Below are 223,007 nucleotides of genomic sequence, written 5' to 3'. Positions count from 1 at the left end.
TGATCCGCTGCTGGACGATACGGGCGACCGGCCGGGCGCCAAGTTCGCCTCCATGGATCTGATCGGTCTGCCCTGGCAGCTGGTGATCGGCCCGCGCGGGGTGAAAGAAGGCAAGGTGGAGCTCAAACGCCGCGCCACCGGCGAGCGCGTGGAGCTGAGCCTGCAAGATGCCGTCGCGCGGATCGTGGAGGCCAGCACCGCATGAGCGCCGCGCCGGACACAGAGCGGGCGCCAAGCGGGGCGAATGCGGGCGGGGCCGGGCCGTTCAGCAGCTTCGAATTCATGCTCGCGTTCCGCTATCTGCGCGCCCGGCGCCAGCAGGCCGGCGTGACGCTGGTGGCGACCATTTCCTTTGTCGGGATCATGCTGGCGGTGACCGCCCTGATCGCTGTCATGTCGATCATGAATGGCTTCCGCCACGAGCTGCTGACCCGGCTTCTGGGCGTGCAGCCCCATGTTTATGTCCAGCTGGCCTCCGACATGAACAGCCAGACCAGCGATCTGGCCGACGCCATCGCCGCCCTGCCCGGCGTGCGTCAGGCGGGGCCTGTGACGCTGGGCCAGGCGCTTGTGACGTCGGCGCGCGGGCAGGCGGCGTTCGCGCAGGTCAATGGGGTGCGCGCCTCGGATTTCGCCAATTTTGACATTGTCACCGGCGCGGGCGGCGTCGCGGAGGCGGGCGGCGGGCTGGTGTCCGGGACGGCGGAGGGCTTTGGCGAGGGCCGCAATGGCGGCGACATTATTGTCATCGGCTCGGCCATGGCCGCGCGCCTCGGCGTCTCGGCGGGCGATGATGTAACGCTGGTGACGCCGCGCGGCGCTCAGACCGCGCTGGGCGTGGCGCCGCGATCGAAGACCTATCTGGTGGGCGGCGTCATCACGGTGGGCGTGCAGGATCTTGATTCCATCCTCGTCTACATGCCGATTGAACAGGCCGCCCTGTTCTTCAACCGGTCGTCAGCCGGGGACTATATCGATGTGCGCCTTGACAATCCCGACGCGCCCGAAGCGGTCATCGCGCGCATCAACGCGCTGGCGCCGCCCGCCACGGTGGTGTTCGATTGGCGCGTGGAGAACGCCGCCTTCTGGAACGCGCTGCAGGTGGAGCGCATCGCCATGCGGCTCATCCTGTCGATTATTGTGGCCATTGCGGCGCTCAACATCATTTCCGGCGTGGTCATGCTGGTGAAAAACAAGACGCGCGACATCGCCATTTTGCGCACCATGGGCGCCACGCGCGGCGCGGTGATGCGTATCTTCCTGATTGCGGGCGCGACCATCGGCTCGTTCGGGACGCTGTGCGGGATTGTGCTGGGACTGATCTTCGTGGCGTGCATCGGCCCGATCCAGGACGGGATTGCGCTCCTGACCGGCGTCAACATCTTCGATCCCACCGTCTACAAGCTCTACCGCCTGCCCGCGCGGGTGGACTGGACCGAAGTGGTGTTCGTCTCGGTGTGGGGCTTCGCCATGGCGCTCCTGGCCACGCTCTTCCCCAGCTGGCGGGCCGGGCGCATCGATCCGGTGGAGGCGCTGCGCAATGAGTGAGCCGGTATTGTCCATCCGCGCCCTGACGCGCGTCTACGAGACCGGGGCCGAGCGCCTGGAAGTCCTGTCGGGCGCCGATCTCGACCTCTATCCCGGCGAGCTGGTCGGGCTGGTCGGGCCGTCCGGCTCGGGCAAGTCCTCGCTCCTGCATGCTGCAGCGCTGCTGGAGACGCCGACCTCGGGTCAGGTCTTCATCGCCGGGCAGGACGGGCTCGCCCTGCCAGAACGCGCGCGCACGGCCTTGCGCCGGCGCGAGATTGGCTTTGTGTACCAGTTCCACCACCTCCTGCCCGAGCTCAACGCGCTGGAGAATGTCGCCCTGCCGCTGCGTATTGCGGGCAGGGGCGTGCGCGAGGCCCATGAGGCGGCGCGCGTTCGCCTTGAATCCCTCGGACTCGGCGGGCGGCTCACCCACCGCCCAGGGCAGCTGTCCGGCGGCGAGCAGCAGCGCGTGGCGATCGCCCGGGCGCTCGTCAATAATCCGCACGTGGTGCTGGCCGACGAGCCCACGGGCAATCTCGATCCGGCCCATTCCGACCAGGTCTTCGACGCCCTGGCTGTCGCCTGCCGCGAAGCCGGCGCAGCCGCGCTGATCGCCACCCACAATCTGGCGCTGGCCGCCCGCATGGACCGGGTGGTGACGGTGGAGCAGGGCCGGTTGACGGCGTGGACGGCCGAGAGCTGAGCCGTTTTGTCTTGCGATTTGGGCTGCCTGAACCCGCTTTTGCGGGCTGAGCAGGCGCGCCAACCCCCGGATTTTCCACAGCTTTGCGAATCATTTTGGCGCCAGCACGATTCGCGCTTGACGCGGAGAACAAAAGGCGAAAATATAGGGAGGAACAAAACGCGAATAGCCGCTGAATGCGGCGCGCCACCAGAAGGATGCCTGCCATGCGCCACGCTCTTGAAGACATCGCCTCGGCTGCGGTCATCGCCGGTTTCGTCACCCTCGCGCTCGCCGTCTCCGCCGCAATGGCGGGGTGAGGGCTGAGCGCGCCGGGCTGACCGCATCGCCCGGCTGCGTCTAGAGTGGGCGGCGTTGCGAATCCCGCCGCGCGGAGACGGATCCATGAGCCAGCGCCCTTTTGTCCATTTGCGTGTGCGCTCGCCCTATTCTCTGCTGGAAGGGGCGCTGCGCATCGGCGAAATCGCCGAATTATGCCGCACCCACGACATGCCCGCCGCAGCGCTGACCGACACCAATAATCTGTTCGGCGCGCTGGAATATTCAGAATACCTGTCTGACGCCGGCGTGCAGCCGATCATCGGGTGTACGCTCTCGGTCCAGATCGCCGAGCCCAGGCCCGGTGATCGCGGCGGCCCTGACGGCACGCTGGTCCTGCTGGCCCAGAGCGAGGCGGGCTACGCCAATCTGATGGCGCTGTCCTCGTCCGCCTTTCTCGACATCCAGCAGCCCGATCCGCCCCATGTGCGCCTCGACGCCGTGCTGGCGCGCGCCGAGGGACTGATCTGTCTGACCGGTGGCCATGACGGGTTGATCAATCGTCTGGTCTGCGCCGGGCGCGCGGGGCCGGCGGACGCGCTGCTGGACCAGCTGGCCGAGGCGTTCGGCGATCGCCTGTATCTGGAGCTGCAGCGCCATGGCCGGCCCGATGATCTGACGGCGGAGGATTATGTCATCGATCGCGCCTACGCGCGCGGCCTGCCGCTGGTCGCCACCAACGAGCCTTTCTTTGCGCGGCCCGAGCAGCACAGCGCCCATGACGCGCTCCTGTGCATCGCGGGCGGCGCCTATGTCAGCCAGACCGACCGGCGCACGGTGACGCCCGAGCACTATTTCAAATCCGGCGCCGAGATGGCCGCGCGCTTCGCCGATCTGCCCGAAGCGCTGGACGCCACGATGGAGATCGCCCGGCGCTGCGCCGTGCGGGTGCACACGGCGGCGCCCATATTGCCGCGCTTTCCCACCGAGGGCGGACGCGACGAGGCTGAGGAGCTGGGCGCGCGCGCCCGCGCCGGGCTGGAGGCGCGCCTGGCGCGCAATGAACCGGCCGCGCCGCGCGAGACCTATGAGGCGCGCCTGGCCTTCGAGCTCGACGTCATCGGCAAGATGGGCTTTCCCGGCTATTTCCTGATCGTGTCGGACTTCATCCAGTGGGCCAAGGCCGAGGGGATTCCTGTAGGGCCGGGCCGGGGCTCGGGCGCAGGCTCGCTTGTGGCCTGGGCGCTGACCATCACCGATCTCGATCCGCTGCGCTTTGGATTGCTGTTCGAGCGCTTCCTCAATCCAGAGCGCGTGTCGATGCCCGACTTCGATATCGACTTCTGTCAGGACCGGCGCGGCGAGGTGATCCGCTACGTCCAGAAGCGCTATGGCGCTGACCGGGTGGCGCAGATCATCACCTTCGGCACGCTGCAGGCGCGCGCCGTGGTGCGCGATGTAGGCCGGGTGCTGCAGCTGCCCTTCGGTCTGGTCGACCGCATCGCCAAGCTGGTGCCCGCCAATCCGGCGGCGCCCGTGACGCTCGCCCAGGCCATGGACACAGAGCCCAAGCTGCAGGCGCTGCGCGATGAAGATCCCATGGTGGCGCGCCTCATCGAGGTGGCGTTGCAGCTGGAAGGGCTCAACCGCAACGCCTCCACCCACGCCGCCGGGGTGGTGATCGGCGACCGGCCCCTGACCGAGCTGGTGCCGCTCTATCTCGATCCGCGCGCGGATTTGCCCGCCACCCAGTTCAACATGAAATGGGTCGAGCCGGCGGGCCTTGTGAAATTCGACTTTTTGGGCCTCAAAACCCTCACCGTCATTCAGCGTGCGCTGGACTATATCGAGGGCGCCGGGGCGGAGCGGCCCGATCTGGAAGCCCTGAGCTTTGATGATCCGGCCACGTTCGAATTGATGGCGGCGGGCGCGTCCATCGGCGTGTTCCAGCTGGAAAGCTCGGGCATGCGCGACACGCTGCGCAAGGTGAAGCCGGACACCATTGAGGACGTGATCGCCCTGATCTCGCTCTACCGCCCCGGTCCGATGAAGAATATCGACAGCTTCGTGGACCGGAAATTTGGCCGCGCCGAGCTTGACTATCTCCACCCCGATCTCGAACCGGTGCTCAAAGAGACCTACGGCATTATCGTCTATCAGGAACAGGTGATGCAAATCGCCCAGATCCTGTCGGGCTATTCGCTGGGCGAGGCCGATCTGTTGCGCCGGGCCATGGGCAAGAAGAAGAAAGAGGAGATGGACCAGCAGCGCGTCCGCTTCCTCGAGGGCGCGAAAGAGCGCGGCGTGCCGCCGGTGCGCGCGGCCTTCATCTTCGATCTGGTCAATGAATTCGCCGGCTACGGCTTCAACAAGTCCCACGCCGCCGCCTATGCCGTGATTGCCTATCGCACCGGCTGGCTGAAAGCCAATCACCCTGTGGCCTTCATGGCCGCGTTGATGAGTCTCGACCGCACCAATACCGACAAACTCGCCGTGTTCTTCCAGGAAGCGCGGCGCATGGGCATCGAGGTGCGCCCGCCTGACGTCAATCGCTCCGAGGCTGATTTCTCAGTGGAGGGCCAAGCGGTGCGCTATGGCCTGGGCGCGGTGCGCAATGTGGGATTCTCGGCCATGGAGCATGTGCGTGCCGTGCGCGCCGAGGGCGGGCCGTTCCGCGATCTGTTTGATTTTGCAGGCCGCGTTGATCCGCGTCTGGTGAACAAGCGCGCGTTTGAAAATCTCGCCCGCGCCGGAGCGTTCGACAGTCTGGAGCCCGACCGCGCCCAGGCGCTGGCGGCTGCCGAAACCCTGCTGGCCTACGCCCAGACCGCTCACGCTGAACGTGAAAGCGATCAGGCCTCGCTGTTCGGCGGGCCTGCTTCCGGGGCGGCGCAAGCTCTGGAGCGTCCGCGCCTGCCGCCGCGCGAGGCTTGGGACCCTGTGCGCCGGCTGGATGAAGAATTATCAGCGGTGGGCTTCTATCTGTCGGGCCATCCGCTGGACGATCTGCGCGACGGGCTGGCGCGGCGCGGCGTGGTTCTGTTCGCCGATCTGCCCGCCCGCGTGGCCGACGGCGCCAAGGCGGCGCGCATGGCCGCCATCGTGCGCCGGCGCCAGGAAAAGGTGTCGCGCCGCTCAGGCGAGAAATTCGCCTTCCTCACCCTGTCCGACCCATCGGGCGAGTTCGACGTGCTGGTGCCGCCCAAAATCCTGTTCTCGGTGCGCGATCTCATCGAGCCGGGCTGCGCCGTGATCTCGGCCATGAAGATTGAAGAGAATGAAGAAGGCCTGCGCCTGATCATGGAGAGCGCCGAGGCCATCAACACCGCCGCGGTCGAGGCGGACGGGCGGGGCCTGCGCATCCATCTTGACGGGCCGTCGGCGCTGGCCGGGCTGCCCGCGCGCCTGGAGCATTCGCTGGCGCGGCCCGGACCGCGCGGCAAGGTGCATCTCATTGTGCCGCTGGCCGACGGGCGCCGGGCCGAGCTGCGCCTGCCCGGCGAACATGGCGTGGACCCGGTGGCGCGCGCCGCCTTCAAGGCCCTCGACGGCGTGGCGGAGGTCGAGCTGATATGACGTGGCGCGGGCGCCATCTCTCCCCAAGGCCAGCCCCTCTGCGCCTGCAGCGCGGGGGCGCCGCGGGCCGTGCTGTCATGGTATCTCTCCGCGCTCATGCACAGTTTTGCGCCGCCCGTGCGCGCAGCGCTGACACGCCAGGAGAGGTCGCCCATGCCTGAAGACCGGCCTGCAAACACCGCCCCCGCCGCAGCGGCGCGCCCCAAGACGGCGCCGGCCGCTTTGGCCACGCCGCATCCGCGCGCGTTTGGCGCGGTTAACTGGCTGGGGCTGTGGACGCTCTACAAGAAGGAGGTGCGCCGCTTTTTGAAGGTGCATTTCCAGACGGTGCTGGCGCCGGTGGTCACCTCGCTCCTGTTCATGATCGTGTTCTCGCTGGCCATCGGCGCCCAGCGCGGCGAGATACTCGGCGTGGCCTATGCCAGCTTCCTGGCGCCGGGCCTGGTCATGCTGGGCGTGCTCAACAACGCCTTCGCCAATTCATCCTCCTCGCTCATCGGGGCGAAGATGATGAACAACACCACAGACTTCCTGATGCCGCCTTTGTCACCGGCAGAGCTCGCTGCCGCTTTCATCGGCGGCGCCGTGACGCGCGGCGTGCTGGTGGGCGTGGCCACTGCGGTGTGCATCGCGCCGTTTGTCGACATGAGCGTGGCGCATCCCTGGGCGGTGGCCTATTTCGGCCTATCGGCGGCGCTGATGATGGGCGTGATCGGGGTGATGGCGGGGCTGTGGGCGGAGAAGTTTGATCATCTCGCCGTGGTGACCAATTTCATCATCCTGCCGCTCGCCTTCCTGTCGGGCACTTTCTACTCGGTGGAAATCCTGCCCGAGCCTTTCTACACCATCAGCCATATCAACCCTGTCTTCTTCCTGATCGACGGGTTCCGGTACGGGTTTATCGGGGCGGGCGACAGTCATCTGGGGCTCGGCATGGCGGTGACGGCGGGGCTCAATCTGGTGCTGATCACGTCATGCTATCTGCTATTGCGCTCGGGCTGGCGCTTGAAGAGCTGAGGCGAAGGGGCCTAGATCAGGGCTGAATTTTTGAACCTGGGGGCTTTTGCGCATGGCCAGACCGTTGATGGATACCTATTCGCCGCCCGATATCGATTTCGAGCGGGGCGAGGGGGTATATCTCCATGCGCGCGGCGGCGCGCGCTATCTCGATTTTATCTCCGGCATCGCCGTGAACGGGCTTGGCCATTGCCACCCGGCCGCTGTAGCGGCGCTCAAAGCGCAGGCCGGGACGCTATGGCATACCTCGAACATGTTCCGCGTGCCCGGCCAGATCGAACTGGCGGACAAGTATTGCCGCGACAGCTTCGCTGACCGGGTGTTCTTCACCAATTCAGGCACTGAGGCGATGGAGTGCGCGCTGAAAACCGCGCGCCATTACCATTTCGCCAATGGCCGCCCGGACCGCTACCGCATCATCACCTTCACCGGCGCCTTCCATGGCCGCACCTTCGGGGCGATCAATGCGGGCGGCAATCCGGCCTATCTCGAAGGCTTCGGACCGCGCATGGAGGGATTTGACCAGGTCCCCTTCGGCGATCACGAGGCGCTCAAAACCGCTGTCACCGAGGAAACCGCGGCCATCCTGGTCGAGCCGGTGCAGGGCGAGGGCGGCGTGCGCGCCATCCCCGATGTCTGCCTGCGTGGGCTTCGTGAGTTGTGCGATGATCACGGGCTTTTGCTGATCTATGACGAGGTGCAGTGCGGCGCCGGGCGCACCGGCAAGCTGTGGGCCCATGAGTGGGCCGGTTCCGCTGCGCCCGACATCATGGCCGTGGCCAAGGGCGTGGGCGGGGGCTTTCCCATGGGCGCGTGCCTGACCACCGATGCGGCGGGCGCGCATATGAAAGTGGGCACGCACGGGTCCACCTTTGGCGGCAATCCGCTGGCCATGGCGGTGGGCAACGCCGTCTATGACGAACTGACCCGGGACGGCTTCCTCGATCACGTCAACGCCATCTCCAACACGCTGCGCCAGCAATTGTCGGGTCTGGTGGATGCGCATTCGCATAAGGTGGCGGAGCTGCGCGGGCGCGGCCTGCTGATCGGGCTGAAGCTGAAAGACGGCTTTGTGAACAAGGATCTGGCCGCCCATGCGCGCGCCAATCACCTGTTGATGGGCGCGGCCGGGGATAATGTGGCGCGTCTGGCGCCGCCGCTGATCATTGACGAAACCCATGTGCGCGAGGCCGTGGCGGCGCTGGATGCGGCGCTCACCGCGCTGGAGCCGCAATGATGCGCCCCGTTGCGCCAGGCGAGGCTGGCGCGGGTGATGATCGCGTCATCAGCTTCCAGCTGGAGGGCCGCCCCGTGCGCGGGCGCATGGTGCGTCTGGGCGCGGCGGCGGACGAGATTCTGTCCGCCCACGCCTATCCTGACAGCGTCGCGCGCTTGGTGGGCGAAGCGGCCTTGCTGGTGGTGCTGATCGGGGATTCGCTCAAATTTGACGGCAAGCTGATCATTCAGGCCAGCGGGCCGAGTTCGGGCGGGCGCCAGATCGAGGGCGAGGGCGCGGTGTCCTTCGTGGTGGCCGATTTCGTCCCGGGCGAGGGCGTGCGCGCCTACGCCAAATACGATGCCGAGCGTGTGGCCGCGCTGGAAGCCGAGGGCAAGGCCGGCGCGCGCGATCTGCTGGGCGGCGAGGGCCATTTCGCCATGACGCTGGATCCCGGTCCGGGCATGGAGCGCTATCAGGGCCTGACCCTGATCACCGGCGACACGTTGGCCGACAGCGCGGAACATTATTTTGACCAGTCCGAACAGGTGCCCTCGCGCCTGCGCCTGGCGGTGGGCCGCGAAATGCTCGATGGCGGGCGCACGGTGTGGCGCGCGGGCGGGGCGCTGATCCAGCGCATCGCCGGTGACGCGGCGCGCGGCGACAGTCAGGAGGCGTTCGATCATGCGCGCGCCCTGTTTGAAACCCTGGGCGATGACGAATTGCTCGACCCCAAGCTCAGCGCCGGCGAGGTGCTTTACCGCCTGTTCCACGAGGACGGCGTGCGCGTGGAGCCGGGACGGCCGGCGCCGCGCCGCTGCAGCTGTGAACGCGCCGCGCTCGCCCGCCTGCTGGCGCGCTTTCCCAGCGATGACCGCGAGCATATGAGCGCGGCCGACGGCTCGGTGGCGATGACGTGCGAATACTGCAATCGCGAATGGGCCTTCACGGCGACCGAGATCGATTCTGCGGCCAGCGCGAACGATTGAGGCGGGCGGTGCCTGCGGCGCGGCGCTGACAGGCGGCGCTGTGCGGTCCTGCCCCCGTGCGCCGGGCGTGCATCCAGCCGGCGGTGCGGGGGCACGCCGTCGCGCCCCCCTCGTGCCGTGCCTATTCCAGATACAGCGCTCTGAGCCGTTCCAGGTCCGCGCCCAGAACCTCGGTCAGATAAGCCTCCACGCTGCCGTGGTCGGCCTCGATCTGGTCCAGGGCGGCGGCCAGATAGGCGGGGTCCGAGCGCATGAAGGGCGCGAGGACCTCATCAGGCAGATTGACCCAGAAGGCGGCCGGATCGTCCGCGTCCACCGAGGCGCGGCTGGCTTCAATATCGGCCATGTAATCGACGAATGTGTCGGACAGGGCGTAGTCAGCCAGCACCACCTCGCGCGGCACGCCCAGCGCCTTCAGGATCAGGGCCGCGGCCACGCCGGTGCGGTCCTTGCCCGCCGAGCAATGGAAGGTCGTCGCCTGCGGACCGGTTTCCAGCGAGCGGAACAGGGCCGCGAACCGGCCGGCGAACTCGGTGGGCATCACGCGGTAAAAACCGGCGAATGCAGCGGCCGAATTGGCCTCCGACATGCCGCCGGCGAAGGCTTCTGCGAACACGGCGGTGTCGATCTCGTAGTCCCAGTCCAGTGTCTCCACCGTGCCGGCGCGCCAGTCGGTCGGCTCGGCGCCGCGTTCGCTGGAGGCACGGAAATCACAGACCACACCGATCCCGAGCCCGCTCAGATAGCGGTAGTCATTGTCGGTCAGGCCGGTCATCACGCCCGAGCGGTACAGGCGGCCCCAGCGCACGCGGCGGCCATCGGCGGTTTCATACCCGCCCAGATCCCGGAAATTCTTCCCGCCTTCCAGCGGCAGCAGGCGTTCAGCCACGGTGTACTCGCTCCCTGACGACGTGCGCACGCGCACATAAGGCCGGCCGGCGATCGCATCGGCCGGGATGGCGACAGACTGACCCTGCACGGCCACCGGCATGAAGGATGCGGCGTCAAAATCAGACGGATCGCTGCTGACGGCAATGGCGCTGGGCGCCGGAACGTTGGTCCAGGACAGGGTCAGCTGCCCCGCATCGGACCGCGACAGGGCATATTGGGCCTCCACCGCCGGGGCGGCGATGACCAGGCAAAGGCAGGCGAGCCATAGGCGCATGATGTCCTCCTGACGGCCAGTGGGCCGGGGGGCGTGTGCCCCCCGGCCCTGGCGGTGTGTCTAGTAGCTGACGCGGATGCCGGCCATGAAGCGGCGGCCGAACCCTTCGACCTCGGTGGGCAGGCTGCGGTCGCGGTTCTGGTAGCGCACGCCCAGCTCGTCGGTCAGGTTGTTGGCGTCGAAATACAAGGTCGCAAAGTCAGCGACCTGGTAGCGGGCCGAGAAATCGAGACGCTCGTAGGCACCCCAGTAATTGTCGGCGTTGATGTCGGTCTCGATCGAGGACAGCCAGTCATCGCGCCAGGAATAGTTGAGACGCAGCGACAGGCCGTAATTCTCGTAATAGAGCGAGGCGTTGTAGATCAGGTCCGACGTGCCCGGCAGGGGCAGGGCGCGGCCGTCGGGCGCTGTGAACTCGCTGTCGATGAGCGTGATATTGCCCTGGAAGCCGAAGCCATCCAGCGGGCCGGGCAGGAAGGTCCATTGCTGCTGATAGTTCAGCTCCACACCCGTCAGGCGGCCATCGGACCCGTTGTCCACGGTGACGTAGTCAAAGCCGGCCGTGCCCGGGCCGAAGCGGTCGTCGGCCAGGGTTGTGGAGGCATCAAAGATGACATTGTCCACCCAGCGCGAGAAGGCGCTGACCGCCAGGATGCCGCCGGCATTGGGGTACCACTCGACCGCTGCGTCCACGCCCCAGGCCTCTTCGGCCTGCAGGCGCGGATTGCCGCCAATCACCACATTGTTGGAGGCGTCCACCACGGCGCTGGCGCGCAGCTCGCGGTAGTCCGGGCGGCTGATGCCGGTGGTCAGGCCGGCGCGCAGCTTGACCGTTTCGCTGGCGTCGAAGCTGTAGTTCACGCTGGGGAAGAGGCGCGTATCGCTCTGTGAGATCGAGAGCGGCTGGGGACCGGCCGCAGTCACCGCGAACCCGGCCGTGGTGTAGTCGCTGTGCTCTACGCGCGCGCCGGTGACCAGGGTGGACCGCCCCCAGTTCACGGTCGCCTGAGCGTAGGCAGCGAGGATGTCTTCCTCGATGCTGATGGCCTGATCGGGAGCGATCGACAGATTGAAGCCGCCCACCGCTTCGGCCCAGGCTTTTCGAATGCCCTCATTGTCATACAGGAAGACGTCGAAACCGCGCGGGAAGTCCGACGTCCACGGACGGTCTGTCTGGAAAGCGTCAATGTTCACCGAGGCCGGGAAGGGGCGCAGGAGGGCACCCAGATTGCTGCCCGGATTGCCGCCGGTGGCCGAGCGTGTGTCGTACTGGACGCCGAACTCGATCGTGGTGTCATGACCGCCCAGCTCGATGTCCCGGCTGGCATCGGCCTGGAGCTTCCAGGCGTCGGTTTCGAGCACATCGCCAAACAGGATCGACAGATTGGCTGCCAGCGGACCCGATTGCGGGATGGCGGGCAGAGGGCCGCCCACCGACGGCGCGGGGGTGAATCGGGTCTGGAGCAGATTGACCGTCACAAAGCGCGGGTCGGTGCGGTCGTAGACCACGGTGGGCAGACTGACATTGGGTACAGCGAGAACGGACAGCGGGATGGGCAGGATCGTGGAGCTTTCCGTCTCGGTATAGTTCAGGCGGGCTTCCACGCGCCATCCGGCAGCGTCAAAGTCAGACCCCGCAGTCGTCGTCCAGGTATTGTTGTTGTAGCGCCCGTCCTGAAGCAGGCGCTGGATCGGTACCGCCACCACGGTGCCGGTCTGCACGCCGCGGCCCGGGCGCCCGCCCAGATCGAACACGAACTGGTCGCGCGTCTCGCGGTCGATGAACTCGCTGTACAGGGTCGACACAAACACGCGCGTTGTGTCATCGGGCCGGAATTCCACATGGAGGTTGGCCGCATTGGTCTCGCGTTCCAGCGAGTACGTGCGGAAATCGAGGTCTTCAGGCAGCATGACGCCGCCAACCTCTTCATAGGAATACTCGCGATTGTCCGTAATCTGATTATTGCGGTAGTGGGACAGCGCCGCCAGGACGCCGAAACGGTCGTTCGACCATGAGGCCCGGCCGGCCAGCTGGCGCTGGGGCCCGTCGCCCAGATCATTGCTGCCATAGCCCGCTTCCCCATTGAAGCCGAAGCCTTCAATCGAGAACGGGTTGAAGGTGTTGATGTTGATCGTGCCGGCCACAGCCTCGGCCGAGAGAGACGGGGTCAGGGTCTTGATCGCCTCGATCGAACCCACGATCACGGTGGGAATGGAGTCGAACCGGGGCACGCGCCCGCCTTCGGCACCGAGCACTTCGATCCCGTCAAACGCCACGGTCGTCCAGCGCTCCGGCATGCCGCGGAAGTTGATGTAGCGCGCCTGGCCCTGGTCGCGCTGGATGGCCAGGCCGGGCAGGCGGCCCAGCGCGTCAGCCGCGTTCTGGTCAGGGAAGCGTCCGATCGTATCGGCCGCGATCACATCGATGAAATTGTCCGCATCGCGCTTCTGGGCGATCGAGGCTGCCTGGGAGTCGCGGATCGGCGATGCCGTGACGCGCACGACGTCCATGCTGGCATCTTCCTGGGTCGCGGGCGCGGCGCTTTGGGCGCTGGCGGCTCCGGTCATCAGGGCTGCGGTGGATATGCTCAAGAACAAGGCAGTGCGTTTCATGGGGGCCCCTCCGGCGCAAATGGAGCCCTCGATATCGCGCCATTGAACAAACGTACCGAGTCAATTTTTCTCGACAATTTCGCGATAGTTTTACGAATAAATGTCCTGATCCTGACAGTTTAACCGCGCCAAAAAGCTTTCCAAACCGGTGCTTGGGTCGCGCCCGCGCATTGTGAAGCGGCGGCGTCACGCTGTAATCAAATGGGTAAATTCGAACGAATGTACCGAAGGGCGCGCGTGCTGGCGCGGGTCGGTGAATGGCGTTAGCGTGCGCGCATGCTGTGTGACCCTGCGTCTTCAGTCCGTGCACGCCTTGTGTCGTCCGCCCGCATGCTGATGAGCCGGCACGGGCTGCGCGAGGCCACTGCGCGCCGCGTCGCCGAGGCGGCGCAGGTCAGCGTGTCGCTGGTCAATTACCATTTCAAGGACCGCAACGGGCTCATCGGCGCGGTCTATGAAGACGAGCTGGTCCGGCACCAGGCCTGGCTGGCGGATGCGGCCGGGGCGCTCGCCGAGTCGGTGACCGGCCCGGAGCATCTGGCTGACTGGCTGTCTGCCTTTGTCATGCGCCGCGCGCTGAACAGCGATACGGTCGCGCTGGAGCGCATCCTCTGGATCAATGCCGGGCGTGTCCCCGGGCTGGCCGGCCTGGCACAGGACTGGATGGCCGCGGTGGAGGCCTTTGCCGGCCAGATCGCGGCGCAGTTCCAGCTGGGTGTCGAGGCGCAAGACCATCTGGCGGAGTTCTATCTGTCGTGTGATCTGCTGGTCTCGCCCGCCATGTCCGACCAAGCGGGCCTGACCCTGGCCAATCTGGCTGCCCGGCGGTTTGCCGCGCGCCTGTCGGGGGTGGGCACCGGAGACGATGCGGCCCCGGACCTGTTTGATGCCCTGCATGGCGCTCTGGTGCGCAGCCATGAGCGCCCGCCCGCTGCGCCCGGTCACAGCGCCAGCCAGCGCATCATCCAGGCGGCACTGGACATCGTCGCGCGCGACGGCGCGGACGCGGTGAACCATCGCGTGCTGGCGCGCGAGGCAGGCGTGCCCCTGGGGGCCACCACACGGCATTTCACCTCGCGCCCGGACATTTTGCGCTGCGCCTTCGAACACGCCCACGCCGCCCTGTCCGAAGGCGCGCGCGCCCAGTCGGGCGGCACATGGCGGATGACGCGCAGCCAGCTGGCCGAGGGCAGCGCGTCCAGCCTGCTGACGGCGAACGGGGATATCGCCGTATCCATGCTGATCATGGAGGAGCTGGTCATTTTCGCCCAGACCGACGCGGCTCTGTCGGGGCTCGCCCGGTCTCTGGTGGCCATGCGCGGCGAGACGTCCCTGGCCGTATTGCGCGCCGTGGCCGAGCCGCCGGCGGCGGTCACGCGCACCGATGCCTTCGTCTGGTCGCTGTGTACGTTCGGGATGCTGGCCCGCCTGCGCCTGACGCCGCCCGGGGAGCGCGCCGCGTTTGTCCGTGGCAGGACGCTCGGCCGGCTTAACCTGCTGGGGCCGGGCTAGACCTGCCCGCTTGGCCGCGCCCGGCAGGCCTCGCGCCACGCGCTCAGCGCCTCCAGCTCCGCCTCGGGCTCCATCTTCACCCACCCTGCAAAGTCCACGAAGACCAGGGCGGAGATATCGGCGAAGCTGAACGCGTCGCCGGCGAGCCAGGGGGTCTGGCGCAGGCGTTGGTCCAGAACTGTGAAGAAGCGCTGGCCGCGGGCGCGGCCGCGTTCGGCGAGCTGCGGGATTTGCGGCACGGGGTCGGGGCCAGGCAGGGCGCGGTCTTTGAGGGCCTTGGACGTGTTGCGCAACACCCCCATGATCGCCATCAGGCCTTCGCTCTCCACCCGCCACACCCATTCCGCGGTGCGCGCCTGCTCCAGAGGCGACCGGCCCAGCAGAGGCGGGTCGGGGTAGAGGGCTTCAAGATAGCGCACGATGGCTGCGTTATCGCACAGCGCCTCGCCGTCTTCGGTCACCAATACCGGCACAGTGCAGCGCGGATTGATGGCCTGGAATTCCGGGGCGAAGTGCGCGCCGGAGCGCAGATCGATCTCCACCCGCTCAACATCCACGCGCTTTTCCGCGATCACCATGCGTGCGCGCCGGGGCGAGGGGGCGGTGGCGCAGTCATAGAATGTCATCATGGGGATCAGCCTTCTCCGTGTCAGGAAAATTGCGCCGGACGCGCGACCGCCACGCCCAGGCGCGCTTCGATCGCCGCGCCCAGCGCCAGGATCACGCCCTCTTCATAGAGCGGCGCCCACAGGCTGGTGGCGTAGGGCACGCGGTGCAGCGTGCCGCTGTCATCGGCCGGCTCGCCAAAAATGGTGCGGGTGGGCGCCTCGATAAAGCCGGAGCGGAAGGCCAGCTGGGGGTGGCCGGTATAATTGGTGATCAGAAGCATGGACCCTGCGAAGTTCGGCCCGATCACGGCGTCGAGGTCTGCGAACCGCGCATCCATCATCTCCATGGCCTCGCGGCGCAGCCGGTCGGCATTGATGAGATCCACCGCAGACAGAAAGCGCGTGCGCCGCCAGGTATTGGGCCAGGCCGCATCATCCTGCCAGCGCAGGCGGTCATCCAGGTCCTGCAGCGTCAGATGTTCGAACGCAGCGGCGGCCTCGGCCTCAAGCTGCATCAGCATGGCGTCCCAGGGCCTGTCATCAACCTCGAACGGGACGAGCGTCACGCCCAGGCTGCGCGCCGCCTCCAGCGCGGCGCGGTCGGGATCGGCGGCGTTTTCGAACCAGTCCGGGTTATAGCCCACGCGCAGGCCGGTGAGGTCGCGGGTGAAATCGGCCTCAAAACCGTGATTGCGGCTGGCCGGATCGCCGTCATCGCCGCCATTGATGGCGGCCAGCACCAGCGCCGCGTCGGGCGCCGAGCGCACGATGGGGCCGATCTTGTCGAGCGACCAGCACAGGGCCATGGCGCCGGTGCGCGCCACCCGCCCGAAGGTGGGCCGCAGGCCGGTCGATCCGCAGCGGTGCGAGGGCGAAACGATGGAGCCCAGCGTCTCGGTCCCGATGGCAAAGGCGCACAGGGCCGCCGCCGTGGCCGAGGCCGGACCGGCCGAGGAGCCGGAGCTGCCTTCCGCCGGATTGAACGGATTGCGCGTCACCCCGTCATACCAGATATCGCCATAGGCGATGGCCCCGCTGGTCGCCTTGCCCAGCAACACCGCGCCGGCGGCTTCCAGGCGCCGGGCGATGACAGCGGTCTCGCTGCCGATGCGGTCCGCGTAGACGCTGGCGCCCCAGGTGGCGGGCAGGTCTTCGACGTCGATAATGTCCTTGAGTGCATAGGGCACGCCATGCAGGGGTCCGCGCACCTGGCCCGCAGCGCGCTCGGAATCACGGGCGGCGGCTTCGGCCCGGGCGCGGTCCGCGCTGACATGGACGAAGCATTCCAGCTGATCGGCGTGGGCCGTGATGCGGGCGAGATAAAGCTCGGTCAGCTGCGCGCTGGTGATCGCGCCGCGGGTCATCCAGCCGGCGAGGCGCCAGACCGGGGCATAGGCGATGTCGACCGGATCGGAGGGCAGGGGGCCGGGATCAGCTGGCAGGCCGGTGACCGCATTGGCCTGTCCGCGGAACGCTCGCCCCGGCAGGCGCGGTTCGAAGATCAGGCCCGGGTGCAGGCCATTGGGCTTTTCCAGCGCGCGCAGGCGTTCGGCGCGCGCCTGCCACGCCTCCAGCCCGGTCAGCATCTGCTCGCGCTCCGCCGGGGTATAGGTGACGCCCGACAGGGTCTCGGCGCAGGCCAGCGTCTGCGCGCTCAGGCCTTCAGGGCGCACAGGCGCGGGCTGTGAACAGGCGGCGAGCGCGCCGCCCGCGCCGGCCCCGGCCATCAGGGCGAGCACGCCGCGGCGGGTGGCGCGTGGATCAAGAATTTGATTCGTCATTGAAATATCCCCGGATCAGACCTGTTCACCGGGCGTTCACCCGGCGCGGCGTTAAGGTTCATGAACGGCTGCGTTGCGGCGGGCGTCAAGTCATCGGGCTCAAAACCCAATTGTGGCGGGAATGGCGCGAAATTCTTCAAAGACTGCCTTCGTTCTGGACGATTCTGCTGTTTGGTTAATGTATGGGCGCTGGGTGCCTTCCGACTCTAAAAGGGGCTGAATATGCGTGATGGAATCAATAGCCGACAAGGTCAGAGGCCGCGCTATCTGGCGCCGGGCCAGACGGCGGATACGCAGACCCCGGACGGGCTGACGCTGGATGCGCGCCCCGGCGTCGACAACCGGCTGGACGCGGCGTGGAAGAATGCGGCCGCCGCGTTTTCCGCCTACACCGACTTTCGCGCCCGCCACAAGGTGACGCGCGCGGCCTCCTATCCTGACAGCCACATCATGCATTTCTCGATCCTGGCGGCGCTGGTGCTGTTTGAGGGCCTGGCCAATGCGTATTTCTTCTCCAAGGGCTCGGATCTGGGCCTGCTGGGCGGGTGGATCCAGGCCATCACCGTGGCCTTCACCAATGTCATCGCGGCCTTCTTCCTGATCGGGTTTCTGGGCCTGCGCCTGTTGCAGAACCCGGTCAGCCGGCCCTTCTCCTTCTGGGTGGCGGTGGTGGGCGTGCCGCTGGCGGTGGCCTTCATCGTGTTCCTGAACTTCTCCGCCGCACATTATCGCGACCTTTTGGAAATCCAGGCGGCGACGATGGCGATGACCGGCGAGTTTGCGGCCAATGGCGAGATCCTGACGCCTGTGACCCGCGCGCTGACTTTCCAGCCGTTCGAGACGCTGGAGGCCTTGTTGCTGTTCATCCTCGGCATCACGTTTGCGGCCATCGCCGCGTTCAAGGGCGCCACGTTTGACGACTCCCTGATCGGCTATGGCGCAGTGCAGCGCCGGGCGGTAGCGGCGTCGGCCCATCTGTCTGAAGTGATGAAGCGTCAGTACCGCAAGGAAGACGCGGACCTGCGCACGCTGGAGCTGGCTGAGGGCCTCAAGATCGACATGGATGAGTTCTTCGCCCGCGACTATGCCGGGTCGGCGGCGCGCTATGAGCGCATGGCGCAGGGCAAGGCCGGGCCTGCGGGGGAGCCTGACGCGTCCTATGATTCAGAGCCGCCGCCCTACGAGCGCCGCTAGGCTGAATGTGACCGGCCGGGGCTGGCGCTGAGCGCCCCGGCGCCCCATGCTCACGGTTAACGCCAGCGGACGACGGGGGAGGACGCCATGCGCTCGAAAGACCTGATAGGCTTTTTCAACATAGCCGTGGTGATCGGGGTGCTGGGCGCAATCAGCTATGCGGCGATCAGCCTGCAGCCCGAGGAATACGATCCCGAGACACTGTGCCTGGCCGGCGAGACCCCGCCCCATGTGGTGGTCATGATCGACCGCACCGAAGTGATCTACACCCCCGCCCAGGCCGACCAGATCCGCCAGACCATCGTGAACGCGCGCAATGGCCTGGCCATCGGCGAGCGCCTGTCAGTGTATGAGCTCAATCACCGCGGCGAGATCCGCAACACCAACCGGTTCTCGGTGTGCAATCCGGGCCGCGGCGACCAGATCAACCCGCTCTACCGCAACCCCCAGCGCGTACAGGCGCGCTATGAGGCGCTATTCGACCGGCCGCTGGACCTGGCGCTGGAAGGCCTGTTCGACCTCATCGAGTCGCCGATCACCCCGCTGCTGGAATCACTGGCCGAGCTGACCACACGGCCCGAATTCGACCCCACCGTCCCGCGCCGCCGGATCGTGCTGATCTCCGACATGTTCCAGAACACGCGGCTCTACACGGTTTACAGCCCGACGCGCCAGGATTTGCGCAACCGCCTTCCCGCTCCCGATCAGGTGGCGCAAGCCATCCGCAACGAGTATGGCGACGGGCTGCGCGGGCTGGAGCTCGACGTGTATTACGTGGACCAGCCCGGCTGGAACGCCGAGGAACGCACCCTCATCCGCGCCCACTGGCAGGCGGTGTTCCGCGAGCTGGGCGTGCGGGACCGGTGGACGGAGTTTTGAGGGGAGCGATCCCCCTAGCCTCACCTCCGCCCCAACGCTTCCGTCAGATCCCCGATCAGATCGTCCGCCGCCTCGATGCCGCAGGACAGGCGCACCAGATCGTCCGGGGTGGGGCTCATTGGGCCTTCGATGGGTTTGCGGTGTTCGATCAGGCTTTCCACGCCACCAATGGAGGTGGCCTGGATGAAGACTTGCGTTGATGCGCACAGGCGCGCGGCGGCGGGCGCGCCGCCTTTCAGGCGGATCGACAGGAGGCCGCCAAACCCGCCGGTCATCTGTCGCTCGGCGATGGTGTGACCGGGGTGATCGGGCAGGCCCGGATAGAGGATTTGGGAGACGGCCGGGTGACCGGTCAGCGCCTGCGCCACCCTCAGCCCGTTGGCGCTCTGGCGTTCAAAGCGGACGAACAGGGTGCGCAGGCCGCGGATGAGCAGCCAGGATTCAAACGCGCCGGGCACCGCGCCGGTCAGGCTGTGATGATCGCACAGGGCCTGCCAGCGCTCGTCCTGCGCGCGTGTGATCACCGCGCCGGCCAGCACATCGCTATGGCCGTTGAGGTATTTGGTGGCTGAATGCATCACCAGATCAGCGCCCAGATCCAGCGCGCGGGTGGTGCAGGGCGGGGCGCAGGTGCCGTCGACGGCCAGTATGGCGCCGGCGCCATGGGCGATCTCTGCGGCGCGCGCGATATCCACCAGCGACCAGAGCGGATTGGCAGGCGTCTCGATCCACACCAGCTCCGTTTCACCCGGGCGCACGGCGCGGGCCAGCGCATCGGGATCATCGGGATCGAAGAGGGTAAGGGCGATAATGCCTCTGGATTCAAGATGATGCAGGAGCTTCTTCGCGCCGTAATACATCTTGGTCTGGGCTGCCACATGGGCGCCGGGTTTGAGCGTGGCGAACACCGCCATGGCGGCGGCGAGCCCTGAGGCGAACAGGCGCGCGCCCGCGCCGCCTTCCAGCGCGGCGAGGATGTCGGCGGCATGGGCCTGGGTCGGGCCTTCCGGGCGCAGATAATCATGGGCGCCGATCAGGGCGTTGCCGGCGCCGCGCGCAAAGGTGGTCGCCGTGTGGACGGGCGGAATGACTGCCCCGGTCTCCGCATCGATCCGGTGCAGCGCCTGGGCGGCGAGAGTTTCGGGGCGCTTAGCCATTGAGGATTTTCGCCGCCCGCGGCGCGAAGTAAGTGAGCACCCCGTCCGCGCCCGCGCGCTTGAACGCCAAGAGGCTCTCCAGCATGGCGCGCTCACCGTCGATCCAGCCATTTGCGGCGGCCGCCTCGATCATGGCGTATTCGCCCGAGACCTGGAACACGAGGGTGGGCAGGGCGAAGGCGGTCTTCACCCGCGCCACGATGTCGAGATAGGCAAGCCCTGGTTTCACCATCACCATGTCGGCGCCCTCGGCGATGTCGAGCTCCATCTCGCGCAGGGCTTCATCGGTATTGGCCGGGTCCATCTGATAGGTCTTCTTGTCGCCCTTGAGCGCCACAGCGCTGCCGATGGCGTCGCGATAGGGGCCGTAAAAGGCCGAGGCGTATTTGGCGGCGTAGGACAGGATCATCACGTGCTGGAAGCCTTCACCGTCCAGCGCCGCGCGGATGGCGCCCACGCGCCCGTCCATCATGTCGGACGGGGCGATCACGTCGCAGCCCGCCCGCGCCTGGGTCAGGGCCTGCGAGCACAGGCGCTCCACCGTGGGGTCATTGAGGATGACGCCGTTCTCAAGCAGCCCGTCATGGCCGTGATCGGTGAAGGGATCGAGGGCGACATCGCAGATAATCCCCACCTCCGGCGCGGCGTCCTTCATCGCCTTGATGGCTTTCGCCACCAGCCCGTCCGGATTATCCGCCTGACTGCCGTGTGCGTCTTTCAGCGAGGCGTCCATATGGGGAAACACCGCGATGGCGGGGATGCCCAGGGACCGCGCCTCCACAGCGGCTTTGGCGGCATCTGCCACTGTGAGCCGGGTCACGCCGGGCATGGAGGCCACCGGTTCGCTGTGCGCCTTGTCGGTGACGACAAGCGTCCAGACCAGGTCATCCGGGGTCAGCGTGTTCTCGCGCATCAGCCGGCGCGACCAGTCATGCTGGCGCATGCGGCGCAGACGGGTGGTGGGAAACTGGGCCATGACGGTGTATCTCGCGCTGCGTAAGCTCTTGCACGCGCACAACACCCGCCCGCGCGCCCCTTGTCTAGGAGGTTTTCCCATGCGGTTCGAACTCACCGAAGATCAGGCGATGATCCAGGACGCCGCGCGCAAGTTCGCCGACGACCGGCTCAAACCCCATGCCGCCAGCTGGGACGAGGAGAAGCATTTCCCCGTCGATGTGCTCAAGGAAAGCGCCGCCATGGGGTTTGCCGGCATTTACACGCGCGAGGATGTTGGCGGATCGGGCCTGAGCCGTGTGGACGCCGCGCTGATCTTTGAACAGCTCTCGCGCGGCTGCGTGTCGACGGCCGCCTTCATCTCCATCCACAACATGGTGTCCTGGATGATCGACACCTGGGGCGACGAAGACCAGCGCCAGCGCTGGCTGCCGAAACTCACCGCCATGGACATGATCGGCTCCTACTGCCTGACCGAGCCGGGTTCGGGATCGGATGCGGCCAGCCTGCGCACAAAGGCGGTGCGCGACGGTGATGACTATGTGCTCAACGGCGCCAAGGCCTTCATTTCCGGCGCGGGGGCCAGCGATCTCTATATCGTCATGTGCCGCACGGGCGGGGACGGGCCCAAGGGCGTGTCGGCCATCGTGGTGGAGAAGGACACGCCGGGGCTGTCTTTTGGCGCCAACGAAAAGAAGATGGGCTGGAATTCCCAGCCCACCGCCGTGGTGTCATTCGAAGACTGCCGCGTGCCCGCGGCGAACCGTCTGGGCGAAGAGGGCCAAGGCTTCCTGTTCGCCATGAACGGGCTCAATGGCGGGCGCATCAATATCGGCGCCTGCTCGCTGGGCGGGGCGGCGGAGGCGACGGATCTGGCCATCGCCTACGCAAAAGAGCGCAGCCAGTTCGGCAAGCCGCTCGCCGAGTTCCAGGCCACCCAGTTCAAGCTCGCCGACATGGCCACTGAGCTGGAAGCGAGCCGGCTCATGCTCTTGCGCGCCGCCGATGCGCTGGACCGCAAGGACCCGGCGGCGCCGAAGTACTGCGCCATGGCCAAGCGCTTCGCCACCGATCTGGGCTTCCGCATCGCCAATGAGGCCCTGCAGATCCATGGCGGGTACGGCTATCTGAAAGACTATCCGATCGAGCGCATCGTGCGGGACTTGCGCGTCCACCAGATTCTCGAAGGCACAAACGAGATCATGCGCGTGATCATCGCCCGCGAATTGCTGAAATAGCGTCGCGCGGCGCGGCCCGGCCAGCCCAAGAGGCGGACGCGCCGGGGCGGGTCAGGGCGTTTCAGTCCAGGGATTGATCACGGTCAGGCCGGCGGCCCTGAACGCGCTTGCGTCACGCGACGCCACAGCGAACCCGTGGGCGGCGGCGGTTCCGGCGATATAGCCATCGGGTGTGGGGAAGCCTTTCCCCGCCGCCCGGGCGCGGGCGGCGAGTTCGGCGTAACTCTGCGCGGCAGGAACGTCGAAGGGCAGAATCCGGGTGGTGAATTCGTGCAGCAGGGCGTCAACCCGGGTCGCCAGCAGGTCCTTCCGCTTGCCCTCCGGCAGGACGCCAACACCGAATAGAAGTTCCGCCACTGTGACACTGGACAGGAAGAACGCCTCGCCTGCGTGCGCGTCCATCCACGCACGAACCAATGGGTGAGGTTCGGGCTTTATTGCCTCGGAAACCACATTGGTGTCGAGGACGATCATTGGAGGCGTCCGTCAGTCAAACTTCATGGGCTCGGCCGGGCGTCTGTCGCGGACCAGTTCCAGCGCCTCAACATCGGCATTTGTCAGGCCCAATCTCCGGCTCGTCTCCGCCAACGCCGTGCCCAGCCCCACGCGGCCCTCGGGATGGACCGCCGCTTCCAGAATGGCGCGCATTTCCGCTTCCGCGCTGCGATTATGCTGCGCGGCGCGGATTTTCAGCGCGCGGTGCACGTCGTCGGGAAGATTGCGAATGGTGACAGCCGCCATGATGACGCCCTCCGGAACTTGATAGCAATGCCGTCATTATGATTGCATTGCTTGCATTTCTCAATCCCGCCTCGCTCCGATGACGTTCAGGAATGGCCGTGCGGCGGCTTTTTTGCGCCACAAGATTGGCGCTGGCCAACGGCCTTTAGATTGAATCTGGCCCGATTTTAAGTCATCGTGGTCAGAGTTCTGATCGGATGTCTGACCAGAACCAGAGGTCTGACCGGAAGGCGGAAAGGCTCGATCCCATGAAATTCGTCGGCGTGCGGGAAGCCAAAACCCATTTGTCGCGCCTGCTCGACGAGCTGGAACGCACCGGCGAGCCGCTCGTCATCACCCGTCACGGCAAGCCGGTGGCGACGATCTATGGGGCTGGCGCCGAACCGCAAGGGCTCAAGGGCGGGATGTTCGATGGTGATGGCCAGGCCGCGTTCAAGGACGACGCCGAAGCGCAGTCCGATCCCTTTGCCGAGGCCGAAGCTATGCTGAAGGCCGATCCCGGACTGCGCGACCGGCTGCGCGCCAGCCTGAAAGCCGCATCCACCAACGCTAAACGCCTCGAGCCGCGCCCGCGCAAGTTCTCCGGGCCGGAGCTGGTTGAGCTGTTCAGACAATTGCGGGAAACCCAGCCCACCGATCCTGTTCTGGACGCCATGAGCTGGGAAGAGCTTAAAGAGCTTGCCCGCTCGTGAGCGGAGAGCCGAAACTGATCGTGCTGGACGCGTCAGCCGCGCTCGCTTTCATCCTGCCTTCGAACATGACGCAGGCATCAGCCGCCTTCTTCGATACCATTGAGGCCGCCAACCTGACAGCGCCGTATATATTCATGTGGGAGACACTCAATATTCTGGCTCGCCACAGCCTTCATGCCCGGCGCGATCTCGAGAGGGATTTGGCTGCTCTGGAAAGGCTTGAGATCAATATTCAGGACGCCCTCGACAACACCCAGCTAGCCGCAGTCCTGGCGTTGGCTATGAAACACGCCTTCTCCCTCTTCGATGCGGCCTATCTCGCGCTCGCCGCAGAGCTTGACGCCCCGCTGGCGACGCGCGATGCGGGGCTGGTCAGGGCGTCTGCGCTTGCGGGCGCGCCATGTCTGGATTTGCGCTGAACAGGACGGACCCTATGACCGACGAACTGATCATCCGCCGCGCCGGCGATTGCGGGCGCATCACGCTGAACCGCCCTGGCGCGCTCAACGCCCTCAATCAGGACATGGTCGATGGCATGACATCAGCGCTTCTCGACTGGCGCGATAACGCGGAGGTCAAGGCGGTCGTGGTCGACGGCGCGGGCGAGAAGGGGTTCTGCGCCGGCGGTGATATCCGCATGCTCACCGAAAGCGGTAAGGCCGGCGACGGGCGCGCCTGGCGCTTCTGGCGCGACGAATACCGGCTCAACACGCTGATCCAGGAATACCCCAAGCCCTATATCGCCCTCATTGACGGCATCACCATGGGCGGCGGTGTCGGCGTGTCGGTGCATGGCGATTTCCGCGTGGCCGGTGACCGCACGATGTTCGCCATGCCCGAAACCGGCATCGGCTTTCACCCGGATGTGGGCGGGGCCTATTTCCTGCCGCGCCTGGCCGGCGAGATCGGGACCTGGATGGGCCTGACTGGCGCACGCCTGAAAGCGGCCGACTGCATCCTCACCGGCGTGGCGACGCATTATGTGCCCAGCGCGCTGCAAAGCGCGCTGATCGACGCGCTGGAGGGCACGGCGCTGGATCATGACGGCGAGCAAGTCGAGGCGCTGCTGGACCGGTTCGCTGCAGATCCCGGCGCTTCGGACCTGTCGCTGACACGGGCCCTGATCGACAGCGCGTTTGCGGGCGACGACGTGGGCGCCATGGCCGGGCGGCTGGAAGCGGCGGGAGACCCCTGGTCATCGAGTCAGCTGGACATTCTGCGGTCCAAATCGCCCACCGCCTGCGCGGTGACGCTGGCGGCCCTGCGCCGCGGCGTGGATTTGAGTTTCCGCGAGGTGATGATCCAGGATCTGCGCGTATCGATGCGCTGCCTGGATGACGGGTCGGACTTCTATGAAGGCGTGCGCGCGGTGATCCTGGACAAGGACAACGCCCCGCGCTGGGCGCCGGCCAAGGGCGATGTATCGAGCTGGTTTGCGCCGCTGCCTGATGATGAAGAGATGAGCTTTCTGGACGGATAAGTCTGGCGGGCAGCGCTTCAATGCGGATCGCGAGCGATGCCCACGCGATTGGCCATGGCGGCCGGGGTCGGGTCCTGTCGATTCGAGAAAAATCGGGGCCGCATTGAAGGCGGCTCCGGAAGGTCCGCATTGCCCGGCGTTACAGCTGTTCACGGCGAGAGCCCGAGGCCATTGCAGGACAAGGCTCCAGAAAAAATTTCAATTCGGAACGCTCTTGGCGCCAGCGGGTTATGCGTTGTGGGAGGCGTTCATGCCCACATCAAACCATACGGCCTATCGCGCTGATATCGATGGCTTGCGCGCAGTCGCCGTGCTGGCCGTTCTGCTGTTTCACGTCGACGCCAGCTGGATTCCAGGCGGCTATGTCGGAGTCGACGTATTTTTCGTCATATCTGGCTATCTGATAACCGGTGTCATTGCAGCTCAGAAAGAAGCTGGCGATTTTACATACGCAGATTTCTATCGGCGCCGCATAAAGCGGCTATTTCCGATCCTTTTCACTGTCATCGTCGCGACGATGATAGCGGGTTCATTCATTCTGGAGGAGGGCGCAAACGAAAGGCTCACGATTTCTGCCCTAGCGGGCGCCTTATTTGTAGCGAATGTATTTTTTACTTATAATCTGGATACAGGGTATTTTGCACCTGACGCCGCTTTTGAACCCCTATTGCACTTGTGGTCGCTGGGGGTGGAGGAGCAATTCTATCTGATTTGGCCAGTGGTGCTCGGCGTTTTCGGGGCCGTATGGATTCGCCGCAGCGCGGGGCTTTCGGCCGTTGCAGTCCTGTTATTATCGTCATTCCTGCTGGCAGAATGGCTCGTGCGGGATCATCCGATGTTCGCATACTACATGCTGCCGACGCGCGCAGGCGAATTGCTTGTGGGTGTGCTCGCCTTTGGTCTGGTCAGCCGCGGAGTTGGACAGAACCTGTCCCCAATCTTGCGGCATTGCCTTGCGCTGCTGGGGCTCGGCGGGATCGTATGGAGTTTTGTCGCGCTCGATAATGAGAGCGTGTTCCCGGGGCTGGTTGCGATCCCGGCGACAGCTGGCGCGGCCGCGATCATCTTCGCCGGCGCCGGTAGGCCCAATATTGTCGGCAGAGTTCTGTCGCTGAAGCCGATGGTGTGGATTGGTCTCCTGTCCTATTCTTTGTACCTGTGGCACTGGCCAGTGCTCGCGTACTTGAAGTATCTGATTGGAGATTTGAACATATGGCATCAATTGGCGGCAATCAGCGCCACCTTTTTGCTGGCGATTGCAGGCAATTATCTCATCGAGACGCCAGTTCGCCGGAGCCATGCAAGCTTCCGCACGATGTCGATCAAGGCCTTTGGCCTTCCGGCATTGTTGCTGACGGGTCTATGCGCTGCGGTTCTCGCTACGCAAGGGTTCGGGTGGCGTGCGTTCAATGACGACTACCGGCGCGCGGTCGAGGCCTTTTCGACAGCGTCGACCCACACGGTCGCACTTCCATTCGTCTGCTTTGCCGCCGACTGGGCTGGCAGAAACGCGGCGAACCCGGCGTGCCGTGTCAACGCGGACGGGCCGCCGCCTGTGCTGCTATGGGGCGACTCGAACGCGGCGCACTATGTCCCTGCGCTGAAGGTTTACGCCGAAGAAATCGGATTCGGATTTTTCAACATCGCCCACGGGCTTTGCCCGCCGTTTGTCTCGAACCCGGGGCATTTCACCGGCGCTGACCGGCGGGAGGCTTGCAATCGCTCGGCGCAGATCGTGCGGGAGTCAGCTGGTGATTATGAAACCATTATTCTGGCAGCCAGCTGGAACACATATCTTCGCAGCGACGACGCCGGCGTGCGAGACGCGCTCACGCAGACAATTGAGGACTTGAGGGCAGGCGGCGCGCGCGTGATCGTGTTGGGCCGCGTTCCTTCGCAGCCTGGATTTGATCGTGATTGCGACTGGAAGCGATTGCGCGTCCCGTTCCTGGAATGTGGTGCAGGCTCAGGCGTGCCAGAAAGTGAAATCACTGAATTGAATGCGATTGTATCCGAGGTGGCGACGCGCGCCGGGGCCGAATATTATGACTTCAATCAGGCCCTGTGCGTTGACGGCCTTTGCCGGACAACCTTGAACGGCTATCCGGTTTATTTCGATGCGGGCCATCTCAGTGCGCAAGGGTCGGAGACTGTCGGACGCGCACTTGTGCAGACGGATGAAGCGAGGCGCGTGTTCGGTTCGTTGGCTGATGGCGTGCAAGCGTCGGAGTGAAGCGGGCGGCCCGGTGATTTCGCAGCGCCACAGGAAGATGGGCCTGCGGCAGATTGGGCGCGATCTTGACTGGCGTCATGGCAACGGCAGCGCGGAGCGGCGGATCTGAGGGCCGGAGGCCGCAGAAGACCGGCCCCGTCGGCGCGATCGCCCCCGCTGAACCTTGATCACATCCCCCAAACCGGCGACACTGGCGTTAACGCTATGCCGGGGAGGGCGACATGGAGTTTCTTCAACAGGTGCTGGATTTTTTCCGCGCCGGGTTTGATCAGGTCAATGCAGTTCAGGGGCTGATCATCGCGCTGGTCGCGGCCATCCTGCTGCCCAGCCTGGGTCGCCTGCCCATGTTCGTCGTGGGCGCCGCGCTGGTGCATGTGGTCGTGGATGCGCTTCTGCCCGTGCTGTCGGGCGGCGCGGCCATCCTCTTGCCCCCGGTTCTGGAGCAGAGTTTCTGGCGCTATGTGGCCACGCTGCTGGCCGGTTATCTGATCGTGATCCTCATCCTGGGCCTCATCAAGCGGGTGGTTTTGCGGCGTTAACCCTGCCGTCGTCCCCAAGCGTGCCATGAAAGACACGCTGCAGGCGTGCGCACCCACTGAATTGGTTTATTTTTCCTTGCTTTCTGGTAAGGTTTTGGCAGTCTCCCCGCCATGCTTGGCCTGAGGGAGGCCGTTAAGCGAGGGGAACGCTATGGAATTCGTGGATATGATCTGGGGCTATATCGCTCCTGTCTGGAACTGGCTTGTGGCCGGCCTTGCCGTTCATGGTCCGCAAACCGCCGGCGGCGAGATCAACTGGACCTTTCTGGGCCTGCAAGTGGGCGTCATCGCGCTGGTGATGGCGCTACTGATGCAGCAATTCGGCGCGATCCTCATTTTCACCGTGCTCGGCGTGATCGTGCATGTGGTGGTGGATGTCGCCTTGCCGATGGTGCGCGCGGGGGCCGAGTTCGCCCTGCCGCCGGTGACCGAGATGAGCTATCTGCAGTACGCCGCCTTCCTGGCGCTGGGATATTTCGTCGCCATCACCGTGCTGTCGATCATCAAGTCGGTGGTGCTGCCGCGCCGCTAGGCGCCGACAGTCTGACAGCCTGCATCGCCGCCGGGCGCCGCGTCACTGCGCGCCCGGCGGCTTTGTGCGTCTTGGCGCAGGGCCTTGAGCGCGCTAAGCCTGCATCACGCAGACAGGAGAGCGCGCCATGGCCCAGGAAGACGATGTCCAGCTTGATGTGACCCGCGCCGGGGTGGCGGTCATTACGCTGAACCGGCCGGCCAAACACAACGCGTTCAACGCAGACATCATCGCGCGCCTGTCCGACATCTTCGAAACGTTGCGCACCAACGCCCGGGTGCGCATTGTCTTTCTGCGCGGGGCGGGCGGCAGTTTCTCCGCCGGCGCCGATCTCGAATGGATGAAGGCCGCGGCCGACTGGACCCATTCAGACAATGAAGAAGACGCGCTGGGCCTGGCGCGCATGCTGCACCGGCTCTACGACCTGCCTCAGATCACCGTGGCGCTGGTCCATGGCGCGGCCATGGGCGGCGGCGCGGGGCTGATGGCGGCCTGCGACATCGCGGTGGCGGTGAAAGATGCGAAAATCCGCTTCTCCGAAGTGCGCCTGGGCCTGACCCCGGCCACCATCTCGCCCTTCGTGGTGCGCGCCATCGGCCCGCGCTACGCACGCGCCCTGTTCGTTACCGGCGAGGGGTTTGACGGCGAGTTCGCCCATAAAATCGGCCTCGCCCAATATGTCGTCGACAGCGCTGAAGAGCTGGATGACATGATGGAGCACATCGCCAAACTCGGCTTTGACGCCGCGCCGGGCGCCGTGCGCGACGCCAAGGCGCTGGTGGACATGGTGGCGGGCGAAGACATCGACGATGGCCTGATGCGCAAGACCGCCCATAAAATCGCCGACCGCCGCGTCAGCGATGAGGGCCGCGAGGGGCTCGCTGCGTTCCTTGAAAAGCGCAAACCGTACTGGCTCGACTAAGGCCGCCGCGTGCTGGGCCCGCGCGCCGAGCGCACGCTTCACGCCTGGCGCGGCGCGCTGCACCGGCGGTTCGTGCGCGGCCCGTTGTCAGGGGCGCTGTTTGAATTTGTCGCCTTCGGGATCAAGCAGGCCTGGGCCTGCCTGTTCGGCGGGCTGATGCTCGCGCTTCTTCTGGCGACCTTCCTGTTCTGGCCGCCGGACGCCTGGATCGGGCGCTATGACGCCATCACCCTTGGCGCGGTGCTCATCCAGACCGGCATGCTCGCCTTCCGGCTGGAAAGCTGGGCCGAGGCGCGGGTGATCCTGGTCTTCCACGCCGTCGGCACGGTGATGGAGATTTTCAAGGTTCACGTGGGTAGCTGGGTCTATCCCGAAGTCGACGGCGCGGTGCTCCAGATCATGGGCGTGCCCCTTTTTTCCGGCTTCATGTATGCGGCGGTGGGCAGCTATCTGGTGCGCGTCTGGCGCATCTTTCATTTCCGGTTTCACCGCTTCCCGCCGCTCTGGCTTCAGGCGCTGCTGGCCATCGCCGCCTATGTGAACTTCTTCACCCACCACTACACCATCGATTCCAGATGGCTGCTCTTCGCCGCCAGCGCGCTGATCTACGGACCGTGCGTGGTGTGGTTCCGTCCAGATGAGCGCCACCGGCCCATGCCGCTGCTGCTGGGGCTGGTGCTGGTGGCGCTGTTCATCTGGTTTGCCGAGAATATCGGAACGTTTGCGCGCGCCTGGAGCTATCCGGGACAGGAGTTCAGCTGGCGCCCGGTGCATATGGCCAAGCAGGGCAGCTGGTATCTGTTGATGCTGATCAGCTTCGTGCTCACTTGCTTGGTGCGCGAGCGCGACCGGTGACGACCTTGCCTCTGCGGCGCGCTTGGCCCACAACGCCCGCGTCGAGTTCAATCGCTATTGCGGATTCCCCATGATCAACACACTGCTCATCGCGAACAGGGGCGAGATCGCCTGCCGCATCATGCGCACCGCGCACCGCATGGGGATCGCCACTGTGGCGGTGTACTCCGACGCCGATGCGCGCGCGCTCCATGTGCGCATGGCCGGGCAGGCGGTGCGGCTGGGTCCGTCGCCGGCGCGCGAGAGCTATCTGAAAGCCGATCTGATCCTGGAAGCGGCGAAGCAAACCGGCGCTGACGCCATCCATCCCGGCTATGGCTTCTTGTCAGAGAACGCCGATTTCGCCCGCGCCTGTCAGAAAGCCGGGATCATCTTTGTTGGTCCCGATCCTGAAGCCATTGACGCCATGGGTCTGAAAGACCGTGCCAAGGCGCTGATGGAAAAGGCCGGGGTGCCGGTGACGCCGGGCTATCACGGGCAAAATCAGGACCCGGACTTCTTGGCGAAGGAAGCCGGCAAGATCGGTTATCCGGTCCTGATCAAGGCCGTCGCCGGGGGCGGGGGCAAGGGCATGCGCAAGGTGGAGGCGCCGGATGCCTTCGCCGAGGCGCTGGCCAGCTGTCAGCGCGAAGCCGCGTCCAGCTTTGGCGATGACCATGTGCTGATCGAGAAATACATCACCAGCCCGCGCCATATCGAGGTGCAGGTGTTCGGCGACCGGCGCGGGCGCGTGGTGCACTTCTTCGAGCGCGACTGCTCGCTGCAGCGCCGCCACCAGAAAGTCATCGAGGAAGCTCCGGCGCCGGGTATGACCCCCAATGTGCGCGCGGCCATGTGCTCGGCGGCGGTGCGCGCGGCTGAAGCCGTGAGTTATGTCGGCGCGGGGACAGTGGAGTTCATCGTGGACGGCTCCGGGCCGCTACGCGAAGACGGCTTTTATTTCATGGAGATGAATACGCGGCTGCAGGTCGAACACCCGGTGACCGAAGCGGTGACGGGCTATGATCTGGTCGAGTTACAGCTGCACGTGGCGGCGGGCGGATCGGTTCCCGAACAGGACCGCATCGGCCTCAAGGGCTGGGCCATGGAGGCGCGCCTTTATGCCGAGGACCCGGCTACCGGCTTCCTGCCCTCCATCGGTCCGCTGGACCGCCTGGTCCTGCCGGGCAAGGCCGAAGGCGTGCGCACTGATAGCGGCGTGGAACAGGGCGGCGAGGTGTCGCTGCACTATGATCCCATGATCGCCAAGCTGATCGCCCAGGGCGGCACGCGCGAAGCGGCGATTGATACCCTCGTGGCGGGGCTGGATGATCGCACGGTGGTCTGGCCGGTGCGCACCAATGCCGGATTCCTGCGCCGCGCTCTGACCCATCCCGATTTCCGTGCGGCCCGCGTGGACACGCGCTTTATTGACGAGCGCCTGGACGTGTTGGCCCCCAAATCCCCCCCCGCCCTGAGCTGGATCGCCGGGGCGCTGGCGCTGGCAGGCGGCGGGCCGCTGGCTGCGCCCGCGCGCGATCCCTGGGATGTGCGCGACGGCTTCCGGGTCAATGGCGACCCGGTGTTTGAAGTGGGGCTAGACCATGCCGGCGCGCGCGTAGCCGTGCGTCTGGCCTTGCGCGATGGCCGTCTGGAGGCGCAGGCAGGCGACGAGACACTTGTGCTGGACGAGCCACATTTCGAACCTGGCCTGTTCACTGCGCGCCTGAAAGGTCAGCCGGTCAGCGCCCGCTTCGAGCTCTGGCAAGGCGGCGGCGCGCTGGTCGCCGCCCAGGGCGAAACCCACCTCATCACCGAATACAACCCCGCCGCCCAGGCCGACGCGCTGGAGGGCGGCGCCGCCATCCTCGCCCCCATGCCCGGCAAGGTCCTCTCCGTCGCCGTCAAGCCCGGCGACACGGTGAAAAAGGGCCAGACCCTGGTCGTTCTCGAAGCCATGAAAATGGAACACGCCCTGGCCGCGCCGCGCGACGGGGTGGTGGAGGCGGTCAACGCCGCCGCCGGCGTGCAGGTGAGCGACGGCGCCGCGCTGGTGGTGTTGAGCGAGGCGGAGGGGTGAGGGGGCACGGCGGTCTATGCAATAGCCGTTTATCCATAATGGTCGCCGGTTCTCGTACTGTCATCAAACATCAGGGGGAGTGGGAATGATTCAAGAAATCGTCTCTGTCGCGTTGGCGGTCAGTTTGGTGGTAATTCCGGTAGCGGGCATTGTGCAGCGCATCTGTCTCAAGAAAGGCATCGGCTGGCAATTTATTCGCTTCAACGTTATTGCGATGGCGCTACCGCTAGCTGGCTTGCTCGCGCTAAATGGCGCTTTGACCGGAGAGGCGTCCACACTCATCGCTGCGGCTATGGCCTACTCTTTCGGCAAGGGTGGAGGGAGTGACTAGAGATGCACGAAGAGTTCAAAAGTGAGTATTGCCCTCCAGATGTTGCTGGCCGCACCTCTGAATGGGAATCCATTCAGGAAACCTGGCATCTCCTGAAAAGCCCGGCCAACGCCAAACGCCTGCGCGCGAGCATCGCGGCGGCCGAGGCGGGGGAGACGACGGCATTCCCGTTTCCGGACGCGCCCGCCTAACCCCGCCCCATGGCCCCCCGCACATAGGGAACCGCCGTCCACGCGCTCAGGAAAGCGGCGAACCAGATTCCAACCGCCCAATAGACGAACCAAGCCTCGGGAGCGAGATTGATCGGGGTGGCAAGGTCCACTGTCACCAGCGCGAATGGAGCCGCAATAACGGACATGGTGAATGCGGTCTTTGCTTTTGCGGCTTTGGTCACTTTCAGCGTCGCAGTAGACGGTCTCGTGAACCTCAAAATTGTTACCAGCAGATCGCGGCCCACGATGAGCGCAACGGGAACTAAGAGCCACTCACTCCAACTGGGAACGGTCAGAAACGCGATCAGATATCCGCCGACCAGCACCTTGTCGGCAAGCGGATCCAATAGTGCTCCTAGCGCGCTGCGTGCATCAAGAATCTCCGCCAGCCAGCCATCCAGCCAGTCGCTGAGCGCTGCCAAGATGTAAATCACGGCTGCAACAGCACCCCAAATCAGATCGGAACCTTGCACATCGCCTGAAACGCTCACCGCGAGGCAATACGCGCCAAACACCCCCGCAGCCATGCGCGCCAGCGTGACGGCGTTGGGCAGGTGATGCAGGGGGCTATTCGTTGAAATGGTCATAGATCGTCCTCGCCAGGGTTTTGGAGACGCCCTCGACGGCTTCCAGATCGGCCAGATTGGCCCGGGCGATGGCGCGCGCCGAGCCGAAATGTTTCAGAAGCGCGCTCTTGCGCGTGGCCCCCACGCCGGGAATATCGTCCAGCGGGTTTTCGCGGATCTGGCGCTGGCGCCGGGCGCGGTGGCCGGTGATGGCGAAGCGGTGCGCCTCGTCGCGCAGGCGCTGGATGTAGTACAGCACCGGATCATTGGGCGGCAGGCGCACGGGCGGCTTGCCGGGCAGGTAGAACACCTCGCGCCCCGCATCGCGGTCCGGGCCCTTAGCCACGGCCGCCAGCGGAATATCGAGCAGCTCCAGCTCCTCCATCACACCCTGCACGGCCGACAGCTGTCCCTTGCCGCCATCGATCAGCACCAGATCAGGCGCCGGGGCGCCGTCCTCACGCTCGCGTTTCAACCGCGCAAAGCGCCGGCGCATCATGGCGCGCATCATGGCGTAGTCATCATCGGTGGCCGCATCATCGCCCTTCATGTTGAAGCGCCGGTAGCCGGTCTTCTCAAGCCCTTCCGGCCCCGCCACGATCATGGCGCCCTGGGCGTTGGTCCCCTGGATGTGGGAGTTGTCATAGACCTCGATGCGGGTTGGCGGCGCGTCGAGCCCGAACACCCGCGCGACGCCTTTGAGGAGCTGGGCCTGGGACGCGCTTTCGGCCATCTGGCGGGCCAGCGCCTCGCGGGCATTGTGGGCGGCCTGTTCCACCAGCTGCTTCTTGTCGCCGCGCTGGGGCTGGCGGATCTCCACACCATGTCCGGCGCGCAGGGCCAGAGCTTCGCTCAAAAGCGCGGCCTCGTCGGGCGCATGGCTCACCAGGATCAGGCGCGGGGCGGGCTTGTCGTCATAGAATTGCGCGATGAAGGCGGCCAGCACCCCGGCCTCGCCCGCATCGGCCTCATGGCGCGGATAGAAGGCGCGATTGCCCCAGTTCTGGCCCGCGCGGAAGAAAAACACCTGCACGCATGAGCGGCCGCCTTCTGAGTGCACGGCCACCACGTCGGCCTCTTCCAACCCTTCGGGATTGATGTCCTGATGGGTCGTCACCGCCGCGATGGCGCGGATGCGGTCGCGCAGGCGCGCGGCGTGTTCAAAGTCCATCGCCTCGGCGGCGGCGGTCATCTGGGTCTGCAGCGCCTCGCGCAGCTCGTTGGAGCGCCCGCGCAGGAAGCTCGTCGCATCGGCCACCAGCTCGGCGTATTCCTCGGCGTCCACATAATCCACGCACGGCGCCGCGCAGCGCTTGATCTGGTACAGCATGCAGGGCCGGGTGCGGCTCTCATACACGCTGTCCGAACAGGTGCGCAAAAGGAACGCCTTCTGCAGGGTGTTGAGCGTGTTGTTCACCGCGCCTGCGCTGGCGAAGGGGCCGAAATACGCGCCCCTGGCCTTGCGCGCGCCGCGATGCTTGGTCAGCTGGGGCGCCGCGTGATCACTGCGGATGAGGATGTAGGGAAACGACTTGTCGTCGCGCAGGATGATGTTGAAGCGCGGTTTCAGCCGCTTGATCAGATTGGCCTCCAGCAGAAGCGCCTCGGTCTCGGTGCTGGTGACCACAAACTCCATGGTGCGCGTCAGCGCGATCATCAGGGCGATGCGATTGGTATGGCCGCCGGTCTTGGCGTAGTTCGCCACACGGGCTTTGAGCCGTCTCGCCTTGCCCACATACAGCGCCTCCCCGTCGGCGCCATACATGCGGTAGACGCCGGGCTTCATCGGCAATTGCTTCACATAATCGGCGATGATCTGCGGCCCCGAACGCGCCTCGTCCGGCGCGCCAGCGGGGGCGGCGTCGTCAGCCGCATCCAGAGGCGGCGCATCGGGTCGGGCGGCTTTGACCATAAGCGGCAAGATAGGGTGCTGCGCGCGCGCCGTCAGCGGGGAGGGGCAGGTGGGGTTATCGGGAGAAGTCGGACCGGGCGTGGACGACAGCGATGATGCGGAGCGTTTGGGGGCGCGTCTCGAAGATCAGCACATGCGATGCGCGCCGCGCTGCGAATACGCTTTCACCTCTTCGCCGTAGCTTCCGCCAAGCGTAGTGGCTGTGAGCTGCTGCCGGGCGAAAGTGATCAGGTCCAGCATATAGGTCCGCGCCTGCTCCGGACCCCATTTATCGAGCGTGTAAGCATGGATCGCGTCCAGATCAGCCAGCGCCCTGACGCTGAACCGGACAGTGTCAGGACTGCGCGTCATAACGCGCCTGGGCTTCCGCCAGGCTCAGCGTCACGTCCGTGTCGACAGCGTCCGACAGGCGGTCATCCAGCAAATCGTCCAGTGTGATGCGCGCGGCGTCCAGCGCATCCTTGCGCCGTTCAATCAGGTCCAGCGCATAGGCCACCGCCTCATCGGCGCTGGCGAACCGGCCCGAGCGTACGAGCACGTCGAGGCGGGCGGCGGTTTCGGGCGAGAGCGCAGACATGAGCCTGAGTTTACCGCAAGAGCGGCCCGCGAGCCATATGGTGGCGAAGCGAACCCCCTACCGCCACCGCTCCAGGCTCACGCCGACGCTGTCCGCATCAGCCAGCGCCGTCAGCTTGTCGATGCTCAGGGCGAGGCGGGTGATGCGCGGGTCGGCGAACAGCGTGTCGGCGATGGTCTGGGCGAGGTCTTCTAGCAGGTCGTGGTGCCGCGCCAGCACGATCTGGCGCACGGCTTCGGCCAAAGCCGCATAATTGACCGTGTCGGCGAGCCGCCCGTCGGGATGGCAGGCAGTGGCGTCGACGTCGGCGGTGAGGTCGATGCGGACGGGCTGGCGCCGGCCGCGCTCTGAGTCATAGACGCCCACCTCCGCCTCCAGGCGCAGGCCGCGCACATGTACGCTGACGCGTTCGCCGGCATGGGCGGGGCGGGGCGAGGGGGCGTCGCCGGGGCGGACGGGTTCAAGCTTCATGGGCGCGGCGCCTCTTTCTTGTGCGGCGTTCAGGCTATATGCCCCGTGCGGGCGCGTGTGAACACTGGCTGGCGCCCTTTTGAGCAGACCGGAGCCCGTCCATGACCCCGACACATCCCGCCGGTAAAGGCGCAGCCCTGGTCACCGGCGCGTCCAAACGCATCGGGCGCGCGCTGGCCGAAGCTCTGGCAGAGGACGGCTACGCGCTGGCGGTCCACTACAACGCCTCGCGCGAGGAGGCCGACGCTTTCGTCGCCGCGATCGAGGCGAAGGGCGGCCGCGCGGCGGCGCTGGGCGCGGATCTGTCTGATCCCGACGCGGCAGCCGGCCTGATAGATGCGGCGCGCGCGGCGCTGGGGCCGGTCAGCGTGCTGGTCAATTCCGCCTCGGTGTTCGAGGACGATGCGTACGATACCCTGACCGCAGCCAGCTTCCGCCGCCATATGGACGCCAATGCGCTGGCGCCCGCGCTTTTGAGCCAGACCTTCGCCGCGCAGGCCCCTGACGGCGCGATGATCTTCAACCTTCTGGACTACAAGCTGTTCAATATGAACGCGGATTTCTTCTCCTACACGCTGTCCAAAGCCGCGCTGATGACCATGACCCAGATGCTGGCGCGCGCGCTCGCGCCCAAAGTGCGCGTCAACGCCGCGGCGCCGGGCCTGACCCTGCCCAGCCCCTATCATTCCAAGGAAGAATTTGAGCGCCTGCATCACGACAACCCGCTGGAATGCGGGCCGGAGCCGGATGATCTGGTGCGCACGCTGCGCTATTTCCTGGCTACGCCATCCGTATCCGGACAGATCGTGTGCGTGGATGGCGGACAGCATTTCGATCCGCGCCTGACGCGCGACGTGTTCGCGGCGCTGGGCGGGACAGACTAGGGGCGAACTCCTATTGCCCGCCGCGGGGGGTCTCAGTCAGCACGACAATCTCGCTGGGGTGGGCGAAGCGCAGCACGGCGCGGGCGCGTTCTTCCAGATAATCCACATCCACCGACCCGGTGCGCTCGTCGAGCCGGGCGACCCGGTCCTCCATGCGCTCGCGCTGGGCGCGGGTGGCTGCCAGCTCCGCCTCCACCGCTGCGATCTGGATCTGGATGCGGGCGTGATTATATACGCCCTGTTCCCCATTCATGGCGTGATAGCCGAAATAGGCGATCAGCATCGCCAGTCCGGCTGTCAGGCTGAACCGCTTTAGCGTGTTCACGGCCGTCTCCATCCACCGTCCGCCTTTTGCGGATCGTTACGGCGTGAAGCCTAGCCCGGGCAGGGTAAAGGAAGCGTTAGGCGAATCGAGTTCGGTCAGGTGATTCGGTGATTCGCTGCGCCTTACGCTGACGGCCCGTCGCCGCGCGCTGCATCGGCGTGGAAGCGGAAGGCTTTCAGCGCATCCAGCACCGGCGTGTCGTAATTGCGTGGCGTCTCGGCCGCGCCGGTGATCCAGGCGTACACATCGGTGTCCGGCGCATCCAGCAGGCGCTCGAACGCGTCCAGCTCTTCCGGCGACAGGCTGTCCAGCCGCGCCTGCGCGAACCGCCCCATGATCAGATCCGCCTCCTTGAACCCCCGCCGCCAGGCGCGGAAGGTCAGCCGCTTCTTGCGGTCAGCCGGATTGATGGGACGGTTCGGATCAGAAAACGGATCATCGCTCATGGGTGGGCATTTAGGTTTGAATGACCTCGGCGGGAAGGGGCTTTGGCGTATTGGGCTCAGCGAATTTGCCAAGGCCGATAATGCACGGACGCCCCTTACTCCAACCGCTCCGCAATCCACAGCTTGATGAGCGATTGCCGCGTTACGCCCAGATGGCGCGCCTGGCGGTCCAGCGCTTCCACGACCCAGGCAGGGAAATCCACGTTCACCCGGCGGGGCTGGTCATTGGGGCGCTGCGCCCTGGACCAGTCCACGGTGCCGCTGACGTCTTCACCGGCGTCGAACGCCTTGTCGAATTCATTAGCCTTCATAATAGGCGATCTCCTCTTTGCGGGCGCGGCGTACCGAGATGATCCGCACGGCGCCGGCTCTTGGCGTCCAGATAGCCGCCCAGTGGTTGTGCCCGATCCGGCCAATCGAGATGAAGCGCGGCTCATCATCAGTCCTCGCGGCCGCTTCCAGCATCCATGGGTCATTCCACAGAGCCTGCGCCTCAAGGAAATCGATTCCGTGTTTGGCGAGGTTAGCCGCGCTCTTGACGGGATCATGCTCAAAAATCATGGCGAAAATTAGTATAGAAATTATCCATTTTCAAGATTGGCGCTTGCCGACCCATGGCGCCACGCCGCCTTCCCAACCCCTTCCCCTCCCGCCCCGGCGCGGCTTAACTCATGCCATGCGCCCGCAATCGCTCTTCCCTCTCTTCGCTGACATCACCACGCTGAAGGGCGTGGGGCCGAAGCTGGCGGAGTTGATGTCGCGGGCGGTGGGCGGGGCGCGGGTGAAGGATGTGTTGTTTACGCCGCCCACCGGCCTCATTGACCGCACCCGGCGCCTGTTCATCTCTGACGCAGGCGATCTGGGCGGCGTCGTGACGCTGGAGGGGGAGGTGGAGGCGCATGTGCCGCGCCCAACGATGAAGCAGCCCTACAAGGTGCGCCTGCGCGACGAGACGGGGTTTCTGCATCTCGTCTTCTTCAACGCCCGGCCCGATTATCTGATGCGTGTGCTGCCCGTGGGCGCGCGCCGGGTGGTGTCGGGCAAGGCCGAGCGCTTCGGCTCTGAAATCCAGATTGTGCATCCCGATCTGATCGCCGCGCCAGGCGAGATCGCGGATGCGGACTTGCTGCAGCCGGTCTATCCGCTCACCGCCGGGCTGTCGGGCGCGGTGATGCGCAAGGCGGTGACCGGCGCGCTGGAGGCGGCGCCGGACCTGCCCGACTGGATCGATCCCCCGCTGGCCGCGCGCGAGGCCTGGCCTGGCTGGCGCGCCGCGCTGGCGGCGCTGCATGCGCCCGCGTCCGGCGATGATCTGGAGCCCCAGGCGCCCGCGCGCCGGCGCCTGGCCTTTGACGAGGTGTTCGCCCATCAGCTGGCCCTCAAGCTCGCCCGCCGCGAACGCCGCGCCCGCAAGGGCCGCGCGCTGGATGGCGATGGCGCGAAGGTGAGGGCGGTGATCGACGCCGCGCCCTTCACCCCCACCGGCGCGCAAGTACGCGCGTTCGAGGCCGTGCGCGAGGATTTGCGCGCGCCCGCGCGCATGATGCGCCTGATCCACGGCGATGTGGGATCGGGCAAGACCTTCGTCGCGGCGCTCGCCGCCGCCCATGCGGCGGAAGCGGGCGTGCAGACCGCCCTGATGGCGCCCACCGAGATCGTCGCGCGCCAGCATGCCGGCGTGCTGGAGGCCCTGCTGGCGCCCGCCGGCATTCGCGTCGCCGTGCTGACCGGCCGCGACAAGGGCGCGCGCCGGGCGGAGATACTGGAGGGGCTGGCGTCCGGCGCGGCGCACGTCGTGTGCGGCACCCATGCCCTGTTCCAGGAGGCGGTGGAATTTCACGATCTGGGCCTGGTGGTGATCGACGAGCAGCACCGCTTCGGGGTGTCGGACCGGCGCAGGCTCACCCTGAAAGGCGCCGCGCCGGACGTGCTGGCCATGAGCGCCACGCCGATCCCGCGCACGCTGACGCTGGCGGCGTTTGGCGATCTGGATGTCTCCCGCCTCGATGAAAAGCCCGCCGGGCGCATTGCGCCGGATACGCGCGTGGTCTCCGCCCAGCGCCTGAGCGATGTGGTGGACGGGCTCAAACGCGCCTTGGCCAATGGCGAGCGCGCCTACTGGGTGTGTCCGCTGGTCGAAGAGAGCGATATCTCAGACCTCGCCGCCGCCGAGGCGCGCCATCACATGCTGGGCGAGATGCTGCCCGGCCGCCGCGTGGGCCTCGTCCATGGCCGCATGCCCGCGCGCGACAAGCAGCAGGCGGCCGAGGATTTCCGCGCAGGCAAGATCGACGTGCTCGTGGCCACCACCGTGATCGAGGTGGGCGTGGACGCGCCCGACGCCACCATCATGGTGATCGAGCATGCAGAGCGCTTTGGCCTCGCCCAGCTGCACCAGCTGCGCGGCCGGGTGGGGCGGGGCGACAAGGCGTCCACCTGCCTGCTGCTCTATCACGGCCAGCCGGGAGAGACGGCGCGCGCGCGCCTCGACATCATGCGCCGCACCGATGACGGGTTTGAAATCGCCGAGGAAGACTGGCGCCTGCGCGGCTCGGGCGATCCGCTGGGTTTGCGCCAGTCAGGCCTGCCGGACTATCGCCTGGCCGATCTCGCCGCCCACGCCGACCTTATCGAGCTGGCCAGCGACGCAGCCCGCTACGAAACCGCGCGAGAGGACGTGTTCGGCGGGGATCGCGGCGAGGCGCTGCGGACCTTGCTCTATCTGTTCGAGCGCGATGAGGGCGTGCGCCTGATGCGGTCGGGGTGAGCCTCAAGACCGATATTTCGCAAGCGCAGCATCACCTTCAAGGCTTTACGCCATGGCCCGGCGCCTGCTACACGCCAAGGAGCCTCAACAGGGAGCGCGCAGTAACTATTTCGCGTGTGAAATAAATGGCCTCCAAATCAACCGCCCCGAAAACGTCCGCTTCAAAACCCGCCGCCAGCAGCGCGGCGAAAAAGCCAACCAAGCTGACGGTCACCAAGGACCAGCTTCTGGGCTGGTATCGCGACATGCTCCTCATCCGCCGGTTCGAGGAGAAAGCCGGCCAGCTTTACGGCATGGGTCTGATCGCCGGTTTCTGCCATCTCTATATCGGCCAGGAGGCCGTGGTGGTGGGCGTGCAGGGCGCGCTTCTGCCCGGCGACCAGGTGACCACCGGCTACCGCGATCACGGGCATATGCTGGCGGCGGGCATGACCGCCAATGGCGTGATGGCCGAGCTGACGGGCCGTGAGGGCGGGTATTCGCGCGGCAAGGGCGGGTCCATGCACATGTTCTCGCGCGAGAAGCAGTTCTTCGGCGGCCACGGCATTGTCGGCGCCCAGGTGCCCATCGGGTCCGGGCTCGCTTTCGCTAACAAATACAAGAAGAACGGGAAGATCAGCGCGACCTATTTCGGCGACGGCGCCGCCAATCAGGGCCAGGTCTATGAGAGCTTCAACATGGCCAAGCTGTGGAATCTGCCCGCGCTCTACATCATTGAAAACAACGGCTACGCCATGGGCACCAGCGTGAAGCGCTCCAGCTCGGAAACCGAGCTGTTCCGCCGCGGCGCCAGCTTTGGCATTCCCGGCGAAGCGGTAAACGGCATGGACGTGATCGCCGTGTACGAGGCCGCCAAGAAAGCCGCCGCCCACGCCCGCGAGGGCCATGGCCCGTACATTCTGGAAATGAAGACCTACCGCTATCGCGGCCACTCCATGTCGGACCCCGCCAAATACCGCACCCGCGAGGAGGTCAACGAGTTCCGCGACCACAAGGACCCGCTGGATCTCGCCCGCAAAAACCTCATCGAGGCCGGCTGGAGCGATGAAGACGCGCTCAAAGCCATGGACAAAGAGGTCAAGCAGATCGTCAACGAGAGCGCCGAGTTCGCCAAGGACAGCCCCGAGCCCGACCCGAGCGAGCTGTATACCGACGTGCTGGTGGAGGGTTAGGCGATGCCCATTGACGCCAGCTTGCTGGTCATCGCCGTCCTGATCTTCATCATCATGGTGATGGTGCAAGGCGTATTTTCCAATCTGGAGCACAAGCCCAAGGATCTGCTGGGCGCGCGCGATGGCCTAACCGATTCCAGCGTGCTGACGGCGCGCGCCCGGCGCGCCAACCAGAACATGATCGAAGCCCTGCTCATGCACGCGCCGCTGGTGCTGGTCGCGCTGGCGCTGGACCGCGCCAACGACATGACCGCGCTGGGCGGCTGGCTGTTTGTCGCCGGACGCGCGGTTTACGCGCCGCTCTACTGGCTTGGCGTGCCAGTGGTGCGCTCTTTTGCCTGGGTCATTGCGCTGGCGGGCACCGTGCTCGTCCTTATCCAAATTCTTCCGTTTTCCGGAGCCTAGATCGCCATGACCATCGAAGTGCTCATGCCCGCCCTGTCGCCCACCATGGAGGAGGGCACGCTGGCCAAATGGACCGTCAAGCCCGGCGACACGGTGAAATCGGGCGATGTCATCGCCGAGATCGAGACCGACAAGGCGACGATGGAGGTTGAAGCGGTCGAGGAAGGCGTGGTCGGCAAGCTGCTGGTCGAGGAAGGCGCCGAGGGCGTGAAGGTCAACGCCGTGATCGCGCTGCTGCTGGAAGAGGGCGAGGACGAGAGTGCTCTGGAGGGGGCGGGGTCTGGCGGGAAGCCGTCTCAGTCCAAAAACAAGACCCCCCCTCCGTCAGCGTCTGACGACGCTGACACCTCCCCCGCAGGCGGGGGAGGACAAGAACCCCAAGCGTCGAAGAATGACACCTCATCCTCCCCCGCGCGCGGGGGAGGTGGCCGCGAAGCGGCCGGAGGGGGGGAGTCCGGCGAAAAGCGGCACGCCCAACCCCAGGCCGCCGATCCCGACATCCCCGAAGGCACCAAAATGGTCTCCATCACCGTGCGCGACGCCCTGCGTGACGCCATGGCCGAGGAGATGCGCCGCGACGAGACGGTGTTCGTCATGGGCGAGGAGGTGGCCGAGTATCAGGGCGCCTACAAGGTCACGCGCGAGCTGCTGCAGGAATTCGGGCCGCAGCGCGTGGTGGACACGCCCATCACCGAGCACGGGTTTGCAGGGCTGGGCGTGGGCGCGGCGTTCGGGGGTCTGAAGCCCATCGTCGAGTTCATGACCTTCAACTTCGCCATGCAGGCCATCGATCACATCATCAACTCGGCGGCCAAGACGCTCTACATGTCCGGCGGCCAGATGGGCTGTCCCATCGTGTTCCGCGGCCCCAATGGCGCGGCCAGCCGCGTGGGTGCCCAGCACAGCCAGGATTTCTCCAGCTGGTACGCCCATGTGCCCGGCCTGAAAGTCATCGCGCCCTATGACGCCGCCGACGCCAAGGGCCTCCTGAAAGCCGCGATCCGCGACCCCAACCCGGTGGTCTTCCTGGAACACGAGTTGATGTATGGCGAAAGCTTCGACATCCCGGACCTGGACGACTGGGTCCTGCCCATCGGCAAGGCGAAAATCCGCCGCGAGGGGAGCGACGTGACCATCACCGCCCATTCGCGCATGGTGGGCTTTGCGCTCAAAGCTGCCGAAATCCTCGCCGAAGAGGGCATCGAGGCCGAGGTGATCGATCTCAGAACCCTGCGCCCGCTGGACACTGATACGGTGGTGGCCAGCGTGAAGAAAACCAACCGCCTGGTCTGCGCCGAGGAAGGCTGGGGCCGCATGGGCGTGGGCGCGGAAATCGCCGCGGTGGTGGTGGCCGAGGCCTTTGACTGGCTCGACGCGCCGCCCGCCCGCGTGCACCAGAAAGACGTGCCGCTGCCCTACGCCGCCAATCTGGAAAAGCTATCGCTGCCGGGTGTGGAGGATATTGTGAAGGCGGCCAAAGCCGTCTGCTACGCGGAGTGAGGCGATGCTCGGTAGAGTTTTCCTTTTCCTGATCGGCGCGCTGTTTGGTTTGGTCGCGGGCTGCGTTGCATGGTTCTGGTTCGCAGACTTAATCGATCGATCGGTCGAAGAGCACTACTTGTATAGCGAACTCTCATACATGGAGGAGCAGCTTTCAGACCTCGCTATTCTGGCTGAATTGCTAGCGCGCAACGATAATGACCGTGAAGCTTTCGAACTTTTTGCGGCGCAGCATGGGTCAAACACGTTCGACAATGACGGCTATGTCTCGACGCGTTTAATCTCGGTTCGTTTCGATGGTGACCGGATTGTAGAGATTTGCCCTGGGCTGCATGACGATCCGTCGACGGAGCGCTGCCTGTCTGCTTATGGGCGCACTCGCGCCGCAGCTGTAAGGACCGAATGATGGACGACGTTAAGCCCGACGACGGCCACTTTGAACAGCTGATCTTAAACCTTCGCCATTTTCGAGTAATCCCCCATGCCCATTAAAATCCTGATGCCCGCTTTGTCGCCCACCATGGAGGAGGGCACGCTCTCGTCCTGGCTCGTCAAGGAAGGCGATGCGGTGAAATCGGGCGATGTCATCGCCGAGATCGAGACCGACAAGGCGACCATGGAGGTGGAAGCCGTCGATGAAGGCGTGATGGGCAAAATCCTCGTGGAGGCCGGAACCGAGGGCGTGAAGGTCAATGCGGTGATCGCGCTGCTTCTGGACGAGGGCGAGGACAAGGGCGCGCTGGAGGGGGCTGGGTCTGGCGGACCGAAGTCATCGTCCGGTGGCGACACCCCACCCCGACCCTCCCCTCAAGGGGAGGGAGAAGGGTCCCGCCAAGCTGAGAGCGGCGCGAAGGATGATGCGCCCTCCGCCAAGAAATCGACCAACGGCTCCACATCTTCTCCCTCCCCCTCGGGGGAGGGCCGGGGTGGGGGGAGCGGCGGCTCCGAAACCGGGAAAGAAAAAAAGGAGAGAGACGCCATACGCATCAAAGCCTCGCCACTCGCGCGCCGCCTGGCCGAGCAGGCCGGGCTGAGCCTGTCGGACATGGAAGGCTCCGGCCCCGGCGGGCGGATCATCAAGCGCGATGTGGAGGCGGCCTCCAAAGCGGCCCCCGCCGCGAAAAGACAGGACGCTCCCCTCGCAGAAGCGCCCCGCGCCGGCGCTCCAGGCGCCAGGCCGGCGCCAGAGCCCGCGCCCAAGCCGCAGATCGACGAGCACGAACCGCTGGCGCGCTATGGCATTGCGGCGTCGCGTTATGAGCTGCGCAAGGCTGACGGCATCCAGAAGATCTCCGCAAGGCGCCTCACGGACTCCTTCCGCGACGTGCCGCACTTCCCGCTCAATGTGGATTGCCGCCTCGATACGCTGCTGGCTTTCCGCAAGCAGATCAATGACAAGGCGCCTGACGGCGTGAAGGTATCGGTCAATGACATCCTGATCAAGGCGTCGGGCCTGGCGCTGAAACGCGTGCCCGAGGCCAATGCCAGCTGGATCGAGGACGGGCGCGTGGCGGTGCACAAGCACGCGGACGTATCGGTGGCCGTGGCCATCGAGGGCGGTCTGATCACGCCGATCATCTTTGACGCCGACCAGAAGGGCCTGGCGCAAATCTCCGCCGAGATGAAGGACCTCGCCGCCCGCGCGCGCGACCGCAAGCTGAAGCCGGAAGAGTTTCAGGGCGGCACCTTCTCCCTGTCCAATCTGGGCATGTTCGGAATCAATTCCTTCGCCTCCATCCTCAACCCGCCCCAGGGCATGATCTTGAGCGTGGGCGCGGGCGAGGAACGGCCGGTGATCACCGATGGCGCGCTGGCGAAAGCCACCGTCATGACCGTCACGCTCACCTGCGATCACCGCGTGGTGGACGGGGCGACTGGCGCACGCTGGATCGCGGCGTTCAAAGGCTTCATCGAAGACCCGGTGACGATGTTGATGTAGGCGCGCCTGGCGCGCCCTAAACCCGCTGCTCCGCCTCAAGCCGTTCGATCAGGCGAGCGCGGGCGTCGGGCAGGCGCTTGTCGGCGGGCCAGAGCACGCGGCGCTCCAGGAAATGGGCGCTGAGCCTCAGCCCCGCGCCGATATCGCCGGGCCGGACTTCACCGGAGCCTGTGAGGAATCCGGGCAGGGCGAGCATCTTGTCCGCCCACGGCGCGCCGCCTTCGGCGCTGACTGCGCGGCCGGATTTGGGGCTGACATAAATGAGGTTCTCCGTCACGCCCGTGGCCGCGCAATGGCGCAGATCGAGGCCGTAGCCAAGATCGGCCAGCACGCCGAGCTCCCAGCGGACATACAGCGCCGGCCACATCTGTGGGTCGGTGAGATGCTCCGTGACCAGATCAAAGGCCTCGGCCACGCGCGGGTGCGGTTCGCGCTCGGGCAGGCAGAGCGAGGCCATGGCGCACAATGCGTTGAGGCCCGCCAGCGCCAGCGGGTCCTCCATGATCGCGCCGGTGGAGAGGTCTTCGGCTTCCACCGTCAGAGCGCCCAGATGTTCCTCCAGCCGCGCGCGCCAGACCGCGCGCACGCGGTTTCCCGGCTGCAGCACGGGGCGCATCGTGCGCGAGCGCCCGCCGCGCACCAGACCGGCATGGCGGCCATGCTCGGCGGTCAGGATCTCCACCACGGCGCTGGTCTCACCGTGGGGACGCACCGCCAGGATGCGGCCTGACGCCGTCCACTCCATTACACGTCAAACTCAAGGCCGAGGGCGGAGAAGCGCGCACGCTCCTCGCTCCAGCCCGGGCGCACTTTCACATGCAGGAACAGGTGCACGCGCCGGCCCAGATCGCCTTCGAGCTCGACGCGCGCATGCTCGCCGATCCAGCGCAGCGTGGCGCCGCCCTTGCCGATAATGATCGGCTTGTGACCTTCGCGCTCCACATAGATGGTCTGCTCGATGCGGACCGACCCGTCCTTCTGGTCCTTCCAGTCCTCGGTCTCCACGGTGAGCGCGTAGGGCAGCTCCTCGTGGACGCGCAGATACAGCTTCTCGCGGGTAATTTCGGCGGCCAGCATGCGCTCGGGCAGATCGGCGATCTGGTCTTCAGGATAGAGCCAAGGGCTGTCGGGCATGGCGCGGCCCAGCGCGTCGGCCAGATCCGCCGTGCGGTCGCCGTTGGTGGCGCTGATCATGAACACGTCGGTATAGACGCCGCTCTCATAAAGCTGGCGCGACAGCTCCAAGAGCTCTTCACGGCGCACCAGATCGATCTTGTTGATGGCGAGGATCGCCTTGAGGTCATGGACTTTCAGCCCCTCGATCACGCGGTCCACATCCTCCACGCTCTTGCCCCCGCCTTTGAGCTGGGCGGCTGCGTCCACCACGTGGACGATGATGTCGGCGTCCGACGCCCCGTCCCAGGCGGCGGCGACCATGGCCCGGTCCAGCCGGCGGCGCGGGCGGAACACGCCGGGCGTGTCGACCAGCACGATCTGGGCGGCGCCGCGCAGCATCACGCCGCGGATCTGGAAACGGGTGGTCTGCACCTTGGGCGTGACGATGGAGACCTTGCGGCCCACCAGCGCGTTGACCAACGTGGATTTGCCGGCGTTCGGCGCGCCGATGATGGCGGCGAAGCCGGCGCGGGACGGCGCACCGGATTTGCGGGCGGTGTCGGTAGGGGTATCGGTCAAAGGCTTGTCTCCGCGGACAGAAGCTGATCGGCGGCCGCACGCTCGGCCCCCTGTTTGGATGCACCCTCGGCTTCGCCGCGAAGCTCGCCCACGCGCACCTCCACGGTGAAGTTAGGGCGATGATCGGGACCCTTGCGCGAGAGGACCGTGTAGACGGGGGGCGGGCGCCCGGTCTGGGCCGCCCATTCCTGCAGGCGGGACTTGGCGTCGCGCGGGCGGCGTTTCAGGCCGTCCAGCTCCTCTTCCCACTGAGTCAGGAAGAAGGCGCGCGCCGCGTCCATCCCGCCATCAAGAAACAGCGCGCCGATCACCGCCTCGCAGGCATCGGCCAGGATGGAGGCTTTTTCGCGTCCGCCCAGGCGCGCTTCGGCGGCTGACAGGCGCAGGCCTTCGCCCAGACCGCAGCGCTGCGCGGCGCGCGCGCAGGCGTTCTTGTTGACCAGCGCATTGAGGCGCACGGCCAGCCCGCCCTCGTTTAGTTCAGGGAAGCGCTCATGCAGGGCTTCTGCTGCCATCAGGCCCAGCACCCGGTCGCCTAGAAACTCCAGCCGCTCATTGGACGCGTCGCGCGAGCGCCCGTCGCCGTGAGAGGCGTGGGTGAGGGCGCGCTCCAGCAGGGCCGGATCGGCGAAGGCGTGCCCGATGCGCGCCTGGACATCCTTGAAACGGTCGCTCATCTCGGCTCCGGGTCCAGGGGCGCCAGGGTGCGTCCGGCGCGGATGCGCGCCCAGGTCCAGGGACGCCACAGGCTGAAATCGGGGCGCACCGAGATCAGCACCCGGTCTGCGCGGCCGATCACAGAATCGATGCGCACCATGCCGGGACCTTCAGGCGGCGCGGCGCGGCTGTCGCGCGACTCGCTGCGATTATCGCCCAGCACGAAGATATGGCCTTCGGGCACCAGCACGGGGCCATAATCGTCATATACGCCCGGCGCGCCATGCAGCACGTCCCAGGCCCGCCCGTCGCCCAGGATTTCCTGCCAGCGCGCATAGCGCGTCAGCTCGCCATCGGGTCCGATGCGCGTCTCCTCGTCCAGAAGGCCGCGCGGCGCAGGTTCCCCATTGATGAACACCATGCCCCCGGTCAGCGTGATCATATCGCCGGGAAGCCCGATGACGCGTTTGACATAGGCCGAGCCCTGCGCGTGAGCGGGCGAGAACACCACAATATCGCCGCGCAGGGGCGTCGAGCCGAACACCCGTCCCGGTCCCACAGGCGGCGACAGGGGCAGGGAGACGCGCGACCAGCCATAGGGCCATTTGGACACGGCGATATAGTCGCCAGGCTCCAGCGCCGGGCGCATGGAGTCCGACGGAATGGTGAAGGGCTGAAACACCAGCGTGCGCACGCCCAACGCCAAAATGGCGGCGAGGATCAGGGTGACAATCAGACGCTGGTCGGCGCGCACACGGCGCAAGGCCCGCCCGATGCGCCGGGCGCGGCGCGCGCGGGCCGGGTCGGCGGCGTTCACGCGGCCCCCGGCCGGGCCGGGTCCAGCGCCTCGATGATCACAAAGGCCTGCGCCCAGGGATAATCATCGGTCAGGGTGACGTGGATGCGCGGCTCCAGACCGTCTGGCGTCAGCGACTGCAGGCGCTCGGCTGCGGCGCCGGTCAGCTTTAGGGTCGGTTGGCCGCCCTTGAGATTGATCACTTCCATCTGCTGCCAGGTCACGCCGCGATAAATCCCGGTGCCCAGCGCCTTGGCGCAGGCTTCCTTGGCGGCGAAGCGTTTGGCGAAGGTATCGGCCGAGCGGCGCCGGCTGGCGGCCTTGGCGCGTTCGATTTCGGTGAAGACCCGGTTGCGGAACTTGTCGCCGAACCGCTCGATGGACCGCTCGATCCGCCGGATATCGATAATGTCGGTTCCGACGCCCAGTATCATGCCGGCAGCTCAGCGCGGGCGGCGTTGATCAAAGCGCGCATCTGGGTCACCGCATCGCCGAGCCCGGTGAAGATCGCCTCGCCGATCAGGAAATGACCGATATTGAGCTCACGCACCTGAGGGATGGCGGCGATCGGCTGGACCGTGTCGAAGGTCAGGCCGTGGCCGGCGTGAATCTCCAGCCCGCGCCGCGCGCCTTCCTTCGCGGCTATGGTCAGGCGTTTGAGCTCGGCTGCCGCCTTCTTGCGCCGTCCTGCATGGCAATGCTCGCAATAGGTCCCGGTATGCAGCTCGATGACCGATGCGCCCAGCGCCTCGGCCACGGCGATCTGCACCGGGTCGGGCTCGATGAACAGCGAGACGCGGCAGCCGGCCTTGTTCAGGGCGGCGATGAAGGGGCGCAGATGGGCGTGGTGCGCGGCCACGTCCAGCCCGCCTTCGGTGGTGCGCTCCTCCCGCTTTTCCGGCACCAGGCAGACCGCGTGCGGCGCATGGCGCAGGGCGATCTCCAGCATCTCGTCGGTGGCCGCCATTTCCAGATTGAGCGGGACCGATAGCTCTTTGGACAGGCGCTCGATATCGGCGTCGGAGATATGGCGGCGGTCTTCGCGCAGGTGCGCGGTGATGCCATCCGCGCCCGCTTCCACGGCCAGATGGGCTGCGCGCACGGGATCAGGCAAGGCGCCGCCGCGCGCGTTCCGGATGGTGGCGACATGATCGATATTGACGCCAAGGCGGACCGGATGTGCGCTCACGGGTTCAGCCCCCTACTGCCCGGCTTGATGGCCGGTATGCGTTCCAGCTCAGGCGGCAGCTGGTCGGCCGGATAGGCCGGGAAGCTGACCGTCGCCAGCGACACCAGCGGCACGCCCACGCTCGCCTTGCCGCCCGAGCGGTCCACCAGACAGCCCTGGGCGACGACTTTCGCCCCCGTCGCCTGGATGGCCGCGATGCACTCGCGTGAGGACAGGCCGGTGGTCACGATATCCTCGATCACCAGCACCCGGTCGGCGGCGTTCAGCTCGAACCCGCGGCGCAGGGCGAACTCGCCGTTCTCGCGCTCCACGAACAGGAAGGGCAGGCCCATCACCCGCGCCGTCTCATAGCCCGGAATAATTCCGCCCAGCGCGGGTGACACGATGGCGGTGAAGGGACCGTGGCCGCCCGCCTTGATCTTTTCAGCCAGCGCCGTGCAGAGGCGGCCCGTGCGCGCCGCATCGCGGAACACCAGCGCCTTTTGCAGGAAGACGGAGCTGCGCAGGCCCGAGGAGAGGATAAAATGCCCTTCCAGAAGCGCGCCCGCCTGGCGGAATTCTTCCAGTACGTCGTCCGTCGTCATGCCGGCTCCTGCTCGGTCCTCGGTTCGTAGTCGGGGATGTCGCCCGGCCGGCGCGCACGCTCGGCAGTGACCACCTTGTCGCTGGTTTTCAGCGCCGCCACTATATTGTTCAGGTGGCGCGCGTCGAACACTTCCACATCGAACGCCATCTCGAAAAAGTCACGCGTGCGCTGCAGGGTTTTCACATCGGTGATATTGCCCCCGGCCTCGCCCACCGCGCCGGCGATCTCGGCCAGCACGCCGGGCTCATTGCGCACCGTGGCCAGAACCCGGCCGATGGACACGCCATGGGCGCCCGCTTCCGGGGTCCATTTGAGATCGATCCAGTTTTCCAGCGACTGCTCGTCTTCCATCTCGGCCAGGCGCTCGCAGTCGATGACGTGCACCTCCACGCCCTTGCCCTCGCGCATCACGCCCACGATCCGGTCGCCGGGCATAGGCGAGCAGCAGGGCGCGAAATGCAGGCTCACGCCCGGGGTCAGGCCGCGTCCGTGGACATAGAGCCCGGCCTTGGCGTCGGCGATGCGCTCGCGGTCCTGAGGCCGCCGCCCGCGCATTTCGCGATGACCGGGATAGACCGCTTCCAGCAAGCCGATGGACGAAATCCGGCCCTTGCCCAGCGCGTGGTAGAGATCGTCCACGCTGTCCATCTCCAGACGGCGCAGGGCGTCGCCCAGCGCGGATTCGCGGAACACTTTGCCCTCGCGCAGGAAGGCGTGCTCGGCGATCACCTTGCCGATGCGTATGAATTCTTCGACTTCCGAAGAGCGGATCAGGCGGCGGATCGCGGCGCGCGCGCGCCCGGTGATCACCAGATCTTCCCAGCCCGCCGGAGGTTGGCGCACGCCGCCCTTGATGATCTCGATCATGTCGCCGTTATTGAGCCGGGTGCGCAGCGGGCGGTCGCGCCCGTTGATCTTCGCGCCGATGGCGGCGTGGCCGAGTTCGGTGTGCACCGCATAGGCGAAATCCAGCGGCGTGGCGCCGCCAGGCAGGGCGATCAGCTCGCCCTTGGGGGTGAAGCAATAGACCTCGTTGGCGAACATTTCGAGCTTGGCGTGCTCGAGGAAATCCTCCGGATCGCCGCCCTGTTCGAGGATTTCCATCAGCGGGCGCAGGCGTTCCAGCGGATCGCCGCCGGCTTCCTCGGCTGCCGCCGCGTCATAGGCGTATCCGCCTGACTTGTAGCGCCAGTGCGCGGCCACGCCGGTCTCTGCGATCCGGTCCATGTCATGGGTGCGGATCTGCAGCTCGATGCGAATGTTGGACGGGCCGATAATGGTGGTGTGCAGCGAGCGGTAATTATTCGGCTTGGGCGTGGAGATATAGTCGCGGAAGCGCTCGGGCACGCTGCGCCAGCGCTGATGGACGAGACCCAGCGCGGTGTAGCAATCGATGGGGTTCTCCACCAGAATCCGGAACGCATAGATGTCGGCGATATCGTCGAACGAGACGCCTTTGCGCTCCAGCTTGCGCCAGATCGAGTAAGGGCGCTTCTCCCGGCCAAACACCACACAGTCCAGCCCCGCCTCGTCGAGCAAGTCCGACAGCTTGGCAGAAACCGACGCCACGGCGTCATGGCGCGTGACGCGCAAATCCTCAAGACGGCGGTGAATGGATTCGTATGCGGCCGGGTTGAGGTTCCGGAACGCCAGATCCTCCAGCTCGGTGCAAACCCGGTTCACGCCGATGCGCCGGGCCAGCGGCGCATAGATCTCCAGCGTTTCGCGTGCGATGCGCTCGCGCTTGTCCTGGCGTGAATGGAAATGGAGCGTGCGCATATTGTGCATGCGGTCGCACAGCTTCACCAGCAGGACGCGGACATCGCGGGTGATCGCCACCACGAGCTTCTGCAGGTTTTCCGCCTGCTTGGTGCGCTTGGAGCCGAGCTCCATCTGACCCAGCTTGGTCACGCCGTCCACAAGCTGAGCGATGTCCTCGCCAAACTGTTCGATGATATCTTCGGGCGTCGCGTCGGTGTCTTCGACCGTGTCGTGCAAGAGGCCGGTACAGATCGTGGCCGCGTCGAGGCGCAGCTCGGCCAGCAGCATCGCCACTGCAACCGTGTGCCCGTAATAGGGCTCGCCGGATTTTCGGAACTGGCCCTGATGATGGAGCTTGGAAAAATTATAGGCGCGCGTGATCAGATCGCCATCGACCCGGGGGTCGTAGGCCTGAACACGCGCCACCAGGGCGTCGGCGCTGGGAATGGCGTCGGCGGGCAGAAGCGCAGACGGGGTCGCCAGCGCCGTCACGGCTTAGAGTCGGCCGTCAGCCGGTCCGTCGCGGTCGGACTGCAGCGCCTTGAGCATGGCGGCTTCGTCCATTTCCGGGGCGGGCAGGGCCGGTCGGGCCTCGGCCTGACGCTCGCGCTCGGCCTCTTCCTCGTCGTCCGACGGGATGACGCGCTGCAGGCCGGAAATCAGGTTTTCGGTCAGGCCGTCTAGATCCAGCCGGTCGTCTGCAATCTCGCGCAGGGCCACCACCGGGTTCTTGTCGTTGTCGCGGTCAACCACCAGCGGAGCGCCGGCGGCGATGGTGCGCGCACGATGGGCGGCCAGCAGAACCAGCTCGAAGCGGTTCTCCACCTTCTTGATGCAATCTTCAACGGTGACGCGGGCCATGCGCAGGCCTCCTGACAATCAAGCGAGACGTGAACCCGTGCAAATACCCCACGCGGGCGGCGCCTTCAAGCCTTACGCCGCAGCGCACAACACCCCGCCCGCCGGCCGGCAGGCGCGGCGGTCCGCAAGAGGCAGGGCGGCGATCAGACTTTGCAGTGTGGCGCCGCTGGCCGGATCGCGCCAGTGGGGCGCGATGTCTTTCATCGGCAACAACACAAAGGCGCGAGAGGTCAGGCGCGGATGCGGCAGGTCCGGCCCGCCAGCGGACCGTCCGGTGCGGCCCTGATAGTCCAGCAGGTCCAGGTCCAGCGTGCGCGGCGCATTGCGCACTGTGCGCGCACGCCCGTGAGCGGCCTCGACTGCGTGCAGCACCGCCATCAGCGCCTGCGGCTCAAGAGCTGTACGCACCGCGATACAGGCGTTCACAAACGGCGGATCGCCGGGGTCCGGCCAGGCCGGGCTACGCCAGGGGCGCGAAGCGGCGATCGTCTCCACCCCGGCTGCGGCCAGAGACCGCAGCGCTGAATTGAGCGTTTGAAGGGGCGCGCGGCCCCGGTATGCTTGGTTTGCGCCGAGTCCGACATAAATGGCCCGGCGATACGCATTACCCATCATCGATTGAGCGAAAGGCATAGGCGATGACCTTCTATCCCAACGAGCGGCTTGGCATTTTCATCGACGGCGCGAACCTCTATTCGGCGGCGCGCGGGCTCGATTTCGACATCGACTACAAGAAGCTTCTGGAGGAATTCCGCAAGCGCGGCCGGCTGATCCGGGCCAATTACTACACCGCGCTGCTCGAGAACGAGGAATACACCCCGATCCGTCCGCTGATCGACTGGCTGGACTATAACGGCTTCAAGATCGTGTCCAAGGCGGCCAAGGAGTATTCCGACGATAGCGGTCGCCGGCGCATCAAGGGCGATATGGATGTTGAACTGGCCGTCGATATGATGGAAGCCTGCGGTTATCTCGACCATATCGTGCTGTTCTCCGGCGATGGCGATTTCCGTAAAGTGGTCGAGGCGGTGCAGCGGCGCGGCGTGCGGGTGTCGGTGGTTTCCACCCTGAAATCTTCACCCCCCATGGCGTCCGACGATCTGCGCCGTCAGGCCGACGCCTTCATCGAGCTGGCCGATCTGGGCAAGCTGGTCGGGCGCGAGCGTCGCTATCGCGACTATACCGAAACCACCGAAGACGAAGGTGATGACGGCGATGACGCCTAGGCCCGCGCCAGCGCGCGATTGCGCGCTGTGCCCGCGTCTGGTCGCCTATCGCCAGCTGAACGCCCGTGATGAGCCGCACTGGTTCAACGGCGCGGTGCCAAGCTTTGGCGATGCGGATGCGCGCCTGCTCATCGTCGGCCTGGCGCCCGGGCGCACCGGGGCGAACCGCACGGGGCGTCCCTTCACCGGCGACTGGGCGGGCGATCTGCTCTATCCCACCATCGCCAAGTTCGGCCTCAGCACCGGGCGTTTCGATCCCGATGGCGATGACGATCTGCGCCTGACCGGCGCGATGATCACCAATGCCGTGCGCTGCGTTCCGCCCCAGAACAAGCCGGTGGGCGAGGAAATGGCCAATTGCCGGCCCTTCCTGGCCGCGCGCATCGCCGCCCTACCGCATTTGCAGGTGATCATCACGCTGGGCCGCATCGCCCATGACAACACGCTCAAAGCTCTGGGCCTGAAGCTGTCAGCTTACGCTTTTGGCCATGGGGCCCGTCATGATCTGGAGGGCCCGCGCGGGCCCCTGATCATGATCAACAGCTATCACTGTTCGCGCTACAACACGAATACGGGCCGGCTCACCGAAGCCATGTTCCACGACGTGTTCGAACAGGCCTGCGCGGCGCTGACGTGAAATCCTAGCGCCCGCTGGGGCCGCGCGTGGCGCCGTCATCGTCGGTCGCTTCACCTTCGCCATTCCCGGCGCCGCCGTCTTCACCGCCATCCTCGCCCGCCTGAAGCGCTTCGAGCGCCTCGGCCTCGCGCATGGCGGCGACGAAGTCTGCGGGCAAAGCCGGCAAGTCGCGGCGGAACTGGCCGCCCACCATGTCGGTCTGCAGGGTCAGAGGCGCTGCGCCGCTCTCGGACATGCGCGCACGATAGACCTGGACGTTTTCGATCACGCGCTGGACATAGTTGCGGGTCTCTGAGAACGGGATGCTCTCCACCCAGTCAATCGGGTCGATATCGCCCGTGCGCGGATCGCCATAATTGGCCACCCAGGTGCGCACCCGGTGTCCGCCGGCGTTATAGGCCGCCAGCGCCATCACCAGCGAGCCGTCATAGGCGTTCACCACCTGATCGAGATGGGCCATGCCCAGCATGATATTGTACTGGGGATCGTCGGTCAGCCATTCCAGATTAAACGGCACGCGCAATTGCTGGGCGGTCTGGCGCGCCGTGGCGGGCATCATCTGCATGATGCCGCGCGCGCCCGCGCCGGAAATGGCGCGCGCGTCAAACTCGGTCTCCTGACGGATCACCGAGAAGGTCAGGGCGGCATCGGGAAAGACCGGGGCATTGCGCGGCAGATCGATCAGCGGATAGGCGCGCTCGGCCAGCGCCGTCCCGGCGGTGCGGCTGGCCTTGGCGGTGCGCACCGCTTCGCGCAGGCGCATATGGTCCATGGCGATATCAGCGAGCATGGCCACTTCCTCGGCCGACTCCACGGCGTTGGCAAAATGATAGACGAAGACCCGGAAGAAATAATCCGACCCGCTCTCTGCCAGCAGGCGCACGGCGCGCACCTCGGTGCGGGCTTCAAAGGCGGCGCGCACCGCCGGCGTGGGGTCGGGATCGGGCGGCAAAACGATTTCAGCCGCGTCCGGGCCCAGCGCCAGAATGGCCAGCTGGCCGTAATAGGCGGTGGGATGCTCGGCGGCCGCCAGGAAGCGCTCGCGCGCCAGATCCAGCAGACCGGCCGCTTCCGCCGCCCGGCCTTGCCAGTACTTGGCCCGCGCCAGAGAGACCGGCGTGCGCACGCCGCTTTCCAACGACGTAAAATGTTCCAGCGCCACTTCCGGCTGGTTCAGGCCCGTCAGCGCGATCCAGCCGGCGTTGAACTCGGCGTCGGCGAAATCCACGCCCGAACTCATGCCATGGCTGGCGGCGAGCTGATAGGCGGAGTCCCAGTCGCGTTCGCGGATGCGGTCCAGGATCATCAACTTGCGCTCGGTCCACATGGATGACAGCGCATTGTCGTTCTGGTGCTGATCAGGCAGTTCCAGCAGCAGGGGCAGGGCGTCGCCCACCCCGCGCTGGCGCCGGAAGCGCGCGCGCTCATAAATCAGCCCGGCATTGGTCTGCAGCGAGGCCGGTACGGCGTTGACCGCGCCGTCCACGCCCGGCTGGCGTGCGGCCAGCGAAATGCGCGCCTGGGCCAGGCGCTGCTCGCCCTGGGTCAGTTCCGGGATCAGGCGGCTCGCGGCGGTGCGCTGACCGGCCCAGAGCAGGTAATCGACCCGCTCGGCATGATCTTCGCGCGTCAGGATATCGCCGAATTCGCGCAGCGTATCGGTCTGGAAGCTCAGCCGCATGGACTGGCTGCGCCAGGCGGTGCGGATCTCTTCGCGCCCTTCATCGGTGCGCCCCAGCGCAAGCAACGCACGGCCCAGCGCCACGCGGCCTTCACCGGTCAGGGGATCGCGGTTTTCAAACCAGGCCGCGATCATGGCCGGACTGAAGCCGGATTCTTCGACCTTCCATTCGGCTTCGCGCTGGATCGCCGCCTCACGCGGCCAGCCGGCCAGCTGGTCGAGCGCGAGATGCAGGTCGGAGAAGGACGCGCGCGGATCGCTGGTGGCCATGCGCCAGAATAATATCCGGCGCGCCGCCGGGTCGCTGACAGTGTAGGCCGCCTCGCGCACGAACTCCCATTCATCGTCATTGGCCGCGCGCATGGCGCGACGGAACAGGTCGAAATCGGCATCGCTCAGCGAGGCGATGTGGTTGGGCACGGGCGGCGCCAGGCGGGGCGAGGGCTCTTGCGCGCCTGCTACAGAGCCGACGGCGGCGCTGGCGGCCAGCACGGTCACAAAACGCACGATGATCGCAGACATAACGCCTCCAAGGCCCCTCGCTCCCAATGCTGATGCAGGACGGCCCGTCTGTCCACGTGCTTGAACGCCCTTGGCGCACGGGGGTTGCAGTCGTATGGTCCGCGCCCCTGATTTTCCGAAGCCTAGAACGGACTTTTTCATGCTGCGCGGCTCCATGACGGCTCTCGTGACGCCATTCAAGAATGGCGCCGTGGACGAGGCGGCCTTCGCCAACCTTATCGAGCGCCAGATCGCGGCGGGGACCCATGGCCTGGTGCCCGCGGGCACCACTGGGGAGACGCCCTGCCTGACGCGCGCCGAGCACCTGCGCGTGATCGATCTGTGCGTCGAGGTGTGCGCCGCGCGCGTGCCGGTCATCGCCGGGACAGGCAGCAATGCGACAGCCGCCACTATCGAGGTGCAGCGCCACGCCAAGACCGTCGGCGCGGACGCCGGCCTGGTGGTCGCGCCCTATTACAACAAGCCGTCCCAGGATGGGATCGCCGCCCATATCGAGGCCGTGGCCGACGCGGTCGCCCTGCCGATCTTCGTTTACAACATCCCCGGCCGCTCGGTGGTCGACATCTTGCCAGAGACCATGGCGCGCCTCGCGCGCCACCCCAATGTCATCGGGAGCAAGGACGCCAGCGCGCGCATGGAGCGCGTCACCGATCACCGCGTGCTGATCGGCGACCGCTTCATCCAGCTGTCGGGCGATGACGCCACGGCGCTGGGCTTCAATGCCCATGGCGGGGTGGGGGCCATCTCCGTCACGTCCAATCTGGCGCCGCAGCTGTGCGCGCGGTTCCAGACCGCCACGCTGGAAGGGCGCTGGGACGAGGCGCGCGCGCTGCACGACAAACTCGCGCCCCTGCACGCCGCCCTGTTCGCTGCGCCCAGCCCTGCGCCGGTGAAATATGGCCTGTCCCTGCTGGGTCTGTGCTCGGACGAGGTGCGCCTGCCGCTCACGCCGTGCCCGGAGCCGGTGAAGGCGCGCGTGCGCGCGGCCATGGAAAGCTGCGGCCTGATATGAGCAGTTCGGGACCCGACAAGGGCCTGGTCGCCGTCAACCGCCGCGCCAGGTTCGATTACGAGATCACAGATACGTTTGAAGCGGGCATGGTGCTGACCGGCACCGAGGTCAAAAGCCTGCGCATGGGCAAGGCCAATATCGCCGAGTCCTATGTCAGCCCGGAGAAGGGCGAAATCTGGCTGATCAATTGCGACATCCCGCCCTACGGCCACGGCAACCGCTTCAATCATGACCCGAAACGCGCGCGTAAGCTGCTGCTGCACAAGCGCGAAATGAACAAGCTCGCCGGTTCAGTGCAGAAAGAAGGGCTCACCATCGTACCCCTGCGCCTGTTCTTCAACGAGCGTGGCATGGCCAAGCTCCAGATCGGTCTGGCCAAAGGCAAGAAGACCGTCGACAAGCGCGAAACCATCAAGCAACGCGACTGGAACCGCAGCAAACAGCGGATCTTGAAGAATTTCGGGTGAGGGTTTTTCCGGCAAAGCCACCGCCCGGCCTCGCCGCGAGTTACGCAGCGTGAGAGGCCCCCTCTCCCCCATTCATCGGGGAGAGGATAAAGGTGAGGGGGCGGACCTTTCCGGTTAACTTGCCTGCGTCGCGTTGGACGGGACCGCCCCACCCCTCACCCCACCCTCTCCCCTCAAAGAGGGGAGAGGAGGCTGGAACGGGGCGTTTAGTCTGAAAGAGTGAAGGGCAGGGTGAGGGTGCAGCTGCCCCTTCAATCAATGCGCATACCCGTGCTCGCCTTCGCGGCGGATCACCGCGTAGCGGTCGCGCAGGCGGGTCTGGCGGGTTTCCAGCGAGGTGACCTCACCGTCGATGAGCACGGCGGTGGGGGCGCTCAAGACCTCCAGCGGGTCACCGTCCCACACCACCACGTCCGCCGCCTTGCCCGGCTCCAGCGAACCGAACCGGTCGGCGACGCCGTAGATTTCAGCGGGTGTCAGGGTGACGGCGCGGAACGCATCCGCCCAGTCGGCGCCGTGGGCCACGGCGATGCCGGCATGCTGACGTAGCAGGCGCGGGTTCCAGTATAAATCCGAGCCCAGCGTGGTGTATGCGAGCTGCACCCCCGCTGCATGCAGCGTGGCCGCCGCACGGTTGGAGGCCGCCAGCGTGTCGAAGCTTTCGGGCAGATTGCGCATGGGATCGAGGATGACGGGGATGCCCGCGTCCGCGATCTCATCGGCCATCAGATGGGCTTCGGCGCCGCCCACGATGATCAGGCGGATATTGGGGTAGCGGTCGGCGAACTGGATGGCCCGGCGGATATCGCTGGCCCGGTCCATGCGCATGATCAGCGGCATGGCCCCGCGCGCCACGTCCACCATGGCGGCCGCATCGAACCGGTTGATGGCGTCGCCTTCGTGATGGGCCATGAAGCGGCCAGGATAGAAGCGCGCGTCTTCAATCGCCGCCCGCAAAAAGGCCCAGGCGGCGCTGCGGGCGCCGCCAGCGGTGCGCGCGCCGGAGACAGAGAGGTCCACCAGCATGAATTGCCGGTCGGCGAACAGGCTGTCCGGATCGCCGCTGGCGTCAGCCAGCGCGCCGCGTCCGGCGATGATGGCCGAGCCCACAGCCGGGTGCACGGCAAAGCGCGTTACGCCCTTCACCCGGGCCGAGGCGATATGATTGCCCGCCGGGTTGAAGGCGTCGGCCACGTCCATGGACGCGGTGAAGGACGAGCCCGAGGCGGCGTTGTCGCGCGCGCCGGATTCGGCGCTGACTTCAACGAGGCCGAGCTCGGTCTGGGGATGGAACAGGCCCGGCGTGATCCAGCCGCCTTCAGCGTCGATGACGCGTGCGCCCGACGGAATGCGTACCTGCGCGCCCACTTCGGCGATCACGCCATCGCGGATCAGCACCGTGCCGGATTCGATGACCCCGGCGTCGCCATTGGTGATCACGCGGCCATTGGTGACCGCGATGGTTTGGGCTGCGGCGCAGACGGGCAGGGCTGCGGCGAGCGCCAGCGGCGCGAGGAAAGCGCCAAGGGCGCGTATGGAAAAGCGGGTCATCAGCGCACTCCTTCACCGGGTTGGCCAAGCATGAAGTCGCGCACCGTGCGCCGCTCGGGGTCGGCGCGGTCATACATCAGCGCGCCATCGATATAGACATGGTCCGCCAGGGCGTAGCTGGAGAACGGGTGGGCCGACCAGATCACGATATCGGCACGCTTGCCGGTTTCGATGGACCCGGTCTCCTCGAAAATCCCGAGGCCTCGTGCGGGTGCCGAGGTGAACCAGGACACCGCTTCGGCGTCGGAGATATCGAGCCCCATGCGCCGGCCATCGCCCAGGGCCTTCGCCACTTCATGGTTGAGGCGCTGAATGCCCAGATCAGAGTCTGAATGGATCATCGCGCAGGCGCCCAGCGAATGGGTGATGGGCAGGTTTTCGATGATGGAGTCATACGCCTCCATCTTGAACCCGCCCCAGTCGGCCCAGACCGCCGCGCAGGTGCCGGCCTCGGCCAGCAGGTCGGGGATTTTGAAGGCCTCGACCGCGTGGTGGAAGACCGAGACGTGGTAGTCGAACTCTTCGGCCATATCGAGCACCAGCGCCATTTCGTCGGCGCGGTAGCAATGCATCTGGATCAGGATCTCCCCGTCCAGCACGCCCATCAGCGTGTCGAGCTCCAGATTGCGCGTGGGCGGCGTGGCGGAGGCGTCGCCCTCGTCCCAATAGCGGTTCCAGGCGGCGCGATATTCCACCGCGCGCTGCCAGGCTTCGCGGTATCCCGCCATATTGCCCATGCGCGAGGCCGGGGCGCGGCCCTGATTGCCGTAGACCCGCTTGGGGTTCTCGCCGCAGGCCATTTTCAGCGTGTAGGGCGCATCGGGAAACTTCATCGCCTGGACGCTGCGCGCAGGCACATTGCGCAAGGTCACGCCGCGCCCGCCGAACAGATTGGCCGAGCCCGGCAGCACGTGCAGCGTGGTCACGCCGGCGGCGAGCGCCGTGTCAAAGCCCGGGTCCTGCGGCCAGACGCCATGCTCGGCCCACACCTCCGCCGTCACCGGGGCGGTGGCTTCATTGCCGTCGGAATGGGCGTTGACCGAGGGGCTGGCATAGACACCGAGATGGGAGTGGATGTCCACCACGCCCGGCGTCACGAAGCGGCCTTCAGCCTCGACGATTTCAGCGCCGTCGGGGGCGGCGAGGCCCTGGCCGATGGCGGCGATGCGCCCGTTCTCGATCAGGATGTCGGTGTTTTCCAGCAGCTGATCGACGCCGTCGAACACGTTCGCGCCGCGGATCAGCGTCACGCCGGACGGGGCCGGCTGATAGGTGGAGGGGTAGGGGTCAGGATTGAACCGCACCAGCTCGCCGCCGCCATTTGCATTGGCGTTCGCGCTGTCCTCATCGCCCGCGCCATTGCACCCGGTCAGGGCCGCCAGCGCCAGTGCGCCCGCGCCCAGACTGTTCCATACGTGTCTCATCTGATCCCTCCCGCGATCCGTCCGGGTTCAGCGCTCCTCGCGCCGACTCCCTGTCGTCTGTCGGATATGCGCGCAGCCTCACGGAAACCGGCAGGCGAGGGAAGGGGTTATTGTATAACGATGGCAGGGGCGCCCCCCACTTGCCCCCGCGCCCCGTCGGCGCGATGGTCGCGCCCTGGCTGAATCACCCGACCGAGGACGCATTCCATGGCCCTGCGCACTGGCGCCCAGCATTTGATCGACGCGCTCGCCGCCCAGGGCGTGGAGCGGATTTTCGGCGTGCCGGGAGAGAGTTATCTGGCGGCGCTGGATGCGCTGGTCGATAGCGGGATCGCCTTCATCACCTGCCGGCATGAGGCGGGGGCGGCGAATATGGCGGAAGCCGACGGCAAGCTGACCGGGCGCCCCGGCATCTGCTTCGTCACGCGAGGGCCGGGGGCGACGCAGGCCGCGGTGGGCGTCCATACGGCGTTTCAGGATTCCACGCCCATGCTGCTTCTGGTGGGCCAGGTGCGCCGCGAGGATGAGGGGCGCGAGGCGTTTCAGGAGCTCGACTACGCCCAGGCCTTCGCCGGGATCGCCAAGGCGGCGTTCGAGATTCGCGATCCGGCGCGCGTGGGCGAGCAGATCATGCGCGCTTACGCTCTGGCCCTGCACGGCCGCCCCGGCCCGGTGGTGGTGGGCCTGCCCGAGGATATGCTGACTGAAGAAGCCGAGGCGCCGGCGCCGCGCGCCTTCACCCGCGCGCTGAGCGAGCCGGGCGGTGATACGGCGCGCATCATCGCTGCGCGCCTTGATGCGGCCCAGCGCCCGGTGATCCTCGCCGGGGGGCCGGGCTGGAGCGCGGCGGCGCGCGCGGCGCTGCACGATATGGCGGTGCGCATGAACTGCCCCGTCGCCACAAGTTTCCGGGCCAAGCATTTGTTCGACAACACCCATTCCCACTATGCGGGTGAGGCGGGGATCGGCGTGAACCCGGCTCTGCGCGATGCGCTGCGCGAGGCGGACGTGATCCTCGCCATCGGGCCGCGCCTCGGCGAAATGACCACCCAAAGCTATGATCTGTTCGACGTGCCCGGCGGGTTGGGCGACCGGCTGATCCACATCCATCCCGGCGGGGAGGAGCTGGGCCGCGTCTATCATCCCGACATGGCCGTCACGGCCTCGCCCGGCGCCGCCATGCTCGCCATCGCAGAGGCGGCCACACCGCAAAACGCCGCCCGCCGCGCGGCCTGGGTCGCGGCGCGCCGCGCCGATTACGACGCGTGGGTGCAGCCTGTGAGCGTCACCGGTGCGGTCAATCCGTCGCAGATCTGGCGCGCCGTGTCGGCCCGCTATGGCGACAGCGCAATCATGACCAATGGCGCAGGCAATTTCGCCGCCTGGCTGCATCGCTTCTTTGATCACAGCGCCTATCCCGGCCAGCTCGCGCCCACCTCCGGGGCCATGGGCTATGGCCTGCCCGCCGCCATCGCCGCCAAGCTGCGCCATCCTGACCGCCCGGTCATCGCTGTGTGTGGCGATGGTGATTTCCTGATGGCCGCGCCGGAGCTTGCCACCGCCGTCCAGCACGGCGCCAACATCGTCGTGTGCGTGTTCGACAACGGAACCTACGGCACCATCCGCATGCACCAGGAGCGCGCCTATCCCGGCCGTGTCTCGGGCACGGGCCTGGTCAATCCCGACTTCAAAATGATGGCGCTGAGCTTCGGCATGGCCGCTTGGTACGTCGCCGCCACTGACGAGTTCCTGCCCGCGCTGGACGCGGCGCTGACGTCGGGGCGTCCCTCCCTGATCCATGTGCGCCAGTCGCCCGAAGACATTGCGCCGGGGAAGCGGTTGAGTGAACTCAAGCCCGCTTGAGGCTGGTGGCGCTCACAACCCTTTGCCTGCGCCGCGCACTGGTCTATCACCCGCGCCACACGATCATCCTGCAGGGGGGCATCCATGTCCGTCATCATCGACATCCGCGCGCGCGAAATTCTCGACAGCCGGGGCAATCCGACCGTCGAGGTGGATGTGGAGCTGGATGATGGCTCCATGGGCCGCGCCGCGGTGCCGTCGGGCGCTTCCACCGGCGCCCATGAGGCGGTGGAGAAGCGCGATGGCGGCCCGCGCTATGGCGGCAAGGGCGTGCGCGAGGCCGTCGCGGCCGTCGAGGGCGAGATCTACGAGAATATTGTGGGCATCGAAGCGGCCGAGCAGCGCGTGATCGACGAGGCGATGATCGATCTGGACGGCACGCCCAACAAGGCGCGCCTGGGCGCCAACGCCATCCTAGGCGTCTCGCTGGCGGTGGCCAAGGCCGCGGCGCAATCGCGCAAGCTGCCGCTCTACCGCTATCTGGGCGGCGTGAATGCGCGCATCCTGCCGACCCCGATGATGAACGTCATCAATGGCGGCGCCCATGCCGACAATCCGGTGGATTTCCAGGAATTCATGATCATGCCCACCGGCCTGCCGAGCTTTTCTGAAGCGCTGCGGTGTGGCTCGGAGATTTTCCACGCGCTTAAAAGCCGGCTGAAACAGGGCGGTTATTCCACCAATGTGGGCGATGAGGGCGGGTTCGCGCCGGACCTGAAGAGCGCCGAGCATTGCCTGGACGAGCTGATGGCCGCCATCGAAGCCGCCGGCTACAGCCCGGGCAAGGACGTGGTGCTGGCGCTGGATGTGGCCTCCACCGAGTTCTTCCGCGACGGGCGCTATGTGCTGGAAGGGGCGGGGCGCACCTGCTCGTCGGAGGAGTTTGCGACTTATCTCACGGAACTCGTGCGCGCCTACCCCATCGTCTCCATCGAGGACGGCATGGCCGAGGATGACTGGGAAGGCTGGACGGCGCTCACCTCGGCGCTGGACGGCGAATGCCAGCTGGTGGGCGATGATCTCTTCGTCACCAACCCCGAGCGCCTGTGGCGCGGCATCGAAGAAGGCGCGGCCAACGCCCTGCTGGTCAAGGTCAACCAGATCGGCACGCTGTCGGAAACGCTCGACGCGGTGGAGATGGCCCTGCGCGCGGGCTATGGCGCTGTGATGAGCCACCGCTCGGGCGAAACCGAAGATTCCACCATCGCGGATCTCGCCGTGGCGACCAATTGCGGGCAGATCAAGACCGGCTCGCTGGCGCGCTCCGACCGCACCGCCAAATATAACCAGCTCCTGCGCATCGAAGCCGAGCTCGGCTCGGCGGCGGCCTATGCCGGGCGCAGCGCGATCGCGGCGGGGTAGGGGCGGCCTGCATTCCACCCCCCACACCGGCGCCACAGCGCTTTTGCCCGGGGTGATTCTGCGCTAAACCGTCCGCCCATGCCGCGATATATTTTCATCACTGGCGGCGTGGTCTCCTCCCTTGGAAAAGGCCTCGCTTCCGCTGCCCTGGGCGCGCTTTTGCAAGCGCGCGGGTATTCCGTGCGCCTGCGCAAGCTGGACCCCTATCTCAATGTCGATCCGGGCACGATGTCGCCCTATCAGCATGGCGAGGTCTTCGTCACCGATGACGGGGCGGAGACTGATCTGGATCTGGGCCATTACGAGCGCTTCACCGGCGTGCCGGCCGCCCAGAGCGACAATATCACCACGGGGCGCATCTATTCCGACATTATCGCGCGCGAACGGCGCGGCGATTATCTGGGCGCCACGGTACAGGTGATTCCCCACGTCACCGACGCCATCAAGACCTTCGTTCTGTCCGACGCCGGGGATGTGGATTTCGTGCTGTGCGAGATCGGCGGCACGGTGGGCGATATCGAGGGTCTGCCCTTCTTCGAGGCGATCCGCCAGTTGGGACAGGAGCTGGGCCGCGAGCGCTGCGTCTTCGTCCATGTCACGCTGTTGCCCTTCATCAAGGCGGCCGGCGAGATGAAGACCAAGCCGACCCAGCACTCGGTCAAGGAGCTGCGCTCCATCGGCATCCAGCCCGATATCCTGCTGTGCCGCTGCGAAATTCCGCTGGACCCGTCGGACCGGCGCAAGATCGCCCTGTTCTGCAATGTGCCTGAAAACGCCGTGATCGAGGGACGCGACGCGGCCTCGCTCTATGACGTGCCGGGCGAGTATCACGATCAGGGCTTTGATTCGGTCATTCTGGACCGGTTCGGCATCACCGATGCGCCCGAGCCTGACATGTCGGTGTGGCAGCGTATCAGCCAGGCCGTCCACAATCCTGATGGCGAGGTCACCATTGCGGTGGTGGGCAAATACACCGTGCTGGCCGACGCCTATAAATCCCTGCTCGAAGCGCTCACCCATGGCGGCATCGCCAATAATGTGAAGGTGCGCGTGCGCTGGCTGGACGCCAGCCAGTTCGAGACGCCGGACAATTTCGCCGCCCTGGAAGACGTGCACGCCATCCTGGTGCCCGGCGGGTTTGGCGAGCGCGGCGCCGAAGGCAAGATCGCCGCGGCCCGCTTCGCGCGCGAGCGCAAGGTGCCGTATTTCGGCATCTGCTTTGGCATGCAGATGGCGGTGATCGAGGCGGCGCGTCATCTCGCCGGCGTCACGGGCGCGGGCACGTCGGAGTTCGGCGCGCCCAAAGAGCCGGTGGTCGGCCTGCTCAAAGAATGGGTCAAGGACAATGAAATCGTGCGCCGCTATGCCGGCGGGGATTTGGGCGGCACCATGCGCCTGGGCGCCTTCCCGGCAACGCTCAAAGACGGCTCGCGCGTGCGCGAGATTTACGGCGCGCCGCAGATCCAGGAACGCCACCGCCACCGCTATGAGGTGAACATCGCCTGGCGCGAGCAGCTGGAAGCCGCCGGTCTCATCTTCTCCGGCCTGTCGCCCGACGGCGTGCTGCCGGAAATCGTGGAATACGCCGACCACCCCTGGTTCATCGGCGTGCAATTCCACCCCGAATACAAATCGAGACCCTTCGAGCCGCACCCGCTGTTTGCGAGCTTCGTGGCGGCGGCGATAGAGCATTCACGGTTGGTGTAAGAGGGGGGCTGCGGTCGGCCTGGAAAGCAGGCGAACTCATTTCACGTACCAAAGCCCCCCGCCACACACCGCCCCATTGCCAGCCCGGCATGAAACCGGTATAGCCCGCCGCTCACTTTCCGCGTGACGCTTCACGTTTCGCGCGCAAGTCCGGTTCACCTTTGACTTTGAGGGAGAGACCCATGGCGGTCCCCAAGCGCAAAACCTCTCCGTCCAAGCGCAATATGCGCCGCGGACATGATTCCATCTCCACGACCGCCTATGTCGAGGACAAGGACACCGGCGAGCTGCGCCGTCCGCACCATGTCGACCTGAAGTCGGGCATGTATCGCGGCAAGCAGATTTTCACGCCGAAAGAAGACTGATCCGGCCGAGCCGGGGAGGCATCGAAGCCCTGCGCGAGCGATCGCGCGGGGCTTTTGCTTTGTGCGGTTGGTTGAGGTGAGGCGCATTTAAGCGCGGCGCACACCCTCTGGCTTGACGTGCACCGCGTCTCAGGCGCGGCGCACGAGCGCCTTTTCCCCACAGCTGGGGCGGCGGATCTCTACGCTGACCACGCCGGGCAGGGCCGCGTCCAGGCGCTCGAACACCCAGTGGGCGATGGTTTCCAGCGAGGGGTGTTCCAGCCCCTCCACCTCGTTGAGCAGGCGGTGGTCCAGCTGGTCGCGGATTTTCGCCAGCTCCGCGTCAATCTCCCAGAAATCACGCACCATGCCGCTGTCGGTGGACCTGGCGCCCGAGAGGGTCACCGTTCCGGCGAAGGAATGGCCGTGCATTCGCGAGAACGGATGGCTCGCGTCCTTGTGGGTGAAATGATGGGCGGCGTCGAAGGTGAAGTCCTTCGAGATTTCCAGAACGAGTGCGGACATGGCTTCCTGACCTGTGCGTGGCGCGCCATATACAGAATGCAGCGCACAATGGAAACCGCGCGGCGCTGCAAGCGATAGGAGGAGCCGTCCATGAGTCAGCCGCCCGAAGATGCAAAGCCGGCGCGCAAACCTGTCACGGCGATGACGCTCGCCCTGTGGGCGGCGCCGGTGCTGGGCGGCTTCGCCGTGCTGGCGCTGGCGCTGGCCATGAACTGGCAGCCCTGGTTCGGCTACGCCGCCGTGATCGCGGGCGTGCTGGGCGCCATCATGATGGCGGGCGAGCATTTCGGGGTGCGTGGTGAGTAAGGCGCTTTGACTGTGGCGCCGTTGCAAGCCTTACCAGAATGTAATGCACCAGCGTTTGCGCCTGCAGCATGTCCGTCTGATACTGGAGCAAATCTGCTGTTCCATTGAGGGGTCCACCATGAAGACGCTTTCGCTTTCCGCCGCCATGCTGGCCCTTCTTGGTGCAGGCAGCCTTGCCGGCTGCTCGGCCACCGCGGGTGACGAAACCCAGATCGCTGGCGCCAGCAATGGTGAGCGCGTGGTCTGCCGGCGCATTCACGAGGTAGGCAGTCGCCTCGGTGGGAGCGTCTGCCGCACCGAGGCCGAGTGGGAAGAAGAAGCCCGCGACGCCCAGCAGGCGATGGATGAGTTCGACGCGCCTCGGTCCGTTGACCCCTCCGGTCTCGGCGGCTAAGGCTAGGCTAACACCCGGTCTGACCGCGCCTGGCTGGCTTTACAAACGCAAGAGCATCACAGAACTGCGCGTCGCCGGCGCTCCGGCGACGCACAAAGAGGGCCGCTGAGGCGGCCTTCTTCATATGTGCCTGCGCCGCGCGCGTTGCCGCCGCGATAGCGCACGCTCATAGTCGCACTCATGAGCAATCTGTTCCAGTCCGCCGGTCTTGAAGCCTCCGCGCCGCGCCCGCTGGCCGACCGGCTTCGCCCGCAATCCCTGAGCGATGTGGTTGGTCAGGATCACCTGATCGGCCCCGGCGGCCCGCTGGGGCGCATGCTGGCGCGCGGGCATCTGGCCTCCATCATCCTTTGGGGGCCTCCCGGCGTGGGCAAGACCACGCTGGCGCGCCTGCTCAGCGATGCGGCGGGGCTGGAGTTTGACGCCATTTCAGCCGTGTTCTCCGGCGTGGCGGACCTGAAAAAAGCCTTCGACCGCGCCCGCGCCCGGCGCGCCTCGGGCCAGGGCACGCTTCTGTTCGTCGACGAGATCCACCGCTTCAACCGCGCCCAGCAGGACGGCTTTTTGCCCGTGGTGGAGGAGGGGGTGGTGACGCTGGTGGGCGCCACCACCGAAAACCCCAGCTTTGAGCTCAACGCTGCGCTCCTGTCGCGCTGTCAGGTGCTGGTGCTCAAGCGGCTGGACGCCGATGCGCTCGAACGCCTGCTCGCCCGCGCCGAGGCGCTGGAGGGCCGCCCGCTGGCGCTGACGGGGCAGGCGCGCGACGTGATGATGGCGCTGGCCGACGGGGACGGGCGCTATCTGCTCAATCTGGCCGAACAGGTCTTCGCCGCCGCACCCGACGCGCCGCTGGACCCTGCAGGCCTCGGCCAGCTGGTGCAGCGCCGCGCGCCCTCCTACGACAAGGCGGGCGATTCCCACTACAATCTCATCTCCGCCTTGCACAAATCCATCCGCGGCTCGGACCCGGACGCGGCGCTCTACTGGCTGGCGCGCATGCTGGAGGCCGGCGAGGACCCGCTGTTTCTGGCCCGGCGCCTGGTGCGCATGGCCAATGAGGATATCGGCCTGGCCGATCCCGGCGCGGTCCACGCGGCGCTGGCGGCCAAGGACGTGTATGATTTCCTCGGCAGCCCCGAAGGCGAGCTGGCGCTGGCCCAGGCCGTGGTCCATCTCGCCTGCGCCCCCAAATCCAACGCCGTCTACAAGGCCTGGAAAGCCGCCGTGCGCAGCGCCAAGGCCACGGGCTCCCTGAGCCCGCCCAAACACATCCTCAACGCCCCCACCAAGCTGATGAAGGCTGAAGGCTATGGCCAGGGCTATGAATACGATCACGACGCCGCCGGCGGCGTCTCGGGCCAGGACTATTTCCCCGACGAGATGACCGACCGCCCGGTCTTCTACGAACCCAAGGACGGCGGGCGCGAGGCGCAGCTGAAAGAGCGGCTGGACCGCTGGCGGGCGCTGAGGAAAGAGCGGCGAGGGCGTTAGGCCGCCCTTACCCGAACACCGCCGCAAACGGGAACAGGAACCCGATCGCCAGCGACCACACCGTGAAGGCGATGGTCATGAACAGGAGCGCGGTCTCGCGCTTGCCGGTGATGATGGCCGGCACGGCGCCTGCCACCACCCAGATCACCATCGCGCCCAGCTGGACCAGCAGGATCGCCGCCAGCGGTGCGGGCCAGATGAGGCCGCCAATGGCCAGCAGGCCCAGGCTCAGCTGAAACGCGCCCAGCAGGCGCAGATACACATCCACCTGAACTGCATCATAGAAGAGCTTGCGCGCCGCGAAGCCCGGTGTGAACACCATGATCAGCCCCGCCCCGCCCGCCGCCAGCACGGCGGCCAGATACAGCGCTCTCAGCGCGATCGTGTCGGCAAGGGTCAGCATGACGGCCTCCGGTGACGGCGGGAAGGTGTGCGACGGGCCGGTAACGCGCGAAGCTGCGGCCTGGGTCCGGGGCGGACTGGTGGCGCAGCGCAGATCAGCACAAGCGGGGTCAGGCGCCGGGTGCGTCAATCGTGTGGTGCCGAAGTCGGCACGCTAGGGTGTCAGGATGCGCCCCCTCGCGGCAACGGGTCAAGGCGGGGCCCAAACCGAAGTCGTCTTGCATATCGTTCAACGTTAAACGAAAGTGATTAGCGTTGAACCAAGTGGGAGGAGGGCGCCATGGCGCAGAGCCGCAGACTGTTTCTGAAACTCGCCGGCGCGTCCGCGGTGACGGTGGTGGGGGCCGGGGCCGTGTTCACCGCAACCCGCACGCCGGTACGGGCGCTGGTCCCGTGGGAGACGGCGATGAGCGGCGCCCATGGCGACCCCCGACTGCGGGCGCTGGCCTGGGCCATTCTGGCGCCCAACCCCCATAATATTCAGCCCTGGCTGTTTGAGCTTGTGGGCGCGGACGAGGTGCGTATCTGGTGTGATCCGGAGCGGCGTCTGCCCGCCACCGATCCGTTTGACCGCCAGATCACCATCGGTTTTGGCTGCATGCTGGAGCAGTTGCGCATGGCGGCGGCGCACGCCGGGCTGGCGGCGCAGATCACGCCCTTCCCCGAGGGCGCCGGCGCGCCGCGCCTTGATGACCGCCCCATCGCCCATGTGCGGTTCGCGCCCGCCGACGCCGCGCCCGATCCGCTCTTCACCCACGCCGCCATAAGGCGCTCCGACAAGGCGCCGTTTGAGGATCGGGCCATCGCGCCGGACCTGCTGGGCGCGCTGCTTGAGGCGGCTGCACCGCGCCACGAGACCAATCTGATCGCCGATACAGAAGGCGTGGCGGCGCTGCGCGACCTGACCTGGCGGGCCATGGAGGTGGAGCTGCGTGCGCCGGCGCCACATCGCGAAAGCGTCGACCTGATGCGCATCGGGCGCGCCGAGATCGAAGCCAATCCCGACGGCATTGCCCTGCAAGGCGCCATGATCGAGGCGCTCAATATGGCCGGAATGATCACGCGCGAGACGCTGGCCGATCCCGCCTCCACGGCGTTCTCTCAAACCCTCGACATGATGCGCGCCCAGATCTACAGCGCGAGAGGGTTTGCCGTCCTGACCACGCCCGGTGATACGCGCGCCGAGCAATTGGAGGCAGGGCGCGACTGGCTGCGCCTGAATCTCGCCGCCTGCGGGCTGGGCCTGGGCTTCCAGCCGCTGAGCCAGGCTTTGCAGGAATATGAGGCGATGGCCGCGCTCTACGACGAGGCCCATGACCGGCTGGCGCCCGGCGGCGGGCGCGTTCAGATGATCGCGCGTCTGGGCCATGGCGCGCAGCCCGCCCGCACGCCGCGCTGGCCGCTGGAGAGCAGGATGATGGCATGAGCCGCGCCCCCGGACCCGGGCCGGATCCCGAGCTGGTGTTCGCGGTCCTCAACGAGGTGGGCATCATCCAGCAGCTGTCGTCCAGCGCGCTGCTCAAAGTCCTGCCCGACGGATTGCAGATCGCGCATTTCTCCGTGCTCAACCACATGGCGCGCCTCGGCGATGGCTGGACGCCGGTGCGCCTCGCGCGCGCCTTTCAGGTCACCAAGGGCGCCATGACCAACACGCTGCAGCGGCTGGAGGCGCGCGCCCTGGTGCGCATCGAGCCTGACCCGGAAGATCGGCGCGCGAAGCGCGTGTTCCTCACGCCGGCCGGGCGGGAGATGCGCGCGCGCTGCCTGGCCGCCCTTGGACCGGAGCTTGCCCGCATGGGGGCGGCGCTGGGCGCCGGGCGGTTTGAGACGGCGCTGCCCGCCCTGCAGGCGATCCGCAACTGGCTGGACGCGGATCGCAATCCGGCGAAATAGCGGGGCTGCAGCGGCGCTGGAACGCGTCTGACACCGGCGCCTGGCCTTGCGCCTCAGCGCGCTGCGGCCTATCGCTGCGCGTCATGAACCATCTTCTTCTCATCGCCGCCGGAGGCGCGCTGGGCGCGGTCTCGCGCCATGGCGTCAATCAGGCGTGCCTGCGCTGGATCGGGCCGGACGCGCCCTGGGGCGTGCTGATCGTCAATGTGGCCGGATCGCTGGCGGTCGGGCTGCTGGTGGGCTGGCTGGCGCAGGCCGGGCGCGCCGACGCCACCGAGATCCGCTTTGCCTTCGGCGTCGGGTTTCTGGGCGCCTTCACCACCATGAGCGCATTGTCGCTGGAGCTGATCTTGATGATCGAACGCAAGGCCTTTCTCGAGGCGCTGGTCTGGGGCGGCGGCATGCTGATCGCCTGCGTGCTCGCTGCGGGCGTGGGGCTGGCGCTGGCGCGCACGGTGTGGCCGTCATGAGCGCGGTTCAAACCCTCGAAGTCACGCAAGCCGAAGGCGATATGCGTCTGGACCGCTGGTTCAAGGCGCATTTTCCGCACATCCCCCACGGGCGGGTGGAGAAATTCCTGCGCACCGGTCAGGTCCGCGTCGACGGCGCGCGCGCCAAGGGCAATCAGCGCCTCGAGCCGGGCCAGATCGTGCGCGTGCCGCCCATGCCGGAACCGGGCGAGATCCGCGCCGAGGCGCCCTTGTCGCGAGAGGACGCGGCGTTCGCCCGCTCCATGGTGCTGTATCAGGACCATGAGCTGATCGCGCTGAACAAGCCCCACGGCCTGGCCGTACAGGGCGGGTCCAAGACCACGCGCCATCTCGACCGTCTGCTGGACGCGTTCGGGCGGGGCGATGAACGCCCGCGTCTCGTCCACCGTCTCGACAAGGACACGTCGGGCGTTCTGGTGGTGGCGCGCACCGCTGACAGCGCCCGGCGCCTCTCGCGCCTGTTCCAGACCCGCGACCTTCGCAAATATTACTGGGCTGTGGCCCTTGGCGTGCCTTCGCCGCACAACGGCGAGATCAGCGGCTTCCTGCGCAAATCCAGCGGCCCCGATGGCGACCGCGAGCGCATGATGGCGGCGCGCCATGGCGAGGAGGGCGCCCAGCACGCGGTGACCCATTACGCTGTGGCTGACCATGCCGGACGCCGTGCCAGCTGGGTCGTGCTGAGCCCCGAAACCGGGCGCACCCACCAGCTGCGCGTCCACATGGCGGGCTTTGGCCACGCCATTCTGGGCGACGGCAAATACATGTGCGACATCCCCACGCCCGAAGGCCTGTCGCGCAAGCTGCACCTGCACGCGCGCAAGCTGGTCATCCCGCGCCCCGGCCAGCGCCCGCTGGTGCTGGAAGCGCCGCTGCCGGACCATATGAGCGAGACCTTCGCCGCGCTGGGCTTTGACTTCGACGCGGGCGCGCGCGCCGAGGAGACGCTGGCGTGACGGGTCTGAAACTGGCCGTGTTTGATGTGGACGGCACGCTGGTGGATTCGCGTGAAGTGATCGCACGCGCCATGACCCGCGCCTTTGAGCGCGCCGGGCTGGGCGCCATCGCCTATGATCAGGTGCGCACGATTGTGGGTCTGGAATTGTCTGAAGCCGTAGCGCGTCTGGCCCCGCCCGATTATGGCGAGGCGCGGGTCGCGGCGCTCACCGGGTTTTACAAGCAAGCCTTCGTGGAACAGCGCGCCGAGGCCGGCTTTTCCGAGCCCCTCTATGACGGCGCGCGCGAGACTCTGGAGCGTCTGGCTGATGAGGGCTGGATCCTTGGCGTGGCCACCGGCAAGGCGCGCCGGGGGCTCGACATCGTGTTCGGCCACCATGATCTGCACCGCTATTTTCAGACCCTGCACACCGTGGATGGCGGTCCCGGCAAGCCGCATCCGCGCATGGTGCTCGACGCCATGGCCGCCACCGGCGCGCGCCCCAAAGAGACCGTGGTGATCGGCGACACGTTCTGGGACATGGCCATGGCGCGCGCCGCCGACGCCCACGCCATGGGCGTCAGCTGGGGCTTTCACACGGTGGATGAGATCAATGAGGCCCAGCCTCACGCCATCCACCATGATTTCGCCGCGCTCAACAGCGCCCTTGATGTCTTCGCCGGAGACCGGAGCGCCGCATGAGCATGTCAAAGGCCAGGGCGGAAAACCGCCCCCTGCCGCGGCGCTTCTATACCGAAGCCGCCGCCGCGCCGGGCGAGGGCGGCTGGCGTGTTCTGCTCGACGGGCGTCAGGTGCGCACGCCGGCCAAATCGGTTCTGGTGCTGCCCGGCGAGACGCTGGCCCGCGCAGCCGCCGCTGAATGGTCCGCCCAGAGCGAACACATCAATCCCTTCACCATGCCGGTCACCCGGCTGTGTCATGTGGCGCTGGACCGTACCGGCGATGTGCGCGCGCAGGCCGCCGCCGAAGTCGCGCGCTTCGCCCGCACCGATCTTTTGAGCCACCGCGCCGAAGAATCCGTCCTCGCTACGCGTCAGGCCGAGGCCTGGGATCCCTGGCTCGCCTGGGCCGCCATGGCGCTGGACGCGCCGCTGCACGCTGCGGTCTCGGTCACCGCTCTCGATCAGCCCGACAGTTCGATCGCGGCGCTGGAACGCCGGGCGCTGGCGCTCGACAATTTCCGCCTGACCGCTCTGGTCAGCGCCGCCCCGAACCTGGGCTCGGCCGTGCTGGCGTTTGCGCTGCTGGAAGGCGAGGCGGACGCCGAAATCCTGTTCGACACATCGCGCGTGGACGAGCGCTATCAGGCCGAGCGCTGGGGTGAGGACGCCGAGGCGGCCGAGGCCGCCGCCAACCGCAAACGCGACCTTCTGGGCTGTGAAACACTGTTTCGCGCCTTGGATGCCGATGACATCTGAGCGCCGACAGATTTTCGCGGGTTTTTGCCGTGCCGCGGCGGCTTTTGACCGGAAAAACCCCGGACCACACGGTGTGCGTCGCGGGGACAAGGTGCGGGATAGGGCGGGGACAGGGGGTCAGCCGCCGGGATCATTCACCGTCTGCACGCCCAGCTCCGGCGCCGGCATGAAGTCCGCCACCATGGGCGCGCGGGACTGGCTGCGCACGGTCTGGGCAATCGCTTCGAGATCAACACGTTCCAGCGGTCCAGTCACCCCGATCACCAGATCATCCTCGCGCCACCACACCAGGCGCTCGCCATCGAGCCGTGAATGCTGCAGCGCGCCCGGACCGGCCGGGCTGATCCGGCGCGCCAGAATGCGCACGGTCTCGCCGTCAGAGGCTTGATATTCCAGCGCGTTAAACGCGCCGCCTTGCGCCATGCGCGCGATGGAAGCGGTCAGGTGCAGGCCGTGGCCGGTCAGTTCCGGCGGGCTCAGCACCGGGTCGGACAACAGGCTCGTGGCGGTATCGGAACCGCTCACAGCGAGCCCCTCCAGCTGCACCAGCTCAGCGGGCGCCTCGCCCGTTGCCGGGCCTGAGCTCATATGCAATCCCGCCGCCAGCCAGCCGCCAGCGAACACCACCACCGCCGCCGCCGCCATCGCGCCCATGCGCGTCATCCGGTCGAGCCGTTCGGCCCGGCGCGCCGCGCGCAGCACGCCAGCGGGCAGCCCGGCGCCGGCTCGTTGGCGGGCGAAAGCGTCGAGCGCATCGATGATGCGCCGATCAATGCGCGCGTCGCCTGCGGTGTGAGTTTCCTTTTCCGTTTCAGTGTCGTGGGTCATGTCATTTCACCTGGTGCAGCCGGGTGCGGTCCTCTGTTTCCGGTACGGGCGCATCCTCCGCGAGGCTCTCCCGCAAGGCGCTGCGAGCGCGGGAGACCTGCGAGCGCAGGGTGGCCGGGTTGAGATCGAGAATGGCCGCCGCTTCCTCGTTCGAATGCCCCTCGATGGCGATCAGGGTCAGGGCGGCGCGCTGGTCGCGGGGCAGGGCGTCCAGCGCATCTAGCGCCGCGGCGCAGTCCAGCCGTGCCTGCTGGGCTGCAGGCGCCGCCAGATCAGGCGCAGCGTCGGGATCGTTCAGCGGTGCCTCGCGCCGGGCTGCCTGGCGCATCAGATCGAGATGGGTGCGGTAGACAATGGTCATCAGCCAGCTGCGCGCCCGTTCGGCCTCGCGCAGCTGGCGCCGCTTGCGGATGGCGGTCTCCGCTGCGATCTGAACCAAATCATCGGCGTCAAACGCATTGCCCGCCAGCGCGCGCGCAAACCGCCGCATGGCGGTCAGCTGACGGGTGATGGTGCGGCTCATATCCTTGGCGTTCATCAAGCAATATCTCAATGGCGTGTCTGTAAGACGCTGAAAAACGTGGGCGTGTTGCACAATCATAGCGAAAAATTTCCAGTCATACGCGGACATGACCGAATTGTAATTCATAGGACGCGCAACATCACCCGCTCTTCAGGCGTCTAACTATCAGTACGTCTGCCCACGCGGGCGTCGAAACTGAAATGGAGACTTGTTGATATGACCATGATGTTCAAAACGACCGCTTCCGCCCTCGCTCTGGCCCTGGGCGCCGCCTACGCCGCGCCCGCCGCCCTCGCGCAACAGGCCCCGCCGCCCCCGCAACAGGGCATGCCGGCGCAGCAGCAGCCCCAGATCGAGCCTGTCACCGACGAGGAAATCTGGAACTTCGTACGCGCCGTGGACCAGGTCAGCGGGATCGTTGAAGAATTGCGTCCGCAGCTTGAAGCGGCCAACGGCCAGGAAGAAGCCCAGCTCATCCAGCAGGACGCCCAGGCGCAGATGATCGAAGCGGTCGAGGACGAAGGTCTGACGCCCGAGCGCTATAACGAGATCAATATGGCTGCGCAGTCCGATCCGGAGCTCGGCGAGCGCATCTCCGAGATCGCTGAAGAGTACCGCGAGCAGAATGGCTGACCGCACACGGCCATCGTGACCGGGGCTCTCCGTATCCGGGCGACCGGATGCGGGGCCCCGCCTTCGCCCCCGGCTGTCCCCCCCGCCGGGGGCGCTTTTGTGTCTGGGTCTTGTCAGGCCACGCGGGTCGTCATACCCGTTTCGAGAGGGTCGGCCCATGTGGTCCGCAAAAGGGACGCGCCATGATATCTGACCGCCAGCGCATCAGTTCCGGCGCGCCGTGGGAGGACCGGGTCGGCTATCGCCGCGCCGTGCGCGTGGGCGATCACGTCTGGGTGGCCGGGACAGTGGCGGTGGACGCGCAAGGACGCCCGTTTGCGCCGGGAGACGCGGGTGCGCAGGCCGCGCGCTGCCTTGAGATTATCGTGGCGGCGCTGGCTGAGGCCGGTGCGCGCCCGGACCACGTTGTCCGGACGCGCATGTTCGTCACGGACATGGCGCCGGAAACCCAGGCCGCCGTCGGCGCGGCGCACCGGGCCGTCTTCGGGTCCTGCCCGCCCGCCAGCACCATGGTGGGGGTCAGCGCGTTGGCGGGGCCGGAATTTATCATCGAAATTGAAGCGGAAGCCGTGATCGGCTGAGGGCGTCAGCCCTCTGCCTGTGCGATCTTGCGCCTGGCGCCGGTGATCAGGGCGGCCGCCCCGTACGCCAACAGCGCCGCCAGGATCGAGCCCAGAAACGCGCCGGGCAGATCATAGACCCAGCCACCCAGTCCAATCGCGAGCAGGCCGGCGGCTAAAGCGGCCAGCGCGCTCCACTCATCGCCGAACCTGGTGTGCAGCCCGATGAGGAGTGAGACCAGCAGCCCCGCCGAGCCCAGCGAGGAGGCAATCTCCACCAGCCCGTAAATCGTTTCGCCGCGCGTCGCCACCAGATAGGCGCATCCGCCCGCTGCGACAGTGAGCACGCGCGCCGCGATCAGGGTTTCGCGTTGGCCGGCGCGCGGCCGGGCGCGTTTGTACAAATTCTCCGTGGTCAGCGCGGCGACTGCCAGCAGGGCGGAGTCCACCGTCGACAGGACGGCTGAAAACAGCGCGCCTGCGAACACAACGAACAGGGCGGTGGGCAGAAGCTCGGCCGCCAGCGCCGGCAGGAACAGATCGCCATTGGAGGCGTCAAATCCTGCGCCTGGCCCGATCAGGCCGAACGCCAGCGGGAAAAACCCCACCACCAGATACAGCCCGCCCGCCAGCAGCCCGCCGCGCATCGCCACCTTGGCGGTTTTCGAGCCCAGAAAGCGCGAGATCAGCTCCTGCGCCACGATGGAGCCGAGGATCGGAATGGCAAACGCGTCCAGCCGCGCCAGCCAGCTTTCCCCCGGCGCGATAAGGATCAATTGCTCCGGCCGTATCGAGGCGAGCGCCATCGCCGGCCCGCCCGCATGATCGATCAGCGCGATCAGCAAGATGACGAGGCCGACGAGCACCACTGCGCTTTGAAAGATGTCGGTCACCACCGAGGCGAGCAGCCCGCCAATCAGCGTGTAGGCCGTCACCAGCACGGTCACCGCCAGCAGGGTCGTGCCCACCGGCAGGCCTGCCACCGTGGACACCAGAGCGGCCAGGGCCAGCAGCTGTGCCGCCGCCCACACGATGGAGGTGGGGATGGAGACGCAGGCGGCCGCAATTTCCGCCCGGCCGCCGAACCGGTCGCGGAAGAAGTCGGCCAGCGTGATATAGCCCTTGGCCCGCAGGGCGCCGGCCACCAGAAGGGCAGCCAGAATCAGACAGATAGCATAACCGAACGGCTCGGCCCGAGCGCCCGCGATGCCTTCCTGCGCGATGGTGGCGCTGGCGCCCATCACCGTCTCGCCGCCAAACCAGGTGGCGAACACCGAAATCCCCACCGCGAACATGCCCAGGCGCCGTCCGGCGACCAGGTAATCCACATCGCCAGCGATTTTGCGCGACGCCCACACCGCGATGCTGAGCTGCACAAGCACATAGGCGGCCAGGGCGGCGATCATCCAGGACAAGGGCAAGCTCCGGGCAGAATCAACGACATCAGTCTAAGACCGTAGACGCGCCCGGCGGACAAGCCACTCGGTATCGATCCTCGCCTCACCTGCGCCCAGCGTCGTGGCGTTCTCCGCAATTCGCCGGCCCAGATAGGCCTCCAGAGCCGGGTCGAGCCCGGCGCGTTGGAGGGCGGCGGCGGTGAGAAGCGTGGCGGACAATTCGGTGAAGCGGCGGGCGCGCGCCTCGCTTAGGTTCCCCGCCATCATGTCGCGCAGGGCGGTCAGGCGCGCGTCCACCGCCGGGTGGAGGCCCGCCAGCGGGGCAAGCTCGGCGTCCAGCGCCTCACGCGCAGCGGCGTCGCGGCTCAGCGCGCGCAGCACGTCCAGCGCGATCACATTGCCCGAGCCTTCCCAGATGGCGTTGAGCGGGCTCTGGCGGAACATGCGGGGCAGGGGGTGCTCCTCCACATAGCCCGCGCCGCCATGGGCCTCCATGGCTTCGTAGACCAGGTAGGGCGCACGCTTGCAGATCCAGTATTTGGCGATGGGCGTGGCGATGCGCGCGAAGGCGGCCTGCGCCGGGTCCGATGCGGCACGGTCAAAGCTTTCCGCCACCCGGAACGCCAGGGCCAGCGCCGCTTCAGCCTCCAGCGCCAGTTCGGCGAGCACTTCGCGCATCAAAGGCTGATCAATCAGGCGGCGCTGAAAGGCGCTGCGCCGGTCGGCGTGCCAGATGGCGTGGGCGCTCACGGTGCGGATGAGGCCAGCGGAGCCCGCCAGGCAATCAAGCCGCGTATGATTGACCATCTCGATGATGGTGCGCACGCCGCGCCCCGGCTCGCCCACGCGCCGCGCCCAGGCTTGCTTGTTTTCAATCTCGGACGAGGCATTGGAGCGGTCGCCCAGCTTGTCTTTAAGCCTCTGGATTTCGATCGTGTTGCGCGTGCCGTCCGGGCGCCAGCGCGGGACCAGAAAACAGCTCAGCGCCGCCCCGTCCCCTGAGGCATCCCCGCCCTCATAGGCCAGGGTGAGAAACCCGTCGCTCATGGGGGCCGAACAGAACCATTTATGACCGGTCAGCAGCACCTCATCGCCGCCCGCAATCGGCTCGGCGCGGGTGGTGTTGGCGCGCACGTCCGAGCCGCCCTGTTTCTCGGTCATGGCCATTCCGATGGTCAGGCCGGTTTTCTGCTCCATGGGCAGGAAGCGCGGGTCGTAGGCGCCGCTGGTCGCACCCGCGATCCAGTCCCCCGCCCAGCCGGCATGGCGCAGGGCGGGCACGCAGGCATAGGTCATGGACATGGGGCAACACACGCCCGAATCCGCATGGCCCATCAGGATCAGCAATCCGGCATGCAGGGTGTGGCCGGCCTGATCGGTTTTCCACGCCGCCGCCGAGACACCAGACTGAAGCCCTAGCGCCATCAGATCGTGGTAGGCGGGATGGAACTCCACTTCATCCACACGCCGACCAAAGCGGTCGAAGGGTTTGAATTTGGGTGGATTTTCATTGGCGAGCCGGCCCTGTTCCTGCACCGCTTCGCTGCCCGCCGCCGCGCCCAGCGCCGACAGGCTGGCGGCGTGAACGCCCGCGCCGGCGCGGCTCAGCGCCTCGCTCAGCATGATGTCGTCATCATGCCAGTTCACGCCCGTCAGGGGCGCCGACTGGTTGAAGACGGCGTGGGTGGCGAGCTCGGTGCGGGGCGCGTGATGGGTCATGAGCGACACAAAAGCGCGCGAAGACGAGTCTGTCGATAGGCGTGCCGCGCCGCCCATTGCCGGAATTTCACACCCGCCCCCGCATCCATATGGCATCCTGCGCGCATCATAAGGGTGACAGGCGCGCTGATCACGGCGCGCGCAAGGGAGGTTTCGATGATCAGGGTATACACAGCCGGACTGGCCTTGTTGATGACGGGCGCCGCTCCCGGCGCGTTCGCGCAGGCGGGCCAGACATTCGACGCGGACACCGTCCAGATCGCCAATTTCATCGGCCGCATCGAGGTGCGTGAGGGCGGCGACACCATCGTCGTCGAAGCGCGCCCGGGCGCGGGCGGCGACGCCGCGGCGCAAGTGCAGCTTACCGGCGGCGTGGTGGCGATTGATGGCGGGCAGACCGTGTCCCGCGTCAACTGCCGGCGCCGCGATGGCGAGGCCTGGTTGGGCCGCGGGGGCGGCTGGTTCGGGTTCGGCGGCGGCGACGCCCGCCCGATGAGCGATTACCCCTCCATCGTCATCACCGCCCCGGCCTCCATGGGTCTGGTGATCCGCGACAGCATTTATGAAGGCGACGCCGGCGCCTTGGGCGAGGCGGACCTGGCTGTGCGCAGCTGTGGCCACTTCACGGCGGGCGATGTGTCCGGCGCGCTGTCGGCGAGCATGTCCGGATCCGGCGCGCTCACCACAGGCTCGGTGGGCGAGGGGGCCGATCTCGCTTTGTCAGGCTCGGGCCGGGTCACAACCGGCGATGTGGGCGGCGCCGTGGATGCGCGCGTGTCGGGTTCGGGCGATATCCGCACCGGCGACGTGGCGGGCAGCGTACGGGCGATCGTGTCCGGATCGGGCAGCCTGACCGCCGGATCGGTGGGCGTGCTCAATGCCGTGGTGTCCGGCTCCGGCTCGGTGCGTACCGGCGAACAGACCGGCGCTCTGTCGGCGCGGATCTCCGGTTCCGGCTCCGTGCGGGTGGAATCGGGCCGCGCCCAGCCCTTCAGTGCGGCGGTGTCCGGCTCCGGCTCCGTGCGTCACGGCGGCGAGGCGGTGGACGTGGACGTGGCCATATCCGGCTCGGGCGGCGTGCGCGCCGAGCGCTTCAGCGGCGAGATCCGCTGGCGCGGGCGCGGCGCTCCGGCGTCTAGCTCGTCTAGCGCTTCGGATTGATCCTCGGGTCGTTGCGGGAGGCCTCGTAGAGGGCCACCGCCGCGGCCGCCGAGACATTCAGGCTTTCCGCCTTGGGCCCCATGGGGATGCGCGCCAGCGCGTCGCAGCTGTCGGCTACGCGTGGCCGCAGGCCCGTGCCCTCCGCGCCCATCACGATGACCAGGCCCGGGCCGGCGTTGGCGGCGATCAGATCGCCCAGCGACGCCTCGGCCTCGCCCGCCAGGCCGATCACGAAGCGTCCTGATTTGCGCAAGGAGAGCAGCGTGTCGGCGATATTGGTCACCTGTACGTGGCCGATCACTTCGGCGCAGCCCACAGCCGCCTTGCACAGCGCGCCGAACAAGGGCGGGGACTTGCGGTCCTGGGTGATGATCGCGCGCGCGCCGAAGGCGGCGGCGGAGCGGAAGATCGCGCCGGCGTTCTGCGGGTCCGTGATCTGGTCGAGCACCACCAACAGGCCATGGGTGGGTTCGGCCACGGCCTGAAGCAATTCGGGCTCCAGCGCCCCGGCTTTCAGCGCGAATCCCTGATGCACCGCGCCGGGCGGCAGCTTGGCGTCCAGCTCGCCGGGCATCTCGATGCGGGCATACGCCCGGTCAGCCTCTGTGAGGTCGTTGGAGGCATTGCGCGTGACATGCAGCGAGATGCGCCTACGCCGTTTGTTGGCGAGGGCGGCGAGCACTGCGTGACGGCCCCAGATCCAACCCTCGTCGGGGTTTTCGCGGAGGCCTGAACCGCGCGCTGCAACAGGCTTGCGGGGCGTATTGCGCCGTGTAGGGGTCATGACTATAGTCCGCGCTCCAAATCAGGGAGCCGCCTCGTTAAAGCGCCTTGCGCTTCAGTGCAATGACGCTTGAACGGGGCCGTTTTTGAATTGGCCCGGCGATCCGGCTCAGGCCGGTCAGCACCGCAGCTTCGCGGACCCTTGGAGGGGTGGGAGAGTGGTTAAATCCAGCAGACTGTAAATCTGCCCGTTTCGGCGTACGTTGGTTCGAATCCAACCCCCTCCACCATTCGCAGCCGGTCTGCCGAAGGCAGAGAAATCGATCCGGTGGATCGATTTCAGGCGTAGAATGCCCCGGCAGGGGCCTTCGCTCGCTGCGCGAGCTTCGGCTGGGCAAGCCCATACATCTCATTCGAGCGAAGGATGTCTCGCCGAAGCCGTCAGGCGAAGGCGGACTGGGCAAGCCTCACAATCTCATGCGAGCGAAGGATGTCGCGCCGAAGCCGTAGGCGCTGGCGGACTGATGACCGAACCCGGATGCATCGCTAATCTCCCTTCATGGGAGATTCAGTGCATGCATTACGTGTATATTCTCGAGAGCGTCTGCGGTCTGCACCACTATTTTCGGCGTGACCCGGAACCTGCGCAATAGGCTCGCGGCCCATAACCATGGCCAGGTTCGCCATACCTCGAAATTCCGCCCCTGGAAGCTGAGAACCTACATCGCGTTCGACGATATTCAGCGCGCGTTTGATTTCGAGACTTACCTGAAATCAGGATCCGGGCGGGCCTTCGCGAAGCGCCGGCTCTGAACGCAAGGCCGCACCTCTCTATCGAGCGGAATGTGTCACTCACTGATCCCCAGGAGCAGGCCGTGGTTGTGTCGGCGCTGCCCGGCCTCATTGGCTTTCGCTGCGCGAATGGAGCACAGGTGCAACCTTTTTAATCCCCATTAGATCAATTAGAGTCTTGTCAGGAGAATTAACGATCTTCAAACTGGCATCTTTACACTGTGATAGTGCAGGTTCAATGGTGGAGTGGGGGATATGACGTTCAAGCCTGGTGTCGAACGCGTGCTCGAAGTCATGAGCAGAAAAGGCTACCGAGTCTACGATACGCCAAGCGTGGACTGGAATTTGAATATCATTGGCGTTCGAGCGAGCCCTCCATCAGGAGACAGGTTTGACGATACATTGCTGGTATTGCACCGATTCCTTGGGCAATGGGACATAACCTATTACCCAATTACCGCAGACCCGAGTTCAAGGTATTTGCGGTCGCCAATAAATCAGAAAGGGACTGCAATACTTAAAGAAGGGCAGTATATATCTACCTACAAGATCGACATTCATAACAGGGGGCGTCCTGGCGCTCACAAGGCGCTTTGTCAGCGTCTTGGGCAAGTGGTCGTATACAGGGACAATAACAGGGACGACGTCCTTGATATGCTAAACCCGCAAAGTGGCATGTTCGGAATTAACATTCATCGTGGGCCGATGAATGGAAACATGGACACCGCCAACAGCATCTATTCTGCTGGCTGCCAAGTTTTCGCTGACCGGCGACACTTTGAAGAATTTATGCTGAAATGCGAGCACGGGATGAATTCATTTGGGAACGCGTTCACATATACGTTGTTGTTGCAGTCGGATTTTGACTGATTCTGCAGCAATTCTGGCCCACAGGACCAGTTTTCAGGCGTGGACGCGAGTGGAAGACGACGAGCGCACAATTGATTGGCGCGCCCAGGATCTGGCGGCGTGGCAATCCGGTTAATCCGTGCGAGGGCTTGGGAATGGAGCTCTAGACCAGCAACGCCACCGCCGTCACCAGCGGCAAGGTCAGCGCGCTCGTCAGCACGGTCAGCGTGATCATGCCCGCCACCAGACCCGGCTCGGCCTTGAAGTCGGCGGCGAAGGCGTAGGTGACGGCGGCGGCGGGGGCCCCGCCGGCGAGCGCCAGCAGGGCGGCCTCTTCACCGCGCAATCCGAAGCCGAGCGCCAGGGCCAGATAGATCGCGGGCGAGATCAGGCTGCGCAGGAGCGCGGCAGCCGCCAGCGCGCGCAGGCGGCCTTTGAGCGCGGCGAAATCAAGCCCTGCGCCCATGGCCAGCAGGATCACCGCCATGGATCCGGCCGCCGTCATCTCCAGCGGCGTAAGCAAAGCGGGAAGACGCGCCAGGCCGGCGAGATTGGCCGCGGCCCCCGCCACGCAGGCGATCAGCACGGGATCGCACACGATACGGATCAGCGCCGCGCGCGGGCCCGCACCCTGGCTGATGGCGAACCCGGCCACCGCTGCGCCTGCGCCAAGCAGCACGCCGGGCAGGACCACGGCTGCGCCGGCTGTGTCCGGTCCGAACAGGCGCTGGGCCAGCGCCATGGTCAGCACCAGATTCCACAACGCCGCCACGGCGACGAGGCCTGCGGTCTCGGTCGTTTTCAGCCTGAGCAGGCGCCCCGCCGCGAGGCCCAGCGCGATCATGATCAGCGAACCCAGTGAGGACGCCAGCACGAGCGTGCCAGCCTCGCCCTGGCCGAACTCGGCGCGAGCGATCAGCACGAACAGGAAGGAGGGCAGAAGGACGCGGTGATTGAGCGCGTTGACCCCGCTCCACAGCGGGCGGCCCATGAGCCCGCTGGCGCGCACGATCCAGCCCAGCGCGATCATCGCAAATACGGGCGCAAAGGCGGAGGCGATCATCATCGTCATCCGCCGGCGATCCAGATCCAGAACGGCATGGCGATGAAGGCCAGAAGGGTGGTCGCCGTCACATGGCCCGCCATCAGGCGCGCATCCCCGCCCATTTCACTGGCCAGCACATAGGAAGCGGCCGCGCCCGGCGTGGCACCCACGGCCACCAGAACCGCCAGCGCCACACCCTCCACCCCGAAGGCCATACCCAGCCCATAGAAGGCCAGCGGGGCGGCGATGAGTTTCAGCGCCACCGCCAGCGCCAGAATACCCGGCTGCGCGCGGAGGGCCGAGAAATCGAGCCCTGCGCCAATGGTCAGCAGGATGAGGGGCAGGGCGGCGCGCCCGACCAGTGCGGCGGTGTCGGCGATGGCGCCGGTCTGGAACAGACCGCTGAAATTCGCCGCGAGGCCCGCCAGGCAGCCCAGTATCAACGGATTGGCGGCGATGCGCCGCGCCACGCGTGCGAAATCCGGCGGTTCGTCATGGGCGCCCCAGATCGACAACACCGCAACGCACATCACATTGATCAGCGGCACGGTGGGGGCAAACACCAGGGCCGCCAGCGCGGCGCCTTCGGCCCCGAATGCGGGGGCGGCGAGCGCCAGCAGCACGAACCCGTTCCAGCGCACCCCGCCCTGAAACAGGCTGGTGAAGGCCGGGCCGTCATGGATCACCGGCTTGAAGGCCATGGAGACGATCGCCATCACCACAAAGCCCAGCGTCACCGCAATCAGGAAGGGTCCCGCGGGCAGGCCGTCATAGTCGGCAGTGGCGATGGTGCTGAACAGGAGGGCGGGAAGCAACGCCTGATAGCCCAGCCGGTTGATGCCGCCCCACAGCTCGGCGCGCACCAGGCGAGACCGGCGCAGCACCCAGCCCAGCATGATCACGCCAAACACCGGGATCAGCGCCGCCGTCAGCGCGTTCACGGGGCGGCTCCGCCACGTGCGATCTCGTCCAGCGCCGCGCGCAATATGCTCGCAGCCGCCTCCGCGTCGATGCGGGCTTTCTGCTCGTGCAGCTTCACCCCGGCTTCGGACAGACGCTCCGAAGCGTCAAACGTGGTCAGGCGTTCGTCCTGGTAGCAGACCGGCAAATCGCGTACGCGCAAGAGATTGGTCACGAAGGAGCGCGCCGACTGGGAGCGCCGCCCGTCTCCGCCATCCATGTGCAGTGGCAGACCGACCACCAGCCCCGCGCAACTGCGCTCGTCATAGAGCGTGAGCAGGGCGGCGGCGTCTTCGGTAAATTTCGTGCGCCAGATCGTGGTCAGCGGCGTGACCAGCGTCCGGCCGCCATTGCACACCGCCACGCCCAGCGTTTTCGCGCCGGGATCAACCGCCATCAGCGGGCCTTTGGGCAGGTGAAGGGGCGTGAGGAACAGCATGGGCGCGCTATACGACGCCCGCGCGCGCTGCGCAAAGGGGACGCCTGCGGTTTGAGCGCGGCCTGCGGCGCTCTGTCCGGTTGACGCGGGGTTACCCCTTGTAGATTTGTGGACAATGTTGATCGCTGAGGAGGCGGTGATGGGCTTTTGGCCTGTGCACGCAGGAATAATCGCTGCAGTCATGCTGACCGGGGCGTCCGGCGCGGTGGCGGACGAACCCGCCTCGGGCAGCGGCGCTGCCTCGCAAGGGCGGCTCGACGTGTCAGGCTCGCTGCGCCTGCGGCATGAAACCCTCAGCGCGCCCTTCCGCGCCGGGCGGACCGGGTCTGACCAGCTGGCGTCCTGGAGCCTGCGCGTTCTGGCCGAATATGATGCCGGGCCAGTGGTGCTGGGCGCCGAACTGCTCGATGCGCGCGGCGTGCTCAATGATTCCGGCTCCGTGCTCACGCCCAACCTGATCAACACGCTGGAGCCGTATCAGCTGTACGCGCGCGTGCGCACCGGACCGCAGTCGAGCCTGCAGCTCGGCCGGTTCAACATGGCCATCGGCTCGAGCCGGCTGATCGCCCACAATCACACGATCAACTCGCCCTTCAATTTTGACGGGGCGCGCTTGCGCCAGTCCCTGTCCGAACGCTGGGCGTTGGATGCATTCTACGTGGCGCCCGTGCGCATCGAACCGCGTGATCGCGCCAGCCTCCTCGACAATGAGTCCCGGATCGACGCCGGCGACTGGAATATGCAGCTGGCCGGTCTGCACCTCACGCGCACCGGGCTTGCGGGCCGCTGGCGCGGCGAGGCGTATGCGATCGGCCTCGATGAAGAGGGCGGCCCCTCCCTGATCAGCTGGGGCGCGCGCCTGATGCGGCAGCCCGCGCCGGGTGAGCTGGACGCCGATCTCGAAGCCATTTTGCAGACTGGGCGGCAGCCTGCCCCGGGTGGCGAGCGCGATATCCGCGCCGCGCTCCTTCATCTGGGGCTGGGGTATACCTTCGAGGACGCCTGGCGCACGCGCCTGTCAGCCCATCTGGTCCACGCTGGCGGCGATAGCGGCGCCGGGAATGACCCATTTCATCGCTTCAATCCGGTCTTTGGCGGGCGGTCGATGGATTTCGGACCGGCCGCGCTGTTCGGCCCGCTGGCGCGTGAGAACCTCAATTCGGCGAGCCTGCGCTATCAGGCCCGGCCCGGCCCGGTGGAGCTGCAGGCGCGTGTGCAGGAGGCCTGGCTCGCCACGGCGCGTGATCGCTGGCGCATCGCCGGGCTGCGCGACGCGTCCGGCCAGAGCGGGCGGCGCATCGGAACCGTGGTCGACGCCTCGATCGTCTATGATCTGGCGCAGAGTCAGGTCCGCATCGAGGCGGGGCTGGGCGTCCTGTTCAAGGGCCGGTTTGCGCGCACCGCGCCCGGCGCATTGGACTCGCGCGACACGGTTTACAGCTTCGTGGCGCTGACGCGCCGCTTCTAGCCCGTCACCGCCAGGCGCAGATAGGCGATGCGTCCGCGCGCATCATGCACCTTTGTGTCATAGCCCAGCGGGGTCGGCACGGACGGCGCGGCCTCGCCGGTGATGTTCAGTGCGCCCAGCGTCACCTGATAGCCGCGCCCATACGCCTGCCCGCGCCAGCCGGCCTGCACATCGGCCACCGTCCAGGCGCCCACGCGCCCGCCGGCGCCTTCATCATTGTCATAGGCGGAGATGTGGCGCGTCTGCAGGCGCGCGCTCCAGGCTCCCGCGCTCCAATCCAGCCACGCCGAAGCGCGCAGGCGGGGCAGGGATCGGGCGGCATTGGTGAAATTGCGACTGCCCGCCGCCTCGATGGTGCGGTTCAGCACCGGGTCGGCAAAGCGGTAACGCTCGATCCACACGCCCTCAAAGCCCGCGCCGAACGCGCCGAACCTGTTGGTTTCAATGGGCGCGCGGTTGAGCGTCAGGTCCACGCCTTGCGTGGTGACCGACGGCGCATTCACGTAAGCCGCACGCACCAGGGTGACGTCGCCCGCAGGCGAGACTTCCACGCGCGGATCATTGAAACCGCCCGCACCATCGCTGGCGGCGATCAGAATGGCTTGTGCGCTTTCGCGCACGATCACATCCTCCACCTCGATGCGCCACAGATCGAGCCGCGCGCTCCACCCGCCTGCCGCCAGCGCCGCGCCAGCAGTGAAGGTGTCGGCCTCTTCCGGGCGCAGGTCCGGCGCACCCACGGTGCGCACGGGCAGGAAGCTGCTGGATGCCCCGGTATTGAGCGATTGCAGCGATGTGGTCGCCGAGATCTGCTGGTGCAGAGACGGCGCTCGGAAAGACCGCGCCCAGCCCGCCGACATAGTCAGATTCCCGCTGACATCGTGGGCGATGGAGAGCTTGGGATCGAGCGAGGAGAAGGAGTCCAGCGCCTCATGGCGCGCCGCGGCCTGAAGACGGGTGCGGGCGCTCACCGGGATCAGGGTTTCGGCGTAGACGCTGGTGACGGTGCGCGAGCCGGAAAAGTCCGGACCGCCGACGATGAACTGGAAGGCGTCGGCATTGAACAGATCGCCATGGTCCACTGACAATCGCTCGCGGCGCACCTGCGCGCCCACCGCCAGCGAGACCGGCCCGCCGGGCGCCGTGAACAGGGAAGGGGCCTGCGCCGAGGCGTCCAACACGCCCAGGCTGGCTTCGGATTGGCGCAAATCTTCCTGCACCAGCCAGTCCATCAGCGCCGGATCGTTATAGCGCGGGTCGGACGGGTCGGTGACCAGCGCGCCGGAGCCAAACGGGTTGAACCAGAAGCATCCGGCGTCTCCCGCCGCCGCCCCCGCCAGGCAGGCCGGTCCGCCCACGCCATTGAGCGCCAGCGACAGGCGCGAGGCGATGGTGTCGGTGATGGTGGCGTCCAGCGTATTGGCCGACCAGCTGGCGCTGACCCGTCCTTCCCACACGCGCGCAAAGGCGGTGAAGGGCGCGGCGAGCTCGCCATCAAGCCGCCAGGTCAAATGCTCGAACTGGCGCCGGGCCGCGCCGGCGTTCACGCCCAGGGGGCGCCCCAGCCAGGTCACGTCGGCGCCCAGATAATTGCCCGGATTGGCCACAGGGATGGTGGGGAAGTTCAGCGCCGGCAGAGACGGCGAGTTGCCGCGCGTCAGCTCGGTATGAGCCAGCCCCGCCCGCACGGTCAGCACGGCCCCGCCCAGACCGGCGGTGAGGGCGGTCAGGGCGTTGATGCGTGTCTCGTCGGGGATCAGCGAGAAGAACTGGCCGAAATCCAGCTGGCACAAGCCCGGATCGCCAAACGGCGTCGCCGCGCCCAGCACCAGCGGCAAGCCGCCGGCCGCTGCACAATCACGGTCCAGGATCGGCACGGGTCCGCCCGCCGGATTGGTCAGTGCAAACCCGCCGCCCGGCGCCTGGATGTAATAGGAACCAGGCTGGCCCAGCGTCGAAATGCCGGTGCCCGGCACGAAGTCAGTTTCGAACCCCTCCACGCCATCGGTGCGGCGCGCCGAGATCGCGCCCATCAGATGCACCGCGCCAAAGTCGCGCCCGGCGATCATCGCCGCCTGACCGCTGTTTCCCGCGCCGCCGAAACTGTCCGGGCGGCGGCCTTCGACAACCAGCTCCAGCCCCTCAAACCGGTCGCGGGTGATGACGTTGATGACGCCGGCCAGCGCGTCCGACCCGTGCAGGGGCGAGGCGCCGTCTTTGAGGATTTCCACCCGCGCAATGGCGATACCGGGCGCCAGCGCATTCATGTCCACAAAGGTGGAGCCGTCATCGGCGGCCACGCTGGTGATGGTCTGGCGCTGGCCATTGATCAGCACCAGCGACGCGCCCAGCCCCAGCCCGCGCAGATTGACGCTCGCTGTGCCGGATGTGTTGTTCTGCGTGCCCGGATCATCATTGAATTCCGAGCCCACAATGGCCGGATTGAACGCCAGCGCCCGGCCCAGATCCTCCTGACCGCCCGCGCGCAGATCATCCTGGCTGATGCGCGCCACCGGCCGGTCCAGCGCGCCCGCACCCGACGCCCGCCCGGCCGTGATGGTGATCACGTCGCGTGCCTGCGCGCGCTCCGGTGATGGCGCGTCCTGCGCCATCACCGGCGCGGCGCCGGCGCCGATCAGGGCGGCCAGGCTGACAGCGGCGCACAGACGGACACGGGCGGACGGGAGGGAACGGACCATGGAGACCTCAGAGCGTGACGCGACCGGGACGGATCGCTGAAAGGATTCAGCCGGCGAACGGGCCGAAGGCGGGTACCAGCCCCGCGCGGGCGAGGCAAGGCTGCGCCGGTTGATCTTTGCGGATGGAGACCTGCCGGGCGTGTCTGTGAGCATGGGTCAGGCCGGGTGAGGGCAGGGCGCCGGAGCGCGGCCCGCGCATCTGCCCAAAGGGCATGGACAGGCCAAAAGCCCCGCCCTATAAACCGCCCCCTAGCGCGGCGCGCCACCGGCCCGCCTCGCCGCCCAGGTAGCTCAGTTGGTAGAGCAGCGGATTGAAAATCCGCGTGTCGCTGGTTCGATTCCGGCCCTGGGCACCATTATTCTCTGGTTCTCCCTCGCTCCACTCGGTCGATCCTCGCTTAAGCTGCGGGCGCGCGTTCGCGCTTGTAAGCAACCATGCGGGTTCGGGAAATCGCGGCGATCCTCGGCCAGTCACATCCTCACTCTTTTCGGTCGATCCTCGCTGACGCTGCGGGCGCGCGGCCACGCTTGTGAACCCTCACGGGTTCGGGAATTCTGTTCTTCCCCACCCTTGCATGTCCGGACAAACCCGGCATCCTGCGTGCTGTGACGCGTGGGAGATAATCATGATCAAATTCATTGCCGCCCTGACGGCGGCGCTGGCGCTGGCGGCATGCGACGGTGGAGCGGGGCCGGGGCAGGGGGCGGTGTCCCGATTTGCTGACGAAGAGGCGGCTTTCGCGCGTTCTGACGCCCTGAATTCTGAGTTTGGCGCCACGGCCCCCGTCACCGCCAGCCCCGGCTCTGAAGCCGCAACACCCTCCACCACCACCCCCTTCATGGCCGAAACCGGCCGGGGCTGGCAGGAGGCGGTGGTGTCGGTGCGCGATCTCGCCCCGATCCGCGACTTTATGATTGAGGTGGCGGGATATGAGGTGCGCGCGTCCGGCGCGCTGGCGCGCGACTGGCTGACCGCCTGGGGTCTGGAGGGGGCGTCGGGCGAATATGCGCTGATGGCCTCGCCGGGCAAGGATGTGGGCTGGGTGCGGCTGGTGCGCTTTGATGGTGTGGAGCAGGCGCTGATCCGCCCGGGCGCGCAGGTCTGGGACCAGGGCGGGTTGTTCTCCCTGATGGTGCGCGCCGAGGAGGCGGATCTGGTCATGGACGCCGCCCATGCGCGCGGCTGGAGCGTGTTCGACCAGCCCCAGGTGTTCGATTTTGGCGGGCTGATCATCAAGAATGTGGTGGTGCGCCTGCCCGACGGGGTCAATCTGGCGGTCTATTCGCGCGTGGACCCGCCGATCGAGGGCTGGGATGATCTCGAAGGCTTCTCCTATCCGTTCAACACCATGGCCATGGTCCATGACCTGGCGGCGGAGCGGTCATTCTTCGTGGAGGGCCTGGGCTATGCGCCATTCTGGGAGGGCGACTATATCGACCCTGAACCGGTCAGCACCAATCACGGCCTGCCCAACAACTTCTCCCACGTCATCCCGCGCCGCACGGCGATCTTGCAGCAGCGCCCCGGCGAGGACGGGCGCATTGAGCTGATGCATTTCGACGGATTTGACGGGGACGACTTCTCTGACCGCGCCCGTTTGCCCAATCTGGGCATTCTGGCGGTGCGCCTGCCGGTGGCTGACCTCGATGACGCGCTGGCGCGTCTGTCGGTCCTGAGCGTCGCACCGTCCGCGGGTCCCGCCGCCTTGACCCTTGAGCCTTATGGAGACATCCGCTGGGCGGCGGTGCGTTCGCCTTCGGGAATCATCGTCGAGCTGATCGAGCAGCCCTGACCGGGCGGTGCGCAAATGTCACATAGGATATATCAATTCGTCCGGACAAATTGACGCGGGGCCGCGCCGCGCTAGACTTCTGGTCTCTGCCAAGCCGGAAAACCGGATGATCTGTCGCAACAGGGGAGACCGCCCATGACCCGACTGTTCCAGGCCGCCTTGATGGCCAGCGCCGCTCTGCCAGCCTTCGCCGCCGCCGCTTACGCCCAGGAAACCGAGACCGCGGCGCCGCGCGGGGTCGACCGTATCACCGTGACGGCCCAGCGCCGCGAGGCCGATTCCCAGGACGTGCCGATCGCGCTCACCGCCATCGGCGCTGAAGAGCTGGAACGTCAGGCGGTCGAGGAGATCACCGATCTGCGCTTCACCGCGCCAAACGTGAATATCCAGAAGAATACCGGCGTGGCCAACGCGGCCCAGGTCTATATCCGCGGCGTGGGCCAGGATGAATCCTCGCTCTTCGCCGAAGTGGGCGTGGGCATCTATCTGGACGGTGTTTATCTGGGCAAGCAGAACGGCACCACCATCGATCTGGTCGATCTGGAGCGGGTCGAGGTGCTGCGTGGTCCGCAAGGCACGTATTACGGCCGCAACACCAATGGCGGCGCGATCCGCTTTATCTCGCGCCGGCCCGAGCTCACCGGCACGCGCGGCGTGCTGGACGTGGCCGTCGGCACGATGGACCGCCTGGACGTGCGCGCCTCCTGGTCATCGGCCATCATCGAGGGTGAGAGCGGGTTCAAGATCGATCTTTTCACCCGCAATATGGGCAGCGATTTCGATCTCCTGAATACGCCTGCGCCGACCGCGGGACCTTTCACCTACGAGCCGCAATCGGAAGTGAACAATGTGGAGCGCTTCGGCGCGCGCGGCTCGTTCCTGTGGGAGCCGTCGGATCGCGATCTGTCGGTCTATATCGTGGGCGATTGGACCATCGACAATTCGGGCGCCTTCATCCCGACCCCGATCCAGCGTCAGGCCGACGGATCGGTGACCGAGCCGTTCGGTCGGCGTGCGGGCAATATGTCCATCGCGCCCTTCCATGAATACAGCGGCGGCGGGATTAGCGGCGAAGTGCGTTTTGGCACCGCGCTGGGCGACATCACCTCCATCACCGCCTATCGCAGCTTCTCCCAGGACCTGACAGCGGATCTCGACGGTCCGGGCATTGTCGATCTCTATCAGGAGCTGGACCAGTGGCAGTTCACCCAGGAAGTCCAGCTGGTGGGCGGCAATGAGCAGGTCGATTACGTGCTGGGCGCCTATTATTTCCGCGAAAATGTCGAACAGCTGGCAAACAACCGCTTCAACCAGATCTTCTCGGGCATTATCGGCCAGCCCTTCGGCCTCAATGATGATGTGCAGGACACCACGTCCTGGGCGGTGTTCGGTGAAACCACCTTCCACCTCAATGACCAGCTCTCCTTCACGCTGGGCGGGCGCTACACCTCGGACGAGAAGACCGCCGAGCGGCGCTTGCTCAATCCCAACACGCTGGCGCCGATCTGGGATGTGGACCCGTCTTTTGACGACACCAATTTCTCCTGGCGCGCCGTGGCGCAATACCGGCCCAACGAGAATCTGATGGTCTATGGCTCGTACTCGACGGGCTACAAGGCGGGCGGTCTCGCGGGCACGCGCCCGATCACCCAGAATGTGGCGTTCAATATCTATGAGCCTGAAGAACTGGCGTCGTGGGAAGTCGGCCTGCGTTCGGACCTGTTCGACAATTCGCTGCGCTTCAACGCGACCTATTTCTACGCGACCTATGACGCGCTGCAGCTGTCGGTTCTGGAGCCCGCCACCTTCCAGTTCGGCGTGATCAACGCTGACGCCATCGTCCACGGCCTGGAGCTGGAGGGCGTCTGGGCGCCCACCGACCAGTTCCAGCTGTCGGGCAATCTGGGCACCACCAATTTCGAGTATGACGAAGGCACGCGCGTCGACCCGGCGGTGGGCATTCCCTTCAACACGCTGGAGGGCAAGCAATTCCCCGACCTGTCGGCCCGCCTGAACGCGGTGTACTTCCAGCCCACCGAGCTGGGCGAATTCGCCTTTGGCGGTTCGGCCACCCATTCCAGCGCGTTCGCCCGCAATGTGGGCAATTCACCGGCGATCTTCTCCGACGAAGTGACCACGTTCGACCTGTTCGCCCAGCTGACCTCGCCCGACGGGCGCTGGCGGCTCAAGCTGGAGGGCAAGAACATCACCGACGAGGATATCTTCCTCGCCGGCAACGCGCCGGGCGCTGCTCCGGGCTCGTTCGGCAGCCGCTACTACACCTATGGGGCCATCTGGAGCGCCAGCCTGCGCCTGGAGTTCTGATCGCTCTGTTCAGAGGCCGAAACGAAAAGCGCCCCGGCCATCTGGCCGGGGCGTTCTTCATTCTGCCGGGGCCGCGCCCATGCGAATGCTAGTCCTCGCTCACCGTCTCCGCCTCGTCCGGCGCGGTGGCGGCCGCCAGCCAGGCGATCAGATCATTGCGGTCGCTCTCATGGCGAAGGCCCGCAAAGCTCATCCGGTTGCCCGGCAGGAAGTCGCGCGGATTGGTCAGCCAGTCGTCCAGAGCCTCCGGCGTCCAGACAAAGTCTGCTCCGGCCACCACATCGGAGTATCGAAACCCCTCTGCGGTCCCGGCCTGGCGACCGAACATGCCATGCAGATTGGGCCCCACCAGATGGCGTGCGCCCTCATTGACCGTGTGACAGGACTGGCAGCGCCGCCACAGCCGCTCGCCATTGGCCAGATTGGCCGACATATAGGGCTCGCCCAGCGCGGCCAGGGCGGCTGCGGCGTTCGCCTCGCGCGCCGGATCCGCGGGCGAAGAGGCTTCTTCCGGGGCCGATGCCGTGACAGGGGCCTCGGGCGCCCCCCCGGTCTGCGCGCTGGGCTCAGGCTCGCTGCAGGCGGCGAGCGCCAGCAGGGCGGCGGCGGTCACAACGGGCAAGGCGATGGGTCGGGTTGGGCTGCGCATGACAGGCTCCTTGTCGATCAATGTGATAACCCGGTAGCGCGTCGCGCGCCCGGGTTCAACGCGCATGCCACGGCACACTCGGGCGCGCGCGCCATCACCCCGGCTTGACGCCGGTGCAAAACACCAGCGCCTGATCATGATAGCGCGCTCCGGGCATGCGCATGAAACGGGCGGTGAGGGACCCGGCTTCGTGCGCGCCGGTGAGGCCGGCGATGATCTCCACATTGTCGGCCTGAAACCGCGCCCAGTCCGATCCGGTCTCGACGATCCGCTCAAAGCGCTGCGCCTGCACAGACTGAAGGCCCGCTGCGCGCATGCCCGCCTCCAGACGCGCGCCGAACGCGCTGTCCATGAGGCCCGACGCGTCCATGGAGGTCATTAGATCGGCCATCGCGTCCGCCACCGCCTGCATGCCCGGCGCGCTCGTGTCGACCGGCGCAGAACCCGAGCAATCCAGATCAGCCAGCGCCAGCATGCCGCCGGGCTTCAGCCAGTCCATCAGGCGGGAAATTGCGGTGTGCGGATCGGACAAATGCCCGATCACCATACGCGCATAGACCAGATCAAACCGTTCCGGCTCGGCCGCCGGAGCGAACAGGTCGGCCTCCATCAGGCGCACAGGGGGCTGCGGCGGGTCGGCGCGCGACAGATCAATGTCCACGCCCAGCACATCGCCGTCAGGACCGGTGCGCTGCGCAAACCAGGACAGCATGCGCCCGGACCCGGGCCCGAACTCGGCGATCGCCATGCCCGGCGTGAAACCGACGGCTTGCTCCAGCCAGGCCTGCGTCGGTGCGGCGTAAAACCCGTCCAGCCGCCGCAGGCGTTCAGCCTCATCGGCTGCGCTCCGGTCAGACGCAAAATAAACAGAACTCAGCTCACCCATGTCCGGACAAATATCGGGAAAGCTGGGCAGGGGCAAGCGGGGTGAAGAAGGTGAGGGTGCGGCCCCCGAACCCATCCGGGTTCGTACCCGGCTACGCCGGAGCGAAGCCCCGGCTTCGCCGAGGCGAGAGCGCGAAGCCCCGGACCGGGCTGAGCATCTGGAGAACCGAACCCGTCAGGGTTCGCTAGCGCGACCGCGCGCCCGCAGCTTTAGCGAGGACCGACCGAGCGGAGTGAGGGAGGATCAGGAAATCGAACCCGTGAGGGTTCGCAAGGACAAAGCCCGCCCGCAGCGTCAGCGAGGATGCGAAGCCCCGGACGGGGCTGAGCACAGGAGAAAAATGGCGCCGGCTGAGGGAATCGAACCCCCGACCTTCGGTTTACAAAACCGCTGCTCTACCAGCTGAGCTAAGCCGGCGCCGGGCCGCCCTCCAACGCAATTGAGGAGGGCGGGAAATCAGGTGTGAGCTTAGCCCACAATCTCGTAGCCGGCGAAGAAATAGGCGATTTCTTCAGCGGCGGTTTCCGGCGCGTCCGAGCCGTGCACCGAGTTGGCCTCGATGGATTCGGCAAATTCCTTGCGGATCGTGCCGGGCTCGGCATTGGCCGGGTTGGTGGCGCCCATCACCTTGCGGTAGGTGGCGATGGCGTCTTCGCCTTCCAGCACCTGGACCACGACGGGGCCGGAAATCATGAAGGACACCAGCTCGTTGAAGAAGCCGCGCTCGCGGTGCACGCCGTAAAACGTCTCGGCCTGGGCCTGGGTCAGGTGCAGGCGCTTCTGGGCGATGATGCGCAGGCCGGCGGCCTCGATCAGGGCGTTGATCTGGCCGGTCAGATTGCGGCGCGTGGCGTCGGGCTTGATGATGGAGAAGGTGCGTTGCAGCGCCATGGGATCAGTTCCTTGTGGGTCGTGGGGAGGAATGGATTGCGGCGGCTTATAGCGGCGCTTCCGCCCCCTGTGAAGGCATGCTAGGCGCTTGCTTCATGCTCCACATCAACGACCTCACCCACCGCATTCAGGGCCGCTTGCTGTTTGATCAGGCGACGCTTTTCCTGCCCGCGAAAACCCGCATGGGGCTGGTGGGGCGCAATGGCACGGGCAAATCCACCCTGTTCCGCCTGATTCTGGGCGACGCCTCGCCCGAAAGCGGAGATGTGCGGGTGCAGCCGGGCGCGCGCATCGGCACGATCGCGCAGGAGGCGCCCGCCGGGCGCACCAGTGTAATGGACTTCGTGCTGGCCGCCGATCTGGAGCGCGCGGCGCTGATGGCGGAAGCCGAAACCGCCAGCGATCCCAACCGCATCGCTGAAGTGCAGACGCGCCTGGCCGATATCGGCGCGCACTCGGCCGAGGCGCGCGCGGGGTCGATCCTGAGCGGGCTGGGCTTTGACACGGCGGCGCATGGGCGCGCGTGTGCGGAGTTCTCCGGCGGCTGGCGCATGCGCGTGGCCATGGCGGCGACACTGTTCGCCGGGCCGGATCTGCTCCTGCTCGACGAGCCCACGAACTATCTCGATCTGGAAGGCGCGCTCTGGCTGGAGACGCATCTGTCGAAATTTCCCGGCGCGGCGCTGGTCATCTCCCACGACCGCGAGCTTCTGAACGCCAGCGTCCACGCAATCGTGCATCTGAAAGACTGCAAGCTGTCGGTCTGGGAGGGCGGGTTTGACTCCTTCCAGCGCCAGCTCGCCGAGCGCCAACGCGTGCAGATGAAGATGGTGGAAAAGCAGGAGGATGAGCGCCGCCGCCTGCAGGGCTTCGTCGACCGGTTCCGCGCCCAGGCCACCAAGGCCAAACAGGCCCAGTCGCGGGTCAAGCGTCTGGAAAAGCTCGCCCCCATCGCCACCATGGTCGAGGATCCGGTAGCGCCGTTCGAGTTTCCCGGCGCCGAGCGGCGTATGGGCAATCCGCTGGTGCGCTTTGACGAGTGCGATACGGGCTACGATCCGGACAAGCCGGTCCTGCGCAAGCTCAATCTGCGCATTGATGTGGATGACCGCATCGGGCTTCTGGGCCGCAATGGCGCGGGCAAGTCCACCTTCGCCAAGCTGCTCACCGGCGCATTGCCGGTGACGTCTGGCGCGATGCGCATGCACAAGAAGGCGGTGGTGGCCCATTTCGCCCAGCATCAGATCGACGCACTGTCGCCGGACCATTCGGCCTATGACCATGTGCTCGAGCGCATGGAGGAGAAGACCGAGGCCCAGCGCCGCGCACGCCTGGCGCGCTTCGGCCTGCCGCGCGACCGGCAGGAGACGCCGGCCAGAAACCTGTCAGGCGGCGAGAAGGCGCGCCTCCTGATGAACCTCATCACGTTTGACGGGGCGCATCTTCTGATCCTGGACGAGCCGACCAACCATTTGGATATCGACAGCCGGGCCGCGCTCATGGACGCGATCAACGAGTTTCCCGGCGCGGTGATACTGATCAGCCACGACCGCAGCCTGATCGATACCTGCGTGGACCGGCTCTGGGTGGCTGAAGGCGGGACGATCAAGGCTTGGGACGGTGATCTGGACGACTACCGCAAGCACATGCTGCAAAGCGAAGCCAAGCCCCGGCCCAAAGGTCTGCCCGCCGGCGGCCAGAAGTCGGCTGACCGGCGCCAGACCGCCGCCGCGCGCGACCAGCTCAAACCCCTCAAGGCCGAGATCGCCCGCTGGGAGCGCGAGATCGACCGGCTCAAGGGCGTGCTGGACAAGATCGATGGCGGGCTCGCCATTGGCGGGCTTTGGGAAAAAGACCCGGGCCTCGCCACCGAGCTCACCAAGAAGCGCGCGCGCTGCGTGGAGCTGATTGATGACGCGGAGCTGAACTGGCTGGAGGCGTCAGAGAAGCTGGAGGCGGCTCAGGCGGCGGCGGGGGTTTAGGCCGGGGCGCGACGGCTCGCCGCGTCCCGGCCCCGGCTCAATACCCGCTCAGCCTCGCCACTTCGCCTGCATTGAAGGCGTCATCGCCCAGATATTCGCCGGCGGCCTGGGCGCGCTTGTAGTACAGGCCGATATCGTATTCGTCGGTCATGCCGACGCCGCCGAACATCTGGATGCCTTCGCTGGTGGACAGGCGTGACACGGCCGTGGCCTTGGCCTTGGCCGCAGCGCACCAGAGCGGAGCCTGGGCGGGCTGGGTGTCCAGTACGGTGAGGGCGCGGCGCACCAGCGAGCGGGCCAGCTCCAGTTCGCCATAGAGATGGGCGGCGCGGTGCTGCAGGCCCTGGAAGGTCCCGATAGCGACGCCGAACTGTTCGCGCTCACGGATGTAATCGAGCGTCATGTCAAAGGCGCGCTGACCCACGCCCAGCGCCTCGGCGGCCTGGGCGGCGCGGCCGATGTCCAGCAGATGGCGGTAGGCTGCCTCGCTGTCCTCAGCCCCGCCCAGCAGCGCGTCGCCGTCGAGCTTCACATCGTCAAAGGCGATGTCGGCGGGCACATGACTGTCCAGCGTGCGCCGGGACGTGCGCGTGATTCCGGCGGCGTCCGGCGAGACGAGGAAGAGATTGATCCGGTCATCCTCGGTACGCGCCGCCACGATCAGCAGGTCCGCGCCCGCGCCATTGACCACGTATTTCTTGGCGCCCGACAGGCGGAAGCCATTACCGTCCTTCACCGCTTTGGTCTTCACGTGTGACGGGTTGTGGCGCGCCCGCTCGTCCAGCGCGAGGGCGATGACGGTCTCGCCCGCGGCAATCTTCGGCAGCCAGGCGTCTTTCTGCGCGTCCGTGCCCGCCAGCTTGAAGGCGCTGGCGCCCATGACGGCGGTGGACAGGAAGGGGGAGGCGGTGAGATTGCGCCCGATCTGTTCGAGCACCAGCCCGGCCGCCGCGCAGCCCATATCGACCCCGCCATGGTCTTCGCTGACCAGAATCCCGCACCAGCCCATCTCGGCCATGGCGGACCACAGATCGCGCGAGAAGCCGTGGGCGTCGCCCGCATCGCGCAGCTTGCGCAGGGCGGTGACGGGCGCCTGTTCTTCCAGGAATTGCTGTGCGCCGTCGCGCAGCATGGTCTCTTCTTCGTTCAAAACGAAAGACATGGCGGATAACCCCCTGATTTAAATGACTTTACGCGCTCGGCAGATTAAGCACGCGCTTGGCAATGATGTTCAGCTGCACCTCGCTGGTGCCGCCCTCGATGGAGTTGGCGCGCGAGCGCAGCCAGGTGCGGGCGGGGTCGCCGTCACTGGGCTTGTCGCCCTCCCACAACAGCCCGTCCGTGCCCAGCGCGGACATGTTGAGCTCGTGCCGGCGCTTGTTCAGCTCGGTGCCGACATATTTGAGCATGGAGGCGCGTGCGCCCACGCCCTCGCCATGGTCGCCCTCTTCCTTGGTGCGGCGCAAAGTCGCTTCAAACGCCAGGCCATCAATGGTCAGGCGGGCGACATCGCCGCGCAGGATGGGGTCAGCCAGGCGCCCCGTTTCGTCCACTTCGCCCGACTGGTGGGCGGCGGTGACCGGGTTCAGACCGCCGAAGGCGGCTTCGGACACAATGCCCGCACGCTCATGGCTCAAGAGGTATTTGGCGATATCCCAGCCTTCTCCAGCCTTGCCCAGACGATTGGCGACGAGGGCTTTTGCGTCGTCGAAGAAGGTCTCGCAGAAGGGTGACTTGCCGGAAATGAGCTTGATCGGCTTGGTAGTCACGCCCGGCTGGTTCATGTCAATCAGCAGGAAGGATATGCCATGGTGCTTGGCGGCGTCGGCTTCGGTGCGCACGAGGGCGAAAATCCAGTCGGACTGGTCCGCATAGCTGGTCCAGACCTTCTGCCCGGTGACCGTGTAGTGATCGCCCTGCAGCACGCCCTTGGTGCGCAGTGACGCGAGGTCGGAGCCCGCGCCCGGCTCGGAATAGCCCTGGCACCAGCGGATTTCACCGCGCGCGATGGGTGGCAAATGCTCCAGCTTCTGCTCGTGGGTGCCGTATTTCAGCAGGGCCGGGCCAAGCATCCAGATGCCGAAACTGTCCAGCGGTGAGCGCGCCTTGATCGCCTTCATCTCTTCTTTGAGGATGAAGGCTTCTTCCTTGGACAGGCCCGCGCCGCCATATTCCTTTGGCCAGGTCGGGACCGTCCAGCCCTTTTCCACCATGCGTTCGAGCCAGATTTTCTGGTCCTCGCTGGCGAATTTCCAGCTCCTGCCGCCCCAGCAGATATCGGCTTCCGAGGCGATGGGCTGGCGCATGCTGGCGGGGCAATTGGCTTCCAGCCAGGCGCGGGTTTCTGTGCGGAATGTATCGAGCGGCATGGCGCTTCCTCCCTTACGTTTACGTAAAGGGTAAGCCGAAGGCGCGCGCCTGACCAGTCCCGGCGTGCGCCCGGTTTGCGGCGAAACGGCGCGGCCTCCTTGCCATGCGCGCCTCAGCCGATAAGTAGCGGCAGACCGATGACCACCCCTGCGCCCGTCCGGAGCCGCCGCCCATGTCCTGCGCCGCTTTGTCGATCCCCAAGGCCTATACGGAACCCGGCACCGACCGGGCGATGTTCTGGTGGCTGGTGATCATCGCGGCCTTTGTATGCGCCATGATCGTGGTGGGCGGCGCGACGCGCCTGACCGATTCCGGCCTGTCGATCACCGACTGGCGCCCGATCACCGGGGCCATCCCGCCGCTGAGCCAGGAGGGCTGGGAGCGCGAGCTGGAGCGTTACCGCCAGATCCCGCAATACCAGGAAATCAATCGCGGCATGTCGATGAGCGATTTCAAGTTCATCTACTGGTGGGAATGGGGCCATCGCCAGCTGGGGCGGACGCTGGGCCTGGTTTACTTCATTCCCTTCGTCTTCTTCCTTTGGAGCGGCCGTGCGCCGAAGCGCCTGCGCCCCCGGCTCTGGGTGCTGTTCGTGCTGGGCGGGCTGCAGGGCGCGATCGGCTGGTGGATGGTGGCGTCTGGCCTGACCGAGCGGGTGGATGTCAGCCAGTACCGGCTCGCAACGCACCTCACCATGGCGTTTCTGATCCTCGGCCTGACGCTGTGGACGGCGCTGGAATTGCGCCATGGCCAGACCAAGCTCGCCGTGCGCTCGCCCCTGTTCAAATGGAGCGCGATCTTCTGGGGCGCGGTGATGGTCCAGGTCGCATTGGGCGCGTTTGTGGCGGGCTTGAATGCCGGTCAGATCTACACCAGCTGGCCGGGCTTTAACGGCCAGCTCTGGCCGCAGGACTATCTCTCCGGCCTGCCGATCTGGCAGGCGGTGTTTGAAAGCCGCCCCGCCGTCCAGCTGCAGCACCGCTGGGCCGGCTATGCGCTGGCGGCGGGCGGTCTGGCGCTGGCCATCCTGTGGCGGCGCAGCGGGGATGTGATCATGGGGCGGTTCGCCCTTGTGATGCTCGCCGTGCTGTTCGCCCAGATCGCGCTGGGCATCCTCACGCTCGTCAACGCGGCGCCTCTGTCGCTGTCGCTGGCCCACCAGGCGGGCGCGATCATCCTCTTCCTGACTGCTGGCGCAGCGGCCTGGGCGTCGGCGCGGGCGGTGCGGGCCGGCAGCGCCTAGCTTTCGTCGGTAAGAACCGTGCGGGTGATCACTTCGCGGGCGATCAGTTTCAGGCTGCCATCGCCGCGGTCATAGGCGGCGGCGATGCCCGATGCGAAGGCGCCGCCGCCGAAATTGGCGTCGGTGACGGCCAGCGCTGATGGCTCGTTGAAGCCCGGCGCGCCCAGGCCCGCATCAAAGCGGACCGTGGCGATCAGTTCGAGAGAGCGCGCGTCCAGCACCTGCATCAGCCCGGTATCGGGCGACACCATCATCGCCACGGGCCGGCCCAGCAGTTCGCTGTAGGCGACGTTGGAGCCCGGCAGGCGGTCCGTGCTCGCGCGCACATCGCCATTGGCGCTGACCCGCGCGAGGCCGGCGGTGGGTCCGCCGATCAACAGATCACCATCCGCCGCCGCAGCGCAGGAGCGGGCCGGGAAGGGCAGGGCGCGGGTTTCACGCTGGCGCACCTGCAAGCCGTCTCCGCCCGCATCGCTCAGGCGCACGATGCGCGCCTCTTCGCCATCGCCGAGTATGGCCAGATCGACATAGCCGATCCCCTCGCCGAACAGGCACAGGCTGGCGCCGCCCGGCATGTCGCCCTCCAGCGGCAGCTCGATCACGTCCTCCACCGCGCGCACCACGACGAAAGCGCGCAGCGCGCCGTTCTCATCCATGGCGAAGATCATGGGCAGCGTCTCGCCGCGCAGCGGGAAACCGCCCGTACCGGCCAGTCCATTAAGGCGCGGACCGGCGCCCGAGATCACTTCCTGCCCGTCAATATTGAAGACCGAAATTCCGCCCTGCAGGCTCGCGGCCGCCAGCAAACCATTGCCCGGCGATTCCGCATCCGGCAGGAAGGCCAGATCGCGCGCGCCGCCCGGCGCGCTGAATGACCCTGTCACGATGGCGGTACGTTCCGCCTCGCTGGGATCGACGGCCTCCTCCTCGCCGGGAAAGAAATTGCACCCGGCCAGCGCGGCTGACAGGGCAGCGGCGGCCAGAATGCGGGCGAGGGGGGCGTGGCGCAGGCGGGCTGTCAGGGCAGGCAGCATGATCAGATATCTCGGCTCAAAGCGCCCGTGCGGGGACGGGCTGACAGGGGTGCAATGGTACATGGCGGCTGGCGCGCCGTCACATGCTCGATGTATCTCGCGTCAGGGGCCAGACGAGGGGCGGTCGTCAGCCCTCAAAATGTGCGGTATCAGAATACCTTATTTCCAAGCGCCTGAATTCAAACCTGTTTCACAAGGCCTATTGACGCGAATGCAAGGCGCGCGTAGAGACCGCGCCAGATCGCGTTCGGGATGGTCCCGAAGCGCGGGTCAAGTCTGTTTTCTGAGGCTCCTGTTATGAAGACCTTTACCGCCAAGCCAGCGGACGTCGAGCACAAATGGATCGTGATCGATGCGGAGGGCGCCATTGTCGGCCGTCTCGCCGCGTTCATCGCGACCCGTCTGCGCGGCAAGCACCGCCCTGATTTTACGCCGCATATCGACACCGGCGATCATGTGATCGTCATCAATGCCGAGAAAGTGGTGTTCACCGGCCGCAAGTTCGCGAACAAGCGGTATTACCGGCACACCGGCCACCCGGGCGGCATCAAGGAAACCTCGCCCCGCCGCATTCTGGAGGGCCGTTTCCCCGAGCGCGTGGTCGAGCAGGCCGTCAAGCGCATGCTGCCCAAGGAAAGCCCGCTGGCGCGCGCCCAGTTCTCCAAGCTGCGCGTCTATGCCGGCGGAGAGCATCCGCACCAGGCGCAGACCCCTGAAGTCCTCGACTTCAAATCCCTGAACGCCAAGAACGCGCGGAGCTGATCATGTCCGAACAAACCCGTTCCCTCGAGGATCTGAAGTCCGCTCTGCAGGACGCCGGCTCGCCCGTCGTTCCCGAAGCGGTGTCCGAGCAGGTTCTGGCCGAGCCGCAAATCGACGAGCACGGCCGCGCCTACGCCACCGGCAAGCGCAAGAACGCCATCGCGCGCGTCTGGATCAAGCCGGGCGCCGGCAAGATCACGATCAATGGCCGCGAGCAGACCGTGTATTTCGCGCGCCCCGTGCTGCGCATGCTGCTCCAGCAGCCCTTCGAGGCCGCCTCGCGCAAGGACCAGTATGACGTGGTCGCCACCGTCACCGGCGGCGGCCTGTCGGGCCAGGCCGGCGCGGTGCGTCACGGCATCTCCAAGGCGCTGACCTATTACGAGCCCACCCTGCGCGGCGTGCTCAAGGCCGGCGGCTTCCTGACCCGCGACAGCCGCGTGGTCGAGCGCAAGAAGTATGGCAAGAAGAAAGCCCGCCGGAGCTTCCAGTTCTCCAAGCGCTAAAAGCTTTTTGTCTCCATCGCATACCCAGGCGGGCGGCTCCAACGGGCCGTCCGTTTTGCGTTGCGGCTGGTGGTGCGCGCGCGGCAGATCGCGCCTCCCCTTGATGAAGGCCCCATGCTATGCCGACCCCTCATAATCCGGGCGGGGTCCTCCGCCTTCGCCTTCATTGAGCCCTGGTGCTGATGACCCGATCCGTCTCCTCCCCTGGTCTGACCGTGCTGATTCCGGCCCTGAACGAGGCCGACAGCATTGACGGCGTGGTGCGCGAGGCGCGCGATGTGATCACTGCCGCCATCCCCGAGACGGACTTCATCGTCATTGATGACGGCAGCACCGATGGCACCGCGCAGGCGCTCTCCGCGCTGCTGGCCGAAGACCCCCGCATCCGGCTGATCCGCCACCCCAGACGCTCGGGGAAGAGCGCGGCGCTGCGCACCGGCATGATCGCCGCGCGCTCGCTCTGGGTCGCCACCATGGACGGGGACGGGCAGGACGATCCGCGCTCCATTCTCGACATGGCCGCCGAGGTCGATCTCGACACAGTGGGCGAACGCGCTTTGGTCGCGGGCTGGCGCGCCAACCGCACCGATGGCAACAGCCGCAAATTCGCTTCGCGCCTGGCCAATGGCCTGCGCCGCAATCTCCTCAATGATGATTGCCCCGACACCGCCTGCGGGCTGAAACTGATCGTGCGCGATCTGTTTCTGGCCATGCCCTTCTTTGACGCGCTGCACCGCTATATCCCGGCCTTCACCAAGCATCTGGGTTTTGGCTATGTCAGCGTGAAGGTCGTCAACCGGCCAAGGGCCGCGGGCGAGTCGAAATACACCAATCTTGGCAGAGCTTTCGCCGGGCTTTTTGATCTGATGGGTGTGATCTGGCTGATGCGCCGCACCCATACGCCCGGACCGCAGCTCCTGCTGGGGCGCAGCGACCGCGAAGGGTCAGACATATGAACGCCGGTTTTGCCGCCTTGCTGACGCCCGGCGCCAAGGGCGGGCTGAATCCGGTGGCGTTCGCCTGCCTCCTGGTACTGGCGCTGGCGGCCATGCTGCCCGGCTTCTTCACCATCCCGGCCATGGACCGCGATGAGTCGCGCTACGCCCAGGCCAGCCGGCAGATGATGGAGACCGGCGACTTCATCGATATCCGCTTCCAGGACGAGGCGCGCCACAAGCAGCCGGTGGGGACTTATTGGGCGCAGGTCGTCACCAGCATCCCGTTTGGCGGCGCCGACGCGCCGATTTGGGCGCACCGCCTGCCGAGCCTGCTCGGGATCATCGCGGCGGTGTTGATGACGGGGTGGCTCGGCGCGCGGCTGTTTTCGCCGGGTGTGGGGCTGGCGGCCGGCATGGTGCTGGCGGTGTGCCTGATGGCGCAGGTGGAGGCGCGCACCGCCAAGACCGACGCGCTGCTGCTCGGGTTCGGCATGCTGGCGCAGATATCCCTGGCCATGCTGGCTTTGAAGGTCACGGAAATCCGGCCGCGCTTCATCGGATGGCCGCTGGCGCTGTGGGCGGCGACGGGGGCGTGCATCCTGATCAAGGGCCCCATCTTCACCATGGTGACGGCGCTGACGCTCGCCGCCTATATCGGCCTGACGCGCGATTTCGGATTGCTAAGGCGCATCCGGCCGGGGCTCGGCCTCCTGACAGCAGCCGCCATCGCCGCGCCCTGGCTGATCGCCATCACAGTCGTGACCAATGGCGCTTTCCTGGCCGAAGCGGTCGGCTGGTCCATGCTGCGCAAGGTGTCTGAAGCCGCCGAGAACCATACCGGCCCGCTGGGCTTCCATCTCATGCTGTCGCCGGTGACGCTGTGGCCTGCGGCGGCCCTGCTGGCGCTGGCGGCGCTGGCGGCGTGGAGACACCGCGCCGACCGGACAATCCTGTTCCTGGTGGCCTGGATCGTGCCGACCTGGCTCGTGTTCGAGCTGGTGACCACCAAGCTGCCCCACTACATCCTGCCCACGGTCCCCGCCATCGCCATCCTGATGGGCCTGGCCTTGCGCGATGCGCGCGATCTTCTGGCGGGCTGGCGCTCGCGGGTGTTTCACGGCGTGGTGGCCGCCGCTGTGCTCGTGGTGTCGGGCGTTCTGATCGCACTGCCCATCGCCGGTCATATCGAGTTTAACGGCGAGATTGGCCTGACCGCCTGGATCGCTGCCGGGGCAGGGGTGCTGGCCCTGATCACCGTGCTGGCGCTGGTTTTCGCCCCGTCTTTGCGTACCCTGACCGCGTCGGCGGTGGCCGCCACGGGGCTCTACGCCGCCATGTTCGGCGTGGTCATCCCGAATATCGACCCGATGTGGCCGTCCGAGCGGATCGGCCGGGTGGTCAGTTCGCTGGAAGGATGCGAGACCCTGACCATCGCCACGCTGGGCTATCGCGAGCCCTCCAACGCCTTCTATCTGGGTACGCAGGCGCTGCTCGCCGATACTGCCGACGCGGCGGCTGACGTCCTTACCCGCGACCCCGCCTGCGGCCTGGCCATCGTGGATGGCATTGAACGCGAAGGCTTTGACGCGGCGCTCGCCGAACGCGGCCTGACCGTGCGCACGATCGCCACGGTCTCCGGCCACAACCTGGTCAAGGGGACGCAGCTGGAGATGACGCTGCTGGTGAACGAGGGCTCTGCGCTGCGGTTGGCGGAGTAGGGGACGCCCTCCTTATCCTCCCCCGCAAGCGGGGGAGGAAAGAGCACCCCTGTTTTCCCGGAATTTGCGCATCATATATCCGGGAGCCATCCCGATATATTTCAACCGCCTATGCGGCGGAAAGGATCGGTGGATGGGTCCAGGATAGCCGCTTCGCGGCTTCCGGGAAGGCAGTGTGTGCTGGTTTGATCACCGTCCCCTGTGACATCCGCCCACGCTGACCCGCCGCGCGGCCTGAAGCCGGCGGGGAGGGCGGGGTGCGCGCGGCAGGTCCCTTAAGGACCGCTGCGTGGCTGTGGCCTGGCCGCAAGGCCAGGCGGTATGGCCGGCGGGTCCAGCGGGACCGGCCGCGCGCAGCGGCGTTATCCGGGCGTCGGCTCCCGCAGATTATCCCCGCAGGACTTGGCTGCCGAACGGGCGTGGACGGGGCCGATTGCACCCCGCCGCGTCACGCATCATCAGGTCCGCCGGTGATGCCTGGTCTCAGCGCCCGCCCCCCGCGGCCTAGAGCCTTGCCCCCGGGCCCTGGCTGCAGGGCGTGACCCGAAGGCCGGGCCTTGCAGCGGGGACTGGCGGCGCGGCCCAGTGGCTGGGCGGGAGGAATCGTCCTCCGGGCGCGTCCGTACGGACATCACCGGCGCCTGACCGTCCGAACAGGCCGTGAGGCGGCGGCCAGGCCGCCTCGCCCGCTCTTTTGCGACCGGGCGCGTCACCCGGCCGCTTGAGGCGCCGCCCCCGCCCCGCGCAACTGTGGACGCCTCCGGCAGCGCCCCCGCCTGCGGGGCGAGTGAGGGGAGTATGCAGGCGCAGGGAGAGGGCGGGGATAAGGGGGGCTGTTTCGTCTCATCCCCACTCCCTGTTTTCCCGGAATTTGCGAAGCAAATATCCGGGACCCATCCCCCATAAAACCCAACCGCCTCTGCGGTGGACAGGACCGGTGGATGGGTCCCGGCTCTCGCTACGCTCGGCCGGGAAAACAAGGACGGGCAACCAGGCGCCCCCCTAACTCCTCACCTTCACATACTCCCCCGGCGCGGGGCAGATCGGCTCCACCTTCCCGCCGCCGGGCTCGCGGGCCGGGACCTGGGCATCGTTCATGGACAGCAGCCACGCTTTCCAATGCGGCCACCAGGAGCCGGGGGTTTCGGATGCGCCGGCGAGCCACGCTTCGCGGGTTTCCGGCAGGGCCTCGTTGACCCAGTGCTGGTATTTGTTGGCGTCGGGATGGTTGACCACGCCGGCGATATGGCCCGACCCCGCCATCATGTACTGCACCGGACCGCCAAACAGGCGCGCCGAGCGGTAGACGCTGTCGGCGGGGGCGATGTGGTCTTCCTTGCTTGCCTGCATGAACACCGGAATGGTCACGTTCCTGAGGTTCAGCGTATGGCCCGCCATCTCCAATTTGCCTTCGGAAAGACGGTTCTGGCGGTAGAAGGTGTCGAGATAATACAGGTGCAGCCGCTTGGGCATGCGCGTCTGGTCGGCGTTCCAGTAGAGGAGGTCGAAGGCCTGGGGCTGGCGGCCCAGCAGATAGTTGTTGATCACAAACGACCACACCAGATCGTTGGAGCGCAGCATGTTGAACGTGTCGGCCATGGTGCGCCCGTCCAGCACGCCGCCCTGGGCGTCCATCAGGCGTTCGATCTCCCTGAACCATTCCTGATCGATGAAGACCAGAAGCTCGCCCGCAAGCTTGAAATCGAGCTGGGCGGCGAAGAAGGTCGCTGACGCAATGCGGTCATCGCCCTCGGCCGCCATCAGCGCCAGCGCCGTGCCGAGCATCGTGCCGCCAATGCAATAGCCCACCGTGTCCACCTGACGCTCGCCGGTGATGGTCTCGATCACCTCCAGTGCGGTGAACAGGCCCTTGCGGATATAGTCCTCGAAGCTGGCGTCCTTCATATCCGCTTCCGGATTGACCCAGCTGATCAGAAAAACCGTGAAACCTTGTTCTGTGAGCCAGCGGATCATCGATCCCTTGGGGCGCATGTCGAGAATGTAGAATTTATTGATCCAGGGCGGCGCGATGAGGAGGGGGCGCTGGCGCACCGTGTCTGTGGCGGGCGCATACTGGATCAGCTCCATCACCTCATTGCGCCAGACCACCGCGCCCGGAGTCGCCGCCAGATCCTTGCCCACCTCAAACCCGTCCATATCGGTCTGCGACAGGGCGAGGCGCCCGTTGCCGCGCTCCAGATCGCTCATCATCTGGCTGAGGCCGCGGGTGAGGTTTTCGCCGCGGGTGCGCACCGTCTCCTCGATCACGTCCGGATTGGTCATGGCGAAATTGGTCGGCGCCATGGCGTCGATCATCTGGCGGGTGACGAAATTCACTTTGCGCCGCGCAGGCTCGTCCAGCCCTTTGGCGCCCGCCAAAAGGTTCAGCATGAAGCGCTGATTGATGAGGTAGGACTGCTTGATGGCGTCGAACACCGGATGCTCGCTCCACGCCTTGGAGCGCCAGCGCTTGTCGCCGGGTTCCGGCATGATGGCGGGGTCCGCCGCCTCGCCCGACAGCATGCGCCGGTTGGTGGACGACCACAGGTCCAGATAGCTGCGGTAGAGGTCGGACTGGGCCTGCAACACCAATTCGGGATCGGACAGGATCGATTCCCAGGCCTTGATCAGTTCCGGCGCGGCGTGCAGCGGGTCGGCATTGGGCGCCAGCGACGGATCGCCTTCGAGGGACCGGCGCATGACGTCGCTCATCAGCTTCTGGCTCTTGAGCGCCGACTGCATGAGATTGCGCGACACCGTCTCCAGCCGCTCCAGATCCGCTTCGCCCAGAAGGCCGAGAGAGGCTGCCGCCTGCACCGCCGGATCGGTTGCAGGCTGCGGCGCGGGCGAGGTCGGGGCCGATTCAGCGGGACCGGGGGCTTGGGCTGTGCGCGGCGCCGCTTTGGCCTTCGGCTTCGACGCTGCTTTCAAGGCTGATTTGGCTTTGGCCGCCCGGGCTGCGCCTTGCGTTGGCGCTGGTTTGCCGGCCGCTTTGGGCTTCGTTCCGGACCCCGCTGCGGGCTTGGCCGCAGGCTTTTGCGGGGTTTTCGCGGACGCGCTGCGGGCGGCTTTGCCCGAGCGGGCGGGGGTTTTCTTGTCGGCCATGGCGCGCAACGCCTCCCGGGAGGTGACAGTGATGCGCAGAAGCGTATAGAAAGCCGAAGCCCCATCCAATGCCCGGGAGGCGCAAGGCGCGTCATGATTTTGCGAATTCTCGCCGTCTCGCTCGCCGCCGCCGCCCTTTCGGGTTGCGTGCGCCTCGACATGCCGCAGCCAGCGTCGGAAAGCTGGACCCTGGCGCGCCTGTCCGGCGACGAGGCCGGAACGCCTCCCGTCTATGTGCCCGAGCGCGTGCTGGAGCGCAGCACGCTCGCCTCCATGGCGGCTGCGGAGCGTGCGCTGTTGCTGCGTGGCGCGCAGGTGCGCGATGCCGCCGCCAGCGTGCCGGATCCGCAAGAGCCCGCCGAAGACTACGCCGCGCGCCAGCGCGCGCTAGGAACGCCGCCTGAATGACCGGCGCCAGCGGTGTGCGCTGACGCCCCCTGTATGAGCAAGGAAACAAGCATGTCGAACGCCAAGGGGCTGGAAGCTCTCGTCAATGATGCGGTGAACGCCGCCGAGTGCGCGGCCATCGCCGCGTCGGCGCTGGTGGGACGCGGCGACAAGATCGCCGCCGACCAGGCCGCGGTGGACGCGATGCGCACCGCCTTCAACGCCATGGAGATGCGCGGACGCATCGTGATCGGCGAGGGCGAGCGCGACGAGGCGCCCATGCTGTATATCGGCGAGGAGGTCGGCACGGGGCAGGGCCCGGAGATCGACATCGCGCTGGACCCGCTGGAAGGCACCGACGTGACCGCCAAGGGCATGCGCGATGCGTTGGCGATCCTCGCCCTGTCGCCGCGCGGCGGGCTGCTCTATGCGCCGGACACCTATATGGACAAGATCGCCATTGGACCGGGCTATGCCGACGGCGTGATCGATCTGGACGCTGAGCCCGCCGACAACATTCGCTCATTGGCCCGCGCCAAGGGCGTGGACCCGTCGGAGATCACCGCCTGCGTGCTCGATCGCGAGCGCCATGAGGGCATCGCCGCCTCGATTCGCAAGGCCGGCGCGCGCATCACCTTCATCGGAGACGGCGATGTGGCCGGGGTGATGATGGCCGCCGACCCGGAAGTCGACGTGGACATCTATATCGGCCGCGGCGGCGCGCCCGAGGGCGTGCTGGCGGCGGCGGGCCTGCGCTGCGTCGGCGGCCAGATCCAGTGCCGGCTGCATTTCCGCAATGATGACGAGCGCGCCCGCGCCAAGCGCACGGGGATCGAGGATCTCGACCGCAAATACACGCTCATGGACATGGCCAGCGATGACTGCCTGCTGATCGCGTGCGGCGTCACCGATGGCCGCATGGTCCACGGCGTGCGCAAGGGCGCGGGCTGGGTGGAGACCCAGACGCTGGTCTACTCCTCCATCACGGGCGTGCGGCGGAAAATCTCGACCCGCCGTCCGCTCGCGCGGTGAGCGCGGGCGCGCTGTTCGGCGTCACGCGCTCGCTGGGCGGGCGCGCCTGGGCGCTCAAGCCCGCCGACGACCGCGTGGCGGGCGAGATTGCGCGCCTGACCGGCGCCAATGACGCGCTGGCCCGCCTGCTGGCGGCGCGCGGCCTGACGGCGGACACAGCGCCGGGCTTCCTCGCGCCGCGCCTGCGCGACAGCTTCCCTGACCCGTCGAGCTTCAAGGGCATGGACACGGCTGCGCGCCTGATCTGGGACGCGGTGGAGGCGGGCGTGCGCATCGCCCTGTTTGCCGATTACGATGTGGACGGCGCCACGTCGGCGGCCCAGCTCTCGCGCTGGCTGTCGGCGGTGAGCGAGCCGCCCCTGATCTATGTTCCCGACCGGATTGAAGAGGGCTATGGCCCCAGCACCGCCGCGTTCGAGACGCTTAAAAATCAGGGCGCCGGTCTGGTCATCACGCTCGATTGCGGGGCGGCCGCCGTGGTTCCGCTGGCCGGCGCGCGGGCCATGGGCCTGCCGGTGGCGGTGATCGACCACCATCTGATGGACGGCGCCGCGCCCGACGCCGACGCCCTTGTGAACCCCAACCAGCCCGGCGACCAGTCCGGCTGCGGCCATCTGGCGGCGGCGGGCGTGGTGTTCGTGCTGCTGGCGGCGCTGAACCGCGAGGGGCGCAAGCGCGGCGCGTTTGCGGGCAAAGCCGAGCCGGACCTGCTGGCCTTCGCCGATCTGGCGGCTCTGGGTACGATTTGCGACGTGGTGCCGCTGACCGGTTTTAACCGCGCCGTCACGGCCCAGGGCCTCAAAGTCATGAGCGCCTGGGCGCGCCCCGGCCTCAAGGCGCTGGCCGAGGTGGCGGGCGTGACCGGACCGGCGGGCGTATATCACGCGGGCTTCCTCATCGGGCCGCGAATCAATGCCGGGGGCCGGGTGGGCAAGTCGGATCTGGGCGCGCGCCTGTTGATCAGCGACGACGCGCAGGAAACCCGCGCCATCGCCCAGGAGCTCGACCGCCTCAATGGCGAGCGCCGCGAGATCGAGGCGGGAGTGCTGGACGGCGCGCTGGCCCAGATCGAGGCGGCGGGGGTGAGCGAAAGCGCGCCCATCCTGATCGCCGCCGGGGAGCACTGGCATCCCGGCGTCATCGGCATCGCCGCAGGCCGGATGAAGGACCGCTTCAACCGTCCCTCCATCGTCATTGGCATTGATCCCGAAACGGGCCTGGCCAAGGGGTCTGGCCGCTCCTGCACCGGCGTCAATCTGGGCGCAGCGATCGCGCGCGCCCGTGAGGCTGGACTGCTGGTGGCAGGCGGCGGCCACGCCATGGCCGGCGGCCTGACCATGGCCGCGGACAGGATCGATGATCTGCGCGCCTTCATGGAAACCGAGCTCGCCGGCGAATGGGCCGCCGCGCACGAGGCGCGCACGCTGCAGCTGGACGCCGTGGCCCATCCGGCCTCGGTATCGTTCGAGTTTTGCGAGGCGCTGAGCGCCGCCGCGCCCTTCGGCCAGGGCAATCCGGAGCCGCGCTTCGCCTTCGCCGACCTGCGCCGCACCTTCGCCAAGCTGGTGGGGACCAACCATGTGCGCGTGACCTTCGAGGCTGCTGGCGGCGCGCGTCTGCAGGGCATTGCGTTCCGCGCCGCAGAAGGTCCGATGGGCCAGGCCGTGCTGGCGCCGGGCGAGGCGCGCTTCCACGTGGCGGGCAAGCTGCGCGCCGAAGACAACCGCTATGGCCGGCGCGCCGAGCTGCATCTGGAAGACCTTGCCCCCGCAGGCTGACCGGTGCGCAGCGCGATGTGAAGAAACTCCCCGCGCGGCGCTTGCATAAGGGGGAGGGGGCGGATATATCGACGCTCCACGCGTTCGCGGGCCCTTCGTCTATCGGTTAGGACGCCAGGTTTTCAACCTGGAAAGAGGGGTTCGATTCCCCTAGGGCCTGCCACGCGCGGTTTCCATCGCAATTTGATCTGATTGTAGCCGCAGCGGTCCCGCTTGCGGCGGCCTGTGCGACTGGGTTGCACCTGTTGTGATCGCAAAAGGCGCGGCCGGGGCGAGCCACGATCACTGCGGAGTCTGCGTGGGCGGGAGGATGCGCTCGAACATCTGGCGCCAGTAGGTTTGACTCTGGCTCTCGAGTGAGGTCTCGACCGCGCGCTGGCGCAACAGGGGCAGCAAGTCTTCGCTGGCGCGCAGGCGCTGCGCCATCTGCGCAATTGCGCTGTCCTGGCCGTCGATCTCGCACGCAAAGTCGAGAATGTCCGGCAAGGCGGCATAATCCCCGATGGTCAGCGTCAGCGGCTCGGCACAGTTGGCGACCAGGGCTTCATAGAGCGCGCGGTCGGAGAGGCGGAAAAAGGCCCGCCGGTAGGCCCGCTCGCGGTCCAGGAAGCTCATTTCGTCCTGCCCGGTTTCATAATATTCCACGGCGGCGGTCATCAGCGCTTCATCGGAAATCAGATCAATGGTTCCGGTCGCCACCATTTCTTCATAGGTGGCGCGAATGACCGGAAAGCTGAAAATCTGGGTCGCGCGGAAGGCTTCGATCACCAGCGTTTCATCATCCACATCCCTGCGGCCTTCCAGCGCATCAATGGCTCGCTGGGCGTTGTCGGCCACCTGCGAATAGTAAATGCTGACGCCGTCCACCCGCCATTGCTCGCCGCGCAAATCCGCGATCAACTGGCTGGTCAGAATCTCAGCGCGCGCAGACGCTTCGCGATCGGAATTCCATGCCGTGACCTGAAAACCGATCACCACGCCTGCAATGACGATGATGAATTCCAGCGCCACGGCGAACCAGTTCTGCGCGCGGATGGCGCGGGTGAGACGGGCGAGGATCATGGGGCGGCCTCGTTGGCACAGCCGGCGCCATAGGCCGCCAGCTCGGTATTCACCCACGCCACGTCCTCGACGAGGGTCGTCTTCCAGTCGAAATTAACCATGTTCGCGTAGGCCACTCCGCGCGCAGCCGTATAAACGTCCGGATCGGCGAGCCGGTTGAGTACGTCGGCCTGAATCGTCTCGGGCAAGGCGGCTATGCTTTGGGACGTCAGCCCTCTTATGTCGAACACCCGGGCTCCCGATCCGTAAAGGATCGTCGCGAGTGAATCGCCGGAACGCTGAAATCGCGACAGCTGCTCGTGATAAGCGATCAGCGCCTCGCGCACGGCCTCTGAGCGGATCAGCGCCATGTCGCCGCTGGAAACGAGTTGGGCGTATGTTGGCGAGCCGGCCGGGGCCACACGCAGGGCCAGCGCCCGGTCGATATCCAGCCCGTCGAGTATTTCGGGCGTCAGACCGGCCTGTGCCGCCGCGACGATCGCCTCGGCCGCGGCCTGAGAGGTCTGCGCATCGGCCAGGTGCTGGCGCACGTCGGCTTCGATCTGGTCAAAATCTCTCGCCAGCCGGCAAAGGATGAGCCCTTCGCGCGCATGATCCTGACGCTCCGCATTCCACGCCGTGACCTGAAAACCGATCACTACACCGGCGATGACGATGACGAATTCGAGCGCCACGGCGAACCAGTTCTGCTGGCAGATGGCGCGGGTGAGGCGGGCGAGGATCATGGTGCGCTTTCCCGAGCCGCAAGGACGTCCTCCAGAAGCGCCAGAACGCGTCTTTCGTTATCAACGTGGATGGTCAGGGCTGCGTATTGGGTGGACAGCCAGAAACGCAGATGCCCGGTCAACGAGTCATTGGCCAGAAGCGCATCGGCGATTTCCGCGATGTCTTCCTGTCGCGTTGGCGGGGCGGAACACTCAACGACCGTTTGTCCACCATCCTGGTCCCCGGAGCGGTAGCAATGCACCCAGATATGGTCCTGCATCCAGGTCGGGATGATCATTCGGACCTGTTCGCGAAAAGCCGGCTGGGCGTCGGTGATCTGCGCGATGTTTCCCGTCGTGTAATAGCTGGTTAGCTGGCTGCGCAGCGTGATGTCGCGGATCAGACCCAGATCGCCATTGAAAATCAGCTCGTCGAATGTCGCGTGCACGGGGTAGGAACTCCCCGACTGGCTGGCGTTGAAATAGCTCACCACGACGTGCCAGGCGGAGTCCGGAATCTGCTCGCCGGCTGCGAACGCGGCAGCGTCAAGGCCGAGATTGCGCACATCGGTTCGAAACTGAATATCGTTTCGGGTGCGGATGAGATTTTCCTCAAGGTCGGCCGCGAGCCGGTCGAGATAGAGCTGCCCGCGCTGCAGGTCGGCCTGTCTTGCGCTCCACGCCGTCACCTGAAAACCGATCACTACACCGGCGATGACGATGACGAATTCCAGCACCACGGCGAACCAGTTCTGGGTGCGGATGGCGTGGGAGAGGCGGGTGAGGATCATCACGGCGACTCCTCTTCAAGAACGGCCAGGACCGCCAGGGTCTCCTCGTAGGTAAAACGATACCATTGTTCGTTATAGGTCTTCACGCCGACGAAGGTTCTCAGCCCGGCGGCGAACTCGGGCCGGGCCATGGCGGCGTTGAGAGTCGCGACCGGATCGGGCGAGCCTGCCTGGAAGACGGGTTCAAGAAACACTTCAGCCATGGGAAATCCACTGGCGGTCCTGTTGCGATCGAGCGCTGTAACCGACTGCTCCCGCTGCAGTTCGCGGCGCGTGAGCGCGGCGCGCAGGCGCTGTGAGCGAAGCAGCCGCAGATCACCGCTCGCCACCAATTGCTGAAAAACGACCGACGCGGCGGGCTGTCTTTCCCCGCCAATGGGATCGGTGAAGATATTGTGGAGCGGGCCGCGCTCGAGCACGGCCCGGCGTTCGGGATCCTCGGCCTCATAAAAGTCCAGCACGATCTGACGCAGCCCCGCCATGCCGGGCGGTTCAGGACCCTCAAGCGCGCTGATCCAGAGCGCCGACAGGCGCTGTTGCTGCGCGGCGCGGGCGAGATAGGCCTCCTCGGTCGCGCGCAATTCGGCGAAGTCGTCATGCAGCTGCAAAAGAATGGCCTGCTCGGCCGCGCGATCACTGCGCCCTTCAGCCCACGCATTGATCTGAAACCCGATCACCACGCCGGCGATGACAATGACGAACTCGGTCGCCACGGCGAGCCAGTTCTGGGTTTTGAAGGCGCGCGTGAGATTGTCGAGGATCATGGCGCAGCCCCAGTTGTCAGACCCAGTTCTTCTTCAAGCGCCGTTTTCATCTGCTGGTGCAAGTCATGCCGGCCCTGAATGGCTTCCGCCGCGTAGGCGTAAAAGCGGGGTGAATTGTCCAGAAAGTCGTTCACAAAGGCCGCAGATTGCGCCATCGCCGGAAAGTCGCAGGTGCTTTCTGTCCACCCTCCGCGAGCCAACCGAATGAACTGAGGATACTTGCGGGCGAGAACCAGCCGGTCGACCTGGATGTCATGGCGCAGCTGCCCATACTCCTCGATGGTCTGGGAAAACCGGACGATCTGCATCCGCAGCGCCTCATCAGAGACGAGCAGGATGCGGCCTGTCGAAATCAGCTCACTGATCGTCGGAGGAAGCGAGACGTCTCCGCTAAAGATATGCGAGGCGACAACGGCTGCGCAGTGATCGCCAACGGGCTCCATGGCAAGGGCCTGCGGCGTGCCAAAGGCTTCAAAATAGACTGAAACCTCTTCCAGTCGTCTTGATCTCGCCATCACGTCAGCGCGCTCGCTCTCCTGCTGCGCCATCGTGACCGAGACTTCCTCATGCAAGCGCAAAAGATAAGCCCGCTCCAACTCGCGATCGATACGCGCCGAATTCCAGTTGGCGACTTGCAGACCGATAAACACTCCAAACACCACGATTAGCGTTTCCACCGCGACGGTGAACCAGTCCTGCTTGCGGAAGGCGGTGGCGAGGCGGCGCAGGATCATCAACGTCCCCCAGACGCTTGGAGAGCCTCGAGGACATCGTCGATTGATGCAATCTGACCTTCGGTCAGCGATTGCATATTGGCATGTCCCAAGAACATCTGGGTTACGAGCGCACGCGCCTGAGGGTCCTCGCGCAGCGCCGCCACATTCAGCGCGCCAATGTCGGAAACAGCCTGTGAGCTGCTTTCATTTGGTGACCGGATGGTGGTGAAATAGGGGGTCAGTTCGCGAACAATAACCACATAGTCTGTTGCGATAAGGTCGGCGGCATTCACAATGGTCCTCGACGTGTCGGCGTACTCGCGCAGCGTCACTCTGAGTTGCGCATCACGCAAAAGCTCCAACCGTCCGGCGGAGAGCATTTCCTGAAAGCTGATCGGCGTCGCCTGAGGCAAACGAAAGAACATTGCGTCGTTCAACAACCGGCCCGCTTCTGCATCAGAGATCGCGTCTTGCTCGTCTTCAATGCGATTTAACAATTCATTGAGCTTGACCGTATTGCTATAGTATCCACGATTCTGTTCGATCGCGAGCGCGCGTGTTTCCCGGAAATCGCTCTCAAGACGTTCCAGCAAGGCGGCGGCCTGGTTGCGATCCTGACGCGCTTCATTCCAGTTCGATACTTGCAGACCGGCGAACACACCGAGCACGACAATCAGAAAATCCAGCGCCACGGCGAACCAGTTCTGATCCTTCACATGTTTGGAAAGGCGGCGAAGAATCATGGCGCGGCCCCTTCAATTCCTGTGTCATGCCCGGACGGGAGCCGCAGGTGGGATTGAATCTCGTCCCAGCGGGGCACGCTTGCCCCGTCGCGCTCGTATCGTTCGTGGAGAAATTTCGAGAAGTCCGCGCTGATCAGCTGCCGGGCTTCGTCCCACCACACCCGGCCGCCGGGCGTGTTGATCACCATGATCATGCCGGTGGTGAAGCCGTTGAATTGCGCTTCATTGATGAGGTTTTCGCGGTGCTGATAGAAGACCTGCTCGGTCATCATCAGGATGTCGAACGCCCAGCCTGAAAAGCGCTGTTTTTGAAAATCATCCGCCTCGCCGTATCGGTGAAGACAGAAGCGAACGTCCTCAAACAGCGCCCGGTCATGGCTCAGGCTCCAGAAGAAGGCCCGGCAGCCGTCCAGCAACTGGCGCTGCGCGTTTGATTTCTCCACGCTGTAGGTCTGCCGGCGCTGGACCCAGAGGGCGATCAGCGAGAACAGAATGGCGAAAACAGCGATCGTCTGGCCGATATAATAGATCGATTCAAGGGTCATCGGCCCTCTCCGGGTTCAGGCGTGATCCATGATTTGTGGACTGGTGCGGCCTCGCTCATGACCGCCCCTCTGCGACGATCCCCTGCGCCTCGACGATCATCGCGCGGATCGCCTGCAGTTTCTCGATCAGCAGATTATTGTTGAAGATCACCACGGTGAGGCCGTTCCTGATCCGCATATCGCCGCGTGACAGATCGACCACCTCCGGCGCCAGCACCGGGGGCGGATTACCCAGCCAGGCGTCGATCCCGGCGGCTTAGTCCAGGGTGTCGCCATAGGTGGCGTAGAGGAACTCGCGCACATCGTCATACTTATGCGCCTGGAGCTTGGCGATCTCCTCATAACGCAGACTGATTTCAAGCAGCTGGGTGATGATCCGCTGGTCTCTGAGAAGGGCCACGTCGCCCGAGCCCAGAAGCGCGTCGAGCGATCCGTACCGCGGGACATGCTCCTCAAAATACAAGACCGCGATCACGTCGCCGTAATAGGCGGCCAGATCCACGCCGCCCTGTGTCTCGTGATAGCCGATCACCCGCCGCGCCGCTGCGGTCTGCGAGGCGTAGAGCTCCAGAAAATGGTCCACCCGGCTCAAATCATGGGCGAGGTCCGCACCGACCTGCAAAAGGTACCGGCTTTCATCCGCCCGGTCCGACCGGCCCTCGTTCCAGGCCTGAATCTGAAAGCCGATCACCACGCCGGCGATGACGATGACGAACTCCAGCGCCACCGCGTAGTAATTCTGTTCACGGATCGCTCTGGAGAGATTCTGAAGGATCATGGCCCCGCCCCCGCATGGTGAGCATCACCATCAGGGCAGAGTGGCCGGATCGCAATCAGAATCTGGCTTGAGGCGAACGCCCCCGGGGACAGAACTCACATCCCCGGTCCCGGGTTGGGCAGGGCGTATTCGCACAGCTCGTCGACGATGTAGGTGTAGGCGTCGTCCACGCTGTCGGTGCGGTGGATGAGGTCGAGGTCGGCGGCGTTGATGGCGCCGAACTCCACCAGAGCCTCCAGATTGAGCACCTTGTCCCAGTATTCCGTCCCGAACAGCACCACGGGCAGGCGCTTTTTCATCTTTTTCGTCTGCAGGAGGGTCAGCGTCTCAAACAATTCGTCCAGCGTGCCGAACCCGCCGGGCATGAGCACCAGCGCCTTGGCGGGATAGAGGAACCAGAATTTGCGCGTGAAGAAGTAGTGGAATTCGAAATTGAGGTCCGGCGTCACATACGGGTTATTGGCTTCCTCCATGGGCAGGGTGATGCCCAGGCCCACGGTCTCGCCGCCCGCCTCCATGGCGCCGCGATTGGCCGCTTCCATGATGCCGGGCCCGGCGCCGGTGCACACGACAAAGCGCCGCCCGCCGCACGGCTCGAGATTGAGCGACCAGTGGGTCAGCCGTTTGGCCAGCTCGCGCGCGTCTTCGTAATAGCGCGACATCCTCACGGCGCGCTGGGCCAGCTTCACCGCCTCCTCGCCGCCGTCAGCCTGCGCCGCGTCCAGGCGCGCCTGCGCCACATCGGCGGGCAGGATGCGCGCTGATCCGAAGAACAGGATGGTGTCGTTGATCTCGCGCTGTTCGAAGCGCTCCTTGGGCTGAAGATATTCAGCCAGAATGCGCAGCGGCCGCGCCGTGGGCGAGTTCATAAAATCGGGATTGAAATAGGCCTCCAGCGGATCGCCCGGCAGGGTGTCCACAGGCGTCTCGATCATACGCTTCATCAACCGTCTCCTCGCGTCGCTTGTCACGGGTGTGATCACACCACGCAGACGCCAGCGAGGCGAGGGCGGGTTTCAGCACCGCCCCCGGCAGACCTGCTCAATCTGCGGTCTTGGCCCGTTCGATGGAGTCCAGGATCATCTCGCGTGCGCGCTCCACGCCGTACCAGCCCTGGACCTTCACCCATTTGCGCGGTTCGAGATCCTTGTAGTGCTCGAAGAAGTGAGTGATGCGCGCGATCTGGGCCTGGTGCACGTCTGTATAGGTTTTCATCTCTTCATACAGAGGGGTCAGCTTGGAGTGGGGCACGGCGAGGATCTTCTCGTCCTGACCGCTCTCGTCCTCCATGACCAGCACGCCGATAGGCCGGGCGCGCATGACGCAGCCCGGAACCAGCTCGGTCTGGCCCAGCACCATCACGTCGATGGGATCGCCATCCAGGGACAGGGTGTGAGGCGTGAAGCCGTAATTGCACGGATAGCGCATGGGCGTGTGCAGATAGCGGTCCACCCAGAGCGTGCCCGAGTTCTTGTCGAGCTCGTACTTCACCGGCTGGCCACCGAACGGCACCTCGATGATCACATTGATGTCGTCGGGCGGGCTTTCCCCGGTGGCGATGGCCTCAATGCGCATAAATGACGTCCCCCTTGATATGGCGTGCCGGTTTCCACGCTAACAAACCTGTACGCGCGGCGCAGGCAAGCGGTTTTGTGCAGCGCACAGGTGTGCAGTTTGCGGCGGGGCCATCAGCGCAACACCGATTGCGTCGCGCGCGGCGCGAGGCTAGCTTTCCGCCCATGAACATGATCGCCCCCGCCTTTTCCCGCTTCGCCGGCGCGTTCGCCGCGCTGTTCCTGCTGTCGGCCGCGTGCGTCCACGCCGATCCCACTGCGCCTGAAACGGTGGTGGAGTATGGCGGACCCGACCGTGTCGTGATCGACACGGCAGACGGCCCCGTGGAGTTGACTGTCGAGGTCGCCGCCAGCGATGACGCGCGCCAGCGCGGCCTGATGCACCGCGAGTCGCTCGACCCTGACGCCGGCATGCTGTTTGATTTCCAGCGCGAGCAGATCGTCTCCATCTGGATGGAGAACACGCTGATCCCGCTCGACATTCTGTACATCCGCAGCGACGGGCGCATCGCCAAGATCATTGCCCACGCCCAGCCCATGTCGCGCCGCCAGCTCCTGTCGGACTTCCCGGTGCTCAGCGTGCTGGAGATCAATGCGGGCCGTTCGGCCGAGCTTGGCATTTCGCCCGGCGACATTGTGCGCCACGCCCTGTTCGGCAATGACGTGGCTGATCAGCCTGAGCCCGCGCCCGAGGCCGATCCGGCGCCGGAAGGCGAAGACGGCGAGCCGGGCGCAGACGAACCGGGCGATGACGAACCAGGCGAGGAGCCGGGCGCGGATGAGCCCGGTGAAGACCAGCCGGACGAAGAGCCCGCCGACGATGACGGCGAGGGCGGGGACAACCGCTGAGCCCGGCGTTCGCGCCGCTTGCGCCTGCGGGCGCGCGCGCGTAAACCCCGGAGCCTCGGGGCGTAGCGCAGCCTGGTAGCGCATCTGGTTTGGGACCAGAGGGTCGCTGGTTCGAATCCGGCCGCCCCGACCATCTTTCCCGCGCGAGCGGGTTGCCGTTTGGGAGTTCGTCTCGATGTTCGCCAAAATCTATCGTCCGGCGAAAACCGCGATGCAGTCCGGCCGGGCCAAGACCCATGACTGGCTGCTGGAATTCATCCCGTCCATGGCCAAGCGCCCGGACCCGCTGATGGGCTGGGCCTCGTCCAACGACACCCGCCGCCAGATCCGCCTCAGCTTTGAAACCCGAGACGAGGCCGTGGCCTACGCCAAGCGCCACGCCATCCCCTTCCAGGTGTTCGAAGCGCGCGAAACGCCGCGCCGCATCAAGACCTATGCCGGCAATTTCGCCTATGAGCGCAAGGAGCCCTGGTCGCACTAGGCGTTAGCGCCAGTCACCGGCCCGCCTTGCGCCCCAGGCCCTGTAGCTCAACTGGATAGAGCACCGGACTTCTAATCCGACGGTTGCAGGTTCGAGTCCTGCCAGGGTCGCCAGTCACGCCGCGCGCGGTCGCGGCCGGAAGCGTCGCCGCCCCCGACACCCCATCTGCATCCGGCGCCTGTCTGTACAGGTTTTTAGCTGCGCATCGCCGCGCCGTCTGATATGGGCTGGACGTCGGGAAGGGGCAGCCATGGCAGACGATCGCAGAGATCAGCTTCAATCCTTGAGCATTGACCGGGGCGGCGAGGCGCCCAGCGCCGGGCCGAATGTGGTGATTCAGGGGGTGATTGTTGCGGTTTCGATCGCGATTGGCGTGGCGCTGGCCTGGTTCCTGATCCCGCTCCTCACCTCATCCGATGAGCCGGCGCCCGCCGCTGCACCGCAGATCGCGGCGCAGGCGTCTGGCGGCGAGGGCGCCGCGCCGGCGGCTCAGCCCGCGCCGCGCCCCGCCGCGCGGCCGTCCGGCCTTGTGGCGTCGGGCTATGTCACCGCGCGCCGCCAGGCGACCGTGTCAGCCGAGATCACCGGCCGCATCCGCGAGGTCCTCATTGAGGAAGGCGCGATTGTGGCCGACGGCGAGGTGCTCGCGCGGCTCGATGATGACCGCGCGCGCCTGGATCTCGATCTGTTCGAGGCGCAGGCCCGGGCCGCCGAGGCGCGCGCCCGCGCGCTTGGTTCCCAGCGCGGCGAGGCGCAGGTCCAGCTGGAGCGCGCTGAGCGGCTGGTCACCTCCGGCTATGCGACTGAGGCCTCCATCACCGCGCTTCAGTCCCAGCGCGATTCGCTCGACAGCCAGATCGCCGCGGCGCGCGCCGATTCGGCGGCGGCCCGCGCGCGCCTGGCGAGCCAGGTAGACTTTGTTGACCGCCATGTTGTGCGCGCGCCGTTTGGCGGCGTGGTGATCGCCAAGAACGCCCAGGTGGGCGAAATCCTGTCGCCGGTGTCGGCCGGGGGCGGGTTCACCCGTACGGGCATCGCCACCATCGTGGACATGGACAGCCTGGAACTCGAAGTGGACGTCAATGAGGGCCAGATCCAGCGCGTGACGGCGGGCCAGCCCGTCGAAGCGGTGCTGGACGCCTACCCGGACTGGCGCATCCCGGCACGGGTGGAGGCGATCATCCCCACGGCGGACCGGTCGCGCGCCACGATCAAGGTGCGGGTGGCGTTGCTGGAACGCGATGCCCGCATCCTGCCGGACATGGCGGCGCGGGTGACGTTCCTCGACGGGGAGTGACGCGGATGCGATGGCCGCACGGCTGGCGGCCGCGTGAATATCCTGCCCGGGCGCTTGCGCCGTTTTTGGCGATGTAGGTATAGTTGTAGTCGGGTCTGGATTGCATTGGGGAGGCGGGGACGATGTTCGCGACTTGGGTTCGACAGGCGGCCAGGGCCGCAGTCCTCCTGCCGGTTCTTTTGCTGGCTGGGTGTAGCGCTCCGCAAATGGAAATCACTCGCGTCCTCGGCGGCGGCATCCTCATCACGAACACTGACGACACTGCGTTCACAGTCGAGCGCGTGGTCGCCAACGGAAGCCCCGAAAACGGCAATTGCAACAACTATGACCGCGTCACCCTTGCGCCAGGCCGCTCGCACACGGTCGTTTTTCTGCTGTGCGGCACCGTAAGCCGGCTGGAGGTGCGCACCAACCGGGGCACGGGCAGCTTCACGTTCGGTTAGGCTCGCGTCCCGGAGCATTGCAGTGTCTGCGGCTCACCGCCGAAAGCAAAGGTTCGCCCGCAATACTCGCCTCGTCCGTGCCTTGCACGGGTTTGACGAGCGATACAATGTCGCCACCAGTTGTCAGGTATATGAACGGCGCAAAGAACGCTTGAAGGAATTCAGGGCATGGCCATCGGCACGAGTCTTTACGAACTGAATAATCTGGCCAAGCGCTATACGCGCGGACGCGAATCCATCACCATTTTCTCCGACCTCACGATGACCATCGGTCAGGGCGAATTCATCGCGATCATGGGGCCGTCGGGATCGGGCAAGACCACGCTGCTCAATCAGCTGGGCGGCATCGACCGGCCAAGCTCGGGCGAGGTATTGTTCGAGGGCGCGCGCATCGACAATATGGCCCAATCGAAGCTGGCCAAATGGCGCGCCGCGAATGTCGGTTTTATCTTCCAGTTCTACAATCTGATGCCCACGCTCACGGCGGCGCAGAATGTGGAGTTGCCCCTTCTGCTCACCAAGCTCTCGGGCAAGGAGCGCAAGCGGCGGGTGCAGACCGCTCTGGACATCGTCAAGCTCGCCGACCGCGCCGGTCACCGGCCCCGCCAGATGTCGGGCGGTCAGCAGCAGCGCGTGGCGATCGCGCGCGCCATCGTGGCCGACCCCAAGGTGCTGCTGTGCGACGAGCCGACCGGTGATCTGGACCGCACCACCGCCGACGAGGTGCTGGGCACGCTCCAGCTGCTCAATGACGAGCTGGGCAAGACGATCATCATGGTGACCCACGACCCGGCGGCGGCGAAATACGCCAAGCGCGAACTGCATCTGGACAAGGGCCGGTTCGTCGAAGCTGCGGGCGCGCCCGCATGAACGACGCCACGCTGATCCGCAAAAGCCTGTTCCGCAAGAAGACGCGGGCTATCCTGCTTGTGCTGTCGATCATGACGGCCTTCCTGATCTTCGCCGTGCTGGGCGCCTTCTCGCGCTCGCTCAATTCCGGCGTCGAGACTGCGGCGGCGGACCGGCTGGTGACGCTCAATGCGATCAACTTCACCCTGACCATGCCCTACGCCTATTGGGGCCGCGTGGCGCAGGTGGACGGCGTGCAGGCCGTCACCCACGCCAGCTGGTTTGGTGGGTACTATCAGGAGCCGCGCAATTTCATCCAGGCCTTCTCTGTGGACATGGAGAGCTATCTCCAGGTCTATTCCGAGCTGGAGCCGGTGGAGGGCGAGCTCGCGACCCTGTTCGAGCGCCGCGATTGCGCAGCGATCGGCGCCGACCTGTTGAGCCAGTACGGCTGGACCCAGGGCCAGCGCATCCCGCTGAACTCAAACATCTGGCGCAAGGAAGACGGCTCGCAGGTCTGGGATCTGGAGCTGTGCGTGGTGTTCGACGCGCAGGATCAGGACGTCCCGACGAACTATATTTTGCTAAACTATGATTATTATAACGAGGCACTGGCGTTTAACCGCGACCAGATCGGCTGGCTGATCCTGACCACCGGGGATCCCTCGATCAATGACCGGGTGTCCCAGGAGATCGACGCCCTGTTCGCCAATTCCCCGGCGGAGACGGAGACGTCCACAGAGGCGGCCTTCGGCCAGGCCTTCCTGGAGCAGCTCGGCAATATCGGCCTCATTCTGACGCTGGTGATCGGCGCGGCCTTTGCCACCATCCTGATGATTGTCGGCACGACCATGGTGATGGCGATCAATGAGCGCACCAAGGAGGTGGCGGTGATGAAGACGCTGGGCTTCGCGCCACCGCGCATCTTCGTTCACGTGCTCAGCGAGTCGGTGCTCCTGAGCCTCGTCGGCGGATTGATCGGGCTCGGGCTCGCTGCAATTCTGCTCGCCGGCGTCGGCGCGATGCTCGCCGGTCAGCTGCCGGGCCTGCGCATGACCTGGGTCATTGCGGGGCAGGCGATTGCGCTGATGATCGCCTTCGGTCTTGTCACCGGCCTGATGCCGGCGATCAACGCCATGCGGATCAACATCGTTGACGGTCTCGGGAAGGAGTAGGGCGATGCTCAGACAGATCGGCGCCGTCACGATGATCAATCTGCGCTCCATCCCGCAGCGCTGGGGCATGTCGCTGGCGACCGTCCTGTCAGTGGCTCTGGTGGTGGGCGTGCTGCTGGGCTTCCTGGCCATGGCCAACGGCTTCCGGGCCACGGTGGACGGCACGGGCTCGGATGATGTGGCGGTGGTGATCGGGGCCAATTCCCAGACCGAGCTCAATTCCGGGCTGGGCCGCGACGCGGTGCGCCTGATCGAGGCGGGCCCCGGCATCGCCGTGGACGCGTCCGGTGATCCGATCATATCGGCGGAGCTGTATGTCATCGCCAATGGCCGCAAGCGGTCGTCTGACACCGATGCGAACCTGCCCCTGCGTGGTGTGGGGGAGAATGCCCCATCGCTGCGCAACGGTTTCTCCCTCACTGAGGGCCGCATGTTTGCGTCCGGGTCCAATGAGCTGGTGGTGGGCGAGGGCGTGCTGCGCGAATTTTCCGGCTTCGAGATGGGCGAGACGATCCGGCTCGGATCCAATGAATGGCGGGTGGTGGGGATATTCTCCACCGGCGGTTCGGTCTTCGATTCCGAGATCTGGGCCGATCTGGGCGTGATCCAGAACCTGTATCAGCGCACCGGGACCGTGCAGTCCGTGCGCGCGCGCCTGACCAGTCCGGAGGCTTTAGCCGAGCTGCAGGCTTATGTAGAGAACGAGCCGCGTCTGGAGGCCGACGTGTCCAGCGAGCGCCAGTTCTTTGCGTCCACCGCGGGCGGCACCTCGAATATCATCCTGTTCCTGGGCTGGCCGCTGGCCATCATCATGGCGGTGGGCGCGCTGGCGGGCGCCTGGAACGCCATGTACGCGTCAGTGGATGCGCGCACGCGCGAGATCGCGACCCTGCGCGCCATCGGGTTTGCGGGCTTTCCCGCCTTTGTCGGAACCATGACCGAATCGCTGCTGCTCGCCTCCATCGGCGGGCTGATCGGAGCGGGGATCACCTATCTGGTGTTCGACGGTGTATCGGCCTCGACGCTGGGCGGCGGCTTCACCCAGATCGTGTTCTCCTTCGCCGTCACCCCGGCCGCGATCGTCTCTGGCGTGGTGCTGGCTCTGGTGGTGGGCGCCGCGGGCGGGTTCTTCCCGGCGATCCGGGCCGCGCGGGTGTCGATTCTGAAGGCGCAGGGCTAGGCGGGCGCGAGCGCCGCCTCCAGATCGCTCCACAAATCCTCCACGTCTTCCAGCCCAACGGACAGGCGCAGCAGCGCTCCGTCGGCCTGCCACGGCACAGCCGTGCGCATGATCTGGCGGTCGCAGGGGAGGATGAGGCTTTCAAATCCGCCCCAGGAAAAGCCCATGGCGAAGAGCTGGCAGCGTTCAGCGATGGCTTCGCCTTCGGCCTGACTGGCGCCTTTTACGATGAAGGCGAAGCAGCCGGCGGGACCGTTGAACTGGCCGGCATACACCGTGTGGTCAGGGCTTGAAGGCAGGGCCGGGTGCAGCACGCGGGCGATGCGCGGATGAGCTTCGAGACGGCGGGCCAGCTCCAGTCCGCTTGCCCCCGAGTGCTCGATCCGCAGGGGCAGGGTGCGCATCCCGCGCAAGCACAAAAAGGCGTCGTCGGGCGAGACGTGCAGTCCGTTGACCGTCTCCTGCGCCTTGAGCCGCGCGGCGGCTTCGCCTTTGGCCGCCACCGAGCCCATCAGGAAATCGGAATGGCCGCCGGCGTATTTGGTCAGCGCCTGGGCGGCGTAGTCGACGCCCAGGGCCAGCGGGTTCATCAGCCAGCCCGCACTCCAGGTGTCATCGATCACGGTGGGCACGCCCGCCGCCCGCGCGGCATGGGTGATGGCGGGGATGTCCTGCACCTCGAAGGTCAGCGAGCCGGGGCTTTCCAGCGCGATCATGCGGGTGGACGGCGTGATCAGGCCGGCGATGTCTGCGCCGATGCGCGGATCATAATAGCGCGGCGTCACGCCCAGGCGTGGCAGCTCTTCCTCGCAGAAGCGGCGCACCGGCCGGTAGACCGAATCGGTGATCAGCGCCTCGCCCGGACCCCGAATGGCCGCGCGCATGGCCAGCACCACGCTGGCGAGGCCTGACGGCGCCAGCGCCACATGCTCCGCGCCATAGAGATCGGCGATGGCTGATCTGAGCTCGTCATTGGGGCTCAAACCCCCGCGCCCGTAATGATGATTGCCCGACGCCGGCGCGTAGAGTTCCTGCGCGGTCTCGCCCAGAACGGTTGAGGCGCGGCGCACCGGCGGGTTCACCAGATGGGGATCATCGGCGCAGCGGCCTGAATGAATGAGGCGGGTATCGCGTTTCATGTCGACGCGGGCCTTCGCTTTGGTTACACCACAAGGACTTTTCAGCGTTTAGGGTGGTTGGAGCGATGACGCCAGCGTCTTTGTTCGACCTGTTTGCGCCGCGCCGGCTGGCGCGGGCTGCGGCGGCCTTCGCCATGGGCTTCACCGTGTCCCAGAGCCAGTTCGAGGCGTTGGGCTCGGGCCTCGCGGAGATTCGCGAACGCGGCGTGCTGATGTGCGGCGTCGATACAGGGCTGGCGGGCTTCGCCCAACAGGATGCCGACGGCCGCTGGCAGGGGTTCGAGATTGACCTTTGCCACGCCTATGCAGCGGCGTTTCTGGGCGACGCCACACGCGCGCGTTTCGTGCCGCTGACCTCCGCCGAACGCCTGTCGGCGCTGGAGGCAGGGCGGATCGACATCCTGCTTCGCTCGACGAGCTGGACGTTCACGCGCGCCGCGCAGATGCCGGTGACGTTCGCCGGCACGTATTACTATGACGGGCAGGGCTTCCTGGCGCCGGCGGATCTGGGTGTGGCCAGCGCGCGCGAGCTCGACGGCGCGCGTATCTGCGTGCAGGCCTCGACCACCAGCATTCTCAATCTCACAGACTTTGCGGAGACTTACGGGCTGAACCTTACGCCAGTTGTCGCCGAGACTCCCCTGGCCGCGCGCGAGGCTTTTGAGGCCGGGCAGTGCGACGTGGTCACGGCGGACGTGTCGGCGCTGGCCGGGCTGCGCCTGGGGCTGCCTGAGCCGGACGCCTTTGTGATCCTGCCGGACGTGATCTCCAAGGAGCCGTTGGGGCCGGTGGTGGCGGCGCGCGATCCGCGCTTTGCCGAGGCTACACGCTGGGTGCTGCATGCCCTCATCACGGCGGAAGAATACGGCGTCACCGCCGCCAATGCGCGCGAGCTGCGCGACACAGCCCGCAGCCCCGCGGTGCGCCGCCTGCTGGGCGCTGAAGGCGCCATGGGCGAGGGGCTGGGCCTGGACGCGGACTTCGCCCTCAACGCCATCACCGCGCGCGGCCATTATGGCGAGCTGTTCGCCCGGCATCTCGGCGCCCAATCGCCCCTGCGCCTCGAACGCGGCCTGAACGCCCAGTGGAATGAAGGCGGTCTGCTCTACGCGCCGCCGTTCCGGTAGGGCCTACCCCTCCAGCCAGGGCGGGGTGGGCAATCCCTTCTCGCGCAGGAAGTCGGGATTGTAGAGCTTGGACTGATAGCGTGATCCGTGGTCGCACAGGATCGTCACGATGGTGTGGCCCGGCCCCAGCTTGCGCGCCATGCGCACGGCGCCCGCGATATTGATGCCCGCCGAGCCGCCCAGGCACAGGCCTTCGTGCATGACGAGGTCATAGAGGATTTCCAGCGCTTCTTCGTCGGGGATGCGGAAAGCGTCGTCAATCACCGCGCCTTCGAGATTCTTCGTGATCCGGCTCTGGCCAATGCCTTCGGTGATGGAATTGCCTTCGGCTTTCAGATCGCCATGGGCGTAATAGCCGTACAGCGCCGCGCCGCCGGGATCGGCCAGCACGATGCGAACGTCCGCGTTCCGGCTCTTGAGGGCGTCGGACACGCCCGCAATGGTCCCGCCTGACCCTACAGCGGCCACGAAAGCGTCGACCTTGCCGCCGGTCTGGGTCCAGATTTCCGGGCCCGTCGTCTCGGCATGGACGCGCCGGTTGGCGGTATTGTCAAACTGGTTGGCCCAGATGGCGCCATGGGGCTCGGACGCATTCAGCTCTTCGGCCAGCTGGCCTGAATAGCGCGCATAATGGTTGGGGTTAGCGTAGGGGACGGCGTCCACCTCGATCAATTCCGCGCCCATCAGCCGGATCGCGGCGGCCTTCTCGCGCGACTGGGTGCGCGGGAACACGATCACCACCCGGTAGCCCAGCGCGCGGCCCACCATGGCCAGGCCAATGCCGGTATTGCCCGCGGTGCCCTCCACGATCGTGCCGCCGGGCTTCAGCGCGCCGGACCGCTCCGCATCGCGGATGATGCCGAGCGCGGCGCGGTCCTTCACCGAGCCGCCGGGGTTCAGGAACTCAGCCTTGCCCAGAATTTCGCACCCTGTGGCGTCGGAGACGCGGTTGAGCCGCACCAGCGGCGTGTTGCCGATCAGGTCGATCACGGAACGGGCAGGGGCTCGGGTCATGGCGGGCGTCTCCAGGCAGGCTCGGGATGTCAATGCCAGAAGCGGCGCGCCGAAGCGAGCCTTGCGCGCCCTAAAGGCGCCAGCTCGCCGCTTCGCCCGCGCGCCAGGCGCGCATCCAGGCAGCGAAGCGGGGCAGACCTTCGGCGATGGACGTGGTCGGGTCAAAGCCGTAGTCGGCGCGGATCGCGTCGATATTGGCAGCTGTCATGTGCACATCGCCCGGCTGCATGTCCGTCATCACCTTTTGCGCTGTCTGGCCCATCGCCTGCTCCAGGGCGGCTATGAAATCCATCAGGCGCTCGGGCCGGTTATTGCCGATATTGTAGATGCGGTGGGCGCGCCCCGCGCCGTTGCCGCCGTCGGGTCCGGCGAGGGCGATGCGCGCCACGCCGTCCACGATGTCGTCGATCCAGGTGAAGTCGCGCATCAGATCGCCGTGGTTGAAGACCTGGATCGGGCGGTGCTCCAACATCGCTTGCGCGAAGGCGTAATAGGCCATGTCCGGCCGGCCCCAGGGCCCGTAGACCGTGAAAAAGCGCAGGCCGACCTGATTGATCCCATAAAGCGAGGCATAGCTTTCGCTGAGCAGTTCGCAGCCGCGCTTGGTGGCGGCGTACAGCGAGACCGGCGCGTCGCAGCGCGCATCCTCGCGAAAGGGCGCCGGCGTCGTATCGCCATAGACTGAGCTGGACGAGGCATAGACCAGGAAGGGGCGGTCTTTGGCGTGACGCACATGTTCCAGGACGGTGAGATGCCCTTTGAGGTTTGAGTCCAGATAGGCGAACGGCGCCTCGAGCGAATAGCGCACGCCCGCCTGCGCGGCGAGGTGGATGACGACGTCAAACGCGCCGAGGCCGTCCAGGGCGTCCGGCTCGGCGAGATCACGCGCGTGGAAGCTGAAGCCGTCGCGCGCGTCCAGAAACGCCAGGCGCGCGCGCTTGAGCGCGGGGTCGTAATACGTGTTGAGATTATCAAGGCCGACAACGTCGCAGCCCTGGTCCAGCAGGGCATGGCAGACATAAGCGCCGATAAAGCCGGCTGCGCCGGTGACCAGTAGCCTCAACGCTTGCTCCCGAGTGCGTTTTCGAACCGGCGCGCCCTAGGCCGCCTGGTTTTTGAGGAACCAGCTGTAAGCGTCTTCGAGCCCCTCGCGAAGTCCGATTTGCGGCGACCAGCCAAGCGCCCGCAGCCGGTCGGCGCTCATCAGCTTGCGCGGCGTGCCGTCGGGCTTGGTGAGGTCTTTTTCCAGCGCGCCGTCAAAGCCCACCACCTCCATCACCAGCCGGGCGAGCGCCTCGATGGTCAGGTCCTCGCCCGAACCCACATTCACATGATCGGGATCGGAATAGACCTGCATCAGGTGGACCAGCGCATCGGCGCAGTCATCGGCGTGGAGAAACTCGCGCATGGGCGACCCGGTGCCCCAGATCATCATGGACGGCGCGCCCGCCGCCTTGGCCTCGTGGGCCTTGCGGATCAGGGCCGGAATCACATGCGACGTCTGAAGGTTATAATTATCGCCCGGGCCATAGAGATTGGTCGGCATGGCCGAGATGAAGTCGCGGCCGTGCTCCTTGCGATAGGCCTGACACAGCTTGATGCCGGCGATCTTGGCGATGGCGTACCACTCATTGGTGGGTTCCAGCGGGCCGGTCAGGAGCGCATCTTCCGTGATCGGCTGGGGCGCCAGCTTGGGATAGATGCACGACGAGCCCAGGAAGAGCAGCTTCTCCACCTCCACCTGGTGGGCGGCGTGGATGAGATTGGCCGCGATCATCAGGTTTTCGTACAGGAACCCGGCTGGGTAGGTGTCATTGGCCAGGATCCCGCCCACCTTGGCGGCGGGGATGAACACCGCGTCGGGCTTCAGGCGCGCCATCAGCGCTTCGGCCTGGTCCTGACGGATCAGATCGGCGTCCTGACGCGTCGCGGTGACGATCTCGCAATCTTCGCGCGCCAGACGGCGCACCAGCGCAGAGCCCACCATCCCGCGATGGCCCGCGACATAGACCCGCTTGCCCTTCAGGGAATAGATCGGCTCAGCCATGGCGGTTTTTGCGGTCGGCTTCGGCGGCGACGGTTTTCAGGTCTTCGGCCATCATTTCCTTGACCAGGTCAGGGAAGCTGGTGGTGTGGCTCCAGCCCAGTTCTTCCTTGGCCTTGGTCGGGTCGCCGATCAGCAATTCCACTTCGGTCGGGCGGAAATAGCGCGGGTCGACCTGCACCAGCACGTCGCCGGTGGCGGCGTCACGCCCGGTTTCATTCACGCCCTCGCCAACCCATTCGATGGTGCGGCCGATCTCGGCGAAGGCGCGCTCGACAAACTCGCGCACGGTGTGGGTTTCGCCGGTGGCGAGCACCCAGTCATCGCCGACATCATGCTGGACCACGCGCCACATGCCTTCGACATAGTCGCGCGCATGGCCCCAGTCGCGCTGGGCGTCGAGATTGCCCAGGAACAGATTTTTCTGGAAGCCCAGATGGATGGCCGACACCGCGCGGGTGATCTTGCGCGTGACGAAGGTCTCGCCGCGCATCGGGCTTTCATGGTTGAACAGGATGCCGTTCGACGCGTGCATGCCATAGGCTTCGCGGTAATTCACCGTGATCCAGTAGGCGTAGAGCTTCGCCGCCGCGTAGGGGCTGCGCGGATAAAACGGCGTCTTCTCGCTCTGCGGCACGGCCTGGACCAGCCCGTACAGCTCCGAGGTCGAGGCCTGATAGAAACGGCAGGTATCTTCCAGCTTCAGGATGCGCAGCGCCTCCAGCAGCCGCAGCGCGCCGATGGCGTCGGCATTGGCGGTGTATTCCGGGGTCTCGAAGCTGACCTGGACGTGGGATTGGGCCGCGAGATTGTAGATCTCGTCCGGCTGGGTCTCCTGCACCAGTCTGATCAGATTGGTGGAATCGGTCATGTCGCCGTAGTGCAGGAAGAAGTTTGTGTCCGCCTCGTGGGGGTCCTGGTAGATGTCGTCGATCCGTGTGCTGTTGAAGGACGACGCGCGGCGTTTCATGCCGTGCACTTCATAGCCTTTGGACAGAAGCAATCGCGCCAGATACGCGCCATCCTGGCCCGTCACGCCGGTGATCAGAGCTGTCTTCGACATAATTGGTCCCCCAAAATGAACATCGCGGCGCTCCGGTCTGCCCCGGCCCAGAGAGCGCGCGACGTTGTTCTAGCGCCAAAATGCCGAGAAGGAACCCCTCCATTTTCGCGTTTGCAGCATGTCACCCCCCGCGTGCGCAGATCACCTCGCGTACGGTGCGCAGAAGGATGACGCAATCACGCCAGAGCGACCAGTTGCGCACATACCAGGCGTCCAGGCGCGCACGCTCGGCAAATGTGGTCTGGTTGCGTCCGTTGGTCTGCCACAGGCCGGTCAGGCCCGGGCGCATGCGCGCATAAGCGGTGACATAGTCGCCGTACTCGCCCACCTGGGACAGCGTCATGGGGCGCGGTCCGACCAGGCTCATATCCCCGCGCAGCACGTTGATGAGCTGGGGCAGCTCGTCCAGATTGGTCTTTCGGATCAGCCGGCCCACCGGGGTGATCCGCGGGTCCCGGCGCAGCTTCTGGAAGGCGCGCCACTCCGCCGCGATCGCCGGGTCATTGCGGATCAGCGTGTTGAGGCGTGCTTCGGCGTCCAGCTGCATGGAGCGGAATTTCAAGCAGTCAAAGCTGCGTCCGCCCAGGCCCACGCGCTTCTGGCGGAACAGGGCCGGGCCTCCATCGGCGCGCGCCGCCAGGGTGATGGCGAGCAGAACGGGCGACAACAGCACCAATACGACAGCGGATGCGGTCACGTCGAACACGCGCTTGGCGATTTGCGCCGCGGGGCGCGCCAGCGGGTCGCGCACATCGATGAAGGATACGTCCTCCAGCGGATAGTTGAGCACTTCGGCATGGGCGGGCAGGGGGCCGATCTGCGGCGCCAGCAGGAAGGGCACGCCTTCCAGGACGAGCGCCCGGATCACGTCATGCTGATCGCGGTCGCCCGGCGCCGGGGCGTAGACCACGCCCTGTCCGGATCCGGCGGCGCGGCGCATGGCGTCGATCAGGCGCGCCTTGTCCAGCTCGTCGCTGGCGATGACACTGTCCACATGGACGCTCAGCGCGGCGTGCTTGGCGATCACTTCACGCACCGCGCCCGAGCGGGCGGCGGCGGTGAAGAGACAGGCCGGGCTGGTCCACAATCCGGCGGATTTCAGCGCCTGGCGCGCCGCCAGACGGGCGCCCGCGAGCGCCGGCGCCAGAATGAGCCAGTGGGTGGCGGTCAAAAGGCGCGAGCCGACTTCGATGGTGGCGAACTGGATGGCGCCGGCCGCCAGCATCGCCGCCGCGCACGCGGTGAGGATGGCGGGCAGCTGATCGGCTAGCGCCTCCCGGCGATGGTAATGGCCCTTGGAGCGGAACCAGATCAGCATGACCAGGCAGAACGTCCCCGCGATTCCCAAATGCAGGCTGAGCCCGGCCGGGTTTTCGGCGAGCGCAGGCTGCCCGGCGATGGCGCGCAGGAGATCTGTGAGGAGAAAGGCTCCGGCCGCCGCAATGGCGAAAGCCGCTGCGTCCGCCCACAATAGCGCGCCGGCCTTGATGGACAGGAGGCTCGCCGATTTCAGCCGGCCCTTGGGCTGGCTCTGCGACTGGCTCTGTGCGGTTGTGTCCGCGCGCGCTTCGATCCCCAGCATGGTCATCTGCTCCAGCTTGACGCGTTCTGCGTGCTTCAAGCCGAGCGGATGCAAGCCCTATTCCATAAGGCTCAGGGGCGGGAGCGGGCCGGGGAGCTGGCGCGGGCTGTCCTAGTGGTAGCGGCGGATCAGGCCGACCAGACGGCCCTGAACCTTCACTTCGCCGGGGCCGAAAATGCGGGTCTCGTAGGCGGGATTCGCGGCTTCGAGCGCAATGGAGCCGCCCTTTTTGCGCAGCTTCTTGAGCGTGGCTTCCTGATCATGGACCAGCGCCACCACGATATCGCCTGTATCGGCGGTATCGGCGCGCTTGATGACCACGATGTCGCCTTCAAGAATGCCGGCGTCGATCATGGAATCGCCGCGCACTTCGAGCGCAAAATGATCGCCGCCGGAAATCATCCCGGCGGGCACGGACAGGCGGTCCACCTCGTGCTGGATCGCCTCGATGGGCACGCCCGCGGCGATGCGGCCGAGGACGGGAACGTCGATGCCGGCTTCTCTTTCGCGCCCGCGGCGGAAATCAGCCTCCACCACATTGCCCGAGGACTTGGGCGCCGCGCTGTCGGGCATTTTGAGCACTTCCAACGCGCGGGCCCGGTGGGCCAGGCGGCGGATGAAACCGCGCTCTTCCAGCGCGCTCACCAGACGGTGCACGCCGGACTTGGACGCGAGCTGCAGCGCATCCTTCATCTCATCGAAGGAGGGCGACACGCCGTCTTCGCTCAAACGCTTGTGGATGAAGAGCAAAAGCTCGTGCTGTTTCTTGGTGAGCATCGCGCCCTCTCAGATATAGAACAAAACCGGAAAACCTGAAGATGTTCTATGCCTGTTCCAGATTAACGTCAAGCTAACGCCGCGCGTTTCCGATCAGGGCGCGCGTGGCCGCCTCGACATCGTCCTGACGCATCAGGCTTTCGCCCACGAGCAGGGCTTTGGCCCCGGCGGCCTGCATGCGAACAGCATCTGCGCGGGTGAAAATCCCGCTTTCGGCCACCAGGCAAATCTCCGAACCCGCCATGGGGGCAAGGGTTTCGAAGGTTTCCAGCGAGGTCTCGAAGCTGCGCAGATCGCGATTGTTCACGCCGATGAGCGGCGAGGGCAGGGCCAGCGCGCGCGTCATCTCGGCGGCGTCATGCACCTCCACCAGCGCGTCCATGCCCAGCTCTGACGCCGCCTCGATCAGCTCGAGGGCCAGCGAATCGTCCACCGCGGCGAGAATCACCAGGATGCAGTCCGCGCCCAGAGCCCGCGATTCAGTGACCTGCCAGGGGTCGTAGAGGAAATCCTTGCGCAGGACCGGCAGGTCTACAGCGGCGCGTGCGGCGACCATATAATCCTCATGACCCTGAAAGCTCGGAGCATCGGTGAGGATGGACAGGCACGCCGCGCCGCCCGCCTGATAGGCGCGCGCCAGCGCCGGCGGATCGAAATCGGCGCGGATGAGGCCCTTGGAGGGGCTGGCTTTCTTGACCTCGGCGATGAGGGACAGGCCGTGGGTGGCGTGGCGGGCTTTCAGCGCCTTCAGAAACCCGCGCGGCGCGGGAGCCTCGGATGCGCGCGCTTCCAGCTGGCTCATGGGAAGGGCGGCCTTGCGCGCCGCGATCTCTTCGCGCTTGTAGGCTTCGATGCGTTTGAGGGCGTCGCTCATGACGGCGTTCCCTGGCTGATGGCCGCCAGCTGGTCCAGCGCCGCTTTCGCCCGTCCGTCATCAATCGCGGCCGCGGCGAGGCTTGCGCCCTCCTTCAAGTCCGCCGCCAGCCCCGCCAGGCGCAGCGCGGCGGCCGCATTAATCAGGACGATATCGCGATAAGGTCCCGGCGCGCCGTCCAGCAGGGCGCGGATGGCCGCGGCGTTCTCCGACGGTTCACCGCCTTTAAGATCCTCCAGCGCGGCGCGCGGCAGGCCTGCGTCTTCAGGCGTGATCTCATATTGCGTGATCGTCCCGTCGGCGTGCAGCTCGGCGGCGTGGGTGATTCCCGTGGTGGTGATCTCGTCCAGACCGTCGGCGCCGTGGACGATCAGGGCGGTTTCAGCCCCCAGATCGCGCAGCGCCTCGGCCATGGGCAAGAGCCAGGCCCGGTCAAATACGCCCAGCAGCTGCCGGCGCGCACCGGCGGGGTTCGACAACGGGCCCAGAAGATTGAACACGGTGCGCACGCCCAGGATTTTCCGCGCCGGCCCCACATGCCGCACCGCGCCGTGGTGCGCGGGCGCAAACAGGAAGCCGACGCGGGCCTCTTTCAGGGATCGCTCGATCCTGTCAGGACCCGCCGTCAGGTTCACGCCCAGCGCTTCGAGCACTTCAGCAGAACCGGATTTTGACGACGCGGCCTTGTTGCCATGCTTGGCCACCACCGCGCCTGCGCCAGCGGCCACCAGCGCGGCGGCGGTGGAGATATTCCAGGTGCCGCGCGCATCGCCGCCTGTGCCGCACGTGTCGATGGCGCCGTCCGGCGCGGTGATGCGGCCCATGCGCGCGCGCATCGCTTCGGCGCCCACGCGCAGCGTTTGCGGGCTTTCGCCCACAGCGGCCAGCGCCAGCAGGAAGCCGCCAGTCTCCACCGGATCGGCCTGCCCATCCATCAAGGCGTCGAACGCCGCACGCAGGGCTTCGGCATCGGGTTCGCGGCCCGCTGCCAGGGCCGTGATGGCGGCGCGCATGCCCCCCATCACGCCGCCTCCGCCTGGAGCCCGGCGAGTTTGAGGAAATTGGCCAACAGCTCATGGCCGTGCTGCGAGGCGATGCTTTCAGGGTGAAACTGTACGCCGTGCACGGGGCGCGTCTCATGGGCCAGCCCCATGATCTCGCCGTCGTTCGTGCGCGCCGTGACTTTGAGAGAGCTCACCTCTGGCAAAGCCACCGCCAGCGAGTGATAGCGTGTGGCGGTAAAGGGCGAGGGCAGGCCGTCGAACACGCCTGTGGCGTCATGGGTGATGGCGCTGGTCTTGCCATGCATGATTTCGCGGGCCGCAACGACCTTGCCGCCAAACACCTGGCCGATGGCCTGATGACCCAGGCACACGCCCAGGATCGGCAGATCAGCGGGGGCGGTGCGGATCAGCTCCAGGCAGATGCCCGCCTTGTCCGGATCGCACGGGCCGGGGCTCAGCACGACCGCGCGCGGGCCCAGCGCGAGGGCCTCTTCAACGCTCATCACATCATTGCGGATGACGCGGGTGCGCGCGCCCAGCTCCTCGAAATAGTGCACGAGGTTAAAGGTGAAGCTGTCGTAATTGTCGATGATAAGCAGCATGGCGGCGCGCGATCCTTCCCGGCAGGGAGTGGAACTTAGGCAAGCGCGCGCCGTGCGCCAACCGCGACTCGCTGTAGACCTCTGCCATGATCCGATGCGCAGCCTATGCGCCGCATCTGGGCGCTGCGCTGGGCGCAACCCTGATGGCGGCCGCCGCTCTGGCCTTCAGCGCAGGCGCAGGCCCGGTGCACGAGGGCTATGACGCTGCGCCGATGATCGGGATGGCGTTGGCGCAGACGCCCGTGTCCCCGCCAGTGTCGGGCACGCCCGCGGCGGACGATGCGTTGGGCGCTGGCGCCCACGCAAGGGCGCAATCGGTCGCTCATCAGCCTGCCGATCCGGCTCCAACCCACCGCCCCATGCTCGCGATCATCATGGATGATGTCGGGCCGGATATCGCCGTGGCGCGCCGCCTGATGGCGCTGGACCCGCCGGTGACGCTGGCGATCCTGCCCTATGCGGCGGCGGCGCCCGTGCTGGCGCAAGAAGCGGCGCAGGCCGACCGTGAAGTCTTCGTGCACCTGCCCATGGAGCCGGGCGGTCTTGATGATCCCGGACCCTGGGCGCTGAGCCGGGCCCATGATGATCAGGCTGTTGCAGAGCGCGTGCGCTGGGCCTTCGCCCGCGTGCCGGGCGCGGTGGGCTTCAACAATCACATGGGCAGCGGCTTTACGTCTGATGCGCTGGCCATGGCGCGGGTCTTCGCGGCGCTGGCCGGGTCCGAGGCGCTGGTGTTTGTCGATTCGCTGACCGGCCCCCGCTCGATTGCAGCGGCCAGCGCCCGCGATGCCGGATTCGCGGCGCTGCGCCGCGATGTGTTTCTGGATACAGATCGCGACGAAGGCGCCATCGCTGCGAGGCTGGAGGACGCCCTGGCGCTGGCCGCCTCACGCGGTCACGCCATCGCCATCGGTCATCCGTATGCGGAAACGCTCGCCGTGCTGGAGACGCTGGCCGAGCGGGCCGAGGCGCATGGCGTTGAAATCGTCACCGTCAGGGCGCTCGCGCAGGCGCGGGGCGCCCGCACGCCATCCTGAGGCTAAAGGCCTGCGCCTCCAAGAGGTTCCGTCTGCGCGATCTGCTCCATGGAGGCGATCAGCGGGCGTCCGCGCTGAATGGCGGCCTGTACCGAGGGCAGCGACAGAGATGCTGCGTGGGCGTCCCGGCTGTCCCAGACTTCGGTGATCCAGAGTGTGTCCGGCGCGCCGGGATCCGCCGCGACGACATAGGACCGGCAGCCTGGCATGTCCCGCAGCCCGTCCAGCAGGATGGCCGCCAGCTCATCGCGGCTGCCCTCGGCCGCGATCATCTTGCCGATCAGTCCGAACATGGGTGTCGCTCCCGCCGCACACGCCGCTGGCGCCACCGCGATCGCCAAGCCTGACAGACAGAGGTGACGCCGGTCGAGATCCATACATTCAGCGTGATCAACCGTGAGCTCCGGGTCAACCGGTGACGGCTGGCCCCGGGCGCGCCATTCACCGCATGTGCTCGGGCGGCACCACCGGCGCTTCGCGCAGAAGCGTGATCGACAGGCGGCGATTGCCGGCCAGATAGGGATCATCAGGGTAGAGCGGCTCGGCGCCTGCGCGACCGCGCACCTCGGCGATGCGATGGTCGGGCAGGCCGGTCCCGGCCAGCACGCGCAGGGCGGCATTGGCGCGGTCCGATGACAGTTTCCAGTTGGTCGGCGCGTCGGGCGGCGTCGGGCTGGCGTCGGTGTGGCCCGAAATGGTCACCCGGTTGGGCAGGCGCTGGGCGATCTCGCCCACGGCGCGCAGCAGCACTTGTGCGCGCTCATTGGGCTCGGTGGAGCCCGGATTGAACATCGGCCGGCCTTCCTGGTCGATCAGCTGGATGCGCAGGCCTTCCTCGGTCATCTCGATCAGAACGTGATTGGACAGTTCGGCCAGTTCCGGCATGTCCTGCAGCGCCTGACGCAGGGATTGTTCGGCGCTGGCGAATTCGGCGGTCTCGCGCCGGGACATGGCGCTGGCGAGCGCGCCCATGCTGACCTCCGGCTCATCCCCGGTGGAGGCGCTGGACGAGGTTTCCTGCTGGTCGCGCTGTTCCTCGGCCGGGCTGGGCGCCAACCGGTCCACGATGGAGGCGGTGCCCGAGGAGCGCGAGCCTTCCTGGCCGAAGCTGGTGCCGCCCAGCACGCCGCCGGAGCCCGACATGGACTGGCTGACGCTGGCCGGCGCGAAATAGTCGGCGATGCCCCGGCGCTGTTCGGGTTCGGTATTGTTGATCAGCCACAGCATGAGGAAGAAGGCCATCATCGCCGTCACGAAGTCGGCATAGGCCACTTTCCACGCGCCGCCGTGATGGCCCGCAGCGACCTTCTTGATCTTCTTGATGATGATCGGTCTGTTAGTCGCCATTCCAACCCACCCGCAACGCCTTATGTTTGGCGCATATCATGACCTGTCAGGGTTAAGGGCGGGTTTCCCGAAGAGGCAGGGAGTGACGCGTGACTGAAGACCGGGCCTATCGTGACGCGCTGGGATGCTTTCCCACCGGCGTGGCGCTGGTGACGCACACCCAACAGGGCGAGGCGCGCGCCATGACCATCAATTCTTTCGCCAGCGTCTCGCTGACCCCGCGCCTCGTGCTGTGGTCGCTGGATCGCGGCAGCGACCGGTTCGACGCGTTCCTGGCCGCCGGGCATTACGCCATCAACGTGCTCGCCGCCGATCAGGCCCAGCTGTCTTCAGCCTGCGCCATGACCGATGAGCTGGAATCCGCCGGGGGACACTGGACGCCGGGCGCGAACGGCGCGCCGCTGGTTGAAGGCGCCATTGCGCGGTTTGAGTGCACGCGCGTGGCCGTGCATCCCGGCGGCGATCACGTGATCATTGTCGGCGAGGTCACCGGCTTTGACAGGCCGCGCCAGGCGCCCGCCCTGGTATTCCACAAATCAGTCTATGGACAGGCGGGGTAGGGCTATGGCGCGCACGGCGTTTCTAGGACTGGGCGTGATGGGCGCCCCCATGGCGGGACACCTGGCCCGCGCCGGACATGAGGTGACGGTGTGGAACCGCACGCCCGCCAAGGCGCAAGCCTGGCTGGCTGATCATGCCGGGTCCGCCGCCGAGACGCTGCAGGATGCGGCGAAGGGCGCCGATATCGTCTTCATGTGCCTTGGCGATGATCCCGATGTGCGCGCGATTGCTGATCAGGTTCTGCCGGTGATGAAGGCCGGCGCGGCGCTGGTCGATCATACAACCGCGTCTGCTGCCCTGGCGCGCGATCTGGCTGAATCCGCCGAGGCGCGCGGCCTCCTCTGGCTCGATGCGCCGGTCTCGGGCGGGCAGGCGGGCGCAGAAAACGGCCAGCTCTCCATCATGTGCGGCGGGACGGACGCCGCCTTCGCTGCGGCCGAGCCGGTGATGCAGGCCTACGCCAAGGCCATCACCCATGCCGGGCCGGCCGGCGCCGGCCAGCTGGTCAAGATGGTCAACCAGATCTGCATTGCAGGCCTGGTGCAGGGTCTCGCCGAGGGGCTGCACTTCGCCGAAGCCGCCGGGCTCGATCCTGAAACTGTCATCAACGCCATCTCCAAGGGCGCGGCCCAGAGCTGGCAGATGGAAAACCGCTGGCGCACCATGACGAAAGGCGAGTTTGAGTTCGGCTTCGCCGTGGATTGGATGCGCAAGGATTTGCGCATCGCGCTGGACGAAGCCCGCGCCAATGGCGCCAGCCTGCCCGTCACCGCCCTGGTCGACCAGTTCTACGCCGAGGTCCAGTCCATGGGCGGCGCGCGGTGGGATACGTCAAGTTTGATTGCGAGGCTGAACCGGGCGGCGGAGAGGTAGGGGACGCCTGCCGCAAGCGCCTTGCCTCAATAACTGCCGATCTGCATGGCGGCGCGCACCAGGGCGGCGGTGGAGTTGAGGTTGAGCTTGCCCATGATGTTCTCGCGGTGCTTGCGCGCTGTTGACGGGCTCATGCCCAGCGTCTGCGCGATGTCGTCGATGGATCGGCCCTTGGCGATTTCACGCAGCACGGCGCGTTCGCGCGGGGTCAGGGCGCTGGCGTTGAGCACGCCGGACCGGTCATCATCTCGATATGCCACCCGGGACTTGACCGGCTCGCAGGCGGCGGCGCGGATGGCCGCCACAAGCGCGTCCCGGCCCGCCTCCTTGTGCAGAAATCCTTCAACGCGCCGGGCGAGCTGCGCGCGCTCCTCATCGTCCATCGGCGCGCCTGTGAGCAGGAGGACACGCGGACGCCGGCCCGCGGCGTTCAACGCGTCCAACACATCCACGCCCGTCATGTCCGGCAGGGAAAAATCCAGGACCACCAGATCCGGATTCAGCGCATGGCAAAGCAAAAGCCCTTGCTGCCCGTCGCCAGCCTCGCCGCAGACTTCCAGATCCGGCTCCAGGGCAATGGACTGGACCAGAGCCTCCCGCACCAGGCTGTGATCGTCCACGATCACCACCCGGATCACCTGCTCAACTGCGTTCATGCTTGTCGCCCCGCCCCAATCACTCTTGTGAACTAATCAGGCGGACGACAAGATCAAGCGTGTTGTGTCGGGGTGGGGGGGACGAGCATGAACGGGGCGGACAAGCCGCGCATCAGCCGCTTGAATGGCCGCTTTGCGGATCGCGAGCTGGAGACGGCTTATCGTGAACATACATGGCCCGTGCAGCGCACGCAGATTGCCCTGACCATGGCCGGTCTCGGGATAGGGTTGTTGTTCACACTCAGTTCCGACTTTCGTTTTCTCGCCGGCGCGCCCTGGTTTCTTCCCACCGCCGGACTTCGCGGCGGGGCTGGACTTGGGGGCATTCTGGCCTGCGCCTGGTTGCTTGTTGCCCGGCCACATTGGACATCGCCTGGCGCATCAGTGGTGATTCAGGGTTGGCTCGTTGTCGGGCTGATGGCGGCGATCGTCGTGGCTTTTGCTTTTCCGGCCGTCGAAACGACCCCGGACGGGATCAGCGGTGTGCTGGTCTTCACGTCTTTCTGGATGTTCATTTTCGCAACCGTGGTTGGCTTTGGCGTCTATACCTATCCCAACGCCGTGGCGGTGTTCTGCTCCGGACTGGCGCTCACCTACATGATCCTGATGGTGCTGTACTGGAACGCGGGCGCATATCCCATGGTCTCTCAGGGCGTGCTTGTGCTGATGGGCTGCGCCTTCGGCTGGATCATGGCGATTGTCGCCAATGTCGGTGCGCGCCGGCGATTTCATGTCACACGCTTGTATGAAGCCGCGCGCCTGGCCGCAGAGAAGAGCGAGGCGTTCCAGACCTTCCTCCTGGCTGCCAGCGGGCATGATATTCGCCAGCCGCTCTACGCCCTTGATCTCAACGCCAGCTCGCTGGAGGCGATGGCGGAAAAGGGCGATCTGGAGCAGGTGCGCCGGCTGGCGCGGCGCCAGAAGGCGGTGGCGCGCAATATGTCCGCCTTGCTCGCCGCGATGATCGAGCTGTCCACGCTCAATCGGGGCCGGCGCAGCACCCAGGCGCGCGCCACAAATGTCGATGAACTGCTCAAGGACGCCGCTGACCCGTTGCTCGGCCTGGCCGAAGACAGGGGCATAGCCGTGCGTCATCTGCGCAGCCGGCTGTCCGTCGACGTCGATCCCGGCGTCGTCGTCCATGTGGTGTCCAACCTCCTGGCCAACGCCATCAACCATTCAGGCGGCGCCCGCATCCTGCTGGGCGCCCGCAGGCGAGGCAGCGAGGTTCAGCTGATCGTGGCGGACAATGGCAAAGGGCTCAGTCCGCGCCCGGCGCGGCTGAGCTCGATCACCGATCTGCGCGACGAGGAACGCGCGACGCGCCTGCATGCCGGGCTTGGCATGGAGATCATGTTCGGTCTGTGCGAGCGCGGCGGGCTTGACCTGACGATTGTCTCCAGGCCCGGCGCCGGCGTGATGGCCATGATCACCTGCCCCCGCAGCCCGCCGCAGGCAGAAATCGCCTGATCCGGGCGAAAAAGCGCCCTGACTACGCCAGCTGCCGTATTCTAGCGGCGCCGGCGGTCTGCCAGCGTATCCGTCCATTGGGTTGGGGATGGAGCGTCATGCAGCTAACGATCAATAACGAGGAGACGGTCTGGCCGCTGCGGCGGGCGCGAGAGCGCAGCGCAGCGCCGGCAGCCAATGAGACTGAGGACGCCAATGCCAGGGCGGCCGCGTTCAATCGGGTGCGTCAGGCTGTGCTGGCCCAATTCTCCCGCCATGCCTTTCACAAGGTCGGCATGCGCGATGTGGCGCGCGAGGCGCGGTGCGGAATCGCTGCGCTGTACCGGTTTGCCGAAACCAAGGACGATCTTCTGTCCCTGTGTCTCGTACCGGACTTCGAGGCGCGCGCCGAGCGGCTGAGGACGGCGTCGCGGCGCGAGGTGGGAACCCGGGCCAGGTTGCGCGCCTGCATTGGCGAACTGGTCCGGTTTGACCTTGACCGCCCGGATTTCGCCCGGATCGTCCGGCTCAATACGCCTGCCTGTCTCCTTCAAGACGCGGCTGAAAACGCCGGGGCTGGAGGCGTAATTGAAGACATTCTGACGCGCGGGGCCCGGGACGGCTCCGTGCGCACTGACCTTGAGCCGCCAGCGCTCGCCTCTTTGGTCTGCGCCCTTGCCGACGGCGCATTGGGGCGCTGGGCGAGGGCCGATCGCGACGCCGTCCCACTCCTTCGCGAGCGTTTGGGCCAGGAGCGTGCCGAACTGGTCTGGGCCGTGATCTGGCCCGCCGTCTCGTCGGCCTGATGCGGCCGGTCAGAACAGCGCGGCTCCTGTCGCTCCTGCGGAGGGGCTCGTGACCCATCACCGGATCAGCGCCGTCGTGGCGCGAGCCTTCAAAACCCTTGTCCCGACATTGATTTGCGCCGCCGCGTTGGCGGTCTTCTACAGCGGCTAGGGCGCGCCTTGCGCGCCGGCGGCCCGCGCCACTGGCGTCCGCGCGTGTTCACCGATACACCGGCTGTGAATTGTCGCAGGCTGGCCGGGCCACGCCCGCCCGAACCGGACGGTCGCGCAGCGGAGCGGAGCCATGAGCGTCGCGGTTGTTTTCTATATTCTGGATTTTGCCGGGATTTTCTTTTTTGCGGCGACCGGGGGCATTCTGTCGGCGCGCAAGCAGCTGGACCCGTTCGGCGCGGTGGTGATCGGTGCGGTCACCGGCATGGGCGGGGGCACGCTGCGCGATATCGTGCTGGGCAGCCTGCCCGTTTACTGGATCGAGGCGCCCGAATATCTCGCCATCGCCGCCGCGGGCGGCCTGATCGGCTATTACGGGTCGGAGATCGTGCGCGGCGAGGTGGGGGCGCGGCGCGTGGCGTTGATCTGGGCGGACGCCATCGGCCTGTCAGTGTTCTGCGTCATCGGCGCACAGGCGGGGCTGGCCGCCGGGGCGCACTGGTCCATCGCCATCCTGACCGGCGTGATGAGCGCCGCGTTTGGCGGGCTGTTGCGCGATGTGATCCTCAACGATGTTCCGCTGATCCTGCGCGCGGAGATTTACGCGCTGGCGGCGCTGTTCGGCGCAGCGCTCTATGTGCTCAGCGTCTCGCTCGGTCTGGGCGAGGGGGTCGCCGCCATCACGGGGGCGCTGGGCGCGTTCGTGATCAGGGGATGCGCCATCCGGTTCGGCTGGAGCATCCCCTCGATCGGCAAGCTGGATTAATTCAAATCGTCGTCATAGTCGCCGCGGCTCGCGTTCATCAGCGTTGAGAAGAAGATGGCGTTCAGAAGCAGGCGCTCCGTACCCGGATAGGTGCCCCTGAACACCGGATTGTCGGCGAACAGGATCACTGCGCCGCTGCCCCGGCGATACACGCTGACCGCCGGAGAACCACCGATCTCGTCGAGACGGCGCTGGGAGGCGTATCCGCTCATCAGCGGACGCTCGGCATATTGCACCGGCACGGCATAGGGATCGGACGGACGGGCCAGCGTGAAGGGGGTATTGCGGTTCACCGGCAGGCGGCGCGCAGAATAGCCCCAGCCCAGCGGGTGGGAGACATCCAGATCGGTCTCGAAAATCGCCCCGGCCAGAATGTGCTCGGCGTCACGCACCTGCATCTCGGAGAAGTTCAGGCGTTGCGGCGTGTCACCCGGCGTCTCTTCGGTGTCCGCCGCCTCGATCTCGAGCAGGCTGCGTTCAGTCCACTGGGCCGCCTGGCGCGTGGCGATCAGCGTGCCGCCGCCGCGCACCCAGCGGTTCACCGCGTCCCGGGTGGCGTCATCCAGGGACGCGTTGCCGCCGGGCAGGATGAGGTGGCTGTAGCGGCTCCAGTCCAGCGAGGAGAGCCGGCTTTTGGGGACAAGCAGCGCGCCCATCTGGTGCTGATGGTCGAGCGTCCACCAGATCTCGCCCGCATCATTCCAGGAAATGCCGTCATCAAATGCGATCACGACACTCGGGGCGGTGAGGGTGCGGAACACGTTCCATGCGCCCAGATCACGGCCAGTGTTGCGCGTCAGACCCGTGGACGCGGCGGCCACCGGCACGCCGTCCTCACGCGCAATGGTCTCCATGACCGCGTGGATTTGCGACGGGGTCATGTCTTGGCGCGCCAGCGGCACGAAGATGGACCCGCGCGCAAACTCGCGATCACCCTGGGCGGTCACCAGCGTGAACGGCTCGCTGGCCGCGCGGGCCATCAGCCCGGCCTCCAGCACCCGGTTCAGCGCCCGGGGCGCGAAGCTGTGCGACCAGTCGAACACATACCCATAGGGCGCGCGATCGGGGGCAGGGGCGCTCTGGAACGCGCCGTCCGCCGCCTCGCCCAGCGGCAGGGACTGGAACATCCCGCCGGGAAGGGGGTCATACTGAAGATTATAGGCCAAAGGCAGCGTCCAGCCGGAGACGTCGTAGAAGACATTCTCCTCAAACTCGGTGAAACGCTCGAAAATGCCGCGGATCAGGCGGTGCTGAAGCTGGCGCCCGGGCACGATGTAGGACTGGTCCGCAGGATATGTCCCGCTGCTCGCGCGCACGTCGCGGGCCGCGCGGTAGACCTCGATGCCATGGGTGCGCAACAGCCGTACGAAGCGGTTCGCCCGCTCGGGATCGCCCGGCGCGGTGAACACCCAGGCCTGTGCATTGGCGCTGGCGGCCTGGCGGGCATTCTCGGCGAAGAAGTCGCGCTGGAAGTCGATGAGCTCCTCGCGGATATCCAGCGCGCCCTGAATGGTGGTGAGCGCGGTTCGGAACTGGGTGCGCACATTGTCGGCATTGGTCACCAGGCCATGTTCGGACTCGATCTCACCGCCGCGCGCGGCGCCCGCCTCAAACAGAATGCCGAGCGAACCCGACAGTTGGGGGTAGGTGGAGCCCTTGCCGATATAGAAATTGTCGAAGACTTCCTGAGTGGCGTAGAGGCGCGCCTCGGAATCCATGAAGGCCGCGTGGCGCCGGGCGATTTCATAGGTCAGTTCACGCGCGCGCACCTGGATCAGCGGATTGCGCCGGGTCTCCGTGCCCGGATGGAAATAGTACGGCGAGTTGTGGCCCATCTCGTGATAGTCGGCCGTCACCATGGGCTTCCAGGCCTGCCAGGCGGTGGTGATCGCAACGGATTCCGGCTGGGTCAGCAACAGCCATTGGCGGTTCAGGTCAAAGCCATAATGGTTCACCCGCGCCAGACCCCACAGATTATGGATCTCGTGGGCCTCGTCGGTCACGCGCGCCTGGCTGGAGAAGCGCTCCACATGGTCGATGCGCCTTGCGTGACCGTCCGGGTTATGGGTCACGGCGGCGATAATAACGGTGTTCGCCAGCGTCTCATCCATCGCCTCGCCACGCGCGGCCGCGAAGTGATGCAGGAAGGGGATGGCGGCGTCCATGGCGGAGGTTTCGGCGCCGTGGACGCCGTAATTGATCCACACCACGATGGGCGCTGAGTCCGGTTCGCCCTCGCTGCGCAGGCGCGCCAGGTGCGCCTCGCGGATGTCATCGATGCGCGCGAGGTTTTCCGGGCTGGAGATGGTGAATTGCAGGATCGGCCGGCCCTGGTGGGAGCGTCCGATGGTCTCCACCGCGATCCGGTCCGAGGTTTCGGCGAGATAATTCACATAGGTCAGAAGATCGCCATAGCGCACGACCCGCTCGCCGATCTCATAGCCGGCATGGGCCTCGAACGTGGTGACCGTGGGGTCATACTCCACGCCCTCCACCTGGAAAAAGCTGGCGGGCTCGGCCAGGGCGGCGGGCGCAATGATGACAGGCAAAATCAGCGCCAGACTGGCGGCGCGCAGCGTCTTGAACATGGTGTCTCCCCGGATACGGTCGGCATGGGCGGGCGCCTGAGCGGCGCTCATGCCTGGAAATAAGAGCCTAGCGGATGCAATGCGCCGCCGCCAATGCTGGCGCTGCGGCCCGTGCGCCTGTATGACACGCGGCAAAAGGCCTCCCGCCAGAAGGATCTCCCCATGACCGCTCCGGTCGAGCGCATTCGTAATATCGCCATTGTGGCCCACGTGGACCACGGCAAGACCACCCTGGTCGACAAGCTCCTGCGTCAGTCCGGCACGTTCGCCGACCGCGCGGTCGAGGTCGAACGGGTCATGGATTCCAATGATCTGGAGAAAGAGCGCGGGATCACCATCCTGGCCAAGAACACGGCCGTGACCTGGCGCGACTATAATATCAATATCGTGGATACGCCCGGTCACGCCGATTTCGGCGGCGAGGTGGAGCGGGTGCTCTCCATGGTCGATTCGGTGCTGCTGCTGGTCGACGCTGTCGACGGACCCATGCCCCAGACCGCGTTTGTGACGCGCAAGGCGCTGGCGCTGGGCCTCAACCCCATCGTCGTGGTCAACAAGGTGGACCGTCCCGGCGCGCGCCCGGATTGGGTCGTGGACCAGACCTTTGATCTGTTCGACCGTCTGGGCGCCACGGACGAGCAGATGGATTTCCCGGTGGTCTACGCCTCGGCCCTGCAAGGCTGGGCGACGCTGGACGCGGACAAACCCGAGGCGGACCTGACCGCGCTGTTCCAGACCATTGTTGACCGCGTCAAAGCGCCGAACGTGGACCCCAATGGGCCCCTTCAGCTGCAGGTCTCGGCGCTGGACTATTCGTCTTATACCGGTGTCATCGGCATTGGCCGGATCACCCGCGGCCGCCTGACTCGCAACCAGAACGTCGTCGTGGCCGCCCCTGACGGCAAGACCCGCCGCGCCAAGGTGCTGCAGGTGTTCGGCTTTCACGGGCTGGAGCGCGTCGAGCGCGACCGCGCGAGCGCCGGCGACATCATCACCTTCAATGGCGTGGACCCGCTGGGCATCTCCGACACGCTGTGCGATCCCGAGCATGTCGAGGCGCTGCCGCCGCTGACTGTGGACGAGCCCACCATCTCGATGACCTTCCAGGTCAATGATTCGCCCTTCGCCGGCCGGGAAGGCAAGTTCGTCACCACGCGCCAGATCAAGGACCGGCTGGACCGCGAGCTGATCCACAACGTGGCCTTGCGCGTGACGCAGCAGGACAATGCCGACAAGTTCACCGTGTCCGGCCGCGGCGAATTGCACCTGTCGGTGCTGATCGAGACCATGCGCCGCGAGGGCTTCGAACTCGCCGTGGGCCGTCCGCAGGTGATCACCAAGGAGATCGACGGCAAGCTGTGCGAGCCGTATGAAAACCTGACCATCGACGTGGAGGAAATCCACCAGGGCGGCGTGATGGAGCGGCTTGGAACGCGTAAAGCCGACCTCAAGAACATGGTTCCCGACGGCAATGGCCGGGTGCGCCTGGAATACATGGCGCCCACGCGCGGCCTCATCGGCTTCCGGTCCGAATTCCTGACCCTGACCCAGGGCTCGGGCCTGATGTTCCACACCTTCGACCACTATGCGCCGCGCGCAGCGGGCGAGGTCGGCCAGCGCCCCAAGGGCGCGATCATCTCCATGGAATCGGGCAAGGCGCTGGCGTTCGCCCTGTGGAACATCCAGGAGCGCGGCAAGCTCTTCATCGGCCACGGCACCGAGGTCTATGAAGGCATGATCATCGGCATCAACGCCCGCGACGAAGACATGATCGTCAACCCGCTCAAGGGCAAGAAGCTCACCAATATGCGCGCTTCAGGTACGGACGAAGCGGTGGTGCTGGTCATGCCGATCCGGCTGACGCTGGAATATGCGCTGGAATTCATCAATGACGACGAGCTGGTCGAGGTGACCCCCCAGACCATCCGCGTACGCAAGAAGCTCCTGCTCGAGCACGAACGCAAGAAGGCTAGCCGCGCGAGCGCTTGAACGGACGTTTCAGGTCTGAACGCAATGAGGGCTGGCGCTTTGGGGCGCCAGCCCTTGTCGTGTCAGCCCCGCCCGTGGCGGCGCACATCCAGCGCGACCCAGGTGACGAGGAATCCGGCGATTGCGCCCGCTACCGGCAGCGTCAGGCGTTCTGCGCCTGTCCCCGGGATTGCCAGCGCCAGGCCGTAGCCGGTCACCGCACCCGCCGCGGCCCCCACGAGCGCGTCGCGGTGAAGCTCGCGCGCAAAAGCATCCTTGAACAGATCAAACACGCCCGCCTTGCGGGCATGCAGGGCCTGGCCCAGCAGGATGATCGCGCTGACGATCCACAGCGCCAGCCCGATCCCGGACAGGACAAACCCTGCGCCGGCAGGCAGACCCTGAAGCTGCCCCGCCAGCACCTCGCCGCCGCGCCAGCTCACCACCGCCCCGGCATTGATCAGTGCAAACAGACGCACCCGCGCCCGCAGCTGGCGGGCGAGATCCGTCATTTCAGGCCGATCTCGCGCAGCCGCTCGAGGAGATAGTCATGGGCTGTGATCGCGTCCGGATACCGGTCGGCGTTCTCCGGCGTGACGCAGCCGGGCAGGGTGCGGATCTCGAAATCGGGATTGAAGTGCAGGAAGAAGGGGGTGGAATAGCGCGGGAAGGCCATCCGCTCGTGGCTCGGATTGACCACGCGGTGGGTGGTGGACGGCAGGACGTGATTGGTCAGGCGCTGCAGCATGTCGCCGATATTGACCACCAGCGCGCCTTCGGGCGGCTGGATCGGCAGCCAGTCGCCTGAACGCGTCCGGGCCTGCAGGCCGGCCTCTTCGGCGCCCAGCAGCAGCGTGATCACATTGATGTCTTCATGCGCGCCGGCGCGCACGCCATCCGGCTCGCCCTCGATGGGCGGATAGTGCAGGAGGCGCAGAATGGAATTGCCTTCATTGACCGTGGGCGCGAACCAGTCATCGGGCAGGCCCAGATCGCGCGCGATGGCTTCCAGCAACACCCCGCCCATGGAGTCGAGCGCTTCGAACAGGGCTTTTGTGCTGGCGTCAAAGCGCGCGATTTCCGTCACCGGCACATTGGCGGGCATGAACCGCTCATAGCGGTGACCGGGCGGCAGGTCGCGTCCGCGATGCCAGAATTCCTTCAAATCCTTGCGCGCTTCGCCCTTGGCGTTCTCCATGGCGAAGGGCGTATAGCCGCGCTGGCCGCCGCCGCCGTCCTGGAAATACTGGCGCTTCGTCGCTTCCGGCAGGGCGAAAAACGCCTGGGTGTCGGCCACAGCGCGCTCGATCACGCCTGGATCCACCGGATGATCGCTGACCACGGCAAACCCGGTCTGGCGAAAGCTGCGCCCCAGCGCGGCGGCGAATCCGTCCGGGTCGCGCTTGGCGCTGGCGAAGGAGACGGGGCGGATGGTGTCTTCAAGGATGATATTGCTCATAGCCGCGCTTTTATCGCGCTCTCACGCGGGCGTGAAGCGGCTCATGCTTGACCGTGATGCCGCAGGCCCCGACATCTGGCGGCCCGTAGCAAGGAAAGGCAAAGCCCCATGACCGCCCCCATCGAGCTGCATTACTGGCCGACCCCCAATGGCTGGAAGATCACCATCGCGCTTGAGGAAATGGGGCTGCCCTATGAACTCAAACCGGTGAATATCGGCGCGGGCGAGCAGTTCCGGCCCGAATTTCTCGCCATCAGCCCCAATAACCGCATGCCCGCCATCATCGATCCCGACGGTCCGGACGGCGAGCCGGTTAGCGTGTTTGAAAGCGGCGCGATCCTGCAATATCTCGCCCGCAAGACCGGGCTGTTCTACGGCGACACGCCGCGCCAGCGCATCGAGGTGGATGAGTGGCTGTTCTGGCAAATGGGCGGTCTGGGTCCCATGGCCGGACAGGCTCATCATTTCCGCGGCTACGCGCCCAAGATCGAACCCGACCTCTCCAAGCTGGAATACGGCAAGACCCGTTACACCAATGAGGTGAACCGGCTCTATGGCGTGATGGACCGGCGCCTGGCCGAGCGCGACTATATGGCCGGGCCCTATTCCATCGCCGACATGGCGGCCTGGCCTTGGATATTGCCTGAAGGCCAGGGCCAGACCCTCGACGATTTTCCGCGTCTCAAGGCCTGGGTGGATCGCGTGGGCGAACGCCCCGCTGTCAAGGCGGGCCGTGCTGCGGGCAAGGAGATGCGCGTGTCGCTCGCCGATGACAGCGAGGAGATGAAGAAGGCGCGCGACGTCCTGTTCGGTCAGCGCGCGCGGACCTGATTGCCGCACCCGGTCCGGACCGGCTAAGGTCTGGGCGAGGGTGGATTGAAGCGGGGGCTTCATCTCGGCATGAACGCAAACGGCTACAGCTCGCGCTATGGCGCGCGCGACCCATGGCTCGCGCCGTGGCCGCGCACGGCGTTGTATCTGGCGTGGCGCGCGCTGATCGCGAGCGTGCGGCCGGTTCTGTTTCTGGCGCTGGCGGCGGCGTCAATCGCGCTGGCGGCCGCTGGACTGAGTGAGCGTCAAGCCGGGCCGCGAAGCGCCCCGCTCTCCGCCGCGTCCAATGCCGCCACGCACTCGGACGCCATCGATATCCGATTGAGAGCCGTGTTGCCGGCCGGCGCCCCGCCGCGCGCCATCTGGGAAGACGGGATCGCCAGGGCGCTGGACGCCGGCCCGTGGCGCACGCCGGACCTGGCGTTGGCTGAAAGTCTGGCGCTGGCGCTGCCGGTGATCGAGGGCGAGGACGCGCTGGCGTTCTCGATCCTGACCGAGACCCGCAGCGCCGCCCATGTCGAGGCCGAGCTGCGCGCGCGCCCTGTGTGGGTGCGTCAGCAGCAGATGAGATCCGCGCTCGACGCCCGGCTGGCGGACGGCGCAGCCCTCGACCCGCCCTATCTGATTTTCGCACGGCCGGAGCTGGCCCATCGATTGAGCCGCGCGCGCACCCTCTACGGCCCCGCCCGCGACGCCGCAGAGGCCTGGTTCGCCGCCCCGCGCGGCGCAGCGATTCACCTGCCGGCGCTGGCCGGTTGGCGTGGCGAAACCGCCGTCACCCTGTTTGGAGACGCCCGCGATCTGGCGATACACGGCTGTGGCTACGCAGTTCAGGCGGGCCGGCGTATCGCCGCGTGCGCCGCTGTCCAGGACGGCTTGCGTGACCCGGTCTTGACCGGGCTTTTGCTGCACGCCGCCGCCATGCCGGGCGAAGGCGGCGCGGGGCGCCGTCTGCTCGCCGCGGCCTATGCATCGGGTCATCTGGACCGCGGCCTGGCGCAGGCTCTGGCCTTGGGTCCGGACCCGGCGCTGGGGCGGGAAGCCCTGCTGGCCGCGCTGACGCCGTTGCTGGTGGAGGCGGCCTTGGTGGTCCGCGAACCCTGGCGGTATCAGGCGCTCGCCGAGGCTGCGGCGCAGGAGCACGCCCGGGCCGCCCGCATCGAGCCTGCTGACTATCAAAGCGTTGCTGACGCGCTGAACGCCGCGCGGCGTACTGACGGCGCCATGACCGCGATGCGCGTCGCCGGCTGGCTGCGAGCGCCACAGGACGGTGCATTGCTGGCGCGTGTTGCAGTGGCGCGGCCGGGACACCTGCTGGCGTTTGACGTGCTGGCCGGCGCGCAGATTCTGTCCGCCGTGAGCGAGCCGGCCACGGACCGGCGGGCGCCGCAGACGCCCCGGCGCGCCATTCTGGTCGTGCTGGCGCTGGGGCCGGGCGCTCTTGCGCTAGCGATGGTCGCGGCGGCCCTGAACGGGGCGTCGAAAGGCCGCCGGAACAGGCGTCCCGGTGCGCTCACCCGGCTTGACGCGGCGATGACCGTCTTAATTCTCGGCAGGAATTCCTAACGGATTTAAAGCGTTAAATCGCATTATTCCTGATTAGCCTTAACCCCGCGCTTACCGTCCGGGCGCATCATCCTGCTCGTACGACCGGCTCCGAAGAGGCTTGGCGTGCATGGTGGGATGACAGGCTGACACCGGACAACAAATCCGGGCCGCCTGTCCAGATGCAGGGAAGACGACGATGGCTTTTACCGATGTGGAAACCGCTCAGGCGCACGACGCGATCACGATGGATCCGACGGGCGAGGATCTGTGCAAGCTGGGCCTTCTGTACTCCACCGGCCAGTGCGGCGTGATCGACTATGTCGAAGCGCACAAATGGTTCAACCTGGCGGCCCTGATGGGCTCTCCGGCGGCCAAGCACTATCGCGCCGAGCTGGCGATGGAAATGGATACCGGCCAGATCGCCAACGCGCTCACCGCCGCCCGCGAATGGCTCGCCACGCGCCACTAGGGCGCGTTTGGCGGCCGGGCCGGGCACTGCGGCTCACTCGTTGAACAGCGAGTTGGTGAGCGCGAAGGCGAACGCACTGTCGATGGGCAGGATGTTGCGCACGTAGAGCTCGATGAAGTCATTGACTTCAGCGATGCCGCGACGGGGCGCGAACACGATGTCAAAGCGCGAGAGGGGGACCGCGTCCGCGGGCTCGCCACGCTGGGCGCGCGACAGATTGACCGTGCGCATCATCAGCCCGCCATTGGCGGCGCGGCGCAGCACGACGATCTCGCTGCGCCGGGCGCGGATGGTGAGGCCGCCGGCCAGAACCGTCGCCTCCAGCACGCCGATACGCTGGGAGGGCAGATCGAACAAGCCGGGACTGGCCACTTCCCCGCCCACAAGGATGCGCTGGGAGCCGAACGCGGCCGGGCGCACTTCCACAATGGGATCGCGCAAGGTGCGCACATAGCGCTGGGCGATCAGATTGGCCGCTTCAGGCGCTGTGGAGCCGGCGACCATGACCGCGCCGGCCAGCGGCAGATTGGCCCGTCCGTCCGGACCCACCAGATAATCGCCCGACAGCTCCTGCGCAGTGTGGATCGTCACCGTCACCGTGTCGCCGGGAAAGACGCGGTAGGGGGATGATCCCGATTCCCAGGGCTCGAACCGCGCGGGCTCGAACCCGCTGGCGTCCTGAGCCCGGCCCTGGCTGGCGCAGGCCGACAGCGTGAACAGGGCAAGCGCGCCGGCCAGGGCGCCGCGCCGCGATACGTCTGTCATCTCAGGGCCTCCGCTCAAATATGTGACGAAGCTTACGCTGGCGCGCTCCGGCTAAGGAAAAATTAAGCGCGTTGCAGCCACATGCGGGTATGGGCAGGAGCGCAAGCGATCATGACGGACGCGGCGGCGGGACAGGCGGTTCCCGGCGCGATCTGGATCTGTTTGATCTGATCGCGTTGCTCTGGGCGCAAAAAGTGCTGGCGATTGTCATCGCCCTCATCGTTTTTGTACCCATCGCGCTGTTTGCGGTGACTCAGTTGACCGCGAGTTATGAGGCTGTGTCGCGCCTGCTGGTCATCCAGGATGATAATGACCTGGCCCCCGGTGCGGCCGGTTCGGGCGGCGCCTTCACGCTTGACCAGGTCATGCAGTCGGAGGCCGAAATCCTCAATTCCGACGCCGTGCGCCGCCTCGCCATTGAACAGCGCAGCGGTTCGGTTGGGCCGGAGCAGCTTAAACTGCTGCGCGATGGTTTTTCAGTAAGCCGTTCGCCCAGCGCCAGTCTTCTGACCGCGACGTTCGAGCATTCTGATCCGGTGGTCGCCGCCAATACGCTGAACGCCATCATCGACGCCTATCTGGCCTACCGCATCGAAGTGCTGATCGGCGGCGTCGAAGGCGGGGTGGAGGAGCGGCTGGCGCGCGCAGAACGCGTCTCGGCGATGGCGGAAGCCGATCTGCGCCGCTTCCTTGAAGAGCATGGTATTTCCGACTTCGCCACCGAGCGGGCGGCCGTACTGGCGCGCCTGTCCGATCTGGAAGCCCGGCGCATGAGCGCGGAGGCGGAAGCGGCGCAGGCGAGGGCGTTGGCGGGCGCGCTGGCGAGCCGGATCGCGGGAATTTCCGACACGATTGAATTATATGTGGAAAACTCGGTCACGGGGCAGCTGCTGGACCTGCAGGTGCGCCGTGTTGATCTACGCCAGCGCTATCAGGACGACGCCCCGCCCGTGCAGGCTGTGGAGCGCGAAATCGAGGCGCTGGAGCGCTTCATCGCGGCCGGGGGCGCCAACGGGCAGGGCCAGCGCCGCACCGGCGTCAATCCGGTGTGGCAGGACCTGGAATCAGCCCGTCTGCAACAGGAAGCGTTCAGCGCGGGGCAAAGCCAGCTCGCCGCATCGCTGGCCCGCCAAATCACCCAGGCGCGCGCGGAAGCCGATAGGCTGCGGGCGCTGGGCCCTGAACATGACCGGCTGGTGCGCGCCGCCCAGGCCCGCGCCGAGGCTGCGGGGCGTTTGTCGGCTCAGGCCGCTGACGCCAGCGCGCGGCGCGCCTTGCCGCCGGGCGCGGCTGATTCGGTGCGCATCGTGGAGCGGGCGGAGCCTCCGTCCGAAGCGCGGTCGATGCGTAATATTGTTCTGGCCGCCGGGTTTATGCTTGCCGTCGCGGTCGGCGCTTTCGCCGGGTTGGTGCGCGGGTATCTCATCGAGGTGCGCGAGGTGCGTCCTGCGCCGCGCTCCCCCCAGCCGCCGCGCCGTGATCCGCCGCCTCAGCCGGCCCCGGCGGTCAACCGGCAGCCTGCTCCTGCGCCAGCGCCCGCTGCGCCGCGCCTGCCCGTGCTCGCACGCGTGTCGCGCCAGCCCGTGTCAGCGGCTCGTTAACCAGTTCGCCCCTACGGTTAACACTCTTCTTGAGGCGCGCGCATGACACTGGAACTGGAACTGGACGGGCTGGCCCGAACCCTTGTCTCGCGCGGTGCGCGCGGGGCGGCGGTGATGGTGGTTCCCGTCGCGCCCGGCGCCGGCGCGTCCTTCATCGCCCGCGCGCTGGCTCATCGTTGCGCCCGTCTCGCCGATGGGCAGGTCTGGCTCTACGATCTTGATTTCGCACGCAATCCCCAATCAGCTGGCGCCGCGTTCAGCGCCGACGGGTATGAAGGCAGCTTGCAGGGATCGCGCTTCTGGCGCTGTGATCCGGACGGCGCCGGGCGGCTGGCGCTGCGCCGTCCCGATGGCGAGCGGATCTTCATTTCCCGCTTTGAACGAGAACCGGGCTCGGTGCGCCGTGTCGTCTTTCGGTCTTCGCCGGACTACTGGGACAAGGCCCGCCGGGCGTGCCGTCTGGCGATACTCGATGCGCCGTCGGGCAGTCCCGCCGTCACCGCCATGGCGCGTGATCTGGAAGGGGTGGTGCTGGTCGGAGACGCCAGCAGCACAAGGCGGTCCCAGGCCGAGGCCCTCGCCAGCCGCGTCGAGGCGTCGGGCGGGCGGGTGCTGGGCGTGGTGGTCAACCGGGTGGATCTAAAGGCTGTTTCATGAGCGCGCTGGCGCAGGCCGCGCGGTGGCGCGAGGCTGCGCCGCGCCTGACCCTCTGGCCGGTTATCGAGGCTGGCCTGGCGCTAAGTGCTTTGCTGCTCTACTCAAATGCGCTTCTGGCGCCCTTGCTGGCGGACCCGGCGCGGCCGGATGATGCGGAGGCATTGCGGCTGGTCTGGCCGCCGGTCTATGCGCTGACGCTCATCCTTATCGCCCTGTCGCCGGGGGCGGTGTGGCGGGTGGCGATGCGGTCCTGGCCATTGATTCTACTCAGTGTTTTGACCATGGCGTCGGCGCTGTGGTCGATTGATCCGGAGGTGTCTGTCCGCCGCGGGCTGGGCGTGGTGATGACGCTGGCCTTCGGGTTGTGGCTGGCGGCGCGCTATGACTGGCGTGACCTTATCCGTTTGATTGCGCTGACGTTTTCGATCCTCGCGGTCGGCAGTCTGCTGGCCGGGGCGCTGGTTCCGGGGTTTGGCGTGATGCAGGAGGTGCATCCGGGCGCCTGGCGGGGATTGTGGTGGGAGAAGAACACGCTGGGCGCCATGATGGCTTGGGGCGCGCTGGCGTTTCTCGCGGCGGCTTTCTGCGCCAAAACCCAAGGCGAGCGCTGGATCTGGCTGGCGCTGATCCCGCTGGCGCTGGCGCTGGTGGTGCTGGCGACCTCGCGCACCGCCTTTATCGCCACAGGGATAGCAGTGGGGGGACCGCTGGCCATTGCGCTGGTCCGGCGCGGGTTCGGTTTTGCCTCGCTGGGGGTCATGGGACTGGTCTGTGGGGTCATCGCCGCTGGTTTTGTGGCCGTCATCGGTCCTGGCGTGGTGCTGGAGCTGCTGGGACGTGACGCCACCCTGACCGGACGCACCGATATCTGGATCGCGCTGGGCGACGCCATCGCCCAGCGTCCCTGGACCGGGTTCGGCTATGGCGCGTTCTGGGAGGTGGATGACGGTCCGGTGCACTGGGTGCGCCAGACCACGGCCTGGCCGGTGCCCACCGCCCACAATGCCTGGCTGGAGACGGCGCTGGCGCTGGGTATCCCCGGCACGCTGCTGGCGACCTGGGTGTATCTGGCGGGCTTGGGGCGCAGCGCCGGGCGGCTGCTGCGTGGCGTCGAGGCCTATTGGGCGCTGCCATTTCTGGCGGCCTGGGGGGTGATCAGCCTGTCAGAGAGCAATCTGTTGCAGCAGAACGGATTTGTCTGGCTGCTCTTGTCCATGACGCTCGCCAAGCTGGCGGCGGGCCGCGATCAGGGCTGACGGGCGGCTGCGCCGTAAAAGCGCGGCGCGGCAAAGTCGAAGAACACCATCTTGCCCGCGCCCTGCACCAGCCGGTCGAGGCAGGCGGCCGCCGGCGCGGGTCCTACGATCAGCGCCACGGGCAGGGCGAGGGTGAAGGTCACCGCCTGCGCTGCGCCCACGGCGATCCAGGCCGCCAGAGCGTCAAGGCGCCTTGATTTCAGGGCCGTCTGGCTGGGACCCTGACCATAGGCGAAGCTGCGCCGGGCGGCGTGGCCGAATGTGGCGCGCGACGCCTCAACATGCTCGATCACCTCGGCCTGCGGCGCCCAGGCAAAGCGCACGCCCTTGCTGGCCAGCGCCGTGAACAGGATATCGTCCTCGCCGCCCATCTCGTTGGCGGCGGCGTCGAACACCGGGGCGGGCAGGGTGCAGCGGTCCCGGTCGATCAGGCTGTTGCCGCAGCCATAGGGCTTTGCGATGAGCCCGGCGGCGTGACCCGGTGCGCGCGAATAAAGCCGAGTCAGCCAGGCGCAGAGCACCGGTCCGGCGTTGGAGGCCAAAGCATGTACCGGGCCGAAGGTCACGCCGGCATCCGTGGCGGCATGCGCCGCTTCAAGGGCGCTCAGCCAGTGCGGCGGCGCGCTTTCATCATCATCGAGCTGGGCTATGCGCGGCGCGCTGGTGGCGGCGAACCCGGCATTGCGGGCGTTGGAGACGCCAGGCTGAGGCGCATGCACATAAATGAGCGGGCAGGGCGCGTCCGCCTGCAGGGCCGCGACGCGGTCCCGCGCCGATCCGGCCGGGTCGTTGTCAGACACAATGATCTCGTCAGGCGTGCGCGTCTGAGTGAAGACGCTGCGCAGGGCGCGCTCCAGACTGTCCGGGCGGCGAAATGTCGGGATGAGGACGGCAAGCTGCGTCATGCCTTCGTCTCGACATGATCGAGCGCGCGCGCCACCGGGCGCACGTCCAGTCCCTCGCAGGCCTGGCACACCGTTTCGAGGAAGCGCGGCGAGCAGCCCCATTCGCTGGGGCTGTTGCGCACATCATGGCCGTAGAAGATCAGCCAGCCCGGCTGCGCGCGCACATCGGCGATGGCGCGCAGGGCGCGGGCGAGGCCAAACTCGCCGCCATCCAGTGGCACGGCTTTCAACAAACCGCGATCCACCCGCCCGCGATTGACGCCAGGCCGCACGCCGCGCAGGGCGCGGTACACGCCCAGCAGACCGCGCTTGGCCGCTGGCGTCGCTTCGCCATAGGGAAAGGCGAAAGTTTCAAACGGTCTCGTGTTCTTGAGGCGCGCATGGGTATCGCGATTGCGCGCGCATTCGGCCAGCGCGCCGGTGGCGCTCAGGCGCGAGAGATCGGGATGGGCATAGGTGTGGCAGGCGATCTCATGCCCGCGCGCCGCCAGATCGGAGAGCTGGTCAAAATCATACATCTCGCCCAGATGGGTCACCCCGCCCGCGAACCCGCCAGCCGCGTAATAGGTGGCGCGCCAGCCCGAGGCTTCGAGGATATCGGCGCCGGCTTCACCCGCCGAACGCGGAAAGTCATCAAAGCTGAAACTGATCAGCGGCTTGTCCAGCGAGACGGTGAGGGGCGACACGCCCAGAAGCCGGGCGGACAGGCGGCGCAGCTTGCCCTCAAGACCGCCAGCAGGCGTGTATGGCGCGATGGCGGTCATGGTCATGGCAGATCCCCGGCGGCGGCTGCGGCGCGAAACAGTTTGAGCCCGAGCGCGCGCGCCCGCACGGGCAGGATTCCAAACCGTGCAATCATCGCGCCAACGGCACGCGCAGGCGCGGCCAGACGCCAGCGCTTGAGCGTCAGAGCCAGACGCGCACCGGGGCGGCTCGCGTAGTCCGGATGCCTCGCCAGCAGGCGCGCAAAGTTCGGTCCCGCAGCGCCGAATTTGGCTAGCAGGCGCTCTACCGGCTCCAGTCCGCCATGCCCGGCCGGGTTGTCGGCATGGGCGACGCGCCCGGCTTCAGCGGCGCGCAGCGCCCAGTCCACATCCTCCCAGCCCCAGCCTGAATAGGTTTCGTCGAAAGGGACTTGCGCGAAAAACCTGCGGCGCACGGCGAGGTTCGACGAGCACACCGCCACGGCGCCGATTTCATTGCGCTCCACCGCGCTGCGCACGTCCGAGGCATGGGCCAGCGCCGCATGCACGGCTTCGGCGGGGCTGGCGGGCGCACATGGCTCATAGCCGCCGAACACGGCGTCTGCGCCGGTCTGGGTGAGAATGTCGATCCAGCGCGGCAGGAAGCGCGAAGCCGGGCGCATGTCGGCGTCGAGAAACAGCAGCCAGTCTCCGCGCGCCATGCCGCCCAGGCGATTGCGCGCGGCAGAGCGTCCCAGATTGATCTGCGCCGTGATCAGGCGCGCCGGGATCGGCGTATAGAGCACGGCGGCGCGCAGGGCTTCGGACAGGTCCGCATCGGGCGCGCCGTCTTCATAGATGATCACTTCCACTTCATCAGAGGCGTCGCCGGCCAGCGCCGCCAGCAGCGGGCGCGGATCGTCACGATAGGTTGGGACCAGCACGGACAGGATCGGGGTTGTCGTGCGCCGTGCGGCCTCATTGACGGTTTCCCTCATGGCGCCGCTCATGCGCGCACCCCGGTCAGGCGCGCCAGGACAGGCGCAGCGATGAGGGTCCGGCAGCCCGCTGCGTCGAGCGCCAGGGCGAGCAGTCCATAGACGCCAGCCCCGGCGCCGATCTTCAGCGCCAGCTCGGCTGGTGCGCTCTCCAGAGACGGCAGGGCGAGAATCACCGCGCCCATCACCAGCGCCGCGCCGCCCGAGCGCACCCAGTCAGAGACGGGGATGGGCAGGGCGAAGACGGTGCGGCCATGCACGATGCACACAGCCAGCGCCGCGCCATAGGCGATGACCGTGGCCAGCGCCGCGCCGGTCAGCCCCAGAAGCGGGATCAGGATGATGTTGAGCCCCAGATTGAGCGCCGCTGCGCCGGTCATCACCACGGCCATGGCGCGGGGTTTACGGCCCAGCACGTAGGCCTCGTGGAAATAGAAGGTCATGATGCCATTCATCAGGCCGGACAGGGCGATGAAGGGGATGATGCGCGCGGCCTCGCCCGCGATCTCCGCCCCGATCAGCCAGCGCGCGACAGGCTCGGCCACCAGCGCCAGCCCGACAGCGGCGGGAAAGCCCAAAAGGCCCATGAGCGCGCCCGTACGCCGGGCCACGGCCTGGGCGGCGGCGCGGCCCTGATGCTCCAGCGCGGCGACCAGCAAGGGTCCGGTGGTGGTCCCGAGCCACAGAAAGATGATCGACAGGGAGCGGTCCGCCACGGCGTAACCGGCGGCGTAGGCGCCCACCGACGCCTCGCCCATAAAGCCCGCGATCAGGAAGCGGTCGCCCACCGACAGCAAATGCTCGAAAATCAGCGAGAACGCCACCGGCCCGCCATAGGCGAAATAGGCCATCGCGCGCGGGCCGTCGGCGCGGTCACGTTTGGCGCGCGACAGCAGGACCGGCGCATCGATCAGCAAAATGACGAGCCCCGCCAGCGCCATGCCCGCGAATGGACCTGCAGCGCCGAGCCCTGCATGGGCGAACGCCACGCCCAGCGCGAATCCGGCGGTGAGCGTAAAGCTTTCCATGGCGCTATAGCGGCCCGCCTGACGCGCGGCGCGGCGGGTTTCCAGCGCCAGCGTGACGCCGGAGCGGATGATGGTATGGGCCAGCGCAAAGGCGCAGGCGGTGCGCAAGGCGCCGTCAATGGGGATGAAAGCGATCGCCGCGCCAGCGATGACAGCCGCGATCAGGGCCAGGGTTCCGTAGATGCGCCAGGCCGTGAAGGTGTGGCCCGGAAGCCGCCCGCGCGCATCGCAGCGGGCGTGGTGGCGCGCCACGGCGGCATCGAGCCACGTGAACACGGCCGTGCCGATCAGCGCCGCGCCCGCCAGCAGCAGCATGTAGCGGCCATATTCCTCGGGGCTCAGCAGGCGCGTGAACACGATCACGGCGCCAAAGCCCACGACGGCCTGGGCGGCGTAGACCGGGAGGTAGGCGAGGAGGTGGCGGTTCAGCATGATACGTCCAGGAGTGATGTGACCGCCATGCATGCAAGCGACCTGCCGTCAAAACCGATTGGAATGAAGCATGCATGATCGGGCTGAAGACGCCCTTAACCAGACCCGGATCAGAACAGGTCGGGCTCCGATTGGATGCGACGCCATGCTGAACGTGACCGCGGTAAAGCCGAACGACCTGACACCCGCTGAGCGCGAGGCGTGGCAGAGCTTTATCGACGCGGACCCGGCGCTCGCCAGCCCGTATTTCTCGCTTGGCTTTCTGGACGCGGTGGGCGCCGCGCGCCGCGATGTGCGCGTGCTGGCGGCGCGCCAGCGCGGGACAGTTGTCGCGTTCCTGCCGCTCCATGCCGGGCTGATGGGTCATGCGCGTCCGCTGGCCGGGCCGCTGGGCGATCATCACGGCCTGATCGCCGCGCCCGGAATCGACCTGGATCTGGGCGAGATGCTCAAAGCAGGCGGCGTGGGCGTCTATGGCTTCTATGGCGCGCTGGCGGGCCAGGCGCCGTTCCGGCGCCACGCGCTGAATCATGACGGCAGCTGGGTGATTGATCTGTCCGGCGGCTTTGACGCGTTTGTCGAGGCGCGCGCGGCGATTGACGCCAAGGCCTTCCGCAATCTGCGCGCCCGGCGGCGCAAGCTGGAAGGAGCCGAGGGCGGGTTTGAATTCCGCATCGATGATGACCGGCCCGAGGTGCTGGCGGCGGCGCTGGCCTGGAAGTCAACGCAATACAAGCGCACCGGGGTATTCGATGCATTTTCTGTGCGCTGGACGAATGACTTGCTCAATAACATCAAGGCGCATGATTGCCGCCTTCAGGTGTCGAGCCTGGAGATTGGCGGGCGGCTCGCCGCAGTCCATGTGGGCATGCGCACGCGATCGGTGCTGCACTACTGGTTCCCGGTCTATGACCCTGAGTTTTCAAGCTTCGGTCCCGGCCTCGCCCTGCTGATGGAGATATGTGAAGCCATGGCGGCGGATGGCGTGACCGAGGTGCATCTGGGCCCCGGCGATTATGACTTCAAAGCCCAGCTGGCCAGCTGGCAGATCGGTCTGGTGAGCGGCTTCGCCGGGCAGGGCGCGCCGCTGGCCGTGCAGCGCGCGGCGCGGGCGCTGGAGCAACGCGCCGAACAATTGCCGCTGGGTGTGGTGGGTCGCCTTCCGGGCAAGGCGTTCCGGCGCATCGATCTGATCGCCGGATTTCACGCGGCATGATCACTCGGCGCACGCTACTGTCGGGGGCTGGCGCGGGGGTGATGCTGGCGGGCACGGCGCAGGCGGTTCCCGCGGGCCTGCGCCTGAACTCGAACAAGCGCGATCTGTGGTCCATGGCCGATGGGCCGCATTTGCGCGGCGCGGTGATCGTGCAGCGCCGGGTGTATCCGTCACTGGATGGCGGAGAGTTTTTGGGCTCCGGCGTGGTGGGCGCGCCGGTGACCGACGAAGCGCTGGATGAGCTGGCGCAGGCGGGCGCCAATCTGATCAGCTGGTCGGGGCCGGGACCGTTTGCGGAATCCGCGCCCTACGGGGTTGATCCCGCGATTGTCGATCATATCGGGCTGTGGCTGGATCGCTGCCGGGCGCGCGGGCTGTTTACGGTCTTGTGCCTGCGTTCGGGGCCGGGACGCAGCGCGTTTGCGTTTCACCCGGACGAGACCTGGTTTCCGGCCGAGCTCTATGACGTTTCAGTGTGGACGCGCGAAGCGGCGCAATCCGCCTGGGCGCAGATGGTGGTGTGGACGCTGCGCGAATTTGGCGGCCATCCGGCGCTGGCGGGCGTGGTGGCGATGGACGAACCCAACGGCATTGACGAAGGCCATGGCGGCGTGTGGGAGCCGTTCGCGGCGCGTATCGCCGGCGCAGTGACGGCGGCGGACGCCGACCGGGTGACGCCGCTCCTGCTCAGCCCCGACCGCTGGGCGCGCACCGCCCACGCGGCCGATCTGCGCGCCGCCGTGGGACCGGGGCCGATCCTGGCCCTGCATGATTACGAGCCCTGGACTTACACCCATCAGGAGCCGAACGAGCGGCTGGGCTTCAGCGCCAGGTATGATGCGCTGACGCGCCCGGACCCCGCGCTGGGGCCCTGGGCCATGATGGAGTTTGGCGCGGTGCGCTATGCGCCCGACCTCACCGATTATCTGGAAGACCGGATCATGGCGTTCGAAGCGGCGGGGGCGAACTGGGCCGCATTCCGCTGGACCCATGGCTGGCGGCCCTATGAGGCGCGCGAGGATTCCATGACCTTGTCTCACAGCCCCGAGGCCATGGCCCTGATGCGCCGGGTCTGGTCGCGCAATTCCCGCCGGCCGTCCTAGGCGAGGGCGTCTCTGAGCAGCTCAAGCGCCGTCTCAACGCTGGCCGCGCGCACGCCGGCGCGGGTGGGATCTGTGAAGCGCTTTTCCAGCGTGAGTGTCGGTTCGCCATTGCGCGCCAGAGCGAACCAGACCAGTCCCACCGGCTTGTCCGCCGAGCCGCCGCCGGGTCCGGCGATGCCGGTGATCGACACGGCGAGGCCGGCGTTCGAACGCGCCAGCGCGCCCTCGGCCATCGCCTGCGCCACAGCTTGCGACACCGCGCCGTGCGCTTCGATCAGCTCTGGCGCGACGCCCAGCATCTCGTTCTTGGCGGCGTTGGAATAGGTGACGAAGCCACGATCCACGACGTCTGACGCGCCCGCCGGATCGGTGAGCGCCGCCATCACCAGCCCGCCCGTGCAGCTTTCCGCCGCCGTGATTATGACCCCGGATTCACGCGCCCGATCAAGGACTTGTTGGGACATCTTCACGTTCATCGCGTCCTCATCGTGACCACGGCCTGGGCCGCCAGCCCTTCCCCGCGCCCGGTAAAGCCGAGGCCTTCAGTGGTGGTGGCCTTGATGTTCACGCGTTCTGGCCGCAGCCCCATCAGGGCGGCGAGGCGCGCCTTCATGGCACCCTTGTGCGGGCCGATCTTCGGGCGTTCGCAGATCAGGGTGACGTCGCAATGGACCGGCGCCAGCCCGGCCTCTCCCGCCAGCTCCAGCGCGTGGGTCAGGAAACGGGCCGAGTCCGCGCCCTTCCACTGCATGTCGCTGGGCGGGAAGTGATCGCCGATATCGCCAAGCCCGGCGGCGCCCAGCACCGCGTCGGTGAGGGCGTGCAGGCCGGCGTCGGCGTCCGAATGGCCCACCAGGCGCAGATTGCTGGCGATGAACACGCCGCACAGATGCAGGCCATCACCCGGCGCCAGGCGGTGCACGTCAAAGCCCGATCCGGTCACGGTTTCGGTTGCGGGCCTGGCCATCAGGCGCTCGGCGCGGTCGAAGTCCGCCGGCCAGGTCAGCTTGAAGTTCATTTCGTCGCCGGGGATGGCGCGCACCTCCAGCCCGTGGGCGCGGGCCAGCGCGGTCTCGTCGGGGAAGCCGGCGCCGTCCGCGGCGTCGAACGCAGCGCGCAGGGCGTCAGTGCGGAACGCCTGCGGCGTCTGCAGGCGCATCAGCCCGTCACGTCCCACCGGCGTCAGGCCGTTGTCTGCCTCACGCGCCAGCGCATCCGCTACGGGCAGAGCCGGCACAGCGCCGGGGGCGTGCGCCAGAGCCTCCAGAAGCGCGTCAATCGTCTGCCGTGTCAGGAAAGGCCGCGCGGCATCGTGGATAAGGACATGCTCGCCTGTGACCGCCGCGAGGCCTGCGCGCACCGAAGCCGAGCGCGTGGCGCCGCCGGACGCAAACCGGGCGCGCGCGGAGAGATCGCCCAATGCGGCCATGATGGCTTCGCGCTGGCCCGGCGCATGGACGACGATCAGCTCATCGCAAGCGGGATGATCGGCCAGCGCCTGCGCGCTCCAGGCGAGAACGGGACGTCCGGCCAGCGTGCGCAGCTGCTTGGGCTGGCCGCCTCCGGCGCGTTCACCGCTCCCGGCGGCCATGATGCAGGCGGAAAATCGCACCGTCACAATGCTCTCCCCATTTGCAGGCCCAAGTCCTCGGCCATTCCGTTAAGGCGTCTGGCCGCGCGCGTCCAGACAGGCTATCTGCTCATGCATGACCAAGCGCGGCGCAGCCCTGAACAGTTTCAAGATCGGCCCGGTCCAGGTGGACCGGCCGGTTGTGCTCGCGCCCATGTCGGGCGTCACCGACTGGCCGTTTCGGCGCCAGGCCTGGCGTTTCGGCGCCGGGCTGGTGGTGACCGAGATGGTCGCCTGCGAGACGCTGGCCCAGGGCCGCAAGGACGTGATCCGGCGCATGAAGGCCGATGGCGGCTGCGGACCACACGTGATCCAGCTGGCCGGGCGCGAAGCCAAATGGATGGCCGTCGGCGCGAAACTGGCCGAAGAGGCCGGCGCCGATATCATCGACATCAATATGGGCTGCCCGGCGCGGCAGGTGACGAAGGGCCTGTCGGGGTCAGCGCTGATGCGCGATCTCGATCACGCCCAGAGCCTGATCGAGGCGACAATTGGCGCCACGTCGAAGCCTGTGACGGTGAAGATGCGCCTCGGCTGGGACCATGACAGCCTGAACGCGCCCGATCTGGCCGCGAGGGCCGAACGCGCAGGCGCGGCGATGGTCACCATTCATGGCCGCACGCGCCAGCAGTTCTATACGGGCGTTGCCGACTGGGCCGCCGTGCGCGCGATTCGTGAGGCGGTGAGCATTCCCGTCATCGTCAATGGCGATATCGCCACGCCAGACGATGCGCGCGAGGCGCTGGCCCAATCGGGGGCGGACGGCGTCATGATCGGGCGGGCCTCTCAGGGCCGCCCCTGGTTGCCCGGCGCCATCGCCGATGCGCTGATGGATGGCGGTGATTTGCGCGAGCCGCCGGTCACTGTCGGCGCACAGTCGCTGTGCGAGGCGCTGAGCGACAGCGTGACGCTGTATGGCGAGGAGCTGGGCGTGCGCATGATGCGCAAGCATCTGGCGAGCTTCATCGACTGGGCCATCGGCGACGTGGACGCCGCCCGCGCCTGGCGGGCCAGTGTGTGCCAGCCGCGCACGGCGGACGAGGTGCGTGTGGCCATGGACATGTTCGTGACGCAACACTGCGACCGCGCCGCCGCATGACAGGCGAGGCGGGAGACCGGCTGGGCGAGGCGGCCCCGGTCGGGCTGGTTCTCGTCGATGGTGAGGGGGTTGTGGTGCACGTGAATCCGCGTGCTGAAATCCTGTTCGGACGCTCCAGACGCCGGCTGACCGGCCAACTGCTCGCCTCATGCGGGCCGGCGGGCGCTGCAGCGGCCCCGCTGGCCCTGCGCGCCATTGCGGAAGGGCGCGAGGTGTTCGCCCATGATCTGCCGGTCGCGACGCAGGACGGGCCCATGCGTCTGGCGGTGGACGCTGCGCCGGACGGTGAGGGCGCGTGCCTGAGCCTGCGTCCCTGGCCGGAAAGCTCGGCCAGTCCGCGCGGCGACACGGCAGCCAGCGCCGCGGCCGGGTTCGGCCGCATGCTGGCCCATGAGCTGAAAAACCCGCTGGCCGGCGCGCGCGGGGCGGCGCAGCTGATCGCGGCGGGCGGGGATGAAGAGACCCGTGAGCTCGCCCAGCTGATCATGACAGAGACCGACCGCGCGCGCCGGATCGCCGAGCGCTGGTGCCATATCGGGGATATCGCGCCACAGGACTTCGCCCCGGTGAATTTGCATGTGCTGGTGCGCGAAGCCGTGCGCTCGGCCATGGCCAGCTCGGGCGCGCAGGTGAGCTGGCAGGAGCGGTTTGATCCGTCCATACCCGATGCCCTGGCCGACCGGGATCTGGTGCTGCAGGCCGTCCTCAACCTTCTGGTCAACGCTGCTGAGGCGTTGGGCGATGACGGAGGCGATGTGGTGGTCACCACACGCTATCGCCAGCCACGGCCCGGCGCGCCGGCGCCCGATGCGCGTCTTGAAATCTCGGTCCATGATGACGGCCCTGGCGTGCCGGAGGCTTTGCGTGACGCCGTGTTCAACCCCTTCGTGACCGGCAAACCGGCGGGCGAGGGGCTCGGCCTTGCCCTGGTGGCGCGCATCGCGGACATTCATGGCGGCGGGGTGGAGTTTGACAGCCGCCCGGGACGGACCGTGTTCCATCTCTATCTGCGCGACGCCGGGAGCGAGGCCCCATGACACGACGCGTGCTGGTGCTGGAAGACGACGACTCGCTGCGCTTTGTGATCTCCAAGGCCCTGTCGCGCGCCGGGTTCGACGTGCGCGCCACGGCCTCGCCCGATACAGCCATGGACCGGATGATCCGGCGTGAAGCCGATGCTCTGGTGGCCGATGTATTGCTCGGCCGGGAGAATTTTCTCGACCGGCTGGACGAGCTCGCCCGCCTGCGCCCCGATGCCCCGGTTGTCGTGATGAGCGCGCAGACAACAGCGGCCACAGCGCTGGGCGCGGCCCGGCGCGGCGCCTACGAGTATCTGCCAAAGCCGTTTAATCTCGATGAGTTGGTGGAGATTCTTGACAAAGCGCTGAGACCTGCTGGCCCACGGACCTCTGCCCGCGAAGAGGACATGTCCGGCCTGGTAGGGCGCGCCCCGGCCATGCAGGAAGCGTTTCAGGCGCTGGCCCGGCTGGCGCGCACGTCTGCGCCGGTGCTGATCACCGGGCCTGAAGGGGCCGGTCGTGCGGCGGCGGGCCGCTGGCTGCACCGCCAGTCCGGAACGTCCGCTCCGCTGGTCGAGGCCGGGCCGGACCGGGCGCGGCGCGATGGACCGGCGCTGCTGAGTGAGGCGGCGGGCGGGGTGTTGCTGATGCGCCGGGCTGAACGGTGGGCAGACGATGTGCAGGATTGGGTGCTGGAGGCGTTGGAAGCCCCCGGGGCGTCGTCGCCCCGCCTGATCGCGACTGCGTCTGCCGGCGTGCGCGATCACCTGCCCCGGGCCCTGATCGAGCGTCTGGCGGTGGGGTATGTCAATCTTCCATCGGTGCGGGCGCGCGGCGATGACCGCGCGCGGCTGTTCGCCTGGTTCCTGGAACAGGGTGGGCAGGGCGGCTGGACGCTCAGCCCCGAGGGCGCTGCCTTCGTGAACGCGCAAGCCTGGGAGGGCGAGGTGCTGCAGATCGAACGGACAGCGCAGCGCATCCGGGCGCAAGGTCTGCGCGGTGAGGTGGGCCCGGACGAGATCGCGCGGGCCATGGCCGGCCCCACGCCGCCGGATGCGCGCGAAGCGCTGGAAGACGCAGCCGTGCGCCGCCTCGCGCAGGCCTGGGCCGCGGGATCTGCTGACTCGCTGCGCGATGTGCTGGAAACCGCCGAGCGCGCGGCCCTGAACGCCGCGCTGGAAGCCGCGGGCGGGGTGCGTCAGGACGCGGCCCAGCGCCTGGGCATGAACCGCAATACCTTCGCCCGCCGGCTTGCCGCGCTGGGGCTGGATGGCGAGACTGCGTCCTGAACGTCACAGGTGTTGAATCCCGGCCACAGCTCGGTCATGATCTCTCTGGCTAGGATACGGGAGTCTCTCTTTGACCACAGCGCTGTCCGCGCCTGCAGCCATTCGGCGGATATCGGTCTTCGCCGTCGTGTTCGTCATGGCGGCGGGCGGCGTGATCGCGCTGGCCCTGATGTCGGTCAGCGCCGGCACGGTCTGGGAGCCCACCGGTCTGTTATTCCGATCCCTGCTGGCCATCACGATTCTGGTGGTCGCCGGCCTTGCCATCGCGGTCGCCCTGCGTCTGGGCCGCCAGCTGCGCGGGCGCAAATTCGCCGAACCCGTGCCGCGCCTGCAGATGCGCTTCATCACCCTGTTCGCCGTGGCGGCCATTGCGCCGGCGGTGCTGATGGCGGGCTTTCACGCCCTGGTGCTCAATCGCGGCATTGAATTCTGGTTTGGGGAACGGGTGACCACCCTGGTCGACGCGTCGGCCGAGCTGGGCCGCGAATGGCCCAATGTGGCGCTGAGCTTTGTGCAATTGCAGATGGGCTCGCTGGCTGAAGACCTGTCCGACCCGGCGGCGGTGCAGGGTCTGCAGGAAAGCCGCATTCTCTATCGTAACTACCTGACCCAGCAGGCGATGCTGCGCAATTTTCCGGCGGTCTATGTGATCGACAGTCAGGCCACGGTGCTGGCGCGCAGCGACGAGGCGCCCGATACGCCGGCCTTCGCCGCGCCGACCCGTTTCATGTTCGAAGTGGCCAATGACGGCGATATCGGCGCCTCCGATCCGGTGACGCGCCCCGATGCGCCTGACTATCTGCGCCTGCTGATCGCCATGCCAGAATATGGCGACGCCTATCTCTATGTCGTCTGGTACGAGGACTTTTCGCTGCTGTCGGCGCCCCAGGCGGCCATTGCGTCCTTCCGCGAGGCGGTGCAGCGCGAGCAACAGATGCGCGGCAGCTTCTTCATCGTCTACGCGCTGGCGGCGATCCTGATCTTTATCGGCGCAGTCTGGCTGGCGCTCAGCGCATCCCAGCGGGTGACGGCGCCGGTCAGCAGGCTGGTGTCTGCCGCCGAGCGCGTGCGGCGCGGCGATCTGGACGTGCGGGTGCATGTGGCGCGCGAGGATGACGAGATCGCGGCGCTGGGCCGCGCCTTCAACCGCATGACCCGCCAGCTCTCCAGCCAGCGAAAGGCGCTGCTGGAGACCAATACCGAAAACGAACGCCGCCGCGCCTTTATCGAGGCCGTGCTGACCGGCGTCAGCGCCGGGGTGATCGGTCTTGACTCACAGATGCGCATCACCCTGATCAATCGCGCGGGCGCCCAGATGCTGGGCCATGAGCCCGAGGAGCTGGTGGGCCAGCCTCTGGAAGAGGGCGCGTCAGTGTTTCTGGACGTGGTCGATGAGGTGGCGCGCCGGCCTTATGAAATCGCCGAGCGCCAGATCGACATCCCCAACGCCGACGGCGCGGTGATGAATCTGAATGTGCGCGCAGGTCCCGACGAAGAGGGCGGCGTGGTGCTGACGTTTGACGATGTCACCCGTCTGGTCGGCGCCCAGCGCAATGCGGCCTGGCGCGATGTGGCCCGGCGCATCGCCCACGAAATCAAGAACCCGCTCACCCCCATCCAGCTTTCAGCCGAACGCCTGCGGCGCAAATACCGGCGCACGGTCAATGAGGATGATCTGGAGATCTTTGACCGCTGCATCGACACGATTGTGCGTCAGGTCAGCGATATCGGGCGCATGGTCGACGAATTCTCATCCTTCGCCCGCATGCCTGCGCCCAAGATGGAGGCGGCGGACCTGAGCGAGATTGCCCGCTCGGCCGTTTTCGCGCAGCGCGTAGCGTCTCCGTCCATCCGGCTCACCCTGGACGGGCCGGAACCCGGGCCGCTGGTGGAGTGCGACTCCCGACTGGCGGGCCAGGCTTTGGCCAATATCCTGAAAAACGCCGCCGAAAGCGTCGCCTCGCGCATGGAGCGCGACAGCGCCAAGGCGCCGGGCCAGATCGCGGTACGGGTGTTTGAACACGAGGGCTTCGGTTTCATCGAGGCGCGTGATGATGGCCTCGGCTGGCCGGTGGCCGACAAGGCGCGCCTGACCGAGCCCTATATGACCACACGCGAAAAGGGCACGGGGCTGGGCCTGGCCATCGTACGGCGCGTGATGGAGGATCATGGCGGACGCCTTGATCTGGACGATCCCGCGCCGGGTGACACCGGCGCTGTCGTGCGTTTGGCCTTTCCCTTGCTTGAAACGCGTGCCGGGCTCGACAGCCCGCAAGCGCGTGCGGAGGCGTAATACTGATGTCGCGGGATATCCTGATCGTGGACGACGAGGCCGATATCCGGGAGCTCATCGGCGGGCTTCTGGAGGATGAGGGCTATGAGGCGCGCTATGCCGGCGACGCCGACAGTGCGCTGGCCGCCGTGCGCCAGCGCCGGCCCTCGCTGGCCATTCTTGATGTCTGGCTTCAGGGCTCGCGGCTGGACGGGATCGAGCTGCTGGACGAGATCAAGCGCACCGATCCGCTTTTGCCCGTGGTTGTGATCTCAGGCCATGGCACCATCGAGACGGCTGTGGCGGCCATCCGCAAAGGCGCCTACGATTTCATCGAAAAGCCGTTCAAATCCGACAAGTTGCTCATCACGGTCGAACGCGCCCTCGAAGCCAGCCAGCTGCGCCGGGAGAATGCCGAACTGCGCGCGCGCTCTGAGATGCAGACCGATCTGGTGGGCCGTTCGGCGGCGATCCTCACCTTGCGCCAGACCATAGACCGGGTGGCGCCGACCAATTCGCGCGTGCTGATCTCCGGACTGCCGGGTACGGGCAAGGAGTTGATCGCGCGCATGATCCACGCGGCCTCCAGCCGCGCCAAGGGCGATTTCGTCCCCGTCAGCGCCGCGCTGATGGATCCTGACCGGGTGGAGCTGGAGCTGTTCGGCGCCGAGCGCGACGGCGTGGTGGAGCGCACCGGGCATCTGGAAGCGGCCCATGGCGGGACGCTGTTCCTGGATGAGGTCGGCGACATGCCGCTGGCGACCCAGGGCAAGCTGTTGCGCATGCTGGTGGAACAACGCTTCCGGCGCGTGGGCGGCGCGGCGGATGTGGAAGTGAATGTGCGCGTGCTGTCGTCCACGGCGCGTGATCTGCGCAGCCTGATCAGCAAGGGCCGGTTCCGCGAGGATCTGTATCACCGCCTGGCGGTGGTCCCCATCGAGATCCCGACCCTGGCCGAGCGCCGCGACGACATCCCGCATCTGGTGGAGCATTTCATCGAACGCCTGACCGCCATGACCGGCCTGCCGCGCCGGCGCATCGGCGAGGACGCCATGGCCGCGCTGCAGGCCCATGACTGGCCGGGCAATGTGCGCCAGCTGCGTAATAACGTGGAGCGCCTGCTGATCCTGGCGTCTGGAAGTCCCGACGAGCCGGTGACGCTGGATCATCTGCCGGGCGAGGTGGCGGGCCGTTCCACCAGCGCCAGCACGGGCCTCGACGCCGAGCGCATGATCGCCCTGCCGCTGCGCGATGCGCGCGAAAGCTTCGAGCGGGAATATCTGCGCGCGCAGATCAGCCGGTTCGGCGGCAATATCTCGCGCACGGCGTCCTTCATCGGCATGGAGCGCTCGGCGCTGCATCGCAAGCTCAAGACGCTGGGCGTGGCCGAGCCGGGACGCGGAGAGGGCGACGATCCTGACGCGGACGCCCAGTCATGAAAGCGGTGGTCTGCGGCGCCGGACGCGTCGGTCACGGGATTGCGCGTGAGCTCGCCAGCGAGGGCAATGCCGTCACCGTGGTGGACTGGTCGCGCGAGCTCATTGACAAGGTGACCACCGATCTCGATGTGCGCGGCGTGGTCGGCCATGGGGCCCATCCGGACGTGCTGGAACGCGCCGGGATCGCCAATGCCGATCTTCTGGTCGCGGTCACCTATTCGGACGAAACCAACATGGTGGCCTGCCAGGTCGCCAAGACCCTGTTCGATACGCCCACGCGCATCGCGCGGGTGCGCGCCCAGAGCTATCTCGACAAACGCTGGGGCGATCTGTTCTCCACCGGCGGCCTGCCCATTGATGTCACCATCTCGCCCGAACTGGAGGTGAGCCGGTCCATCCTGCAGAGGCTGGAGACCCCCGGCGCCTTCGCCACCGCGCCGTTCGCCAATTCGCGCGTCCAGATTCTCGGCCTGCGTGTCGATGAGCAGTCGCCGGTGGCGGGCAGTTCTCGCGATCAGCTGCTGGAGCTGTTCCCCGATCTGGGGTTCGATCTGGTGGGCATTCAGCGCGACAAGACGATCTTCATCCCCGGCGCCACCGACCAGCTCATGCCCGGCGATGACGCCTATGTCAGCGTCCAGGCCGCCCATGTGAAGCGCGCGCTGGATGTGTTCGGGCGTTCGGCTCAGCGCGCCCGGCGCGTGGTGATCGTGGGCGCGGGCAATATCGGGCTCTATGTGGCGCGCGCTCTGGAGCGCGTCAGCGGCGTGCGGGTGCGAATCATCGAGCGCGACAAGGCCCAAGCCGAGCGCGCGGCGGATGTGCTGCGCAAGACCGTGGTGCTGCACGGCGACGGCATGGACCGCGACATCCTGCGCGAGGCGGGTATTGAGGATGCAGAGCTCGCCCTGTGCCTGACCAATGACGACAAGGTCAATCTTTTGAGCGCCGTGATGGCCAAGGGCGAGGGGGCCGAGCGCTCGGTCTGCCTGGTCAATGAAGAGGCGTTCAAGTCGGTGCGCGGCGCGCTGGGCGTCAATGTCATGATCGACCCGCGCGAGGTGACGGTCTCCACCATTCTCCAGCATATCCGGCGCGGCCGGATCACCGGCCTGCAATCGCTGGCCGGAGGCGCGGCTGAAGCGCTCGAAGGCGTGGCGCTGGCGACCTCGCCGCTGGTGGGCAAATCCCTGAATGCGCTGGAACTGCCCGAGGACGTGGCGATCTGCGCGCTGGTGCGGGGCGACGCGGTTCATTTCGCCCGGGAACCGGTGCAGATTGAAGAGAATGACCGCGTGGTGTTCTTCGCCCTGAAGGGCGCGGTGTCCAAGGTCGAACAATTGTTCCGGGTCAGCCTGCAATACTTCTAACCCGGTCGGGGGACGCGTCATGGCCCAGTCACCGCGCCTTGTCAGAGCGCTCGGCTGGTGCGCGCTGTTCCTCGGCGCGGCCGCCACGCCGTTTATCCTGTTCGCGTGGGTAGAGGGCGCGCGCCTGGAGGCCGAAGGCTTTCTGGCGACCGCACTGGGCGGGGTGTTCGCCGGCGGCGTCACGCTGGCGGGCACCGCCGGGACGGCAAGACCCGCCACAGCGTCCGCTTCTCTGCGTCTGGCGCTGCTTCTGTGGCTCGTCGCGCCGCTGCTGGCTGCGCCGCCGCTCATGGCCGCCTCCCGAGACGTCATGACCGGCGTGTTCGAGGCCTATTCGGCGCTGACCACCACCGGCGCCGTCCTGTTTGCGCCTGAAGAGCTGTCGCGCGCCGGCGTGCTGTGGCGCTGCCTGCTGGCCTGGTTCGGGGGGCTCGGCAGTCTGGTGCTGGCCGTGACGGTGTTCGCCGCGCTGGAAGACACCGGATCGGGACTGCGGCGCACTAGCCTGCTCACCATCGAGCGTGCAGATCTGTTCACCAATTTCGGGCCGGCCCTGAGGCGTCTGGGTGCGGCCTATCTGGTGGTCACCGCCGCCGGCTTCGTGCTGCTGGCGGCGGCCGGCGCGGACGCGTTCGACGCGCTGTGTCTGGCGCTGTCGGGCATGTCGACCGCAGGTCTGGCGCCTCAGAGCGGACCGCTGGCCGGGTGGCTGGCGCCCGGGGCGATCTTTGTGCTGGCCTTGCTGTGCGTGCTGGGGGCGTGGAACTTCGCCGCCTTTTACGAGATTCTGGTGCGCCATCGCGCCCGCACGGCGTCCGGCGAGCTGCGCGCCATGGCGCTGGTGACGGCGGCGATCGCCGCCATCGCCGGGCTGGCAGCCGGCGCAGGCGCCGTGCTGCCGGCGGGGCTGGATACGATTTTCGCGATCACCACCAGCGGGTTTCAGGCCACCCAGCACTTTGTTCTGCCCGTTCCGGTGCTGATCTTCCTGGCGCTGATCGGGGGATCGGCGGTGTCCACGGCCGGCGGGCTGAAGATGACCCGCGTGCTGATCCTGATGCGCCGCGCCTGGGGCGAGGTGACCTTGCTGGCTCACCCGTCGGCCGCGGTGCGCAGCCGCTATGGCGGCCGCACGCTGACCGACAGCGCGTTCGCCAGCGTCGCTGTCTATGCCCTGGCCTACCCGGTGGCGCTGGGGGCAGGGGCTGTGCTGATCGCGGCCACCGGCATCGGGTTTGAGGACGCCTGGCGCGCCGCGGGAGCGGCGATCGCCAATGCCGGACCGCTGGCCGGGCCGGCGTATGAAAGCATGCAGCCTGCAGGACTGGTGATCGCCATCTTGCTCATGGTGCTCGGGCGGCTGGAAATTCTGGCGGCGTTCGCGGCGCTGGGGGTGATATTTGCGGGCGATTGAGCCTGCGTGATGCAGGTGAACATGGTTGCAGTGCAGCGAAACCGTGGTTACCTGTTGCGTCGTGGGTCGGCCGTCGGCCGGACAAGCTGGGCTTAGCAGGGCTGATGTCTAACGATAAGAAACAGAACCTTCAGGATGTCTTCCTGAATACAGTGCGCAAGACCAAGACGCCTTTGACCATATTTCTGGTCAATGGAGTCAAGCTGCAGGGCGTTGTAACCTGGTTCGACAACTTCTGCGTCCTCTTGCGCCGCGAAGGGCAGATCCAGCTGGTGTACAAGCACGCCATTTCCACCATCATGCCGAGCCAGCCGGTCCAGCTGTTCGACAAGGATGAGGCGGACGAAGAGAACGCTGATTGATCGAACGTCAGGCTCAGGCCGATCACGCGCTGGTCTTGCTGCCGCTGGTCGCGAAGATGGATTCTGCACGCGCTGACGCGCGGCTGGAAGAGGCCTGCGGGCTCGCCGAGGCGCTGGATCTGGTCACGGTCGAAGCGCGGATCGAACCGGTCCGCAAACTCTATGCCGGCGCCTATTTCGGCTCCGGCAAGCTGGATGCGCTGGCCGAACGCGTCGCCGAGCTGGAAGCCGGCGTGGTGATCATCGACACCGCGCTCAGCCCCGTACAGCAGCGCAATCTGGAAAAGCGCCTGAACGCCAAAGTGGTCGACCGCACCGGGCTGATTCTGGAAATCTTCGGACGCCGCGCCCAGACCCGCGAAGGCCGTCTGCAGGTGGAGCTGGCGCGCCTGTCCTATGAGCGTTCGCGCCTGGTGCGCACCTGGACCCACCTGGAGCGCCAGCGCGGTGGACGCGGCTTCCTGGCCGGGCCGGGCGAAAGCCAGATCGAAACCGACCGCCGCCTGATCTCCGACAAGATGGCCAAGTTGCGCCGCGAGCTCGACGAGGTCGTGCGCACGCGCACGCTTCATCGCAAGAGCCGTCAGGCTGCACCCTGGCCGACTGTGGCGCTGGTGGGCTACACCAATGCGGGCAAGTCGACGCTATTCAATTTGTTGTCGCGCGCGCAGGTGCTCGCGAAGGACATGCCCTTCGCCACGCTGGACCCGACCGTGCGCGCCATCCGCACCGGGTCCGGGCGCAAGCTTTTGATCTCCGACACAGTGGGTTTCATCACCGATCTGCCCACTGAACTCATCGCGGCGTTCCGCGCCACGCTGGAGGAGGTGAGGGAGGCCGACGTCCTCATCCATGTGCGCGACATGGCCGATCCCGACAATGAGGGGCGCAAGCGCGACGTGCTCGACGTGCTCGAGGCGCTCGGCGCGGGGCCTCAGTCGGGCCAGACCATTATCGAAGCCTGGAACAAGGCGGACCGGCTGGACGAGGATGTACGCGAAGACCTGATGTGGCGCGCAAGGGCGACCAGCAACCGCCCCGAAGAACCCCATGCCGTGCTCACCTCGGCCGTCTCCGGCGACGGGGTGGAGGCGCTGATGAACCTCGTAGACAGCGCCCTGTCGGAAGACGACTTCATCCTGCGCGTGAAGGCTGGGCCGTCAGACGCGGCCGCCATGGCCTGGATCCACGAGCATGGCGAAATTCTCGATGAACGCTCGGAAGCCGATACCGGACTGGTCCATGCCGTGGTGCGGCTGAGCCAGGCGGATGCCGGCCGGTTCTGCACGCGGTTTCCGGGGCTGGGCCAGGCGGTTCGCGAGCGGTCCTGACGCGGTCGCCACGCGCCGCGTCGCTCAGCTTTTGCGCTCTTCCAGCTTGGCTGCGAGCCAGTGAGATTCCATCACGTCCAGATCGACATCGATGCAGGTTTTCCCTTCTGCGGCAAGGCGTTGTTCAATCCATCGGAATCGGCGCTCGAACTTCGCGTTGGCGCTGCGCAAGGCTGCTTCGGGGTCCACCGACAGCTTGCGCGAGAGGTTGGAGATGACGAAGAGGAGATCGCCCAGCTCCTCGGCCACATGGTCCTGATCACCTGAGGCAATGGCCTCGCGAACCTCGCCAAGCTCCTCATCCAGCTTGTGAAACACCTCGTCAGCCGACGGCCAGTCAAAGCCGACGCGCGCCGCGCGTTTGGTCAGCTTTTCCGCGCGCACCAGCGCGGGCAGGGCGAGGGGGATGTTGGCCAGCAGCGAGGTGTCGTTTGCGCCTTTCTCCGCGCGCTCCTCAGCCTTTTGCGCCTCCCACGCGCGGGTCTGGCTGGCCGCATCGCGCTCCTCGCCATCGCCAAACACGTGGGGATGGCGCCGGACCATCTTGTCGGAAATCCCGGCGGCGACATCCTCGAAGCGGAAATGCCCGGCTTCATGCGCCATCTGGCTGTGAAACACGACTTGGAGCAGGAGATCGCCCAGCTCCTCGCGCAGATCGTCCATATCGCCACGCTCAATGGCGTCGCAGACCTCATAGGCTTCTTCCAGCGTGTAGGGCGCGATGGACTTGAAGTCCTGCTCCAGATCCCACGGGCAGCCGCCGTCCGGATCACGCAGCGCCTCCATGATGGAGAGAAGGCGCGCCATGGGGCCGGCGGTGGGGTCATTCACCGGAGTGCGCGCGTGTCGCGTTTCGTCGGCCGGTTGGGGCGCGGCGCTGGCGGGGACGTCGGTGGATGGGGTCATCATGATCGCTCTATATTTTGCGCATAAGATATATTATGAGAAGGCCGGGATCCGATAACGGCTGCCACAACGCTTGATGCCCTGATTCCGTGCCTTCTGGCGCCGCACGCCGTTCAGGCCGGGCTGACATGGCTCAGGCGTCCGTCCTCCAGAATGATTTCCATCCCGTCATAGGCCGGCCGCACATGGGCCGGCAGACGCGCGCGCAGCGCCTGGTAATCCAGATCAATGTGCAGATTGGTCAGCACGCCAAGCTCCGGCCGGACGGTCTCCAGCCAGTCCAGCGACAGCGCCAGATGGGCGTGGCTGGGATGCGGCTTGTCGCGCAAGGCGTCGACGATCCAGACGACAGAGCCCTTGAGCGCCGCAAACGCCGCCGCATCGAGGCCGCTCACGTCCGGCGTATAGGCAAAGCCCCCGGCCCTGACGCCGCTGCATGGTGCGGGTCCATGCTCCACATCAAACAGTGACAGGGTCAAATCCCCGCCCGGTCCGGTGACGGTGAACGCCTCGCGCCCCGCCACGTCATGCGCTGTCATCAGCGGCGGATAGGACGATCCCTCAGGGGTTTGGAAGATATAGTCAAAGCGCATGGTGATCTCGCGCCGCGTCGCCGGGCTCATGAATGCCGGCAGCCTTGCGCCGCGCCGGTAGACGATGGCGCGCACATCATCGATCCCGTGGGCCTGGTCGGCATGGGCGTGGGTGAACACGACAGCGTCCAGGTCGCCGACGCGGGCCGCCAGCAGCTGGGCGCGCAGATCAGGCGATGTGTCGATCAGCACGCGCGTGACCTCGCCCGACACCAATTCTTCAACGGATTGGGCTGCTTCCAGCAACAAGCTGCAGCGCAGACGCTGGTTTTTCGGCTCCGCCGGATCGCAGTCACCCCAGTCGCCATCAATGCGCGGCACGCCGCCGGACGATCCGCATCCCAGTATCCGCGCGCGCAGCACTCCCGCCATCAGCCCACACGGATCCGGTCAAACAGCGCCAGCGCATTGCGCGTGGTGCGCTGCGCCGTCTCCTCACGGCTCCAGCCATGGAGCGCGCCCAGTGCGTCGGCCACGTGTGGCAGGAAGGCCGGCTCATTGCGCTGGCCGCGTTTGGGGACCGGCGACAGATACGGGCAATCGGTTTCGATGATCACCCGGTCGTCCGGCACCACGTCGCGAAACACCGCCCGCACATCGTCAGCATTCTTGAAGCTGATAATACCCGAGGCGGAGAACCAGACGCCCAGCGCGGCCGCGCGCCGGGCCAGTTCCTCGCCGCCCGTATAGCAATGAAGGAGAGCGCTGAACGCCCCCTGCTCCATCTCCGCCTCCAGAAGATCGGCCATCTGCGTATCGGCCTCGCGGCAATGGAGAATGATCGGCAGGCCCGTGATCCGCGCCGCCTCGATGTGGGCGCGCAGGCTGGCGTACTGATCCTCGGCGGCTGAATAATTGTAATGGAAATCCAGCCCCGTCTCGCCAATCGCCACGACTTTTGGATGGCGCGCGATCTCCGCCAGTTCAGCAGCCGAGATATCGGGCCGGTCCTTGGCGTGATGGGGATGGGCGCCGATCGTGCACCACACATCATCATGCGCGTCAGCAATGGCCGACACGGCGTTGAAATCACTCAGCTTGCAGCAGATCGCGATCATGGGCGACACGCCCGCGTCTCGCGCGCGCTCCAGCACCGCGTCCAGATCGCCGGCATAGTCCGGCCCGTGCAGGTTGACGTGGGTGTCGATGAGCATGGCGTGGTTATCCGCTGGCGGCCGCGGTGCGCACGAGGCTGAGGGCGTAGTGAATGGACTGGCGCGGGTCGAGATAGAGCGTTTCGGTATCGCTGGCCAGCCGGGTAAGTTGATCGCCCGCCTCGATCCAGGCATCCGCCCCGCCCGGCCCCGCCAGCGCCGCGCGGCGCGCCCGGTCGCGCACATAGACGATCAGGAAGTCCATCAGCGTGCGGCGCACCGCCTCGCCGTCCTTGCGGGCGGCGCTGTCGGCGAGCTTGCGCGCGGCGGCCGGATCAATCTCGGGCAGCTGGCCCAGCGCTTTGTCGATGACATCTTTCAGCGCGGCTGCGCCCGACGCGGCCAGCGCCAGCGCCCGGCCCGGCGCGCCATTGGCGAGTGACGCGGCCCGCGCGGCTTCCGCCGGGTCTATGGCATGCATGTCCGTCAGCCATCGCGTGGTGGCGTCCACCGGCGGCGGGCGCAGGGCGAGCGTCCGGCAGCGTGAACGGATGGTCGGCAGAAGACGCCCCGGCGCATTGACGATCAGCAGGAGGAGGCCCCGGCGCGGCGGCTCTTCCAGCGTTTTCAGAAGCGCGTTGGCCGAGTTGGTGTTGAGCTCATCGGCGCTGTCGATGAGGCAGACCCGCCAGCCGCCCTCGCCTGCGCTCTTGGAGAAGAAGTCCGGCGCACGCCTTGTTTCTTCGACCGGAATCTCCGATTTCAGTTTGCCGGTCTTGTCATTGTAGGGGCGGCGGATAAGCAGGAGATCGGAGCTCGACAGCGCCTCGATGCGCCGGCAGGCCGGATGGGCCGGGTCGGCGGACAGAGGCTGCGGCCCCGCCGCCGGCGCGCCCAGCATGCGCCGGGCGAGGCGCCAGGCCAGCGTCGCCTTGCCCACGCCCTTGGGGCCGGTGATCATCCAGGCGTGATGCATGCGCCCGCGCGCCAGCGCGTCCTCCATGGCCGCCGCGGCGGCGTCCTGGCCGAATAGGTCATAGACCGTGCGCGGATGAGGCAGCTCGCCTTCGCGATCGGCTTCCGGCGTCTCGCTCATGGCAGGACGAGCCGCTCGGCGATCACCGCCAGCGCCGCCTGCGCCAATTCCTGCGGGGCGAGGCTGGCGTCCAGTACGGCGCAGCGTTCCGGCTCGGCGGATGCGATGGCCAGGAACGCGTCGCGCAGGCGGGCGTGAAACGCCGCATCCTTCGCCTCAAAGCGCGTCACCGCTTCGCCCCGGGCCGCCGCGCGCGCCAGCCCGGCCTCCGGCGCCAGATCGGCGATCAGGGTCAGGTCGGGTTTGAAATGGCCCAGCGCCGCCGTCTCGATGGCGTCGATGCGCGCGGCGTCGAGGCCGCCCGCCACGCCCTGATAGGCGCGGGTGGAATCGGAAAACCGGTCACAGATCACCCACGCGCCGCGCTCCAAAGCGGGCGCGATCAGGCGGCGCACATGATCCTCGCGCGCGGCGTATAAAAGCAGGGTCTCGCTCACCGGCGACCACCGGCCGGCATCGCCCTCCACCAGAAGCGTGCGCAGCGCCTCGGCATTGGGCGTGCCGCCGGGCTCGCGGGTCAGCACGATCTCCAGCCCGCGTGCGGTCAGCGCCTGGCTCAGGGCGCGCGCCAGCGTGGTCTTGCCCGCGCCCTCGCCGCCTTCCAGCGTGATGAAGCATCCCCGAGGCACGCGGGTCAGCCGCCCCGGATGATGCGCACCAGCCCGTCTCCGGCCCGGCCGAACATTCCCTTGCGCGGCACATCAGCGGCGGCCTCCAGCGGCACGGAGAACACGCGACCGTCCGGGGTGGTGACTTCAAGGCGCGCCACCTCGTCACCCTCGGCAATCGGCGCGCGCAGCGGGCCCTGATAGACGATCTCGGCGCGCACATCGGCCCGGTCGCGGCGGTGAACGCCGAAGCTCAGGCTTTGCGTGGCGCGCAATGTTACATCCGGCGTGCGGCCCATATAGACATCGGCGCGGCCGGCTTCACCGCCCGCTTCGACCAGATTGACCAGCTCGAACTCGGTGAAGGCGGCGCGCATCAGGCGCTCGGCCTCGTCGGCGCGGGCGCGCTCGCTCTCCATGCCGTTGAACACCACGATGCGGCGCTGGCCGTCGCGAACCGCCGACGCGGTCAGGCCAAACCCCGCCTCGTCCGTGCGCCCGGTCTTCAGCCCATCGGCGCCGGTCATGGACCCGATCAGCGGGTTGCGGTTGAACTGGCGGATGCCGTTATAGGTGAACACCGGCTGGGCGTAGAATTCATAATATTGCGGGTAGTCGCGGATGATGATCTGGGCCAGGCGGGCCAGATCCCGGGCCGAAATGCGGTGCTCGGGATGGGGCCAGCCGGTGGAGTTGGCGAAATTGGCCGTGTCCAGACCCAGCTCCCTCGCCCGCTCGGTCATCATCAGGGCGAAATTCTCTTCGGTGCCACCCAGCGCCTCGGCCACCACGATGCAGGCGTCATTGCCCGACTGGACGATGATGCCCTGCAGAAGATCGCGTACCGTGGCGCGCGAGTTGAGCTCGAGGAACATGGTGGACGATCCCGAGGCCGCCCCGCCCCGGCGCCACGCGGTTTCGCTCACCGGCAATTCGTCATCCAGGGTCAGGCGGCCGTCCTCCAGCGCCTCGAACACCATCAGCGCGGTCATCAGTTTCGACATGGACGCCGGCGGCATGGGCGCATCGCCGTTCTTGGAGAACAGGATCGCGCCGGTTTCATAATCGAGGATCACGGCGTGGCTGGCGCGCGTGTCGAAGGCGCTGTCCTGCGCCAAGGCGGGCGCGGCTGCAAACGACCCGAACACGGCGAGGACGAATGCGAATTTCACGATGAATGCGGGCATGGCGCGGCGCGTCTCCGGCGGCTGGAACGAAGCAACAGGCAGACTAACCCCGCCCGCCCCGCGCCGAAAGGCTGCGCGCCAGCTTGGGCTACTGCCGGCTGGCGTGCCGGGTGATTCCGGGCCCGCGCACGATGCGCGACACGGCGGCGCGATCTTCAGGGTCGGCCGGGCCGAGGGCCTCCACCCGCACCTCGGCGACGCCCAGATCGATCATGCCGATGGCCTCGGCGGCGGCCCGGCTGAGATCAATCACCCGTCCGCCGGTGAACGGCCCGCGATCATTGATGCGCACGATGACGCTGTCGCCGGTGTCGAGGCGCGTGACCCGCGCCAGAGACGGCAGGGGCATGGTGGGGTGCGCGGCCGTCATTGCATGCTGATCAAAAATCTCGCCGCTGGCCGTCTGGCGGCCATGGAACGGGTCGCCATACCAGGACGCCACGCCCTCCTCCGCCCCGCGCACAGGCAGGCGTTCGCCGGCGATTTCGACAACGGGGACGTTCGGCGGAGGCGTCCAGGCGCTGCCCGGTGACGCGGACGCGGGCGCCGCCGCCGCGCTGGCGGCCTCATCGCCCTGCGGCGACGCGCAGGCCTGCAGGACCGCAAGGGCGGCGACAAGCGCAGGGATCACGGCGTGTCTGGATCGCAAAGGCAAGGGCGAGCGGCTCCCGCTGGCGGACAGGCGCGACACCCTAGCCGCTGCGCGCACCGGCGCAAGCCCATCGATCTTGCGCACCCCCCGCCCCGCCGCTAAACCGGACCCGCCGGAGGAGTGGCAGAGCGGTTGAATGCGGCGGTCTTGAAAACCGTTGAAGGTTAACGCCTTCCGGGGGTTCGAATCCCTCCTCCTCCGCCAGACACTAAAAGTCATTCAATGAGACAGCGCGCTGAAGGGCAAGAATCCTCAGCTTCTGTTCGGTTCTGCCGATAGCAGATAAAATCCTAAGACAGCCCGACATGCCATGTGTGGCCTCTATGCGGCTTTTGTCGCTTCGTGCCTAAACCTCGCTCCTAAAGTTCTCGTCCCCGATGTCTGGGCCGCCATCGGCGCGGATTCCATATGGCAAGCCACCATACCCGGTCGCGTGTGACCATCGATTGGCTGACGGAATCGGCAGCTTGAAAAAACACCACAGTGGTGTTATCAAGGCCTATGGCTGAGAAGCGAAAGCCGACCTATGACATTGAAGCGGTCAAAGCGATTTTCTCGACGGTCGAGAAGCTCAATGTAACAGGGTCCGCTCTGAGAGGGGCTGCCTCGCTTGGCTTTGGCCGAAGCGAGATTGTTGCAGCCATACAGACAATCGAGCGACGCCATTTTTATAAGTCCATGACGTCCTTTTCTGATCATCGGGTCTGGCAGGACGTCTACCACGTCCCTTCGGAGCAGGGGGTTTTGTATGTCAAATTCACGGCCGATGCCGTGACCGAGTTTTTGCTTCTGTCGTTCAAGGAGAAAGACAATGACTAGCCCCACCTGCCCGCAGACGGGCCAGCCGATGTTCCGTGACGTTCGTCCGATGACCATCGCCTACAAGGGACACGAAGCCACCTTAGACATGCCCGGCTGGTATTGCGATGTGAGCGACGAGAGCATTCACACCGGCGAAGACATGAAGATGTCGGATCGGGCCCTGAACCGGCTTAAGGCGCAAGTCGAGGGCCTGCTTGCGCCAGAAGCGGTGCGACGCATCAGGAAGCGCCTGGATCTCACCCAAAAGGAGGCTGGCCACCTGATCGGTGGCGGGCCAAATGCCTTTCAGAAATACGAGAGCGGAGACGTGGTTGTCAGCCATGGGGTGATGAGCGCCCTGCTGCTGCTCGACAGGGATCCATCCGGGCTCTCTGTCCTAAAACAGCGGGCGCACCGGAAGGAAACTGCATAAGATCCTGTTGTAATTGATTATCCTCAATCGCTGACCAAAACCTTTTGCAGACTCGCTGTCCGCCTGGACGCCCTTTGGCGAGAGAGTTCGTTTGCAAGATTTCTTTCCGCAATAGGCTCCTATGGTCTTATCCGGATAAGGAATACGACTGCGTTTTCTGCAGGCACGCCTCATGGAACCCGCTGATGATCCGCACCCTCACCGTCGCCGCCCTCACCCTCGCCGCCCTCCTCGCAGCCCCCGCGCTCGCCCAGGCCCAGACCACTCACCCGTTCGCCGTCACCCAGCCGGCTGAGGGCGACGAATTCTTTGTGGTGATCGAAATCCCGGCCGGGTCAGCGACCAAGTATGAGATCGATGCGCAGACCGGGCTTGTGTTTGTGGACCGGTTCCTGTCGATGCCGGTGGTGTATCCGGCCAATTACGGATCGATCCCGTCCTCCATGGGCGAGGACGGCGATCCGCTGGATGCGCTGGTGCTGACACGCGAGCCGATTGTGCCGGGCGCGCTGATCCGGGTGCGGGCGATTGGCGCGCTGATCATGCTTGATGATGGCGAGATCGACGACAAGATCATCGCCGTGCCGGCGTCGGACATTGATCCGGCCTATGACGAGATCCGGTCCATTGATGGCCTGCCTGTCATGGAGCGCAGCCGGATCGAGGCGTTTTTCCGGGTCTACAAGCAGCTGCCCGATCCGGCCGATGCCGAGGGCGTGGAGCTGGGCGGTTATCGCAGTGCATCCGACGCGGCGGCGCAAGTGCGCGCCGCGATTGAGGCCGCCAGAGCGGCGCAGGGGCAATAGAGCCTTCCGCGCCTTCCGCAGGTTCGGAGGGAGACGCACCTCCCGGCCCTGCGGGGTCCTTTATCGATCCGTCAGACGCCAGTGCAGGCGTTCGCCCGCGTGGAAGGGGGTGAGCTGCTGGCCGTCGGGATCGATGCGGGACGGGACGTCCAGCCCGGTGCGCTCCAGCGTCACCGAACCGTCATTGAGGGGCAGGCGGTAAAAACGCGGGCCGTGCTCGCCGGCGAAGGCGGACAGATGCTCAAGACAGCCCAGCTCCTCAAAGGTCTCAGCATAGCTTTCCAGCGCCACCGGGGCGGAGAAAATGCCCGCGCAGCCACAGGCGCTCTCCTTGTCGCACCGGGCATGGGGCGCAGAATCGGTGCCGAGGAAGAATTTGGGATGACCGGTGGCGACGATCTCGCGCAGCGCCTCCTTGTGCTGGCGGCGCTTGGCCACCGGCAGGCAGTAGAGATGGGGCCGGATGCCGCCGGCCAGCATGTCGTTGCGGTCGATGCGCAAATGGTGGGCGGTGATGGTGGCGGCGATGTTCTCGCCACCGGCCCGCACGAATTGCACCGAGTCTGAGGTGGTGATGTGCTCCAGCACGACCCTGAGACCGGGAAACCGGTCCATGGTGGGGCCGAGAATGCGCTCCAGAAAGACTCGCTCCCGGTCGAAAATATCGATGTCGGCGGTGGTCACCTCGCCATGAATGAGCAGCGGCATGCCGATGTCGGCCATGACAGCCAGCACCGCGTCAATCTTGCGAATATCGGTGACGCCCGACTGCGAATTGGTGGTCGCCCCGGCCGGATACAGCTTGCACGCGGTCAGGATGCCGGCCTCGAAGCCGCGGGCAATCTCCTGCGGATCGATGGTGTCGGTGAGATAGGCCGTCATCAACGGCTCGAAATCACTGTCCGGGCCCACCGCCTCGCGGATGCGCTGGCGATAGGCGTCGGCGGCAGCCGCAGTCGTGACCGGCGGCACGAGATTGGGCATGACGATGGCGCGGCGGAACTGGCGCGCGGTGTAGGGCGCCACCAGCTTGAGCATCTCCCCGTCGCGCAGATGCAGGTGCCAGTCATCTGGCCGTCGTATGGTAAGGGTATCGGCCATGCCAGGCTCCGGAGGATCGTGCGGTTACAGGTTTGGCGAACAAGGTTACAAGCACCGGTGCCTGTCAAGACGCCTGCCGCCCTATACAAATTCCGGTTGCAGAGTTCGCTTAAACGGTCCGCTGCAGGGTCCGCAAGGTCGGCACAGCCCCATTGATCTGCGAAGGCCTGGACGGACGCCTGGCGCCCGCCCGCAAAGGCACGACTGCGGCTTGCAGTGCAGGCCTTTGCGGGATCGGCCGCCGCGTGCCGGCGCGCAGACGGCGTGAGCCGCCCTACCCGGCCCGTGCCTGACGCAGCACTTCGGACAGGGCGGTCAGGCGCGCATGGTCACGCCCTTCAGCGCTTTCAGCCGCGCGGGCGATGTCGCGCGTCAGGCGGTCCATGATCCGGGCGTTGACACGGCCCTGGGCCCACTGGTCCACCGCTTCGCGCGCGCGGCCGGCGATATCCGCATCAAGACCTTCAGATCGCGCCAACTGGTCGAGATAGGACCGGGCCACGTCGGGGTGGTCCTCCCATGTGATGCGGGTCTGTGTCTGGGGATTGACCTGGTCCTCGATCACGCGCTCGGCGGCGGCGATTTCGGACGGGGAGAGATGCTCGCTGGGGGCCAAGCGGAGCACGTCGAGCCCGCGGGCGATCTCGGCCCCATAGATGCGGCCATTATACCAGTAGGCCGACCAGTATCCGGCCACCACCAGGCCTTCGGGATCCACCGGGCCGCGGTCGAAATAGGCGATCTCGAAGGGGTTCTCGGGGTCGGTGAAGTCCATCACCGTGATGCCGCCCTGGTACCAGGACTGGACCATGATATCGCGCCCCGGCACCGGGATGAGCGAGCCGTTATGGGCCACGCAGTTCTCGGTCGCGCCCTGGACGGTGGGCAGTTTGAAGAAGCTCTGGCCGGTCAGTTCGCCGTCTTCGACCGTCGCGATCAGATTGGCGCCCCAGGTGACCGGGTCGTCCGCCTGGCAGCGCGGCGCTGTGCCGCCGCCCCATTCGTCTGTAAATACAACAACATCACCGGTATTGTTAAAGGTCGCCGAGTGCCAGTAGGCCATATCCGGATCAAACAGGTCGGACAGGCGCTGGGGGTTTTCGGGATCAGAGATGTCCAGAAGGATCCCGTTGCCGCTGCAGGCGCCGGCCGCAAGGTTCAGCTCGGGGTAGACCGTGATGTCGTGGCAGTGATTGGTCTGGGCGGTGCGCTGGGTGGCCACGCCGAACCGGCCGCCGCGCCACAGGCCGGCGACCTCGCCGGTGTCGCGATCAGCGAAAATGCGCGGCCGGTTGACGATGGCGGCCTCTTCCGGCGCGCTGAGCTGCACCTTGATCACGTCGATGGAGTAGAGCGCCGTTTCCGGGTTCTCTTCGGGCTGACCGGCCGAGCAGATGTCCAGCTCATCGCCCTCGCGCACGAAGGATGTGCCCGAGTTGTAGATATAGAGCACGTCCGGATCGGACGGATGGGGCAGCAGGGTGTGGGTGTGCGAGCCGCGGCAGGTCTGGACCGCGGCGACCTGGCGCGGGGCGTTGAAGTCGGAAATGTCGAAAATACGGATCCCGCGGAAGCGCTCCGGGTTCACATCGCCCTCGGCGCCGGACGTGCCGCAATCGAGACGGCCGCGGTTTTGCTCCACCGACACAAACAACAGATCGCCATGGACCGACACATCGCCCTGCCCGCCCGGGCAGACGACGGACAAGGCCAGCTCGGGCGCCCCATCGACAGTCGCGTCATAAATGTTGAAGCCGTTGTAATTGCCGACAATCACCCGCCCTCCAGCGAAGGCGAGATCGGTATTGGACAGAGCCAGCGGGGTGAAGGCGGGCGCGGGCGGCTCCTCGCCGCGCTCGCGGGCGGCTGCGGCCGCTTCCATGGCCTCACGAAAGGCGCGCGGATAGAACAGGGCGTCGGGATCGAAAAAGCCCGGCGGCGGGGTGATGGCGTGTTCCAGCTGAAGGTTCCAGGCCGCCTGTTCGGCGTCATGCAGCCCGCCGGCCAGCGCGGTGCGGGCGTCCGGCTCGAAGGCGCGCGGCTGCTGGGCGTGGGCGCTGGCGCCGGTGAACAGGACCGCCATGGCGGCGGCGGAGGAGAGCATGGTGGAACGCAGGGTCATGACAGGGTCGGCTCCAAGGCTGGGAACGGGATTTCAGGGATCAGACGTCGGACAATAGCGACTGCATGCGCAGGATTTCGGCGGACTGGTCAGAGACCACGTGGGACAGAAAGTCGGACAATTGCGGATCCTGAGCGCTGCCCGGCCGGGCGATGAGATCATCGACCATGTCCAGCGCGCCCTGGTGGTGCACGATCATGCCCTCCAGAAACAGGCGGTCAAACTCAGACCCGTATGCGGCGGCGAGCGCGGCCATCTGGTTGGGCGACAGCATGCCCGGCATGAGCGGCGTGTCGCCGGGATCGGGCGCAACGGGCGCGGGGGTCTGGTGGCCGTGATGGGCGTGCTCGCCCGCGCCGCCATGGGCGCCGTGAGCGGGATGTGAGCCGTGTCCGGCATGATCGCTGTGATTGCTGTGGCGGGCCCCGTGACCGTCATGGCCGTGGTGCGCGGCGTGATCGGTGTGATCTTCAAGACCGGCATGCGCCCCATGATGATGGCCATGGGACAGATTCGGATCGTCCGCCGCCTGTCCGCGCTGCTCCAGCCAGGTGCGCATCATCTCCATTTCAGCAGCCTGGTTGGAGGCGATCCGCTCGCCCAGCCGGCGCACGCCGTCATGGGCGCCGCGCGTCTCCAGCAAAGCGACCATCTCCACCGCCTGGGCGTGGTGGACGATCATGTGCTGCATGAAGATGACGTCCGCCTCCACGAAGCTCGACCGGCTGAGCGCCACCGCTTCGTCCGCCGCAATTTCGCGCGAGGGCTGTCCCGGAGCGCCTGGCTGAAAGATCGGGGTCGCTTCACTGGGTGCGCACACAGCTGCAACGCCAGCCAGAAGCAGGAGAAGACGAACCATTTCAGAGGCCTCCCTCGGCATAATCCGGTCAGAGCGTGGGCGCCGCAACGCCTGAGGGCAAGCGCGAATCAGCACCCGTGTCTTCAGGCGATCGGCTTGAGCGCCTCATCGGGCGCCTTGCAGAACCGGTTGATATAGGTGCGGTGGCTGGGCAGGCGGGCGGCGGCGGCGGTGATCGCCGAGCGGACCTGGGCGAGCATGGCCCGGCCATCCACCTGGCGGTGATGGACCAGGGCTTCATAGCGTTCGGGCATGATCCCCTGCCCCATCAGCACGCTGATCCAGTTGGCGTTGAGGAAGAGTTCCAGCCCCGGCGAGACCAGCCGCCCGCAGCGCCGGAACTGCTCAATCCGGTAGGCCAGCGTCTCGGGGATCGCCATCTCGCGGCAATAGCGCCACAGCTCGCCGTCTTCGCGCTGATTGGCGTGGTAATGCAGGATCAGGAAGTCGCGGATCGGCTCCCATTCCTCGCGCACCAGCTTGTTGTACTCCATCTCGCTCCAGGGCTCGGGATCTCGGCCCGGGAACAGGGCCAGGAAGCGCACCACCCCGGTCTGGATGAGGTGCAGGGAGGTAGACTCCAGCGGCTCCATGAAGCCGGCGGACAGGCCGATCGCAACGCAGTTCTTGTTCCAGGCCTTGCGGCGGCGGCCCGTAACGAATTTGAGCAGGCGGGGTTCGGCCAGCAGCGCGCCGTCCAGGTGGCGCACCAGAGTGTCGGTCGCGTCTTGCTCGCTGATAAAGTGGCTGGCGTGGACATAGCCATTGCCGGTGCGGTGCTGGAGCGGGATGCGCCATTGCCAGCCAGCCTGACGCGCCGTGGACCGGGTGTAGGGCGTGAAATCATCCCCTGACGCAGATGGCGCAGCTACGGCGCGATCGCAGGGCAGCCAGTGGGTCCAGTCTTCATAGCCCGTTTTGAGCGCCTCCTCGATCAGGAGACCGCGAAACCCGGTGCAGTCTACGAAGAAGTCGCCGTCCACCGTCCGCCCGTCTGACAGGTCCAGACCCTGAATGCCGCCATCTCCGGGCCGCAACCGCACGTTCGACACCTTGCCTTCAAGACGCGTCACGCCGCGCCCCTCGGCGATGCGGCGCAGATATCGGCCATACAGGCTGGCGTCAAAGTGGAAGGCGTATTCCAGCGTCGACAGGGCGGCGCCCTGGTCGCCAGCCGGATGGGCGAATTTGTTCTCGCGCGCGGCCAGCCAGGCCAGCGAATAATCCTGAAGCGGCGTCTCGTCTCCGTTGGCGCGCGCTTCGAGATAATACTGATACAGCGGCACCCAGTCGAAATTGCGCCCATAGGCGCCGAACGGGTGGAAATAGGCGTGGCCGTCGCGCAGCCAGTTTACAAACTCGATGCCGAGCTTGAACGAGCCCTGGGTCGCCCGCATGAAATCGGCCTCGTCGATGCCGACGAACTGGTTGAAGGAGCGTATGGCCGGGATGGTCGCCTCGCCGACGCCGACAATGCCGATCTCTTCTGACTCCACCAGCACGATCTCGCAATCGCGGTGCAGCGCTGCGGAGGCCGCAGCCGCGGTCATCCAGCCGGCTGAGCCGCCGCCGACAATCACGAGTTTGCGGACGGGCGCGGGCGCGCTTGGACGGGCGTGTGTCATTGCGAAATCTCCCCTGCAGACCGGTCATACGATAGACGCACCGACCGGCGGCGCCAGTGACGCACTGCGAGAAGATTGCGCGCGGCAAGGCTTTCGTTGTTTCTCCATTGGAAAGGCGCGCTCATGCGCTACCCTGTGAGAAACCGGAAAAGCGACGGGAGGCTGCAGGATGTTCGCGTGGAAGCAAGGTGCGCGGGTTTTGTCAGGTCTGGCCATGCTGCTCGGCGCGGTGGTCCTGGCGGGAGGCGCGCTGACCCAGGAGCATGCGGACGGCCCTCTGGTCAAGACGGCGGCGCTGACCGGCGTCATCGGGCCGGCCAATACCGGCTATATCAGCCGCGCGATCAGAACCGCGCAGACCGAGGGCGCGGCTCTTCTGATCATCGAGATGGATACGCCCGGCGGGCTCGACACCGCGATGCGCGACATCAACCGCGCCATCATCGCCTCGGACGTGCCGGTGGCGGTGTTCGTCCACCCGTCGGGCGCGCGGGCCACCAGCGCGGGCGCCTACATCCTTTACGCCAGCCATATCGCCGGCATGGCGCCGGGCACCAGCATCGGCGCCGCCACGCCGGTGCAGATGGGCGGCGGGGAAGACCAGCCGGCCGCGCCGGGCGAGACGCCCGGATCGGGCGAAGACAGCGGTGAGGCTGCCGAGGGGGCGGCCAGCCGGGAGCGATCCGCCCCCTCCAATACGCAGGCCATGCGCAACAAGGTGGTCAATGATTCTGTCGCCTATATCCGCTCGCTCGCCGAAATGCGCGGGCGCAATGCCGACTGGGCCGAAGAGGCGGTGCGCGAGGGCGTCAGCGCGTCCTACTCCGAAGCTCTGGGCTTGGGCGTGGTGGAGATCGTCGCCGCCAGCCTCGAGGATTTCGCCGCGCAAGCCGATGGCCGCGAGGTGACGATGCGCGGCGGTGAGACCCTGGTGCTGGCGCTGGACGGCGCGCGCTTCGAGGCCGTCGACAAGACGGTTTCCGAAAACATTCTGGCGGTGATCACCGATCCCAACATCGCCTTCCTTCTGCTCAATCTCGGCTTTATCGGCCTTCTGGTGTCGTTCTATAACGGGCTCGAACCCGTGACCGCGATTGCGGGCGTGATCTTCATCATCGTCGGCTTCTACGCCCTCAACACCCTGCCGGTGAATTATGCCGGGGCGGCGCTGATCATACTGGGGCTGATCCTGCTGGTGGCCGAGGCCTTCCTCGCCTCCTCGGGCCTGCTGGCGCTCGGCGGGCTGGCCGCCTTCGCCATCGGCTCGCTCATGCTGATGGATACCGAGGTGGATGGCCTGCGCATCGACTGGCGCCTCATCGCCGTGACCACGGTCGCGCTGGCCGGCGCCACATTCCTGCTGGTCAGCTATGGCCTTGCGGCCCAGGCGCGCAAGGTGACCACAGGCGAAAAAGGCCTGATCGGCATGACCGGTCAGGTGATTTCATGGGAGGGCGCGGCCGGCTACGTCATGGTCGACGGCGAACGCTGGCGCGCCGTGTCACAGGACGCCCTCAAGGCGGGCGACGCGATCAAGGTGGTCAGCCTTGACGGGCTCACTTTGAAAGTCAGGCTGATCAAGTAAGTTTTTGACGGACAAGCCACCCCTCGAAAGGAGACTCGGCCATGGCCGAAATCGGCGTCAATATCGGGTTCTGGGTTGCGATCGTGGTGGTCGCATTCACCATCATATCGTCAGCGATCAAGATTCTGCGCGAGTATGAGCGCGCCGTGGTCTATACGCTCGGCCGATATACGGGCACGTCCGGGCCAGGCCTGATCATCCTGATCCCCTTCATCCAGCAAATGGTGCGCGTGGATATCCGCACCGTGGCCGAGGACGTGCCCAGCCAGGACGTGATCAGCCAGGACAACGTCTCGGTGAAGGTCAACGCGGTGATCTACTACCGGATCGTCGATGCGGCCCGCGCGATCAACCAGGTGGAGGATTTCCGGATGGCCACCAGCCAGCTGGCGCAGACGACGCTGCGCTCGGTGCTGGGCAAGCACGATCTCGACGAAATGCTGTCCGAGCGCGACAAGCTCAATGACGACATTCAGTCCATCCTGGACGCCCAGACCGAGGCCTGGGGCATCAAGGTGGCCAATGTGGAGATCAAGCATGTCGATCTCGACCCGTCCATGATCCGCGCCATCGCCAAACAGGCCGAGGCCGAACGCGAGCGGCGCGCCAAGATCATCTCGGCCGAAGGCGAACAGCAGGCAGCCACAAAGCTGGCCGAAGCCGCCCAGATCCTGGGCGGTCAGGACGGGGCGCTGCAGCTGCGCTATCTCAGCACTCTCACCGAGATCGGCGGCGACAACAACTCCACCATCATCTTCCCGATGCCGATTGATCTGCTGGCCCAGCTATCCGGCTTCACCAAGGACAAGGGCTAGTCGTCCGGTCTCTCGAACGTCCGGGCAAAGAAAAACCCCGGCCTGCACATCCGCAGGCCGGGGTTTTGTTTTGGCGGCTAATCAGCGCGTCAGAAACGCGTCGCCAGCACCGCCAGCATCAAGAGCGCCACGATATTGGTGATCTTGATCATCGGGTTCACAGCCGGACCGGCCGTGTCCTTGTAGGGATCGCCCACCGTATCGCCGGTCACCGCGGCTTTGTGGGCCTCGGAGCCCTTCCCGCCGTGATGGCCGTCCTCGATATACTTCTTGGCATTGTCCCACGCCCCGCCGCCTGACGTCATGGAGATGGCGACGAACAGGCCCGTGACGATCACGCCCAGCAGCATGGCGCCAACGGCGACGAGCGCATCGCCCTTGCCCGCTTCATTGAAGCCGAGCGCCCCGCCGCCAACGAACCAGATCACGGCGAACAGCACGATGGGTGACAGAACGGGCAGCATGGACGGCACGATCATTTCGCGGATCGCCGCCGTGGTCAGCATGTCCACGGCCCGGCCATAATCGGGCTTCTCCTCGCCGCGCATGATGCCCGGCTTCTCACGGAACTGACGGCGCACCTCCTCCACCACCGCCTGGGCGGCGCGGCCCACCGCGGTCATGGACATGCCCGCGAACAGGAAGGGCAGAAGACCGCCGAACAACAGGCCGACCACCACGTACGGGTTGGACAGGTCGAAGTTCAGATTGCCGGTATCGGCGAAGAACGGATAGCTCGACGGGTTGGAGGCGAAATACTTGATGTCCTCGGTATAGGCCGCAAACAGCACCAGCGCGCCCAGGCCCGCAGACCCGATGGCGTAGCCCTTGGTCACCGCCTTGGTGGTGTTGCCCACTGCGTCAAGCGCATCGGTGGTGTCGCGCACCTCGCCTTCGAGGCCGGCCATCTCCGCGATGCCGCCTGCATTGTCCGTCACCGGACCAAACGCATCCAGCGCGACAACCATGCCGGCCAGCGCCAGCATCGTGGTCACGGCGATGGCGATGCCGAACAGGCCCGCCAGATTGAACGTCACCAGAATGGCGATGATGATCACCAGGGCGGGCAGCGCCGTGGATTCCATCGATACCGCGAGACCCTGGATCACGTTTGTGCCGTGTCCGGACTCTGACGCCTTGGCCACCGACCTCACGGGCCGGTAATTGGTGCCGGTATAGTACTCCGTGATCCAGATGATCAGGCCGGTCACGGCCAGACCCACCACGCCGCACACGAACAGCGATCCGCCGCTCATGACCAGCCCGCTGCTGGCGGTGAAGGCCGTGTCAAAACCGATCAGGAAATGGGTCGCCAGCGCCACGCCGCCCAGCGAGAGCACCGCCGAGGCGATGAAGCCCTTGTACAGTGCGCCCATGACATTGGTGGAGCCTTTGGAGAGACGCACGAAGAACGCCCCGATGATCGAGGCGATGATGCACACCGCGCCGATGGCCAGCGGATAGACCATCATGGCGTCGAGGCCCGCATCGCCGCGGAAGAAGATGGACGCCAGCACCATGGTGGCGACCACCGTCACCGCATAGGTCTCGAACAGGTCAGCCGCCATGCCCGCGCAGTCGCCGACATTGTCGCCCACATTGTCCGCGATGGTGGCCGGGTTGCGCGGATCATCCTCGGGGATGCCCGCTTCCACCTTGCCCACCATGTCGCCGCCCACGTCAGCGCCCTTGGTGAAAATGCCCCCGCCCAGACGGGCGAAGATGGAGATGAGCGAGGCGCCAAAGCCCAGCGCCACAAGCCCGTCAATGATGGTGCGCTGGGTTTCGGAGGCGGCGAAGCCTTCGCCCCCCGTCAGCACCAGGAAGTAGACGGTCACGGACAAAAGCGCGAGGCCAGCCACGAGCATGCCCGTCACCGCGCCCGCGCGGAACGCCATGGACAGGCCTGCCTGAAGGGAGGTCTTGGAGGCTTCAGTGGTGCGCACATTGGCCCGCACCGAGACCAGCATGCCGATGAAACCGGCCGCGCCCGACAGAAGCGCGCCGATCAGGAAGCCGATCGCCACGACCAGGCCCAGCAGAAGCCAGACCAGGACGAAGATGACGACGCCCACAATGGCGATGGTGGTGTATTGCCGACGCAGATAGGCGTTGGCGCCTTCCTGAATGGCGGCGGCGATTTCCTGCATCCGCTCCGACCCCGGACTGGCCGCCAGGATCGAGCGCACCTGAATGACGCCGTATGCGATTGCGATAAAGCCGGCGGCGACCGCCAGCCAGAGCCAAAGATCATCCATAGCCATGTGATATTCCCCTTGAACGAGGCGTTGATTGTCATCTTGAACGCCGGCGGCACGTTGGAGACAGAATCAGTCGCGCCGTCAGGCCCTCCCCGATGGGCGGGACTATGGACCATGTCCGAGCGGACACGCAATACGAGGTTGACCGGGGGCTAACGGCCTGAAGAACCGCGCGTAACGACCGGCGCTCACTAAGGCCGCATGAGCCGGATGTCATCGCCTTCAAGCCCGATCGCGGTGACCTGACCGGGGCTATAGACCTGCGCCAGAGCCGTTCGGAACGCCGCTTCGGCGTCGCTGCGGTCCACGCTGTCATCGGGCAGCAGGCGGAACGGGCTGTGCTGGACGGCGCGCACCATGGCGTCCATCAGGAAATGTTCCCGCTCGCGAAAATCCAGCGCGGAGTATCCGCGCGCCAGGCAAACCCGGGGCGTGACGAAGGCATAGCCGGCCAGCCGGCCCTCCTCGGCCACAACCGGGGCCACCAGCTTGTTCACACCGGCAGCCTGATTCTCCGCGCAAGCCTCCTCATCCGCAAAAGCGGACGGCGCGGCGATCAGGGCGAGTGCAAGGGCGAAAACGGCAGCTTTCATGACGCCAGTATCCGCGCAGCCCGTCAAAAATGGGTGAATCCCGTTTTGGTCAGTGCGACCGGTTCACCCTCCCATGTCACGTGGAGATCGGGGGGACCTGCGGAGAACCGCCCCACCACTGTAAGGGCCAGTGGTTCAGCGGCCGCGCGCAGCGCCTCCAGCTCCGGCGGCGCCACCGCCAGCGCCAACTCGTAATCATCCCCACCTGCCGCGAGCTCGAGGCGGGCCTGCTTGGCGTCCGGCTGATCCTCCAGCCAGGCCAAAGCGGCGGGAGAGAGCGGGATGTCCTCCAGCGCCAGCGTCAAGCTCAGACGGCTCTCCTGCGCGATATGCTCGAAGTCCGCGAGCAAACCGTCACTCACATCAATGGCGCCATGGGCGTGCTGTCGGATCGCCGCCACCAGCGACAGCCTCGGCTCGGGACGGGTGAAACGCTGCGCCAGATAATCCTCATGCGGCGCATCGAGCCGCTCGCGTGTTCCGAGGCGGGCCTGCAGGCCCAGCCAGGCGTCTCCAATGGTCCCGGTCACCACGGCCAGATCGCCCGCCTGCGCGCCCCTGCGCCGCACGGCCGAACCAATTGGAAGCTCGCCAAATGCCGTGATGGTGATCATCCAGGGACCCAGCGACGCCGTCGTGTCGCCGCCTATAAGATGCACGCCGAACAGGGCCTGCTCGGCGGCGAGGCCATCGGCGAACCGTTCACGCAAGGCATCATCCGCGCCATCGGGCCAAGACACATTCAGCATGTAGGCCCGCGCGCGCGCGCCCATGGCGGCGAGGTCGGACAGATTGACGCGCAGCGCTTTGGCGGCGACCAGGGCCGGGTCTTCATCGGCGGGGAAATGCACGCCGCTGATCAGGGTGTCCGACGTGACGGCAAGCTCATGGCCCGGCGCGGGCGCGATGACCGCGCCATCGTCCTTGAGGCCGGCGGCGCCGGGACATCCGGCGCTCAGCGGCGCGAGGCGCCGCGCGATATAGTCAAACTCGCCGCCGCCGCTCACGCGTCCGCCGGGCGCAAGGTGCGCGCCAGCGAGTCCAGAGCGCCATTCACCACGCCGGGCTCCGTGCCTTCGAAGAAGGCATGGGCCACGTCGACATATTCGTTGATGACAACGGAAGACGGCACGTCGTGGCGGGCCAGCAGCTCAAACCCGCCCGCCCGCAGGATCGCGCGCAAGGTGGCGTCGAGGCGGGACAGACGCCAGCCTTCCTTGAGGGTGCCGGAGATGTGGCCGTCCACCTCGTCCTGGCGCTCGACGATGCCGATGAGGAGGTTTTCAAAGAAGTCTTCATCGACTTCCAGATACTCGCCCGGCTCGCCGTCATGACCAAAGCGGTGATCGCGGAACTGGCGCACGACAGTGCTGGCGCCCTGCCCGCTGATCTCCATCTGGTACAGCGCCTGAACTGCGCTCAGCCGCGCCGCGCGGCGCTGGCGGGCGCGGGTGTCCGACCGGCTGGCGGCGTCGGTGGTCATTGCGGCGAGAACTTCTGCTTGAGCGCAGACATTGCAAGCGCGGCTTCAGCCGCGTCCTTGCCCTTGTTCTTCTGGTCCACATGGGCGCGATCGCGGGCCTGGCGGATATTCTCCACCGTCAAAACGCCATAGCCCAGCGCCACGCCGGACAGGCTGAGATCCATAAGGCCGCGCGCGCTTTCACCGCACACGTAATCATAATGGCTGGTCTCGCCACGGATCACGCAGCCCAGCGCCACATAGGCGTCATAGGGCTCGTCACCGAGCCACGACATGGCGATGGCGCCGGGAATCTCGAACGCGCCGGGCACCATGATGGTGTCATGAGACGCGCCGGCGGCGTCCAGCGCGGCGCGCGCGCCCTCCAGCAGCTGTTCGGTGATGTCTTCATAGAACGGCGCGGCCACGATCAGGACGCGGGGAGTGTCAGTCATGGCGGGCTCCTTCAAGATCGCGCTGTTCAACGACCTGCAGGCCGTATCCGTCAAGTCCGACGATGGTTTGCGGCGCAGTGGTCAGAAGGATCATCTGCCGCACTCCGAGATCCAGCAGGATCTGCGCGCCCACGCCATATTCGCGCAGCCGCCGCGCCTCGCGCTGATCAGGCGCGTCGGCGGGCGCGGCGCCGAAACGTTCTGTAATCGCCGAGCGGTGGGTCTCGCGGATGAACACCATGACGCTCGGGCCGTCATGAGCTTCCAGCGCGGCGATGCTTTCTTCGACGAGGCCACTGCGGCCGCCCACGGCGCCCAGAACATCCTCGGCGAAGCTGACCTTGTGCATGCGCACCAGAACCGGCTGGTCGGCGCGCATTTCACCGCGCGAGATCGCCACGTGCTCCACATCATCGACGAGGGAGCGGAAGACCGTCAGGCGGAACGGCCCGCCCCAGCGCGTTGTGACTTCGGTGTCGAGCCGGCGCTCGACAAAGCGGTCATGCTGGCGGCGATAGGCGATGAGGTCGGCGATGGCGCCGATCTTGAGGCCGTGAAACTGGGCGAACGCCACCAGATCGGGCAGGCGCGCCATGGTGCCGTCTTCATTCATGATCTCGCAGATCACGCCGGACGGGTTGCAGCCTGCGAGGCGGGCTATGTCGACCGCCGCCTCGGTATGCCCTGCCCGCACCAGCACGCCGCCGTCGCGCGCCACCAGCGGAAACACGTGGCCGGGCGACACGATGTCTTCAGCGTCCCTGGCCGGATTGACCGCCGTGGCGATGGTCAGGGCGCGGTCATGGGCCGAGATACCCGTCGAGACGCCCTCGCGCGCTTCGATCGACACAGTGAAATTGGTGGTGTGGCGAGGCTGGTTGCGCGCGCTCATCAGCGGCAGCTTGAGTTGGTCGGCCCTTGCCCTGGTGAGCGTCAGGCAGATCAGGCCGCGGCCATGCTTAGCCATGAAATTGACCGCTTCAGGCCCGGCGAACTGGGCCGGGATGACGAGATCGCCCTCATTCTCCCGGTCCTCGGCATCCACCAGGATGAACATGCGCCCCTGGCGCGCATCCTCGATGATGTCGGTGATGGGCGATAGCGGCGATGATGCGGACAGCTCGCTCACGACACATTTCCTGACGGGCGGAATTCAATCAGGCGAGCGGCGTAGCGCGCCATCACATCGACCTCAAGGTTCACATGCGCTCCCTTCTGCAGGCGGGACAGGGTAGTGACCTGAGAAGTGTGCGGAATAATCATGAGATCGAAGGCTGCACCGTCGACGGCGTTGACCGTCAGCGAGACGCCATCCACGGCGATGGAGCCCTTCTCCGCGATGAAACCCGCCACAGCCTCGGGCGCAGCGATACGCAGGCGCATCCAGCCATCCTCGTCGGTACGCTCGAGCACCTCGCCCACCCCGTCCACATGGCCCTGGACGATATGTCCGCCCAGCTCGTCGCCCATTTTCAGGGCGCGCTCGAGATTGATCTTTGTCCCGGCCTGCCAGCCGCCCAGTGTGGTGCGGGCCAGGGTCTCCGGCGAGATCTCCACCACGTGGCGCGCGCCGGCGCCGTGTGGCTCCACCGACACCACGGTCAGGCAGGCGCCGTCATGGCTGATCGAAGCGCCAAGCGCGATCCCGTCCGGCGCATAGGCGCTGGCGATGGTCGCGCGGCGCACCGGGCCATCCTCAAGGGCGACGACGCGCCCGATCTCGGTGACGATCCCGGTGAACATCGCTCAATCGCGCTCCCACGTTTCCCATGTATCCGCGCCGCATTCGCGCAGATGTGTGCGGCGGAACATGGGGGCGCCGTCCAGCGTCTCAAGGCCGAGCGCCGCTATCGCTGGCAGTCCGTCGCCACCCAGAAGCACCGGCGCGCGGAACCATTCGATACGCTCCACGATCCCGGCCTGGATCGCGGACGCAGCCACACGGCCGCCCGCCTCAATGAACACACTGGACGAGCTTTCTGCCACAAACCATTCCAGAACATAGGCAATATCAACTCCGGACTGGACCATGCTCCGCTGGATACAGCGTGCGCCAGCCGCTTCCAGCTCCCTGATCGCCGCCGCCGGCGCGGCCTCGCCATGGAAAATGACAGCCGATCCCTGCGTCAGCAAAGCGCAGTCCGGCGGCGTGCGCAGATGTGTGTCGAGCACCGCGCGCAACGGCTGACGCGCCGCAAGCGTGCCGCCGGGCCGGGCGGTCATCTGCGGATTGTCGGCGAGAATTGTCCCTACCCCGGTCAACACTACGTCGTGGTCCGCGCGCAGCTGATGCACGGCCTCGCGCGCCTGAGGCCCGGTGATCCATTTGGATTGGCCGCTGGACAGAGCGATCCGGGCGTCCAAGCTGGTGGCGAGCTTCAGCGTGACGCGCACGGGCGCGTTCATGCGCTGTCCTCGTCCCGGGACTCGTCCGGCGCAGCCGCATCAGAGGCCGGAGCCTCCTTGCCCATCAGGCGCTCACCCTTGATGAAGGTGGCGAAATCCTCGACTTCGCGGAAGTCTTTGTAGACCGAGGCGTAGCGCACATAGGCCACGGTATCGAGGGCGCGCAGCCCGTCCATGACCAGCCGGCCGATCTGCTTGGACGGCACATCCGGATCGCCGCCGCTTTCCAGCCGGCGGACAATGCCTGAGATCATCTGCTCGATCCGGTCGCGGTCAATGGAGCGCTTCTGGGTGGCCAGCAGCACCGATTTCATCAGCTTGTCGCGCTCGAACGCCTCGCGCTTTCCGTCGGACTTGATCACGTGCAGATCGCGCAGCTGCACCCGCTCGAACGTGGTAAAGCGTGCGCCGCAGGACGGGCACTGGCGCCGGCGGCGGATGGACCCGCCATCCTCCGCCGGACGCGAATCCTTCACCTGGGTGTCATGATGACCGCAAAACGGGCAGCGCACGGATCAGCCTCCGCTCTCAACCCAGCTCGGGATAGATCGGGAAGCGCCGGCACAGGGCGATCACCTCGTCACGCACGCGCGCTTCGACGGCGGCGTCACCGTCATTGGAGGCGCTCAGAGCGTCAAGCACTTCGGCCATCATCTCGCCGATGCGGCGGAACTCCGCCGCGCCAAAGCCGCGCGTCGTGCCGGCGGGCGAGCCGATTCGCAGACCTGAGGTCACGGTGGGCTTGGCCGGGTCGAACGGCACGCCGTTTTTGTTGCAGGTGATGTGGGCGCGCTCCAGCGCAGCTTCGGAGATATCGCCGGTCAGCGATTTGGGCCGCAGATCGACCAGCACGAGATGGCTGTCCGTCCCGCCTGAGACCAGAGCAAAACCGGCCTCGGTCAGCGCGCCGCCCATGGCGCGGCAGTTGTCGATGACGTCGCGGGCATAGGCTTTGAACTCAGGGCGCAGCGCCTCGCCGAACGCCACCGCCTTGGCGGCGATGACATGCATGAGCGGCCCGCCCTGCATGCCCGGGAAGACGGCCGAGTTGAACTTTTTGCCGAGATCCAGGTCATTGGACAGGATCATGCCGCCGCGCGGGCCGCGCAGGGTCTTGTGGGTGGTCGTGGTGCACACATGGGCGTGCTCAAGCGGGCTTGGATAGGCGCCGCCCGCGACCAGACCGGCGAAGTGGGCCATGTCCACCAGCAGGTAGGCGCCGACCTCGTCGGCGATCTCGCGGAAGGCCTTGAAGTCGATGATGCGCGGATAGGCCGAGCCGCCCGCAATGATCATCTGGGGCCGCACCTGGCGGGCCGTCTCGCGCAGGGCGTCGTAGTCGATCAGCGCATTGTCCTCGCGCACGCCATAGGCATGGGCTTCAAACCACTTGCCGGACATGTTCGGACGCGCGCCATGGGTCAAATGACCGCCGGCTGCCAGATCCAGGCCCAGAATCTTGTCGCCGGGCTTCAGCAGCGCCAGAAACACCGCCTGATTGGCCTGGCTGCCCGAATTGGGCTGCACGTTCACGTAAGCGCAGTTGAACAGCTGTTTGGCGCGCGAGATTGCCAGCTCTTCGGCGATGTCGACAAACTCACAGCCGCCATAATAGCGCTTGCCCGGATAGCCCTCGGCATACTTGTTGGTCAGCGGCGAACCCTGCGCCTCAAGGACCGCACGGCTGACAATGTTCTCTGACGCAATCAGCTCGACCTGCTCTTGCTGGCGGCGAATCTCGCGCGAAATCGCATCGGCGAGCTCGGGATCAGCGGCGTTCAGAGGCGTGGTGAAAAACGAGGTCGTTGTATCGCTCGCGTGCGCGTCAGCCATGGGAGGTTCCTTCTAGAGCAACACTGTGTCGCGGGTAGTCATAGGCCGCGCGCAGGCGCCCGACAACCATGGCGGACGCGATGACGCACATGAGCACCTTAATGCTGGGTTGCATGCGTTACTCAATATAGCTGAGGCGCAAGTAATCTCTCTGTGAATATAATCACCAGATTACTTGCCCTGAGGCCTCTGGAGAATTATACAGCGAGTGGATCGCAGCGATTCCCCTCGCTTATCCCTGTCTCAGAAAAAGGATCCTCCCAGTGAGCGAAGACACATTCCCCGCCGTCGACAATGAAGAGCTGATGCGGATGACGACCGACATTGTGGCGTCTTTCCTGACCCACAATTCGGTGCCCGCCGAAAGCGTGCCCGAGATGATCAAGTCGGTTCACGCCACCATGAAAGAAATTTCCGGCGGCGAAGCCAAGCCCGAGCCGAAGGCGAAGCCCGCTGTTCCGATCTCGAAGTCTGTCACTGACGACTACATCGTCTGCCTGGAAGACGGCAAGAAGCTCAAGATGCTCAAGCGCTACCTGCGCTCGCAGTATGATATGAGCCCGGACGATTATCGCCGCAAATGGGGTCTGCCGGCCGATTATCCGATGGTCGCGCCGAACTACTCCAAGCGCCGGTCCGAATTCGCCAAGGAAATCGGTCTGGGCCGCGGCGGCCGCAAGAAGTAACGCCAGATCCTATCTGGTTCAGACGATGACGCCCCGGCCGCCGCACCGGGGCGTTTTTTTTGGGTCTGCGCTTTGAGCAAGGGCCAGGCGGCGCAGCAGCTTGCGCAAAGCGACCCGTTCCAGATCGCCGCGTGACGCGCCGGCGGGGCCGGAAATCACCACTTCCTCGCCGGTCGCCACATCGACGGCCGCGACGCGCGTGCTTTGTCCAAGCGTGGTGAATTCGAAGATCACTTCACGGCCGCCGGAACGCCCGCGGGCCGCCATCAGGCCACTTTGACCCCGGCGTGGCGCGCATAGACATCGCGCAACGCCTCAACCAGCGCATCCAGCATCGCATCATCGTGCATGGGGGTCGGCGTGAAGCGCATGCGCTCCCCGCCCCGCGGGACGGTGGGATAGTTGATGGGCTGGACGTAGATGCCGTGATCTTCCAGCAGCGCGTCGGTCATGCGCTTGCACAGCACCGGATCGCCGACATGCACCGGCACGATATGGGTCTCATTGGCCATGACCGGGATGCCGGCGTCGGACAGACGGCGCTTCAGCTGCGCAGCGCGTTCCTGGTGCGCCTCGCGCAGGCGATAGGCGCTCTTGAGATATTCCACGCTCGCCCGGGCGCCCGCCGCAATGGCCGGCGCCAGCGAGGTGGTGAAGATGAAGCCGGGCGCCATGGAGCGCACGGCGTCGATGATCACCGAGTCCGCCGCGATATAGCCGCCCATCAGGCCGAACGCCTTGCCCAGCGTGCCCTCGATGATGTCAAAGCGGTCGAGCAGGCCGTCGCGCTCGGCGATGCCGCCTCCGCGCAGGCCGTAGAGGCCGACCGCGTGCACTTCATCGAGATAGGTGAGCGCATTGTATTTGTCGGCCAGATCACAGACCGCTTCGAGCGGGCCGATATCGCCGTCCATGGAATAGACCGACTCAAGAGCGATCAATTTCGGGGCATCGGCCGGGGCGGCCTTAAGCAGCGCTTCGAGATGCGCGACATCATTGTGACGCCAGACATGCTTCTCGCACCCCGACTGGCGCACGCCCTCGATCATGGAGGCGTGGTTGAGCGCGTCAGAGAACATGATCAGCCCGGGCAAGATCTTGCCCAGGGTGGAGAGCGTCGCCTGGTTGGAGATATAGCCGGAGGTGAAAAGGAGCGCTGATTCCTTATGGTGCAGATCGGCCAGCGATTGCTCCAGTTCGACATGGTAATTTGTCGTGCCCGAGATATTGCGCGTGCCGCCCGCGCCAGCGCCGACATCGTCGATGGCCTGCTTCATGGCGCCGGTGACGCACGGGCTCTGGCCCATGCCAAGATAATCGTTCGAGCACCACACCACCACGTCGCGCACATCGCCCTCGGGCGTGCGCCAGTGCGCGCGCGGGAATTGTCCGCGCACCCGGCGCAGATTAGCGAAGACCCGGTAACGGCCCTCGGCGCGAACCCGTGCGACAGAGGCTTTGAAGGCGTTGCGATAATCCATCGGGTCTGCGCCATGCCCGCAAGGGGAATGGCGGCTCTCCTTTGCTGACCTCAACTGTCCGGAAAATGACATAATCCGGACAGCGCGTCCTGCCTTCAAGCAGGGGCGTAATGTCGCGCTTTCTATTTGAAAACGCCTCGCAAACGCATTCCGCTCAGAGCAGATTCTCGCCTGCGATCATTTTGATCACGCCGGAAAAATCAAGCCGGTCGCCGCCCATATCCACAAAGCGCTGATAAATCTCGGCTGCATGGGCCCCCAGCGGCGTGTGGGCGTCAGCTGTGCGCGCCGCTTCCATGGCGAGCATCAGATCCTTGAGCATCATCGGCGCGGCGAAGCCGGGCTGGTAGTCCCGGTTCGACGGCGCGGCCGGCACGATGCCCGGCACCGGGCAATAGCTGGTGAGCGACCAGTTCTGGCCCGACGATCTGGAGGCGATATCAAAGAAGCTCTGCGGATCAAGGCCCAGGCGGATCGCCATGTTCATGGCTTCGCACGTGCCGATCATATGAATGGCCAGCAGCATGTTGTTGCAGATCTTGGCCGCCTGCCCGGCTCCGGCGTCCCCGGCGCGGATCACCGCCTTGCCCATATCGCCCAGATAGGGTTCGGCTTTCGCGAAGGCCGCTTCCGGCCCGCCAACCATGAAGGTCAGCGTACCGGCATCCGCCGCAGCCATGCCGCCGGAGACCGGCGCGTCGACAAAGGCGAAGCCTTGTGCAGTGGCGATCTTGCCCACGTCGGCCGCGCTTTCCACGTCGATGGTGGAGCAGTCCATCAGGACCGCCTTCGCGGAGGCATGGGCCAATACGCCGTCTTCGCCAGTATAGACCTTGCGCACATGCTGACCGGCGGGAAGCATGGTCACCACCGCGTCGGCCCCCGACACCGCCTCGGCCAGCGAGCCGGTCGGATGGGCGCCTTTGGTGGCCAGATGCGCCACCGCGGCCGGATTAAGGTCAAAGGCGCGCACGCGGTGGCCCGCCTTGACCAGGTTGGAGGCCATGCCGCCACCCATATTGCCAAGCCCGATAAACGCGATCTCCGCCATGGCGGTCTCCCTGGTCAGCGTGGCGGGTGTTCTAACGCAGCGCGCGGATTTGTCGACCGGCTCAGGACACGAAGACAATGTCCGGCGCCGGACGATGCGCTGCATCCACATTCAGCAACATCGCCTCGGCCGCGCGCAGAAACGCCTTGGCCACTGGCCCGTCGCCGCTGGCCACCAGACGCCCGGCGTCCGACGCTTCGCGCAGTTCGGGATGCAGCGGGATTTCACCCAGGAAGGGCGCGCCGATCAGCTCGGCTTCGGCGCGCGCGCCGCCGCGCCCGAATATCTCGGTGCCCTCGCCGCAATGGGGGCAAAGGAAGAAGCTCATATTCTCGATGATCCCGAGAATCGGAATCTCGGTGCGGTCAAACAGCGCCACCGCCTTGCGCGCATCATCCAGCGCCAGCGTCTGGGGCGTGGAGACGATCACCACGCCGGAAATGGGCGTACCTTGCGCGATCGCGAGCTGGGCGTCGCCCGTGCCCGGCGGCATGTCGATGATCAGGACGTCGAGATCGCCCCAGTCCACCTCGTTGAGGAATTGCCGGATCGCGCCGGTCACCATGGGGCCGCGCCAGACGACGGGATCGCGTTCGCCCACCAGAAATCCCATGGAGACCAGCTTCACGCCATGCGCCTCCAGCGGCTGGATGCCGGCATCGGTCTTGCGCAGGCCCGGGGCGTCGGACAGGCCGAAGATGCGTGGCGCGCTGGGGCCATAGATATCGGCGTCCATCAGCCCGGTCTTGAGCCCCAGCTTGACGCAGGCGCCGGCCAGATTGGCCGCCACCGTGGACTTGCCCACACCGCCCTTGCCCGACGCCACGGCGATGATGCGCCGGGCCGGGGCGCGCGCCGGGGTAGGGGCCGCTTTGGGTTTGGCTTTCGGGCCAGCGGACAACTGGGTCTCGATGATCACCCGCGTGCGCGTGACGCCGTCCCGGCCCTCCAGGGCGGACGCCACAGCGGCGCGCAGGGCGTTGATGTCTTCGCCCTGAGGCCCGGGCCGCAGGACGATGGTGGCCACGCCGTCACGCAGGTCGAGACCGCCGACGCGGTCTGCAGCGCCCAGCGTAGCGCCGGTCGCCGGGTCGATGACGTCACTCAGGGCTTTGGACAGGGCGTCGGTCATGGGCGTGAGATAAGCCTGCAGCACGCGTGGGGGAAGCGCAGAGACGCGTTTGGCTGCAGACGCGGCGCGGAGCGCGCCGTCCCGGCCTTAAATCTTCGTCATTGTATGGAAATATTCGGGCCAAACACGGTGCGCCGGCTGCAGGCGCAAACCGGCTCGCCCGATTGGAGATTCGCGCACGCGCCCATGTCCGGACCTTTATTAAAACCAGAGTGCGGCGCGGCCGCCTTTCCATTCTGTAACTGGCGAATCCGGGGGCCGCAGGGAATGCACTTCCGCCTTGCCGCGCTGCATCATCAGGCGGCAAACGCCTTATTGGGGAGACTACAGGACATGAAACATCTATTCGCCGCCGCGGCAGCGTGCGGCCTGCTGGCGGCCGCCGCCGGCGCCCAGCCCATCAGTGTCGAGGACATCGCCCGCGTCCCGAACATCCAGTCCGCCTCGCTCAGCGCTGACGGCAGCACGCTCGCCGCCATCATCGCCGCGCCCGGCAGCAATAACGAAGACACGGCGCTGGCGACCTGGGATCTTGATGCGCCCGAGACCGGCCCGATCATCACGCCCAGCGGCGACCGGATGAAATTCATCGCCGCCTTCGCGCTGAAGGCCGAGCGCGTGCTGGTCTTCGGACGGCAGGAATTTACCGGCGCGCTTGAAGGCTGCGGCGAAGGCCGCACCACGGGCACGACCCGCACCTTCCTGTTCCGCCCCTACCTGACCGATGTGAGCCATTCGCGATTTGACGAGGCGTTCGCCGGCTCCTCCCGGCGCCTCGGCGTCAGCCCGCAGGTCCAGCGCTGCCTTGAAATTGCAGGCTCGGCGTCCTTGCTGAGCACCCTTCCGCTGGATCCCGAAAACGTGCTGATCCAGCGAATCAACTCGCTCACGCTGGCGGCCGACATCTATCGCTACAATTTGCGCACCGGCGCGACCGAGCTGACGCTGCGCACGTCCGGCGGCGCGTCGCCCGGCCTGTTCAACCCGCGCACCGGCGCGCCGATGACCCAGGTTCAGTTCCAGGGCATTGACGGCGGCGACTATGAACAGCGCATCCTGATCGCCGACCCGCAAACCGGCGCGTTCGAGATCCATGACGCGCTGACCACACGCATCTCCGACCGGTATAACGTCAACATCACAGGCTATGACGAGGCCAGCGGCCGGTTCTACGTCACCACCGACCTGTTTTCCGATCTGGCGGCGATCTACTGGTATGACCCAGTCGCGCGGCAGTTCAGTGACGAGCCGATCCTGGCGCATCCCGACTTCAGCGCTCTGGGGGTGGTGCTCGGAACCCGCCCCGGCGACTTCAACCAGCTGCTCGGCTTCGCCTATTCGGGACCGCGCAACGAGATTTTTTGGATCGATCCGGAAATGCGGGCCATCCAGGAAGGGCTTGAAGCCGCGTTCCCCGGTCAGCACGTGACCATCGAAGACTACAATGATGGCCGCACCCGCGTCCTGTTCACCACCGAAAGCGCACAGCATGCGCCCGCCTATCACCTCCTGCACGAGCGCAGCCGGGTGCAGACGCTGGGCGTGTCGCGCCCGTGGATCAGCCCGGAACAGTTGGGCGAGCAGCGCTTTGTCAGCTACACCGCCCGCGACGGGCTGGAGATTCCGGCGATCCTTGACCTGCCGCCGGGCTGGACCGAGGGCGACGCCCCCCTGCCCGCCATCGTCATGCCCCATGGCGGACCCTGGGTGCGCGACTATACCGGCTGGGACACGTCGGGCTGGACGCAGTTCCTGACCTCGCGCGGCTATGCCGTGCTGCGCCCGAACTTCCGCGGCTCCACCGGTCATGGCCGGGCGCTCTGGCTGGCCGGTGACGCCCAGTGGGGCCTGACCATGCAGGACGACAAGGATGACGGCATGGCCTGGCTGGTCGAGCAGGGCATCGCCGACGCGGACCGTCTCGCCATCTTCGGCTATTCCTATGGCGGGTTCGCCGCCGCCGCCGCCGTGGTGCGCGACGATGCGCCCTATCAATGCGCCATCGCCGGGGCGCCGGTGACCAATCTCGCCCGGCTGGGCAATACCTGGAGCGAGAACCGCATCCAGCGCCTGCGCCAGGGCCAGACCGTGACCGGGCTTGATCCGGCGCGCAACACCAGCGACGCCCGCCTGCCGGTTCTGGTGTTCCACGGCGACCGGGACGTGCGCGTGCCGCTGTTCCACGGAACGGACTTCTACAACGCCGTGCGTGGCCAGGTGGAAGCGCGCATGGTGGTCATCCCCGACATGCCCCACCAGATGCCGTGGTATCCCTCGCATTACCGGGTGATGATGCCCGAGATCGAGCAATTCCTCTCCGGTCCCTGCGGCATGTAAACGCGCTGCGCCGCGGCATGCGGGTCCGGATCAAACCGGGCCCGCATGCCCGGCCACAGGCGCCGGGTCAGCAAGCCCCTGAATGCAAACTGCAGCCGCGTGCGCACGCGCGGCTTGATCGCGCTTCACAAAGGCGGCTAAACCGGTCAGTGGAGACGTGGCCGAGTGGTCGAAGGCGCTCCCCTGCTAAGGGAGTATACCTCAAAAGGGTATCGTGGGTTCGAATCCCATCGTCTCCGCCACTTTTTGGCATTAAGATATTGATTTATATTTGATAGTTTAAGTCCCTCCCACTGATTCAATCCCTTCGCCTGTGACAGCCCGGGCATCCCGGGACACTGGTTTACCAAGCACGGCTCGCGACCGCGGAGCGCCGCGATCCGCCAAGCTTGCTGGCGTATTCAATTTTAATTATCTTGATTACAAGCTTGCAGGAAAGCGCGCATGATGTCCCGCACCACCACCATGACGGTCCGCGTAAGCGGCGCGCTCAGCGAATTCGTCGCCAGCAATGTCGGCGAAGACGGCGCTTACGAGAACGTCAGCGAATACATCCGCGACCTGATCCGCCGCGACAAGGAGCGCGCAGATCGCGCGGCTTTTGATCGTCTGAAGGCCGAACTGAACCAAGCCTTCGCTGCGTCCGAGGACAGCTACACGCCCCTGACGGCCGCCGAGGTGATCGCCCGCAACCGGACCTGATCCTGTGGCCGTCCGCATCCAGGAGGCGGCCTCGATCCGCCTAGACGAGATTTACCGCTACACCCGCAAGCGGTGGGGCGAGGCGCAGGCCGATCGCTACATCACCGGGCTGTTCGCCGCCTTCGAGCAGATTGAGACGCGTGGCGTCATATCGAGGCCCGTGCCGGCCGAGTTCGCGGTGGAGGGGTATGTTTTTCGCTACGAGCGCCATTTCGTGTACTGGCGCCGGCTTGGCAATGGCGATATCGGCATCGTCACCATCCTGCACGCGCGCATTCATCAGATGGCGTGGTTCAAGGACGACGATCTCTCATAAGCCATTGAAACCCGTGTTATCGGCCAGGACCGGCCGGGGTGCGCGTGGTGGAGATGGCTGGCAGGGCCTCCCCTCTACGACACCCACAATGCCAGGGCATTCACGACCGTCTCCGCCTTCAGACCCCGCGCCGGTTGATCATTTGCATCGCCAGATACAGCACCGCGCCCGCCAACAGGAATGCGCCCGTGATCGCCATGGAGCGCAGGGGCACTTGGCTTAACAGCACCAGCGAGCCCAGCACCGCCAGCACGGGAATCGTCCAGCCCAGCGGCAGGCGCATGGGGCGGTCGGTCTCCGCCGGGATCGCCCTCACGCGCGGCATGGCCAGGATGCAGCCGACATAGATGATCACGCGCACGAACGCGCTCATCGCCGCCAGCGCAAAGAAATCCCCGACAATCGCCAGAATGGCCGCCAGCACGGCGAAGAAGGCGATGGAGTTGACCGGGACATGGGTGCGCGGGTCGACCTTGCCGAACCAGTGCGGCAGCGTCTTTTCCAGCGCCAGCGCATAGGTCAGGCGCGGCGTGGTCACCACCGTGCCGGTGGCGTTGCCGCCCACCGAGACGATGACGCCCAGCGTGATGAAAAGCGCGCCTGCGGGGCCGAACAGGATCGACCCGGCATCCACCAGGGCGCGCTGGGAATTGGCGAGATCGGGCACCACCGCCACGCACACGATCTGGATCACCACATAGAGCAAGGCCACCACGGCCAGTGCGCCGAACAGGCCCAGCGGCATGGCCCGGCCCGGCTCGCGCGTCTCGCCCGCCGGGATCACGGCGGATTCCCAGCCCACAAAGGCGTAGATGACCAGCAGGATCGCCGCGCTCCATTGCGCGCTCTCAGGGAAGCCCAGCGAGTTGTCCGGAAAGAGCGACGGGTTGATGTGGAACAGGCCCACCATCGCAATGGCCAGCAGCGGCAGGAATTTGAGAATGGTCAGCAGGCCCATGGCGCGCATGGCCGGTCTGGCGCCCGCCATATTTATTCCCGCCAGCACGGCGATGATGGCGAGGATGGTGAGGATGCGCAAAGGCCCGTCGCTCAGCGCCGGCACGAAGAAGGCGATGGACGCCACCATCAGGTTCACATTGGCGGCGAACGCCGTGATGCGGGTGGCGTAGACGGCGAGACCCGTTTCGAACCCGGCGAACTTGCCAAACGCCGTGCGCATGTAGAGCACCGGCCCGCCTGTGGAATTGAACCGGCTGGCGAGCTCGGCATAGCAGGCCACGATCAGACCCAGCAGAATGGCGCAAACCACATAGACCAGCGGGCTCCACGCCCCCATCAGCGCCGCTGCGCCGCCGGGCACGGCGAAAATCCCCGCCCCGATCATGCCGTTCACGGCCAGGAGCCAGATGCCCCGGGCCGTGATCTGGCGCTCCAGCTGTTCTTCGCCCGCCATGCCCTCACCCCTCACATTGTCAGGGGCTCAGACTTGTCTGCTGCGCGGCGATAGGCAAGCCCGCCGGGCGAGGCGCGACTTCAGCGCCGGATGAGGCGCAGGAGCAATAGCAGGATGATCGCGCCGATGGTGGCGTGAATGATGGACCCGACAATACCGGCGCCGATGGAGACACCCAGTTGCGGCAGCAGCAGGCCGGCGAGCAGAGCGCCGACAATGCCCACCACGATATTGCCGATCAGGCCGAAGCCATAACCCTTCACGAGAACCCCGGCGAGCCAGCCGGCGATGGCGCCGACCAACAGGATGATAAGGAGACTTTCAAGCGTCATATCGGGTCCTTCCAAGGACTTTGACCCCGGACAATCGTCGGCCTGTCACCGGTCTGGAAGACGCGGCGGCAGGCGGCGCAAGCCCGGAAAGGCTGGCGGCGATTGAATGGAATGCAGGGTTTCGGATCCGGACCTTGGCGCATGTTTGCGCCTTCGGACGGATCGAAAGACTTTATAGCATGCTGAACAAGCTATTGATAGCGTCAATATAAAGGATGGCGCCGGAATGACTCGGAGCTGCTTGCTACCTTGATGCCTGAATGGTGCTGCGCGATTTGGCGCCGGAGGCATTGTCTTTCGGATACGGGCGTTTGCGCTCTGAAAAATACGAGCTTGCACAAGCGGCGCGGAGAATTCACGCTCAATTTTTGTTCCGGCGCACCCAGCTTGCGCCCCTTCAAGAAGGAGACGTCAGATGATCCGATCCTTGATCTTGACTGCAATGCTTGTGCTGTCAGGCCTCACCGGAGCCGCCCATGGCCAGCCCACGCCCACCCAGCCGGGCGCCCAGATCCAGGCCGTCCAGCCCCCGGCCCGCGCCATCACGCACCGCGTGTCCTTTGTGGCGCCCCGGCAGATATCCTGCGTGACCCCGTCGAACATCAATGCCGCCGCGCCCAGCTGTGCGCCGGAAGGGAGTGCCTACTGCCCGGCGCGGGTGGAGTGGCGCGTGCCAGGGCGGGCGCAGGTACAGACGTGTCCGGCGCGCTGCGAACTGGAGACGCCGCCCATGGGACGCTTCGCCGCGAGCAGCGAGCCGCGCTGTGAGTGCACCGTGGCGATGGCTGACTGCCGCTGAGCCCAATAGCCAGCGGCGCGAGCCGCGCGCCAGGAGGCGGCGGCTTTGAAGCATGACGCCGGGTGTTCAGCGCCCCTCTGGAGCAGACGGCGTGGACAACCCGGGCAACAGCTCTGCCGCCGGCGCGGGCGCAGGAAAAATCAGTAGGTCAAACGAAGCGATGAGGCGCTGCACGTGGGCGGACAGATGCGACCAGCGCCCGGGGCGCAAGCGCCAGGCGCGCAAGTCGAAGACTGTGGCGTCGTTCTGATCCAGATAGGGATAGATAAAGGACCAGCCCTCCATGTAGTCGCCCGCGTCGCACGGGACTGGAGGGCCAAGCGCCTGAGCGGCCTCCGCGCCCGGTCCACAAAGGACCAGCAGTGTCAGGGCCTCTTGCTCATTTGACAGAGCCAGCTCGGTCAAGAAACCGCCGATGCCCTGCACCTGGGTCAGGGGGGATGCACCGCGATGAGCGTGGCTTCCTCCAAGCCTGGCGACGACGCGCGGCAAGGGGTCTCCGGCTGCCTGGGCGGCGCGGTAATGCTGCAGGAAAAGGCGGCGCATCAGGCGTTCTCTGCGGTCATTGGACAGGTAAGGCTCGCCGCCCTGACCGATGAAAGGTGCATAGATTTCGCGGGACTCACGGACCGCCGATATGATTGACCGGAGCGCAGGCTGCTGGTCCAGAGCGGCCTCGAGACGGCTCAGCGCGCCGTCATCAGCTTGCGCAAGCCAGAACGGGTCGCCACGAGCCGCCGAGGCAAGCTCGCCAGCGATCTGGGACGCCTGCGAGCCGGACGCCGCCTGCGCGACGTGGGCGAGCAAGGCTGGCGCGGACCCCACAAATACCTGGTCTACGCCCCACAGAGACGGGGAAGCATCAGCGCCTGCGCTCGACACGATGGCGTCGGCCCAGGCCGCTTCCTCGCGCCAGGTGAAGAACGGCGCGGACAGCGCGCCGCCGCTGTCTTCAGCAAACTGCGCCCACCCGTCAATCCCGCCGAGGCGCAACTCTCGCTCCAGTGCCGACGCGGTCCACGGATCTGCTTCAACAACGGCGTATCTGAAGCCATCACGGCGCAGCTCCTGCCAGAGCGCCGTGGCAAAGTGGGCAATTCCGGCATTGCCGTGGGCCTCGCCGAAAACAACAAACTGAGACGGTCCGGCCAGGGTGCGGATCAGGTCCGCGCCCTCCCCATCCAGACCATCAAGCCCGATCTGCATGACGCTGCGCGAATGAACGATAAGCGCATCCAGAAGCGCCTCCTGCCCGGTATCCGCGGCCAAGGATGGCGGCGGGACCGGGTCGGAGGCGCTCGCCGATTCTGGTGCAGAGAAAAGCAGTATGAACACGGTGAGCGCGCACATGAGTGCAAAGCGGGTCATGACAGAAGCCCTCCAGCTGGTAGCTGGCTAAGCTGGCTCTTCAATATTCTATGCTGTCAAGGCTCAAGATTGAGCGTGCCGCGCCTTCAGTACATTGGCAGCGTCGCTCAGACTCAGCCCGCGCGCCTTTAGAAGCACCATCAGGTGGAAGATCAGATCTGCCGCCTCGCCCAGCAGCGCCTCGTCGCTTTCGCCGACGGCGGCGAGTGCGGTCTCTACGCCCTCCTCGCCGACTTTCTGGGCGATCCTGGCGATGCCTTTGGCCAGGAGCTTGGCGGTGTAGCTGGCCTCATCCGCCGCGCTGGCGCGCTGGTCGATGATCCGGCCGAGCTGGCCCAGAAAGGCGAGATCGGAACCTGGATCATCGCCCCAGCACGTGACTGTCCCGAGGTGGCAGGTCGGGCCGGCGGGCCGGGCCTGGACGAGGATGGCGTCGCGGTCACAGTCCAGCGCCAGCGAGACGAGATGCAGCATATCGCCGCTGGTTTCGCCCTTGGTCCAAAGGCGGTTTTTTGAACGCGACCAGAAGGTTACGAGGTCTGTTTCCTGCGTCGTGGCAAGACTGTCCGGATTCATATAGCCCAGCATCAGCACCGCGCCGGTATCAGCGTCCTGCACGATTGCGGGGGCGAGACCGCCACCCTTCTCCCAATCCACTTCAAGGCTCATGGCCGTATCTCCACGCCCTGGCTTGCGAGCCAGGCTTTCAGGTCTGGAATGGCGATCACGCCCCTGTGGAATACGCTGGCGGCCAAAGCGCCATCCACATGGGCCTGCGCAAACACAGCGGCGAAGTGTTCGCGCGCGCCTGCCCCGCCTGATGCGATCAGCGGCACGGGGCACAGCGCACGCGCCGCGGCGAGCTGGGCGATGTCATAGCCCTCGCGCACCCCGTCCTGATCCATGCAGTTCAAGACGATCTCGCCAGCTCCGCGATCCACCGCCTCATTGATCCAGTCCAGCGTGGCGCGGGTTTCCTGAACCGTCTTGTCCGGATCACCGGTATTGCGGTGGACCCGCCAGGTCCCGCCGATCTTGCGGCTGTCGATCCCGACCACCACGCACTGGCTGCCGAACTCGCGCGCCAGCTGGTCGATCAGGCCCGGATTTTCGAGGGCCGGCGAATTGACCGATATCTTGTCAGCCCCCGCGAACAGGCGCGCGCGCGCATCATCGACGCTGCGGATACCCCCGGCCACGCAGAAGGGAATATCAATCTCGCGCGCCACCCTCGACACCCATTCAGGTTCCACCGTGCGCGCCTGCGGGCTGGCGGCGATGTCGTAGAATACGAGCTCATCCGCGCCCTCCGCCGCGTAGCGCGCGGCCAGACCGGTGATATCGCCCACATCCTCGTGATCGCGGAAGCGGACGCCCTTGACCACGCGGCCATCCTTGACGTCGAGGCAGGGGATGATGCGCCGCGCTAGCATGCCAGCGCCTCTTCCAGCCTGAACCGGCCCTCGAACAGGGCGCGGCCCATGATGGCGCCGGAGAGCCCGGCGGCTTTGAGCGTGCGCACATCGTCCAGCGAGGACACGCCGCCCGAGGCCTGCCAGGCAATGTCGGGCCGGGCGGCGATGAGGTCTGTGTAGAGCGCGGTGTTGGGCCCTGACAGCATGCCGTCACGCGCCACATCGGTGACCAGGGCGTGGGCGAGCCCGGCGCGGCGATAGTCGGACAAAAGCTCGGCCAAGGTGCGCTCCGCGCGCTCGGTCCAGCCCTTCAGGGTGGGATACACCGCCCCGCTCTCCGTCTTCACGTCGAAGGCGGCGGCGATGCGCTCAGGCCCGAAGCGGGCGATCCAGCCGATGACGGTCTGGGGGTCGCTGACCGCAAGGCTGCCCACCACCACGCGCGAGGCGCCGGCGCCGAGCAGCGCCTCCACATCGTCCGCCGTGCGCACGCCGCCGCCGGTCTGGATGTGCAGGCCCGCCGACGCCGCGGCGGCGACCAGGCCGGTCTGGCGCCGGGCGCCGTCGCGGGCGCCGGACAGATCGACCAGGTGCAGCCAATCTGCGCCTGCGGCCTGCCAGGCGTTCGCGACAGCCAGCGGGTCGCCGCCATAATCGGTGACGGCATTGAAATCGCCCTTGGCCAGACGCACCACGCGGCCGTCCAGAACATCGATCGCGGGATAGAGGATCATGGGCGCGCCTCCAGAAAATTGCGCAAAATCTGCGCGCCGACCGCGCCGGAGCGTTCAGGGTGAAACTGGCAGCCGGCGATGTGGCCGCGCCGGGCGATGGCCGTGACCGGTCCGCCATAGCGGGTGCGCACACTCGTATGCGGCCCGTCCGGCACGTAGAACCCGTGAACGAAATAGGCATGGGAGCCCTCGGCCACACCCGCCATCAGCGGCTCGCCGCGCACAGTCTCCAGCGTGTTCCAGCCCATGTGGGGCCAGGGGCCGTCTGCGCCCGGATCCAGACGCACCACCCGGCCCGGGATCAGGCCCAGCCCCGCGCAATCGCTCTCTTCGGAGTATTCGAACAATAGCTGCATGCCGAGGCACACGCCCAGCACAGGCCGCGTCTCACGGCGCAGGGCCTCTGCCCAGCCTGACGCTTCAAGGCTCGCCATGGCAGGGCCTGCCGCCCCGACGCCGGGCAGGATCAGGCGCGTCGCGTCTGCGGCCTCGCCCGGTTCACGCGCGAGTACGGGTTCGATGCCCAGCCGCTCCAGGGCAAACCGCACAGAGGCGATATTCGCCGTGGACGTGTCGATGATGGCGAGCGTCATCTAGAGCACGCCTTTGGTGGACGGCAGGGCGTCGCCCTCGATCCGCGCCGCCATGCGCAGCGCCCGGCCAAAGGCCTTGAAACAGGATTCTATCATGTGGTGGGCATTGCCCCCGTCCACCGAGACATGGATCGCCGCCTTCATGGATTCAGCCAGCGAGCGGAAGGCGTGGGGGCACATCTCCACCGGGAAGTCCCCGACCCGCTCGCCCGGAATTACGCCGTCAAACCGGGCGAAGGGACGGCCTGACAGGTCGATCCATACGCCGGCGCGGGTCTCGTCCATGGGGGTTTCAAAGCCGAAGCGGGCAATGCCGCGCTTGTCGCCCAGCGCCTCGCGCAGCGCTTCGCCCAGCGCCAGGCACACATCCTCGATGGTGTGGTGAGCGTCCACCTCCACATCGCCTTCACAGGTAACATCCAGGCCGATGCCGCCATGGCGGGCGATCTGTTCGAGCATGTGATCGAAAAACTTCACGCCGGTATCCACACGCGCGCCCTCGCCGTCGAGATCGACGTTGAGCGCGATGTCGGTTTCCTTGGTGGTGCGGCGCACGCTGGCGCGCCGCCCGGACGCATTCGCCCCCAGATGCCGGGCCAGCGCGCGGGCCGTAGCGGCGTCGGGGACATACAGCACGCCGTCCGCGGCGCAGGTCAGCGCCAGCGATGCGGCTTTGGCCGGATCAATGCGCAAACCTCCCGGCGCAATCTCGCCGCCGGTCAGTGCGGCCAGATCCGCCAGTATCCGCCGTGTCTCCGCGCCATCGGCGCGCGCCGCCGTGCGCGCCGCCGGGCGCAGGGCGTCAAACCCGGCCTCGATCAGGGCCATAGGCGGCGCGGCCAGTGCCTGCGACAGTGCCGCCGCCAGCATCTCGTCCTTGAGGATCACGGCGGTCAGCGGCGCCTTGTCCGGACCCAGCTGGATCACGACTGGCGCGATCACCGCATCCTCGATCTGCGAAGCGTCGAGCCGCGGGGCTTGCGCCAGCGACGGGTCGGCGCGCAGGGCGTCCTGCGGCGACGCCGCCAGCACAATCGTGTCGGCTGGAACCGACAGAATGCCCGCCATCTGCACCTTCAGCGTCGCCTCAGCTTTGGCAGCTTTGTCACTGATGGAATTGGATAAATCGAGCCAACCGATCATGATGCGCGCTCCCGGCGGATGGCCATGGCGAGGCGGTGGGCGTCCAATCCTTCCAGCGCTGCGAGACGCTCCACGGTTGGCGCGATGGCTTGCGCGCCCGAGCGGTCAAGCTCGAGGACGGTGGTGGTTTTCTGGAACATCTCCACCGACACGCCGCCATAGGCGCGCGCCGCGCCGGAGGTGGGCAGGGCGTGATTGGGGCCGCCCGCATAGTCGCCCGCGGCTTCGGGCGTCCAGGGGCCGATGAAGATCGATCCCGCGTGGCGGACCTTTTCGGCGAGCGCGCGCGGTTCCCGCGTCTGCACAATCAGATGCTCGCTGGCATAGGCGTTGGCGACGTCCACCGCCTCGGCCTCATTTGAAACGATGATCGCGCGGGAGGCAGCCAAGGCGGCGCGGGCGGTGTCGGCGCGCGGCAGGCGCTCCAGCCAGCGGGCAATCGACGCCTCGACCCGATCCACAAAACCGCCTGACCAGGCCACCAGCATCACCTGCGCGAGGCGATCGTGCTCGGCCTGGCTCAACAGATCGATGGCCACGAAATCAGGATCGGCGTCATCATCGGCGACCACCATCACCTCACTGGGCCCGGCGGGCAGATCGGTCGCCGCGCCGCCAGCCGAATGGGCGAGCAGCGCCTTGGCTGCGGCCACGTAGGCATTGCCCGGCCCGAATATCTTGTCTGCCTTGGGAAGCCCCGCCAGCCCGTATCCCAGCGCGGCCACGCCGTGGGCGCCGCCGATGGCGTAGACTTCGTCGAGGCCCAGAAGCTGGGCGGCGGCCAGAATGGCGGGGTCCACCCCCTGCCCTTTGCGCGGCGGCGCGATGACGGCGGTCCGGGGCACACCTGCAATCTTCGCCGGGACCGCCAGCATGATCAGGGTGGAGACCAGCGGCGCAGTGCCGGCAGGCACATAGAGCCCCGCCACATCAATGGGCGTGGCGCGCCGCTCGGCGCGGGCCCCGGGCCAGGTCTCTACGCTGACGGGCCGGTAGCCCTGCGCCTCATGGAACACCCGCACGGCGCGCGCCGCGGCCAGAATGGCGTCCGCGTCCTCTTGCGGCAGCGCATTGGCGGCGGCTGCAAGCTCGCTCGCCGGCACGCGAAATCCTTCTGCGGGGGCCCACTGGTCGAAACGCTGCGCATAATCACGCACCGCCGCCTCGCCGCGCGTGCGCACGTCGTCGAGGATGGCGCGCGCGGTCCCCATGGCGTCAGAGCCCGCCGACGGGCGCTGCGTGAACCGCTCGCGCTCACCGGCGCTCATCGCGCTCCAGATCGATCTCAGCAACATGTCAGGCCATCATCTTTTCAATGGGCATCACCAGAATGGAGCGCGCGCCGGCGGCTTTGAGCTTCTCCAGCGTCGACCAGAACACCTCCTCGCGGCACACGGCATGGACGGCCACCAGATCATCGCGTCCGACCACCGGCGCAACGGTGGGCGATTCCGAACCGGGCAGCACGGCCCGCACCTCGTCCAGCCGGTCACGCGGCGCGTTGAGCAATATGTATTTGGTCTGGCGCGAGGCGATGACGCCCTTGAACCGTTCGATCAGCAGATTGGCGGTGTCATCGGCCGCCGCCGCGCGCGGGCGGGACCCGCGCACCAGCACCGCTTCGCTGTCCAGCACGGTTTCAAACGCGGTCAGTCCGTTGGCTTCCAGCGTCGCACCGGTGGAGACCAGATCGCAAATGGCGTCGGCCACGCCCATGCGCGGGGCCAGCTCCACGCTGCCGCCCATCTCCACAATGTCCACGGTGACCCCGCGGGCCTTGAGAAATTGCGCGGTCAGGCCGGGATAGCTGGTGGCGACGGTGCGCCCCTCCAGATCCTCGATCTTGGAGATTTCACCGGATTTCGGCGCCGCCAGCTTGAGCGAGCAGCGCGCAAAGCCCAGACGCAGCGCGACCTCGAGACCCTTCAGACGCGTGTGACGCGCCTGCGCCTCATACAGCACGTTCTCGCCCACAATCCCGTAATCGCACGCGCCCGAGGCGACGAAGTTCGGGATGTCATCATCGCGGATCAGCATGAGGTCCAGCGGCAGGTTTTCCGCCCGGCGCAGCAGCTCATCACGCCCATAGGCGAGCTTGACCCCGGCCTTGGCCAGCAGCTCGAACCCGCCCTCGGCCAGGCGGCCCTTTTTCTGCACGGCGAGTGTGAGGCGGTCGGTCATGCTTGGGTCTCCCGGGTCCGGTCCAGCACGAGCCGGTACCCCTGATGATCTTCCTGGGTCAGAAAACGCGCGACGCGGGTGACCGTCGTCGTGCTGACGCCGGTTTCGGCGC

General features: G+C 66.6%; 220 protein-coding genes, 8 tRNA genes and 2 pseudogenes (2 of these 230 cut by a window edge). 111 read left to right on the top strand and 119 right to left on the bottom strand.

All coding sequences use genetic code 11. The features are described from left to right. The 7 genes from L2D01_09160 to L2D01_09130 form a co-directional block, all read left to right on the top strand. Positions 1-205 carry the final stretch of a proline--tRNA ligase gene (locus L2D01_09160; protein WBQ09062.1) on the top strand. 1,127 nt of this gene lie to the left of the window's left edge, so only the last 205 of its 1,332 coding nucleotides appear in the window; its start codon lies beyond the left edge, outside the window; it ends in the stop codon at positions 203-205. After that, a complete protein-coding gene (locus L2D01_09155; GenBank protein ID WBQ09061.1) occupies positions 202-1,548 on the top strand; it encodes a lipoprotein-releasing ABC transporter permease subunit in 1,347 nt (448 codons plus the stop codon). Before L2D01_09160 ends, L2D01_09155 begins: the two co-directional genes overlap by 4 nt. Continuing rightward, positions 1,541-2,233 carry an ABC transporter ATP-binding protein gene (locus L2D01_09150; GenBank protein ID WBQ09060.1) on the top strand — a complete coding sequence of 231 codons (693 nt, stop codon included), beginning with the start codon at positions 1,541-1,543 and terminating at the stop codon, positions 2,231-2,233. Before L2D01_09155 ends, L2D01_09150 begins: the two co-directional genes overlap by 8 nt. A gap of 384 nt (positions 2,234-2,617) precedes the next feature. After that, positions 2,618-6,067 carry a DNA polymerase III subunit alpha gene (dnaE, locus tag L2D01_09145; GenBank protein WBQ09059.1) on the top strand — a complete coding sequence of 1,150 codons (3,450 nt, stop codon included), beginning with the start codon at positions 2,618-2,620 and terminating at the stop codon, positions 6,065-6,067. Between the two features lie 153 nt (positions 6,068-6,220). Beyond that, positions 6,221-7,084 (top strand): ABC transporter permease, encoded by an 864-nt coding sequence (locus L2D01_09140; GenBank protein WBQ09058.1) that lies wholly within the window; start codon positions 6,221-6,223, stop codon positions 7,082-7,084. A gap of 52 nt (positions 7,085-7,136) precedes the next feature. Further along, on the top strand, positions 7,137-8,321 hold the full coding sequence (locus L2D01_09135) for an aspartate aminotransferase family protein (GenBank protein ID WBQ09057.1): 1,185 nt from the start codon (positions 7,137-7,139) through the stop codon (positions 8,319-8,321). Continuing rightward, a complete protein-coding gene (locus tag L2D01_09130; protein WBQ09056.1) occupies positions 8,318-9,289 on the top strand; it encodes an Hsp33 family molecular chaperone HslO in 972 nt (323 codons plus the stop codon). Before L2D01_09135 ends, L2D01_09130 begins: the two co-directional genes overlap by 4 nt. 121 nt (positions 9,290-9,410) lie before the next feature. On the opposite strand, the gene L2D01_09125 is transcribed toward L2D01_09130, so the two are convergent. Next, positions 9,411-10,454 (bottom strand): tyrosine-protein phosphatase, encoded by a 1,044-nt coding sequence (locus L2D01_09125; GenBank protein WBQ09055.1) that lies wholly within the window; start codon positions 10,452-10,454, stop codon positions 9,411-9,413. A gap of 60 nt (positions 10,455-10,514) precedes the next feature. Further along, a complete protein-coding gene (locus L2D01_09120; protein WBQ09054.1) occupies positions 10,515-13,067 on the bottom strand; it encodes a TonB-dependent receptor in 2,553 nt (850 codons plus the stop codon). Between the two features lie 336 nt (positions 13,068-13,403). Here L2D01_09120 and L2D01_09115 point away from each other — a divergent pair, with 336 nt between their 5' ends. Next, the gene (locus L2D01_09115) at positions 13,404-14,579 is read left to right on the top strand and encodes a TetR family transcriptional regulator (protein WBQ09053.1); all 1,176 of its coding nucleotides are present in this window, start codon (positions 13,404-13,406) and stop codon (positions 14,577-14,579) included. Here the strand turns inward: L2D01_09115 and L2D01_09110 are convergent. Both L2D01_09110 and L2D01_09105 read right to left on the bottom strand, forming a co-directional pair. Next, complete coding sequence (locus L2D01_09110; protein ID WBQ09052.1) at positions 14,576-15,208, bottom strand: glutathione S-transferase family protein; 633 nt, start codon at positions 15,206-15,208, stop codon at positions 14,576-14,578. The genes L2D01_09115 and L2D01_09110 overlap by 4 nt on opposite strands. Positions 15,209-15,228: 20 nt before the next feature. Next, positions 15,229-16,968, bottom strand: coding sequence for an amidase (locus tag L2D01_09105; GenBank protein ID WBQ09051.1), 1,740 nt, complete (start codon positions 16,966-16,968; stop codon positions 15,229-15,231). Between the two features lie 222 nt (positions 16,969-17,190). Between L2D01_09105 and L2D01_09100 the strand changes: the two genes are divergently transcribed. Continuing rightward, a complete protein-coding gene (locus tag L2D01_09100; protein WBQ09050.1) occupies positions 17,191-18,162 on the top strand; it encodes a hypothetical protein in 972 nt (323 codons plus the stop codon). 87 nt (positions 18,163-18,249) lie between these two features. Then, complete coding sequence (locus tag L2D01_09095; GenBank protein WBQ09049.1) at positions 18,250-19,041, top strand: hypothetical protein; 792 nt, start codon at positions 18,250-18,252, stop codon at positions 19,039-19,041. A gap of 20 nt (positions 19,042-19,061) precedes the next feature. On the opposite strand, the gene L2D01_09090 is transcribed toward L2D01_09095, so the two are convergent. Next, positions 19,062-20,198 (bottom strand): PLP-dependent transferase, encoded by a 1,137-nt coding sequence (locus tag L2D01_09090; GenBank protein ID WBQ09048.1) that lies wholly within the window; start codon positions 20,196-20,198, stop codon positions 19,062-19,064. Beyond that, positions 20,191-21,174: a porphobilinogen synthase gene (gene hemB / locus L2D01_09085; protein ID WBQ09047.1), complete on the bottom strand. Its 984-nt coding sequence runs from the start codon at positions 21,172-21,174 to the stop codon at positions 20,191-20,193. The genes L2D01_09090 and hemB overlap by 8 nt, the downstream gene beginning before the upstream one ends. A gap of 79 nt (positions 21,175-21,253) precedes the next feature. On the opposite strand from hemB, the gene L2D01_09080 reads away from it, so the two are divergent. Next, positions 21,254-22,390: an isobutyryl-CoA dehydrogenase gene (locus L2D01_09080; GenBank protein WBQ09046.1), complete on the top strand. Its 1,137-nt coding sequence runs from the start codon at positions 21,254-21,256 to the stop codon at positions 22,388-22,390. A gap of 51 nt (positions 22,391-22,441) precedes the next feature. Here the strand turns inward: L2D01_09080 and L2D01_09075 are convergent, their stop codons facing one another. Beyond that, positions 22,442-22,864 (bottom strand): type II toxin-antitoxin system VapC family toxin, encoded by a 423-nt coding sequence (locus L2D01_09075; GenBank protein WBQ09045.1) that lies wholly within the window; start codon positions 22,862-22,864, stop codon positions 22,442-22,444. A 12-nt stretch (positions 22,865-22,876) separates the two neighbouring features. Further along, complete coding sequence (locus L2D01_09070) at positions 22,877-23,131, bottom strand: plasmid stabilization protein (GenBank protein WBQ09044.1); 255 nt, start codon at positions 23,129-23,131, stop codon at positions 22,877-22,879. A 248-nt stretch (positions 23,132-23,379) separates the two neighbouring features. On the opposite strand from L2D01_09070, the gene L2D01_09065 reads away from it, so the two are divergent. The 11 genes from L2D01_09065 (at position 23,380) to L2D01_09015 (ending at position 32,965) form a co-directional block, all read left to right on the top strand. Continuing rightward, the gene (locus tag L2D01_09065; GenBank protein WBQ09043.1) at positions 23,380-23,823 is read left to right on the top strand and encodes a type II toxin-antitoxin system Phd/YefM family antitoxin; all 444 of its coding nucleotides are present in this window, start codon (positions 23,380-23,382) and stop codon (positions 23,821-23,823) included. Beyond that, the gene (locus L2D01_09060) at positions 23,820-24,242 is read left to right on the top strand and encodes a PIN domain-containing protein (GenBank protein WBQ09042.1); all 423 of its coding nucleotides are present in this window, start codon (positions 23,820-23,822) and stop codon (positions 24,240-24,242) included. Before L2D01_09065 ends, L2D01_09060 begins: the two co-directional genes overlap by 4 nt. A 14-nt stretch (positions 24,243-24,256) precedes the next feature. Continuing rightward, a complete protein-coding gene (locus L2D01_09055; GenBank protein ID WBQ09041.1) occupies positions 24,257-25,303 on the top strand; it encodes an enoyl-CoA hydratase/isomerase family protein in 1,047 nt (348 codons plus the stop codon). 250 nt (positions 25,304-25,553) lie between these two features. Continuing rightward, positions 25,554-27,536: an acyltransferase gene (locus L2D01_09050; GenBank protein ID WBQ09040.1), complete on the top strand. Its 1,983-nt coding sequence runs from the start codon at positions 25,554-25,556 to the stop codon at positions 27,534-27,536. 221 nt (positions 27,537-27,757) lie between these two features. After that, positions 27,758-28,075, top strand: a complete 318-nt coding sequence (locus tag L2D01_09045) for a hypothetical protein (protein ID WBQ09039.1) — start codon at positions 27,758-27,760, stop codon at positions 28,073-28,075. A 151-nt stretch (positions 28,076-28,226) separates the two neighbouring features. Next, entirely contained in the window at positions 28,227-28,607 is a 381-nt protein-coding gene (locus L2D01_09040) for a hypothetical protein (protein WBQ09038.1), read from the top strand. A gap of 127 nt (positions 28,608-28,734) precedes the next feature. Next, a complete protein-coding gene (locus tag L2D01_09035; protein ID WBQ09037.1) occupies positions 28,735-29,529 on the top strand; it encodes an enoyl-CoA hydratase-related protein in 795 nt (264 codons plus the stop codon). Between the two features lie 9 nt (positions 29,530-29,538). Next, positions 29,539-30,384, top strand: coding sequence for a DUF817 domain-containing protein (locus tag L2D01_09030; protein ID WBQ09036.1), 846 nt, complete (start codon positions 29,539-29,541; stop codon positions 30,382-30,384). Between the two features lie 70 nt (positions 30,385-30,454). Further along, positions 30,455-32,443, top strand: coding sequence for an acetyl/propionyl/methylcrotonyl-CoA carboxylase subunit alpha (locus L2D01_09025; GenBank protein ID WBQ09035.1), 1,989 nt, complete (start codon positions 30,455-30,457; stop codon positions 32,441-32,443). Positions 32,444-32,528: 85 nt separating this feature from the next. Beyond that, positions 32,529-32,774 (top strand): hypothetical protein, encoded by a 246-nt coding sequence (locus L2D01_09020; GenBank protein ID WBQ09034.1) that lies wholly within the window; start codon positions 32,529-32,531, stop codon positions 32,772-32,774. A gap of 2 nt (positions 32,775-32,776) precedes the next feature. Further along, on the top strand, positions 32,777-32,965 hold the full coding sequence (locus L2D01_09015) for a hypothetical protein (protein ID WBQ09033.1): 189 nt from the start codon (positions 32,777-32,779) through the stop codon (positions 32,963-32,965). On the opposite strand, the gene L2D01_09010 is transcribed toward L2D01_09015, so the two are convergent. The 5 genes from L2D01_09010 to folB form a co-directional block, all read right to left on the bottom strand. Then, positions 32,962-33,573 carry a CDP-alcohol phosphatidyltransferase family protein gene (locus tag L2D01_09010; protein ID WBQ09032.1) on the bottom strand — a complete coding sequence of 204 codons (612 nt, stop codon included), beginning with the start codon at positions 33,571-33,573 and terminating at the stop codon, positions 32,962-32,964. The two genes, L2D01_09015 and L2D01_09010, sit on opposite strands and share 4 nt — an antisense overlap. Beyond that, positions 33,554-35,464, bottom strand: coding sequence for an excinuclease ABC subunit UvrC (gene uvrC, locus L2D01_09005; GenBank protein ID WBQ11633.1), 1,911 nt, complete (start codon positions 35,462-35,464; stop codon positions 33,554-33,556). Before uvrC ends, L2D01_09010 begins: the two co-directional genes overlap by 20 nt. A 126-nt stretch (positions 35,465-35,590) precedes the next feature. Next, positions 35,591-35,815 carry a type II toxin-antitoxin system RelE/ParE family toxin gene (locus tag L2D01_09000; protein ID WBQ09031.1) on the bottom strand — a complete coding sequence of 75 codons (225 nt, stop codon included), beginning with the start codon at positions 35,813-35,815 and terminating at the stop codon, positions 35,591-35,593. Next, complete coding sequence (locus L2D01_08995) at positions 35,799-36,041, bottom strand: hypothetical protein (protein ID WBQ09030.1); 243 nt, start codon at positions 36,039-36,041, stop codon at positions 35,799-35,801. Before L2D01_08995 ends, L2D01_09000 begins: the two co-directional genes overlap by 17 nt. Before the next feature lie 57 nt (positions 36,042-36,098). Further along, the gene (gene folB / locus L2D01_08990) at positions 36,099-36,512 is read right to left on the bottom strand and encodes a dihydroneopterin aldolase (protein WBQ09029.1); all 414 of its coding nucleotides are present in this window, start codon (positions 36,510-36,512) and stop codon (positions 36,099-36,101) included. Positions 36,513-36,613: 101 nt separating this feature from the next. Here folB and L2D01_08985 point away from each other — a divergent pair, with 101 nt between their 5' ends. After that, positions 36,614-37,396 carry an SDR family oxidoreductase gene (locus tag L2D01_08985; GenBank protein WBQ09028.1) on the top strand — a complete coding sequence of 261 codons (783 nt, stop codon included), beginning with the start codon at positions 36,614-36,616 and terminating at the stop codon, positions 37,394-37,396. 10 nt (positions 37,397-37,406) lie between these two features. On the opposite strand, the gene L2D01_08980 is transcribed toward L2D01_08985, so the two are convergent. The 4 genes from L2D01_08980 to L2D01_08965 all read right to left on the bottom strand — a co-directional run bounded on the left by L2D01_08980 (position 37,407) and on the right by L2D01_08965 (position 38,728). Then, positions 37,407-37,721: a septum formation initiator family protein gene (locus L2D01_08980; GenBank protein WBQ09027.1), complete on the bottom strand. Its 315-nt coding sequence runs from the start codon at positions 37,719-37,721 to the stop codon at positions 37,407-37,409. Positions 37,722-37,843: 122 nt separating this feature from the next. Beyond that, positions 37,844-38,167, bottom strand: coding sequence for a succinate dehydrogenase assembly factor 2 (locus L2D01_08975; protein ID WBQ09026.1), 324 nt, complete (start codon positions 38,165-38,167; stop codon positions 37,844-37,846). A 95-nt stretch (positions 38,168-38,262) separates the two neighbouring features. Beyond that, on the bottom strand, positions 38,263-38,478 hold the full coding sequence (locus tag L2D01_08970) for a BrnA antitoxin family protein (protein ID WBQ09025.1): 216 nt from the start codon (positions 38,476-38,478) through the stop codon (positions 38,263-38,265). Then, the gene (locus L2D01_08965) at positions 38,468-38,728 is read right to left on the bottom strand and encodes a BrnT family toxin (GenBank protein WBQ09024.1); all 261 of its coding nucleotides are present in this window, start codon (positions 38,726-38,728) and stop codon (positions 38,468-38,470) included. The genes L2D01_08970 and L2D01_08965 overlap by 11 nt, the downstream gene beginning before the upstream one ends. Before the next feature lie 115 nt (positions 38,729-38,843). Between L2D01_08965 and recG the strand changes: the two genes are divergently transcribed. The 6 genes from recG to L2D01_08935 all read left to right on the top strand — a co-directional run bounded on the left by recG (position 38,844) and on the right by L2D01_08935 (position 45,950). Beyond that, positions 38,844-40,934 carry an ATP-dependent DNA helicase RecG gene (gene recG, locus L2D01_08960; GenBank protein WBQ09023.1) on the top strand — a complete coding sequence of 697 codons (2,091 nt, stop codon included), beginning with the start codon at positions 38,844-38,846 and terminating at the stop codon, positions 40,932-40,934. 125 nt (positions 40,935-41,059) lie between these two features. After that, positions 41,060-42,106 (top strand): pyruvate dehydrogenase (acetyl-transferring) E1 component subunit alpha, encoded by a 1,047-nt coding sequence (pdhA, locus tag L2D01_08955; protein ID WBQ09022.1) that lies wholly within the window; start codon positions 41,060-41,062, stop codon positions 42,104-42,106. A 3-nt stretch (positions 42,107-42,109) separates the two neighbouring features. Further along, the gene (locus L2D01_08950) at positions 42,110-42,511 is read left to right on the top strand and encodes an MAPEG family protein (protein WBQ09021.1); all 402 of its coding nucleotides are present in this window, start codon (positions 42,110-42,112) and stop codon (positions 42,509-42,511) included. A gap of 6 nt (positions 42,512-42,517) precedes the next feature. Next, on the top strand, positions 42,518-44,011 hold the full coding sequence (locus L2D01_08945; GenBank protein WBQ09020.1) for a pyruvate dehydrogenase complex E1 component subunit beta: 1,494 nt from the start codon (positions 42,518-42,520) through the stop codon (positions 44,009-44,011). Positions 44,012-44,015: 4 nt separating this feature from the next. Then, on the top strand, positions 44,016-44,417 hold the full coding sequence (locus L2D01_08940) for a hypothetical protein (GenBank protein ID WBQ09019.1): 402 nt from the start codon (positions 44,016-44,018) through the stop codon (positions 44,415-44,417). A 75-nt stretch (positions 44,418-44,492) separates the two neighbouring features. Continuing rightward, entirely contained in the window at positions 44,493-45,950 is a 1,458-nt protein-coding gene (locus L2D01_08935; protein WBQ09018.1) for a pyruvate dehydrogenase complex dihydrolipoamide acetyltransferase, read from the top strand. 16 nt (positions 45,951-45,966) lie between these two features. On the opposite strand, the gene recO is transcribed toward L2D01_08935, so the two are convergent. The 10 genes and pseudogenes from recO to folK all read right to left on the bottom strand — a co-directional run bounded on the left by recO (position 45,967) and on the right by folK (position 54,107). Further along, positions 45,967-46,695, bottom strand: a complete 729-nt coding sequence (gene recO / locus L2D01_08930; GenBank protein WBQ09017.1) for a DNA repair protein RecO — start codon at positions 46,693-46,695, stop codon at positions 45,967-45,969. Then, positions 46,695-47,645 (bottom strand): GTPase Era, encoded by a 951-nt coding sequence (gene era / locus L2D01_08925; protein ID WBQ09016.1) that lies wholly within the window; start codon positions 47,643-47,645, stop codon positions 46,695-46,697. The genes recO and era overlap by 1 nt, the downstream gene beginning before the upstream one ends. After that, positions 47,642-48,322, bottom strand: a complete 681-nt coding sequence (gene rnc, locus L2D01_08920; GenBank protein WBQ09015.1) for a ribonuclease III — start codon at positions 48,320-48,322, stop codon at positions 47,642-47,644. The genes era and rnc overlap by 4 nt, the downstream gene beginning before the upstream one ends. After that, the gene (gene lepB, locus L2D01_08915) at positions 48,319-49,119 is read right to left on the bottom strand and encodes a signal peptidase I (GenBank protein WBQ09014.1); all 801 of its coding nucleotides are present in this window, start codon (positions 49,117-49,119) and stop codon (positions 48,319-48,321) included. Before lepB ends, rnc begins: the two co-directional genes overlap by 4 nt. Then, on the bottom strand, positions 49,116-49,532 hold the full coding sequence (gene acpS, locus L2D01_08910; GenBank protein WBQ09013.1) for a holo-ACP synthase: 417 nt from the start codon (positions 49,530-49,532) through the stop codon (positions 49,116-49,118). The genes lepB and acpS overlap by 4 nt, the downstream gene beginning before the upstream one ends. Beyond that, positions 49,529-50,287, bottom strand: a complete 759-nt coding sequence (locus L2D01_08905; GenBank protein ID WBQ09012.1) for a pyridoxine 5'-phosphate synthase — start codon at positions 50,285-50,287, stop codon at positions 49,529-49,531. Before L2D01_08905 ends, acpS begins: the two co-directional genes overlap by 4 nt. Then, entirely contained in the window at positions 50,284-50,871 is a 588-nt protein-coding gene (gene pyrE / locus L2D01_08900) for an orotate phosphoribosyltransferase (GenBank protein WBQ09011.1), read from the bottom strand. The genes L2D01_08905 and pyrE overlap by 4 nt, the downstream gene beginning before the upstream one ends. Further along, complete coding sequence (locus tag L2D01_08895) at positions 50,868-53,126, bottom strand: bifunctional (p)ppGpp synthetase/guanosine-3',5'-bis(diphosphate) 3'-pyrophosphohydrolase (GenBank protein ID WBQ09010.1); 2,259 nt, start codon at positions 53,124-53,126, stop codon at positions 50,868-50,870. The genes pyrE and L2D01_08895 overlap by 4 nt, the downstream gene beginning before the upstream one ends. 126 nt (positions 53,127-53,252) lie before the next feature. Next, positions 53,253-53,495: pseudogene (rpoZ, locus tag L2D01_08890) on the bottom strand (DNA-directed RNA polymerase subunit omega). A 72-nt stretch (positions 53,496-53,567) separates the two neighbouring features. Then, positions 53,568-54,107, bottom strand: coding sequence for a 2-amino-4-hydroxy-6-hydroxymethyldihydropteridine diphosphokinase (gene folK, locus L2D01_08885; protein ID WBQ11632.1), 540 nt, complete (start codon positions 54,105-54,107; stop codon positions 53,568-53,570). Positions 54,108-54,133: 26 nt separating this feature from the next. Here folK and L2D01_08880 point away from each other — a divergent pair, with 26 nt between their 5' ends. Together L2D01_08880 and L2D01_08875 are read left to right on the top strand one after the other, a co-directional pair. Continuing rightward, positions 54,134-54,721, top strand: coding sequence for an NYN domain-containing protein (locus tag L2D01_08880; protein WBQ09009.1), 588 nt, complete (start codon positions 54,134-54,136; stop codon positions 54,719-54,721). Then, entirely contained in the window at positions 54,711-55,358 is a 648-nt protein-coding gene (locus L2D01_08875; GenBank protein ID WBQ09008.1) for a uracil-DNA glycosylase, read from the top strand. The genes L2D01_08880 and L2D01_08875 overlap by 11 nt, the downstream gene beginning before the upstream one ends. A 4-nt stretch (positions 55,359-55,362) precedes the next feature. Here the strand turns inward: L2D01_08875 and L2D01_08870 are convergent, their stop codons facing one another. Then, a complete protein-coding gene (locus L2D01_08870; protein WBQ09007.1) occupies positions 55,363-57,561 on the bottom strand; it encodes a lytic transglycosylase domain-containing protein in 2,199 nt (732 codons plus the stop codon). Between the two features lie 139 nt (positions 57,562-57,700). Here L2D01_08870 and dapA point away from each other — a divergent pair, with 139 nt between their 5' ends. Then, a complete protein-coding gene (gene dapA, locus L2D01_08865) occupies positions 57,701-58,573 on the top strand; it encodes a 4-hydroxy-tetrahydrodipicolinate synthase (protein ID WBQ09006.1) in 873 nt (290 codons plus the stop codon). Continuing rightward, entirely contained in the window at positions 58,570-59,040 is a 471-nt protein-coding gene (gene smpB / locus L2D01_08860) for an SsrA-binding protein SmpB (protein WBQ09005.1), read from the top strand. Before dapA ends, smpB begins: the two co-directional genes overlap by 4 nt. A gap of 255 nt (positions 59,041-59,295) precedes the next feature. Here the strand turns inward: smpB and L2D01_08855 are convergent, their stop codons facing one another. Both L2D01_08855 and L2D01_08850 read right to left on the bottom strand, forming a co-directional pair. Then, complete coding sequence (locus tag L2D01_08855; GenBank protein ID WBQ09004.1) at positions 59,296-60,591, bottom strand: amidohydrolase family protein; 1,296 nt, start codon at positions 60,589-60,591, stop codon at positions 59,296-59,298. Beyond that, a complete protein-coding gene (locus L2D01_08850) occupies positions 60,591-62,015 on the bottom strand; it encodes an amidohydrolase (GenBank protein ID WBQ09003.1) in 1,425 nt (474 codons plus the stop codon). The genes L2D01_08855 and L2D01_08850 overlap by 1 nt, the downstream gene beginning before the upstream one ends. Before the next feature lie 207 nt (positions 62,016-62,222). Between L2D01_08850 and L2D01_08845 the strand changes: the two genes are divergently transcribed. From L2D01_08845 to rpmF, 4 genes are all read left to right on the top strand, one after another. Continuing rightward, positions 62,223-63,878: a thiamine pyrophosphate-dependent enzyme gene (locus L2D01_08845; protein ID WBQ09002.1), complete on the top strand. Its 1,656-nt coding sequence runs from the start codon at positions 62,223-62,225 to the stop codon at positions 63,876-63,878. Positions 63,879-63,962: 84 nt separating this feature from the next. Further along, on the top strand, positions 63,963-65,240 hold the full coding sequence (gene eno / locus L2D01_08840) for a phosphopyruvate hydratase (protein ID WBQ09001.1): 1,278 nt from the start codon (positions 63,963-63,965) through the stop codon (positions 65,238-65,240). A gap of 78 nt (positions 65,241-65,318) precedes the next feature. Further along, positions 65,319-66,947: a CTP synthase gene (locus tag L2D01_08835; GenBank protein WBQ09000.1), complete on the top strand. Its 1,629-nt coding sequence runs from the start codon at positions 65,319-65,321 to the stop codon at positions 66,945-66,947. A 182-nt stretch (positions 66,948-67,129) separates the two neighbouring features. After that, complete coding sequence (rpmF, locus tag L2D01_08830; protein ID WBQ08999.1) at positions 67,130-67,312, top strand: 50S ribosomal protein L32; 183 nt, start codon at positions 67,130-67,132, stop codon at positions 67,310-67,312. A gap of 129 nt (positions 67,313-67,441) precedes the next feature. On the opposite strand, the gene L2D01_08825 is transcribed toward rpmF, so the two are convergent. Next, on the bottom strand, positions 67,442-67,816 hold the full coding sequence (locus tag L2D01_08825; GenBank protein WBQ08998.1) for a 6-carboxytetrahydropterin synthase: 375 nt from the start codon (positions 67,814-67,816) through the stop codon (positions 67,442-67,444). A 90-nt stretch (positions 67,817-67,906) separates the two neighbouring features. Between L2D01_08825 and L2D01_08820 the strand changes: the two genes are divergently transcribed. The 3 genes from L2D01_08820 (at position 67,907) to L2D01_08810 (ending at position 70,007) form a co-directional block, all read left to right on the top strand. Continuing rightward, positions 67,907-68,122, top strand: coding sequence for a hypothetical protein (locus L2D01_08820; protein ID WBQ08997.1), 216 nt, complete (start codon positions 67,907-67,909; stop codon positions 68,120-68,122). 118 nt (positions 68,123-68,240) lie between these two features. Continuing rightward, complete coding sequence (locus L2D01_08815) at positions 68,241-68,516, top strand: hypothetical protein (protein ID WBQ08996.1); 276 nt, start codon at positions 68,241-68,243, stop codon at positions 68,514-68,516. 180 nt (positions 68,517-68,696) lie between these two features. Beyond that, the gene (locus L2D01_08810) at positions 68,697-70,007 is read left to right on the top strand and encodes a replication-associated recombination protein A (protein WBQ08995.1); all 1,311 of its coding nucleotides are present in this window, start codon (positions 68,697-68,699) and stop codon (positions 70,005-70,007) included. A 7-nt stretch (positions 70,008-70,014) separates the two neighbouring features. On the opposite strand, the gene L2D01_08805 is transcribed toward L2D01_08810, so the two are convergent. Then, positions 70,015-70,410, bottom strand: coding sequence for a hypothetical protein (locus tag L2D01_08805; GenBank protein ID WBQ08994.1), 396 nt, complete (start codon positions 70,408-70,410; stop codon positions 70,015-70,017). Positions 70,411-70,689: 279 nt separating this feature from the next. Here L2D01_08805 and L2D01_08800 point away from each other — a divergent pair, with 279 nt between their 5' ends. From L2D01_08800 to L2D01_08775, 6 genes are all read left to right on the top strand, one after another. After that, complete coding sequence (locus tag L2D01_08800; protein WBQ08993.1) at positions 70,690-71,835, top strand: hypothetical protein; 1,146 nt, start codon at positions 70,690-70,692, stop codon at positions 71,833-71,835. Next, positions 71,832-72,302, top strand: a complete 471-nt coding sequence (locus L2D01_08795; GenBank protein ID WBQ08992.1) for a MarR family transcriptional regulator — start codon at positions 71,832-71,834, stop codon at positions 72,300-72,302. Before L2D01_08800 ends, L2D01_08795 begins: the two co-directional genes overlap by 4 nt. Positions 72,303-72,385: 83 nt before the next feature. Further along, positions 72,386-72,772, top strand: a complete 387-nt coding sequence (locus tag L2D01_08790; protein ID WBQ08991.1) for a CrcB family protein — start codon at positions 72,386-72,388, stop codon at positions 72,770-72,772. Continuing rightward, complete coding sequence (locus L2D01_08785; GenBank protein WBQ08990.1) at positions 72,769-73,749, top strand: RluA family pseudouridine synthase; 981 nt, start codon at positions 72,769-72,771, stop codon at positions 73,747-73,749. Before L2D01_08790 ends, L2D01_08785 begins: the two co-directional genes overlap by 4 nt. After that, entirely contained in the window at positions 73,746-74,432 is a 687-nt protein-coding gene (locus L2D01_08780) for an HAD-IA family hydrolase (protein ID WBQ08989.1), read from the top strand. The genes L2D01_08785 and L2D01_08780 overlap by 4 nt, the downstream gene beginning before the upstream one ends. Further along, positions 74,429-75,169, top strand: coding sequence for an ATPase (locus tag L2D01_08775; GenBank protein ID WBQ08988.1), 741 nt, complete (start codon positions 74,429-74,431; stop codon positions 75,167-75,169). Before L2D01_08780 ends, L2D01_08775 begins: the two co-directional genes overlap by 4 nt. Before the next feature lie 117 nt (positions 75,170-75,286). On the opposite strand, the gene L2D01_08770 is transcribed toward L2D01_08775, so the two are convergent. Both L2D01_08770 and L2D01_08765 read right to left on the bottom strand, forming a co-directional pair. Further along, entirely contained in the window at positions 75,287-75,997 is a 711-nt protein-coding gene (locus L2D01_08770; protein WBQ08987.1) for a hypothetical protein, read from the bottom strand. Position 75,998: 1 nt separating this feature from the next. Next, entirely contained in the window at positions 75,999-76,535 is a 537-nt protein-coding gene (locus L2D01_08765; protein WBQ08986.1) for an RNA polymerase sigma factor, read from the bottom strand. Positions 76,536-76,736: 201 nt separating this feature from the next. Here L2D01_08765 and L2D01_08760 point away from each other — a divergent pair, with 201 nt between their 5' ends. After that, positions 76,737-77,153 (top strand): DUF4168 domain-containing protein, encoded by a 417-nt coding sequence (locus L2D01_08760; protein ID WBQ08985.1) that lies wholly within the window; start codon positions 76,737-76,739, stop codon positions 77,151-77,153. Positions 77,154-77,335: 182 nt separating this feature from the next. Further along, the gene (locus L2D01_08755; GenBank protein WBQ08984.1) at positions 77,336-77,734 is read left to right on the top strand and encodes a RidA family protein; all 399 of its coding nucleotides are present in this window, start codon (positions 77,336-77,338) and stop codon (positions 77,732-77,734) included. A gap of 5 nt (positions 77,735-77,739) precedes the next feature. Here the strand turns inward: L2D01_08755 and L2D01_08750 are convergent, their stop codons facing one another. Together L2D01_08750 and L2D01_08745 are read right to left on the bottom strand one after the other, a co-directional pair. Then, the gene (locus L2D01_08750; GenBank protein ID WBQ11631.1) at positions 77,740-79,119 is read right to left on the bottom strand and encodes a hypothetical protein; all 1,380 of its coding nucleotides are present in this window, start codon (positions 79,117-79,119) and stop codon (positions 77,740-77,742) included. A gap of 42 nt (positions 79,120-79,161) precedes the next feature. Further along, positions 79,162-80,829, bottom strand: a complete 1,668-nt coding sequence (locus tag L2D01_08745) for an acyl-CoA dehydrogenase family protein (protein ID WBQ08983.1) — start codon at positions 80,827-80,829, stop codon at positions 79,162-79,164. Between the two features lie 156 nt (positions 80,830-80,985). Between L2D01_08745 and L2D01_08740 the strand changes: the two genes are divergently transcribed. Next, positions 80,986-81,990 carry a DUF2807 domain-containing protein gene (locus L2D01_08740; GenBank protein WBQ08982.1) on the top strand — a complete coding sequence of 335 codons (1,005 nt, stop codon included), beginning with the start codon at positions 80,986-80,988 and terminating at the stop codon, positions 81,988-81,990. Here L2D01_08740 and L2D01_08735 read toward each other — a convergent pair. Then, positions 81,974-82,774, bottom strand: coding sequence for an RNA methyltransferase (locus L2D01_08735; GenBank protein ID WBQ08981.1), 801 nt, complete (start codon positions 82,772-82,774; stop codon positions 81,974-81,976). The two genes, L2D01_08740 and L2D01_08735, sit on opposite strands and share 17 nt — an antisense overlap. 143 nt (positions 82,775-82,917) lie before the next feature. On the opposite strand from L2D01_08735, the gene L2D01_08730 reads away from it, so the two are divergent. Both L2D01_08730 and L2D01_08725 read left to right on the top strand, forming a co-directional pair. Next, positions 82,918-83,003: transfer RNA gene (locus L2D01_08730), tRNA-Tyr, on the top strand. Positions 83,004-83,760: 757 nt separating this feature from the next. Beyond that, on the top strand, positions 83,761-84,375 hold the full coding sequence (locus L2D01_08725; protein ID WBQ08980.1) for a hypothetical protein: 615 nt from the start codon (positions 83,761-83,763) through the stop codon (positions 84,373-84,375). Positions 84,376-84,517: 142 nt separating this feature from the next. On the opposite strand, the gene L2D01_08720 is transcribed toward L2D01_08725, so the two are convergent. Genes L2D01_08720 through ruvX form a run of 3 tightly spaced genes read right to left on the bottom strand, consistent with a single transcriptional unit; the run spans position 84,518 to position 86,798 of the window. Further along, positions 84,518-85,426 (bottom strand): hypothetical protein, encoded by a 909-nt coding sequence (locus tag L2D01_08720; GenBank protein ID WBQ08979.1) that lies wholly within the window; start codon positions 85,424-85,426, stop codon positions 84,518-84,520. Continuing rightward, positions 85,423-86,340, bottom strand: coding sequence for an AEC family transporter (locus tag L2D01_08715; protein WBQ08978.1), 918 nt, complete (start codon positions 86,338-86,340; stop codon positions 85,423-85,425). The genes L2D01_08720 and L2D01_08715 overlap by 4 nt, the downstream gene beginning before the upstream one ends. Next, positions 86,337-86,798, bottom strand: coding sequence for a Holliday junction resolvase RuvX (ruvX, locus tag L2D01_08710; GenBank protein WBQ08977.1), 462 nt, complete (start codon positions 86,796-86,798; stop codon positions 86,337-86,339). The genes L2D01_08715 and ruvX overlap by 4 nt, the downstream gene beginning before the upstream one ends. A gap of 139 nt (positions 86,799-86,937) precedes the next feature. Here ruvX and L2D01_08705 point away from each other — a divergent pair, with 139 nt between their 5' ends. Further along, entirely contained in the window at positions 86,938-88,266 is a 1,329-nt protein-coding gene (locus tag L2D01_08705; GenBank protein ID WBQ08976.1) for an alginate export family protein, read from the top strand. Here L2D01_08705 and L2D01_08700 read toward each other — a convergent pair. Beyond that, on the bottom strand, positions 88,263-90,965 hold the full coding sequence (locus L2D01_08700; protein WBQ08975.1) for a TonB-dependent receptor: 2,703 nt from the start codon (positions 90,963-90,965) through the stop codon (positions 88,263-88,265). The genes L2D01_08705 and L2D01_08700 overlap by 4 nt on opposite strands. 280 nt (positions 90,966-91,245) lie before the next feature. Here L2D01_08700 and L2D01_08695 point away from each other — a divergent pair. The 3 genes from L2D01_08695 (at position 91,246) to L2D01_08685 (ending at position 95,083) form a co-directional block, all read left to right on the top strand. Then, positions 91,246-91,321, top strand: a tRNA-Phe gene (locus L2D01_08695). 270 nt (positions 91,322-91,591) lie between these two features. Then, entirely contained in the window at positions 91,592-92,758 is a 1,167-nt protein-coding gene (locus L2D01_08690; protein ID WBQ08974.1) for a hypothetical protein, read from the top strand. 135 nt (positions 92,759-92,893) lie between these two features. Next, positions 92,894-95,083: a TonB-dependent receptor gene (locus L2D01_08685; GenBank protein WBQ08973.1), complete on the top strand. Its 2,190-nt coding sequence runs from the start codon at positions 92,894-92,896 to the stop codon at positions 95,081-95,083. Between the two features lie 88 nt (positions 95,084-95,171). On the opposite strand, the gene L2D01_08680 is transcribed toward L2D01_08685, so the two are convergent. The 4 genes from L2D01_08680 to ndk all read right to left on the bottom strand — a co-directional run bounded on the left by L2D01_08680 (position 95,172) and on the right by ndk (position 97,509). Next, entirely contained in the window at positions 95,172-95,732 is a 561-nt protein-coding gene (locus tag L2D01_08680) for a cytochrome c family protein (protein WBQ08972.1), read from the bottom strand. Between the two features lie 94 nt (positions 95,733-95,826). After that, the gene (locus tag L2D01_08675) at positions 95,827-96,618 is read right to left on the bottom strand and encodes a methyltransferase domain-containing protein (GenBank protein ID WBQ08971.1); all 792 of its coding nucleotides are present in this window, start codon (positions 96,616-96,618) and stop codon (positions 95,827-95,829) included. Between the two features lie 341 nt (positions 96,619-96,959). Continuing rightward, a tRNA-Thr gene (locus tag L2D01_08670) sits at positions 96,960-97,035 on the bottom strand. Positions 97,036-97,086: 51 nt separating this feature from the next. Then, a complete protein-coding gene (gene ndk, locus L2D01_08665) occupies positions 97,087-97,509 on the bottom strand; it encodes a nucleoside-diphosphate kinase (protein ID WBQ08970.1) in 423 nt (140 codons plus the stop codon). A gap of 95 nt (positions 97,510-97,604) precedes the next feature. On the opposite strand from ndk, the gene L2D01_08660 reads away from it, so the two are divergent. Continuing rightward, complete coding sequence (locus L2D01_08660) at positions 97,605-99,491, top strand: ATP-binding cassette domain-containing protein (GenBank protein WBQ08969.1); 1,887 nt, start codon at positions 97,605-97,607, stop codon at positions 99,489-99,491. Between the two features lie 37 nt (positions 99,492-99,528). Here the strand turns inward: L2D01_08660 and L2D01_08655 are convergent, their stop codons facing one another. Both L2D01_08655 and L2D01_08650 read right to left on the bottom strand, forming a co-directional pair. After that, on the bottom strand, positions 99,529-100,653 hold the full coding sequence (locus L2D01_08655) for an acyl-CoA dehydrogenase family protein (protein ID WBQ08968.1): 1,125 nt from the start codon (positions 100,651-100,653) through the stop codon (positions 99,529-99,531). A gap of 28 nt (positions 100,654-100,681) precedes the next feature. Continuing rightward, positions 100,682-101,860, bottom strand: coding sequence for an acyl-CoA dehydrogenase family protein (locus L2D01_08650; protein ID WBQ08967.1), 1,179 nt, complete (start codon positions 101,858-101,860; stop codon positions 100,682-100,684). A gap of 173 nt (positions 101,861-102,033) precedes the next feature. Here L2D01_08650 and L2D01_08645 point away from each other — a divergent pair, with 173 nt between their 5' ends. Further along, positions 102,034-103,104, top strand: a complete 1,071-nt coding sequence (locus L2D01_08645; GenBank protein WBQ08966.1) for a COX15/CtaA family protein — start codon at positions 102,034-102,036, stop codon at positions 103,102-103,104. Here the strand turns inward: L2D01_08645 and L2D01_08640 are convergent. Continuing rightward, positions 103,101-104,138, bottom strand: coding sequence for a hypothetical protein (locus tag L2D01_08640; protein WBQ08965.1), 1,038 nt, complete (start codon positions 104,136-104,138; stop codon positions 103,101-103,103). The two genes, L2D01_08645 and L2D01_08640, sit on opposite strands and share 4 nt — an antisense overlap. Before the next feature lie 297 nt (positions 104,139-104,435). Between L2D01_08640 and rplM the strand changes: the two genes are divergently transcribed. From rplM to L2D01_08620, 4 genes are all read left to right on the top strand, one after another. Then, positions 104,436-104,900, top strand: a complete 465-nt coding sequence (gene rplM, locus L2D01_08635; protein ID WBQ08964.1) for a 50S ribosomal protein L13 — start codon at positions 104,436-104,438, stop codon at positions 104,898-104,900. A 2-nt stretch (positions 104,901-104,902) separates the two neighbouring features. Then, positions 104,903-105,406: a 30S ribosomal protein S9 gene (rpsI, locus tag L2D01_08630; protein ID WBQ08963.1), complete on the top strand. Its 504-nt coding sequence runs from the start codon at positions 104,903-104,905 to the stop codon at positions 105,404-105,406. Positions 105,407-105,588: 182 nt separating this feature from the next. Beyond that, positions 105,589-106,362, top strand: a complete 774-nt coding sequence (locus L2D01_08625) for a glycosyltransferase family 2 protein (GenBank protein WBQ08962.1) — start codon at positions 105,589-105,591, stop codon at positions 106,360-106,362. Continuing rightward, complete coding sequence (locus L2D01_08620) at positions 106,359-108,062, top strand: glycosyltransferase family 39 protein (GenBank protein WBQ08961.1); 1,704 nt, start codon at positions 106,359-106,361, stop codon at positions 108,060-108,062. Before L2D01_08625 ends, L2D01_08620 begins: the two co-directional genes overlap by 4 nt. A 1,002-nt stretch (positions 108,063-109,064) precedes the next feature. Here the strand turns inward: L2D01_08620 and phaC are convergent. Then, positions 109,065-111,167: a class I poly(R)-hydroxyalkanoic acid synthase gene (phaC, locus tag L2D01_08615; protein ID WBQ08960.1), complete on the bottom strand. Its 2,103-nt coding sequence runs from the start codon at positions 111,165-111,167 to the stop codon at positions 109,065-109,067. 93 nt (positions 111,168-111,260) lie between these two features. On the opposite strand from phaC, the gene L2D01_08610 reads away from it, so the two are divergent. The 4 genes from L2D01_08610 to L2D01_08595 all read left to right on the top strand — a co-directional run bounded on the left by L2D01_08610 (position 111,261) and on the right by L2D01_08595 (position 114,527). Then, positions 111,261-111,575: a hypothetical protein gene (locus tag L2D01_08610; GenBank protein WBQ08959.1), complete on the top strand. Its 315-nt coding sequence runs from the start codon at positions 111,261-111,263 to the stop codon at positions 111,573-111,575. 51 nt (positions 111,576-111,626) lie between these two features. After that, positions 111,627-112,586 (top strand): class II fructose-bisphosphatase, encoded by a 960-nt coding sequence (gene glpX / locus L2D01_08605; protein ID WBQ08958.1) that lies wholly within the window; start codon positions 111,627-111,629, stop codon positions 112,584-112,586. After that, positions 112,583-114,364 carry a single-stranded-DNA-specific exonuclease RecJ gene (gene recJ / locus L2D01_08600; GenBank protein WBQ08957.1) on the top strand — a complete coding sequence of 594 codons (1,782 nt, stop codon included), beginning with the start codon at positions 112,583-112,585 and terminating at the stop codon, positions 114,362-114,364. Before glpX ends, recJ begins: the two co-directional genes overlap by 4 nt. Positions 114,365-114,452: 88 nt before the next feature. Beyond that, positions 114,453-114,527: transfer RNA gene (locus L2D01_08595), tRNA-Glu, on the top strand. Positions 114,528-114,646: 119 nt separating this feature from the next. Here the strand turns inward: L2D01_08595 and L2D01_08590 are convergent. From L2D01_08590 to ppa, 11 genes are all read right to left on the bottom strand, one after another. After that, positions 114,647-115,426, bottom strand: a complete 780-nt coding sequence (locus L2D01_08590) for a hypothetical protein (protein WBQ08956.1) — start codon at positions 115,424-115,426, stop codon at positions 114,647-114,649. Then, positions 115,423-116,151, bottom strand: coding sequence for a hypothetical protein (locus tag L2D01_08585; protein WBQ08955.1), 729 nt, complete (start codon positions 116,149-116,151; stop codon positions 115,423-115,425). The genes L2D01_08590 and L2D01_08585 overlap by 4 nt, the downstream gene beginning before the upstream one ends. Continuing rightward, on the bottom strand, positions 116,148-116,921 hold the full coding sequence (locus L2D01_08580) for a hypothetical protein (GenBank protein WBQ08954.1): 774 nt from the start codon (positions 116,919-116,921) through the stop codon (positions 116,148-116,150). The genes L2D01_08585 and L2D01_08580 overlap by 4 nt, the downstream gene beginning before the upstream one ends. Then, the gene (locus L2D01_08575) at positions 116,921-117,685 is read right to left on the bottom strand and encodes a hypothetical protein (GenBank protein WBQ08953.1); all 765 of its coding nucleotides are present in this window, start codon (positions 117,683-117,685) and stop codon (positions 116,921-116,923) included. The genes L2D01_08580 and L2D01_08575 overlap by 1 nt, the downstream gene beginning before the upstream one ends. Beyond that, entirely contained in the window at positions 117,682-118,419 is a 738-nt protein-coding gene (locus L2D01_08570; GenBank protein ID WBQ08952.1) for a hypothetical protein, read from the bottom strand. Before L2D01_08570 ends, L2D01_08575 begins: the two co-directional genes overlap by 4 nt. Continuing rightward, positions 118,419-119,144 carry a hypothetical protein gene (locus L2D01_08565; protein ID WBQ08951.1) on the bottom strand — a complete coding sequence of 242 codons (726 nt, stop codon included), beginning with the start codon at positions 119,142-119,144 and terminating at the stop codon, positions 118,419-118,421. Before L2D01_08565 ends, L2D01_08570 begins: the two co-directional genes overlap by 1 nt. Next, positions 119,141-119,689: a hypothetical protein gene (locus tag L2D01_08560; protein ID WBQ08950.1), complete on the bottom strand. Its 549-nt coding sequence runs from the start codon at positions 119,687-119,689 to the stop codon at positions 119,141-119,143. Before L2D01_08560 ends, L2D01_08565 begins: the two co-directional genes overlap by 4 nt. A 55-nt stretch (positions 119,690-119,744) precedes the next feature. Then, positions 119,745-119,906: a hypothetical protein gene (locus L2D01_08555; GenBank protein WBQ08949.1), complete on the bottom strand. Its 162-nt coding sequence runs from the start codon at positions 119,904-119,906 to the stop codon at positions 119,745-119,747. A gap of 39 nt (positions 119,907-119,945) precedes the next feature. Beyond that, the gene (locus L2D01_08550) at positions 119,946-120,467 is read right to left on the bottom strand and encodes a hypothetical protein (GenBank protein ID WBQ08948.1); all 522 of its coding nucleotides are present in this window, start codon (positions 120,465-120,467) and stop codon (positions 119,946-119,948) included. A gap of 95 nt (positions 120,468-120,562) precedes the next feature. Further along, positions 120,563-121,411: a TIGR00730 family Rossman fold protein gene (locus L2D01_08545; protein WBQ08947.1), complete on the bottom strand. Its 849-nt coding sequence runs from the start codon at positions 121,409-121,411 to the stop codon at positions 120,563-120,565. Positions 121,412-121,508: 97 nt separating this feature from the next. Further along, complete coding sequence (gene ppa, locus L2D01_08540; protein WBQ08946.1) at positions 121,509-122,042, bottom strand: inorganic diphosphatase; 534 nt, start codon at positions 122,040-122,042, stop codon at positions 121,509-121,511. Positions 122,043-122,206: 164 nt separating this feature from the next. On the opposite strand from ppa, the gene L2D01_08535 reads away from it, so the two are divergent. The 9 genes from L2D01_08535 (at position 122,207) to L2D01_08495 (ending at position 128,315) form a co-directional block, all read left to right on the top strand. Beyond that, on the top strand, positions 122,207-122,890 hold the full coding sequence (locus L2D01_08535; GenBank protein ID WBQ08945.1) for a DUF192 domain-containing protein: 684 nt from the start codon (positions 122,207-122,209) through the stop codon (positions 122,888-122,890). Positions 122,891-122,946: 56 nt separating this feature from the next. Further along, positions 122,947-123,023: transfer RNA gene (locus tag L2D01_08530), tRNA-Pro, on the top strand. Positions 123,024-123,065: 42 nt separating this feature from the next. Continuing rightward, positions 123,066-123,371 carry an ETC complex I subunit gene (locus L2D01_08525; GenBank protein WBQ08944.1) on the top strand — a complete coding sequence of 102 codons (306 nt, stop codon included), beginning with the start codon at positions 123,066-123,068 and terminating at the stop codon, positions 123,369-123,371. Positions 123,372-123,407: 36 nt separating this feature from the next. Next, positions 123,408-123,484, top strand: a tRNA-Arg gene (locus tag L2D01_08520). A gap of 137 nt (positions 123,485-123,621) precedes the next feature. After that, positions 123,622-124,668, top strand: a complete 1,047-nt coding sequence (locus tag L2D01_08515) for an efflux RND transporter periplasmic adaptor subunit (GenBank protein ID WBQ08943.1) — start codon at positions 123,622-123,624, stop codon at positions 124,666-124,668. Positions 124,669-124,874: 206 nt separating this feature from the next. Then, positions 124,875-125,111: a hypothetical protein gene (locus L2D01_08510; protein ID WBQ08942.1), complete on the top strand. Its 237-nt coding sequence runs from the start codon at positions 124,875-124,877 to the stop codon at positions 125,109-125,111. Positions 125,112-125,279: 168 nt separating this feature from the next. Beyond that, positions 125,280-125,981, top strand: a complete 702-nt coding sequence (locus L2D01_08505; GenBank protein ID WBQ08941.1) for an ABC transporter ATP-binding protein — start codon at positions 125,280-125,282, stop codon at positions 125,979-125,981. Further along, positions 125,978-127,135, top strand: coding sequence for an ABC transporter permease (locus tag L2D01_08500; protein ID WBQ08940.1), 1,158 nt, complete (start codon positions 125,978-125,980; stop codon positions 127,133-127,135). The genes L2D01_08505 and L2D01_08500 overlap by 4 nt, the downstream gene beginning before the upstream one ends. A gap of 4 nt (positions 127,136-127,139) precedes the next feature. Continuing rightward, positions 127,140-128,315, top strand: coding sequence for an ABC transporter permease (locus tag L2D01_08495; protein WBQ08939.1), 1,176 nt, complete (start codon positions 127,140-127,142; stop codon positions 128,313-128,315). Here the strand turns inward: L2D01_08495 and metC are convergent. Further along, entirely contained in the window at positions 128,312-129,454 is a 1,143-nt protein-coding gene (gene metC / locus L2D01_08490) for a cystathionine beta-lyase (GenBank protein WBQ08938.1), read from the bottom strand. The two genes, L2D01_08495 and metC, sit on opposite strands and share 4 nt — an antisense overlap. A 65-nt stretch (positions 129,455-129,519) precedes the next feature. On the opposite strand from metC, the gene L2D01_08485 reads away from it, so the two are divergent. After that, a complete protein-coding gene (locus L2D01_08485) occupies positions 129,520-130,581 on the top strand; it encodes an amino acid ABC transporter substrate-binding protein (protein WBQ08937.1) in 1,062 nt (353 codons plus the stop codon). 3 nt (positions 130,582-130,584) lie between these two features. Here L2D01_08485 and L2D01_08480 read toward each other — a convergent pair whose 3' ends face one another. The 9 genes from L2D01_08480 to L2D01_08440 all read right to left on the bottom strand — a co-directional run bounded on the left by L2D01_08480 (position 130,585) and on the right by L2D01_08440 (position 139,541). After that, entirely contained in the window at positions 130,585-131,595 is a 1,011-nt protein-coding gene (locus L2D01_08480) for a cysteine synthase A (protein WBQ08936.1), read from the bottom strand. A gap of 70 nt (positions 131,596-131,665) precedes the next feature. Then, positions 131,666-132,658 (bottom strand): NAD-dependent epimerase/dehydratase family protein, encoded by a 993-nt coding sequence (locus tag L2D01_08475; GenBank protein ID WBQ08935.1) that lies wholly within the window; start codon positions 132,656-132,658, stop codon positions 131,666-131,668. Between the two features lie 36 nt (positions 132,659-132,694). Then, positions 132,695-133,621, bottom strand: coding sequence for a GDP-L-fucose synthase (locus L2D01_08470; protein ID WBQ11630.1), 927 nt, complete (start codon positions 133,619-133,621; stop codon positions 132,695-132,697). Positions 133,622-133,634: 13 nt separating this feature from the next. Beyond that, entirely contained in the window at positions 133,635-134,702 is a 1,068-nt protein-coding gene (gene gmd, locus L2D01_08465; GenBank protein ID WBQ08934.1) for a GDP-mannose 4,6-dehydratase, read from the bottom strand. A gap of 121 nt (positions 134,703-134,823) precedes the next feature. Then, a complete protein-coding gene (locus tag L2D01_08460; GenBank protein WBQ08933.1) occupies positions 134,824-136,338 on the bottom strand; it encodes an exopolysaccharide biosynthesis polyprenyl glycosylphosphotransferase in 1,515 nt (504 codons plus the stop codon). A 57-nt stretch (positions 136,339-136,395) separates the two neighbouring features. Then, a complete protein-coding gene (gene lexA / locus L2D01_08455) occupies positions 136,396-137,061 on the bottom strand; it encodes a transcriptional repressor LexA (GenBank protein ID WBQ08932.1) in 666 nt (221 codons plus the stop codon). A gap of 73 nt (positions 137,062-137,134) precedes the next feature. Then, positions 137,135-137,935: an indole-3-glycerol phosphate synthase TrpC gene (gene trpC, locus L2D01_08450; GenBank protein WBQ08931.1), complete on the bottom strand. Its 801-nt coding sequence runs from the start codon at positions 137,933-137,935 to the stop codon at positions 137,135-137,137. Continuing rightward, positions 137,932-138,957 (bottom strand): anthranilate phosphoribosyltransferase, encoded by a 1,026-nt coding sequence (gene trpD, locus L2D01_08445; protein ID WBQ08930.1) that lies wholly within the window; start codon positions 138,955-138,957, stop codon positions 137,932-137,934. The genes trpC and trpD overlap by 4 nt, the downstream gene beginning before the upstream one ends. Further along, positions 138,957-139,541 (bottom strand): aminodeoxychorismate/anthranilate synthase component II, encoded by a 585-nt coding sequence (locus L2D01_08440; GenBank protein ID WBQ08929.1) that lies wholly within the window; start codon positions 139,539-139,541, stop codon positions 138,957-138,959. The genes trpD and L2D01_08440 overlap by 1 nt, the downstream gene beginning before the upstream one ends. An 86-nt stretch (positions 139,542-139,627) precedes the next feature. Here L2D01_08440 and L2D01_08435 point away from each other — a divergent pair, with 86 nt between their 5' ends. Further along, entirely contained in the window at positions 139,628-140,578 is a 951-nt protein-coding gene (locus L2D01_08435; GenBank protein ID WBQ08928.1) for a divergent polysaccharide deacetylase family protein, read from the top strand. A gap of 2 nt (positions 140,579-140,580) precedes the next feature. Here L2D01_08435 and L2D01_08430 read toward each other — a convergent pair whose 3' ends face one another. Together L2D01_08430 and L2D01_08425 are read right to left on the bottom strand one after the other, a co-directional pair. Next, complete coding sequence (locus L2D01_08430; protein ID WBQ08927.1) at positions 140,581-140,871, bottom strand: antibiotic biosynthesis monooxygenase; 291 nt, start codon at positions 140,869-140,871, stop codon at positions 140,581-140,583. A gap of 148 nt (positions 140,872-141,019) precedes the next feature. After that, positions 141,020-141,925 (bottom strand): OmpA family protein, encoded by a 906-nt coding sequence (locus tag L2D01_08425; protein ID WBQ08926.1) that lies wholly within the window; start codon positions 141,923-141,925, stop codon positions 141,020-141,022. Positions 141,926-142,014: 89 nt separating this feature from the next. On the opposite strand from L2D01_08425, the gene L2D01_08420 reads away from it, so the two are divergent. After that, the gene (locus L2D01_08420) at positions 142,015-142,485 is read left to right on the top strand and encodes a flavin reductase family protein (protein WBQ08925.1); all 471 of its coding nucleotides are present in this window, start codon (positions 142,015-142,017) and stop codon (positions 142,483-142,485) included. 4 nt (positions 142,486-142,489) lie between these two features. Further along, positions 142,490-143,359 carry an NAD(P)-dependent oxidoreductase gene (locus L2D01_08415; protein ID WBQ08924.1) on the top strand — a complete coding sequence of 290 codons (870 nt, stop codon included), beginning with the start codon at positions 142,490-142,492 and terminating at the stop codon, positions 143,357-143,359. A 26-nt stretch (positions 143,360-143,385) separates the two neighbouring features. Here L2D01_08415 and L2D01_08410 read toward each other — a convergent pair whose 3' ends face one another. Beyond that, positions 143,386-144,015, bottom strand: a complete 630-nt coding sequence (locus L2D01_08410) for a response regulator transcription factor (protein ID WBQ08923.1) — start codon at positions 144,013-144,015, stop codon at positions 143,386-143,388. Positions 144,016-144,402: 387 nt separating this feature from the next. Between L2D01_08410 and L2D01_08405 the strand changes: the two genes are divergently transcribed. From L2D01_08405 to L2D01_08395, 3 genes are all read left to right on the top strand, one after another. After that, positions 144,403-145,485, top strand: a complete 1,083-nt coding sequence (locus L2D01_08405) for a HAMP domain-containing histidine kinase (GenBank protein ID WBQ08922.1) — start codon at positions 144,403-144,405, stop codon at positions 145,483-145,485. A gap of 98 nt (positions 145,486-145,583) precedes the next feature. Continuing rightward, positions 145,584-146,270 (top strand): TetR/AcrR family transcriptional regulator, encoded by a 687-nt coding sequence (locus L2D01_08400; protein ID WBQ08921.1) that lies wholly within the window; start codon positions 145,584-145,586, stop codon positions 146,268-146,270. Between the two features lie 283 nt (positions 146,271-146,553). After that, the gene (locus L2D01_08395; protein WBQ08920.1) at positions 146,554-147,186 is read left to right on the top strand and encodes a trimeric intracellular cation channel family protein; all 633 of its coding nucleotides are present in this window, start codon (positions 146,554-146,556) and stop codon (positions 147,184-147,186) included. Here the strand turns inward: L2D01_08395 and L2D01_08390 are convergent. After that, a complete protein-coding gene (locus tag L2D01_08390) occupies positions 147,183-149,825 on the bottom strand; it encodes a M14 family metallopeptidase (GenBank protein WBQ08919.1) in 2,643 nt (880 codons plus the stop codon). The genes L2D01_08395 and L2D01_08390 overlap by 4 nt on opposite strands. 111 nt (positions 149,826-149,936) lie before the next feature. On the opposite strand from L2D01_08390, the gene typA reads away from it, so the two are divergent. Continuing rightward, entirely contained in the window at positions 149,937-151,763 is a 1,827-nt protein-coding gene (typA, locus tag L2D01_08385; protein WBQ08918.1) for a translational GTPase TypA, read from the top strand. A gap of 62 nt (positions 151,764-151,825) precedes the next feature. Here the strand turns inward: typA and L2D01_08380 are convergent, their stop codons facing one another. Then, the gene (locus L2D01_08380; protein WBQ08917.1) at positions 151,826-152,254 is read right to left on the bottom strand and encodes a hypothetical protein; all 429 of its coding nucleotides are present in this window, start codon (positions 152,252-152,254) and stop codon (positions 151,826-151,828) included. Beyond that, positions 152,251-153,201 carry an isopenicillin N synthase family oxygenase gene (locus L2D01_08375; protein ID WBQ08916.1) on the bottom strand — a complete coding sequence of 317 codons (951 nt, stop codon included), beginning with the start codon at positions 153,199-153,201 and terminating at the stop codon, positions 152,251-152,253. The genes L2D01_08380 and L2D01_08375 overlap by 4 nt, the downstream gene beginning before the upstream one ends. A gap of 108 nt (positions 153,202-153,309) precedes the next feature. Here L2D01_08375 and L2D01_08370 point away from each other — a divergent pair, with 108 nt between their 5' ends. The 3 genes from L2D01_08370 (at position 153,310) to L2D01_08360 (ending at position 156,049) form a co-directional block, all read left to right on the top strand. Further along, entirely contained in the window at positions 153,310-154,032 is a 723-nt protein-coding gene (locus L2D01_08370; protein WBQ08915.1) for a glutathione S-transferase N-terminal domain-containing protein, read from the top strand. A 69-nt stretch (positions 154,033-154,101) separates the two neighbouring features. After that, a complete protein-coding gene (locus tag L2D01_08365) occupies positions 154,102-155,598 on the top strand; it encodes a hypothetical protein (GenBank protein ID WBQ08914.1) in 1,497 nt (498 codons plus the stop codon). Between the two features lie 178 nt (positions 155,599-155,776). Beyond that, on the top strand, positions 155,777-156,049 hold the full coding sequence (locus L2D01_08360) for a hypothetical protein (protein ID WBQ08913.1): 273 nt from the start codon (positions 155,777-155,779) through the stop codon (positions 156,047-156,049). A 33-nt stretch (positions 156,050-156,082) separates the two neighbouring features. On the opposite strand, the gene L2D01_08355 is transcribed toward L2D01_08360, so the two are convergent. Further along, the gene (locus L2D01_08355) at positions 156,083-156,814 is read right to left on the bottom strand and encodes a polysaccharide export protein (GenBank protein ID WBQ08912.1); all 732 of its coding nucleotides are present in this window, start codon (positions 156,812-156,814) and stop codon (positions 156,083-156,085) included. Between the two features lie 89 nt (positions 156,815-156,903). Here L2D01_08355 and L2D01_08350 point away from each other — a divergent pair, with 89 nt between their 5' ends. Genes L2D01_08350 through L2D01_08340 form a run of 3 tightly spaced genes read left to right on the top strand, consistent with a single transcriptional unit; the run spans position 156,904 to position 160,328 of the window. Next, on the top strand, positions 156,904-158,415 hold the full coding sequence (locus tag L2D01_08350; protein ID WBQ08911.1) for a Wzz/FepE/Etk N-terminal domain-containing protein: 1,512 nt from the start codon (positions 156,904-156,906) through the stop codon (positions 158,413-158,415). A gap of 42 nt (positions 158,416-158,457) precedes the next feature. After that, positions 158,458-159,072, top strand: a complete 615-nt coding sequence (locus L2D01_08345; protein ID WBQ08910.1) for a hypothetical protein — start codon at positions 158,458-158,460, stop codon at positions 159,070-159,072. Then, a complete protein-coding gene (locus L2D01_08340) occupies positions 159,069-160,328 on the top strand; it encodes an O-antigen ligase family protein (GenBank protein ID WBQ08909.1) in 1,260 nt (419 codons plus the stop codon). Before L2D01_08345 ends, L2D01_08340 begins: the two co-directional genes overlap by 4 nt. Here the strand turns inward: L2D01_08340 and L2D01_08335 are convergent. Genes L2D01_08335 through L2D01_08320 form a run of 4 tightly spaced genes read right to left on the bottom strand, consistent with a single transcriptional unit; the run spans position 160,319 to position 164,374 of the window. Next, the gene (locus L2D01_08335; GenBank protein ID WBQ08908.1) at positions 160,319-161,233 is read right to left on the bottom strand and encodes a glycosyltransferase family 2 protein; all 915 of its coding nucleotides are present in this window, start codon (positions 161,231-161,233) and stop codon (positions 160,319-160,321) included. The genes L2D01_08340 and L2D01_08335 overlap by 10 nt on opposite strands. Beyond that, positions 161,230-162,003, bottom strand: a complete 774-nt coding sequence (locus L2D01_08330; protein ID WBQ08907.1) for a polysaccharide deacetylase family protein — start codon at positions 162,001-162,003, stop codon at positions 161,230-161,232. Before L2D01_08330 ends, L2D01_08335 begins: the two co-directional genes overlap by 4 nt. Next, positions 162,000-162,914, bottom strand: coding sequence for a glycosyltransferase family 2 protein (locus L2D01_08325; GenBank protein ID WBQ08906.1), 915 nt, complete (start codon positions 162,912-162,914; stop codon positions 162,000-162,002). The genes L2D01_08330 and L2D01_08325 overlap by 4 nt, the downstream gene beginning before the upstream one ends. 8 nt (positions 162,915-162,922) lie before the next feature. Continuing rightward, positions 162,923-164,374, bottom strand: coding sequence for a lipopolysaccharide biosynthesis protein (locus L2D01_08320; GenBank protein ID WBQ08905.1), 1,452 nt, complete (start codon positions 164,372-164,374; stop codon positions 162,923-162,925). Between the two features lie 145 nt (positions 164,375-164,519). Between L2D01_08320 and L2D01_08315 the strand changes: the two genes are divergently transcribed. Beyond that, positions 164,520-165,590, top strand: a complete 1,071-nt coding sequence (locus L2D01_08315) for a GNAT family N-acetyltransferase (protein ID WBQ08904.1) — start codon at positions 164,520-164,522, stop codon at positions 165,588-165,590. Beyond that, positions 165,587-166,693, top strand: a complete 1,107-nt coding sequence (locus L2D01_08310; protein ID WBQ08903.1) for a glycoside hydrolase family 5 protein — start codon at positions 165,587-165,589, stop codon at positions 166,691-166,693. The genes L2D01_08315 and L2D01_08310 overlap by 4 nt, the downstream gene beginning before the upstream one ends. Here the strand turns inward: L2D01_08310 and L2D01_08305 are convergent. Both L2D01_08305 and L2D01_08300 read right to left on the bottom strand, forming a co-directional pair. Further along, the gene (locus L2D01_08305; protein ID WBQ08902.1) at positions 166,690-167,157 is read right to left on the bottom strand and encodes a CinA family protein; all 468 of its coding nucleotides are present in this window, start codon (positions 167,155-167,157) and stop codon (positions 166,690-166,692) included. The genes L2D01_08310 and L2D01_08305 overlap by 4 nt on opposite strands. An 8-nt stretch (positions 167,158-167,165) precedes the next feature. Next, entirely contained in the window at positions 167,166-168,311 is a 1,146-nt protein-coding gene (locus L2D01_08300) for a bifunctional 2-C-methyl-D-erythritol 4-phosphate cytidylyltransferase/2-C-methyl-D-erythritol 2,4-cyclodiphosphate synthase (GenBank protein WBQ08901.1), read from the bottom strand. An 88-nt stretch (positions 168,312-168,399) separates the two neighbouring features. Here L2D01_08300 and dusB point away from each other — a divergent pair, with 88 nt between their 5' ends. The 9 genes from dusB to hflX all read left to right on the top strand — a co-directional run bounded on the left by dusB (position 168,400) and on the right by hflX (position 179,918). Continuing rightward, entirely contained in the window at positions 168,400-169,422 is a 1,023-nt protein-coding gene (gene dusB / locus L2D01_08295) for a tRNA dihydrouridine synthase DusB (protein ID WBQ08900.1), read from the top strand. After that, complete coding sequence (locus L2D01_08290) at positions 169,419-170,459, top strand: ATP-binding protein (protein WBQ08899.1); 1,041 nt, start codon at positions 169,419-169,421, stop codon at positions 170,457-170,459. The genes dusB and L2D01_08290 overlap by 4 nt, the downstream gene beginning before the upstream one ends. Beyond that, positions 170,456-171,730 (top strand): response regulator, encoded by a 1,275-nt coding sequence (locus L2D01_08285; protein WBQ08898.1) that lies wholly within the window; start codon positions 170,456-170,458, stop codon positions 171,728-171,730. The genes L2D01_08290 and L2D01_08285 overlap by 4 nt, the downstream gene beginning before the upstream one ends. Before the next feature lie 70 nt (positions 171,731-171,800). Further along, entirely contained in the window at positions 171,801-174,023 is a 2,223-nt protein-coding gene (locus L2D01_08280; GenBank protein ID WBQ08897.1) for a PAS domain-containing sensor histidine kinase, read from the top strand. A gap of 5 nt (positions 174,024-174,028) precedes the next feature. Beyond that, positions 174,029-175,441, top strand: coding sequence for a sigma-54 dependent transcriptional regulator (locus L2D01_08275; protein ID WBQ08896.1), 1,413 nt, complete (start codon positions 174,029-174,031; stop codon positions 175,439-175,441). Continuing rightward, entirely contained in the window at positions 175,438-176,811 is a 1,374-nt protein-coding gene (gene trkA, locus L2D01_08270; protein ID WBQ08895.1) for a Trk system potassium transporter TrkA, read from the top strand. Before L2D01_08275 ends, trkA begins: the two co-directional genes overlap by 4 nt. A 19-nt stretch (positions 176,812-176,830) precedes the next feature. Then, positions 176,831-178,225: a hypothetical protein gene (locus tag L2D01_08265; GenBank protein ID WBQ08894.1), complete on the top strand. Its 1,395-nt coding sequence runs from the start codon at positions 176,831-176,833 to the stop codon at positions 178,223-178,225. Between the two features lie 104 nt (positions 178,226-178,329). Then, positions 178,330-178,587, top strand: coding sequence for an RNA chaperone Hfq (gene hfq / locus L2D01_08260; GenBank protein WBQ08893.1), 258 nt, complete (start codon positions 178,330-178,332; stop codon positions 178,585-178,587). Beyond that, positions 178,584-179,918 (top strand): GTPase HflX, encoded by a 1,335-nt coding sequence (gene hflX / locus L2D01_08255; GenBank protein ID WBQ08892.1) that lies wholly within the window; start codon positions 178,584-178,586, stop codon positions 179,916-179,918. The genes hfq and hflX overlap by 4 nt, the downstream gene beginning before the upstream one ends. A 24-nt stretch (positions 179,919-179,942) precedes the next feature. Here hflX and mazG read toward each other — a convergent pair whose 3' ends face one another. The 7 genes and pseudogenes from mazG to L2D01_08220 form a co-directional block, all read right to left on the bottom strand. Further along, positions 179,943-180,827 carry a nucleoside triphosphate pyrophosphohydrolase gene (mazG, locus tag L2D01_08250; protein ID WBQ08891.1) on the bottom strand — a complete coding sequence of 295 codons (885 nt, stop codon included), beginning with the start codon at positions 180,825-180,827 and terminating at the stop codon, positions 179,943-179,945. Between the two features lie 110 nt (positions 180,828-180,937). Beyond that, positions 180,938-181,789 carry an MBL fold metallo-hydrolase gene (locus L2D01_08245; GenBank protein ID WBQ08890.1) on the bottom strand — a complete coding sequence of 284 codons (852 nt, stop codon included), beginning with the start codon at positions 181,787-181,789 and terminating at the stop codon, positions 180,938-180,940. Continuing rightward, the gene (locus tag L2D01_08240) at positions 181,789-182,571 is read right to left on the bottom strand and encodes a TatD family hydrolase (protein WBQ08889.1); all 783 of its coding nucleotides are present in this window, start codon (positions 182,569-182,571) and stop codon (positions 181,789-181,791) included. The genes L2D01_08245 and L2D01_08240 overlap by 1 nt, the downstream gene beginning before the upstream one ends. A gap of 7 nt (positions 182,572-182,578) precedes the next feature. Further along, positions 182,579-183,607 (bottom strand): DNA polymerase III subunit delta', encoded by a 1,029-nt coding sequence (locus L2D01_08235; GenBank protein ID WBQ08888.1) that lies wholly within the window; start codon positions 183,605-183,607, stop codon positions 182,579-182,581. Next, entirely contained in the window at positions 183,604-184,236 is a 633-nt protein-coding gene (gene tmk, locus L2D01_08230; GenBank protein WBQ08887.1) for a dTMP kinase, read from the bottom strand. Before tmk ends, L2D01_08235 begins: the two co-directional genes overlap by 4 nt. Positions 184,237-184,241: 5 nt before the next feature. Continuing rightward, complete coding sequence (locus L2D01_08225; GenBank protein WBQ08886.1) at positions 184,242-185,402, bottom strand: D-alanyl-D-alanine carboxypeptidase; 1,161 nt, start codon at positions 185,400-185,402, stop codon at positions 184,242-184,244. A gap of 166 nt (positions 185,403-185,568) precedes the next feature. Continuing rightward, positions 185,569-185,847, bottom strand: a pseudogene (locus L2D01_08220) (septal ring lytic transglycosylase RlpA family protein). 321 nt (positions 185,848-186,168) lie between these two features. Here L2D01_08220 and L2D01_08215 point away from each other — a divergent pair. From L2D01_08215 to L2D01_08200, 4 genes are all read left to right on the top strand, one after another. After that, positions 186,169-186,258 (top strand) — tRNA-Ser (locus tag L2D01_08215). A gap of 297 nt (positions 186,259-186,555) precedes the next feature. Beyond that, positions 186,556-186,873: a type II toxin-antitoxin system MqsR family toxin gene (locus tag L2D01_08210; GenBank protein ID WBQ08885.1), complete on the top strand. Its 318-nt coding sequence runs from the start codon at positions 186,556-186,558 to the stop codon at positions 186,871-186,873. After that, positions 186,866-187,288 (top strand): type II toxin-antitoxin system MqsA family antitoxin, encoded by a 423-nt coding sequence (locus tag L2D01_08205; GenBank protein WBQ08884.1) that lies wholly within the window; start codon positions 186,866-186,868, stop codon positions 187,286-187,288. Before L2D01_08210 ends, L2D01_08205 begins: the two co-directional genes overlap by 8 nt. Positions 187,289-187,473: 185 nt before the next feature. Beyond that, positions 187,474-188,094: an inorganic diphosphatase gene (locus L2D01_08200; GenBank protein ID WBQ08883.1), complete on the top strand. Its 621-nt coding sequence runs from the start codon at positions 187,474-187,476 to the stop codon at positions 188,092-188,094. 60 nt (positions 188,095-188,154) lie between these two features. Here L2D01_08200 and pyrC read toward each other — a convergent pair whose 3' ends face one another. The 4 genes from pyrC to L2D01_08180 form a co-directional block, all read right to left on the bottom strand. Further along, positions 188,155-189,195: a dihydroorotase gene (gene pyrC / locus L2D01_08195; protein WBQ08882.1), complete on the bottom strand. Its 1,041-nt coding sequence runs from the start codon at positions 189,193-189,195 to the stop codon at positions 188,155-188,157. A 274-nt stretch (positions 189,196-189,469) separates the two neighbouring features. Next, on the bottom strand, positions 189,470-191,317 hold the full coding sequence (locus tag L2D01_08190) for a hypothetical protein (protein WBQ08881.1): 1,848 nt from the start codon (positions 191,315-191,317) through the stop codon (positions 189,470-189,472). A 40-nt stretch (positions 191,318-191,357) separates the two neighbouring features. Beyond that, positions 191,358-192,176, bottom strand: coding sequence for a DUF305 domain-containing protein (locus L2D01_08185; protein WBQ08880.1), 819 nt, complete (start codon positions 192,174-192,176; stop codon positions 191,358-191,360). Positions 192,177-192,259: 83 nt separating this feature from the next. Next, positions 192,260-193,801, bottom strand: a complete 1,542-nt coding sequence (locus tag L2D01_08180; protein WBQ08879.1) for a tryptophan 7-halogenase — start codon at positions 193,799-193,801, stop codon at positions 192,260-192,262. Positions 193,802-193,970: 169 nt separating this feature from the next. Between L2D01_08180 and L2D01_08175 the strand changes: the two genes are divergently transcribed. Together L2D01_08175 and L2D01_08170 are read left to right on the top strand one after the other, a co-directional pair. Next, positions 193,971-195,386 carry a nodulation protein NfeD gene (locus tag L2D01_08175; protein ID WBQ08878.1) on the top strand — a complete coding sequence of 472 codons (1,416 nt, stop codon included), beginning with the start codon at positions 193,971-193,973 and terminating at the stop codon, positions 195,384-195,386. Positions 195,387-195,427: 41 nt separating this feature from the next. Then, the gene (locus tag L2D01_08170; protein ID WBQ08877.1) at positions 195,428-196,201 is read left to right on the top strand and encodes a slipin family protein; all 774 of its coding nucleotides are present in this window, start codon (positions 195,428-195,430) and stop codon (positions 196,199-196,201) included. Between the two features lie 89 nt (positions 196,202-196,290). On the opposite strand, the gene L2D01_08165 is transcribed toward L2D01_08170, so the two are convergent. The 10 genes from L2D01_08165 to L2D01_08120 form a co-directional block, all read right to left on the bottom strand. Continuing rightward, positions 196,291-198,465, bottom strand: coding sequence for a sodium-translocating pyrophosphatase (locus L2D01_08165; protein WBQ08876.1), 2,175 nt, complete (start codon positions 198,463-198,465; stop codon positions 196,291-196,293). A 188-nt stretch (positions 198,466-198,653) separates the two neighbouring features. Continuing rightward, positions 198,654-199,055, bottom strand: coding sequence for a hypothetical protein (locus L2D01_08160; protein WBQ08875.1), 402 nt, complete (start codon positions 199,053-199,055; stop codon positions 198,654-198,656). A 23-nt stretch (positions 199,056-199,078) separates the two neighbouring features. Continuing rightward, entirely contained in the window at positions 199,079-200,062 is a 984-nt protein-coding gene (thiL, locus tag L2D01_08155; protein ID WBQ08874.1) for a thiamine-phosphate kinase, read from the bottom strand. After that, positions 200,059-200,538, bottom strand: coding sequence for a transcription antitermination factor NusB (gene nusB / locus L2D01_08150; GenBank protein ID WBQ08873.1), 480 nt, complete (start codon positions 200,536-200,538; stop codon positions 200,059-200,061). The genes thiL and nusB overlap by 4 nt, the downstream gene beginning before the upstream one ends. Beyond that, positions 200,535-200,972, bottom strand: coding sequence for a 6,7-dimethyl-8-ribityllumazine synthase (gene ribH / locus L2D01_08145; protein ID WBQ08872.1), 438 nt, complete (start codon positions 200,970-200,972; stop codon positions 200,535-200,537). Before ribH ends, nusB begins: the two co-directional genes overlap by 4 nt. Continuing rightward, positions 200,965-202,101 carry a 3,4-dihydroxy-2-butanone-4-phosphate synthase gene (gene ribB, locus L2D01_08140; protein WBQ08871.1) on the bottom strand — a complete coding sequence of 379 codons (1,137 nt, stop codon included), beginning with the start codon at positions 202,099-202,101 and terminating at the stop codon, positions 200,965-200,967. Before ribB ends, ribH begins: the two co-directional genes overlap by 8 nt. Next, complete coding sequence (locus L2D01_08135; protein WBQ08870.1) at positions 202,098-202,715, bottom strand: riboflavin synthase; 618 nt, start codon at positions 202,713-202,715, stop codon at positions 202,098-202,100. The genes ribB and L2D01_08135 overlap by 4 nt, the downstream gene beginning before the upstream one ends. A 3-nt stretch (positions 202,716-202,718) precedes the next feature. Continuing rightward, positions 202,719-203,378 carry a RibD family protein gene (locus L2D01_08130; GenBank protein WBQ08869.1) on the bottom strand — a complete coding sequence of 220 codons (660 nt, stop codon included), beginning with the start codon at positions 203,376-203,378 and terminating at the stop codon, positions 202,719-202,721. Then, entirely contained in the window at positions 203,375-203,890 is a 516-nt protein-coding gene (gene nrdR, locus L2D01_08125; protein ID WBQ08868.1) for a transcriptional regulator NrdR, read from the bottom strand. Before nrdR ends, L2D01_08130 begins: the two co-directional genes overlap by 4 nt. Positions 203,891-203,906: 16 nt before the next feature. Then, complete coding sequence (locus L2D01_08120) at positions 203,907-205,211, bottom strand: serine hydroxymethyltransferase (protein WBQ08867.1); 1,305 nt, start codon at positions 205,209-205,211, stop codon at positions 203,907-203,909. A 263-nt stretch (positions 205,212-205,474) separates the two neighbouring features. Between L2D01_08120 and L2D01_08115 the strand changes: the two genes are divergently transcribed. After that, positions 205,475-205,897 (top strand): MucR family transcriptional regulator, encoded by a 423-nt coding sequence (locus tag L2D01_08115; GenBank protein WBQ08866.1) that lies wholly within the window; start codon positions 205,475-205,477, stop codon positions 205,895-205,897. Positions 205,898-205,915: 18 nt separating this feature from the next. On the opposite strand, the gene L2D01_08110 is transcribed toward L2D01_08115, so the two are convergent. From L2D01_08110 to L2D01_08095, 4 genes are all read right to left on the bottom strand, one after another. Next, the gene (locus tag L2D01_08110; GenBank protein ID WBQ08865.1) at positions 205,916-206,164 is read right to left on the bottom strand and encodes a hypothetical protein; all 249 of its coding nucleotides are present in this window, start codon (positions 206,162-206,164) and stop codon (positions 205,916-205,918) included. Next, positions 206,164-207,378 (bottom strand): 5-aminolevulinate synthase, encoded by a 1,215-nt coding sequence (hemA, locus tag L2D01_08105; GenBank protein ID WBQ08864.1) that lies wholly within the window; start codon positions 207,376-207,378, stop codon positions 206,164-206,166. Before hemA ends, L2D01_08110 begins: the two co-directional genes overlap by 1 nt. Before the next feature lie 154 nt (positions 207,379-207,532). After that, a complete protein-coding gene (mmsB, locus tag L2D01_08100) occupies positions 207,533-208,429 on the bottom strand; it encodes a 3-hydroxyisobutyrate dehydrogenase (GenBank protein WBQ08863.1) in 897 nt (298 codons plus the stop codon). Positions 208,430-208,490: 61 nt separating this feature from the next. Continuing rightward, positions 208,491-209,561, bottom strand: coding sequence for an Mrp/NBP35 family ATP-binding protein (locus L2D01_08095; GenBank protein WBQ08862.1), 1,071 nt, complete (start codon positions 209,559-209,561; stop codon positions 208,491-208,493). 333 nt (positions 209,562-209,894) lie between these two features. Between L2D01_08095 and L2D01_08090 the strand changes: the two genes are divergently transcribed. From L2D01_08090 to L2D01_08075, 4 genes are all read left to right on the top strand, one after another. Continuing rightward, the gene (locus L2D01_08090; protein WBQ08861.1) at positions 209,895-211,898 is read left to right on the top strand and encodes a prolyl oligopeptidase family serine peptidase; all 2,004 of its coding nucleotides are present in this window, start codon (positions 209,895-209,897) and stop codon (positions 211,896-211,898) included. A 151-nt stretch (positions 211,899-212,049) separates the two neighbouring features. Further along, positions 212,050-212,140: transfer RNA gene (locus tag L2D01_08085), tRNA-Ser, on the top strand. A 202-nt stretch (positions 212,141-212,342) separates the two neighbouring features. Further along, complete coding sequence (locus L2D01_08080; GenBank protein ID WBQ08860.1) at positions 212,343-212,600, top strand: hypothetical protein; 258 nt, start codon at positions 212,343-212,345, stop codon at positions 212,598-212,600. Between the two features lie 4 nt (positions 212,601-212,604). Next, positions 212,605-212,916, top strand: coding sequence for a type II toxin-antitoxin system RelE/ParE family toxin (locus tag L2D01_08075; GenBank protein ID WBQ08859.1), 312 nt, complete (start codon positions 212,605-212,607; stop codon positions 212,914-212,916). A gap of 118 nt (positions 212,917-213,034) precedes the next feature. On the opposite strand, the gene L2D01_08070 is transcribed toward L2D01_08075, so the two are convergent. Then, the gene (locus L2D01_08070) at positions 213,035-214,330 is read right to left on the bottom strand and encodes an APC family permease (GenBank protein ID WBQ08858.1); all 1,296 of its coding nucleotides are present in this window, start codon (positions 214,328-214,330) and stop codon (positions 213,035-213,037) included. Positions 214,331-214,410: 80 nt separating this feature from the next. Next, positions 214,411-214,662, bottom strand: coding sequence for a GlsB/YeaQ/YmgE family stress response membrane protein (locus L2D01_08065; GenBank protein WBQ08857.1), 252 nt, complete (start codon positions 214,660-214,662; stop codon positions 214,411-214,413). A gap of 415 nt (positions 214,663-215,077) precedes the next feature. On the opposite strand from L2D01_08065, the gene L2D01_08060 reads away from it, so the two are divergent. Next, positions 215,078-215,461, top strand: coding sequence for a hypothetical protein (locus L2D01_08060; protein WBQ08856.1), 384 nt, complete (start codon positions 215,078-215,080; stop codon positions 215,459-215,461). Positions 215,462-215,527: 66 nt separating this feature from the next. Here L2D01_08060 and L2D01_08055 read toward each other — a convergent pair whose 3' ends face one another. The 9 genes from L2D01_08055 to L2D01_08015 form a co-directional block, all read right to left on the bottom strand. After that, entirely contained in the window at positions 215,528-216,829 is a 1,302-nt protein-coding gene (locus tag L2D01_08055) for a hypothetical protein (GenBank protein WBQ08855.1), read from the bottom strand. Positions 216,830-216,892: 63 nt separating this feature from the next. Beyond that, complete coding sequence (hisIE, locus tag L2D01_08050) at positions 216,893-217,498, bottom strand: bifunctional phosphoribosyl-AMP cyclohydrolase/phosphoribosyl-ATP diphosphatase HisIE (protein WBQ08854.1); 606 nt, start codon at positions 217,496-217,498, stop codon at positions 216,893-216,895. Continuing rightward, positions 217,495-218,262 carry an imidazole glycerol phosphate synthase subunit HisF gene (gene hisF, locus L2D01_08045; protein ID WBQ08853.1) on the bottom strand — a complete coding sequence of 256 codons (768 nt, stop codon included), beginning with the start codon at positions 218,260-218,262 and terminating at the stop codon, positions 217,495-217,497. The genes hisIE and hisF overlap by 4 nt, the downstream gene beginning before the upstream one ends. Further along, positions 218,256-218,978 (bottom strand): 1-(5-phosphoribosyl)-5-[(5-phosphoribosylamino)methylideneamino] imidazole-4-carboxamide isomerase, encoded by a 723-nt coding sequence (locus tag L2D01_08040; GenBank protein WBQ08852.1) that lies wholly within the window; start codon positions 218,976-218,978, stop codon positions 218,256-218,258. The genes hisF and L2D01_08040 overlap by 7 nt, the downstream gene beginning before the upstream one ends. Then, entirely contained in the window at positions 218,975-219,571 is a 597-nt protein-coding gene (hisH, locus tag L2D01_08035; GenBank protein WBQ08851.1) for an imidazole glycerol phosphate synthase subunit HisH, read from the bottom strand. Before hisH ends, L2D01_08040 begins: the two co-directional genes overlap by 4 nt. Continuing rightward, the gene (gene hisB, locus L2D01_08030) at positions 219,572-220,159 is read right to left on the bottom strand and encodes an imidazoleglycerol-phosphate dehydratase HisB (GenBank protein WBQ11629.1); all 588 of its coding nucleotides are present in this window, start codon (positions 220,157-220,159) and stop codon (positions 219,572-219,574) included. It lies immediately after the preceding gene. 551 nt (positions 220,160-220,710) lie between these two features. Further along, entirely contained in the window at positions 220,711-222,009 is a 1,299-nt protein-coding gene (gene hisD, locus L2D01_08025) for a histidinol dehydrogenase (GenBank protein ID WBQ08850.1), read from the bottom strand. Position 222,010: 1 nt separating this feature from the next. Further along, on the bottom strand, positions 222,011-222,895 hold the full coding sequence (gene hisG / locus L2D01_08020) for an ATP phosphoribosyltransferase (protein WBQ08849.1): 885 nt from the start codon (positions 222,893-222,895) through the stop codon (positions 222,011-222,013). Further along, positions 222,892-223,007: the final stretch of a YerC/YecD family TrpR-related protein gene (locus L2D01_08015; GenBank protein ID WBQ08848.1), read on the bottom strand. It continues 202 nt past the right edge of the window; only the last 116 of its 318 coding nucleotides appear in the window; its start codon lies beyond the right edge, outside the window — the gene reads right to left on this strand; the stop codon is at positions 222,892-222,894. The genes hisG and L2D01_08015 overlap by 4 nt, the downstream gene beginning before the upstream one ends.

This window comes from Hyphomonadaceae bacterium ML37 (genome assembly GCA_027627685.1).
Lineage (GTDB): Bacteria > Pseudomonadota > Alphaproteobacteria > Caulobacterales > Maricaulaceae > Oceanicaulis.
The sequence above is the reverse complement of the archived record's forward strand: the minus strand, read 5'-3'. Positions and strand labels throughout refer to the sequence as shown.

What these genes read in the sequence shown, in the direction of transcription:
- pyrC (WBQ08882.1), bottom strand. Translation starts at nt 189,195, where the DNA reads ATGGCCGATACCCTTACCATACGACGGCCAGATGACTGGCACCTGCAT.
- L2D01_08970 (WBQ09025.1), bottom strand. Translation starts at nt 38,478, where the DNA reads ATGAAGGCTAATGAATTCGACAAGGCGTTCGACGCCGGTGAAGACGTC.
- L2D01_08275 (WBQ08896.1), top strand. Translation starts at nt 174,029, where the DNA reads ATGTCGCGGGATATCCTGATCGTGGACGACGAGGCCGATATCCGGGAG.
- L2D01_09080 (WBQ09046.1), top strand. Translation starts at nt 21,254, where the DNA reads ATGCGGTTCGAACTCACCGAAGATCAGGCGATGATCCAGGACGCCGCG.
- L2D01_08245 (WBQ08890.1), bottom strand. Translation starts at nt 181,789, where the DNA reads ATGGCGGGAGTGCTGCGCGCGCGGATACTGGGATGCGGATCGTCCGGC.
- rplM (WBQ08964.1), top strand. Translation starts at nt 104,436, where the DNA reads ATGAAGACCTTTACCGCCAAGCCAGCGGACGTCGAGCACAAATGGATC.
- glpX (WBQ08958.1), top strand. Translation starts at nt 111,627, where the DNA reads ATGTCGAACGCCAAGGGGCTGGAAGCTCTCGTCAATGATGCGGTGAAC.
- L2D01_08205 (WBQ08884.1), top strand. Translation starts at nt 186,866, where the DNA reads ATGACTAGCCCCACCTGCCCGCAGACGGGCCAGCCGATGTTCCGTGAC.
- L2D01_09010 (WBQ09032.1), bottom strand. Translation starts at nt 33,573, where the DNA reads ATGACCATTTCAACGAATAGCCCCCTGCATCACCTGCCCAACGCCGTC.
- ppa (WBQ08946.1), bottom strand. Translation starts at nt 122,042, where the DNA reads ATGCGCATTGAGGCCATCGCCACCGGGGAAAGCCCGCCCGACGACATC.
- L2D01_08515 (WBQ08943.1), top strand. Translation starts at nt 123,622, where the DNA reads ATGGCAGACGATCGCAGAGATCAGCTTCAATCCTTGAGCATTGACCGG.
- L2D01_08570 (WBQ08952.1), bottom strand. Translation starts at nt 118,419, where the DNA reads ATGATCCTGCGCCGCCTCGCCACCGCCTTCCGCAAGCAGGACTGGTTC.
- L2D01_08305 (WBQ08902.1), bottom strand. Translation starts at nt 167,157, where the DNA reads ATGTCCCAACAAGTCCTTGATCGGGCGCGTGAATCCGGGGTCATAATC.
- L2D01_08120 (WBQ08867.1), bottom strand. Translation starts at nt 205,211, where the DNA reads ATGGCTGACGCGCACGCGAGCGATACAACGACCTCGTTTTTCACCACG.
- L2D01_08415 (WBQ08924.1), top strand. Translation starts at nt 142,490, where the DNA reads ATGGCGCGCACGGCGTTTCTAGGACTGGGCGTGATGGGCGCCCCCATG.
- L2D01_08700 (WBQ08975.1), bottom strand. Translation starts at nt 90,965, where the DNA reads ATGGTCCGTTCCCTCCCGTCCGCCCGTGTCCGTCTGTGCGCCGCTGTC.
- L2D01_08080 (WBQ08860.1), top strand. Translation starts at nt 212,343, where the DNA reads ATGATGTCCCGCACCACCACCATGACGGTCCGCGTAAGCGGCGCGCTC.
- L2D01_08620 (WBQ08961.1), top strand. Translation starts at nt 106,359, where the DNA reads ATGAACGCCGGTTTTGCCGCCTTGCTGACGCCCGGCGCCAAGGGCGGG.
- L2D01_08650 (WBQ08967.1), bottom strand. Translation starts at nt 101,860, where the DNA reads ATGCCGCTCGATACATTCCGCACAGAAACCCGCGCCTGGCTGGAAGCC.
- L2D01_08225 (WBQ08886.1), bottom strand. Translation starts at nt 185,402, where the DNA reads ATGCCCGCATTCATCGTGAAATTCGCATTCGTCCTCGCCGTGTTCGGG.
- L2D01_08430 (WBQ08927.1), bottom strand. Translation starts at nt 140,871, where the DNA reads ATGTTCGGACTGATCGGCAAGATGATCGCGGCCGAGGGCAGCCGCGAT.
- L2D01_08440 (WBQ08929.1), bottom strand. Translation starts at nt 139,541, where the DNA reads ATGCTGCTTATCATCGACAATTACGACAGCTTCACCTTTAACCTCGTG.
- L2D01_08135 (WBQ08870.1), bottom strand. Translation starts at nt 202,715, where the DNA reads ATGTTCACCGGGATCGTCACCGAGATCGGGCGCGTCGTCGCCCTTGAG.
- L2D01_08345 (WBQ08910.1), top strand. Translation starts at nt 158,458, where the DNA reads ATGACACTGGAACTGGAACTGGACGGGCTGGCCCGAACCCTTGTCTCG.
- L2D01_08040 (WBQ08852.1), bottom strand. Translation starts at nt 218,978, where the DNA reads ATGATCCTCTATCCCGCGATCGATGTTCTGGACGGCCGCGTGGTGCGT.
- L2D01_08550 (WBQ08948.1), bottom strand. Translation starts at nt 120,467, where the DNA reads ATGATCCTTCAGAATCTCTCCAGAGCGATCCGTGAACAGAATTACTAC.
- L2D01_09125 (WBQ09055.1), bottom strand. Translation starts at nt 10,454, where the DNA reads ATGCGCCTATGGCTCGCCTGCCTTTGCCTGGTCATCGCCGCCCCGGCG.
- L2D01_08945 (WBQ09020.1), top strand. Translation starts at nt 42,518, where the DNA reads ATGACCATCGAAGTGCTCATGCCCGCCCTGTCGCCCACCATGGAGGAG.
- L2D01_08720 (WBQ08979.1), bottom strand. Translation starts at nt 85,426, where the DNA reads ATGACGATGATGATCGCCTCCGCCTTTGCGCCCGTATTTGCGATGATC.
- L2D01_08725 (WBQ08980.1), top strand. Translation starts at nt 83,761, where the DNA reads ATGACGTTCAAGCCTGGTGTCGAACGCGTGCTCGAAGTCATGAGCAGA.
- L2D01_08170 (WBQ08877.1), top strand. Translation starts at nt 195,428, where the DNA reads ATGGCCGAAATCGGCGTCAATATCGGGTTCTGGGTTGCGATCGTGGTG.
- L2D01_08750 (WBQ11631.1), bottom strand. Translation starts at nt 79,119, where the DNA reads ATGATCGCCGCCCTGGCCGCCTATGTGCTTGTGCAGCTCAGCATCGCG.
- L2D01_09110 (WBQ09052.1), bottom strand. Translation starts at nt 15,208, where the DNA reads ATGATGACATTCTATGACTGCGCCACCGCCCCCTCGCCCCGGCGCGCA.
- recO (WBQ09017.1), bottom strand. Translation starts at nt 46,695, where the DNA reads ATGGAGTGGACGGCGTCAGGCCGCATCCTGGCGGTGCGTCCCCACGGT.
- folK (WBQ11632.1), bottom strand. Translation starts at nt 54,107, where the DNA reads ATGGGTAATGCGTATCGCCGGGCCATTTATGTCGGACTCGGCGCAAAC.
- L2D01_09100 (WBQ09050.1), top strand. Translation starts at nt 17,191, where the DNA reads ATGCGTGATGGAATCAATAGCCGACAAGGTCAGAGGCCGCGCTATCTG.
- L2D01_09065 (WBQ09043.1), top strand. Translation starts at nt 23,380, where the DNA reads ATGAAATTCGTCGGCGTGCGGGAAGCCAAAACCCATTTGTCGCGCCTG.
- smpB (WBQ09005.1), top strand. Translation starts at nt 58,570, where the DNA reads ATGAGCAGTTCGGGACCCGACAAGGGCCTGGTCGCCGTCAACCGCCGC.
- dusB (WBQ08900.1), top strand. Translation starts at nt 168,400, where the DNA reads ATGACCAAGCGCGGCGCAGCCCTGAACAGTTTCAAGATCGGCCCGGTC.
- L2D01_08655 (WBQ08968.1), bottom strand. Translation starts at nt 100,653, where the DNA reads ATGTCTTTCGTTTTGAACGAAGAAGAGACCATGCTGCGCGACGGCGCA.
- mazG (WBQ08891.1), bottom strand. Translation starts at nt 180,827, where the DNA reads ATGATGACCCCATCCACCGACGTCCCCGCCAGCGCCGCGCCCCAACCG.
- L2D01_08870 (WBQ09007.1), bottom strand. Translation starts at nt 57,561, where the DNA reads ATGTCTGCGATCATCGTGCGTTTTGTGACCGTGCTGGCCGCCAGCGCC.
- L2D01_08425 (WBQ08926.1), bottom strand. Translation starts at nt 141,925, where the DNA reads ATGGCGACTAACAGACCGATCATCATCAAGAAGATCAAGAAGGTCGCT.
- trpC (WBQ08931.1), bottom strand. Translation starts at nt 137,935, where the DNA reads ATGAGCGACGCCCTCAAACGCATCGAAGCCTACAAGCGCGAAGAGATC.
- dapA (WBQ09006.1), top strand. Translation starts at nt 57,701, where the DNA reads ATGCTGCGCGGCTCCATGACGGCTCTCGTGACGCCATTCAAGAATGGC.
- L2D01_08735 (WBQ08981.1), bottom strand. Translation starts at nt 82,774, where the DNA reads ATGACCCCTACACGGCGCAATACGCCCCGCAAGCCTGTTGCAGCGCGC.
- L2D01_08850 (WBQ09003.1), bottom strand. Translation starts at nt 62,015, where the DNA reads ATGAGACACGTATGGAACAGTCTGGGCGCGGGCGCACTGGCGCTGGCG.
- L2D01_09095 (WBQ09049.1), top strand. Translation starts at nt 18,250, where the DNA reads ATGCGCTCGAAAGACCTGATAGGCTTTTTCAACATAGCCGTGGTGATC.
- hisH (WBQ08851.1), bottom strand. Translation starts at nt 219,571, where the DNA reads ATGACGCTCGCCATCATCGACACGTCCACGGCGAATATCGCCTCTGTG.
- L2D01_08500 (WBQ08940.1), top strand. Translation starts at nt 125,978, where the DNA reads ATGAACGACGCCACGCTGATCCGCAAAAGCCTGTTCCGCAAGAAGACG.
- L2D01_09040 (WBQ09038.1), top strand. Translation starts at nt 28,227, where the DNA reads ATGGAATTCGTGGATATGATCTGGGGCTATATCGCTCCTGTCTGGAAC.
- L2D01_08375 (WBQ08916.1), bottom strand. Translation starts at nt 153,201, where the DNA reads ATGAGCAATATCATCCTTGAAGACACCATCCGCCCCGTCTCCTTCGCC.
- L2D01_08165 (WBQ08876.1), bottom strand. Translation starts at nt 198,465, where the DNA reads ATGGCTATGGATGATCTTTGGCTCTGGCTGGCGGTCGCCGCCGGCTTT.
- L2D01_09105 (WBQ09051.1), bottom strand. Translation starts at nt 16,968, where the DNA reads ATGACGAATCAAATTCTTGATCCACGCGCCACCCGCCGCGGCGTGCTC.
- L2D01_08435 (WBQ08928.1), top strand. Translation starts at nt 139,628, where the DNA reads ATGATCCGATGCGCAGCCTATGCGCCGCATCTGGGCGCTGCGCTGGGC.
- L2D01_08995 (WBQ09030.1), bottom strand. Translation starts at nt 36,041, where the DNA reads ATGTCTGCGCTCTCGCCCGAAACCGCCGCCCGCCTCGACGTGCTCGTA.
- L2D01_08365 (WBQ08914.1), top strand. Translation starts at nt 154,102, where the DNA reads ATGAACGCAAACGGCTACAGCTCGCGCTATGGCGCGCGCGACCCATGG.
- phaC (WBQ08960.1), bottom strand. Translation starts at nt 111,167, where the DNA reads ATGGCCGACAAGAAAACCCCCGCCCGCTCGGGCAAAGCCGCCCGCAGC.
- L2D01_08335 (WBQ08908.1), bottom strand. Translation starts at nt 161,233, where the DNA reads ATGACGCAGCTTGCCGTCCTCATCCCGACATTTCGCCGCCCGGACAGT.
- L2D01_08690 (WBQ08974.1), top strand. Translation starts at nt 91,592, where the DNA reads ATGATCAAATTCATTGCCGCCCTGACGGCGGCGCTGGCGCTGGCGGCA.
- L2D01_08565 (WBQ08951.1), bottom strand. Translation starts at nt 119,144, where the DNA reads ATGATTCTTCGCCGCCTTTCCAAACATGTGAAGGATCAGAACTGGTTC.
- L2D01_08815 (WBQ08996.1), top strand. Translation starts at nt 68,241, where the DNA reads ATGAAGACGCTTTCGCTTTCCGCCGCCATGCTGGCCCTTCTTGGTGCA.
- L2D01_08505 (WBQ08941.1), top strand. Translation starts at nt 125,280, where the DNA reads ATGGCCATCGGCACGAGTCTTTACGAACTGAATAATCTGGCCAAGCGC.
- L2D01_08060 (WBQ08856.1), top strand. Translation starts at nt 215,078, where the DNA reads ATGATCCGATCCTTGATCTTGACTGCAATGCTTGTGCTGTCAGGCCTC.
- L2D01_08340 (WBQ08909.1), top strand. Translation starts at nt 159,069, where the DNA reads ATGAGCGCGCTGGCGCAGGCCGCGCGGTGGCGCGAGGCTGCGCCGCGC.
- L2D01_09135 (WBQ09057.1), top strand. Translation starts at nt 7,137, where the DNA reads ATGGCCAGACCGTTGATGGATACCTATTCGCCGCCCGATATCGATTTC.
- L2D01_09075 (WBQ09045.1), bottom strand. Translation starts at nt 22,864, where the DNA reads ATGATCGTCCTCGACACCAATGTGGTTTCCGAGGCAATAAAGCCCGAA.
- L2D01_08585 (WBQ08955.1), bottom strand. Translation starts at nt 116,151, where the DNA reads ATGATCCTCGCCCGCCTCACCCGCGCCATCTGCCAGCAGAACTGGTTC.
- L2D01_08095 (WBQ08862.1), bottom strand. Translation starts at nt 209,561, where the DNA reads ATGACCGACGCCCTGTCCAAAGCCCTGAGTGACGTCATCGACCCGGCG.
- L2D01_08310 (WBQ08903.1), top strand. Translation starts at nt 165,587, where the DNA reads ATGATCACTCGGCGCACGCTACTGTCGGGGGCTGGCGCGGGGGTGATG.
- rnc (WBQ09015.1), bottom strand. Translation starts at nt 48,322, where the DNA reads ATGAGCGACCGTTTCAAGGATGTCCAGGCGCGCATCGGGCACGCCTTC.
- typA (WBQ08918.1), top strand. Translation starts at nt 149,937, where the DNA reads ATGACCGCTCCGGTCGAGCGCATTCGTAATATCGCCATTGTGGCCCAC.
- trpD (WBQ08930.1), bottom strand. Translation starts at nt 138,957, where the DNA reads ATGGGGGGCATGCGCGCCGCCATCACGGCCCTGGCAGCGGGCCGCGAA.
- L2D01_08805 (WBQ08994.1), bottom strand. Translation starts at nt 70,410, where the DNA reads ATGCTGACCCTTGCCGACACGATCGCGCTGAGAGCGCTGTATCTGGCC.
- L2D01_08180 (WBQ08879.1), bottom strand. Translation starts at nt 193,801, where the DNA reads ATGACACACGCCCGTCCAAGCGCGCCCGCGCCCGTCCGCAAACTCGTG.
- L2D01_08800 (WBQ08993.1), top strand. Translation starts at nt 70,690, where the DNA reads ATGGCGCAGAGCCGCAGACTGTTTCTGAAACTCGCCGGCGCGTCCGCG.
- L2D01_09155 (WBQ09061.1), top strand. Translation starts at nt 202, where the DNA reads ATGAGCGCCGCGCCGGACACAGAGCGGGCGCCAAGCGGGGCGAATGCG.
- rpmF (WBQ08999.1), top strand. Translation starts at nt 67,130, where the DNA reads ATGGCGGTCCCCAAGCGCAAAACCTCTCCGTCCAAGCGCAATATGCGC.
- L2D01_08705 (WBQ08976.1), top strand. Translation starts at nt 86,938, where the DNA reads ATGGGCTTTTGGCCTGTGCACGCAGGAATAATCGCTGCAGTCATGCTG.
- hisIE (WBQ08854.1), bottom strand. Translation starts at nt 217,498, where the DNA reads ATGAGCCTTGAAGTGGATTGGGAGAAGGGTGGCGGTCTCGCCCCCGCA.
- L2D01_08355 (WBQ08912.1), bottom strand. Translation starts at nt 156,814, where the DNA reads ATGACAGACGTATCGCGGCGCGGCGCCCTGGCCGGCGCGCTTGCCCTG.
- L2D01_08325 (WBQ08906.1), bottom strand. Translation starts at nt 162,914, where the DNA reads ATGAGGGAAACCGTCAATGAGGCCGCACGGCGCACGACAACCCCGATC.
- L2D01_08370 (WBQ08915.1), top strand. Translation starts at nt 153,310, where the DNA reads ATGACCGCCCCCATCGAGCTGCATTACTGGCCGACCCCCAATGGCTGG.
- L2D01_08390 (WBQ08919.1), bottom strand. Translation starts at nt 149,825, where the DNA reads ATGAGCGCCGCTCAGGCGCCCGCCCATGCCGACCGTATCCGGGGAGAC.
- L2D01_08795 (WBQ08992.1), top strand. Translation starts at nt 71,832, where the DNA reads ATGAGCCGCGCCCCCGGACCCGGGCCGGATCCCGAGCTGGTGTTCGCG.
- ribH (WBQ08872.1), bottom strand. Translation starts at nt 200,972, where the DNA reads ATGACTGACACTCCCCGCGTCCTGATCGTGGCCGCGCCGTTCTATGAA.
- L2D01_08590 (WBQ08956.1), bottom strand. Translation starts at nt 115,426, where the DNA reads ATGATCCTCGCCCGTCTCACCCGCGCCATCCGCGCGCAGAACTGGTTC.
- L2D01_09140 (WBQ09058.1), top strand. Translation starts at nt 6,221, where the DNA reads ATGCCTGAAGACCGGCCTGCAAACACCGCCCCCGCCGCAGCGGCGCGC.
- L2D01_08580 (WBQ08954.1), bottom strand. Translation starts at nt 116,921, where the DNA reads ATGATCCTCACCCGCCTCTCCCACGCCATCCGCACCCAGAACTGGTTC.
- L2D01_08360 (WBQ08913.1), top strand. Translation starts at nt 155,777, where the DNA reads ATGGCTTTTACCGATGTGGAAACCGCTCAGGCGCACGACGCGATCACG.
- L2D01_08535 (WBQ08945.1), top strand. Translation starts at nt 122,207, where the DNA reads ATGAACATGATCGCCCCCGCCTTTTCCCGCTTCGCCGGCGCGTTCGCC.
- L2D01_08510 (WBQ08942.1), top strand. Translation starts at nt 124,875, where the DNA reads ATGGAAATCACTCGCGTCCTCGGCGGCGGCATCCTCATCACGAACACT.
- L2D01_08110 (WBQ08865.1), bottom strand. Translation starts at nt 206,164, where the DNA reads ATGGCGGCCCGCGGGCGTTCCGGCGGCCGTGAAGTGATCTTCGAATTC.
- L2D01_08645 (WBQ08966.1), top strand. Translation starts at nt 102,034, where the DNA reads ATGTCCTGCGCCGCTTTGTCGATCCCCAAGGCCTATACGGAACCCGGC.
- L2D01_08160 (WBQ08875.1), bottom strand. Translation starts at nt 199,055, where the DNA reads ATGAAAGCTGCCGTTTTCGCCCTTGCACTCGCCCTGATCGCCGCGCCG.
- lexA (WBQ08932.1), bottom strand. Translation starts at nt 137,061, where the DNA reads ATGCTCACCAAGAAACAGCACGAGCTTTTGCTCTTCATCCACAAGCGT.
- L2D01_09050 (WBQ09040.1), top strand. Translation starts at nt 25,554, where the DNA reads ATGCCCACATCAAACCATACGGCCTATCGCGCTGATATCGATGGCTTG.
- L2D01_08175 (WBQ08878.1), top strand. Translation starts at nt 193,971, where the DNA reads ATGTTCGCGTGGAAGCAAGGTGCGCGGGTTTTGTCAGGTCTGGCCATG.
- L2D01_08975 (WBQ09026.1), bottom strand. Translation starts at nt 38,167, where the DNA reads ATGAGCGATGATCCGTTTTCTGATCCGAACCGTCCCATCAATCCGGCT.
- L2D01_09000 (WBQ09031.1), bottom strand. Translation starts at nt 35,815, where the DNA reads ATGACGCGCAGTCCTGACACTGTCCGGTTCAGCGTCAGGGCGCTGGCT.
- pyrE (WBQ09011.1), bottom strand. Translation starts at nt 50,871, where the DNA reads ATGACGACGGACGACGTACTGGAAGAATTCCGCCAGGCGGGCGCGCTT.
- L2D01_08285 (WBQ08898.1), top strand. Translation starts at nt 170,456, where the DNA reads ATGACACGACGCGTGCTGGTGCTGGAAGACGACGACTCGCTGCGCTTT.
- gmd (WBQ08934.1), bottom strand. Translation starts at nt 134,702, where the DNA reads ATGTCGAAGACAGCTCTGATCACCGGCGTGACGGGCCAGGATGGCGCG.
- L2D01_08330 (WBQ08907.1), bottom strand. Translation starts at nt 162,003, where the DNA reads ATGACCATGACCGCCATCGCGCCATACACGCCTGCTGGCGGTCTTGAG.
- L2D01_08825 (WBQ08998.1), bottom strand. Translation starts at nt 67,816, where the DNA reads ATGTCCGCACTCGTTCTGGAAATCTCGAAGGACTTCACCTTCGACGCC.
- L2D01_08775 (WBQ08988.1), top strand. Translation starts at nt 74,429, where the DNA reads ATGAGCATGTCAAAGGCCAGGGCGGAAAACCGCCCCCTGCCGCGGCGC.
- L2D01_09055 (WBQ09041.1), top strand. Translation starts at nt 24,257, where the DNA reads ATGACCGACGAACTGATCATCCGCCGCGCCGGCGATTGCGGGCGCATC.
- L2D01_08835 (WBQ09000.1), top strand. Translation starts at nt 65,319, where the DNA reads ATGCCGCGATATATTTTCATCACTGGCGGCGTGGTCTCCTCCCTTGGA.
- L2D01_08200 (WBQ08883.1), top strand. Translation starts at nt 187,474, where the DNA reads ATGATCCGCACCCTCACCGTCGCCGCCCTCACCCTCGCCGCCCTCCTC.
- L2D01_08575 (WBQ08953.1), bottom strand. Translation starts at nt 117,685, where the DNA reads ATGATCCTCGACAATCTCACGCGCGCCTTCAAAACCCAGAACTGGCTC.
- L2D01_08675 (WBQ08971.1), bottom strand. Translation starts at nt 96,618, where the DNA reads ATGGGTGAGCTGAGTTCTGTTTATTTTGCGTCTGACCGGAGCGCAGCC.
- L2D01_09035 (WBQ09037.1), top strand. Translation starts at nt 28,735, where the DNA reads ATGGCCCAGGAAGACGATGTCCAGCTTGATGTGACCCGCGCCGGGGTG.
- hemA (WBQ08864.1), bottom strand. Translation starts at nt 207,378, where the DNA reads ATGGATTATCGCAACGCCTTCAAAGCCTCTGTCGCACGGGTTCGCGCC.
- L2D01_08525 (WBQ08944.1), top strand. Translation starts at nt 123,066, where the DNA reads ATGTTCGCCAAAATCTATCGTCCGGCGAAAACCGCGATGCAGTCCGGC.
- L2D01_08265 (WBQ08894.1), top strand. Translation starts at nt 176,831, where the DNA reads ATGGCCCAGTCACCGCGCCTTGTCAGAGCGCTCGGCTGGTGCGCGCTG.
- L2D01_08485 (WBQ08937.1), top strand. Translation starts at nt 129,520, where the DNA reads ATGACGCCAGCGTCTTTGTTCGACCTGTTTGCGCCGCGCCGGCTGGCG.
- L2D01_08940 (WBQ09019.1), top strand. Translation starts at nt 44,016, where the DNA reads ATGCTCGGTAGAGTTTTCCTTTTCCTGATCGGCGCGCTGTTTGGTTTG.
- L2D01_08560 (WBQ08950.1), bottom strand. Translation starts at nt 119,689, where the DNA reads ATGACCCTTGAATCGATCTATTATATCGGCCAGACGATCGCTGTTTTC.
- L2D01_08740 (WBQ08982.1), top strand. Translation starts at nt 80,986, where the DNA reads ATGATCAGGGTATACACAGCCGGACTGGCCTTGTTGATGACGGGCGCC.
- hisD (WBQ08850.1), bottom strand. Translation starts at nt 222,009, where the DNA reads ATGTTGCTGAGATCGATCTGGAGCGCGATGAGCGCCGGTGAGCGCGAG.
- L2D01_08820 (WBQ08997.1), top strand. Translation starts at nt 67,907, where the DNA reads ATGAGTCAGCCGCCCGAAGATGCAAAGCCGGCGCGCAAACCTGTCACG.
- acpS (WBQ09013.1), bottom strand. Translation starts at nt 49,532, where the DNA reads ATGATACTGGGCGTCGGAACCGACATTATCGATATCCGGCGGATCGAG.
- L2D01_08875 (WBQ09008.1), top strand. Translation starts at nt 54,711, where the DNA reads ATGACGCCTAGGCCCGCGCCAGCGCGCGATTGCGCGCTGTGCCCGCGT.
- L2D01_08350 (WBQ08911.1), top strand. Translation starts at nt 156,904, where the DNA reads ATGGGCAGGAGCGCAAGCGATCATGACGGACGCGGCGGCGGGACAGGC.
- L2D01_08190 (WBQ08881.1), bottom strand. Translation starts at nt 191,317, where the DNA reads ATGACCCTGCGTTCCACCATGCTCTCCTCCGCCGCCGCCATGGCGGTC.
- L2D01_08210 (WBQ08885.1), top strand. Translation starts at nt 186,556, where the DNA reads ATGGCTGAGAAGCGAAAGCCGACCTATGACATTGAAGCGGTCAAAGCG.
- metC (WBQ08938.1), bottom strand. Translation starts at nt 129,454, where the DNA reads ATGAAACGCGATACCCGCCTCATTCATTCAGGCCGCTGCGCCGATGAT.
- L2D01_08790 (WBQ08991.1), top strand. Translation starts at nt 72,386, where the DNA reads ATGAACCATCTTCTTCTCATCGCCGCCGGAGGCGCGCTGGGCGCGGTC.
- L2D01_08090 (WBQ08861.1), top strand. Translation starts at nt 209,895, where the DNA reads ATGAAACATCTATTCGCCGCCGCGGCAGCGTGCGGCCTGCTGGCGGCC.
- L2D01_08495 (WBQ08939.1), top strand. Translation starts at nt 127,140, where the DNA reads ATGCTCAGACAGATCGGCGCCGTCACGATGATCAATCTGCGCTCCATC.
- nusB (WBQ08873.1), bottom strand. Translation starts at nt 200,538, where the DNA reads ATGACCACCGACGCCGCCAGCCGGTCGGACACCCGCGCCCGCCAGCGC.
- L2D01_08395 (WBQ08920.1), top strand. Translation starts at nt 146,554, where the DNA reads ATGAGCGTCGCGGTTGTTTTCTATATTCTGGATTTTGCCGGGATTTTC.
- eno (WBQ09001.1), top strand. Translation starts at nt 63,963, where the DNA reads ATGTCCGTCATCATCGACATCCGCGCGCGCGAAATTCTCGACAGCCGG.
- L2D01_08935 (WBQ09018.1), top strand. Translation starts at nt 44,493, where the DNA reads ATGCCCATTAAAATCCTGATGCCCGCTTTGTCGCCCACCATGGAGGAG.
- L2D01_08855 (WBQ09004.1), bottom strand. Translation starts at nt 60,591, where the DNA reads ATGACCCGCTTTTCCATACGCGCCCTTGGCGCTTTCCTCGCGCCGCTG.
- L2D01_09130 (WBQ09056.1), top strand. Translation starts at nt 8,318, where the DNA reads ATGATGCGCCCCGTTGCGCCAGGCGAGGCTGGCGCGGGTGATGATCGC.
- L2D01_08845 (WBQ09002.1), top strand. Translation starts at nt 62,223, where the DNA reads ATGGCCCTGCGCACTGGCGCCCAGCATTTGATCGACGCGCTCGCCGCC.
- L2D01_08055 (WBQ08855.1), bottom strand. Translation starts at nt 216,829, where the DNA reads ATGACCCGCTTTGCACTCATGTGCGCGCTCACCGTGTTCATACTGCTT.
- L2D01_08755 (WBQ08984.1), top strand. Translation starts at nt 77,336, where the DNA reads ATGATATCTGACCGCCAGCGCATCAGTTCCGGCGCGCCGTGGGAGGAC.
- L2D01_08765 (WBQ08986.1), bottom strand. Translation starts at nt 76,535, where the DNA reads ATGAACGCCAAGGATATGAGCCGCACCATCACCCGTCAGCTGACCGCC.
- L2D01_08660 (WBQ08969.1), top strand. Translation starts at nt 97,605, where the DNA reads ATGCTCCACATCAACGACCTCACCCACCGCATTCAGGGCCGCTTGCTG.
- L2D01_09150 (WBQ09060.1), top strand. Translation starts at nt 1,541, where the DNA reads ATGAGTGAGCCGGTATTGTCCATCCGCGCCCTGACGCGCGTCTACGAG.
- ruvX (WBQ08977.1), bottom strand. Translation starts at nt 86,798, where the DNA reads ATGCTGTTCCTCACGCCCCTTCACCTGCCCAAAGGCCCGCTGATGGCG.
- pdhA (WBQ09022.1), top strand. Translation starts at nt 41,060, where the DNA reads ATGGCCTCCAAATCAACCGCCCCGAAAACGTCCGCTTCAAAACCCGCC.
- L2D01_08545 (WBQ08947.1), bottom strand. Translation starts at nt 121,411, where the DNA reads ATGAAGCGTATGATCGAGACGCCTGTGGACACCCTGCCGGGCGATCCG.
- L2D01_08235 (WBQ08888.1), bottom strand. Translation starts at nt 183,607, where the DNA reads ATGAGCGAGACGCCGGAAGCCGATCGCGAAGGCGAGCTGCCTCATCCG.
- L2D01_08380 (WBQ08917.1), bottom strand. Translation starts at nt 152,254, where the DNA reads ATGACGGATCTCGCCCGCCAGCTGCGGGCGCGGGTGCGTCTGTTTGCA.
- L2D01_08810 (WBQ08995.1), top strand. Translation starts at nt 68,697, where the DNA reads ATGAGCAATCTGTTCCAGTCCGCCGGTCTTGAAGCCTCCGCGCCGCGC.
- L2D01_08320 (WBQ08905.1), bottom strand. Translation starts at nt 164,374, where the DNA reads ATGCTGAACCGCCACCTCCTCGCCTACCTCCCGGTCTACGCCGCCCAG.
- L2D01_08610 (WBQ08959.1), top strand. Translation starts at nt 111,261, where the DNA reads ATGATTTTGCGAATTCTCGCCGTCTCGCTCGCCGCCGCCGCCCTTTCG.
- L2D01_09045 (WBQ09039.1), top strand. Translation starts at nt 27,758, where the DNA reads ATGGAGTTTCTTCAACAGGTGCTGGATTTTTTCCGCGCCGGGTTTGAT.
- L2D01_09070 (WBQ09044.1), bottom strand. Translation starts at nt 23,131, where the DNA reads ATGGCGGCTGTCACCATTCGCAATCTTCCCGACGACGTGCACCGCGCG.
- L2D01_08760 (WBQ08985.1), top strand. Translation starts at nt 76,737, where the DNA reads ATGACCATGATGTTCAAAACGACCGCTTCCGCCCTCGCTCTGGCCCTG.
- mmsB (WBQ08863.1), bottom strand. Translation starts at nt 208,429, where the DNA reads ATGGCGGAGATCGCGTTTATCGGGCTTGGCAATATGGGTGGCGGCATG.
- L2D01_09020 (WBQ09034.1), top strand. Translation starts at nt 32,529, where the DNA reads ATGATTCAAGAAATCGTCTCTGTCGCGTTGGCGGTCAGTTTGGTGGTA.
- L2D01_08315 (WBQ08904.1), top strand. Translation starts at nt 164,520, where the DNA reads ATGCTGAACGTGACCGCGGTAAAGCCGAACGACCTGACACCCGCTGAG.
- L2D01_08985 (WBQ09028.1), top strand. Translation starts at nt 36,614, where the DNA reads ATGACCCCGACACATCCCGCCGGTAAAGGCGCAGCCCTGGTCACCGGC.
- L2D01_09025 (WBQ09035.1), top strand. Translation starts at nt 30,455, where the DNA reads ATGATCAACACACTGCTCATCGCGAACAGGGGCGAGATCGCCTGCCGC.
- L2D01_09090 (WBQ09048.1), bottom strand. Translation starts at nt 20,198, where the DNA reads ATGGCTAAGCGCCCCGAAACTCTCGCCGCCCAGGCGCTGCACCGGATC.
- L2D01_08950 (WBQ09021.1), top strand. Translation starts at nt 42,110, where the DNA reads ATGCCCATTGACGCCAGCTTGCTGGTCATCGCCGTCCTGATCTTCATC.
- L2D01_08770 (WBQ08987.1), bottom strand. Translation starts at nt 75,997, where the DNA reads ATGACCCACGACACTGAAACGGAAAAGGAAACTCACACCGCAGGCGAC.
- hisF (WBQ08853.1), bottom strand. Translation starts at nt 218,262, where the DNA reads ATGCTAGCGCGGCGCATCATCCCCTGCCTCGACGTCAAGGATGGCCGC.
- L2D01_08745 (WBQ08983.1), bottom strand. Translation starts at nt 80,829, where the DNA reads ATGACCCATCACGCGCCCCGCACCGAGCTCGCCACCCACGCCGTCTTC.
- L2D01_08400 (WBQ08921.1), top strand. Translation starts at nt 145,584, where the DNA reads ATGCAGCTAACGATCAATAACGAGGAGACGGTCTGGCCGCTGCGGCGG.
- L2D01_08625 (WBQ08962.1), top strand. Translation starts at nt 105,589, where the DNA reads ATGACCCGATCCGTCTCCTCCCCTGGTCTGACCGTGCTGATTCCGGCC.
- hemB (WBQ09047.1), bottom strand. Translation starts at nt 21,174, where the DNA reads ATGGCCCAGTTTCCCACCACCCGTCTGCGCCGCATGCGCCAGCATGAC.
- L2D01_08785 (WBQ08990.1), top strand. Translation starts at nt 72,769, where the DNA reads ATGAGCGCGGTTCAAACCCTCGAAGTCACGCAAGCCGAAGGCGATATG.
- L2D01_08410 (WBQ08923.1), bottom strand. Translation starts at nt 144,015, where the DNA reads ATGAACGCAGTTGAGCAGGTGATCCGGGTGGTGATCGTGGACGATCAC.
- L2D01_09120 (WBQ09054.1), bottom strand. Translation starts at nt 13,067, where the DNA reads ATGAAACGCACTGCCTTGTTCTTGAGCATATCCACCGCAGCCCTGATG.
- dnaE (WBQ09059.1), top strand. Translation starts at nt 2,618, where the DNA reads ATGAGCCAGCGCCCTTTTGTCCATTTGCGTGTGCGCTCGCCCTATTCT.
- L2D01_08480 (WBQ08936.1), bottom strand. Translation starts at nt 131,595, where the DNA reads ATGACCCGAGCCCCTGCCCGTTCCGTGATCGACCTGATCGGCAACACG.
- folB (WBQ09029.1), bottom strand. Translation starts at nt 36,512, where the DNA reads ATGAAGCTTGAACCCGTCCGCCCCGGCGACGCCCCCTCGCCCCGCCCC.
- L2D01_08880 (WBQ09009.1), top strand. Translation starts at nt 54,134, where the DNA reads ATGACCTTCTATCCCAACGAGCGGCTTGGCATTTTCATCGACGGCGCG.
- L2D01_08685 (WBQ08973.1), top strand. Translation starts at nt 92,894, where the DNA reads ATGACCCGACTGTTCCAGGCCGCCTTGATGGCCAGCGCCGCTCTGCCA.
- L2D01_08240 (WBQ08889.1), bottom strand. Translation starts at nt 182,571, where the DNA reads ATGCTCATCGACACCCACGTCAACCTGCACGGGCCGGACTATGCCGGC.
- L2D01_08130 (WBQ08869.1), bottom strand. Translation starts at nt 203,378, where the DNA reads ATGAACGCGCCCGTGCGCGTCACGCTGAAGCTCGCCACCAGCTTGGAC.
- ndk (WBQ08970.1), bottom strand. Translation starts at nt 97,509, where the DNA reads ATGGCGCTGCAACGCACCTTCTCCATCATCAAGCCCGACGCCACGCGC.
- L2D01_08070 (WBQ08858.1), bottom strand. Translation starts at nt 214,330, where the DNA reads ATGGCGGGCGAAGAACAGCTGGAGCGCCAGATCACGGCCCGGGGCATC.
- uvrC (WBQ11633.1), bottom strand. Translation starts at nt 35,464, where the DNA reads ATGGTCAAAGCCGCCCGACCCGATGCGCCGCCTCTGGATGCGGCTGAC.
- recG (WBQ09023.1), top strand. Translation starts at nt 38,844, where the DNA reads ATGCGCCCGCAATCGCTCTTCCCTCTCTTCGCTGACATCACCACGCTG.
- L2D01_08640 (WBQ08965.1), bottom strand. Translation starts at nt 104,138, where the DNA reads ATGCTGCCTGCCCTGACAGCCCGCCTGCGCCACGCCCCCCTCGCCCGC.
- L2D01_08290 (WBQ08899.1), top strand. Translation starts at nt 169,419, where the DNA reads ATGACAGGCGAGGCGGGAGACCGGCTGGGCGAGGCGGCCCCGGTCGGG.
- L2D01_08680 (WBQ08972.1), bottom strand. Translation starts at nt 95,732, where the DNA reads ATGCGCAGCCCAACCCGACCCATCGCCTTGCCCGTTGTGACCGCCGCC.
- L2D01_08965 (WBQ09024.1), bottom strand. Translation starts at nt 38,728, where the DNA reads ATGATTTTTGAGCATGATCCCGTCAAGAGCGCGGCTAACCTCGCCAAA.
- L2D01_09115 (WBQ09053.1), top strand. Translation starts at nt 13,404, where the DNA reads ATGAGCCGGCACGGGCTGCGCGAGGCCACTGCGCGCCGCGTCGCCGAG.
- L2D01_08065 (WBQ08857.1), bottom strand. Translation starts at nt 214,662, where the DNA reads ATGACGCTTGAAAGTCTCCTTATCATCCTGTTGGTCGGCGCCATCGCC.
- hfq (WBQ08893.1), top strand. Translation starts at nt 178,330, where the DNA reads ATGTCTAACGATAAGAAACAGAACCTTCAGGATGTCTTCCTGAATACA.
- trkA (WBQ08895.1), top strand. Translation starts at nt 175,438, where the DNA reads ATGAAAGCGGTGGTCTGCGGCGCCGGACGCGTCGGTCACGGGATTGCG.
- rpsI (WBQ08963.1), top strand. Translation starts at nt 104,903, where the DNA reads ATGTCCGAACAAACCCGTTCCCTCGAGGATCTGAAGTCCGCTCTGCAG.
- hisG (WBQ08849.1), bottom strand. Translation starts at nt 222,895, where the DNA reads ATGACCGACCGCCTCACACTCGCCGTGCAGAAAAAGGGCCGCCTGGCC.
- L2D01_08185 (WBQ08880.1), bottom strand. Translation starts at nt 192,176, where the DNA reads ATGGTTCGTCTTCTCCTGCTTCTGGCTGGCGTTGCAGCTGTGTGCGCA.
- L2D01_09015 (WBQ09033.1), top strand. Translation starts at nt 32,777, where the DNA reads ATGCACGAAGAGTTCAAAAGTGAGTATTGCCCTCCAGATGTTGCTGGC.